Genomic DNA, 230,686 nt, shown 5'->3' on the forward strand with positions numbered 1-230,686 from the left:
GGCTTCTCTTCATCGTCTGTCTCCTTTTGAGAGAACAGGCTAACTCAAAAAACCGGACTTTTCAGGGGAGCACGTCACCTGTCATCGGGCAATATGTCAAAACTACTGAGACCGCTGCCTACGGGCCCATATCGACCAGCTCGAGGCGGAGGTGATCAAGCTGCGTACCTATAGAAATACCTAGGATTGCTAGTGGCGGTATAATAATTATCCAATTATCCACCAAACGAAGCCGGGCCCAAACGCGCTGACCGCATGTGACATCCTGTAAAGGACCGCAATGCGGACAAAACCGACATTGACGGACAATCGCGGAATGTCTGCTTCACCTAAATATTGCGCTCGAATGGATTGCGCAAGTAAGCCCAATGCTCAAACTTTAAATCAGACTGACGCCAGGTTTTCCACTTTGCGGGCATCTTCGGCTGTTCCGGTATTGATGGTTGTCGCGGGTTCCAACAGAACCACTTCACAGGGTTCCGTCAGAGCGACAGGGCAGTGCTCCACCCCGTGCGGGACAACGATAAATTCCCCTTCTTCGACAACTTCTTCACGATCACGAAAGCGCATCAGCAGACGCCCCCGATGGACGAGGAACAATTCGTCTTCGCGTTCGTGGAAGTGCCATGCAAAATTACCCTCGAACTTGGCGAGCTTGATCTGCATGTCGTTCACCTGACCCGCGATACGCGGTGACCACGTTTCCGAGAAACTTGCAAAGGCGGTGTCGAGACCCTTTTTCCCGAAAGGGGACAGGTGGCCATTGAGATTGGCGACATCGCGAACAATGGCAGCGAGTTGAGCTTCTAACGCGGTTCCGTCTGCAGGATACTCACCGTCCAACGCGGCGGTTCCGATGGTAAACCCTGTTGCTCCGGCTTGCCGTACCAATGCGATACGATCCTCATCCGCAATGGACCCCGCGACGATCACAGGCTTGCCAGCCGCTTTGCAGACAGCCGCGATCAAGCCGGGAATATCCGGCAGCGGCGAGCGATAAGCGAGTAGGTCAAGGCCATGCACGCCGTCCCGTGACGCGAGATCGCGTGCGCTGGCGGCTATTTCCTCAACCGACCCTTCTAGAACGCTCGGATGCCCAACGATGCGGCCCGGGAATGGGTAGTATTCGATGCCTGTGCCTTTCAACACGGGCAGAACGTCATCAACGCGCGTCCCGCCAAGCAAAATATTGACCCCAATATCAACAGCGGCTTTGGCAGATACGACTTCGCTGTCTCGATCAAGCGACACCACTTCCAGATACGACGTGGCCCCGCTGGCTTGTATCGTCGCAGCTAGGGCTTTCAGATCATCGACAGGTAAGCCGATATCTTTGAACCCGATATGACGCACACCGAGGGACAGTGCGGTTTCAAGATGTTTGGCGGCATCGTCCACAGTGCGATCGTTGCGGGTGAGCATGAATATAAAGCGTAGACCCATCAGGCGGCTTCCTTCTTTTTGGTGCTCGTCGAGATAAGGCGGCGGGCATAGTCGATTGCGGTGGACAGGCTGGTGGCATCGGCGATGCCTTTGCCTGCGATATCAAAAGCAGTGCCGTGATCTGGCGATGTCCGCACGAAGGGCAGACCAAGCGTGATGTTGACGCCTTTTTCGATGCCGAGATATTTTACGGGAATGAGGCCCTGATCGTGGTATTGTGCCACGACGACATCAAAGCGATCACGCCGCGCCTGCATGAAGACAGTATCACCGGGCCAAGGGCCACTCGCATCGATACCTTCATCGCACGCAGCCTTGATCGCGGGCGCGATAATTTCTATTTCTTCGCGCCCGAATAATCCGCCCTCCCCAGCATGCGGGTTCAGGCCCGCAACGGCTACACGTGGTTTTTTAATCCCAAGTGCGCGACACCCTTTATGGGCCAGTCTGATGGCGGACATCTGTGCTGCATAATCCGCTCGCTCGATTGCATCGCGAAGCGAACAATGGATTGTCACAAGGACAGTACGGACATCTTCATTGGCAAGCATCATTGCGACGCGGTCAGCCCCAGCAAATTCAGCGAGCATTTCCGTATGGCCGGGGAACTTAAGACCGGCGGCAGAAAGCGCTTCCTTATGAATTGGCGCGGTTACCATGCCAGCAGCGCGTCCGTCTTTAGCAAGTTTGATCCCTGCCACAATAGCGTCGAAAGCAGCGTGTCCACTGGCTGGGGAGACTTCGCCAACAGGAAAGGGGCCATCGCCACCTGTCTCTAAGACCTCAATGCAGCCTTTACGACCCGTCGCCTGTTCTATTTCTGTTAATTTCTCAATTTTCAAATCAAGACCAAGGGCCAAAACAGCATCACGCATCACGGCGGATGATCCGGCCACAACGCAAGTACCGGCGTTTCCTTCGTAAAGAGTCTTAACGACAATCTCCGGCCCGATACCGGAAGGGTCACCCATCGTGACAATAAGAGGGGGCTTAATCATGCAGTAAATTCCTTGAATTTAGTGAGGTGCTTGGCGGCATTGGCGAGCGTATCCGCGGTTCCGAACCCGCCCGCCTTCATGCCAAGAATGAGTGGCCGACCACCGTGATCGGATAGTCCAATCGGGAAACCCGCCTCTACTTCACCAATGAGTGTGAAGCAGTGGATGCCAAGGCCATCCAGAATAGCTTCCATTGTGTCGCCGCCGGTTGCGATAACCGAGCCATAGTCCCCAGTTTCCAATGCGCTGATCGCGGCTTGTACCAGTTTATGCAGAGTGCCTGAGCTATCCTGCGTCCGAGCGTTAGGCGCTCGGAGAACCGTAATGCCCAAAACTTTTTCGACTAAATCGCACTGTTCATGGCTTACGGCGTTTGCGCTTCCCACCACGACCAAGGTCTTGCGCGATGTTGTCGGAACCACAGGGGGGCGTTCAGTGGAAATGCGCGCCGCCAAGGCCTGCGCCATCCCTGGCGATCCAACCCAGAGAACGTCGTGCGGATCGGAAATTGCCGCAATCTGAGTATCCAGATCATCTTGTGTTTCTGCATCCAGAAGAAAGACAGAGCGTGCGTCAGAGGGTACAAGATCAGCCAGCACCGAGGTTGTCGCCGGGTGAACCGGATCACGTGCATAGCTACTTTGATCTACTGGCACGCCATTGACCAACTGAATACCGTTACGCGTGGTTCGCCCCGCTTCAGGGAAAGCAGGCGCAAACACCAGTTTTTTCCGGCTGCTCGCTTTGAGGGCAGCGTCAATTTCAGCCCGAACATGACCGCGAAGTGTGGAGTCCACAGTTTTGTACAGTATCTCAACGCTCTTCATCGAAGCCGTGAACCTTTGAGTCACTTCAACGGCTGCCTTTATGCCTAATGATCGGGAATGCGTGTCGATTGCAAAAACATCAGCGTTCGCTGTTGGAAGGCAGGCCCGTCCGACAAGCGCGGACAGCCCCCGACCAACGAAAGGGCCAGCACCGTCAGCGGCGCTGGTCAGATCATCGGCCACGATGCCGACACGGGGAGGAGAACAAATAGTCATATCGGTGATTATGACGATTAAAAAGATTCGGAATAGCAATGGTTTTGCACCATTATTGGTGATAATAGGTCACCAATGAAGCGATCTGATATTCCTTACCTTGACGACTTACGTGCGTTCGAGACAACAGCGCGATGCGGCACTGTTCGCGGCGCAGCCGATGAGCTGTCGCTGACCCATGCGGCAATCAGTCGTCGCATCAACCGGCTCGCAGACATGATCGGAGCGCCGTTATTCGAGCGAAGCGGGCGAGGGTTACGTTTGACGACAGCCGGGGACCGGCTCGCAGAGGTTTGCCGCCGGAGCTTCGATGATTTGTCCCGTACAATCGTCTCAATACGCGAGACACAGGCAACAGATACGGGGGCCATACTGTTGTCCTGCGAACGCTCTGTTGCAATGCGTTGGCTGATACCTCGTCTGAGCGAGTTTCAGGATGCACATCCGAAGATTGCCGTCCATCTTTCGGTAGGTGGTGGACCGGTAGATTCAAAACAGGACCGGGCAACATTGGCTTTGCGGCGTCTGGATTTTGCTATCGATGATGGATGGTCAGTCGTTCCGCTTTTTGAAGAAACCATCGGGCCGGTAATGTCGCCCGATATGCGTTCAAACTTTGAACAAAGCGACTACATCGCTCTCGGGTCGAACACACGGCCAAACGCTTGGGATGATTGGCTTCGCCAACATCCTGACGCACCCCGTCCCCGTGACCGACGTATGTTCGACCATCATTTTTTAATGGTAGAAGCTGCATCCAGTGGACTCGGAGTTGGTCTTGTCCCGCACATTGTCGCGCTGGACGACATCAATCGTGGACGCTTGGTCGCCCCATTCAGTTTCGACCCAGATGGATCAAGGTATGGCGTTTTGCACCCGTCACAGATTCCCTTAAGGGAAAGTGCGGCACTCCTTTTGAATTGGTTGCGAGACATGTCAGGCGAAATTTGAGAGCAATCTTCCAGAGCGAAAATCCTTGAAGCAGCCATTCATGCACGTTGCAGCATCCGGTATTTTGGGCTCCTTGCTGCCGTTCGCTGCGGTTGCACACAAAATCACCGCCAAGTCGGAAGGCGAGAGGCGGCAATGCGGGACTTTGCCGTCGTTCGTTTTTCGCGCTTCGCTGACGCAGCATTTGTTAGCGGTCGCGGCACATGTGCTCTCGCAACGGGGCGAGGTTCGTCAATCCGGTCATTCATTGGCTCTGTTCTGGCTGGAATCGAGGCCGCTGTAAAAACCCGCTTTTCCAACTCTAGGACATCAGCAATAGGAAATATATTGACTCATAGCTTTTTAACTATGTATTTGGCGAATATGACTGATCGCCTTGAACAATCCAAAGCCCTTGCCAGCGCAGCGCGCTTGTCCATTCTTGAATGGCTTACCAAACCCGATACGCATTTCTCGCATCAGGTTACGGGTACGCCCTCCGAAATTGGGGTGTGCGTGACGCTGATCACGGAAAAGCTGGACATGGCGCAGCCCACCGTCAGCCGCCATCTGGAGCTGTTGCGCCGCGCAGGTTTTCTGTCTGTCAACAAGATCGGCCGGTGGTCGTTCTTCCAGCGGGACGAGGCTGCGATCTCCGAGTTCAAGAGGTGGATAAATGACCATCTTTGAACAAGCTGATGAAAAGCTTCTTGCTGGCTTCAAACGTCAAATGATCGACGTCGACGGCCAACCTCTGATGACGCTCACTTCGGGTTCGGGGCCCGCACTCCTTATGCTGCACGGTGATCCGCAAACGCATCTATGCTGGCACCAGATCGCACCCTCTCTCACAGATCGCTTTTCCGTCGTTCTCACGGATATTCGTGGGCGGGGCGAGACCCATAAACCGGCGCATAACTCCCAGCAGAATGCCTACACCAAACGGGCAATGGCCGACGAACAACTCGCCGTCATGCGCGCTTTGGGTCACGAGACTTTCTCGCTTGTCGCACATGATCGCGGTGCCCGCATCGCGCGACGATTGACTTTGGATCATCCCGAAATAGTCACGCGCCTTATCGTCATGGACATTATCCCGGCGCTCGATTTCTATGAGGCATCAAATGCCGAGATCGCGCAGGACTACTTCTACTTTTCTTTCCTGACCCAAGATCACCCTGTCCCGGAACGACTGATCGCTGGCGATGCAGAGTGCTTCCTGCGCCTGATCCTTGAAGGTCTGTCAGACCGTCCTGTGCGATATGAACCATTGGCGATGGAGGCTTACGTGACCGCCAATACCACGCCAGAGGCAATCACTGCCATGTGTGACTGCTTTCGAGCTGGTTTTCATATTGACCAGCACCATGACGCCGAAGACCGGAAATCTGCGCGTCAGATTACATGTCCGACGCTGGTGATGTGGGGAGAGAAAGGCGTCGTTGGCAAGCATTTCGATGTGGAGGGCATCTGGCGCAATTGGTGCGCAAACCCAACCTTCGCGCCGATGCCCAGCGGTCATTTTATCCCCGAGGAAGCACCGGAGGCTGCGCTTGATGCGATTGAACAGTTCTTCGCAAAGACAATTTAGGACAAACCCACATGCCAAAAACCTTCATCACCTGCGCGGTGACGGGAGCCGGTGACGGCTTCAGGCGCAACCCGAATGTTCCCATTACCCCCGAAGATATCGCAAGTTCCGCTCTTTCATCGGCGAAGGCGGGCGCGGCAATCGTTCACCTACATGTTCGCGATCCTGAAACAGGCGAAGGGTCACGTGATGATGACCTTTACGCTCAAGCCGTTGAAATGATCCGCGACAAGGACCGAGAGGTTATCATTAACCTGACGGCAGGTATGGGCGGTGATGCTGTGTTTAGTGCTGAACAGCCTGTCCCATTGCTGGAGGGAACAGACCTTGTTGGACCGTCCGCCCGACTGACCCACGTGGAAAAGCTGCGCCCCGAAATCTGCACGTTGGACTGTGGGTCATACAACGTCGGTGATGGAAATCTCGTCTACATCAGCACCTCTGAATATATTGAAACAGGAGCACAAAAGATACGTGCGATGGGTGTCCGTCCGGAATTGGAAGTTTTTGATCTGGGACATCTGCGCTACGCGCTCAAACTTCTGTCTGCTGGCACATTCGACGCGCCAGCCATGATTCAATTCTGTCTTGGCGTTCCCTACGGCGCTCCGGCCGATACCAGCGCCATGAAGGCGATGGCGGACATGGTGCGCGATCACGATGTCAACTGGTCCGCTTTCGGGGTTGGACGTGATCAGATGCGCATGGTTGCGCAAGCCATCTTACTTGGAGGTAACGTCCGGGTGGGCCTTGAAGACAACCTCTATCTGAGGCGCGGCGTGCCTGCGCGAAATGAAGAGCTGGTTGCGCAAGCTAAAACCGTCATTGAAACACTTGGCAACGAAGTGATGTCTGCGGGTGAAGCGCGGGATTTTCTTGGTTTGGCGGCGACGGAATGACCCCGAAACTGATCATCACAGCCGGGGCAAGTGGTATAGGTCTGGCAATAGCCCGACACTTTACGAAACATGGCGCGTTGGTTGCGATCTGCGATATTGATGAAGGTGCCCTTGAGACGGTCGCAGACGAATTCTGCTTCACTGCCGCTTGCGATGTGACGGATGCCGTAGCCGTTTCGAAAATTGTCGACCAAGCAGTGGACCGGATGGGCGGTTTGACCACAGTCATTGCGAACGCAGGTACAGCAGGCCCGACTGCATTGTTGGAAGACATCGCGCCTCAGGAATGGGCACAGACTATCGCTGTGAACCTCACTGGCCAGTTTACGCTTTGCCGGGCTGCAATCCCTCATCTGAAGCCACAGAAACAGGGCGCTGTGATATTGATGTCTTCCGCCGCCGGGCGATTGGGCCTTCCAATGCGCAGCCCGTATGCGGCGGCGAAATGGGGCGTCATCGGGCTCAAGGAAACCCTTACCATGGAACTGGGACCGCACGGTATCACGGTGAACGCAATCCTGCCTGGTTCGGTGACGGGTCCACGCATGGACGCTGTGCTAGCAGCCAAGGCAGAAGCATTAGGTGTTTCCGTTGAGGCTGCACAAGCCGCTGAGGTTCAGAATACATCCCTTGGACGCATGATCGACCCTGATGAGATTGCAGAACTAGCGTGGTTCCTGGCTTCGCCCGGCGCGCGCTCGATGTCGGGTCAGTCACTCGGTCTTTGCGGAAACTTTGAAACACTCAGATAGGACAGAACATGGCGCAGGAGCCTTCGCTAAAACTTGATCATATCACAGTGGTTGCGCGCACTCTCGATGAGGGAAGCGCGTACATTAAGAACGCTTTAGGCATCGACATGCCTTCAGGTGGAGCGCATCCCCGGATGGGAACCCACAACAAGCTCTTGTCGCTTGGCAGTGATGTGTTCCTGGAGCTGATCGCCATTGATCCTGATGCCGAGGAATCGGGACGGCCCCGCTGGTTCAATCTGGATCGGTTTGACGGCGCACCACGTCTGGGCACGTGGGTGCTGGGCACTGACGACATCGAGAGCGCATTAGCTTCTGCCCATCAAGACAGTGGTGTGGCAACCCAAATCACACGCGGGGACCTTGAATGGTTGATCTCGGTTCCTGACAACGGTGCGATGCCGATGGGGGGAGGCTTTCCAACGCTAATCGAATGGCCGACGGGACCCCATCCAGCTTCGCGTATGACGGACTTAAACTGCCGTCTAAAGAGACTGACCATCGAACATCCGGAAGTAGAGGAGATCGAGCGCCTGATCGGTCATCGTATCGACACCGGTCTGATCAAAATCACCAAAGGCACTGATCTGAAAATCAAAGCCTCCATTCAGACGCCCTCCGGCGAAAGAGAACTTACATGAACGATATCCGACCAATGCGAACCTTAGGCTTGATCGGTGGGATGAGCTGGGAGTCCACAGCCCTTTACTATTCCGGTTTGAACCGTGGTGTGGCGGAAAAGATGGGTGGCCTGCATTCCGCACCCCTGTTGCTGGCCAGCGTCGATTTCCAACAGATCGTGGACTATCAGCTGTCAGATCAATGGGCTCAGGCGGGTCGAGAGCTTTCTGATCTGGCAAAGCGCCTGGAGGATGCCGGAGCCGATGCAATCGCGCTGGCCGTCAACACGATGCATAAGGTGGCTGACCCGATCCGGGATGCGGTCTCGATTCCGTTTCTCGATATTCGCGATGCGTTGGGCGATGCCGTGAAGTCCACGGGTGCCAAAAAGGCCGTGCTCTTGGGAACCAACTATGTTGCACGGGAAGACTATTATTATGGGCAGATTGAGACGAGGTTGTCTGGCGCGATGGAGCTGACACTTCTGCCTCAGGATGAGCAGTCATTTGTGCATGACATCATCTACGGCGAGCTTTCCAAAGGGAACGTCGATCAATATACGAGGCAGCGCATTGCCAAGGCGATCAGCAAAGCTGTGACTGAGAGCGGCGTCGGTGCAGTGGCCCTTGCCTGTACTGAGCTACCGATGCTTGCATTGGAGGAATTGTTGCCTGATCTGCCAATTGCGGATTCAACCACTGCGCACATCGAGGCATGTGTCGATTTCATCGTGAGACGTTAGGCAACACGGGCAGCAGATACTCTACCAATGACCGCACAATCAGCGATTTAGCATGAGCCGTTTGAATTCTGTCGTTCTTTGAACGAATGGCTGCTCTTCACCCCGCGCAACGGCGTTGAGAATTATCTTGTCGTAGCGAACTTCGTGCTGCGAGCGCACGCAGCGAAGAATCGACAAGTCGGCTGTGGGCTCTTTCGACACCTTCGCTGCGCAGATCAGAAGTGGCTGGCTTGGAGGGCAACGACCATTCGCTACGCCCCGTATGAACTGGTAAGATGCGGGACAAACTGAGTTTTCGCCGCAGGTGCGCCAATGTCCAGTGTAGCAAGTATTCCGGCAGTTCACGTTATGGCTAGCACGTAGCGTTGGTGGTAGGTTGCCTTCTAAAGTTTTAATTTGGAATGATGTTGTGGGAAAAACACTGATTTCAACGAACCGCGACTACCGTTTTCTGCTTTCAGCAAGCTCCATGTCCAACCTTGGGGATGGGATCGCGATGGTAGCCCTTCCTTGGCTGGCCACGCTGCTGACAAGTGACCCACTGTTGATTGCCGCAGTGGCAACAGCACAAAGGTTACCTTGGTTATTATTCGCGCTGCCAGCCGGAGTTCTGACTGATCGAGCAGATCGGCGGCTTCTCATGGTGCGGGCAGATATTGTGCGGGTCTTCCTGATGGTTGTTACCGTGTTGATGATCAGCACACAGTCAAACCTACCCGTATTGGAAGGTTCTGCTCCCACGGCAATTCTATCGCTAGTGATGATAGCTTTCTTCTTAGGATCTGCTGAGGTCATCCGTGATAATGCGGCACAGACTATCTTACCTTCGATTGTGGCTCACCCCGACCTGGAGCGTGCAAACGGTCAGATGTGGAGCGCTGAACAAGTAGCAGGGCAGTTCATTGGACCACCACTTGCAGGTGTATTGATCGCTTCCTCCATCGCCTTCCCATTCGGAATTGACGCATCGATCTACGCTCTTTCTGCTGGGCTCGTCTGGATGATTGCTTTGCCGCCGCGCGCGCCCGTTAGCAAATCCAATTTTAGGACCGCCCTGATGGAAGGGTTGAGTTGGATGAAGACGAACCCCGTCATCCTCCGACTGGCGGTGATGTTGGGTGCGATAAATGCGGTCTTCATTGGCGGTATGACAATTTTGGTCTTGTATGCGCAGGAAGTTCTTGAACTGACCGCAACCGAATACGGCCTCCTCCTGACTTTCGGTGCTTTGGGAGGAGTGGTTGGCGGCTTGTGCTCGCCATACGTCGCCGGGTGGCTCGGGATGAGAAAAAGCCTGCTGATCTCGCTCGTTGCGTTCGTCATCGTAAACTTGCTGATCGGTTTATTTGGCTCTGTTTATCTCGTCGCAGTCGCACTCTTCTTTGAAGCGGCAGCAGGCATGCTCTGGAACGTGGTGACTGTCAGCTTCCGCCAACGGTTGATCCCGGATGAGCTACTCGGTCGAGTCAATTCAGTTTATCGCTTTTTCGGTTGGGGCGCTATGCCGTTTGGAGCAATGGGTGCCGGGGCTTTGGTCGCATTTCTGACGCCCACATTGGGTCGGGAGGATGCACTCCACATGCCTTACCTCTTTGCCGCAGGGGTCTGTATTTGGCTTACATTTTACGCGGTCCTACGCCTGCGTTTCGACTAACTGTTTTGAACAGAGACTGTCCATTGCCGACATTCGTCCACCGCGCGGCATCGGATAAAGTGGGCTCAGACCAGTCCTCGGAGGCAGCGCAGCATCCTCACGGCTAAGCCGTAATACCACGCTTTGAACGGCCCATTGCTGCCGTTCGTCAGTCACCTCTGATGCTGCGACGCGGCCCGTCATTCCGGACTTTCGCTGCAGTTGGCCTATCCATTTCAGGGCGAGCGGCAAGCCCGGAAGCACCTAACAAATACAATTTCTTGGCAGATCGGTGATGTTATCGCTTACTTCCTTTGCAAATTATTTGCCCTGAGGGGCACCGCCTCGTACAGTTCAGCCATGTTGAAATTTCTTTTAAGAGCGCTGTTCAAGCCGACCAACCGGCCTAAGGCCAAAGCAAACAGGAAACCTGTTAGACAAACGCTTGCCTATAAGGCAGGTCGCAGCATCACCGCTTCTTCCGAGCAACCAAAAACGCCGCAGTCTGGTGCGCCAGCAAGGGGCGAGGCGTTCGATGCAGCGACCGCTCATTCAGTCACGCTACCGCGCGTTCTGGAAGGGCCAGCTTACGTTACAGACGGTGACACAATTACGATCCAAAAGACCCAAGTGCGCCTTTACGGGATAGACGCGCCGGAAATTCATCACCCCTACGGCAAGAAGGCCAAGTGGGCCATGGTGCGTCTGTGTAAGGGCCATAGTATACGCGCCGAAATCACTGATGAAGACGAATATGGCCGCACAGTTGCAAAGTGCTTCTTGCCCGATGGTCGTGACCTATCGGAAGAACTGGTTAAGCAAGGCCTCGCTATTGACTGGCCAAAGTTCTCAGGTGGTAAATACAGCATTCTTGAGGTCGCAGGCATCCGGAAGAAACTTTGGCTTGCCGACGCACGCCAAAAAGGCCGCATGCATGTTTGGGAAAAGTTTGACGCGCGAAAGAATAGTGAAAGCAAGGAAAAATGAGGAACCGGCCCAGACCTGCCATTTGCCCAGTCTCGATCATGCTGCGGTGCGGCCCGTCAGACCGGACTTTCGCTACAAGTGCAAAATCTGCGATGAGCGAATTTACACTCTGCGGACGAAGCGGGCATTTAAGTCCATAGTTTCAGTGTCGGCTTTCAATCTTGGTGATTGATGGTGTCTTGAGCATCAACGGTACGGCATCTAAATCCCCGAAGCCTCTGTAGAAGAGCATCGTAACCCCCCTTGGCCGGTGTCTTCAGGTGGCGCAGTTCCAATCCGATTGTCACTTCTTAATCAGTGGATCGTTTTTGCAGGCGGATCGGACGATCCACAACGTTACTTGCCGTGCCAATTCCTCCACAGCTTGACTGCAACGTACCCGGCCGCGACTCCAGCTCCTGGCATGGCAAGACGACGGGGCCGAAGACCCTCTTCCGCGTTGCTTTTGTCGCGAATGTCATAGCGCGGATCCATCAGGCGGGTATCGGCAAGGAACTGCCCGATTCAACTTTCGGGCAATGCCACGATGGGCCGCGGCCTTGTGGTGCGTTCAAACGTTCGATTGCCGCGACGAACGAGCCTTCCCGGCTCGGTGTTAAAGCGAAATGCAGAGGCGTCACGCCAAGATGTTCTGACAGCAACTATTCGCGGAAACCGGCGATCAGGTCGGCATGGCCGTGATCGCGACGTCACATTCGGTATCGAACTCCAGTCCCCCGTGCTTGAGCGACAGTCTAGCGCCCCTGTCAATGCGGCGCTGGACACCTTTTTAGCCGCCATTGGCATTGGCTCGCTCGATGCCATGGATGTTTTTATCTTGGAGGGAGTTTCTCAGTACTTTCGGACAAGTCTGGAAACGCAAAGGGGTACCGTTGCACTAGCTGGTTAATCCAGTCTTGAGTGGCACCGTCCGCCTCCGATTTCGTTAAGAGTGGGGCGAACATTTTTGTTGTCGACACGTTGCAAAAGCTTTCTGGGTCGATCAGCAAGCTCTGAAACACTTTGAATATGTCTCCTACGGGTAACGCAGGTGCAGTCATACGATGCAGAGCCAGATTTTCTGTTGGAGAAATATGAAGGACACGCACACGACTGGCATCATTTTCCTGTGCTTTTTCCATTTGCCAAGCCAGCATCTGCTGTCGCAGCATTTGATAGACCGGTTCGTGAAAGAAATCTTCGATTTCAAGTCCACAATCGCCTCGAATGGGGCCATCCGGTGCAAAAGCTCTGTCCTCGTAGCGACCGCGACGAACGTGATTTCGATCTGACCATGATTGTTGTGTCGCCCCGTAACTCTCGGTATATTTCCATTCGATCAAAACGGTCTCGATCTTCCCGCCTGCCTTAAAGCGGACTATCGCATCGGCATTTGTTGCGTTGGCACCGCGCCTTGGATCCTTCCCGCTAGATTCCCCAAGATAGTCCTTTAATCCCGGCCATTCGAATCCGACGAAAAGCGGCGTGCCGTCCTCTGTCGACTCGACCGGCAACATCTCTTCTATTGGCTCGCCAAGCGCCGACGCGATACAGTTGGCCAAAAGGTGTGGTCTAATAGCTAAGGGCATCAGAAAGTTCAGGCAGGCCACTTGCGATGATAAAGCATGATTGGAGTGGAGGTGCCAAACAACATTTTTGTCCTGGAAGTATTCAATCGACAGATCCCGCGATGCATCTAAAAAATTAAGTGACCGCGACTTCAATTGGTACCCCGATGGCAACATGTCTTCTGCCCGAAATTGCCGATTCCATTTGGCTTTCATTCGAACTTTTTCAGAATTTGCGAAGTTCATGAGTTTTCCAATTTTGTAAAATTATTGATTGTAGCATATACGGTCTGTCCGCAATTAACATAGTGTAACCATTTCCTCTGTCTCGTTGATCTCGCGGCTAAAAAATTGGTTCAAATACTGCCATTTCTCAATGGGTGTCTATAGTTACGTCTCGGACACGACCTCGACATCATCCCGAAGTCCAGCGATGTTATCCGAGCATCGCTGCCTTGATGTATACTGCAGCGAGCGCAATTGCGGATTTAGTTCTGTGAACGACCGCTGTTCCCAGACTAAATCTTGATCTGTGCAGGTGCAGCGAAAGTCCGGAAACCGCCCGTTCGTGAGGGCATTTCATCGTACATTAATTCATAACAGGCAGAATTATCGGTTAGACGTGGGAAGCACATCTGAGCAATGTTGAAATTGAACAAGATAGGCTTAGAAATACAGGGTGCCAATTTTCACTTAAAAAAAATCGGCGAGGAAAACCTCGCCGACTTCAACGTTCACGGCCATCGGGATCCCTCCCTGTACCGTAAAATATTGTTACCAGTTTGCTGTAAGTTTTTCAAATTCAAACTTACCTTTTCGGCTACTTCAATGTTCTTCAAATATCCTGGGGGAGGTACCGGGGGCAAAGCCCCTAATCTCCCCTCGATTTGACGAGCCCTAGTCAAAAATCAATCTTTTATCAAAATTATGTTGTTTTTTAATCCAAAGAAGTTAACGTAAACACCATACGTTTCAACTACTTAATTAGCTTGACCAAGCAGAACTCATTACGTTTTTGTTCCCATAACCCTTCTAATTAACGCGCTTTTCTGCGGCGGTTCAGAATGTCTGACGTCGCAGAGGGCTGTCTAACATAGACGATATTATCCAAGTTTAAGCGCCGTCATCTCGTCATGACGGCGCTTTCTTTTTTAACATTATAGATTGATCGCAGGCCGACGACCCGCCTGCCGCTTACCGTTGGGCCAGCGCATCGGCCAGCACTTGCCGGACCGTTTCGCGGGGCACATCCCCGGTCACGAACGCGTCGCCAATGCTGCGCGCAAGAATAAAGCGCAGTTCGCCGCGCACGACCTTTTTGTCCTGGCCCATCAGATCCAACAGCGCGTTGGCATCAGGTAAATCGCCCTCGATGTCGCGCAGGTCGGTCTTCATCCCCATCGTTTTCAGATGTGCCCGCACCCGGCTTGGGTCCTCTTGGGAACACAGTCCCAGACGCGCGGACAGCTCGAATGCCAAGGCGCATCCGATGGCCACGCCCTCGCCGTGCAACAAGCGGCTCGAATATTGCGTTGCGGCTTCTAATGCGTGGCCGAATGTGTGGCCAAGGTTCAGCAGTGCACGTTCGCCCTGCTCCGTCTCGTCGCGCATCACAATGTCGGCCTTCATCTGAACCGACCGGCGCACAGCCTCGATCCGCGCGGCCATATTTCCTGCGGCCAGTGCCGGACCTTGAATTTCAAGCCAGTCAAAGAAAGCCGCGTCGCCCAGCATGCCATATTTCACGACCTCGCCATAACCCGCCAAGAAATCGCGGGGCTCAAGCGTGGCAAGCGTATCGGTATCGGCCAAAACAAACGTGGGCTGGTGAAATGCGCCAATAAGGTTCTTGCCCTGCGCCGTGTTGATCCCGGTTTTACCGCCAACCGAACTGTCGACCTGCGCAAGCAGCGATGTCGGTATTTGCACAAATCGAACGCCGCGGCGCAAAATCGCGGCGGCAAAGCCCACCAGATCGCCAATAACGCCGCCGCCCAAAGCGACCACGACGTCATTGCGTTCGACCTTTTGGTCCAGCAACCAATCCACGCAATGGGTCAGTTGCGCCCAGCATTTTGTCGCCTCACCGGGGGGCAGACTAAGGGATTCTAGCGTAATGCCATCTGCGGCCAATCCGGCGCGCAGACTGTCCAGATGCAACGCGGCAACCGTTTCGTCGCTGATCACCACAACCCGCGGGCGCGGCAGAAACGGCGCAATATATTTGCCCGCCTCGGCCAAAAGGCCCGGCCCGATCTGGATATCATATTCACGGCCCGGCAGGCCCACATGTACAGTTTTACGCATCGGTTCTCTCAAGTACGTCAGGGCGCGACAACAATGTCTCGATCACCCGGTTCGCCATCTTATCAATCGACAGGTTCGGCTTGGAAGTCGTTGAAAGATTGGCAAGTTTATAGATTGGAACCCGCACGTGGAACAGTTCTTCCAGAGTTTTGCGCGGGTTACTGGTGCGCAGCAAGGGCCGCGAATTTCTATGTCTCACACGGTTCCAGATCAGGTCGATATCGGCCTCCAGCCACACGGAAACCCCTTTGGCTGAAATAATATCACGGTTGGCCGCCGCCAGAAACGCGCCCCCGCCGGTCGACAGGATACCGGGCTCTTCGTCCAGTAGCCGGGCAATGACCTCGGCTTCCCGCTTGCGAAAAAACGGCTCGCCGTCACGTTCGAATATTTCGGGCACCGTCAGATTTGCGGCGGTCTCGATCTCGTGATCGCTGTCCAGAAACGGCACGCCCAGCTTGACCGCCAGCGCGCGCCCCACAGCGGTTTTTCCAGCCCCCATCATCCCGACCAATACGACCGATTTTTTCAGGTGGTACCGGGGCAGTTTTGGGGCCAGATCGGCTGGGGTTTGCTCAAATTCATTCATTTGTCTTTGAATGACGTGATCTTAGCGAAAAGGCCATATATACTTGTCCAAAATGTTCGAAAGAAAGCAGGCGGTATTTATGGGCAAACTTATTAAGTTTTTGATTTTTATTATTCTTTTTGGATTCTTAAGCCTTGCAGTTTATGCATACCTTGGGCCGTTTTTCGGTGCCGACTTTGCACCGGATCAGGTCGAAGTCCGCGAAGCTGTGCAATTGCCAGCGCAGTGACACCAATGACCCGGCAAATTTTGATGTTTTGCCTATTATGCTGGCCCGCCGTTACCATGGCGCAAGCACCGTCAGCCGATACAGGGCCCTTGTCGGTGATCGACTGGCTGGGCGAGCAACCGAAAACCGATCCGCGCGCGCCCAAACGCCCCCTAGCCCCGGCCGAGGCACCCGTGTCCCGATCGGCGCTGCCGCCAGCGGTGACCGTGACCGCCTTGGGCGAAGGCAGCCCGCGCGCGATTGGCCTTGTGCCAGCCGATGTGACCGGTTTGCCGCAGGATTTATGGGCGGGCAGCACCGTCAACGAGATTACCGACCGGCTTGACCATATGCCCGATCTGCATTTGCCAGCGGCGCGGGCGCTATTCTACCGGCTTTTGCTGGCCGAAGCGACGGCCCCCGAAGGCCGCGCAGCCGAGGGTGACGCGCTGGCTCTCGCCCGTGTGAAAGCCTTGATTGACAATGGTGCCGTCGACCCCGCGTTGTCGTTGATTGAACAGGCCGGGGTTGCCACATCGCCGGATCATTTTGCCTTGTGGATGCAGGTCAGCCTTTTGGTCGGCACCGAGGATCGCGCCTGCGGATTGTTATCGCAAAAGCCGTACCTGACCAGCGACTATAGCGTGCGCATTTTTTGCGCGGCGCGGGCGGGCAATTGGGATACCGCGGCATTGACCCTTGGGTCGGCGCAGGCGTTGGAACTGCTGCCCCCCGAACGGCTTGCCCTGCTGGACCGTTTTTTGAACCCTGACCTGTTCGAAGGCGAAGCCCGCCTGCCCACGCCACGCGTGATGGACGCCATGGGGTTTCGCCTATTCGAAGCCATCGGCGAGCGGCCCCAGACACGATCCTTGCCACCGGCGTTTTCCGTGGTTGACCTGCGCGATGTCGCAGGATGGAAGGCGCAGCTAGAGGCGGCAGAGCGGCTGACCCGTCTCGGTGCCCTGCCCGACAACCGGTTTTTGGGGATATATTCAGACCGTGAACCCGCCGCATCCGGTGGCATCTGGGACCGCGTCGAGGCGCTGCAACGGTTTGACACAGCCCTAAGCACAGGCAGCGCCGAGGCCGTTACCAAAACCTTGCGCCCCGCGTGGCACGCCATGCAAGAGGCCGAGCTTGAAGTAAGTTTCGCCGCAATATTTGCAGACGCGTTACAAGCCATCCCGCTTGAGGGTGTCGCCGCGAATTTGCGTGACCGGATTTCACTATTGTCGCCGATTTATGAAACGGTCGCCGCGGTCGATAACCCGACCCCGGAGCGTGCCTTTCTGGCCGCCATCGCGATGGGTGTCGCGCCAAAATCCGTCCCGGATATGCGTCAGGCCGATGCCATCGCCAGCGCCTTTACATCGCCATCACCGCGGGCGAATTTGATCACGGGTGCCCAAAACGGAAAACTGGGCATGTCGATCCTGGCCAGCATCGCGCTGCTTGAAGAAGGTGCAAACGGCGATACAGCAGCCTTGCGAGATGCGCTGTCGACCCTGCGTGCCTTGGGTCTGGAAGACATCGCAAGGCGCGCGGCGCTGCAAGTACTGCTGCTGGAGCGCAGCTGATGCAGAGCGCGACATTCCATTGGATTTCCACCTTTCTCGAGGCCCAAGCCGCCGAACTGGGTGCCGCGACGAACACATTGTTGGCCTATGGCCGCGACCTCAAGGATTTTGACAGTTTTTTAGCCCGCCGAAACCTTGATTTTAGCACTGCCACCCGCACGGATGTCGAAAATTATCTGGTGTGGTGCGACGCGCAGGGGCTTGCCAAATCGACCCGTGCACGCAGGTTGTCGGCAGTCAAACAGATCTACCGCTTTGCATTCGAGGAAGGGCTGCGTACCGACAATCCGGCGATCCAGATCACCGGCCCCGGTCAGGAAAAACGACTGCCCAAAGTGTTGACCGAAGACGAAGTAGACCGCCTGTTAGATGCCGCCCGAAACTCTGGCCGCAACGTGCAGGATCAGCTGCGCAACACCTGCCTGATGGAGCTGTTATACGCCACTGGCATGCGGGTAAGCGAGCTGGTCAGCCTGCCGATCAGTGCGACCCGTGGCGATCCACGCTTGTTGTTGATCATGGGCAAAGGTGGCAAGGAACGGCTGGTTCCGCTATCGCCACCTGCCCGTCAGGCATTGGCCGAATGGCTGGTCGAGCGTGATAAAATCGACGCTGCCGCCCACGAGAAAAAGCAACCTGCCTCGCGGTTTTTATTCCCCTCGCGCGGGGTGTCCGGCTATCTGACGCGGCACCGGTTTTATCTGATGATCAAGGAATTTTCGGTCGCCGCTGGTGTTGATCCGTCCAAGGTGACACCGCACACCTTGCGCCATGCCTTTGCGACGCATCTTTTGGCCAATGGCGCCGATTTGCGGTCGATCCAGACGATGCTGGGCCATGCCGATGTCGCCACGACCGAGATTTACACCCATGTCCTTGAGGCGCGCCTGTCCGAACTGGTGTTGGAAAATCACCCGCTGGCCAAGGCCGATCGCCGCAAATCCGGCGGCAATACATCCTCGGACGGCCAGTAACCGCTGCGCAAGGCCGTGTGATAGCCTTGGGTCAGGCCCGCCTGCTCCATCGCGTGAACGGCCCCGGCCACGTCATAGTCCAGCGTGTGAAACGTCACCTGCCCCTGATCAAGCACTGCAAACCGCGTCTGTTGTCCGCCGTCATGGGGCGGCATCCCGATCACGCCCGCGTTGATCCACGGCCCCTTGGCGCAGTCGCGGGCAAACGGTATCCCGCTATGGCCTGCAATGATCCCGTCCACCGGCCCAATCGCGGCCTCGACGGCCTCCCATTCTTCCTCGAAAACATGGGGCCCAGAGGTTGGCCAAATGAACCGCGCAATATCTGTGACACCCCCATGGACCACACCAAAACGTTGGCCACCGTGGGTAAAGCTGATGATATCGGGCGCTTCCCCATCCATTCGCGCTGGCTTTGGCTGACCTGCGCGTTGGCAACATTGTACCAGCCAGCCGACAGCAGATCACAGGTGGTCCCGGTATCAAACCCGCAGCCACAATCCAACGCATTCGCCGCCAGCTGTTTCTCGCAATTTCCGGCCACCAAGGCGACGCCTGCCTGCCGAACCGCATCACTCGTGGCCGAGGGATCCCCGCAATAGGCCACCACATCACCGGTACAGATCATCCGGCCCGCAGAAATGCCCAGGCACTGCGCCGCGCCAGCCAGTGCCTCAAACGCATGAAAGTTTGAATAAGGACCACCAAACAGCAAAACAGGCCCCTCTAACGCGCCTAAATCTTGATGTTTCACAATGCTCTTCCCTTGAATGAAACCGCCTGCGCGCCCATAACGTATCATCAACCGCAAAAGGTATATTCGCAAATGGACACGGCCCCCGCAATGCTCGACAGCGCTTTCTGGATCAGCATCGGTATCATTCTGTTTCTTCTGATCCTCTCGGGGTTCTTCTCTGGTTCTGAAACGGCACTGACAGCGGCGTCGCGCGGCAAGCTGCGTGCCCAAGCTGACAAGGGCTCAAAGGGCGCGCAGCGTGCGCTTGTGATCACCGAAGACAACGAACGGCTGATCGGCTCTGTCCTGCTGGGCAACAATCTCGTGAACATTCTTGCAGCCTCGCTCGCGACGGCGCTTTTCACGCGGTTGTTTGGCGAATCCGGGGTGGCATTGGCGACATTGGTGATGACCCTTCTGGTTCTGATCTTTGCCGAGGTGCTGCCAAAAACCTATGCGATCACCAACGCCGAACGGGCCGCTGGTCTGGTATCGCGCCCGATCTCTATTGTGGTTCTCATCTTTAGCCCGATGGTTAGCGCTGTCCGCTTTCTGGTGCGCGGAATGCTGCGCCTGTTTGGCGTTACAATCGACCCCGACAGCAACATCCTTGCCGTCCGCGAGGAAATCGCCGGTGCCTTGCAACTTGGCCATTCCGAAGGTGTCGTCGAAAAAGAAGACCGCGACCGTATTTTGGGTGCATTGGACCTGCGTGAACGCGTCGTAGAAGAGGTCATGCTCCATCGCTCGGGCATCGAAATGATCGATGCGCGCCTCGAACCGGAAAAGATTCTCGAGCAGTGCCTGGAATCCAATCACACCCGCCTGCCCGTCTACCGCGATGATCCTGAAAACATCGTGGGCGTCATCCACGCCAAAGACCTGCTGCGCGCCATGTACAAGCGTATCACCGACGCTCAAGACGATGCCGAACCGTTCAAGGATTTCAACATCGCGGACGTGGCGATGAAGCCTTACTTCGTGCCCGAAACCTCTACCCTGGACGAACAGATGCGCCAGTTCCTGCGCCGCCGCACCCATTTTGCCTTGGTGGTGGATGAATATGGCTCCCTGCAGGGGCTTATCACCCTTGAAGACATCCTCGAAGAAATCGTCGGCGAAATCACCGATGAATTCGACGCCGAGGCAGACATGGGCGTGACCAAAGCCGAAGACGGCCAGTATTTCGTCGATGGTGCCATGACGATACGCGACATCAACCGCGCGACCGACTGGAACCTGCCCGATGACGAGGCCAACACAGTCGCCGGTCTGGTGATCCACGAGGCACAAATGATCCCGACCCCCGGTCAGGTCTTCGTGTTCCACGGCTTCCGCTTCGAGGTCACAGCCCGCGACGGCAACCGCATCACCCAATTCAAAATCCGCCCCCTCTAAGCCCCTTCTCTGGCTTAAAAATATCCCGGGGGTCTTGGGGGCTGGCCCCCAATCTTTAATTGTAATGGGCTTGCCCTCAATCTGGCGACGGGTTTACCCGTCGCAATACCTCACGCTAAAGACAACCTAACCGCGCAATCGGGCACCCGCGGGATCAAACGGCGCTTGGTCCAGCACGACCGCGCCATGGGGCACGCCCAGTACCATCACATGGACCCGCTCGCCCGCCTTCACGTTTTTCACAAACCCAAGCGCCAGCGATTGCCCAACGCAATAGCCATAGGCCCCCGACGTCACACGCCCGACCCCCACACCATCCTTGAATATCGGCTCCCCACCCGTTGCATCGGCCTGTGACGCATCGGTTGCATCAGCATCCAGCGCCAAGACCACCAACCGTTCGCGGGCGGGCTTTTGCAGGACCTCCAGCAGCGCAGGTTTGTTCAAAAACTCTTTGTCCAACTTGCACAACCGATCCAGACCAACCTCTTGGGGCCAATATTCAGGGCTGTATTCGCGACCCCACGATCCGTAGCCCTTTTCGATCCGCAACGACATCAGCGCACGCGACCCGACCGGGCCTGCACCAACATCTCGCCCGGCCTCGATCAACGCCTGATACAGCGCCAGTTGATCGGCGGCATCACAATGCAGTTCCCAGCCCAGATCGCCTGTGAATGACACACGCAGCGCCAACACACGAACGCCTTCAACATCCATCCATTGCGACCGCATGAAGGGGAAATCTGCTGTTGCCAGCGATACATTCGTCAGCCGTTGCAGAATCTCGCGCGATTTGGGACCCGCGACGTTAAACCCGCACATCGCGACGGTCCGGCTCTCGAACACGGTGCCTTGGGGCAGCGGCACCGCGTTACAGAACCGCTGATGATAGCGTTCGGCCATGCCCGACCCGATGATCCAGAATTCGTCCTCGGCCAAACGGGTCACGGTGAAATCACCAGCGATACCGCCGCGCACCCCGATCAGCGGCGTCAGACAGGACCGCCCCACAGCCGTTGGCATCCGATTGGCGAAAACGCTGTTCAGCCAGCTTTCCGCATCCGGCCCCCTACAGCGATATTTTGCAAAATTCGAGATGTCGATGATACCCGCCTTATCGCGCAGCATCCGGCATTCCTCGCCTACAGGCCCCCACCAGTTTTGGCGCGTGAACCCGTCGGTGTCTTGGGTGCCGGGAGTGTCGGCGAACCACAAGGGGTGTTCCCAGCCGTAGTTCAGCCCGAACACGGCACCCAGCTGTTTTTGCACCCCGTAGACCGGACGCGTACGTACCGGACGGCCCGCAGCGCGTTCCTCGTTCGGGAAATGGATCTTGAAGCGGTTGGCGTATTGATCGCCCACCCGCGCCTTGGTGAATGCCGCATCTGCCCAATCGCCAAACCGCGCCACATCCCATGCGAACATATCATAGCGGGATTCGCCCGTGACGATCCAATCTGCCGCCAGCAGGCCCATGCCACCGGATTGCGAAAACCCCGGAATGATCCCGTTGCAGCAGAAATAGTTACGCAATTCGGGCACCGGCCCGAACAGCACATTGGCATCGGGCGACCAGATCATCGGCCCGTTGATCACCCGTTTGATCCCGGCGGTGCCGACGGCAGGTACGCGGTCGATGGCGCGCATCATATTGGGTTCGATCCGTTCCAGATCATCTGCGAACAGTTCGTGGCCAAATCCTTGCGGTGTGCCATCTTCTGCCCAGAACCGCAGGTCTTTTTCATAGGCCCCGACCAGCAAGCCTTTGCCTTCTTGGCGCAGGTAATATTCGCCGTCGCGGTCGGCAACCGATGGCAAACGGCGATCAAGGCCGGCGATCTCGGGGATCGTCTCAGTCACGAAATACTGGTGTTCGGTTGGTTGCAGCGGCAGGGTTAGCCCCGCCATCGCCGCCACTTCGCGGCCCCACAGCCCTGCGGCGTTCACGATCCATTGTGTTGCGATATCGCCCTTTTCCGTGCGGACAATCCAAGTGCCGTCTGGCTGTTGTTCGGTCCCGGTGACGGGGCAAAAGCGGATGATTTCAGCCCCGTTTTGCCGCGCGCCCGTGGCATAGGCATTGGTGACACCCGACGGGTCCACATTGCCGCCTGACGCTTCGAACATGATGCAACGGATACCATCGAAATTTACCAGCGGATGCAGGCGTTCGGCCTCGTCGCGGGTGACTTCGTGGAAATTCAGGCCATAGTATTTCGCCTTGGCCGCTTGCAACCGCAGTTGATGTTCGCGGGCTTCGGTCTGGGCCAGATACAGGCTGCCGGGTTGAAAGACGCCGCAAGACTGACCGGTTTCGGCCTCAAGCGCATTATACAGGTCCATCGTATAGTTCTGGATGCGGGTGATGTTGTTGTTGTCGTGCAGCCCGTGAATATTCGCAGCGGCATGCCAAGTGCTGCCCGATGTCAGCTCTGACCGTTCCAGCAAGACGACATCAGTCCACCCCAGTTTGGTCAGGTGATACAGGATCGAGCAGCCGATAACGCCGCCCCCGATGACAACTGCCGATGCGTGGCTGCGCATGATCTCAATCCCACTCTGCTGTTCCGTTCCATTCAGAGTGAACCGCGCGACGTGGCTTTGGTTGCCCAAAACCGACAAAACCCGTCGTCATCAAGACAGCTGCCAAGATAGGGTCAAGGAGAGCTGGCCGGTCGCCTAGTCGCTCTGCCCGGTGTCCAGTTCGGCGGTAACGTGTTCGCGCACGTCTTTGGCGGCGCTTTTTAGCAATTGATCACGGTCGGGGACAAAATCAATCACGGACAAAGCGCGAAACAGATGTCGTTCTGCGGCGGCGCGGGCCGCTTTTCGCAACCCGTCATCGGGGTGGCGCATCAATCCGGCCAATGTAGATTGCAAACATTGTTGCACTTCGACCACGGTCACGCCATCGCGCGCCAAGGCACCGAATGCGTCTTGTATCAGATCCCCCGGATCAATCGGTTCGACAAAAATACTGTCTAGGACTTCGTCGCGGTCGCGGCCGACTTCATCCTCGTAATCCGTCAGAATACGCCCGATCCGGTGGATCACATCAATCGCCGTGCCTGGATCATTCACCCCTGGCGACAGCGCTTTCGAGGCGACCTCCCCCATCACGATCAAACCAAAGCGCGGGTCTTGGTCAAAAGTGCGGACATCGCCCAAGACAATGGTCATTTGGATACCCTGACGCAGGCTTTCATCATTATATTCGTCATCCACGGCATCGCCCACGTGGTCGATCTGAACCAAGGGTTCGTTCACGAACACAAAGCTCCCGATATTGCGCACCATATAGATGTGGACACCGTGATTTTTCGCGATCTCGTCCAGCGCTTCGGGATAGATATGCTGGATATAACCGCTTTCGGCCGCGCGAATAACTTCTGCGCTGTCAGGGATGGGATCGACCAGCGGATTGGCCCCAAGGCAGGGGTTCGCGAGCCGATCCCGAAACATCTGGCTGGTTTCGGCTTCGACCTGACGGGATGTGTCGATCAGGCTGCCAAAGCTTTGCAAATGCAGCACCCAGCGGATCAGATAGAACACGATCAGCACCAAAACCAAGACGGTCGTGATGAATAGCACAAAGGCGCTTTTGTCGTCGAACACGCCCAATTCACGCATGATAATCGCGATCAACGCATAGACATAGGCACCGATGAACACCGCCAGTGTGTTTTGCGTGGTATGATCCTGAATGATCAATCGGTGCACGCGCGGGGTCCATTGGGTGGACGTACTGCGATAGACTGACACCATGACGCTGAGCGAAAAGGTGGTGACCGCCAGCATGGCGTTGGCGATGATCGACAGCAACCGGTCTGCCGCAGCACCCGTTAGCGTCGTGGCCAGTTCCTCGGGGATCCAATGCTCGATCACCGAACTCAGCCCCACAGCAACCACAGCAAGCAGCCCCATGATCACCACCCGCACCGATAGTTGCCTGCTGAAATAGCCGGCTTTGCGGATCAGGGTGGACGGGTTCAGCATGTCAATATTCATAGCATCCATATCTAATGCGGCATGATCCCTTGTCCAGCGATGCTTTGCCCGGCTGATGGGGCGTGCATGGTCAAAACCCGACATGATCTGTCGCTGAGCAACATGCCTGCCCGATGTGCGCTTGCAACGATCCGGTAAAACCGCCCAAAGGGAGAGCCATAATGAAAACCACCACCCGCGCGCTTGTTATTGGGGGCGGCGTTGTCGGCGCGTCCGTGCTGTATCACCTGACCAAGCTTGGCTGGAAAGACGTAATGCTGGTAGAGCGGTCAGAACTGACGTCGGGCAGCACATGGCACGCGGCGGGCGGGTTTCACACGCTGAACGGCGATACGAATATGGCCGCATTACAGGGCTATACGATCCGTCTGTACAAAGAGCTGGAAGAAATCACCGGCATGTCTTGCGGGTTGCACCACGTCGGCGGCGTGACCCTTGCGGATACGCCGGAACGCTTTGATATGATGTTGGCGGAACGGGCCAAGCACCGTTTCATGGGGCTGGATACCGAGATCGTCGGACCGGAAGAAATCGCCAAAATCGCGCCGATCACCAATCTGGATGGCATTATCGGCGGGCTTTATGATCCGCTTGATGGGCATCTTGACCCGTCGGGTACAACCCACGCCTATGCCAAGGCGGCGCGCATGGGCGGTGCCACGATCGAGACCCATTGTATGGTGCGCGAAACCAATCAGCGGGCGGATGGCACATGGGATGTGGTCACCGACAAAGGGACGATCCACACCGAACATCTGATTAACGCGGGCGGGCTTTGGGCGCGCGAGGTTGGGACCATGGCGGGCGTTTACCTGCCGCTTCACCCGATGGAACACCAGTATATCGTGACCGATGACATCCCGCAGATTTACGAGCGTGACGCCGAGCACCCCCATGTGATGGACCCCGCCGGAGAAAGCTATCTGCGCCAAGAAGGGCGTGGGCTGTGCATCGGGTTTTATGAGCAATCCGCGCGACCATGGGCCGTGGATGGCACGCCGTGGGGTTTTGGCCACGAACTGCTGCCTGATGATTTTGACAAGATCGAACAAAGCATTGATTTTGCGTATAAACGTTTCCCCGTGCTGGCCACTGCGGGGGTGAAATCCGTAATCCACGGGCCGTTTACCTTTGCCCCCGACGGCAACCCGTTGGTCGGCCCTGTGCCGGGCGTGCGCAATTACTGGTCGGCGTGCGGTGTGATGGCGGGGTTCTCTCAGGGGGGCGGTGTCGGATTGATGCTGGCGCAATGGATGATCGAGGGCGAACCGGAACGCGATGTAATGGCAATGGATGTGGCGCGGTTCGGCGACTGGATCAGCCCCGGCTATACCCTGCCCAAGGTGATCGAGAACTACCAAAAACGGTTCTCGGTGTCCTATCCGAACGAAGAACTGCCCGCCGCGCGGCCGCATCGCACAACGCCCATGTATGATATTTTCAGCGACATGGGCGCGGTTTGGGGCCAGCAATACGGTCTTGAGGTGGCCAATTACTTTGCCCAAGGGGATGAGCCGCGTTTTGAAACCCCATCTTTCCGCCGTTCCGACGCGTTCAGCGCAACCGCGCGCGAGGTTGCAGGCGTCCGCGCCAGCGTGGGCATCAACGAGGTGCAGAATTTCGGCAAGTATCTGATCACGGGCACCGATGCGCGGGCTTGGCTGGACCGGATTATGGCCGGACGCATCCCGAAATCAGGGCGCATGTCGCTGACACCGATGCTGTCAGAAAATGGCAAGCTGATTGGCGATTTCACCATCTCCTGTCTGGGCGAAGAAACCTTTCAACTTACCGCATCTTATGGCGCGCAGGCCTATCACATGCGCTGGTTTACCCAGCATCTAAACGGCGATGTCCGGGTTGAGAATATATCGGACAGGCGCAACGGGTTTCAGATCGCGGGGCCGAACGCGGCCAAGCTTTTGCAGGCCTGCAGCCGCGCGGATGTCAGCGACATCAAATTTATGGATGTGCGTGAAATGACCGTTGGTATGGTGAATTGTCTGGTGCAACGCGTCAGCTATACAGGCGATTTGGGGTTTGAGATTTACTGCGACCCAATGGATCAGCGCAGCCTTTGGAATACCCTTTGGGAAGCGGGCAAAATATTCGACATGATCCCATTTGGCATGCGTGCGATGATGTCCCTGCGCCTGGACAAGTTCTTTGGCAGCTGGATGTCCGAGTTCTCACCGGATTATACCGCCGCTGAAACGGGCCTTGATCGCTTTATCAGTTTCAAGAAAGACGTTGATTTCATTGGACGATCCGCAGCTGAAGCCGAACGGGATAAAGGGCCGGATCGCACATTGTGCGCCTTTGAGGTCGATAGCATTGACGCGGATGTGCAGGGCTACGAGCCGATCTGGCATGATGGTCATGTGGTAGGCTTTTGCACATCAGGGGGCTATTCGCATTTCGCGCGGAAATCCATCGCGCTGGGGTTCGTGCCCACGAACAGCAAACGCGAAGGCCTGATGGTCGAGATCGAGATTTTAGGCAAGATGTGCCCTGCCCGATTGATCACCACACCGCTGTTTGACGTCGATGGTGCCCGCATGCGCGGCTAGGGCTTAACCGCGCCACCAAATCCCGTTAACGATAGAGCATGAGCACAACCAACATCCCGATTATCCTGCTTGCTGCGGGTCAGTCTTCGCGCATGCGCGGGCGCGACAAGCTGCTTGAAATCGTTGACGGTATCGCCTTGCTACGGCGTCAGGCGTTGATGGCGCTGGGCACCGCGGCGGGGCCGGTTTTTGTCACCCTGCCGCCAGCACCGCACCCGCGCTACGGCGTGATTGACGATCTGGATGTAACGCTGGTCCCTGTTCCTGATGCGGACGAAGGGATGAATGCGTCGATCAGGCGCGGGGTTGCCGCCTTGCCGCCGGATACTGCCGCCGCAATGATGCTGCTTGCCGATTTGCCGGATCTCACCACCGATGATCTAATGACATGTTTGGGGCGTGTTGATTTGACGTCGGGCAACTTGATCTGGCGCGGTGCCACGGCGGATGGCAAGCCGGGTCATCCCATCATCTTTGCGGCCGAACATTTTGCAGGGCTTGCCAGCCTTAGGGGCGACAGTGGCGGGCGCGATATTGTCGCTGCGGCCCATAATCACACGCAGCTTATTCCCCTGCCCGATCAACACGCCCGCCGCGATCTGGACACGCCAGAAGCCTGGGCCACATGGCGGCGTGAAAACCCCAACCGATAGCCATTAACGAAATAAAAACTGGCGCTTACGGCATTCCTGCGGCGTAAAAATCCGAGCGCGAAAATGACGATAACACCGGTGAAACATTAAGTTTTCACCGATAATCATCATCATTTTTTCACGGAAAGCCTTGCCAAAAACAAGGTGGTACCCAAGGCCGGACTCGAACCGGCACGCCTCGCGGCGGGGGATTTTGAATCCCCTGCGTCTACCATTCCGCCACTCGGGCACTGGGGGGCTGATACCGTGCAATGCGCGGGTCGGCAAGGGCAAATTTACCGGTTTCTCTTGACCACGCAGGATAGTCGTGGTGTTGCCAATAAAACAAAGTCCCTTCTGCGGAGAACCCCCTATGATCCGACGCCTTTATGACTGGGTGCTGAGCCTTGCCAACCACCCGAACGCGCTTTGGGCGCTGGCCGTGATCGCATTTGTAGAGAGTTCGGTGTTCCCGATTCCACCTGACATCATGATGATTCCGATGATTCTGGCCCGCCCGAACCGGGCATGGCTGATTGCTGGGGTTGCATTGGTTGCCTCGGTTGCAGGCGGCATGCTGGGCTATGCGATCGGGGCCTTCGCCTTTGATACGATTGGCGCACCGATTTTGGCCAGCTTGGGAAAAGCCGATGCAATGGCTGAATTCTCAACCCGCTTCAATGACATGGGGTTCTGGGCGGTGCTGACCGCCGGGGTAACGCCATTTCCGTACAAAGTGATCACGATCATGTCGGGCTGGACGGCAATGCCCTTGGGTACGTTTATCGTGACCTCCATTCTGGCACGGGCGTTGCGGTTTTTCATCGTCGCAGCATTGTTATGGAAATTCGGCGCACCGATCCGCGATTTCATTGAACGCAGGCTGCCGCTGGTGTTTACAGTCGGTGTGATCCTTCTGTTCGGTGGCTTTTTTGCGGTGAGGTACTTGTGATGACGCGCAATACGTTGGTTTTAGTGGCGACACTCGGGTCGGCGGCGATGCTGTTGGGCGCGTTCGGATTTCAGCATATTGGCGGGCTGGCCCCGTGTAAGATGTGCCTGTGGCAAAGATGGCCCCACGCCGCTGCGATATTCATTGGTGTGATCATGCTGTTCGGCGCACCGCGCGCATTGATCTGGCTGGGTGCCTTGGCTGTCACGGTGACAGGCGCAATCGGTGTGTATCACGCAGGTGTTGAATGGAAATGGTGGCCCGGCCCGTCAAGCTGCACGGGCGGCGGTATGGATCTTGGCGCGCTAAGCGGCAGCGATCTATTGTCGACAACTGCGCCGTCCGGCTTGGTCATGTGCGACGAAATCGTCTGGCAATTTCTGGGCCTGTCCATGGCCGGCTGGAACGCGGTGATCAGTGTGGTTCTATTGGCAATCTGGGTCGCAGCAGCGCGCGCACGGGCCTAAGACGCCCCCGCACCCTGCCCGGTTTTGCGCGTCTTCAGCAGCAGACTGGTTTCACTGGCCACGACCCCTTCGAGTTTGCGAATGCGGGCCAGTACGGCGTCGAATTCCTCAAGGGTTTTCGTGCCTATTTCAACGATAACATCCCAGCGTCCGTTGGTTGAATGAACCGCGCGCAATTGCGCCATTCCCATCAAGGTGCGCGTGATCCGGTCGGTGCCACGGCCTTCGATCTCGACCATCATCAATCCGCGCACCGGATCGGCCAAAACATCTGACCGTGTGACAACGGTGAACCCCAGTATTTCACCGCTTGATTGCAGCCGTTCCATACGCGCGCGCAGCGTTGTGCGCGAGATACCCAGCTTGGCCGCCAGATCCGACAGGGATGCCCGCGCGTCCTCCCGAAGGGCTGCAATCAGGGCTTCGTCCGATATGTTCATTCACTCTATCCATATTGATCAATTATGGTCCGATCTGATCACTTTATCGCATTGTAGCGATCCAGACCACCCAGTTATGTCTGAGGCAACGAAATTTAGGGGCTTAGCTATGACACAGCAAAATTGCATTCTTGTGGGCGCACCATTGGACAGCGGCAAGCGCAGCCGTGGCTGTTTGATGGGGCCAGATGCCTACCGCACCGCGGGTCTGGACACCGCACTGGCCGATCTGGGCCACACAGTCACGGATCGCGGCAATGTGGCCCCGGCACCCTATACCCCCGGCCAACACCCCAAGCTGCACGCGCTTGAGGAAACGATTGCTTGGACCCACAGCCTGGCCGACGCGGCCGAAGCAGCGCTTGGCGACGGCATCCCGATCTTTATGGGCGGTGATCATGCGCTGGCGTCTGGCACCGTCTTGGGTGCGATGCGTTTCGCGCAGGCGCAGAACCGCCCCTTGTTTGTGTTGTGGCTGGATGCCCATAGCGATTTCCACACACCCGAAAGCACGGACAGCGGCAATTTGCACGGCACGCCGTTGGGTTATGTGACGGGCCGCGAAGGTTTTGATGCCTTCCCCGATCTGCCCTACCCGCTGCCCCACGATAACATTGCCATCATCGGCTTGCGGTCCGTGGATGCGGCTGAACGTGCCGCCTTGCAGGAAACCACCATCCAGCGCGTGGACATGCGCGAGATTGACGAGACAGGCATCGCGACCCCGCTCAATGCGTTCCTTGAAAAAGTCGCGGCGGCCAATGGCATGCTGCATGTGTCGCTGGATGTTGATTTCCTTGATCCATCCGTAGCGCCTGCGGTGGGCACGACCGTTCCGGGCGGTGCCACCGTGCGCGAAGGCCATCTGGTCATGGAGATGCTACATGACAGCGGCTTGATCACATCGATGGATCTGGTCGAGCTGAACCCATTTCTGGACGAACGCGGCCGCACTGCCCGTTTGATGGTCGATCTCGCCGCATCGGCGTTTGGGCGCCGCGTGTTCGACCGCCCGACCCGCGCTTATTGATTTTGTGAAAGGATACTAAAATGACCAACCTGAACCCCTCTGAAAAGGCGCTTGTCCCCTTTGTTTCCGTTCACAACATGATGAAACTGATCCACCATATTGGTCTTGAACCCATGTTGGTGGGGCTTGGTGATTATATCGAGGCTGATTTCAAACGCTGGGAACTGTTTGACAAAACACCGCGTGTTGCCAGCCATTCCGAACAAGGCGTGATCGAGCTCATGCCCACGTCAGATGGGGATGTCTACGGGTTCAAATACGTCAACGGGCACCCTTCAAACACGGCAGATGGCTTGCAGACGGTGACGGCATTCGGGTTGCTGGCCAATGTGGCCAACGGCTATCCCGTGTTGCTGTCCGAGATGACGATCCTGACCGCGCTGCGCACTGCCGCGACGTCGGCGGTTGTCGCGCGTTTGCTAGCCCCCAAGGGCGCGCATGTGATGGCGATGATCGGCAACGGCGCGCAATCGGAATTCCAGACATTGGCGATGAAGGCGATTGTTGGCATCGATGAGGTACGTCTGTTTGATATCGACCCTGCCGCGATGGCGAAATGTGCCGCCAATCTGGCGGGCCAAGGGATCAAGGTCGTGGCCTGCGACACCGCCGAGGAGGCAATCATGGGCGCGCAGATCGTCACCACCTGCACCGCAGACAAGCAATACGCGACGATCCTGACCGATAACATGGTCGGCGCGGGCATCCACATCAACGCAATTGGCGGCGATTGCCCCGGTAAAACAGAACTGGCCCCCGCGATTTTGCACCGTGCGGGTATCTTTGTGGAATACCCCGAACAAACCCGGATCGAGGGCGAAATCCAGCAGCTTGACGCCGATCATCCGGTTACTGAAATCTGGCAAGTGTTGACGGGTCAGGCATCGGGCCGCACAGATGACAAGCAGATCACCCTGTTTGACAGCGTTGGTTTCGCGATCGAGGATTTTTCGGCGCTGCGCTATGTGCGCGATCAGATTGCCACGACGGGGCTGTTTGATCCGCTTGATCTGCTGGCCGATCCCGAAGATCCACGCGATCTGTTCGGTATGCTGCAACGCGCAGGCTAGGGTTTACTTTTTGGCTGTAACATCATGATGATACAGCCAATTAAACGCCCCTATCATGGCCCCCGGAACCAGTTTGCTGGCAACCCGTAGGCCCGTGTGTGCGACACTGCGTTTGATGCCCGGCTGCAGATGGTATCTGGCCGCGTTGCCCGCTGCCGCCTTGATCACCCGCTGGGCGCGGGCCTTGCGCAGATTTTGATAGCGTTGCATCGCCTGATCCTCGGGCGCGTTCAAGACGCAATCGGCCAATACCCAGGCGTCTTCCAGCGCCATATTGGCCCCTTGGGCCAGAAACGGCAGCGTCGGGTGCGCCGCATCCCCGACCAGCGCCACACCGCCTTGGTGCCAAGTCTCTGCGACTGGATGCAGGTGCAGCCCCCACAACGTACAGCGTTCGACGGCGGCGATCATGTCGCCCGCGCGCCCACCAAACCCGTCGAAAGCCCTGCGAAGATTTGCCGGATCATCCGCAATTGACCAACCCTCGGGTGCCCAGTCAGACCGCTCTTCGACGGCGACCAGATTAACCAGTTTGCCACCCCGCAAGGGATAGCTGACCAAATGACGACCGGGACCCATGGTGACATGTGCCTCGTTCGGGTGATTGAACGCATTCGGGACCACCGCCCGCCACGCCACCTGCCCGCTAAAGCGCGGCTTGGCTGCGCCATTCATCTGGGCGCGGGTTTTGGAATGAATACCGGTGGCGTCTACGATCAATTTGGCGCGTCGAACGGTGCCATCCGCCAGCTTGACCTGCGGCAACGGGCCGGGCAGGCAAGCGTCTGACTGCAGGCCCAATTCGATGGATACATTGCCGCGTTTCACGGCCCCCAACAGCACGTCAATCAGATCAGCGCGATGCATGAACATATAGGGGTGATCCGCCTGCCCGCGCATCAGATCAAGCCGCGCCACCTGTTTTCCGGCTTTATAGTCTTGTAAAACAACAGCTTCGCCGCGCACGGCACTGCGGGCTTTCAATTGCGGCTCAAGGCCCATCGCACGCAAGACGGCCATGCCATTGGGGCTGATCTGCAAGCCGGCACCGACCTCGGCTATTGCGGGGGCTTGTTCCAGCAAGGTTACAGCCATGCCGCGCCGGGACAAACATGCCGCCGTGGCAAGCCCGCCGATGCCGCCACCGATCACCATTGCATTACTGATCGCCATTTAGCCCCCAAACGACAAAAGCGCCGGAAATTGACCCCGGCGCTTTTGCATGAATTTCTAACTAGTGATCAATCGTCACGGTGAACTTTTTCGCGACGCTCGTGACGTTCTTGTGCCTCAAGGCTCATCGTGGCGATGGGCCGCGCGTCAAGACGTTTCAGCGAAATGGGGTCGCCAGTGACCGAACAATATCCGAACTCACCCTCGTCAATGCGGCGCAATGCGGCGTCAATCTTGCTGACCAGTTTGCGCGCCCGGTCACGTGTCCGCAATTCCAATGCACGGTCTGTTTCTTCTGAGGCACGATCGTTCACGTCCGGGATGTTGCGTGTACCATCCTGAAGACCTTCGATTGTGTCACGGCTGCCAGCCAGCAGCTCTGCTTTCCAATTTAATAACTTGCGTCTGAAATATTCGACTTGCCGATCGTTCATGAACGGCTCGTCTTCGGCAGGGCTATAGCCTTCTGCCAGAAAAACTTCCTGCTTCATATCATTCCCCATAGCGGTCCTAGATCCAGTCATTGAGGTCAGTCTCCCGACTCCGCTCCTGATGCAGGCATCTAACGCAGCGTTCACCGATTGTCACTACACAATGCGGTCTAATATTGGTTTAAGGATGAAGAATAACGCGCCAAAAAGGGTTGATAACAAGATGAAATTCCAAGGAACTGATGATTACGTCGCAACGGATGATCTGACAATTGCGGTTAACGCCGCCGTCACGCTCGAGCGCCCATTGCTCGTAAAAGGTGAACCTGGCACCGGTAAAACCGAACTGGCGCGGCAGGTTTCAAACGCCCTCGGCCTGCCCATGATTGAATGGAATATCAAGTCCACGACCCGCGCCCAGCAAGGCCTGTACGAATATGACGCGGTCAGCCGCCTGCGCGACAGCCAACTTGGCGAAGAGCGCGTCCATGATGTAAAAAACTACATCCGCAAAGGTAAATTGTGGCAGGCGTTCGAGGCAGAAGGCAAAACCGTTCTGCTGATCGACGAAATCGACAAGGCCGATATCGAATTCCCGAACGATCTGCTGCAAGAGCTCGATAAGATGGAATTCTTTGTCTACGAGACCGGCGAGACGATCAAAGCCGTGAACCGCCCCATCGTCATCATCACATCCAACAATGAAAAAGAACTGCCTGACGCGTTTTTGCGCCGCTGTTTCTTTCACTATATCCAGTTTCCGGAAATGGACACGCTGCGCAAAATCGTCGAAGTCCACCATCCCGGCATCAAAGAAACCCTGCTGACCACCGCGCTGACACAGTTTTACGACATCCGCGATCAGCAGGGCCTCAAGAAGAAACCATCAACATCCGAAGTGTTGGATTGGCTGAAACTGCTATTGGCCGAAGACATGGATGCCGCCGATCTCAAGAAAGACGGCAAAAGCGCATTGCCCAAATTGCACGGCGCTTTGTTGAAAAATGAACAAGACGTGCATCTGTTTGAACGTCTGGCATTTATGGCCCGCGCGCAGAAATAACTGCGCAGACGAACGGGCTGGCGGCAGTTTCGCCGGCCCCATACACTTGTGGCGTGCACGACACGCGCGTCACAAGCTTGCCTCATTCGTTAACATTTCTCTCTCTTTTGACACCATTGGTCCTTAGAAAGGTCTGGTTAGTGGTTAATTTTGACCCTGTAATCAGCTCCAAAGGGCAAACAGGCGAATGACTTATTTGAATTCGGCGCGTTTCGTGTCGACCGTACACTCGGTTTTTAAGCGCCAGCAGGCGCAAGTGGCATCAACAGCAAATGGTGACCGCCCATGAGAACCGGATTTCTGATCGCGCTAATGCTGTTGGTCGCGGCCTGCACCCCCGCCCCCGACAATGCTGTCGTCAGCCGTGCGGCCGTTGACGCCGTGCCCTCATCCCTGCCTGCGATGAAAAACTTTGCCACACACTATCCGCAAGCGGTCCCACGTTCGAACAACGACCTGTCACTCGATTTCATCGAACTCGCGTTTCGCATGGAAAGCGGCAAGGATCTGCGCGTTTTCACCCGCTTTGAAGGTCCGGTAACCATTCGTGTCACCGGCGCGCCGCCCGCCACCCTTGGACCCGATCTGGGGCGTCTGATCTCGCGTTTGCGGTCCGAGGCACGCATTGACATCACCCCAACCACGTCACCCGACGCCAACATCACAATCGAGGCCGTCAGCCGGTCCAAAATCCGTCAGGTCTTGCCCCAAGCGGCATGTTTTGTGGCCCCTAACGTCAGCAGCATCAACGAATATAAAAAAGCGCGGCGCACTGCCCAGACGAATTGGAGCCTGATGACCACGCGTAAACATGTTGCGATTTTTGTGCCCAATGACGCCAGCCCCCAAGAGGTCCGCGATTGCCTCCACGAGGAAGTCGCACAGGCGCTTGGGCCGCTCAACGATCTCTACCGTTTGCCGGATTCGGTATTCAACGACGACAACGTGCATACCGTGTTAACCGGTTTCGATATGATGATCTTGCGGGCCTATTACGACCCTGCCCTGCGCTCTGGCATGTCACGCGGTCAGGTCGCGAACACCCTGCCCGGCATTTTGGCGCGCATCAATCCGCGCGGCACCGCGGCCAAAGCCCGCTATGTCACCCGCACCCCACAGGAATGGAATAATGCAGTTCAGGGCGCGCTTGGCCCCGGCCGGTCAGACGGTCAACGCCAGGACGCCGCCTATAGCGCCATCAAAATCGCGCAAAGCCTGGGCTGGCAGGATCACCGCCGTGCCTTTGCGCATTATGCCATGGGCCGCGCACTTCAAAGCGGCGATCAAGAGGCCGCGCACAAACAATACGAGCTGGCCGATCTCTATTATTCTCACAATCCTGGCACAGATCTGCACCGCGCCTATGTCGCCACGCAGCTGGGTGCCTATTCAATCACCCAAGGCAACGGTGCCGAGGCGTTGCAAATTATCGGCCCTCATGTCGAAACCGCGCGCCGCCGCGAAAACGCCGCCCTGCTCAGCACCCTTCTGTTGCTGCGCGCCGAAGCATTAGAGCTGGAACACCGCCCCGCTGAGGCACGGCTTGTCAGGCTGGACAGTCTAGGCTGGGCGCGCTACGGCTTTGGTTCTGATTGGGCTGTGCGGGCCAAGATGCGCGAGATCGCGTCGCTGAACCCGCTCAAATAACACGTAAAGCGGGCTGACATGATCGTAATAATATTCGCGCTGATCGGCGCAATCTGGGGCGTATTGGCCGCCCGCAAACGCCAAGGCAACCGCAAGGATATGGCGCAATATGCCGCCGGATATGCCATGGCATTTGTAATCGTGGGCATGATCCTGACGGTCATCCTCGACCGCGTCCTGACCGGGGGCTAATCGATGTTTCTGCCATTTTTCGATGAATTACGCCGCCACAAAGTCCCCGTTTCGATGCGGGAATTTCTGGCGTTTCTAGATGGAATGGCAGCCGGTCTTGCGACCTATGATGTGGATGCGTTTTACTATCTGGCCCGGGTCAGCATGGTCAAAGACGAACGCAACATCGACAAGTTCGACCAAGCTTTCTCAGCGGCATTTAAAGGCTTGGAAAACATCGACTTGGACGACGTTCTTGAAGCGGTTGATATCCCCAAGGACTGGCTGGAAAAGATGGCTGAAAAACATCTCACCGCCGAGGAAAAAGCCGAGATCGAAGCCGCAGGCGGTTTTGACAAACTGATGGAAACCCTGCGCAAACGGCTCGAAGAACAAAAGGGTCGCCATCAGGGTGGCAATAAATGGGTTGGCACGGCGGGCACCTCGCCTTTCGGTGCCTATGGCTACAACCCCGAAGGCGTGCGCGTAGGACAAGAAGGGTCACGCCACCAGCGCGCGGTCAAGGTCTGGGACAAACGCGAATTCAAGAACCTCGACGATACGGTCGAGCTGGGCACCCGCAACATCAAGGTGGCCCTGAAACGTCTGCGTCGTTGGGCCCGCGATGGTGCTGCCGACGAACTCGATCTGGGCGGTACAATCCGCGCCACGGCCGAACACGGCTATCTTGATGTGAAAACCCGCCCCGAACGCCGCAATGCTGTCAAAGTGCTACTGTTTTTGGATGTCGGCGGCTCGATGGATCCGCATATCAAAACGGTCGAGGAACTGTTCAGCGCCGCCAAGGCCGAATTCAAACATCTCGAATATTTCTACTTCCACAACTGCCTCTACGAAGGTGTGTGGCGCGACAACCGCCGCCGCTGGTCCGAACAGCTATCCACCCACGAAGTGCTGCGGACCTATGGGCCTGATTATAAATGCATTTTTGTAGGAGACGCCTCAATGTCGCCCTATGAAATCGCCTATCCCGGCGGGGCCAATGAACATTGGAACCCCGAAGCAGGCTCTGTCTGGCTTGACCGGGCACGCGAGCAATGGAACAGCAGCCTCTGGATCAACCCGATCCCCGAAAAATACTGGCCCTACACCCAATCCATCAAAATGGTGCAAGAAATATTCGGGGCTGATGCCATGGTCCCCATGACCCTCGAAGGGCTCAGCCGCGGCATGCGGGCACTGACCCGCTAACCCCATGTCGATAGTCGCGCCACACTCTATCGCTTCACCCTTTCATAAATACTCATCTGCGCTTGCCCTTCCGCCCAGACCGCCCATATTGGTCATATGATACGCGTCATCCCCATCCTGCTTGCCGTCCTTTACGGCCTTGCGATGTACCGCTTTTCCGCGTGGCGTACGGCCAAGGAGCTGGACGAAAAATCCACCGAACTTGTCGACCCCGCTTTGGCCGAGATGGGCCAGAAAATGGCGAAAGCGCTCGATCTGCCACGTATCAAGGTCCATATTTACGAGGTCGCCCCGGTCAACGGGTTGGCGGCCCCCGATGGGCGCATTTTCATTACGCGTGGGTTTTATAATAAATTCAGATCAGGCGACGTCTCGGCCGAGGAACTGGCCAGTGTCATCGCTCATGAACTGGGCCATGTCGCCCTTGGCCATTCCCGACGTCGCATGATCGATTTTTCCGGCCAGAATGCCATGCGGGCCGCCCTTGGGATGATCTTGGGGCGTTTGATTCCCGGGGTTGGGGTTTGGGTCGCGAATATGGTGGCCAGCCTGCTGGCGGCGCGCCTGTCACGGGCCGACGAATACGAGGCCGACGCCTATGCCGCAGCGCTGTTAACCAAGGCAGGCATCGGCGTTGCGCCGCAAATATCACTGTTTAATAAGCTCGAGGCGTTGACCCAAAGCAACCACGGCACGGCCCCTGCATGGCTGTTGAGCCACCCCAAAACAGATGAACGCATTGCCGCGCTGTCCCGTCTGCAAAAACGCTGGATGTCTTAGCCAAGCGCCTTGGCAAGCCGTGGCAGGCGCGCTTTCTTAAGTAACGCGCGCATCTCCCAATCTTGACCGGATAACTGTTTCGCTTGCGCCAACACGCCCGTGGCAACATCTTCGATAATCGTGGGATGTGCCAACCAGATGCCATGCAGATAGCTGTCGGGATCGACCCGCGACAGCCCTTCTTCGGCCAAAGTCCCAAGGGGAAAATCCTTGGCGTTCAACGTCATAACCATATCGGCGTTGCCTGAGACCGCAGCCGCCAATACGTGAATGTCATTCTCGTCCGGCAGATATAACCGCCGCTCCAGCCCGGGGTTCGGCGTGACCTCGGCCCCCGGCCAGGCGGCGCGCAGCAATGCGATTTCTGCGCGGGCTTGTGCTTCGCCTGTGGGGCCGATCTTCACGGCGGCGCGGGCCCATTCTTCAAGGATACGGGCCGACCAAAGCGGGGTGAACGCGCCTGCGCGCGCTGCCCCCACCACGATTTCGCGCATCACAGTGGGGTATAGAACGCAGGCGTCGATCAGGACCCGTACAGTCATTTAAAGACGAAAGAACAACGACTTAAGGTAACCGGTTTCAGCCAGCTGTGGCAGTTGCGGATGATCCGGTCCTGCAAATCCTGTGTGCAGCATTGCCGCGCGTCGCCCTGCCCGGCCAATACCCCGAATAGAGGACGTGCGGAATTGCGTCAGGTCAGCCGCGTGCGAACAGGAACACAGCCCCAGAATACCATTTTCCGCAACCAGTGGTGCTGCCAGACGTGCAAGACGTTCATAGGCGCGCAACCCGGCCTCAAGCGCGGGTTTACCGGGGGCAAAGGCCGGCGGGTCACAGATCACAACGTCAAATTCAGCGCCCTCGGCCCGCAAGGCTGTCAGCACATCAAAGGCATCGCCTTGGCGTGTGGCAAAGCGGTCAGCGACGTTCATCGCGTCGGCCCCTTGTTGCGCCAGTTCCAGCGCAGGTGCAGAGCCATCTACCGCCAAAACAGAACTGGCCCCATTCGCCAGTGCAGCAAGGCCAAAGCCCCCCACATGGGCGAACACATCCAAGACCCGTTTGCCTTTGGACAGGTTGGCGGCAAAGGCGTGGTTGGGCCGTTGGTCATAGAAAATGCCGGTCTTTTGGCCGCCGGTCAGGTCGGCCATATAGATCGCGCCGTTCATCGGCACGGGCAGCGGTCCGTCAGGCGCTTGGCCATGCAGAACCGAACTGACATCGTCCAGACCTTCCAGGGTGCGCGTGCGGCCGGATGCGTTTTTCAGTACGTTTTTGATGCCCGTCACAGCCACCAAGGCTGCCACAAGCGCGTCGATATGCACATCGGCCCATGCCGCGTTCGGCTGGACCACGGCGGTATCGCCAAAGCGGTCGATAATCACACCGGGCAGCCCGTCGGCTTCGGCGTGGATCAGGCGATAGAACGGCGCATCATACAGCTGTTCGCGCAATTGCAATGCGCGTGCGATGTGGGCCGCAAACCAGCTTTGATCAATCACAGCTTCGGAGTTTTGATCCAGCATCCGGCAAAAGATTTTCGACAGCGGGTTCACCGCGACGATGCCCATCACCTGACGGGCGCTATCCTCGAGAATGGCAAGGCTGCCGGGGGCAAGGCCCTTGGTCCGGCGGTCGATTACCATTTCATTGGCGTAAACCCATGGAAACCCGTGACGAATGGCACGTGCATTGGCCTTTGGCAGCAGGCGAACTACTGGCAAATCAGCGGCGGAGGTCGGGGCGGATGCGATAGGGGCTGTTGTCATAACGCCTCCTCTAGTTGGTTCTGATGGATTGGGAAAGCCTTAGCGTGCGATCATCGGCTGAAACAATCCGCAGCGGCCACATATTCAATGCCGTGGGCGGCTTTTCCAGCCGCCACGCCGCTGCGGTGTCGCCATCCCCTGCAACCCTTCGCGCATGACCTCGGTCATCGGGTGTTTTTCGGCGGTGGGGCCATAACGTTCCAGCATCGACCGAATGGTCGGGCCGGTATCGGTATCAAGCGGCAGGCTAAGTGCCCAATCCAGAAAGATTGTTCTACATTCCGCCTTGGTGATGCCATCGATTTGATAGGATTCGTAAATCAGCCCTTTGGGGTCCAGCGCGTCGCCTTTGATCATGGTGTTTCCTTTTCTGGACCGGTTTTTGACGTGTCGGCATATTCTTGCAAGGCATGTGCGATGATGGCCGCCGCTGCTGCATAGGTTTGCACAAGACGGGTTTCGAGGGCCTCAAGACTGTCGCATTGCAGGCTGCGTGTCAAAAAACCCTTGCCCGCCTGCCCCAATTGATCGCTGCGCAAGACGGTCGCCGATAACAGCCGGGTCGCCGATTGCAAGGACCAGTAGGTTTCATAGGCGTCTTTCAGGGCGCGCGTATCATCGCCGCTTATAATCGCAGATGCCGCAGCCGCATCCAGACCCGCTGCAATCTGGCTGGCGGTTTCGCCCTGCAACAAGGCCCCCGCTTGGGCCAGCAGTTCAATGTCTTGCAACCGCCCCGGCCCGTTTTTCGCATCCCACGTGCCATTCGGAGCCTTAGCCGTCGCAAGCCGCGCGCGCATCTGCGCGACCTCACGCAGGGTTTCCGAGCGGTCCCGTGGCTTGGCCAGTACCTTGGACCTGAGCGCATTAAAATCATCCGCCAAATCCTGCGGCCCCACAATCACATCCGCACGGGTCAACGCCAGATGTTCCCACACCCACGCCTGCGTCATCTGATAGCTTTCAAAGCTGGCAAGACTGGTGGCAACCGGTCCCTGATTGCCCGACGGGCGCAGGCGCATGTCGATTTCATACAGCTTGCCTTGGGACATGGGCGCGGTCATTGCCGTGATCATCGCTTGGGTCAGGCGCGCATAATACAGCCGCGCGGCCAAGGGGCGCTTCCCATCGGACGCATCCACATCCAGCGGGTCATAAATCACGATCATATCCAGATCAGAGGTCGCCGTCAGACGCCGCGCGCCAAGTGACCCCATGCCCACCAATACGGCACCGCGCCCCGGGGGTGATCCGTGTTTGCGGGCAAATTCCTCGACCACGACGGGCCATAGGGCTTGCAGCACGGCGCGGGCCAGATCGGCATATTGCGCGCCAGCCGTGCGCGCATCGGTCAGCCCGCGCAGGTGATGAACCCCGACGCGGAAATGCCATTCGCGGGCCCAACGCCGGGTGGCGTCCAGCCGCGCCTCGTAATCGCCTTCGGCCTTTAATGTGTCGGCCAGCGCCTCGTGCAGCGCCGCCTCTCCCGGCCAATCGCTAAAGAAGTCACCACCAATCACCGCATCCAGCACCGCCGCATTACGCGACAGATAGGCCGCCAGTTCCGGCGAGGTGCTGACAATATCAATCAGCAGCTCCGACAAGGACGGGTTCACCTTGAGCAGCGAAAACAGCTGCACGCCCGCAGGCAGCCGCGACAGAAACCCGTCAAAGGCCAGCAGCGCCTCGGCCGGTTTATCAGCCTCTGCCAGCCGCGCCAGCAAACCGGGTTTGAGTTCCGCAAACAAATCGGCCCCCCGCGCACTGCGCAAGGCCGGATAGGTCAGCCAGCGGTCCAGAACCGCGCTGTCGAACACATGCGGCGCTGGCGCATCCGGCGGCGCTGCGTCTGCGCCGGCAAAGAACCCTTCGGTCAGGTGATGCACCTCGGCCAGACGGCGGTGCAGATCGGATTGCAGATCTTCGACGTCCTGATCCATCATGGCGGCTAACCGCGCGAACCCGTCGTCCGTCTGGGGCAATGTGTGGGTTTGCGCGTCACGGATCATTTGAACCCGGTGTTCAACCGTCCGGTGTGCGCGATAATGGTCGGTCAACGTCTCGGCCACATCTGCGGGCAACCAGTCTTTCTGCGCCAGAACGGCCAACCCGTCGCAGGTGCCACGTACGCGCAGATCGGCATCGCGCCCGCCTGCAATCAACTGGCGGGTCTGGGTGAAAAATTCGATCTCCCTAATGCCACCGCGCCCCAGTTTCATATTATGGCCGGGCAAAGTGATCGGCCCACCCAGACCTTTGTGTTCGCGGATCGCCAGCCTCATGTCATGGGCATCTTGAATCGCTGCAAAATCCAGATGGCGGCGCCACACAAACGGGCGCAAGGCTGTTAGAAACCGATCCCCCGCTGCCAAATCACCCGCTGCCGGACGCGCCTTGATATAGGCCGCCCGTTCCCATGTACGGCCAAGGCTCTCGTAATAGCGCTCCGCCGCCTCCATCGCCATGCACACCGGAGTGACCGCCGGATCGGGCCGCAGCCGCAAATCAGTGCGAAACACATAACCGTCGCCGGTAAGGTCGCTTAGCATGCCGCTCATTGCGCGGGTGGCGCGCACAAAGGCGGTGCGGGCATCGTGGAAATCATCCGTGTCAAAGCGCGTTTCATCAAACAAACAGATCAAATCGATGTCGGAGGAATAATTCAGCTCGTTCGCGCCCATCTTGCCCATGGCCAGCACGACCATGCCGGCACCGGTTTCGGCATCCTCAGCCGTCATGCCGGGCAGTTTACCCCGTTTGATCTGGGCGCGCAGCGCGGCGCATAGGGCAGCGTGACAGGCCGCATCGGCATAGTGGCTGAGCGCAGTGGTCACCTGTTCCAACGTCCAGGCACCGGCCAGATCGGCCAAGCCCGTCATCAGCGCGATCCGTCGTTTGCCCTGCCGCAGATGCGGCGACAGCTGATCATCCGCCACATCACCAGCGCCATTGATCACCGCTTGCACGGCGCTTGCAGGATCGCTTAGCGCCTCGACGCACCACGCGCTTTCTTTTTGCATCAGGTCCAACAGATAGGGCGAAACGGACCCTGCCCCGGCCACCAATGCCGCAACTTCGGGCGCAAGCCCCGGCAATGCCAGTCGTGCCTCATCGGCCTGATCGGCGTTGAAAATACGTGGAACGCGGGTGATTTGGTTGGCTAAGTTGGTCATAACACCAGCATTCGCCGTTTCGCAGGTTTGGGTCAATGGCTGGTTTTTCTACATTAAAACAAGCCGATCAGGGTCCGTCGCGGAAATAATGTAAAAAAGATTTACATCCCCCCTTGCGCGAACCCCTGACAGCCACAATCTAATGTAATGTGAAAGGGATTTACATACACCCGCACAGCAACAGGCCCAAGGTATTCAGGGCCACCACACTCTGACCGAAAGGGACTTTAATGACACAGACCTATTCCCCCGCCTACACCGCGCAACGCAGTTGGTTGGGCCGCGCCGAAGACCTGCTTGATTCAAAAGGCAAACCCGCCTGGATCGCTGCCACGGTTGTCGGTTTCATCGTCTTCTGGCCCGTTGGCCTTGCCCTTCTTGCTTATATGATCTGGAGTAAACGCATGTTTAAATCATCCTCTTGTGCCAAACGCCGCAGCCATCGTTCAATGGCCAGCAGGCCCACAGGCAACGCTGCATTTGATTCCTACAAGGCCGATACACTGGCCCGTCTCGAAGAAGAGCAAAACAATTTTGAGGCGTTCCTGACCCGCCTGCGCGAAGCCAAAGACAAGGCAGAATTCGACCAGTTCATGGCCGATCGCGCCCCCAAGAAAGACGATGCTGAAACAGCATAAGCTTGCGCAAACCCGATGCCCCCCACCATATGGGGGGCACATCCGCCGTTTCCCCAAGGACAGTGAAATGACCATGACCCCCGATCCTGACACCCAACCGGAATTTTACAGCGGCGTTGCAACCAAACGCCTGTTTGCTTGGATCGTTGATGCGATCATTATCCTGCTGGCCTGCCTTGTGGTCCTGCCCTTTACCGCCTTTACCGGCCTGTTTTTCTTTCCGCTGATGATACTGGTGATCGGCTTTTTCTACCGCGTGGCGACGCTAAGCAGCGGGTCATCGACATGGGGCATGCGCCTTATGGGAATGGAACTGCGCACCCAGGATGACGAACGCTTGGATACGGGCACGGCGTTCCTGCATACGCTGGGATATACGGTCAGCATCAGCGTCATGCCCCTGCAACTTATATCCATCGTTTTGATGGGCACAACCGCACGTTGTCAAGGGCTTAGCGATATGGTATTAGGCACAGTCGCGCTGAACCGGCGCAAGGAAATCTAACGCTGCAGTAAACTGGGGCTTGGCGTCTTTAAAACCTGTTGGTATCCTTTCTGTAACAATATCGGATTAGCATGCGCCATACCCTTCCCATTGCCCCACAGTTCTATGTGACAGCGCCTCAGCCCTGCCCATATCTTGAAGGACGGACTGAGCGTAAGTTATTCACAGCATTGCAAGGCGAAGCGGCGGCAGTTCTCAACGACAGTCTGTCCGCGCAAGGGTTCCGGCGTTCGCAAAATGTGCTTTACCGTCCGTCTTGCGCCGATTGCTCGGCCTGCCTGTCGGCGCGGATCAATGTCGCGGATTTCATCCCCAGCAAAAGCCAAAAGCGCACGCTAAGGCGGAATACCAACCTAAGCAGACGGGCGACTTCTCCTTGGGCGACCGAAGATCAATACGACTTGTTCCGCCGCTATCTGGACAGCCGGCATGCTGATGGTGGTATGGCCGATATGGATGTGTTCGAATTCGCCGCCATGGTCGAGGAAACACCGATCCGCAGCCGTGTCATCGAATATACCGATAAGATCACAAACGAACTGATCGGCGTCTGCCTGACCGATGTTCTGGGTGATGGTGTCAGCATGGTCTATTCATTCTACACGCCAGACCTGCCCAAAAACGGCTTGGGCAATTACATCATTCTTGACCATATCGACATCGCGCGCGCCGCAGGCCTGCCCTATGTCTATCTGGGTTACTGGGTCCCGGGCAGCCAGAAAATGGGCTATAAGGCCAAGTTCTCGGGGCTCGAGGTCTATATGGGCGGCAAGTGGCAAAAGATGACGGATCCGTCGGATTTCAACCCCGACCGCCACCCGTTGAACACCGATCCGATCGCAGAACAGGTCGCCAATATCGCCCTGCCCGATCTGAGCCCCAAACGCTCCTGATCCCCCTGATCCTTCCGCTCTTCTCTGGCTTTTAAATATCCTCGGGGGAGTTTGAGGGGGCAGACAGCCCCCTCATTCAACTAACCAAATAACCCAAGGCCCCGCATAGGCATCCCCTGAATCGAATGAGGGCACCCAATTGGGTGCCCTCTCCGTTTTCTTGTATCACGGTTGCCGTGATCAGTTCGGCATCAGGTCAGGGACAATGGTCACGATCGCAGGGAACATCCACAACAGCGCCAATGCGCCGACCTGGATCAACACAAACGGGATGATCCCACGGTAGATATGCCCTGTAGTGACGCTCGCCGGTGCGACCCCGCGCAGATAGAACAGCGCAAAGCCAAACGGCGGTGTCAGGAACGACGTTTGCAGGTTCACCGCGATCATGATCGTTACCCATTTCGGATCGAACGTACCGCCGTAAATCACCGGCCCCACAATCGGGATCACGATATAGATGATCTCGAGGAAATCGAGAACGAAGCCCAGAACGAACAACACCAGCATCACGATCAAGAACACCGTCAACTCGTTGTCAAAGCTCTTAAGCCATTGCTGGATATAGTGTTCCCCCCCAAAGGAGATCACGACCAAGTTCAGCAACTGCGATCCGATCAGGATGGTAAACACCATCGATGTGACCTTGGCGGTTTCGCGGACAACCGGGCTAAGAACCCCGGATGTATACAAAATCCAGCACGAGAACAGCAAACCGAACACGGCGTACAGATAGGCACCATAGGCCACAAAGAACGCCACCCAGTTCTCGAAACCGACATCCTCTTGATTGATGCGCAGATCGAAATTCACGCCCACAAGGATGCAGATCAGAATGGCCAGCGTCGACCAGATGATCACCTTTGGCGACCGGTCCAGATCGGTCAGCTTGCGGTAGGCCGCCAGCATGATCGCCCCACCCGCACCAAGCGCGGCAGCAGGTGTCGGGTTGGTGATACCACCCAAGATCGACCCTAGCACAGCCACGATCAGAACCAGCGGCGGAAAGACCACCCGGATCAGTTCGTTGCCCGCACACAGCTTTAGACCATACAGCACACCGTACATCACAGCGGCAAAGGGCAGCGCCATCAGCACAACCATGGTGCCCGGCGATGTTGTCGGCCCGACCAGCAGGATATCGACCAGCACCGTCAGCACCAAACCGATGCCGCCGATGATCAGCGGACGCCTGTCAGACGATGGCGACACACCGCGCGCCGTTGTCAGGACCAGGCCCAACAGGATCAGGATGATCGCAACGCCGGTACCAATCGGTGCCGCGTTATTGATCTTATCCGCCTGCTTTTGCGCCAACGCTTCACCGGACAGTTTTTCGCTGGCCTGTTGACCGCCTGCGGCCTCGATTGCGGCCTGTTCGCTCACGGCGGTATCCCACGCCTCTTGACCGTGCAGATCAATCATTGCGGCCTGACACTCAGGACCGACATTCGTGCGCAGGCTTGCACCCTCGCCGATGTCGCTAAAGCTGGACACGACGGTGGACTGGCTGCCTACGATCCCCATGTTGCCAAGGAAGATCGTGCCGACAATCAGCAGAACAGGCGCGCCGAGGAACCAGGTGAACCCTTCACCGCGGGTGATTGGTTCGGCATTGGTTGATCCCATTGGCACGGCGGGTGCTTTTTCAGGGTTAAACAGCGCATAGACAAAGGCATAAAGCGCATAAAGCAGCGCCAGCATGATCCCGGGCAACAAGGCCGCTTGGAACAATGTACCCACGGAAACCACCGCTGGTTGGCCCAGATAGGTCAATGCATCGGTACAGCCAGCGGATGTGGCACGTGCCTCTTGGGCGGCGGAATACAAATCCCCCGCCAAGGTGCCCAGCAACACGATCACGATGGATGGCGGAATGATCTGCCCCAATGTCCCCGATGCCGCGATCACGCCCGTCGACAATTCAGGCGAATAGCCGTTGCGGAGCATTGTCGGCAGCGCCAGCAAGCCCATTGTCACAACGGTTGCACCCACGATGCCAGTCGAGGCGGCCAAGAACGCGCCCACAACAACAATGGAAACCGCCAGACCACCGGGCAGCGGGCCAAAGACACGCGCCATTGTGGTCAGCAGATCGTTTGCGATCTTGGACCGTTCCAGCGTGATGCCCATCAGAACGAACATCAAAACAGCCAGCAGTGTTTCGATCGACTGGCCCGCCAGAACACGTTCGTTCATGCGGTTCACAATGAACGATACGTTGCGGTTCATCGCCTCTTCCCAACCAGCGGGGAAAACGCTTTCAGCGATACGCGGCAAATCAGGGTATCGGAATTTCGACACCGCATCATTGGGCACGCCCGAATTCACCAGATCGCGGTACGCCTGCGACGATTGGTCGATCGCCTGATGGATCAACAACCCTGCGCTATCAAGTGCCGCGATAATCGCGAATGAAATAACACCGGCACCACCGATGGCAAAAGCCACCGGAAAGCCAGACAAAATGCCGCCAAAGAGACAGACAAAAACGATAATCAGGCCAATTTCGACCCCGTCGAGACCAAAAAGCATCGGACGCCCCTTAAATTAATGTGTGCCCTCATAGGCTTCTTCGCCCTCGCCCAGCGTATCGCGGTCGAGATATTTATCTTCGCTCTCGGGACCTTCGCGGTACTCGAGAATGGCACGATAAAACGTGGATATCGCCTGCAAGATCACCATGACGCAGAACGCGCACAGCAGAATTTTGAACAGGAAATAGCCGTTGAACCCGTTTGGAGAAAAGCCGATCGTTTCGACATTCCATTTCAGCAGGCGCGATTTACGCAGCAGCAGATCCAAGCGGTCAGATGCCGACGGGTTCGGCGTGACAAGGTGACGCCACAGGAAGAACCAGCCGTAAAGCCATGTTACGATGGCGAATGGCAGCATAAAGAACAGCGCACCAAACATGTCGATCACCCGTTTTGTACGGTATTTTACGCCCGCATAGAACAGATCAACGCGCACGTGGCCGCCTTGGACGAATGTGTAAGACACGCAAAGACAAACGACCAACGCATTGAAAAGCTTTAATTCCTCAGCGAACCAGCTGATGTCGAACTGAAGCGGAATACCAAAGCCGATCGAGATATCAGGCCGGGTGAAAATCCGCTGCATGAACACGATGATGATCTGTTGCAATACCATCAGCAGGCCAGCCCACGCGAAAAAGCGGCCCACGGTATTGGCGAACCCTTCAAGGGCGCGCACGCAGCCCCACATGAAACCTTTGCGCCAAAATCCAAAGGCGGTGACGATCACCAAGCCGATGAAAAGCACGAAAAACAGCTCTACCGACGCGCCATAATAGATAAAGCGCATGAGGGATTCACTGTTTGACCAATCCAGCCACATGCCCGGGTTAACCAGCGCGGCGAAAAAGTTGTAAAATGCCTCAAGGATATTGCCGAGAACAAAGTTGATCAGATTGCCGTCCTGGAATTTATCCAGACAGCTTATCTTGGCACCTTCTGCCGCGCGGAAAAATCCGTCGCACACCACATCATCTGCCATGTAAGTCTCCCCTTCGCCTGCCCGGATTAATTCTGGGCTTTGTGCGAAATTCTTGATTGCCCCGGCGTGAAAGCCCAAGGTCGTGTAAGTGCATTAGGGGCCGCACAATGGCGGCCCCTGACACATCAGTGAGAAGGCTTAGCCTTGACCCAGAACGCGCTGACGCTGGTTCACGTAGTACGCATCAGACTTGGACAGCCACTCTGCAGAAGACTGCAAAGACGACTCAAAGCTGTTGCGGATGTCTGCGAACAGGCTGTCATCCATGTTTTCGTCCATGACTTCTTTGGACGCGGCACCGAATGCATCCCAAACATCGTCTGGGAACTGCATGGTTTTAACACCTTGCTGCTGCAGACGCGACAAGGCGGCACCGTTGTTTGCCAGCGTTTCGGCCAGACCTGTGTGCGTTGTTGCCATGCAGGAATATTCGATGATCTTTTGCTGAGCAGGTGTCAGGTCGTTGAAAACATCCAGGTTAACGGATGCGGTCAGGCCGGAACCTGGCTCGTGGAAGCCCGCTGTGTAGTACACTTTCGCAACTTCTTGGAAGCCGGCGCGTTCGTCCGCGAATGGGCCAACCCACTCAAGACCGTCCAGCGCGCCCGAGGACAACGCCTGGTACAGTTCGCCGCCGGGGATGTTCTGAACGGATGCGCCCAGTTTACCCAGAACCTTGCCACCAAGGCCAGGCATGCGGAATTTCAAACCGTTAAAGTCAGCAGCAGAGTTGATTTCCTTGCGGAACCAACCACCGGACTGCGAACCGGAGTTACCGGCAAGGAACATCTTCATGTTGAAGATTTCGCCGACTTGGTTGTGCAGCTCGTGGCCGCCGCCGTGCAGGTACCAGTTTGTCAGCTCTTGCGCTGTGCCACCGAATGGAACGGCTGTGAAATACGCCAGACCAGGGTGCTGACCGATAAAGTAGTAGTCGGCCGCGTGGTACATGTCGGCCTGACCGGAGGATACCGCGTCAAACACTTCGAACGCACCAACCAGTTCGCCCGGTGCTTTCTTTTCGATGGTCAAGGTGCCGTCAGACATCTCGTTAACCATGTTGTTCAGGTACGTTGCCGCGTCATCGAGAACGGCAAAGCCACGGGGCCAGGACGTTACCATTGTCAGCGTGCGTTTGCCTTGGGCGTACAGTGGTGCGGCCAGCGTGGATGCTGCGGCAGCGGTGCCGCCAAGTGCGGATGTCTTCAGAAATGAACGACGGTCCATAAGGATACTCCTCCCGAGTATAGGATGCCCACGCTATTGATCGGCGCGCGGGTCGTTTCAAGTGGACGCAATTTAACTGATCTATTCTTGTTGGAAATACCAATTAATGCGTAGAGACCCCGCTCATCCGCAAGATTATGACATGATTTGCGCCCAAACTTTGGGCAAACATCTTTTTGAGAATGCCCAAAGGTCATGTTGGCATTCCGAACACCCCCTTTGATTCGGGTATGATTCCCTTTACGAGAATCACATGCGTCGCCTGATTGTTCGCCTTGCCCCAACCTATGCCCAAAAGCTGACACTGCTTGCCGCTGTGCCGCTGGTGCTGGCTGTTGCCGCGATCGCGATTGTCGTGGCGCTTCAGGCCAAGGCATTGGCAGACCGCGAGATTAACACCCTTGAGAACCAACTGATCGCTGCCAAAAAGGTCGAGCTGCGCAATTACGTGACCCAAGCGCGCAACGGATTCTATTTCGTCTACGGGTCCGCATCGCCCCAAGATGATGACGCAAAGGGACAGGTCGCGCAGATTTTGTCGGCAATGATCTATGGCGAGGAAGGTCAGTTCTTTGTCTATGATTTCGATGGCAACGCCCTTGTCAGCCCGCGTCAAACCGACCGGATCAATCAGAACTTTAGCGGTGAAACCGACAGCGCCGGCACCCCGGTGGTCGACGAATTGATCCGTATCGCCCGCGCGGGGGGAGGCTATCACACCTATCTGTGGCCGAAACCGTCGACCGGCACCGAGGCGCAGATGATTACCTATGTCACGTCCTTCCCCAGTTGGCGGTGGGCCGTCGGCACCGGTGTTTATATTGACGATATCCTGTCCAGCGTCGCATCGGCGCGTGCCGATGTGCTGGCCCGTGTGCAAAAAACCTTTCTATATATCGGGGCCATTACCCTAGCCGCGCTGCTGCTGGTGTTCGGCACTGGCATGCTGGTGAACCTGCGCGAACGGCGGCTTGCCGACGCCAAGCTGAAAAAGCTGACCCAACGTGTGTTCGACGCCCAAGAAGAAGAACGCGGCCGCGTCGCCCGAGAATTGCATGACGGGATCAGTCAGATCTTGGTCGGGGTGCGCTATGCGCTGGAAAATGCCCGCCGTCGCTTGGATCGGGGCGACCGCCGCGCGGCAGAACCGTTGGGCAAAGGGATCGACAGCTTGGGCCAAGCGATATCAGAGGTTCGCCGGATCAGCCGCGACTTGCGCCCCGGTGTGCTCGATGATCTGGGGCTGGGCCCTGCCCTCAAAACTCTGGTCGAGGAATTTTCGGGCCGGACAGGTATTACCTGCAGTTTCAATACCGTCGTATTCCGCAACCGGTTGGATAATGACGCCAAGATCGCCCTGTACCGCATCGCCCAAGAAGCGCTGACCAATATCGAACGCCACGCGGTTGCATCCGAGGTGATCGTTGATTTGCGCGGCCACCGCCAAGGTGCCACGCTGGTGATTACCGACAACGGGCGTGGCATCCTTAACGATGCGCAAAGCGCCGGTGGCCTTGGCCTGCGCAATATGCAAGAACGCATGGATCAATTGGGCGGCAGTTTGTCGTTGGAAACCTCAAGTACGAGTGGGACACGGGTCAAAGCATCAGTACCGCTGACCCATCTTTTGCCGCCTGAGCCCAACCCTAACGCCCCTGCCCGGAATTCTTAGAAAGTCTTACCATGCCTGCCGCCGTAAAAGTCATGATCGTCGACGATCACCCCATGGTCGCCGAAGGCATCCAATCCATCCTCGAAAGCTATGACGACATTGAAGTTGTAGGCTGCCTGTCAAATGGCCGCGCCGCGATTGATCAGTTCGAGACACTGGACCCCGATGTGATCTTGATGGATTTGAACATGCCTGATGTGGGTGGATTGTCGGCCACCGAGATCGTGCTGGAACGGCGGCCCGACATGCGTATCGTGATTTTGTCGATGCATGATAACCCCGAATATATTTCCTCGGCGCTTAGTCACGGGGCCATGGGCTATATCCTGAAAGACGTGCCAACCGATGAAATCAAACTGGCCATTGATACGGTGATGCAGGGCCAGCGCTATCTATGTACCGGGGCCCAAGGGTCGCTTGAGCCTAAAGACACGGCCCGCGAGGCGTTGACCGAACGCGAGCAGACCATCCTGTTGCAGCTCGCGCAGGGCAAGGCCAACAAGGAGGTCGCGTTGATCCTTGATATCTCGGTACGGACTGTCGAAACCCACCGCAAAAACATTAAACGCAAACTGGGGATATCATCCACCGCCGGCTTGACCCGCTATGCGATGGAACACGGCGTGCTGCAAGGAACCGGCGTACGCATCTAAAATGCCCTGATTCACCGGTTCAATTTTGAAAAACTTCAAAAAAAACGAATACCGCGCAACAAGTGCAAAGATTTTTCGCCCTTCGCGACACATTTTGTTGAAAATGCCCATTGACGCCCCTGTGCCCTGCTCATAATCTCCCCGCAACGCAAAAGGAGCCTTTGGCCATGACATTTCTAGTCGTCATTGTAGGACACACGCGCATGGGCCGGTAACGGCAGACCATAATCGTCACCATGCGCCCCCGCCAAAACCGGGGGTTTTTTTATGCGCTACGACAAATATTAACACGACCCGAAACACCACCCCACGGAGCACCAAGATGACACGTAAAATGACCGGAGCGAAAATGATCGTTCAAGCCCTGATTGATCAGGGTGTCGATACCGTATTTGGCTATCCCGGCGGTGCTGTCCTACCGATTTATGACGAGGTGTTTCAGCAAAATAGCATCAAGCACATTTTGGTACGCCACGAACAAGGTGCCGTTCACGCCGCAGAAGGCTATGCCCGTTCGACCGGCAAGCCCGGCGTTGTTCTGGTTACATCCGGCCCCGGTGCCACCAATGCGGTGACCGGCTTGACCGACGCCTTGCTGGATTCGATCCCGCTGGTGGTTTTGACAGGTCAGGTGCCGACATTCATGATCGGGTCTGATGCCTTCCAAGAGGCCGACACCGTGGGCATCACCCGCCCCTGCACCAAACATAACTGGCTGGTCAAAGAGACCGACAAGTTGAGCGGCGTGCTGCATGAGGCATTCCATGTCGCCACATCCGGGCGCCCCGGCCCGGTTCTGATTGATATTCCCAAGGACGTACAATTTGCCACCGGCACCTACGAGCCCAAGAAACCGTCGGTGTCCCATTACCAGCCGCCCGTAAAAGGCGACATGCAAGCGATCACCGAGCTGGTCGCGGCGATGGAAACGGCCAAACGCCCTGTGTTCTATACCGGTGGCGGCGTCATTAACTCCGGCCCCGCAGCATCACAATTGCTGCGTGAATTGGTCGAGGCGACCGGTTTTCCGATCACATCAACCCTGATGGGCTTGGGCAGCTATCCGGCGTCCGGCGACAAATGGTTGGGGATGTTGGGGATGCACGGCCTTTATCAGGCCAACATGGCGATGCACGATTGCGATCTGATGATCAACATCGGGGCACGGTTTGACGACCGGATTACCGGTGTTGTTGACCTGTTCAGCCCAAAATCGACCAAAGCGCATATCGACATCGATCCGTCGTCGATCAACAAAATCATCCGCGTCGACATCCCGATCGTTGGCGATGTAGGTCACGTGTTGGAAGACATGCTGAAGGTCTGGAAATCCCGTGGCCGTAAAACCAACAGCGAAGCCGTCGCGAAATGGTGGAAAAAGATCGACGAGTGGCGCAGCATTGACTGCCTGAAGTTCGAACAAAAAGGCAAAGTCATCAAGCCGCAGTACGCACTGGCACGGCTTGAGGCGCTGACCAAGAAATACGACCGCTATATCACCACCGAAGTGGGCCAGCACCAGATGTGGGCCGCGCAATATCTTGGTTTTGAGGATCCGAACCGCTGGATGACATCAGGCGGGCTTGGCACCATGGGTTATGGTTTTCCAGCATCCATTGGTGTGCAAATGGCGCATCCTGATGCCTTGGTGATCAACGTCGCGGGCGAAGCGTCATGGCTGATGAACATGCAAGAAATGGGCACTGCGATGCAGTATAACCTGCCCGTCAAACAGTTCATTCTGAACAACGAACGTCTGGGCATGGTGCGCCAGTGGCAGGAATTGCTGCACGGCGAGCGGTACTCTCAAAGCTGGTCAGAATCCCTGCCCGATTTCGTGAAATTGGCCGAAGCCTTCGGGGCCAAAGGCATTTTGTGTTCCGATCCCGATGATCTGGATGACGCGATCATGGAAATGATCACCTATGACGGGCCGGTCATCTTTGACTGCTTGGTTGAGAAGCACGAGAATTGTTTCCCGATGATCCCGTCAGGCAAAGCGCATAACGACATGATGCTGGCCGGTGTGGATACGCAAGGTGTGATTGACGCAAAAGGGTCGGTCTTGGTGTAACGCGTTTTCTTATAAAGAAAACGGACCGGAATTTTTGAAAAATTCCGGCGACGAAATCAGATGAAGAGGACAGTCACATGTCAGCCCTAAAACTCAAAAAAGGCTCAACCAGCCATTCTGCCTATAACCTGCGTGCGAATTTTTCGGATGTCATCGAACGTCATACCCTTGCTGTTCTGGTCGAAAATGAACCCGGGGTTCTGGCCCGCGTCATCGGGCTTTTTTCGGGCCGCGGTTACAACATCGACAGCCTGACCGTGGCCGAGGTGGATCACACCGGACACCGCAGCCGGATCACGATTGTGACCTCGGGTACGCCCCAAGTGATCGAACAGATAAAAGCACAGCTGGGCCGCATTGTTCCGGTCCACGAGGTTCACGATCTGACAGTCGAGGGACCATCAGTCGAGCGCGAGCTGGCGATGTTCAAAGTTTCGGGAACAGGTGACAAGCGCGTGGAAGCACTGCGGCTTGCGGATATCTTTCGCGCCAACGTCGTCGACAGCACGCTTGAAAGCTTTGTTTTCGAGATCACCGGCGCGCCGGATAAAATCGACGCTTTCGCCGACCTTATGCGCCCCTTGGGGCTAACGGATGTGGCGCGGACCGGCGTCGCCGCCCTGCCCCGCGGCGATTAAGCCAGGCCAGCACGACGTTGATGGGCATATTTGGGCTGTCTGCTGTGAAATGGAACAATTTCAGCAGACGGCTGCCCAAAATCTTGAGATGCGCCGTAGTTCAGTAACTTCGCAGGCAGATCGACTTCCAGCTTTTCGCGAACAACCCGCGGATTGCTGGCTGTCCTTAGCTTGCTTTGCAATGTCACATCGAATTCGACCAGATCGCCGGCATCAAATGTGATGTTCTGACTGTCTTGTGATCCGCCGAAATAGGCCAAATCGCCGTGATCCTCGCACCAAAAGACGGCTTTTTTGTCAGAAATGTCGCTCCACAACACAACGCCGTACATCTAGTATCCCTCCCAATTTTTTCTATCTTCGGTTGGGTTATCGCGAAAATTCAATGGTTTGTCGAATTTTTTGAGGGTTCATTTTGTGTCGTTCGCATGGCGTTTTGGCGCGCATTAGCGTCAATCCGACGTTAACCACATCTACCTTGTAAACAATATACAATTGATACAACCTTAGGGGCATCAAGGGATGGAGCATGACCGACATAAAAAACCCTGCAAAGATCAGGTCTGTTTTCGGTGAAAATCTACGGTTACTTTCCAAAGATCAGCCATCAATCACCGTGCTCGCCAGCAAGCTTGGCATAAACAGAACCCAATTCAACCGCTACCTTTCCGGCCAAAGCTTTCCACGGCCGGATATTCTTGCCCGTATTTGTGCGTATTTCGATCTGGATGCGCGGGTGATGCTTGAACCGTTAGACCAAATCTCGGCGCGGCCGTCGCCCACATTGGGCCACTACATGAACGACTATCTGATGGCGGATACGTCTGGCATCCCTGAAACCGTCTTTCCAAGTGGCTTTTACAGGTTCTCAAGGCGCAGTTTCATCGACCGCGATGTCTTTGTCATTGGTCTGGTCTATGTGTTTCGCAAGGGCGATGCGACATATCTGCGCGGATACGAGACGACCCAAGCCATGCGCATGCAATGCCTTCCGACTGCGGCCAAATACCGGGAATTTCGCGGGGCCATATTACCGCAAGAAGAAGGTCTGGCGATCATTGCCGGCCGCAAGAATGCCATGACCTCGTCTTTCAACTACCTCGGGCGGGTTGCGTCGTTCGGGAACAACTTTTGGGTTGGATATACCACGCGAACGATCCCCGAAGGCGCGGCAGGCATGCGGGTCACCCGTTTGGTCTATGAATATCTGTCCCAAGACACGGCAAGCGTCCTGCAGGCCGCCCGCAGCAAAGGCTTTCACGCGATCCAGGATCTGCCCGCGTTTCATCAGCGTTTACTGCGCCCAGACGAGGATTTCTCTTAACATCACGCCCCTGCCATGTCGCAGCCGTGAAAAACAGGTCGTTAAATGCACGCTTAGAAAACCGCTTTGCCAGTAGCCTTGGACTATCAGCAAGGAGAGCGTCATGAACATGCCCCATACCGATCTGCGCAATGTGCGCCGCCCCATTGATCAAGCGAACGGCCTTGGTAACGCCCATTACATTGATCCGGCCATCTTTGCAGAGGAACGGCAGGCGGTCTTGTTCAACAACTGGCCCGGCCTTGCCACGGCATCGGACGTTCCCGAAATTGGCGACGCCGTTCCGCTGACATTTCTCGGCATGCCGCTGCTCGTGCTGCGCGATAAATCGGGCCAAGTTCGCGTGTTTCAAAACACCTGCAGGCACCGTGGTATGATCCTTGTCGATGCCCCCCGCAAGATCCAGGGCGCGATCCGCTGCCCGTATCACAGCTGGTGCTACAGCACCGAAGGGCGGCTGGTTTCGACGCCCCATGTCGGTGGTCCGGGGCAAAATACCCATCAAGGCATCGACCGCGACTTGCTTGGCCTTGTCGAAATTCGCAGCCACGTCTGGATGGATGTCATCTGGATCAATATCTCGGGCACCGCCCCGCCGTTTGAACAGGCCAATGCCGATCTGATTGCCCGCTGGGCCGAGTTTGACAAACCGCTGCATCACGGCGGTGCTGACAGCCGATTTCAGCTTAGCGTAAATTGTAACTGGAAGCTGGCGGTCGAAAACTATTGTGAAAGCTATCACTTGCCCTGGGTGCATCCCGGCTTGAACAGCTATTCCCGTCTGGAAGACCACTATAACATTGAAATGCCCGGCGAATATTCGGGCCAAGGTACGTTGGTATACCGCCAGCTTACCGACGATGATGGTGCGAAGTTCCCCGATTTTGCCGATCTTTCAGCAAAATGGGACACGGCTGCAGAATATGTAACCGCCTATCCCAACGTTCTTTTGGGTGTGCACCGCGATCATACATTCGCAATCATTCTGGTGCCTGAAGGCCCTGAAAAAACCACTGAAAACATCCATCTCTACTATGCAGTCTCCACCACAGACCCTGAACTGAGGGCGCGCAATACCGATCAATGGAAGCAAGTCTTCGAAGAAGACATCTTTGTTGTCGAAGGGATGCAGCGCGGGCGGCATGCCGTGCAATTTGACGGCGGACGTTTTTCCCCCGCAATGGATGGTCCGACCCATATGTTTCACGACTGGGTCGCGTCGCAGCTTGAAACCCACCGCGCGGTGTCATGCGCGATCTGAACGACCAACTGCTGGCGGCCCACAACGCATGTGACCACGCCGCATTGGTGGCGCTCTACACGCAGGCCGCAGCCGACAGCAATGATCCGGATGCGGCGGGGTTTTATCTGACCCACGCCTATGTTTTCGCACTGGAAATCAACCATCCCGACACGGCAAACCTGCGCGCCGAACTTGTCGCCCAAGGCCGCGAGACGCCTCTTTAGGGGCTTATGGCCGCCGCGTTTGCGGCCAATGGGTGGCCTCGTGCCATTGCTGGGCAAGCCTTAGCAACTGCGCATCGCTGCCCTGCCGCCCGATCAGTTGCAGTCCCCCCGGCAACCCGTCTTTCCCGAAGCCTGCGGGCACATTCACCACAGGCAGCCCGATCAAACCGGCGGGCACAACTACCTGCATCCAGCGGTGATAGGTGTCCATGCGCTGCCCCGCGATCTCGGTCGGGTGAACATCACCTACCGCAAAGGGCCACAGCTGCGCCGAGGGCAAAACCAAGACATCCATCGTCTCAAACAGACCAGCCGCAGCACGGAACCAAGCCGACCGGACCTCGCTGGCGCGCTGCACCGCCCTCGCACTCAGGGCCAGCCCGCGCTCGATCTCCCATTGCGCCGCCTCCTTGAGGTGATGCCGCTTCTCCGCGTTCTCGAAAATCGGCCCCAGCCCGCTGGCCACGGCAAAGGACCGCAAGGTAATCCACGCATCCCACATGGTTTCGGCATCAAACGGCGGCGGCATATGCGTCACGTCATGCCCCAAATCAGCGATCTGCCCCAACGCCGCTTCGCTTAGCTGCATGATCCCACCCTCATAGGGAAATGCCCCGCCCCAATCGCCCAGCCACCCGATCCTAAGGGCCGCTGGCTGCCCGCTCATCTGCGGCAAGGTCGCCGCGGGACTAACCCCAAGCGGCTGTCGCGGGTCCGCCCCCGTCATCGTATCCAGCAACGCGGCCAAATCACGCGGCGTGCGCGCCATCGGCCCGGATGTGGCCAGTTGGTGCAGATACATATCGCCCTCGGGCTCTCCGGGTACGGTGCCCCAACTGGGCCGCATCCCGTAGACGTTGTTCCACCCCGCAGGGTTTCGCAAACTGCCCATCATGTCAGACCCGTCCGCAACGCTGACCATCCCGCAGGCCAAAGCCGCCGCAGCGCCCCCCGATGAACCGCCCGCCGATTTCGTGAGATCATAGGGGTTGCAGGTCGCGCCATGCACAGGGTTGAACGTATGGCTCCCCAGCCCGAATTCCGGGGTGTTGGTCTTGCCGATGATGATCGCCCCGGCAGCGCGCAACCGGCCAACGAAAACACTGTCCTTTTGCGCAACGGTCCCCGCAAACAACGGCGATCCCATCGAGGTCGGCAACCCCTTGGCATCGGCCAAATCCTTGATCGCCATCGGAATACCGTGCAGCCACCCGCGGCGCGGTGCTGCGTCCGCCGCCCGTGCTTCTGCCATCAAGGCGTCAGCACTGCGCAGCGATACAATCGCATTAACCCGACCGTTAACCGCCTCGATCCGCGCCAATGTCGCTTCCATCAACGCCACAGCACTCAGGCTGCCCTCGGCCAATGCCTCGGATTGCGCCAATGCGCCCATGTCCAGAATATCCAAGCCTACCGCCCCCCTGCTTTTGCGCCATCAGACGCGCCCAGCAGACCAGACGCAAGCCCCTCAGCACAGTTCTGCCCTGCCGGCTTCTCTGGCTCTTAAATATCCCGGGGGAGGCCGCAAGGCCGGGGGCAGCGCCCCCTCGCCGCTTAGCCGGCTTGCGCTTCGGCCCGGCTTTTGCCCGACACAGCCAAGGCCAATGCCGCACCCATCAAGCCGTCAAGATCGCCATCCAAAACGCCTTTGGTATCGGATGTCTCGTAGTTTGTGCGCAGGTCTTTCACCATCTGATAGGGCTGCAACACATAGGACCGGATCTGGTTACCCCATCCCGCGTCGCCCTTGTTTTCATGGGCTTCGTTAATCGCAGCATTGCGGCGGTCCAGCTCCATTTGGTACAGGCGCGATTTCAGCGCCTTCATGGCGATATCGCGGTTCTGGTGCTGGGATTTCTCGGAACTCGTCACCACAATCCCGGTGGGATGGTGGGTGATGCGCACGGCCGAATCCGTGGTGTTAACGTGCTGACCGCCCGCGCCCGAGGACCGATAGGTATCAATGCGGATGTCGCTGGGGTTCACTTCAATTTCGATATTGTCGTCCACGACCGGATAAACCCAGATCGAGCTAAAGGAGGTATGCCGTTTGGCCGCCGAATCAAACGGGCTGATGCGCACCAGACGGTGCACGCCGGATTCCGATTTCAGCCAGCCATAGGCATTCAGGCCGCTGATCTTGTAGGTCGCCGATTTGATACCGGCCTCTTCGCCCGCGCTCTCGGATTGCAGCTCGACCTTGTAGCCTTTTTTCTCGGCCCAGCGGACGTACATCCGCGCAAGGATATTGGCCCAATCGCAGCTTTCTGTACCACCGGCCCCTGCGTTGATCTCAAGGAAGGTATCATTGCTGTCCGCCTCGCCGTTCAGCAACGCCTCAAGCTCTTTTTGCGCGGCGGTTTCTGCCAGCGCTTTCAGGGCCGCCTCGGCTTCGGCCACGACCTCCGCGTCGTCTTCCATCTCGCCCATTTCGATCAGCTCGACGTTGTCGGCCAGCTCTTGCTTGATGCCATCATAGGTCGCCATCGAATCCACCAAGGCCTGACGTTCGCGCATCAGTTTTTGGGCGGCATCGGGATCATCCCACAGATTGGGGTCTTCGACGCGGGCGTTGAACTCTTCAAGGCGGTAAGGTGCCGTTTCGACATTCAAACGCTGTGCCAACAGCTCCAGCGATTTGCTGATCTGATCTGCTGTATTTTGTGCCTCTGCGCGCATCGTTTGTGCCCTTTAAATTAATCGCGGCCCCGAAATGCCGGAGCCGCGTATGAGATAGACCAGCCTTGCTGCATGGGCAAGCGTTTGGCGATAGAACGCCGCTAGTAAAGCCCGCCCGAACTGATCGTGCCAAAGCTGGCTTTGGGTCCGACCACGGCTTTTTTGCCCGTCGATGTGGTGACCGAACGTGCACCTGCATTGCCGATTTCCTCGAACAGCGGCAGGTCCGACCCCATGGCAAAGCCGCCATCGAAGGTCAGGCCGAAGATCGGCAATTCGCCATCCCGGAAATATTCCGCGACCACATTATCGCCGCTTGCATCATCGGATAGACGCGCACCGGTGAAACGGTCGATGTTGATGAAGTTACCGCCCGCGGGCACCTGAAATGCACCACCGCCGTATTTCTTGATCGCTTCGCTCATAAAGCGTTGGAAGACTGGGCCACACATGCCTGCACCATAGGCGCGTTTACCCAAGGACCTAGGGTTGTCAAAACCGATATAGCAGCCGGCAACGATATTGCTGGAAAAGCCCACAAACCAAACGTCTTTGGCGTCATTTGTTGTCCCGGTTTTGCCTGCGATCGGGACCGGCAGATTAATCGCGCCGCTGGCGGTGCCGCGGTCCACGACGCCTTTCATCATCGACGTCAACTGATAGGCGGTGATCGGGTCCATCACGCGTTCGCGGTTCGAAATAATGCGCGGGGCCGCGCCGGGATCAAGGCTGGCCAACTGACAATCGTTACAAATACGCTCATCATGTTTATAGACGGTGCGGCCATAGCGGTCTTGGACGCGGTCAACGAGGGTTGGTGCCACCCGTTCGCCGCCGTTTGCGAACATCGCATAGGCAGACACCATCCGGTACAATGTGGTTTCCTGCGACCCCAACGCATTGGCCAAGACCGGCGACAGGCTATCATAGACACCAAAACGTTCGGCGTAATCGCCGACGGTATCCATCCCCACCTCTTGCGCCAAACGAATGGTCATCAAGTTCCGCGATTGTTCGATGCCGGTGCGCAGTGGCGTGGGTCCATAGAATTTATTCGACGAATTGCGTGGCCGCCACATGCCCTGCGGTGTGTTGATCTCGATCGGGGCATCGACCACGATGGTTGCCGGAGTATAGCCGCTATCAAGGGCCGCCGCATAAACAAACGGTTTAAAGCTGGAACCGGGTTGCCGTTTGGCTTGGGTGGCGCGGTTAAACACAGAGGCCTGATACGAGAACCCGCCCTGCATCGCGATGACGCGGCCGGTATTCACATCCATCGCGACAAAGCCGCCCTGAACTTCGGGGATCTGGCGCAAGGTCCAGCGGATAAATGACCCGTCATCGTCCGAGGTCATACGGCGCACCAACACCACGTCGCCAACATCAAGCAGATCGCCTGCTACCTTTGCTTTGCCCGACAATTTACCATCGTCCAGCCGTTTGCGCGCCCATTGCACATCTTTGGCAGTGATAAAGTTACCCTCGGCGGTTTCGGGCACACCTTCGATACCGATCCGCGCATCGCTGTTGCCCACGCTTAGGACAACGGCAGGATACCATGGGTTTTCGAGATTAACGTCACGCGATACCCGCACGTTTGCCAGCGCTTCGCGCCATGTCGCCTCGTCGGTCAATTTATCGGCCGGGATTGTCTTGCCTGTGCCGCGCCAGATACCGACGCCACGGTCGTATTCTTCTAGCTGTTGTTGCAAGGCCTGCGCGGCAACGGGCTGCATTTCGTTGTCGATGGTGGCGCGCACGGTCAAGCCGCCGGTGAAAAACTCGCCCTCGCCAAAGTTCTCAGAGAGCTGGCGGCGGATTTCATCGGTAAAGTAATCGCGCGGCGGGAGTTCCGCCTTAAAGCTTTCAAAGTCGCCATTTTGAACGGACCGCAAAGGTTGCGCGACCTCGCTTTCATAGACGGCTTGGCTGATATAGCCGTTTTCTTTCATCTCGCGCAGAACGAAATTCCGGCGTTGCATCAGGCGTTCTTTGCGGCGCACCGGATGATAATCTGACGGCGCTTTGGGCAAGGACGCCAGAAATGCCGCCTCATGGGGCGCAAGTTCGCTGAGTGTTTTGTTGAAATACGTCTGTGACGCCGCAGCGACCCCATAGGAATTCTGGCCCAGAAAAATCTCGTTCAGGTAAAGCTCGAGGATTTTCTCTTTGGGCAGGGTTTCCTCAAGGCGGGCGGCAAGGATGATTTCCTTGATCTTGCGTTCGGCGCGGCGGTCACCGGACAGCAAAAAGTTTTTCATGACCTGCTGGGTAATGGTCGACGCCCCGCGCACGTCTTTGCCACGCGTGCGCACCGCGTCCACCGCAGCGGCACCAATACCGCGCAAATCATAGCCCTCGTGGGTATAAAAATTCTTGTCTTCCGCCGAAATAAACGCCTGTTTGATCAGCGGCGGGATTGTATCGGCCGGGGCAAATAAACGCCGTTCCTTGGCAAATTCATCAATCAAACGTCCCTGACCGGAATAAATCCGGCTGATGGTCGGCGGCGTATACTGCGCAAGGGATTCGTGGCTGGGCAGATCACGCCCGTACATCCAAAACACCGCCCCAACGGTCAAGACAACCATGCCGATGGCCATGGTCAGGGTGGTGAAAATACCCCCAAAGAAGGATAGAATTAAACGAAGCACGTGTGGCAGTCCCTTGCAAGGCTGTTGGTAAACCCGTCTATACGCGGGCGAATTGGAATCGTCAAAACACGAAGCGGTGGAAATCTGGCGATAAACCGCGCAGGTCCGCGCGTGGGTATCACACGAGGGGTTACTGGCGGATCAACGGCTTAAGCGCCGCATCCTGATCGCGCCACTGTTTGATCGCATCGGCAATGGCCGCCACCATCACCGCCCGCCAAACCGGATCACGCAGATTGTTCATGTCGCGGTTATTGCTTAGAAACCCGATCTCGATCAGGACCGACGGAATATCGGCGGATTTAAGCACCGAAAACCCTGCATTGCGCAACGGGCGACGGTTCATCGGCCCGCCTGCCGCCTTCATCCCCGCCACTAGCGTTTTAGCCGCCGCAACCGAACGGGGTTCGGTTTCCTGCCGCGCCAAATCCAGCAAAATCCCCGCGACCTGATCATCCGATCCGGTCAAATCGGCACCCGCAATAATGTCAGACCGGTTGTGCCGTGCCGCCAGATGTTCGGTGGCTGTATCGCTGGCCTCGTCCGACAGGGTATAGACCGTGGCCCCTTTTGCACCGCCTTGTTGCAGGCTGTCCGCGTGCAGCGATATGAACAGGTCCCCTTGAGCTTGATGTGCAATGGCGACGCGGGTCTCGAGTGCGACAAACATATCGCTTTCGCGGGTCATCATCACGTCAATGCCGTCGCGCTTCAACGTGTCGCGCAGCGCGTGGGCAACGGTCAGCATCAGATCCTTTTCTAGGATTCCATCGTTTTCTGCCCCCGGATCAACACCACCGTGCCCCGGATCAAGGATCACCAAGAACCGGTCCTCATCTTGGGGATTGGCGGGTTTGGGTGGTGCGGCCAGCGCCAACGTCCACGCAGGATCAGTCGGCGCGCCAGCTGCGGCCGCAAATTCGTCGGGCTCAACCGGCTTTAGCGTGATCTCAAGCGTGGCTTTGCCCGACCCGCTGTCAACCGGCATCCCGATTTCACGCGGAACCATCGGTGTGGCCAGATCAGCCACCAGACGCGACCAACCGGGCTGGAACGGACCAAAGCGCAAGTCGCTGATATTGCCCGGTTCTGCCAACAAGTCAGCGGTCTTAACCCCCGACCAGTCGGCCTCGCGAAAATCCACAACAAGGCGGGCGGGATCATCCAGCAGGAACACCCGAAACGGCACACCTTGGCTTAGGTGCAGTGTCAGCGTGGTGCTGCCAAACCAGCCATCCGAAATCTCGCTGGGGCCCGGATCAACGCGGGCAAGCGCCGTTAGCTCTTGGGCCGATACCGGATGTGCAAACGCGAAAAGCGTCGCCAATAAGGGGAATAACCGCATGCCTGTCACCGTTCTGATCGTGGTGTTTGCGGGCAATCTATCACCTGCACGCACGGGCGACCAGCCTTTCAGCGCGCCGCCATATACGCCTTGAGCCGCGCAACCCCTTCGGCGATGTCCGCCGTGCTGCGCGCATATGAAAACCGCAAGGTTTGATGCCCGCGTATGGGGTCGAAATCCAGCCCCGGCGTTACGGCAACCCCTGCCCTATCAAGGATATCGCGCGCCAGAACGCGGCTATCATCGGTGATGGCTGACACATCGGCATAGACGTAAAACGCCCCGTCAGGTGGCGCAAAGCTGGTGAACCCAGCCGCACGCAAACCGTCGATCATCAACGTCCGGTTGGCGCGGTACACATCCATGTTGGCTTGCAACTCATCGTCGCACTCCATCGCGGCAAGGGCCGCAACCTGACTGGCATGGGGCGCGCAGATGAACATGTTTTGCGCGATGCGTTCAACGACGCGGACATGATCCTCGGGGACAACCATCCAGCCCACGCGCCAGCCGGTCATGGAAAAATACTTGGAAAATGAATTGATTACATAGGCATCATCGGTGATCTCAAGCGCGGTAACGGCCTTTTTCTCATATTCGATGCCATGGTAAATCTCGTCCGAGATAAACGACGCGCCCTGCCCTTGGGTCGCGTCAATCAGCGCCTTCATCGCGGGGCGGTCCAGCATGGTGCCCGTCGGGTTCGCCGGTGACGCCACCAACAACCCCTTAAGGTCCATACCCGCGAAATCCGCCGGCACAGGCTGATAGCGGTTGTCGGGTGATGTGGGCAAATCAACGGGGTCCAGCGCCAGCGCCTTTAGGATCTGCCGATAGCTGGGGTATCCCGGTGCGCCGATGCCAACCTTGTCGCCCGTGTCAAAAAGCGCGGTAAAGGCCAGAATAAAGCCGCCCGACGACCCCGAGGTAATCACCACGCGGTTCGGGTCCAGATCGACATTGTACCATTCGCCATACATCTGCGCGATCCGCGCCCGCAAGGCAGGCAAGCCCAATGCAACCGTATAGCCCAACGCGCCGTCATCCATCGCCTTTGCCAAGGCGGCAGTCGCGCCTGACGGGGCACCAGTGCCGGGCTGGCCCACTTCCATGTGAATGATGTGGCGGCCAGCGGCTTCGGCGGCCGCTGCGGCTTGCATCACGTCCATCACGATAAAGGGATCGACCTGAGAACGGGTTGAAATGCGCATGGGCTTAATCCTAAACTTGGGGCAATGACCTTTCACCGCACCCCGCTGGTGCCGTCAACCCTTGTGCGATGGCCCAAAATCGCGCACCACCTGTGCCAAAGCCGCCCAAGGGCCGCGCAACAACAGTGAGTACCCCAATGACCAAAGCGATCGCTTCTTCTCTTTTTTCCGGCGCAATGATGGCCTTGGCCCTTGGCGGGTCGGCGCAAGCCATGGATTTGACCGAATTGACCGACGCAGAGCGGGTGCAGTTCGGCGTCGAAGTCCGCGCCTATCTGATGGAAAACCCCCATGTTATTATGGAAGCGGTCAACCAGTTGCAGGCCAAAGAGGCCGAAGCACAGGCCCAAGCGGATTTCAATCTGGTCACTGACAACGCAGATGCGATTTTTAACGATGGCTATTCCTATGTGGGCGGCAACCCCGAGGGCGATATCACCATCGTGGAATTCATGGATTACCGCTGTGGCTATTGCAAAAAGGCGTTCTCCGAAGTTGAGAAACTGGTGAACGGCGACGGGAACGTCCGCTTTATTGTCAAAGAACTGCCGATCCTGGGCGAGCAATCAATGGTCGCCTCACGCTTTGCCATCGCGACCAAGCTGGTTGCGGGCGACGAGGGATATAAATCCGTTCATGACGCGCTGATGAGCTTTAACGGGGATATCACGCCGACCTCGCTGGGTCGCTTGGCCAAAAGCTTTGATCTGGATGCTGATGCCATCATCGAGAAAATGGACAGCGCCGAGGTGACCGAAGAGATCGCCCAAACCCGTGCCTTGGCGCAGGTGCTTTCGATCTCGGGGACGCCCACATTCGTCATGCAAGACGAACTGCTGCGCGGCTATCTGCCCTATGATCAGATGAAAGCCATCATGGAAGAAAAACGCGGATAAAGACGGGTATTCCCTTGACCTGCGCGGTTGCATACTTGGTGACAACGCAGGTCATAACTGAATTATATCAATCAGTTAAACATCACCCTTAAACCATCACATCAAGTGACAGGGCCGATCCACCGGCCCGTCACAAAAACCGCTGATGATAGCAGACCATGCGGGCAAAATGGGCGTCAAGCGACCGCTTCAGATGCGGTGCCTCTTTCACGGTCAGAATATAATCGACCAAAAGGTCATATTGCTTGATCTGACGGGGCAACCGGTTGGAGGGGATCAGACGCGATTGCCGTTCCTCTTCTTCAATCACTTGGGCGACCTGCTTTTCCGGCCAAATCACAGCCCCGTCCCCCGGCACCATGGCCTTGCCGTTCATCAAAGGCAGCTCGGCATCATAATGGGCGAAAATCGCGCGCTCTAACGGCTCGACCTCCTCTTTGCTGTTAACGGGCCACGCCCAGACGAACGCGATTTCCCACACATCAATTTGGCGGTTGGCAATCACATCCGAACGGGCCGACGTCAGGTGCCTGCGCACCCGCGTGCGAATGCCGTCCACCGATTGGCCTACATAGATCGGTTGCTGATCCAGATCACACAGCGCATAGACGCCAATCTGATTGGTCAGCGTGCTTAGCGCCCTACCGCGAAAGCTTTGCGCGGTGGTCATGCCACTGCTTCCAGACTGCGGCGCGCAAGGATGGGCGCGAATAGCACGTGATCAAGGTATCGCACCACCGGCACCGCCACGCCATCACCCGCCACGCGGTAGGCGTTGTTATAGGTGTCAGGCATACGATAGCTGTCAGGCAAGCCCATCAGCCGCGCCACCTCGCGCGAGGAAACAAGCCGGGCGCGGGTACGGTTGCCTTTGATAAACAACAGAATTTGCCGCGATGACCCGCCCGCTGGTGTGCGCAAGCATCCCGCCAAGCCATCTGTGCGCAGTTCGGCCCGTTGGCGCACGTTCCCGTCGGCATCTGGCCGCCCGCGTTTGTAGATCGTGCCGACCACGGTCCGCCCTGCTTGTCGGGCCACGCGCAAACGCTCAAGACTGGGGGGCGACATCAGAGTCACGAGGCGATCTGTATCAGCCTCGGAAAACCACGGCATCGACGCGCGCTTTTCCAGCACGTCTTCTAATGCATGATCCGCAGCGGGCGCATCGTCCAGCTTCCACCACAGCCAGTTCGACCGTACGGGCCGCGAGGCCGCGCCCAGAAACTTTCGCAGTTTTTTGCCGTGAAACGCATGGGACGGTTTTGGCACCGTCAGACCGGTAATGTCGATGTCGTTGCGAACGCAAACCACAAACAACCGTGGGCGGCTTTGCGGCAGGAAACCGCGCGCGTCAATCTCGAGCGCCCCAACCTTGTAGCCAAGGCCCACAAAGGTCGCGAGGACTGTGTTCAAATCTGCGCCCCCATTGCGCGACACCAGCCCGACCACGTTTTCAAACGCTATAATGCGGGGCGCGAACCCTGCCTTGATCGCGGTGGTGATCTTTTCAGCCCAATGAGAAAACACGCCGCTGCGCGCACCAGACAGCCCACGCCCCTTGCCCGCAAGGCTGAAATCCTGACAGGGGCTTGAGGCCCAGTAAAGATCGATTTGTTCGCGTAAAACCGCATCATCTAGGGCCGCGATATCGCATTCATGCAGCCCCTGAGCGCCCCAGTTCTGCCCGTAAACCTTGCATTTCATCGCATCAATGTCATTGGCCAACACGCAATCCCAGCGATCTTGCAATGCAGCACGCACCATCCCGCCACCGCAGAAAAATTCAGCGTATTTCGGGGGGTGATCGGGGGTCTCAGTCATAGCTATTAGTATGAAATGCGGTTTTGCGTGTCGATGGCTAAATCGCCGTCACGGCAGTGCCGCATCACTCTGCCGCTTGCTTTTCGGCCTCGATCACGGCGGCGCGGGCTTCGACCTGTTCGACGATATGTTCGATCATGCCTTCATTGCCCAGCTTGTGGCTTTGCTTGCCCGCCAGATAGACCATGCCAGACCCGTTGCCGCCACCGGTAAAGCCGACATCGGTCATCAGCGCCTCTCCAGGGCCGTTAACCACGCAGCCAATGATGCTCAGGCTCATCGGGGTTTTGATATGCTCAAGCCGCTTTTCCAGCGTCTCGACAGTTTTGATCACGTCAAACCCCTGGCGCGCGCAGGACGGACAGCTGATGATGTTCACGCCGCGATGCCGAAGCCCAAGGGATTTGAGAATCTCAAAGCCCATTTTGACTTCTTCGACGGGATCGGCAGACAGGCTGACGCGGATCGTGTCGCCAATGCCCATCCACAGCAGGTTGCCCATGCCAATCGCGGATTTGACCGTGCCGCTGATCAGCCCGCCTGCCTCGGTGATGCCAAGATGGATCGGCGCGTCGGTTGCTTCGGCCAACTGTTGATAAGCAGCGGCGGCCATGAACACGTCAGAGGCTTTGCAGCTGATCTTGAATTCATGGAAATCATTGTCTTGCAGTAACTTGATGTGATCCAAGCCGCTTTCGACCATCGCATCGGGGCAAGGTTCGCCGTATTTCTCAAGCAGGTGCCGTTCCAGCGATCCGGCGTTGACGCCGATCCGAATGGAACAGTTGTGATCACGGGCGGCTTTGATGACTTCCTTAACGCGTTTTTCGTCGCCGATGTTGCCGGGGTTAATCCGCAGACAGGCGGCCCCTGCTTCCGCAGCTTCGATCCCGCGTTTGTAATGGAAATGGATGTCGGCCACGATGGGCACCGATACTTCGCGCACGATTTCCTTGAGCGCCTTGGACGACGCCTCGTCCGGGACCGAGATCCGCACAATATCGGCACCAGCATCGGCGGCGGCCTGAACCTGTGCAATCGTCGCCTTGATATCGGTGGTCAGGGTGTTGGTCATGGTCTGCACCGTAATCGGTGCGTCCCCACCCACCGGCACATTGCCCACCATGATCTGACGGGATTTCCGGCGGTAGATATTTCGCCAAGGACGGATGTGATTCAGCGACATGGACAGCACCTTTGGCAATAGATCAGCGTTGCCCGCAACCTATTCAGCCGCAGCCCTGCTTGCAATGGCAAGTGGCTTATTCTGTCGGGCTTGTCGCGGCGTTTTGAAGTTCGGCAACCATCGTCGCAAGGGCCGAGTTTTCTTCCAGCAATGCCAGTTGATATAGATCGGCCACGGCCTGACGTTGCAACGGCAGGTTCGACGTCACAGTGCCGCGGTCGCCAACGGGGCCGTAATACTGACCATCCATGGCGAAATACAACGCGCCGGATTCGCCGGTGCGCAGCATCGGTGGTTCCTGTGTTGCAGGCACATCCCAGCTGTCACCCTTGTTCATGATCCCTTCAAAGATCACTTTGCCGTCTGCCGCGCGAATGCGAACCCAAGACGGGTAAGCGGCGACCAGACGCAGTTCAGGCGCAGGCCCTTCGACAACCTGCGGCATGGCAACATCACCAACCGAAGAATCGCCCGTGGCACCCACAGATGCAATTCCGGCGATCACCTGGCTGTCCATCGTGGGCGGTACAAAACTGCCAACGGTATGGGGGTCAATCGATGCAATCGGCGCATCGCGTGCGATCAAAACCGGCACATCAAGGGCCGCAGGACGGTACAGACGGTCCAACGCATCTGTGCGCGGCACCGTCAGGTCCTGCGCGACCACAGCGTTCAGCGACGTCTGCGGCGCAGGGTTCAGCGCCCCTTCGAGCGGGTCAAGGTCGGACAGGACAACCGGCGTTTCATCAACCGGCGTGACCTGCACACGTTGTACTTCTTTCAGAACGCTCCAGCCGCCAAAACCGATCGTGCCAATCAACGCGACCAGAACCAGTACAGAGCCCAAGGCACCCGGTTCGATCCGGCTGAGCAGGCTGTCGCCCACAGGGGTAAATGGCGTGGCAGGGCGTTTGAAAATGTCGTTCTCGGCCTGACGCATCATGCGTTCTTCGCTGGCCGTTTTCTTGATCACGGATGCCTTGTCGGACATGCCATGCGCAACTGAGAAGCCGGATTCTGAACAGAAAGACGAAAACGCCTCATCCGGGTCCATGCTGAGGTAGCGAGCATAAGATCGGACATACCCAGCGATAAAACCAGGTGTGTCAAAGGCATCAGGATCGGAATTTTCGATGGCCGCGATGTAAGACGCTTTGATCCGCAATTCACGTTGGACATCAAGCAGGGATTTGCCCATCGTTGCACGTTCGCCGCGCATCAAATCGCCCAAACGCAATTCATACGCGTCAAAGCCGCGGGCTTCTACTTGCTCGTCCTCATTTGCCTTGGAACCCCAACGCCCGATCATACCTACGTCCCGCCGTTATCGTGCCTGTTACACTTTCCCGGGCCGTTTTCACGATTCGAGATGTGTTGTTTCTTGCGTTATCCTTAACACAAATCAACGGGCTACGAAGGAAAAACGTATTTAACCGGCTAATTCGGCACGATTCAGCGCACAATGTGACCACAAGCCGTCCATGGCATGTACGAGGCCATCCATTTCGCGGGGGCCGTGAACAGGCGACGGCGTAAAGCGCAAACGCTCTGTCCCGCGTGGCACAGTCGGGAAGTTGATCGGCTGTACATAGATGCCGTGCTGCTCTAGCAACATGTCCGACAGAATCTTGGTATGCACAGGGTTGCCGACAATCACCGGCACGATATGGCTGCCGTGATCGATGATCGGCAGACCCAGCCCTTTCAGGCGTAGTTTCAATATCTTAGCCTGCTGTTGGTGCTGTTCGCGCAGCTCTGGCGCTGTCTTGAGAAAGGCAACAGACGCGGCTGCCCCTGCCGCCACCGCAGGCGGCAACGACGTGGTAAAGATAAAGCCGGGCGCATAGGACCGGATCGCGTCGCACATTTTCTCGGACGCCGCGATATAGCCGCCCATCACGCCATAGGCCTTGGCCAACGTGCCGTTGATGATGTCCAAGCGGTGCATCAGGTTGTCACGTTCCGCGACACCACCGCCACGTGGGCCATACATGCCTACAGCGTGGACTTCATCGATGTAGGTCAGCGCGCCGACCTCATCCGCAAGGTCGCAAATCGCTTCGATCGGGCCGAAATCGCCATCCATCGAATAAATTGATTCAAATGCAATCAACTTAGGCGCGGCAGGATCATCGGCAGCGATCAGTTCGCGCAGATGATCGACATCATTGTGGCGGAAAATACGTTTCGCCCCACCGTTGCGGCGGACACCTTCGATCATCGAGGCATGGTTTAACGCGTCGGAATAGATGATCAGGCCCGGAAACAGCTTGGGCAACGTGCTGAGGGTCGCGTCATTGGCGATATAGGCGCTGGTGAACAGCAGTGCCGCTTCCTTGTGGTGCAGATCGGCAATCTCTGCCTCAAGACGTTTGTGGTAAACGGTGGTGCCCGAAATATTGCGCGTACCGCCGGACCCTGCCCCGGTTTGCTCCAACGCTTCGTGCATGGCATTCAGAACGACGGGGTTTTGCCCCATCCCAAGATAGTCATTGCCACACCAAACAGTGATGTCTTTTTTGACGCCATCAGGCTGCGTCCACTCGGCATGCGGGAATTGCCCGTTGCGACGCTCAATATCAATAAAGGTGCGATAGCGCCCTTCCTCGTGCAGACGATCAATCGCCTGTTCAAGCTGTTTGGTGTAATCCATCGCGCCTTCCTCCTCACACTCGACCGGGCCGTAAAGGCATAGGACCCAGTCGCCATATTCGTGTTTTAGAATGAATACAGTTCTAACACTTTTGTTTCAATGCTTTAATCAGTCTCAATTGTCGCAGGTGTTCGTTTACACCTTGTCATGTCGTATTCCTACGCCCCCTCGTCCTTGCATGCCTTGATCGAAATCAAGTTAACGCGGGTGGAATTATATTTCCGAATGGTACTCGATTTAGGTCTGCGTGACAAAAATCACCCCACCGTTTGCCGATAATTGCGCGCGTCAATCGGGGGAATCAACGGCGGGGCAAACCTGTGGCGGCCAGTTGCGGTTCTTTTTGGCACTGCCGGTCTGTTATCGCTGGACGGGCAACGGATATGGGGCACCCCCTAGACACTGCGCGGCGCACTGATACGGTCGCGACAAAATCCATGTTTATGAAAGGTTTCTCCCATGTCCCTGAGTGATGTTCTGACCCAGATCGACACCGATCTGGATGGCGCAACCGAACGCCTGTTCGAATTGCTGCGCATCCCGTCCATTTCCACCGACCCAGCCTATAAGGCAGATTGCGACCGTGCCGCCGATTGGCTGGTTGATGACCTGAACGCCATTGGCATCACAACGACCAAGCGCGCGACCCCCGGCCACCCGATGGTGGTGGGCCATGTGGACGGCCCTGCGGACAAGCCGCATATCCTGTTTTACGGCCATTACGACGTGCAACCCGTTGACCCGCTTGAGCTGTGGAACCGTGCCCCCTTTGACCCCGCGATTGAGGACACGGCCAAGGGCCGCGTGATCCGGGCGCGTGGTGCGGCGGATGACAAGGGCCAGCTGATGACCATCATCGAGGCCCTGCGCGCTTGGAAAACTATTAACGGCGATTTCCCCTGCCGCATCACCATGTTCCTTGAGGGCGAAGAAGAATCCGGATCGCCCTCGCTGATCCCCTTCATGAAGGAAAACGCGGCCGAACTGTCGGCGGATTACGCGATGATCTGCGACACCGGCATGTTCCAATCCAAAGTACCGTCCATCGTCACCATGCTGCGTGGCCTGCTGGGCGAAGAGATTACCATCACCGGCCCCGATCTGGACCTGCATTCGGGCATGTATGGCGGTATCTCGATCAACCCTGCGCGGGTGTTGGCAAAAATCATCGCCTCCCTGCACGACGACACGGGCCGCATCACGGTGCCCGGTTTCTATGACGGCGTGCCCGAACTGCCCGACGATATTCAGGCGCAGTGGCAAGGCCTTGCCTTTGACCACGAGACGTTCTTGGGCGATGTGGGCCTGTCACAGCCTGCGGGCGAACAAGACCGCATGCCGATTGAAATGCTCTGGTCGCGCCCCACCTGCGAGGTGAATGGCATGTGGAGCGGCTATACCGGCGCGGGGTTCAAAACCGTGCTGCCGTCGCAAGCCCATGCGAAAATCAGCTTCCGTTTGGTGGGCGACCAAGACCCCGACGCCATCCGCGAGAGTTTCCGCAAAATGGTCACCGACATGCTGCCCGTCGATTGCAAAGTCACCTTCCACGACCACAGCGCCAGCGGCGGATCGGTGTTCGAGACAACCAAACCTGCGTTCGAGAAAGCCCGCAACGCGCTGACCGAAGAATGGAACATCCCCGCCGCCTATATCGGCTGCGGCGGGTCGATCCCGATTGCGGGGCATTTTCAGCAGATCGTGGACACGACACCTGTGCTGATCGGTTTCGGCAAAGACGACGACGCGATCCATTCCCCGAATGAAAAATACGACATGGAAAGCTTTCACAAAGGCATCCGCAGTTGGGCGCGGATACTGGACGCTTTGACGTAAGAAGGGTGCTTGGGGGCGGTGTGCGTGATGGGTGCGCCGCTCCTGTTAAACGACATGCCCCAATGCGGTATTGATCCTATCGGTCCCCATCAGATCGATCATGCTGGCACATACACCCTTCTGTTAGGGTTTCGCACAAAACCGCTATTCGGAAGGTAGACACAAACTGGCGCTTCTAACCATGGGAGGCGTGACATGCTGCAGAGCAGCGTTCTCCGAAGCGGAGGTTGACTGTCAGGGTGCAAACGGCACCAAAGCGTAGATTGAATCGGCGGCTTTGTAACTTAACCATATAAGTATTCCGCCAAGTGCAATTCGATGCCGAAGGCCTTTGTCATTGTTTTCAGTTAAGACATTAACCGGAAAAGCCCATTTCAAGTATCCGGACAGGAATCGGTATCCGAGAACCACAATACCAAGCGCATATAGGAAGAACGCCCAGCGAAATGCGTCCAGATCGCCACCAACCGGTAGCCAACGATCCATATAGTATGTGGCAATTACCAAACCTGCCGGCAAGGCGAGCAACCACACACCCATATCGTAAGCGAATGATCGATGGATTGCCGAATACCATGTGCGGTGTTTTGCGAGTTTGGTGTCGACGACTTGCCGTGCCGCTTTATAGAAAGTCATGTCATCGGCGCGTACTGTAACGTTACTCGAGTTAGGAGTCGGTTCAGATAGAACAGAAAACGGGTCCAGAAGCGGTGGTTTGGAAAAATCCAAGTCGACTTCGATTGAGTTTTGCGGTCTGGTATTTTGCGCATGCCGCTGCCATGCGGTGATGTTGTTGAAATAGATTTTCCGGATTGGGTGCGGGAGATTATCGCTTTCAAAAACTTCCGCATTTTCTCCGTACAATTGTTGGTCCTCATCCCCCGAAATCGAGACTGTGAGACAGAATGCGTCCTCAAGTAAATAAAATTTGTAGCGTCCCCACTCCTCATCAGACATCTTTGGGTCTTTAGGTAAGCTCGAAATAGTGCTCTCGCCGAATTTGCGATTGATCACGCTAAGCTCTTGATAAAGCACTTTCACGTCATCAAGGCTTAGACTGAGCCCGCGAGCCGGGATTCTTTTTTCAAACCATCCAACCGGTGCTCTCTTAGTGGGAAAGTCTTGCGGTATCTGGATTTCACTAGATTCTTTTTCCATACCCCAACATATAGTGAGAACCACTAGAAATACACTACCCCTACGAAACGCAGGTAGCCCAAAGCTACCCAGTGATCTGAGAAATAAAATGTGGCCCTGTAGAGAATGACCTCTTTCCGCCCACTAAACCTAACGAACAAACAGTGATCACGCGGCCTATATCGCGCAGTACTGCGTTATATCGGCAGACAGAAACTCCCCCCCACAAACGAAAAAGACCACCCGAGGGTGGTCCGTTTCGTACCCTGTAAAGGGAAGATAGTGGCGCGGTTGACGGGGCTCGAACCCGCGACCCCCGGCGTGACAGGCCGGTACTCTAACCAGCTGAGCTACAACCGCGCGATGGGGGCGGAATAGGCCAAGGTGGCGCAGGGGTCAAGCGATTAACGCGTCGATATGTCAGGAATAATTTTATGCCGCGCTGCGGGCCACTCAGGCAGGTTGCCGACGCATAAAACGCACGCGGTCAGCACCCCCGGTTGGGGATGAACTAACTGCGCATGTTTTGAAATATGCAGCGGTGGCGCGGTTGACGGGGCTCGAACCCGCGACCCCCGGCGTGACAGGCCGGTACTCTAACCAACTGAGCTACAACCGCCCACTGCACGCTTTGTCGTAAACTTCAAAGCGTTGGGTGGTCATAGGGTCTGGCCCTGCCCCCGTCAAGCGGGGTTTTAACCAGATATCGGGTTTTGGTGAAAATAATTTCATCGGCCCCGACAGCGCAGGAAAAAGCCCGCAGATTTCGCTGCGGGCCTTGGGATCATTTTTCGGAATATGTGCTCCAGACCGGGTCACCCGGCGGCGGTGGCAATGCCTTTTTGCCGCGCAGACGGTGCATGTTAACCTTGGCGATAAAATTGCCCGAAATCGGGGCTGTGGCAAACAGGAACGCCATCACCAGGATTTCATGCACGGATCCGTCAGACGTCGCGAACGAATAGACCACCGACGCCATCAGCAACGCCCCTACACCCAAGGTCGATGCCTTGGTCGGGCCGTGCAGGCGCGACATGCAGTTGTCGAGCTTGATCAACCCGATGGACCCCACCAGCGTAAAGAACGCACCAATCACCAACAATGCGGCGATGATTACTTCGGTTATTATGCCAAGATCATTCAATGATATCACCCCGCAAGACAAAGCGCGCGATGGCGACGGTGGACACAAAACCCAGCATCGCAATGATCATCGCGCTTTCAAAATAAACCTGTGTGCCAAGGCGCATGCCCAGCAGGATGATCATCGCGATTGCGTTGATCACCATGGTATCCAGCGCCAGAATGCGGTCCCCGGTCGAGGGGCCTTTGACAAGGCGCAGCATCGCAAGAAGTTGTGACAAGGCCACGGCCACAAAGGCAAAGTTCAAAGCCATCAGGATCATTCGAAAATCTCCTTTAGTCGGCGCTCGTAGCGCTGTTTGATGTCATCGCGCACTGCATCCGGGTCTTCGGCGTCCAGTGCATGAACCAGCAGGGCCGTGCCGTCTTCGGACAGGTCCGCGCTGACGGTACCGGGGGTCAGGGTGATGGTGCCAGCGAGCATCGTAATCGCCTCGGGGGTGCGCAGATCAAGGGGGATGACCACCCATTGTGGGCGCATGTTCTTGTTGCTTTTGAACAGCACGATCATCGCCACCACGACATTGGCGACCAGAATGTCCCACATCACCAGCAGCAGATAAGACAGCAGTTTGATGGGCCTGCCAACCGGCGGGCGGTCGGGCCAATAGGCGGCAGTGATAATCGGGATGAGCATCCCAAGGATGATGCCAAACACCACGGTGCCCAGCTTGACCTCATTGACCAGCACGCACCAGACGATGGCCAGCAACACAGTCAACAGGGGATGCGGAAACAAACGTGCGCGCATATCAGTGATCCTTTTTCGTGGCTGCAGGGGCTACGGCTTCGGCATCGTGGGCACCATCGTCGCCATGGCTGTCGGCACTGTGATCGCCGCTATGGTCATCGCCGTGATGGTCCTTGACCTCTTTGCCCGGCGTGGTGAGCACCACGGCGATATAGGCCTCTGGATTGAACAGCTGTGTCGATGTTTCCGACAACACGCGGGTCACAGGCCCCGCGCCAACCGTCAGCGCCACAAGCAACGCCAGCAGGCCACCAATGGACACCATCGGCAGAACGGATGTCGGCTCGGGGTCTGGCTCGGGCTCTGCGGTTTCTTCGGTGGCGGTATCCACGGGCTGGTGCGCTTTCCAGAATACAACGCTACCCGCGCGGGCAAATCCGACGACAGCAACCAGTGACCCGATCAGGATCGTGCCCCAGATCCACCACATCAGATCAGAGGCCGTAGCCGCGTCCAAAATCAGCAGCTTGCCGATAAAACCGGACAGCGGCGGCAGCCCCGTCATGCCAATAGCCGCGACAAAGAACATGCCAGCCACCAAAGCCCCGCCCACGATCGGAGGGGCCACATCAAAGCTGACGCCAGCAGCACCACGGCGCGACCGGATCACATCAACCAACAAGAACAGCGCAGCGGCCGCAAAGGTTGAATGGATCGCGTAATACAGTGCAGCGGTTACACCCGTGGGCGTGAACACCGCCACCGCAGCCAGCAACATGCCCATCGACCCGATCACCGAAAACGCGACCAGACGGTCGACGCTTTTGGCGCCCAATACGCCCAACATGCCCAACGCCACCGTCAGCAACGCCGCCGGGATCAGCCACAGATCAAACAGCCCTTGGGTGATCTCAAGATCGGGGGGAAACACCAGCGTGAACACGCGAATGATGCAATAGGCACCGACTTTGGTCATGATCGCAAACAGGGCGGCCACGGGTGCCGGTGCTTCGGAATAGCTGGCAGGCAACCAGAAATGCAGCGGCAGGATCGCGGCCTTGACCGCAAAGACCATCAGCAGCAGCACGGCGGCCACGCGGATACCCGCGCTATTGGCGGTGTCCAGCGTCGATACCCGCACCGCCAGATCGGCCATATTCAGCGTGCCTGTTTCGGCATAAAGCAAACCAAGCGCGAACAGGAACAGGGTCGATCCCAGCAGGTTATACAGCACATATTGCGTCCCTGCCCGCAGCCGTTTCGGGCCACCCGCATGGATCATCAACCCGTAGGACGCGATCAACAGGACCTCGAAGAATACAAAAAGGTTAAAGATATCGCCGGTCAGGAACGCCCCGATGATGCCCATAAGCTGGAATTGGAACAATGGGTGGAAATGCTGCCCGCGTTCGTCCCAACCCGACCCGATTGCATACAGCAACACAGGCAAGGCCAGCACACAGGTCAGCAACACCATCAAAGTCGACAAACGGTCGGCGACCAACACAATGCCGAAAGGCGCGGACCAATTGCCCAACTGATACAAACTGACGGTACCGTCAGAGGCCTGCCAGAACAGGCCAAGCGCCAGACCCAGCAACATCAGTGATCCCGCAACCGAGAACACCCGTTGGATCGTCAGGTGATACCGCGCCACCAGAACCAGCAGCGCCGCCAGCATCGCTGGCAACAAGATAGGAAGAACGAGCCAATGGGTCATGCCGCGCCCTCCCGTGTTTGGTCAGCATCGGCATCGGGATCGTTCACCAGATCATCATCCGAGCTGAGGTAAGACCCGACGGCGATCATCACGATCACAGCCGTCATCCCGAACGAAATCACAATCGCCGTCAGCACCAAGGCTTGGGGCAGCGGATCGGTGTAAACTTCGACCCCGTCGCGCAATACGGGCGGCGCGTTCAACGCCAAACGCCCCGAGGCAAACAAAAACACGTTTACCGCATAGCTGAGCAAGGACGTGCCGATGATCACGGGAAAGGTACGCAATCGCAGGATCATATAGATGCCCGCAGCGGTCAGCGTGCCAATGGCTGTTGCAACAAGAAGCTCCATATCAGCTCTCCCCTCCCGTTACTGTTTCGGTACGGGACGGGTCGATATCCATCGCATAGTCACTGTCTTCGATCCCGGCACGACGTCCCAGCCGCGAAAAGCTTTCGAGCGACAGCATCACGGCACCGACCACGGCCAAGAACACGCCGAGGTCAAAGCCCATGGCGGTGGCGAGCTCGAACTTCTCCATCGGGGGAATGCGGAAATAACCAAAGGCCGAGGACAGGAAAGGTGCGCCCGCAAACCATGCGCCAATGCCGGTCAAGCCAGCACAAAGCACCCCTGCCCCGATGATCCCGTGATAGGGATAGCGCTGGCGCCGGTCTGCCCAGCTGAACCCGCTGGCCATGTACTGCATCAGCACCGCAATCGCGACGACCAGACCCGCGATAAAGCCGCCGCCGGGTTCGTTATGACCGCGCAGGAAGATAAAGACGCCCACCATCAAAACCAGCGGCATCAAGACGCGGGTCAGTACCACCATCATCAGCGGGTGTGCATCGCCCGCGCGGGCTTCCTCGTATCCGCGGTTCAATAGACGCGCGCGGACGGGCCCGGCCAGCAAGGCTTCGGTCAGGGCATAAATCACCAGCGCCGCGATCCCCAGCACGATGATTTCGCCAAAGGTATCGAAGCCACGGAAATCAACGAGGATCACGTTCACCACATTGGTGCCGCCGCCGCCCTTGTAAGAATTGGCCAAATGGTATTCCGAGATCGACGTGATCGGGAAATCGGACATCAGCATCGCATAGGTCAGCCCCATAGCCGCGATGCCCCCCGCCAGTGCCAATACGATATCGCGGGTACGTTGGCCCGTAGTCGATTCAACCGGCGTCGCATTGGGCAAAAAGTTCAGCGCCAGCAGCAACAGCACAATCGTCACCACCTCGACCGAGATTTGCGTAAGCGCCAGATCGGGTGCCGAGAAATAGTTGAACCCGACCGACACCATCAGCCCGATAACCCCCATCAAAATCAATGTGGCCAAGCGGTTACGATGCACAGTGACCAGGAATACCGTGGCAAGGATCAGCATCAACCAACCCGCAAACCCAACCGGCGTGATCGCCAGCATGTCACGTGTCGGTGCCGCGTTAACACCGGTGAACCACGCATGCGCGCCAACGGCGATCACGGTTGCGGTGAAAATCGCGGCATAGCGGGTAAAGGAATTGTTGTGCAGCCGTTCGGCACACACATAGGCCAGCGACACAGCCCAGCCGATGATGCGGTCAAAGATCGCCTTGGCTTCGAGGCGCGGTGTCGCGGCCCAAACCCGTGCCAACGGGGCAAATGCCGCCAGCAGGATCAGGCCACCCACCACGGCGATCACCGACATCCACAGCGCAGGCACCAACCCGTGCCAGATCTTGAAATGCGCATCGGGAACTGCGGCGGCGTTGCCGATCACCGCTTGGGTCACGGTTTTCACGAAAGGCTCTGCCAGAAACGGTGCGACGCCGATCAGGATCACCGGAATGATCAGTAACGCAGGTGGCAACAGCAGGCCGACCTCGGGATCATGCGGCGTGTCCGGGTAATCATCACGCACCGGCCCCAAAAACGTATGGGCGATAAACCGAAAGCTGTAGCCCGCCGAGAACAGCGCGCCCAGCGTTGCCACCGCAGCCACCAGATAGGGCGACCCGAACAGCGTGGTGTGATACGCCTCTTCCAGCATCATTTCCTTGGACAGGAACCCGTTCAACAGCGGAATCCCCGCCATCGACAGCGCCGCAATTGTCGCCACGGCAAAGGTCAATGGCATCAGGCGGCGCAAGCCCCCCAACCGTTTCATATCGCGGGTGTGAACGGCGTGATCAACAATGCCCGCCGTCATGAACAACGCGGCCTTGAAACTGGCGTGGTTCAGGATGTGAAACACCGCCGCCATCGCACCAAAGGCCGTGCCCGTGCCCAGCAAAAACGTAATCAGCCCCAGATGCGACACGGTCGAAAACGCCAGCAGCGCCTTGAGATCATCCTTGAACAGGGCAATCACCGCCCCCAAAACCATGGTAATCAAGCCCGCCGAGCACACCAAAATCACCCACAGGTCTGTCCCAGACAGAACCGGCCAAAGCCGTGCCATCAGGAACAACCCGGCCTTCACCATCGTGGCCGAATGCAGATAAGCCGAAACCGGCGTCGGGGCCGCCATCGCGTGGGGCAGCCAGAAATGGAACGGGAACTGCGCGGATTTCGTGAAACAGCCGACCAAGATCAGGATCAGCGCCGGCACGTACAGCGGCGACGCTTGGATCAGCTCGCGATTTTCCAGAATCGTGGTCAGATCATAGCTGCCCGCGATCTGCCCCAGCAAAAGCATACCGCCGATCAACGCCAGACCGCCCATGCCCGTCACAGTCAACGCCATCCGCGCACCTTGGCGGCCGTCAGCCGTGTGCTTCCAAAATCCGATCAACAGAAAGGACGATAGCGACGTGAGTTCCCAGAAAATAAGCAACATCAATATGTTATCAGACAGAACGATCCCAACCATCGCGCCCTGAAACAGCAAGAGGTAGGAATAGAATTCGCCCATATTGTCGTCACGCGACAGATAGAACCGCGCGTAGGTAATGATCAGCAGCCCGATCCCCAGGATCAGCCCCGCAAACATCAGCCCCAAGGGGTCAAGGAACAGATTGACGTTCAGACCCAGCGACGGCAACCAGTTCAGCTGCGCGGTCACCACCTCGCCTGCCAGAACGGCGGGGGCGTGGGTGGCAAGCCCGATCAAGGCCGAGGCCGTCACCAAAAATGTCATGATAAAGCAGCTTTGACGGCCAGCCTGAATCATCAGACCGGGCAGCAAAGCGCCAAGAAACGGGAGGGCAATGATCAAAAATAAGGACATGGCGGCAATTATCAGCGAGGGGCACCAAAACAACCAGCCCTAATTGACAAATTTCCGCCCAAACCGTCGTTTTTTCGACGATTTTCATGCGCGCACTCCGCCCGCCCGTTACGGATCAAACTGTCAACAAACCGAGATAGGGTAATGGTTTGCAAAATAAAGGGGCGGCGGGCTCACTTTGCGTCGAATTACGATGGCGGACCGGATTTTTTCGCCACGACCACGCCGCAGGCTGTCCTGTTTACCCTCGTTCGTCAGCCTCGTCCTCGGACAATTGCCCCTTAAAGCCGGTGGCGACCACGAATTTCTCGGAGCTATCCTGACGGCTTGCGGGCGGCTTGATGTTCAACACTTTGGTAAAACGACGTTTCAGCAGCTTTTGCAGATCACCTTCGGCCCCGCCGGCCAAAACCTTGGCGACAAAGGTGCCGCCGTCTTCCAGCACATCAAACGCGAAATAGGCCGCGGCCTCGCATAGGGCGATGATGCGGTTGTGGTCGGTTTGTTTATGCCCCGAGCTGGACGCCGCCATGTCAGACATCACCACATCGGCCTTGCCGCCCAGCCAATCCTTGACGGTTTGGTCTGCGTCGTCTTCCATGAAATCAAGGACGTGGAGTTCACAACCGGCAATCGGTTCCATCTCTTGCAGGTCGATGCCCAGAATGGTGCCGACGTTTTTGCCCTTTTTCTCGCCCAGCACATTGCAGCGTTTTACGGCGACCTGACACCAGCCACCGGGGGCGGCACCCAAATCGACGATCCGCGCACCGGGCACCAGAAAGCGGAACTTGTCGTCCAGCTCCATAATCTTATAGGCCGCGCGGCCACGATAGCCTTCGGCATTGGCGCGTTTGACATAGGGGTCATTCAACTGACGCTGCAACCACCGGGTCGAGCTAAGCTTGCGCCCGCGCGCCGACTTTACCTTGACCTTGAGGTCACGTTGACCGCGCCCCGACGTGTTCTTACCGGTTGGGGTTTTGCCGCCCGAGGTCTTGCCCGATGGCGTTTTATCCGTCGGCGTCTTGCCTGTCGGCGTCTTGCCCGTTGGTGTTTTAACCATCAGCTTGGTCCTTCTTCCAAAACGCCATCCGCGCTCATCTGGGCGTATAGCAGCCCCTCGCGCAGACCACGGTCTGCAACACTTAATCTATTTGTCGGCCAGCACCGCATCAAGGCCTGCAAGATCGCAGCCCCCGACATGATCAACGCCTGACGGTCTTGACCGATACGCGGGTCAGCACGCCGCCCCCCCGGCCCCATCGCCAGATAGGAATGGATCACCTTGTCGATCTGGGCACTGCTCATGCGCAACCCGTCAACCTTGGTCCGATCATAGCGCTTTAGCCCCAAATGGCTGGCAGCAACAGTGGTGACCGTACCGGATGTGCCGACGATCTGGAAATGATCCTGCGACTGGGTGGATTGATATGGCGTAAAACTTTGCAGGTTTTCTTCAAAGAACCAGCTCATCAACGCGAAACGCGCCGCGTCGTCTTCGACATCGGAAAACTGGTCGCGCAAGGTGGCGACGCCCAAAGGCACGCTGATCCAGTCGACCACGCGGGCCTCGGGGATGCCGGTCTTGGCCTGATTGAACCCGCCATGCAGCCGCATGATCGACCGCGCGCGGTCTGCCTTGGGCACTTTGGAAATGTCGATCCAGACCAGTTCGGTTGACCCGCCGCCAATATCCACCACCAACAGGTTATGGGTTTTGCGGTTCACCAAGGGCGCGCAGGAAATCACCGCCAGTTGCGCTTCTTCCTCGGGTTTGATGATATCAAGCTTCAGGCCGGTTTCACGCTGGATACGCGCCATAAATTCCGCGCCATTGCTGGCACGGCGACACGCCTCGGTCGCGACCAGACGCATCCGGCGCACCTTGTTACGGCGCAGCTTTTGCTGACAGATACGCAATGCCTGAATGGTGCGCGTCATCGACCCGCGCGACAATCGCCCGGTCTTCTCAAGCCCTGCCCCAAGCTGGACAGACTTTGAGAAACTGTCGACGACATGAAAACCGCTCCCCTTGGGTTGAGCGATCAACATGCGACAACTATTTGTGCCCAGATCAAGGGCCGCATAGAGTTCGGTCGATCTGGGCGGAACTGGCGCGGGGCTCAGAGCCGGCGGTGTGTCGAGCGCGCCCGCACCTTTGGGACGCTGTGGCGCCATGGTTTGCGCCTTTCATTACGAGTTGCGTTTAAAGTAGTGTCTCTTGGGGCTAGGGGCAAGCGGGAAACGCCGCCGTTGACGTCGCTTCATGTGATGCACCTCACAACCATCTTGAGAATTATGAGGGGTTGGTGCCCTCGCCCCTTGGCACTGCCCTGTGTACAGTAACGACGTCGCAGACGCCGTTTTGAGTGTCGAAAAACGGCGACGTGGACAGATCAACAACCGCTAGAAAAACGCTAGTGCAGTCAAAGGAATCGACCATGCCAGAAGTAACCATCGTCTATTGGCGTGATATTCCTGCCCAAGTGATTGTCGGCAAGGGCCGTCGCGGATCCAAACGCGCGCTGCCCGAACGGTTTGAGCAGGCGATTGACCGCGCGGCAATGAAGATCGGTGCCGAAGATTCCGATGCCTATCTGGCGGAATGGCGCAAGGCAGCCCCTTATACAGTTGATGGCGAACCAGATGCCGTCGCCGATACCGAGGCTGCGCGCATTGATGCCGAATACGACCGCGAACGCATCAAAGCGCTGATTGCAAAAGACGGATGGGCTTAACCCCCATGTCCCCACGTTGATCCCTTTCATGAAAGACACGCTCATGGCTCTTCTCAATTTTCGACGCAAAGAAGCCCCTGCCCCCGACATGCCCAACCCGGCCGTCGAGGCGTTCTTGCAGGACTATTCCATCGAAGTGATGCCGCGCACCGCCGAGAAGGTTGAGAATTTCCGCGATCTGCTGCCTGCGGGCACCCGTGTCTATATCGCCCATATCGAGGGCACGCCGATCGAAGACATGGTCGCCACTGCCGCGCGCCTGAACGCTGACGGTTTCAAGGTGATGCCGCACATGCCCGCGCGGATCATCAAGGATAAAGCCACGCTGGAAAACTGGATCGCCATGTATCAGGGCGAGGCTGACGTGAAACAGGCGTTGCTGCTGGCCGGTGGCGTCACAACGCCCCACGGTGATTTCAGCGATTCAATGCAGTTGATGGACACCGGCCTGTTCGACAAACACGGGTTCGAGCGGCTGCACATCGCGGGCCACCCCGAAGGCAACCGCGACATCGACACTGACGGCACCCGCCTGCGCGTCGATGATGCGCTGCGCTGGAAACAAGGGTTCTCTGAACGCACCGACGCCAAAATGGCAATCGCCACGCAATTCGCGTTCGAGGCACAGCCGATCATCGAATGGGCGGACAGTCTAAAGCACGCGGGCATCGACCTACCGATCCACATCGGCATCGCGGGCCCTGCCAAGCTGCAAACCCTGATCAAATTCGCCATCGCTTGCGGTGTTGGCCCGTCGCTGAAGGTGCTGCAAAAACGCGCGATGGACGTGACCAAACTGCTGCTCCCCTACGAGCCGACGGACGTGATCACCGAACTGGCCGCCCACAAGGCTGCCAACCCCGACTTTAACATTACCAATGTGCATTTCTTTCCGCTGGGCGGGATCAAGACGAATGCCAATTGGGCCATTGAAAACGGCGGGGCTTCTGCCCGACCTGCCAGCGCCGTCTAAACGCGCTTAACTGAAAGAAAAACCATGACCAGAACCGTCGTCGAATCCAAAACCAAAACAGCGATCATCGGCTTTGACGAGCCCTTCTGCGTTATCGGAGAACGCATTAACCCCACGGGCCGCAAGATCCTGGCCGAAGAGCTGGAGCGCGACGATTTCAGCCGCGTCGAGGCAGACGCGATTGCGCAGGCCGCCGCCGGTGCCAATATCCTAGATGTGAACTCCGGCGCTGTATTCTCGAATAAAATGGCCGAAGACCCCCGCTATGCGGATAACAACTTTGTCGAACCCACGTTGATGCGTCAGCTGATCGAGGTCGTGCAGCGCGTGGTCGATATTCCGCTGTGCATCGACAGCTCGGTTCCCGGCGCGCTGGAAAACGGTCTGGCCGCTGCCGAAGGCCGCCCGCTGTTGAACTCGGTCACAGGCGAGGAAGAACGCCTTGAGCTGGTTCTGCCACTGGTCAAGAAATACAACGTGCCGGTCGTGGCGATTTCCAACGATGACACCGGCATTTCCGAAGACCCCGATGTGCGGTTCAACGTCGCCAAAAAGATCGTCGAACGCGCCGCAGATTTCGGCATTCCCGCCCATGACATCGTGGTCGACCCGCTTGTCATGCCGATCGGTGCCATGGCAACCGCTGGCCATCAGGTATTCACCCTTGTGCGCCGCCTACGCGAGGAATTGGGCGTGAACACCACCTGTGGTGCGTCCAACATCAGCTTTGGCCTGCCCAACCGTCACGGCATCAACAACGCGTTCCTGCCAATGGCCATGGGCGCTGGCATGACGTCGGCGATCATGAACCCGATCACCCTGCCCGTGAACCAGACCAAAATCGCGGAACATAAGGCGCTGATCATGGCCGCTGGCATCATCCTGCCCGAAGACATCGACGACGAAACGTTTGTGACCCTGTTCGGTCTGGGATCAACCAAAGCCACCCCCGGCAAGGAAATGGAAGCCATCCGCGCGGCCAACTTCCTGTATGACCGCGACCCCCATGGCAGCGAATGGATCAAATTCAACAAAGTCGCCCCCAAAGCCGGCCAAGAAGGCCGCGGCCGCGCAGGCCGTTCAGGCGGACGCCGTCGGGGGTAATATCCTTATGACTTCGGTTTGAGTTAAGAAGCCCCTGATCGACAATAGTCTTTCAGGGGCTTTTTTGTGAATGTCCGACCTTATCCCGAAGGCCCGTCCATTTCACCGCATCATACGCTCGACCAACCCTGGCGAGATCCTGTTGAGCAACGGTAACAGCTTGGCCTTGGCGATCCATATGTCGTCTCGTCCAGCCCGCAAACCCGCGATCACCTCCGCAGCCGCCTGCTTGGCCGAAATTTTGCCCCGTCCGCGGCCTCTGGTCATGTCGGTGTCAACCAAGGTCATGATGGCCTCACTAATATGAACATGCGGTGCTTGATCCTTGCATTGATATCGCAAGGCTTTGGTAAACGACCGCATAGCAGCTTTGGTCGCACAATAGACGGGCGATGCGGCCTTGGGTGCAATAGCAAGGCCAGTGCCGATGTTGACGACAGCGGCGTGTTGGTAGGACCAAAGCACCGGCAAAAGGCCCACCGTCAGGGCAATTGGGCCATCCATGTTCACGGCGATTTCCTTGCGGGCAAGTGCGGTTAAAGCAGCCGCGTCGCCCGAGAAAAAGTCCATCTCGGTCTGGATGCCCGCGTTGTTGATCAAAATATTTATGGTGGGATGATCCGCGATCACACGTGCGATCAGTCTGTCGACGTCATCAGGCAAAGAAAGATCGGCGGCGATTGTTTTCACGTTTTCAGGGTATCGTAACTGCAGGCTTTGCAGATCCCGAGTATTCCGACCGACGGCCACCACATTGCAGCCGTGCCCTATCAGCTGCTCGGACAGTTCAAGCCCGATACCGCGCGCGCCACCCGTGATCAATGCGGTGCTGTTTTCTAAATCAAACGTCATTGGCGGCTCCCAAACGGCGTGGTGATTGGCAAAGTCGAATTGATAAGCGGCATGGTGAATTTCCCTTGATACGATATGTGTTCAGCAGATATCTAAGTAATTGCTCACATTCCTCAACTCGCATACCGGATCCCATGAAATCTACGTCGATAAACCCAAGGAAAAGCCCAAAACAAGCCCGTGCGCGGGTAACATTCGACGCGATTCTGGAGGCCGCTACTCGCATTTTGCAGGACGACGGGCTGCGAAAATTCAACACCAACCGCGTCGCAGAGGTGGCGGGCGTAAGCGTCGGGACGCTTTATCAGTACTTCCCTACGAAAGAGGCGATCCTGACCGAGATCATCCGCCAAAAACGGAAACTGATGCTCGATGCGCTGAAGGAAGCGACGCAGGATATGGCCCGAGAGCGCTTTGAGGAAACGCTCGACAAACTGTTGCGGGCTGCGGTGGCGCACCAACTTCGATGGCCAAAGCTTGCGCGAACACTTGAATATGCAGAGGCGTTTTTGCCGCTAGAGCACGAAACTGACGCGTTGAAGGTGGCGATTGTTGAGACTGCCGCCGCGTTTCTGGCCCATCATCAACACGACACCCCGGTTCAGACCGCCCGCGATCTGGTCGGTGCCTTGCGCGGCCTGATTGAGAGCGCCGGACTTTCGGGCGAGACCGATCCGGCTGCGATGCTAATCAGAGCCAGAAAGCTGTCGTTGGGTTATCTGCGTTAATCATCGGCGTGAGTATGGGTGCCCTTCGCTCCGCCCTCGCGCAGTGGCGGCGTGACAGATAATTGGCGAAATATCGGGGGAAATGGTGAACCCAGCTGGATTCGAACCAGCGACCTCTGCCTTCGGAGGGCAGCGCTCTATCCAGCTGAGCTATGGGTCCGTCTAGGGGCGGTATAGCTAGGCATGCCGCCCCCTGCAATTACAAAATCAAGCCAATTCAAACCCGCTGGCCCAAAACCGTTTCGGGATCACGCAAACAGGTCATGCGCCAGTTCAAGCGCCTCGATCAGGGTGTCGACCTCGGATGTGGTGTTGTACATGCCAAAGGACGCCCGGCAGGTGGCGGTCTGGCCCAGATGTTGCATCAACGGGCCACAGCAATGCTGCCCTGCCCGTACCGCCACACCCTTTTTGTCCAGAATGGTCGATATGTCATGGGCATGCCCTGCCCCGTCCAGCGTAAAGCTGAAAATCGCAGCCTTGTCGGGCGTTGTGCCCTGCACCTGCACCCAGTTCAGACCGGCAAGCCGTTCAACGGCATAATTGCGCAAGCTGGCCTCGTGGGCGGCGATGTTTTCCATGCCGATGCCCATCATGTAATCCAGCGCCACACCAAGGCCGATGGTCTGGACGATGCCGGGTGTGCCAGCCTCGAACTTCATCGGGGGGGCGTTATAGGTCACGCTATCCTTGGTCACTTCGCGGATCATATCCCCGCCGCCCAGAAACGGACGCATCTGCGCCATGCGGGATTTCTTGATATAGATCGCACCGGACCCCGACGGACCATAAAGCTTGTGACCGGTGATCGCATAGAAATCACAATCGATGTCCTGAACATCCACTGGCATGTGCACGGCGGCTTGGGATCCGTCCACCAGCACAGGCACGCCCTTGGCATGGGCCCCCGCCGTGATCGCTTTGACATCCACGACCGTGCCCAACACGTTTGACACATGGGTAACTGCAATCAGCCGCGTCTTGGGCGTGATCGCGTCCAGTACCGCCTGCGGATCCAGCGCGCCGTTGGCATCCACATCGACCCATTTGATCACCACGCCCTGACGTTCACGCAGGAAATGCCAAGGCACGATATTCGCGTGGTGTTCCATGACGCTTAGAATGATCTCATCACCCGGTTGGAAAGTGGGCATGGCCCAGCCATAGGCAACCAGATTGATGCCTTCGGTGGTGCCAGAGGTGAACACGATCTCGTCTTCATCTGCGACATTTAGAAACTTGGCGATGGTGCCGCGCACGGATTCGTAATTGTCGGTTGCAAGGTTAGAAAGATAGTGCAAGCCACGGTGAACATTGGAATATTCGTGGCTATAGGCGTGGCTGATCGCGTCAATCACCACCTGCGGCTTTTGCGCGGATGCACCGTTATCCAGATAGACCAGCGGCTTGTCATTCACTGTGCGCGACAGGATCGGAAAGTCGCTGCGGATCTTGTTGACGTCATACATTTGGCGCTACTCCTTGGGCGAAGATACCGATTATGGACAAAAGAAAGCTAAGCCCCAGAACAATCACCGCCATGGAAATAAGCAAAGTTCCCACAGCACGTCCCAAGCTTGAAAAACGATGCGCCGCCGCGATGAAATTGACCAAAATCCACACGCCTAAAACGCCGGTCACCAGTGACAGTAGAAATGACAGGCTTGGGGCCACGAACATCACCACAAAAATCACGATTTGCGCAAGTATTCTAAGCACTTGCAGGAACAAGATCAGCGACAGGACATCGCCCAACGCCCCCGTACCCCCGATGGCGCGTCCGATCCAATAAAACCCGTGTACGGTAATCGTCAAAACCCCTGTCAGCAGCAGGAAAATCGCCAAGGGGCTATTAAACAGTATCGGCATCGCGGCCGAGGGTTGCAGCACCACACTGATCGAAAAGATCAACGTATTGACCGCAGCGGCCAGGACCAGCCCGGTCCAAAGGACGTCACGGCTCAGGTGCCAGCCCATGATCTGCTCGGCCGCTTTGCGCGGGTCGCGCACGCATAAAACGATCAGTTCGATCAGGTAAAAGCGCAGATCAGTAAAATTCATGTTGAGCTTCCATAAGCGGCCCGCAAGCCACTGATCCAAAACCACAAAAAGATGCAAAACCAGATCAGGCCAACGATCTGAAGTTCGATGCCCGGCCCAATGAACCCAGCCGTTATTCCATGTAACAACACCAGCGGGCTGGAGGCCAGCAACGCCCAGAACAGCGCCAGCCGCGTAGAGTACCCGGTTGGATTGCCGCGCAGCAGTTTCAACACCAGATAGGTCACACCAGCCAAGCCATACAGCAAAAGCGGCGCAATAAAGAGCCATGCCATCAGGGCAGCCCCCAGCAACATGTTCAGCTCGGTGCCGTCAATAAATGCCTCGCGGGCAAGGCGCGGTGTCTGTGCGACGAAAAATATCAGGCAGGCCACCATAAGATAGATCAGGTTACGATCCTCTCGGGTGCCCTGCCCCAGCAGCCGTGAAACCACGGCCACCGGGTTGCGATAACTGGCAACGATGTCGCGGGTTGCAGTCATCAGGCTGCGTGCCGCTCAAGCCACGACGCAAGCCGGCCAGTGACTTCTTCGCGCAGGGCTTCGTCTTCGACTTCCAGCACGGCTTCGGCCAAGAATGCCAAGGTCAGCAGATCGGTTGCCGCGCCATGTGGTACGCCGCGCGAGCGCAGATAAAACAGTGCGTCCTCGTCAATCGCGCCCGAGGTCGAACCGTGCGAACAGGCCACATCATCGGCGTAAATCTCAAGCTCGGGCTTGGCGAGGAACTGACTGTCTTCATCCAACAGCAAAGACTGGCTGATCTGGTAGCCGTCGGTCTTTTGCGCACCGGCTTTGACCAGAATCTTGCCTTGGAAAACGCCCGTGGCCCCGTTGCGCAGAACCTTTTTGAACACCTGACGGCTTTCGCAATTCACGGCGTCATGGGTGATGAAAACCGTGTCGTCGTGGTGGAAATCACCGCCATCGCCAACGCAGGCACCCGCCACATGGGCCGCCGCATCATCACCGGTCAGTTCGATCACGCAATCATTGCGCGTCATCACGCCATTGGCGGTCAGGGTAAACGACTTGAAGGTCGATTCCGTGCCGAGACGCGTGAAAATATGCGTTGCCGCTCGTTGTTCGTGATCACGACCTTGGGCGCGGACATGGTGGAACGCGGCTTTGTCAGCGATCTCAACCTCAAGCACACCGTTAAAGCGCGCGGCGACCGGGCCGTTTTCCAGCAAGGTCAGCTCGGCACCGGCGTCCAGCTTAATGCAGTGGTGCAGCATCGCGTCGGCTGTGGTCGATGTGCGGCGATAGATGATGTTCACCGGCTTGGACGGTTTGCCCGTCACATGGATCAGCACACCATCAGCGGCAAATGCAGTGTTCAGCGCGGCCAAGGGGCGCGGCACAGGGTTCTGACCGTTGTTTTCCAGCACGCCATACACGTCGCGCGCCCAATGCAGATCAGATGTGGCATCGGCAAGACGCTCGATCGTGATCCCCTCAAGCGCCAGATCATCCGAGGCAGCCGCGTCAAAGACACCATCGACAAAGACGATTTTTAGCCGGTCCACGGCGTCGAACAATACGGTATCATCGCCATCACGCAATGCAGCCGGAACGGCCTGCGCCTGAACCAGCGTATCTGGCCGCGTGTATTTCCAGTATTCGTCGCGGCGGCTGGGCAAGCCCATGGCCTGCACCCGCGCCAGCGCGTCGCGGCGTGCGGCGTCCGACCACCCGCCTTGGGGCATGTCGAGCGTCGCAATCATCGCGTCGGTCGGGGTTTGTTTTACTGCTGCTTCGGCCATTACGCTACCTCGGCAAGGATATCCGCATATCCGTTGTTTTCGACTTCCAGCGCCAGTTCGGGACCACCGGTTTTGATGATACGACCGTCTGCCATGATGTGCACGACGTCCGGTTTGATGTGGTCCAGCAAACGCTGATAGTGGGTGATGACCAAGAAGCCACGCCCTTCGGTCCGCAGGGCATTCACGCCTTCTGCAACCAGTTTCATCGCGTCGACGTCCAGACCGGAATCGGTTTCATCCAAGATGCACATCTTTGGCTCAAGCATGGCCATCTGCAGGATTTCGTTACGCTTTTTCTCACCGCCGGAAAAGCCGACATTGACCGGGCGCTTGAGCATATCTGCGTCGATCTTCAGCTCTTTCGCACGGGCGCGAACGACCTTTAGGAACTCTGCTGCGGTCATTTCTTCTTCGCCGCGGGCCTTGCGCTGTGCGTTCACAGCCGTCCGCAGAAAGGTCATGTTGCCCACACCGGGGATTTCAACTGGGTATTGGAAGGCAAGGAACAGGCCAGCAGCGGCGCGTGCTTCGGGGTCCATATCCAACAGATCAACACCTTCGAGGGTCGCAGAACCGCCCGTCACTTCGTAGCCGTCTTTACCGGACAACACATAGGACAGCGTCGATTTACCCGAGCCATTGGGCCCCATGATCGCGTGGACCTTACCGGCTTCGATCTCCAGATCGACACCTTTAAGGATTTGCTTGTCTTCGTCTTCGAGTTTGACCTTCAGGCCTTTGATGCTCAGCATGGGAGGCTCCTTTTCTTGCGCTTTTGCGCTGCAATGACAGTGAATAGGGTGAATGAAAAGCCCGCGGTCGCGGTGCTTTTGTTTGCGGGGATCATGCATCACCTCCGGCGCGTAACGCCTTGGGGAAGCTCGCATAAACGGCATCTTTACAGGCATTAATGCCCGCTTGATAGGACAGTGCTGCATCCGGTTTGGGCAGATCGATCATCGGAATGTCTTCGATCATAATCGGTGCTGGCATGGCACGCCCGACGGCGGCAGCATAATCAAGATATTTCAGACGCGACTGGCCCATTGGGGCAAGCCAGGTGTTCGGCACGCCGTAAGCATCGGCCACGATCAACCCATGCAAGGACGATGCAAAAACATGGTCGCAGGCAGCGATGGCGGCGCAGACATCTTGCGCGGGGTCGCGCGGGTCGATCAGTTGATATTTCGGATCGCTGTCCAACAACGCGACCAGCACCGGATCATCCATCCGCGAATGATGCGGCACGATCCCGATCTTGCCATTTGGGCTGCGGTCCTGCGGCCAGACATCGCTGATCAACAGCCCGGGATCGCCAAAGCGCGAGACCTCAAGGTCCAGCAAGGCGGCGGTAATCGGGCCGCGCACCAGCGCAATGTTCACATGTTTGGTGAACTGCGTGCCATTCACCGCATGCAAAAGCCCCGTGCCCCAAACCGTCGGGCGCAGGTCTTTCTTGGCGGTATAGGCCCGCTTGACCACCTGCAAAAGCGATCCAATGCCCCAGATATCAGCCTTGTTGACACCCGCATGCACCACCTTGCGGCCCGACACATGGGCCAGCACAACGGGGCTGATCGCGTCCCCGAAATTCGGGACCGCCTTCCACCAATGCAGGGACAATGGGTTGGTATCAGCCACAGCAACCATCAGACCAGCCGCACCGCCGTGCCTGAGCCAGAGACCGCCATCATGCGCCCTTCGGTGGTTTGCGTTGTTAGCAGGATCATTCGTCATTCCCCTTGCGCAACACCACCAAAGCAACACGGATCGCGGCATAGATCATCGTAAAGATCAGCACCGAAGGAAGCGTCGATTTAAACGCCTCGATCGAGATCCCGCCTGCCCGGAAAAAGGTGATCAACACCCAGAACACCACAGCAGCAATGGCCACGTCCCATGTCAGTTTACGCATCATCTGACTTACCCAACCGATCCTTCGAGGGAGATCGCAACGAGCGCTTGGGCTTCCATCGCAAATTCCATCGGCAGTGCTTGCAAGACGTCCTTACAGAACCCGTTTACAACCAGCGCTACGGCTTCTTCCTCGTCCATCCCGCGCGAGCGGCAATAGAACAGCTGATCGTCGTCCACCTTGGATGTGGTGGCCTCGTGCTCGACCCGGCTGCTGTTATTCTTGACCTCGATATAAGGCACAGTGTGCGCCCCGCAATCCGACCCGATCAGCAAGCTGTCGCACTGCGTATAGTTGCGCGATTCTTTGGCCTTTGGATGCATCGACACCAATCCACGATAGGTGTTCTGCGCCTTGCCGGCAGAAATCCCCTTGGAGACAATGCGCGACTTGGTACGTTTGCCCAAGTGGATCATTTTGGTGCCTGTATCGGCCTGCTGCATGTTGTTGGCAATGGCGATGGAATAAAACTCGCCCTGTGAATCATCACCGCGCAGGATGCACGACGGGTATTTCCACGTCACGGCAGACCCGGTTTCAACCTGCGTCCACATCACCTTGGCCCGATCACCACGGCAATCAGCGCGCTTGGTTACAAAGTTATAGATCCCGCCCTTGCCGTTTTCATCACCGGGGTACCAGTTCTGAACGGTCGAATATTTCACCTCGGCGTCTTCCTCGATGATGATCTCGACCACGGCAGCGTGCAGCTGGCTTTCGTCGCGTTGCGGCGCGGTACAGCCCTCAAGGTAGGACACATAAGACCCCTTGTCGGCGATGATCAGCGTGCGTTCGAACTGGCCCGTGTTTTCAGCGTTAATGCGGAAATACGTGGACAGTTCCATCGGGCAGCGCACCCCTGGCGGGACGTAAACAAACGACCCGTCAGAAAATACGGCGGAATTCAGCGTAGCGTAAAAGTTGTCATTCACTGGCACGACCGAGCCAAGGTATTTCTTGACCAACTCGGGATGCTCGCGGATCGCCTCGGAGATGGAACAAAAGATAACACCAGCGGCCTTCAGCTCTTTTTGAAAGGTTGTGCCGACGGAAACGGAATCGAACACCGCATCCACAGCCACCTTGCGCGGCGCATCAGTCAGCTCCTCCGCCCCTTCAACACCCGCCAAAAGCGCTTGCTCTTTCAAGGGAATACCCAGCTTTTTATAGGTCGCAAGCAGCTTGGGGTCGACATCATCCAGCGACTTGGGTTTGACCGCCATCGATTTGGGACGCGCATAGTAATACTGCTGCTGGAAATCGATTTCGGGATAATCAACCATCGCCCAGTCAGGCTCTTTCTTGGTCAGCCAAACATCATAGGCGTCCAGACGCCACTGCGTCATCCATTCCGGCTCTTCGTTCTTCTCCGAGATCAGCTTGACGATATCGGTGTTCAACCCCAGAGGCGCGTAATCCATCTCGATATCGGTGGACCAGCCGTGCTTATAGGCACCGCCAACTTCGCGCACCGCATCAACTGTCTCTTGATCGACGCCTTCTTTTACAATTGTCGTGTCCAAGCTCATATTCCTCTCGCTTCGGGCATCACGCCGCCCGCATCTGATGTTTCTCGAATTTCATTGCCCAGGCTTTCGCAAAGCGCTGCACATCTTCTTGTGTTGTCTCCGGGCCTAATGACACACGGATCGCACTTGCGGCGTCGGTGTCATTATATCCCATGGCTTGCAAGACCTTGCTGGCTTTTACCTTGCCGCTCGAACAGGCTGACCCTGCTGAAACCGCAAACCCCGCCAAATCCATTTGCATCACCTGCGTCTCGCCCTTCCAACCGGGGGTCAATATACAGGTGGTGTTCGGCAAGCGCGGCAGGTCGTTACCCACAAAAATAGTCCGTTCAGACGCAGCCGCAATAGTCTGTTCTAGAATATTTCTAAGTTCCGCCACCTCTTCCCAACGTCCTGCGGCAACATCACGGCCAGCAGCCTCTGCGGCGGCACCAAAACCAGCAATCCCGATGATATTTTCTGTCCCCGAACGGCGGTTCATTTCCTGCCCGCCGCCCCGCAAAATCGGCTCGGGGTCATTGGCGGTAAAGTTGATCAACGCACCAACACCCTTTGGCCCGCCCATCTTATGGGCCGATAAAATCGCATAAGACGGTGTCTCGGCCTGATATGTCACAGCCATTTTGCCCGCCAACTGCGTGATGTCACAAACCGTCGAATACTGCGGCGTACTGCCAATCACCCGGCCTGCATCGCCTAAAACGCCCGTCTCGCTGTTTGCCGCTGAGATCGCGACCAAACCCGCCCCTGCCAGATCGCCAGACGCCAGATCAATCTCAACCTCGCTCCAGACACCCAGACAATCATGCTCCGTCGCAAGCGCGCCAAACACGCCGCCATGCCGCTGCTTCTGGGCCACTGCCAAGGCCGCAGCCTCGGTCGCACTGCTGGTGAAAATCACCTGCGTGGTTTTGCACCCGACCAATTGCGCCACCTGCGCGCGGGCGCGCTCCACCAGCATCTTGGCCGCACGCCCCTCGGAATGCACACTGGACGGATTGCCAACGACATCCATCGCCGCGATCATCGCAGCCCGCGCCTCGGCCCGCACAGGGGTCGTGGCATTATGATCCAGATACACTCTCACAGCAGCTTCCAAATGGTCCTAAATCCCAGGGAGTTTGAGGGACAGCGTCCCTCATCTTTCAACAAAAGGAATCGCGCTTGCGCGGCCCCTACCTTCACTCATCATCCACAACAGCAAACAGGTTTGGCACCGCCGGGCATGGGGCCAGCTCATTTGCGATCACATCGGACAAACGCGTTTGATGCAAAAATACATAGACCTGCGCGCTCAGCCCCTCCCACAAGCGGTTGGTCAAGGATTGCGCGCGGCTGCCCGATGAACCACCGGACGCGCCCGCACCCACATGCATGGCATCGACTTTTTCATCGACCGCAGCCAGAATATCAACCACACGGATGTCGGACGCAGGCCGGCCCAGACGGTATCCACCGCCCGGCCCGCGCACAGATGCCACCAACCCGGCCCGGCGCAGCTTGACGAAAAGCTGCTCGAGATAGGGCAATGAAATCGACTGGCGTTCGGCGATATCGCCAAGCGACACTAATTCCCCACCGGGTTGCAACGCTATATCGGCCAGTGCCACCATGGCATACCGTCCCTTGGTTGACAGCTTCATCGCAATGATCCCTTTGTCAAAATCGCCTGTTTGATTGACGGCGACGCCTGAAATGCCTAAGTGCAATGCCTGACACCCGGAAACGCTGGGATCAAACAAGTTAGAACCGTTCTAAGGTGGCTTAGCGAATTCGTCAACTATTCCGCTGAACCTTTAGAACCCAAAGCAGGGATGCTCATGCCCGAGGTTATTTTTCCCGGACCCGAAGGCCGCCTCGAAGGCCGCTATCACCCACAAAAAGAGCGCGACGCGCCCATTGCCATTCTGTTGCACCCGCATCCACAGTTCGGCGGCAACATGAACCATAAGGTCGTGTATAATCTGCACTACGCCTTTTATAACATGGGCTTTACCGTCCTGCGGTTCAATTTCCGTGGCGTTGGCCGCAGTCAGGGCGAATACGACCAAGGGATCGGCGAATTGTCCGATGCCGCGTCAGCGCTCGATTATCTGCAATCGATGAACAACAACTCCAAGCATTGCTGGGTTGCTGGTTTCTCGTTCGGCGCTTGGATCGGCATGCAGCTTTTGATGCGCCGCCCCGAGATCACAGGATTTATCTCGGTCGCACCGCCTGCCAACATGTATGACTTCAGTTTCCTTGCGCCCTGCCCGGCCTCGGGTCTGATCATCAATGGTACGGCTGACCGCGTCGCGCCGCCTGCTGACACCGTTAATCTGGTCAATAAGCTGCACGAGCAAAAAGGCATCACCATCACCCACCAAGAGATCGAGGGTGCCGGCCACTTCTTTGAAGAGCCGCATATGGACACGCTGATCACCTCGACCACCGATTACGTGAAACGCCGCCTGACCGAGACAACACGCTAATGGCCGATCAGAACGTCACGGACATGGCCAATCAACTGGCCGAAGAATGTCTGTCCGTTCAGCACGAGACCGGAAACGAACGCCTGTTTATGGAGGTCGCTACCGTTCTCGGGGCGTCCTCCCAAACAATGGAAGAGGCGTTCCTGACAGCCATCCGGACCCGGATGGCTGCATTACAGGGCCGCACCTTCATGCAAAAGGCACTGGCCGCTCACAAAGCAAGGACTCCCCAAACATGACCGAACGACTTGAGCAGCAGATCGCCTTTTTAAACGAGGCGGACAAGCTCAAGTCGGTCATGCGCGGAACATTGCTTTGCGATGCATCGCGGTCTGAAAATTCGGCCGAACACAGCTGGCATTTGACGCTATACGCTTTGGTTTTGTCGGATCAGGCCGGGCCAAACGTCGACATCACCCGCGTGATCAAGATGCTGATCCTGCATGATCTTGTCGAAATTGATGCCGGCGATAACCCGATCTTTGGCTCGTATGAACCCGCTGATATGGAAGCGCAGGAACAAGCAGCAGCAGATCGTATATTCGGGCTTCTTCCCAACGACTTGGGCGATGATCTGCGTGCCACGTGGGAAGAGTTCGAAGCCAACCAAACCCCGACTGCGCAATTCGCCAAATCCCTTGATCGCTTTCAGCCACCCATTCAAAACCTTGCGGCAGGCGGCGGCAGTTGGATCGAATACAACGTGACCCATGACCAGTTCATCGAAAAGGTAGGGACAAAAATCAACGCAGGCGCGCCGGGGCTGTGGCACTATGCCCGCACGCGCATTTCCGCGTGGTTTGCCGCACATACATAAATCTGATTTACTTAACATTTACACTGATGCTGCACACACCAGTGTTGATAGACCAGCCATCGATATCCAACCCCAAAGGAACCGAACCCCCATGACCAAGATCAAGGTGGACAACCCGATTGTCGAACTCGACGGCGATGAAATGACCCGCATCATCTGGGATTTCATCAAGAAAAAGCTGATCCTCCCCTATCTCGACATCGATCTGAAATATTACGATCTCGGGATGGAAGTCCGCGACGAGACGAACGACCAGATCACCATTGATGCCGCCCACGCGATCAAGGAATACGGCGTCGGCGTCAAATGCGCGACCATCACCCCGGACGAGGCGCGCGTCGAAGAATTCGGCCTGAAAGAAATGTGGCGGTCCCCCAACGGGACGATCCGCAACATTCTGGGCGGCGTGATCTTTCGCCAGCCGATCATTTGCAAAAACGTGCCCCGTCTTGTTCCCGGTTGGACCAAGCCGATTGTCGTGGGCCGTCACGCGTTTGGTGATCAATACAAAGCCACCGATTTCAAATTCCCTGGCAAGGGCAAGCTGACGTTGAAATTCGTCGGTGAAGACGGCACCGAGATCGAGCGCGAAGTATTCGATGCGCCCGATGCAGGCGTCGTTATGGCGATGTATAACCTTGATAAATCCATCATCGATTTCGCCCGCGCGTCGATGAACTATGGCCTCAACCTTGGCTGGCCCGTGTATCTGAGCACCAAAAACACCATCCTCAAACAATATGACGGTCGTTTTCTCGAGCTGTTCCAGCACATCTACGAGACTGAATTTGCTGATAAATTCAAGGCTGCTGGTATCACCTATGAACACCGTCTGATCGACGACATGGTCGCGTGTGCGATGAAATGGAACGGCGGTTATGTCTGGGCGTGTAAAAACTATGATGGCGATGTGCAGTCCGACACCGTGGCCCAAGGTTTCGGCTCGCTTGGGCTGATGACATCCGTTCTGATGACCCCAGATGGCAACACGGTCGAGGCCGAGGCCGCCCACGGCACCGTGACCCGCCACTACCGCCAGCACCAAAAAGGCGAGGAAACATCGACCAACTCCATCGCCTCGATCTATGCGTGGACCGGCGGGCTCAAGCATCGTGGCAAGCTGGACAATAACGCGGCCCTCACCAGCTTTGCCGAGACGTTGGAAAAGACAGTCGTTGATACGGTAGAATCAGGTTTCATGACCAAGGATCTGGCCCTGCTCGTTGGCCCCGATCAAGGCTGGTTGACCACCATGGGTTTCCTGGAAAAGGTAGACGAGAACCTGAACAAAGCCCTCAGGGGTTAATCCAACAAGGGCCGCACTGATCAGTGTGGCCCTTTTTTTGTGCAGTTCAGCAGATTTACGCCACGTTGCGCTGCAGTGCAGCACAATCTTGGACGACACCTCTAGACAGGTCAATATACCTGCCCTATCTCGAGAGGATGAAAAAGCCTCTTAGCCCAAATCACAATCTGACGGATGATATCCAAGGCCTCGGCCTTGGGGTGTTTCTATGCGGGCTGGGTATGCACGTTCTCACCTCTGTCGGGTTGATCACCGGTCAAACTGCCGGCTTGGCAGTGATCATCGCCTACCTGACCGGCTTTTCTTTTGGCGTGGTGTTTTTCGCGATCAACTTGCCGTTCTATTTCATCGCCTACAAACGTCTGGGGCTTGAATTCACCGTAAAATCGCTGATCTCCGTCACGCTTTTATCCGTGGTGACAACATTGCTGCCCTTGGGCTTTACGATAGAAAAACTTGATCCCGCTTTGGGTGCCGTGATTTTCGGATCATTGGTCGGCCTCGGCTTGCTGGCAATGTTCCGGCATAACGGATCGTTGGGTGGCCTTGGCGTGATCGCTTTGTTGGTTCAGGACACCACGGGCTTCAAGGCGGGCTGGGTGCAGCTGATCACCGACGGCGTGATTTTCACCGCGGCATTGTTTCTATTCCCGGCCTCGGTCGTGGTTTATTCGCTGCTGGGGGCCGTCGTGCTGAACCTGATCATCACATTCAACCACCGCAGAGATCGTTATATCGCCGCCTGAAAACAGCGATCAAAGGTCTGGTCATTTTGATTAAAATTCTTCAGGACTAGGGGAAAGACCCCGCGCAATTTCGGTTATTTCCGCGTTCCGCCCGGCATCCCCTGACTTAAAAGGATTTGACCACAATGCATTACCTTTGGCTGTTTATCGCGATTGTATCCGAAACACTGGGCACCACAGCACTTCAGGCCTCGCAACAGTTCACCCGGCTTTGGCCCTCTGTGAGCGTGGTGATATTTTATCTGATCTCGTTCTATTTCATGGCGCTCGCGCTCAAGGTGATGCCGGTGGGAATCGTTTATGCGATTTGGTCGGGCCTGGGGATCGTGTGCATCGCGGGGATCGGCTATGTCATCTTTGGGCAAAAACTGGATTTCCCCGCAGTCATGGGCCTGATGATGATCATAGCCGGTATTTTGGTGATCCACCTGTTTTCAAACACCACAACGCACTGAATCCTGCCGAACCGGACGTTTGGATTGGTATTAGGGCTGGCTTTCTGGCGCGCACCACGGTATGCGCGGCGCAAATGCTGCGGTGCAACAGTGCGCGCGGCCCTCTTTCCTATCAAAGGCATACCCCAATGGACATGCGCAACATCGCAATTATCGCTCACGTTGACCACGGCAAAACGACGCTGGTTGACGAACTTCTGAAACAATCCGGCACCTATCGTGAAAACCAGGCGACCACTGAACGCGCCATGGACAGCAACGATCTGGAGCGCGAGCGCGGCATCACGATTTTCGCCAAACCAACATCGGTTGAGTGGAAAGGCCTGCGCATCAACATCGTTGATACCCCCGGCCACGCCGATTTCGGCGGCGAAGTTGAACGTATCCTGTCGATGGTTGATGGTGTTGTCCTGCTGGTTGACGCGGCCGAAGGCCCGATGCCACAGACCAAATTCGTGACCTCCAAGGCGCTGGCACTGGGCCTGAACCCCATCGTTGTCCTGAACAAAGTCGACAAGGGCGATGCCGAACCTGACCGCGCGCTGGACGAATGTTTCGACCTTTTCGCCAGCCTTGGTGCCAATGACCAACAGCTCGACTTCCCGCACATGTATGCGTCGGGTCGCAACGGCTGGGCAGACATGGAACTGGACGGCCCACGCAAGGACCTGTCGGCGCTGTTCGACCTGATCGTCAAGCACGTGCCTGCGCCCAAGCAGCTGAAAGACATCGACAAGCCGTTTACCATGCTGGCAACCACTTTGGGCGCTGACGCGTTCATCGGGCGGATGCTGACAGGCCGTGTTGAAACCGGCCAGTTGAAAACAGGCGAACAGGTCAAGGCGCTGTCGCGCGACGGCAAGCTGATCGAAAACTTCCGCGTGACCAAGATCATGGCGTTCCGCGGCCTGATGCAGCAACCCATCGATGTGGCCGAAGCCGGTGATATCGTGTCGATCGCAGGCATGGCCAAAGCAACCGTTGCTGATTCCATCGTGGCCCCGTCGGTTGACGTAGCCCTGCCCGCACAGCCGATCGATCCGCCAACAATCACCATCACATTCGGCATCAACGACAGCCCGCTTGCGGGTCGTGACGGCAAAAAAGTTCAGTCCCGCGTCATCCGTGACCGCCTGATGAAAGAAGCCGAATCCAACGTGGCGATCAAAGTCACCGACACCCCCGGTGGCGAAGCATTCGAGGTCGCCGGACGTGGCGAACTTCAAATGGGTGTTTTGATCGAAAACATGCGCCGCGAAGGGTTCGAACTGTCGGTCTCGCGCCCTCAGGTTCTGTTCCGCGAAGGTGAGAACGGCGAGCGTCTTGAGCCCATCGAAGAAGTCACCATCGACGTGGATGACGAATATTCCGGTGCCGTGATCGAAAAACTGACCGGTCCCCGCAAGGGCGAGCTGTCCGAGATGAAACCTGCCGGTGCTGGTAAAACCCGCATCATCGCATTGGTGCCATCGCGTGGCCTGATCGGCTATCACGGCGAATTCCTGACAGATACCCGCGGTACGGGCGTTTTGAACCGCGTGTTCCACGACTGGGCCCCGCACAAAGGTGCGATCCCGGGCCGTCGTGCTGGTGTTCTGATCTCGATGGAGAATGGTACGTCCGTGTCTTACGCGCTGTGGAAACTGGAAGACCGCGGCAAGTTCTTTATCGGTGCGCAAGAAGCTGTTTATCAGGGCATGATCATCGGCGAACACAGCCGTGAAAATGACCTGGAAGTGAACCCGTTGAAGGGTAAGCAGCTGACCAACGTGCGCGCATCCGGTACGGACGAAGCTGTGCGTTTGACCACACCGGTCACGCTGACGCTGGAACAAGCCATCGCCTATATCGATGATGACGAACTGGTAGAAGTGACGCCAAACGCTGTGCGTCTGCGTAAGCGTTATCTTGACCCGCATGAGCGCAAGCGGATGTCGAAGTCTGCATAATTTAAAGACCGGACCGGGGGCCAGCCCCCGGACCCCCGGGATTTAGGACCATTTGGAAAAGGGGGGCTTTGCGGCCCTCCTTTTTTGTTGGCAGAACTCTATGGGGTGATGGTGCGGTGACGCACAGGCGTTCGGCGACGCCATTAGGCCCGCCGCAGCGAGCCTATGGTCTTATTATTTAGGTGGTTAGGCGCGTCGGATCAGTCTTCGATCTCGACGACTAACAATTCACGCTCGGACGCGTCTTTGGCGTGGCTCAGGGCCTCTTGATAGGCGGGCGAATTATAGCAAGCTACGGCTTCCTCGAGCGAGGGAAACCGTGCCACGACGTTGCGGGGGCGTTCTTTGCCCTCGAGCTGTACAAAGCGCGCGCCACGGGCCAAAAACTTGCCCCCGTGATCGGCAATCGCGGGGCCTGCAAGTTTGGCATATTGACCGTATGCGTCTTCGTCGGTGACGGTGACATGGGCGATCCAGAGAGCTGGCATGGGGTTATCCTTTCAAGATGGCTTCGGCAGCCGCGATGGCCGCGTCGGCATTTGCAACGTCTTTTGCGCCGCCTTGGGCCATGTCAGGACGGCCACCGCCCCCCTTGCCACCCAGTTCGGCGACCACGGCCTTGACGATATCAACGGCCGAGGCGTTGGCGGTCAGATCGGCAGTCACGCCTGCGGCAACTGCTGCTTTGCCATCGGCATCCGCGATCAGAAGCACAACGCCGCTGCCCAGCTTGGTCTTGTATTCATCGACCAGCGCCGGCAAATCCTTGCCCGTCACGCCAGACAACACCTGCGAGATAAACTTGATCCCGCCGATATCGCGCGCCTCGGGTGCTGTGGAGCCGCCACCTGACATCGCGAGCTCACGGCGCAATTGCGCGACCTCGTTGCTGAGCTGTTTACGTTCGTCCATCAAGGCGCGCACGCGGTCTGGGACGTCTGCGGTCGAGGTTTTCAATTCGGACGCAACGCGGGACAAGGTGCTTTCCTGCGCGCGCAGCCAGGTCAGCGCCTCGTTACCGGTCAACGCTTCGATCCGGCGGATGCCCGAGCTGCTCGAACTGTCACCAAGAACCACAAACGCACCGATGTCACCGGTCTGGCGCACATGGGTACCGCCGCAGAGCTCAAGCGAATAGGTCGCCTTGTCGGCACCCTTGCCCGACCCGGGTTCGCGGCCCATCGACACGACGCGGACTTCGTCGCCGTACTTTTCGCTAAACAGCGCCTGTGCGCCCAAAGCGCGGGCATCATCCGGCGTCATGATCCGGGTATCCACCGGAGCGTTCTGACGAATATAGGCGTTCACTTCCTGCTCGACCTGCGCAATCTGTTCGGGGGTCATCGCGTGATTGTGGCTATAGTCAAAGCGCAAACGGTCCGCAGCATTCAACGATCCGCGCTGTGCCACCTTATCGCCAAGCGCATTGCGCAGGGCCTCGTGCAACAGGTGGGTGGCCGAGTGATTGGCGCGAATGGCGGTGCGGCGGGCGTGATCCACATTCAGCACGGCGGCCTGACCGGGGGTCACTGTACCCTCGACCACATCGCCGAAATGGATAAAGACGCCAGCCGTTTTGCGCGTATCTGTCACAGAAACGGTGCCGGTATCGGTTTTGATGATCCCAGTATCGCCCACCTGTCCGCCGCTTTCGGCGTAAAACGGGGTCTGGTTCAGGGCGATTTGTACCTTGTCGCCCACCTTGGCCGTTTTGACCTGTTCGCCGTCCTGAACCAGTGCGACGATCTGCCCTTCGGCGGTCTCGGTGTCGTAGCCCAGGAAATCAGTGGTGCCGCCGGCCTCGGCCACGTCGAACCAAACGGTTGCATCCGCAGCCTCGCCCGAACCGGACCACGCAGCGCGGGCCTGTGCTTTTTGCTTGTCCATGGCGGCGTTAAAGCCTTCGAGATCGACGCCGCGGTCTTTTTCACGAAGGGCATCCTGGGTCAAATCGACGGGGAAACCATAGGTGTCATACAGTTTGAACGCTGCGGCACCCGACAGGTTTTCACCCGCAGGCAGATCGCGCAATTCGTCGTCCAACAGCTTGAGGCCGCGATCCAGCGTTTTCTTGAAACGGGTCTCTTCGAGCAAGAGCGTTTCGGTGATCAGCGACTGCGCCTGCCCCAATTCGGGATAGGCACCGCCCATTTGGCGGACCAGTTCTGGCACCAACCGATACATCAGCGGGTCCTGAATGCCCAGCAGATGCGCGTGGCGCATGGCGCGGCGCATGATCCGGCGCAGCACATAACCACGCCCGTCATTCGCGGGCATGACGCCATCGGCGATCAAGAAAGAGGTCGACCGCAGGTGATCGGCGATCACGCGGTGATGGGTTTTGCCCGGCCCGTCAGGGTCAGTGTTCGATGCATTGGCGCTGGCGACAATCAGGTTGCGCATCAGGTCGGTGGCATAGTTGTCGTTGGTGCCCTGCAACAAGGCCGCAACCCGTTCGATGCCCATGCCCGTGTCGATCGACTGGTTCGGCAACGGCTTGCGGGTGCCATCCTCGAACTGTTCGTATTGCATGAAAACAAGGTTCCAGATCTCAACAAACCGGTCGCCGTCCTCCTCGGGAGATCCGGGAGGACCGCCCCAAATGTGATCGCCGTGATCGTAAAAAATCTCCGAACACGGACCGCACGGGCCGGTGGGGCCCATCATCCAAAAGTTATCATCGGTCGCGATGCGAATGATGTGATCGTCCGGCAGACTTGCGACTTTCTTCCAGATCGCAGCGGCCTCGTCATCGGTATGGTAAACAGTGACATACAACCGCTTCGGGTCAATCCCGAACTCTTTGGTGATCAGCTCCCATGAAAACGCAATCGCTTCGGCCTTGAAATAGTCTCCAAAGCTGAAGTTCCCCAGCATTTCAAAGAACGTGTGATGACGCGCGGTATAACCGACATTGTCCAGATCGTTATGCTTGCCGCCCGCGCGCACACATTTCTGCGCCGTCGTTGCACGCTTGTAGTCGCGGGTTTCGACGCCGGTGAACAGATTTTTGAACTGCACCATCCCCGAATTGGCAAACATCAATGTGGGGTCATTGCGTGGCACCAGCGGGCTCGATGGCTGGACCGAGTGTCCGTTCTTTTCGAAGTAACCAAGAAACGTGGATCGGATATCGTTTAGCGTCTTCATATGCGGGGCCTTTCGAGGGGCAAAAAAGTGTTGCACTCAAATAGCCTTGCGGCGGGGCACTGTCCACAGTTCCGCCAAACGAAAAAGGGCGCGCCCGCTGGCACGCCCCGTAAATTCATTTCAAAGGTGGATTACGCCTCGAGAATATCGATGTCGTCTTTTTCGGAGCCGTCGAAATCAAGCCCATGAGCGGCGCGGATTTTGTCTTCGATCTCCATCGCCATAGCCACGTTTTCTTTTAGGAAGGTTTTGGCATTTTCTCGCCCCTGCCCGATCCGTTCGTCGCCATAGCTGAACCATGATCCAGATTTATCAACCACGCCGGCCTTGACGCCCAGATCCAAAAGCTCGCCCATTTTCGAGATGCCTTCACCATACATGATGTCGAATTCAACCTGTTTGAACGGCGCTGCGACCTTGTTTTTCACAACCTTGACCCGTGTGGCGTTCCCGACCACCTCGTCACGATCCTTAAGCGCACCGATCCGGCGGATATCAAGCCGCACAGAAGAGTAGAATTTCAGTGCGTTACCGCCCGATGTCGTTTCTGGCGAACCAAACATCACGCCGATTTTCATCCGGATCTGGTTAATAAAGATCACCATGCAGTTTGACCGAGAGATCGACCCCGTCAGTTTCCGCATCGCTTGTGACATCAACCGTGCCTGAACCCCGACCGAGCTGTCGCCCATATCGCCTTCAAGCTCGGATTTCGGCGTCAAAGCCGCAACCGAATCGACTACAACCATGTTAACCGCGCCGGACCGCACCAAAGTATCAACGATTTCAAGCGCTTGTTCGCCGGTGTCAGGTTGCGAGATCAGCAATTCGTCGATATCGACGCCCAGCTTTTTTGCATATTGAGGGTCAAGCGCGTGTTCCGCATCGACAAATGCACAGACACCGCCCTGCTTTTGCTGCTCGGCAACGCAATGTAGGGTCAGTGTGGTTTTGCCCGAACTTTCGGGGCCGTAAATCTCGATGATCCGGCCCATCGGCAGACCGCCAATGCCCAACGCGATATCAAGGCCAAGGGAGCCGGTCGAGCTGGATTTGATGTCTTGAATGGCACCTTCTGCGCCCAGTTTCATGATCGACCCCTTGCCGAACTGGCGTTCAATCTGTGCCAGCGCGCTATCGAGGGCTTTTTGCTTTTCAGCTTGTTTCTTGTTGTCCATTGTCAAAAGATCTGCCGTTGCCATTTTAGGGTATCCCTTTACTGTCACAGTGGTGTCCAAGCCGCAATCGCTGCATGCACCACGCGGGTTTTGTTCTTTATATGTTCCATATGAGACTAAAAGCAGAACATTTCAATCTATTTGTTTCATGTTCCATCTTTTAGCCGAAGTGATTAACATCAGATTTACAGTGGCACTGCCGTAGGAATTAAACTTGGGAAATCGTCTATATGCTTGTTTTCTTTAAAGAACGGCTTGCTTTTTTGTCGGTCCCCAAGACAGGAACCACGGCCTACGAGACCGCGCTGGCCCCACGGGCGGACATGGTCATTTCTGAGCCGCCCATGCTGAAACATGCGCCCGTCTATCGATATAACCGATTCATCAGGCCGATGTTTTTGAAAGTTTGCGACGCAGAGATGGAGCTCATGGCGGTGATGCGCGAACCCATAAGCTGGCTCGGCAGTTGGTATCGCTACCGCCAACGACCGTTTATGCAAGGCAAACCAAATGCCACCTTTGATATCAGCTTTGATGAATTCATTTTGGCGTATATGAAAGGCAAAAAGCCCGGGTTCGCGGATGTCGGCAGTCAGCTGAATTTCATGGCAGGTCAACCCAACGGCACAAGCATTACCCATTATTTCAAATATGAAGATCAACCCAAGCTTCAGGCGTTTATATCTGATCGGTTAGGAGTAACCCTTGATCTTAAACGTGAAAATGTGTCGCCTCAGATGGAATTAACCTTGTCCCCTGACATAGAACAACGGTTTCGCCGCAAATTCCACGAGGAGTTTGCGCTGTACGATTCCATCCCGTGATCACCGCATCTGGCTGTGAACTGTATTCGTCAAATCGGTAAGCGAGAACGGCTTTGGCAAAAAGACGGAGTTCGGGATAGCGGTTTGTTCCGCACCGAAACTATCCTCTGCATAGCCTGATACGAACACAACGGGCACACCTGGTCGGTCTTTTAGCGCTTCTCGTACCCAGCTTGGCCCGTCCATGCCCGGCATGATGACATCTGTGACAAACACATCGATGTTCAATGTCTCATCCTCAAGGGTCTTCAACGCAACCTCGGCAGATTCGGCCTCAAGCACTGTATAGCCGCGCATGCGCAGTGCGCGGCTGGCAAAGGCCCGAACCGGGGCTTCGTCCTCCACCAGCAGAATGATTCCATCATCAAAATTCGTGGCCGCAGCCGTTGGCACAACAGTTTTATTGGGTGTCTGTGTCATAGTTCTAGATAACACAGGGAAATAAAGGGTAAAGACAGTTCCGACGCCGACTGTGCTGTCGATGAAGATAAAGCCCCCCGATTGCTTGATGATTCCATAGGCTGTTGAAAGCCCTAGCCCGGTCCCCTCGCCCGTGCGTTTTGTAGTGTAAAACGGTTCAAACACTTTCTGAAGTTTATCCCCAGGAATACCGGCACCTTCGTCAGCCACTTGCAAGGTCACATAATGACCAGGTGGGACCGTAACGCGGTCGCGGGAAAGCGGCTCGTGCAAGTGTAGACATTCGGTCGTGATCTTGATTTCCCCGCCGTCTCGCATCGCGTCGCGCGCATTTACGACTAGGTTCATAAGCACCTGTTCCAATTGCCTTTTGTCAGCGCGTATTGGTTTCAACACCGGATCGTGGCTTAGGGTCAGGGTCACCTTTTCACCCACAAGCCTGTTCAATAGATGTGTCAGATCTGCCAGCGTATCACGCAGGTCTAGCGTTTCAGGCCGCAGCGTCTGCTTGCGTGAAAACGCCAGTAACTGCCCCACCAATGCGGCCGCACGGTTGGTATTTTGGTTAATCTGAATCAGATCACTATAATCCGGATCGCCCTGATCATGGCGCAACAGTAAAAGGTCGCAATGCCCAGAAATCGCAGTAAGAAGATTGTTGAAATCATGCGCCACGCCGCCTGCTAACTGGCCAATCGCCTGCATTTTTTGGCTTTGTACAAACTGTGCCTCGAGGGTTTTCAATTGGGTGGCATCATTCAATACCGCGATCAATGCAGGTGCCCCCTGATCGGTCACAAGGCTCAACGTGACCTGTACAAAAGCCTCGCGATCATCCCGTTTTAAGCGCAAAAATTCGGATTTTTGCATCAGTTTGCCATCTAATGTTTCAGTCAGCCAATCATTGATCGAGCGTCCCAACCCCTCCATCAGCGTTGCCAAAAGCGCGTCAGGCCGCAGACCCGGACCAACCAGACTGGCCGCCATCTGATTGTACGACAACACTGCCCCATTTGGGGCGATCTTGATCAACGGGATCGGCAACTCTTGAAAACCACGCCATTCCGCGTCCTGCGACCGCGGCGCATGGGCGGCGAACAAATACAATGCCTTACGGCCCGCCCCCGCTTCGACTTCACCGACCAACATCGTCGCTTCGCCGTCAGCTGTCATCACTTCGGCCAGGTCACCATGGGCAACCGGCAATGTCTTGAACACCCGGTCCAGGGTTTTCACCCGGCTGCCGATGAGCGCACGGGACGCCTCGTTCATGAACAAAACCGCACCGGACCGGCCGACCATCATCATCGGCAAGGACTGTTCATAGTCACGCGAACGCCCCGCACCTTTTTCCTGAATAGCCTCAACCCGCCACAGAAACCCGTCAACGACCCGATGAACGGAAAGCCGCACATGACCAGACCGCGTCACAATGTCTTCGCGCGCGGCACCGGTTTTTTCGGCGCGATCTTGCAACCGGAAAACAATGGCCGCCGGGTTCGCGAATTGGCTGGATAGAAATGCGGTGACGGTCTTGGCAGGTTTAACCTTGCACAGTCCCGCAGCCGCTAAATTTTGCGCCGTCACGGATCCATCATCGGTGGCAAATATACTTGGGCTTGCATCATTGGTGATAAAATCAACAATTGCCTGCCGATCCTTGCCCCGCCGGTTCACCGAAATAACATCTGCAACGAGGCCAATAGCTGCGACGCATAAAAAGGCACCAGCGGCCGCCATGAAAACCATTGTAAGTGAATGATTTTGCGACACAACTGCCGCAATAGCGGCCACAATCGCAGCCAAAACAACGGTAAGCAACCGCTTGCGCCTAACTTGGGCAACGCTGTTCAGCTTTGACAAAAACGGCCCTCCCGACACATCGAACTTGCTATCGATCTACGTGCAGTAAGGTTAAGGTATGGTAAATTAGTTCGGCTCAACCCGAAAAACACGCATAGGTTGATAATGCGCGGTTCTAATTCCGCCTCAAGTGCGCAGTGAAAAAGCCGTCGCCGTCGTCGTTTGCGTCAAACCGTTTCTGAAAACCTAATGCCCAGTCGGGGTGACGCTCTAAAAACGCGTTAATGCGATCTTCATTTTCGCATGCCAGAACCGAGCATGTCGCATAAACCAAGCATCCGTTTTTGGCCGTCAACTCAATGGCAGCGTCCAAGATACTGTCCTGTAGCTGCGTTAACTCTTCCAAGCGGCTGGCAGAGAGTGTCCATTTCCCCTCGGGAGAGCGGCGCCACGCGCCGCTGCCTGAACACGGCGCGTCACATAGAACGACGTCAAACGGCGCATCGTTTTGCAGATCATCGGTTTCGATCTGACGAATGGAACATCCCGCCCGGGCGGCGCGGGCCGGCAAATCCTGCATGCGGCGCGGATCAATGTCATGTGCGGTGACTTGGGCCGCTGGATCGACAGCCAGCGCCAGTGATTTTCCACCACCGCCCGCACAGTAATCCAGAATGCGGCCAGCACGCGGCATGGCGACGACGACCGCTTGGCTAGACGCATCTTGAAGTTCAACAAAACCCTGCAAGTAGCTGTCCGAATTACGAATTTTACGCTCGCCGTCTGTCACCGTCAGCGCCGTCTCAGCAAGCGGGTTTGCACGCGTTTCAACACCCTGCTCGGCCAACGCGACTGCTGCGGCGCTTGGCGTGGTTTTGCCCGTATTGACCCGCAGCGTGATTGGCGCGCGTGCCTGAAGGGCAAACGCCACCGCTTTGGCACCGGTACCAAGCGATGCCTTGAACTGTGGCATAAGCCAGTCCGGCAAATTCCACAGCGTTTCGTCGTCTGCATCGGTTGACGGTTCTTGTTCTGCGTCGGTCAGAGGTTGGGGCGCGTGACCTACACCGTTGAAAAGACTATCAAGATCAGCCTCTTGTGCGCGCAAGATACCGATCATTAAGGCGCGCCCAGTCTCGCCGCCGCCTAGATGGATGGCGGTTTTGCGCTGGCGTAGCACGTCAAACACGTGATCCCGTATCGCCGCGCGATCCTTGGACCCCGCAAACCGATTGCCGCGGCCCCAACGTGTCAGGGCCTGCTCGGCCGGAAGACCGTCAGACATTGTGTTCAAAATTTCGATCGCCGCTGCGACGCGCGCGCCGGGGGTCATGTCGTTGCCACGTTTAGTTGTCCTTCAAATCAGTGCCTTATCAGACCTAGATCATCTCGCAGTTCGGCCTTTTGCGGATGATCTGCATATCATGCAGGTTCATACAAATAGACTGGTGCAGCCCTATTTCACCAGTGCAAACTGCCGAACTACGTTCGTAAAACAGGCTCTTTTCGCTGATCTACGCTCGTGTATGGCTGTATCGACGGCTGCCATTCATCGTCAAGGGCTTTTAAATTCCGACAGCTATACCACGTTTCCTGCGTTTGAATGTATCAGCCGCGAGCGAGGCGCACTGCGGCTTTTAACCACTTCGGTACGTCATCTGTTACGACCGTCGCCTGAACAGGGCCTCTTACTAAAACTCGTGCGTATAGCCAGACAACCTATCGGTTTTCGAGAAAATCATACGCCTCAAGAATGGTCGAGGTCAGCCCATCAAAAAAGCCCGGCACCGTAATATCTATCAGATCGACGGGTGCGTCCGGTTCATCGGAGATGATGTCGGTGCTTGGCTTTACCCCGAACAGAGGCCGCGAAATATCGAGCAATTCCCGATAGCTAGCGCCCTTTCCGTGTTTCAGCACATTGATCGCGAGGTAATATTGATGGACGCTATTGGCGAGGTCGGTTTTCTTGGCCTCCCTCAACAGCGCTTCCAATTTTCGCGAGAACGGGCCGCGCCGAAAGTGGTGCTGCATCCGCGCTTCAAAAAGAGAAAAGATGTCTACCGCCGCCAGTTCAAGTGCCACCGTCGCTGCGCGAAGGTCTTCGAGCTGGGCGTCGGATGCATTCTGTCCCTTCGCAAGTTTCTGAATTTCAGAAATGCGGTCTATGGACGTCTTTGCATTGGCCTTCGCCGTAGCGACCAGCTCAGGTACACTCTGTGAAGCTTCCATCATTCGTTCTCCTTTGGATGCACCTCCTTTACGCTATGCGGCCGGGAAAGATAGTGCTGGGGTGGGCTATTTTGGGCCATAACACCCGGATTATGCGGCGGTCACTGCCGGTCAATGCTGCTATTTCCCCCCGCGTGCAGGCGCTGAACCGGAAAGACGTGCTGGAGAGCAAACCCAAGCAACAGGCAGATCACATGCGCAGAGTCGGCAATGACCTCAAAGTTGAGCCAAACCTTGCCCGCCATAGCCAGCAAAACGGCCACCAGCAGCAGCCCCTTGCGGGGCCACCCCGCAAGAATGGCCCCAATCAACCCAAAGCCGCCCGCCGACATGCCAACGTCAAGCGTGTGTTGGGCGGCGGGATGACCAAGTGTGGGAATAGATGCGACAACGGGCACAACGCCGAACAGCACAATCAGCGTGCCAAGCATGTCGATCGTAAAGAAGGTCAGGACCGCGCGCAGCGTCGAGGTTTGCCATTCGAAATAGCCGATAACGGTTGCGGCAAACGCGAACTGGCGCAGGAACATGGCCAAATCATGCGACAGAAACGTCCCTGTCACCAGCCGCCCCATATCACCGTCGATCACAGTGCGGTGGCTGATACCCCACTGGGTCAGCGCGTTTGCGGGCAATGCGCCGTCCAGCGTGCCCGCCAGCCCGTTCGCAACCGTCATGACGACCAAAAACAAGCACGTGAACGGCACACGCCCCAGCCACATCATTGCGGTGTTACATGGATACCGAAAGCGGCGATCAGCCCGAAAAGGGATGCTATCAGCACCATCAGAAATGCATCTGTCGTCAGAGCGGTATCGTCGATCAATTCAGCCGCCGCGATGTTCTTGCGCACATGACGCATCCGCAGGAACGCGATCAAAACCACCAACGCGCCGGCACCAAGCATCAACATTTCGGACCAAGGCGTTACCTTTTCCTGTCCCAGACGTGCTGCGGCCAGCCCAAATCCGATTATTGCAACCACGGTACGTACCCATGCCAGAAAGGTCCGTTCATTGGCTGAATGGTCGCCATATCGTTCAATCATATATCCGCCCTACCCGATCAGACCTTTGATCCCGCCAGAGATCAACACATTGACTTCGTACAAGATTTTCGGTGCAGCAAGCCCGCCGGGGCTGGCCAGATAATTCGGCGTCCATGTGGGATCAAACTTTTGCTTGAACGACCGCAACCCCTCGAAATGGTAAAAATGTTCGCCGTGGTCATAAATGAATCCGCCGATGCGGTTCCACAGCGATGACAATTCACCGCTTTCGATGCCGGAAAACGGCGCCGCCCCAAGCGAAAACCAGTGGAAGCCTTGCGCAGCGCCCCACAACATCAGCGCGCCAAACAGGGCATCCATGGCAAACTTTGGCCCCTCGGGATCATACCGCATCAGATCAAGCGACAGTTCGTGCTTATGCGCCCCCTGGAACAAGTTTGCAAAGGCGACAATGCGCCCTGTCTCGGTATGGCGCAACACGGCGTGGTCAAAGTTCGCCAGATAGGCATCGTCGAAATATCCCAGCGAAAACGCCTTTTCATCGCCCTGTTTGGATGCCATCCAAGCGTTTGAAATACCGCGTAATTCCGCCAGAACGCCCGGCACCTCGGCCTTGGGAATGATCGCGAATTCATACCCCTCTCGGGCGGCTTTGTTATGGGCATAGCGAAAGTCTTTTTTGGCAGAACCGTCCAGCGAGAACCCTTGAAGGCTGACGCGCGCGACCTCTCCGATCTTGAGGATCGACAGGCCCAGATCCAGATAGGTCGCCAGATATCTTGGCGAGACCGCATAAAAGGCGCAGCGCTTGCCCGCCCGATCTGCCTGTTCGCGCAATTGCCAGATCAGCTTGCGACCGGCAGTTTCATCGCCGACAGGCTCGCCCCGCGTGATCAGCGACCCGCCCGTATCGCAATAGGCCAGATAGGCGCTGTTATCTTGCGCCACCAGAAACGCCTTGTCGCCCAGCAGGTCCAACTGCGCCTCGGTATCGTCACTTTGGGCGATCAACTGGCGCACGACATCGGGAATGGGTTGCTTTTGGGTCACCGCAGTATGCCGGTTAAGCAGCGAATTCAGCACGATCCCGACAAGGATCAACGCGACAACCACACTGGCCCGCAAGAAACGGGATGCATTCGCGTCAACAGCAAACTGCCACAACAGGGCGTCGCGGTATTCAACATGGCTATAGGCGAACAGGCCAATCCAGAAAATAGCCGCCAACAAGGCAAGGATACTGATGATCCAAACGCCATTCAGCCGGAACACAGAGGCCGTATTGGCCCGGTAAAACGCGGAGCGAAACGCCCCCAACAGGCCCAGCGTCAGGCCCATGCCCACGGCTTCTTCCCAGTCTAGTCCTTTAAAGATCGACGCGGCCATCCCGACCGCCATCAGCACCATGGCGATGGCCCAAGCGCGGTGCAGCTTGCGGTAAAGCCCGCGCGAGATAACGATCAGCAATAGGCCTGCCACACTGCCCGCAAGGTGTGATGCCTCGATGAACGACAGGGGCAGGATATCACGCAATACGCCCAAACGCGCGGCGTCCGATGGCAATGTACCCGAGATCAACAAAATGCTGCCTGCCAACAACGCAACACCCGACGCCGCAACCGGCACCAACGGGCGCACCAGCCGGTAGGCCCAGCCAGAGGTCTCCATAATCGCGGTGCGCTGCGTCAACGCCCAGGTCACCGCCAGAGCGATCACGGCCACAAGAAAGGGCATCACGGAATAGATCAGCCGGTAGACCAACAATGCCGCCAGCATATCGGAGCGACCGGATGCGCCCAATCCGGCGATCATCGTCGCCTCGAACACACCCAACCCGCCAGGGGAATGGCTGAGAATCCCAAGGCCGATCGCGATCATGTAGACCACAAAGAAGAAAACAAAGTTTTGCGACAGGTCAGCGGGGGCAAGGAAATACAACGTGGTGGCTGCGCCCATCAGATCGATGACAGCAACGCCCATCAGCGCCAGCGCCAGCTTGAGCCCCGGCAAGGGCACGCTGAAACCGCCAACCCGCATGCTGCGCGGCGCACGCGCAAGCCAAACCAGCAACGCCACAAGGGCTGCGATAACACATAGGCCAATCAGGGTTTCCATACGCCCTGACAGTGGCAACACCGCAGAAAGCCCCGCAGGATGCGCCAGCATCAAGACCCCCAGAACCAAGGTCAGGCCCAGCCAGAAAGCGACCCAAGACGTGGCGATAATCCCCCCGACACGCCCCAGATCAACACCAAGCGACGCATAGATGCGATAGCGCACGGCCGTCCCTGTCAGATAGGAAAAGCCAAGCAGATTGGACACCGCGGTCCCTGCCCCGCCTGCAAAAGCGGCCACACGGTCGGGCACCTGGCCCTTTGCAACGCTGCGCACGGCGAAAACATCATAGAAAGACAGCCCGCAAAAGCTGACCACTGTGGCGCAGATGGCCAACAGGATCGACCGCCAACTGCTGGCTGCCAGATCCGTTTTCACATCGCTCCACCGGACCTTGGCCGACAGATCATGCAAGACAAACAAGGTGATACCGACAATCAGCAGCGGCAGCACGATCTTTACCGCGGGATGGGCCAGCAATTGTGATATGCGCCCGGATGCGGCGTGTTCTGCCGGATCAGCGTTTGTCATCCATCCGCTCCTGTAGGATTTCGATTTGGATTTGCTGCATTTCGGCCAGCTTTTCCCATTGCTGCGCCAGTTGGTGATCCATCTTTTCGTGCAGCTGTCTGATCTCAAGCTCGGCCTTCAGGTTCACACGGTAATCATTCTCCGCCCGCGCCCGGTCTTTGGTTTCCTGACGGCGCTGGCTCATCATGATGACAGGTGCCTGAAGCGCGGCAAGGCTGGACAGCAACAGGTTCAGCAGGATGAAGGGATAAGGATCGAATGGCCGCGTGGTAAACCACACCGCGTTAACCGTCATCCAGACCGTCAAAATACCGGCAAAGATCAGGATAAACGTCCAGCTTCCCCCAAACGATGCAACCCGATCCGCCGCCCGTTCGCCAAAGGTGCCGCGCATCCCGTCACCGTCGATCATGTTTTGCGACAGGATTTGGCCGGTTTGCAGGCTCTCGATCACCTGCCTGTCCAGCTCGCCCAGCTCACCACGCTCGCGTTCGAGCAGGCGTTCGACATAGGCACCACGGTAGACCGTCAGATCATCCCGGCAAATCGATTTCCCCGGACCCCAATCGGGATGATCCCGCGTGATCAGTTCGGACACGCCCGGCCGGACAGACACCCAAGGGCGCATCTTGGCGGGGCCCAGTTTCCGGTGGCAGATCAGGCAGGGTTCAGTGGTGTTTTTGTCGCTCATAGCTTGATCTTATCCGCCACGGCGCAAGACTCAAACAACAACGACACAGCGGCGCTGAGAAAATTCACGCCCCTCAATGACACCAAGAACCGGTTTGGCGGTGCCACTCATTGCAGCGGGATGATGATACCTAGGATGAGGGCACGCACCGCTGACCCGCCGACGCTGGGAATAAGAAAAAGGGCCGGCGGTTTTCACGCGCTGGCCCTTCAAAACATCAACAAATTATGGCGTTACCCGATCCGGTAGTTCGGGGACTCGCGCGTGATTTGAACGTCATGCACGTGGCTTTCTTTCAGACCTGCGCCAGTGATCTTAACGAATGAGCAGTTCTTGCGCATTTCATCAACTGTCGCACAGCCGGTATAGCCCATTGCCGCACGCAAACCGCCGACCATTTGGTGGACCACAGCCGCCGCAGATCCTTTGTAGGCAACTTGGCCCTCGATCCCTTCGGGCACCAGTTTGTCGCTGGCCGCATCTTTCTGGAAATACCGATCAGCAGAGCCGCTGGCCATCGCGCCAAGCGACCCCATGCCGCGATAGCTTTTGAAGCTACGGCCTTGATAAAGAATGACATCACCGGGGGATTCGTCCGTCCCGGCGATCATCGATCCGACCATGGCACAAGACGCGCCGGCCGCGATGGCCTTGGCAAAATCGCCCGAGAATTTGATGCCGCCATCAGCGATCACAGGAACATCGCCCGCCGCTTTTGCGCAATCCATGATCGCCGTCAGCTGTGGAACGCCAACACCAGCAACCATCCGCGTGGTGCAGATTGAGCCCGGCCCAATGCCGACCTTGACCGCATCCGCACCCGCACCGATCAAGGCGCGCGTCGCTTCGCCCGTGGCCACGTTACCAGCCACGACTTGTACTTCGTTACTCAGCTTTTTGGCACGTTCGACCGCAATGGCAACGCCTTCGGAATGCCCGTGCGCCGTGTCGATAACGATCATATCCACGCCCGCATCCACCAGCGCCTGTGACCGTTCAAATCCGGCATCGCCCGTGGTGGTCGCAGCCGCCACGCGCAAACGACCCAAGTCATCCTTGCAGGCCGTGGGGTTCAAAACGGCCTGTTCGGTGTCTTTGAGGGTCAGCAGACCCGTCAGCTTGCCTTGATTGTCGGTGACCAGCAGTTTTTCGATCCGGCGCGCTTTCATCAGGCTGATCGCCTCTTCGCGGTCGGCGGGTTCGTGCAGAATGGCCAGTTTGTCCACGGTCATCATCAGATGCACCGGCGTGTCATCGGCTGTGGCAAAGCGCATATCACGGTTGGTCACAATGCCCACGACCCGGCCCATTTCATCCACCACAGGGAAACCTGTGACGTTATAGCGTTCCTGCAATGCCTTAGCGTCTGCAAGGGTCTGGTTGGCGCGCAAAGTGATCGGATTATAGACGATCCCGCTTTCAAAGCGTTTGACGCGGCGGACTTCTTTGGCTTGTTCGGCGATGGTCAGGTTGCGGTGAACCACGCCCATTCCGCCCGCTTGGGCCATGGCTATGGCCATGCGCCCTTCGGTCACCGTGTCCATCGCCGAGCTAAGCAGCGGGATGTTCAAAGCAATCGATTTGGTCACATGGGTGCGTGTGTCAGCCGTAGAAGGCAACACGCTTGATGCCGCTGGCACCAGTAGTACATCATCAAAGGTCAGAGCCTCACGAATCTCCATTTTGCACCTCGGCTTGCATGGGTTCATTTGGCGGTTTCCTATTTCATGGATTGCACCGATTGGAAAGGGCCATTTGCCGCGCAGCCCCATTGCAGAAACGCATAGCTCGGTCAAAGCTGCGGTGAACAGGTATTACGGGAGCATTACGATGGCCAATCACGGATACGAGGGCGGCAGACTGGATCTGCCCTTTGTGGGCATTTCGACCTTTGGAAAACGGCCCTATCAGCCCGATTGGACAGCACTGGATGCCGATGTCGCGATCTTGGGCGCGCCGTTTGATGCAGGTACACAATGGCGGGCGGGCGCGCGGTTTGGCCCGCGCGGGGTGCGCGAGGCGTCGACCCTGTTCAGCTTTGGCCATGCGGGGGCCTATGACCACGAAGATGATGCAGTGTACCTGCCGGGTGACGTCAATATCGTCGATATCGGGGATGCGGACATCGTCCATACCGATACCAAACAAAGCCACGCCAATATTGAAACGGGCGTGCGCGCGATACTGGATGCCGGTGCCCTGCCCGTCGTGATTGGCGGCGATCATTCGATCAACATCCCTTGTATCCGGGCGTTTGACGGACAAGGCGATATTCATATTTTGCAGATCGATGCGCATCTGGATTTTGTCGATGAACGCCACGGTGTGCGTCATGGCCACGGCAACCCCATGCGTCGCGCGGCCGAACAGGACTATGTCACCGGGTTGACGCAGGTCGGCATCCGCAACGTCAGTTCCACCGCGCGCGAAGGCTATGACGATGCCCGCGCCATGGGGTCTGATATCATATCGGTTCGGCAGGCCCGCAAAATGGGAACCATGGGCGTGTTGGCCCATGTCCCCGAGGGTGCGCGCCTGTATGTCACGATCGACATTGATGCGTTTTGCCCGTCAATTGCCCCCGGCACCGGCACGCCATCACATGGCGGGTTCTTTTACTACGAAGTGTTGGAATTGTTGCAGGCCGCCGCCAAACGGCATGAGATCGTGGGAATTGATCTGGTCGAGGTAGCACCGGATTATGATCCGACCGGATCGACCAGCATTCTGGCCGCACAGTTGTTGTTGAACTTCTTGGGCTTCATCTTTCATGCGCGCGGTGCGTGAGGTTGACGCCTTGGGGCGCTGCCCGTCGCGCCAAAGGCGCGCCACGAATAAGGGGCGACCCTTTGGGTCGAACCCCGGGATATTTAAAAGCCAGAGAAGCGAGGGCGCGGATGCGGCATTTTGCGACGTATCTTGGCTTTCGTCCGGCGCAGCCTTCGCTATGTTGCGGCAAAGGTTTTGAGGACTGATTTGATGAGCAACGATCCACTGGTGGTATTCACGCCTTCGGGCAAGCGCGGGCATTTTCCAAAAGGCACCCCCATTCTGACGGCGGCGCGTCAGTTGGGCGTGGATTTGGATTCGGTCTGTGGCGGGCGTGGCATTTGTTCGAAATGCCAAGTGTCGCCGGGATATGGCCAGTTTTCCAAGCTTGGTGTGACGGTCCAAGAGGACGCGCTGAGCGAATGGAACAGCGTCGAGCAGCGCTATAAAGACAAGCGCGGCCTGATCGACGGGCGGCGGTTGGGTTGTCAGGCGCAGGTGATAGGTGACGTTGTGATTGACGTGCCCGCCGAAAGCCAGGTGCACAAGCAGGTGGTACGCAAGCGGGCCGAGGCGCGCGACATTGTGTTGAACCCGTCAACCAAGCTGTTTTACGTCGAGGTGCAGGAACCTGACATGCATGACCCCTCGGGCGATCTGGAACGGCTGTGTGCCGCGCTAAAGGATCAATGGGAGCTTGAGAACGTCAAAGCGGATTTGCAGATATTGCAGGTGATGCAAAAGATTTTGCGCAAAGGCGGCTGGAAGGTCACCGTGGCGGTGCATTTGGGCGATGACGAGAACCCGCCGCGGATCATGCATCTGTGGCCGGGGTTCTACGAGGGTACCGTCTATGGGTTGGCTGTCGATCTGGGGTCCACCACCATCGCGGCGCATCTGTGCGATTTGCAAACCGGAGAGGTCGTGGCGTCGTCAGGCGTAATGAATCCGCAGATCCGCTTTGGCGAAGACCTGATGAGCCGGGTCAGCTATTCCATGATGAACGAGGGCGGCGCAGACGAGATGACCCGCGCGGTGCGCGCCGGCATGAACACCCTGTTTGACGAAATTTGCGCCGAGGGTGCCGTCGACAAGGGCTTGATCGTGGATGCGGTTTTTGTCTGCAACCCCGTCATGCACCACCTGTTTTTGGGGATCGACCCGTTCGAGCTGGGGCAAGCCCCGTTCGCCTTGGCCACCTCTAACGCGCTGCGCATGCGCGCGGTCGAGCTGGACCTGACCATTCACCCCTCGGCGCGGATCTATTTCCTGCCTTGTATTGCGGGTCACGTGGGGGCCGATGCCGCCGCCGTTGCCCTGTCAGAGGCACCGGATAAGTCCGACGATCTGGTTTTGGTCGTCGATGTAGGCACCAACGCTGAAATCCTGCTGGGCAACCGTGAAAAGGTGCTCGCTTGTTCGTCGCCCACCGGTCCCGCATTCGAGGGCGCGCAGATCAGCAGTGGCCAACGTGCCGCCCCCGGTGCGATTGAACGGGTCGAGATTGACCCAGTGACCAAGATCGCACGTTTCAAGGTTATCGGCAGTGATCTGTGGTCTGATGACCCCGGTTTCGAGGCCGAGATTGGCGCAAGCGGTGTGACCGGCATTTGCGGGTCCGGCATTATCGAAATGGTCGCCGAGATGCGCATTCACGGCATCGTCGACGCCCCCGGCCTGATCGGCACCGCCGAGCAAACCGGATCGCCCATGGTTTTTGCCGACGGGCGCACGAATTCCTATCTGGTCTATGACGGTACGGCCCATGGCGGCCCCAAGATCACCGTGACCAACCGCGATATCCGTGAAATCCAGATGGCCAAGGCCGCGCTTTATTCCGGTGCGCGGCTGCTGATGGATAAATTCGGCGTCGACAAGGTGGATCGCGTCGTTCTGGCCGGTGCCTTTGGTGCACATATCAGCACCAAGCACGCGATGGTGTTGGGTATGATCCCCGATGCCCCGCTGGACAAGGTCACATCGGCCGGGAACGCCGCAGGCACCGGCGCGCGCATTGCCCTGCTGAACAGTGCCAGCCGTGCCGAAATCGAAGAAACCGTGCACAATATCCACAAGATCGAGACCGCGATCGAGCCACGCTTTCAAGAGCATTTCGTAAACGCCTCGGCCATCCCAAATGCCGTTGAACCTTTCCCGATCCTGAATAGTATTGTCACCCTTCCAACCGCGACCTTTAACACAGGTGGTGGCGATGGTGCGGGCGGCGGGCGTCGCCGTCGGCGCGGTTAACAAAGCCCAAGGATAAATACCCATGTCGCTTGCCAACCACGACCAAGAGGAATTCTGGACCAATAACGCTGGGCCAACATGGGTCGCCTATGAACGGCCGCTGGACGCGTTCCTAGCCCCTGTTTTGGACGGGGTTATCACCCGCGCAGGGTTGCAGGCCGGGCAAAGCGTGTTGGACATCGGCTGCGGCACGGGTGGGTCGTCCGTGCAAGCCGGGCGCGCCGTCGGGCCGGACGGCCACGTGCTCGCGGTCGACATATCAGCCACCATGGTGGCACGGGCGCGCGAGCGGACGGCGCAAATGCCATGGATCAAGGTGGCGCTGGAAGATGCCGCCGATAGCCCGTTAGAGGCCGTGCATTTCGATCATGTTATCTCGCGGTTCGGGGTGATGTTTTTCGCAGATACGCAGACCGCGTTTGAAAACATTTGCCGCGCGATGAAACCCGGTGCCACGCTCAGCTTTGCCACATGGGGGCAGATCCCCGCGAACCCGTGGTTCACCCTGCCCGCACAGATTGCCAAGGCTGAACTGGGTGCGCCGCCGAAATCAGACCCGGATGCCCCCGGCCCCTTTGCCCTGCGTGATCTGACCAAAACATGCGCGATATTGGAACGCGCCGGATTTACAGACGTGAACGGTGCCGCCAAGAGCATGCAACTCGCCCTGCCCGCCGGTGCGGCAGAGATTGCAGCGCTGTCCATGCATGTCGGCCCCGCCGCAGGGACGATCAAACATTTTAACGCGGACCTGCCCGCCCAAACCCGAATTCAGGCCGCGATGACCGATGCCTTTGGGCAATTTGACGGCCACGCCATCCCCGCCGAAATTAACTTTTTCACCGCCCGCAAGTCCTGACTTGACGCCTTGTGCGCCACGACATAAATCAGGTCCACGGCGCGCGGGTATGGTGAAAAGGTATCACGGCAGCTTCCCAAGCTTTAGTTACGAGTTCGATTCTCGTTACCCGCTCCAAGCCGCAATCTAGTTTAGTACGATTTCGTCAAAGGCTTGAAAAGATCGCATTTATGGTGCTCATTTATGAAGGAATGGGCACGCGGGATGATGATGTCTAAATTAGATGTCGGTTCCAACTTCTAACCGTAGTTGCCAACCCAATCAGGCCGCGGACCTTCAGGAAACGTCCATTCGTAGCCCGTTTTTCTCTCTAAACGACGGAGTATTTTCATAAGGCTTTCATGCATATGCGCATCAATGAACGTTATGAGTTCCTCCCACTCGTTTCGACCACCCAAAAAGAACCCAAGTCTCATCTGCATGCTTACCTTGAACCCATCGTCATCAAAATGTAACTCAATACCACTATTTATCGTTTTATGAGTACCATTGTGAGCATATCTTTGGTGGCGAAGGTCCATAATGTCTTGGTGAACGGGTCTTAAATGCTCCGGAATATCTGTCTTTGACAGCTTAACCGCTCCATTTCCGCTTGCGAATAGGCGCGCATAGGTCACAATAAATGCAGTTGTGAGAACTTCCTGCTCCAGTAGTGCCTCTGCCGTTACTTCAAATTTGGCTGTTTTTAGGCGGTGGTAGATATAACTAAGACTTGATGTTGTTGGTATTGCTCTCGCAAGCCTAATGAGACCTTTGATGTCGTTATCGGCGATCCGTAGGACCTTTTTACCTTGCTGCTTGCGTGCCTCAGCAGCCTCGCGATACTCCTTCGGTAGAAGATTGAAAAATTCTTCAGGTACATATACGAACTCTTCATCTTCCCGAAGATTGTATAGGTCTGATCGCGTCATATTGAGCACTCCTCAAGGACATCATAATCAGTTTTCTTGGCCTAGCAGATGAGTCGAACCGATATCTCTGAAATCAGATCGCTTTGCTGCTCAGAGTGCGCACAGTCGGCATGTACCTCCCTAAACCGCAAATTTCCCCTACTCAGACAAACGCACGTTCTCTGACGACGTGCCCGCTTTGGCCGTCGACACGTTGATAACCTCTAAAATCTGATAGGCCCCCGCAGCAATGATAACCATTGCGACGACGGCGATTAGAAACGCTTTCATGTTATGGCTCCTTGCTTGCTGTGGTTTTTGGTCCGGCGATCTCTTCGGCCCAGATGCTGTGATGTTCGCGGGCCCATTGTTCTTCGACCTCGCCCTTGCCCATCGCATCAAACGCGCCTTCCATCCCGATGGTCCCCAGATAGATATGCGCAAAAATAATCGCGGTCAGGATCACGCTGATCAGGGCGTGCCACAGTTGCGCGTATTGCATTTCCTCTTGCGGAGCGAGCGGGTACGGCAGATCGGCAAATCCGAACCATCCCGGCGCGCCCAAGCCGTTCAGCCACGAAAACGTATGACCGAAGAGATTGAATTCAAACGGGAAAAGCAGCGACAACCCGGACAGAGAGATTGATCCGCCCAGCAGGATTACCGCCCAGAAAATCAGCTTTTGGCCGGCGTTGAACTTTTTCGCAGGCGGGTGGCCGCCCCCAAGAAGCCCGCCGCCCTTTGCCAGCCAACGCAGGTCGGTGCGGTCGGGGATATTGTGGACAACCCAGATCACGAACACGAATATCAGCGCGATCATAAAGGCCCAAGACACGTTGTTATGCACCCATTTGCAGACAATCGCGACGGATGAAAATGCCTCGTGACCCAAGGCGGGGATGATCACGGTACGACCAAACAACGAGATCAGGCCCGTGATCCCAAGCAATACAAAGGACGACGCAAGCATCCAGTGTCCGAAGCGTTCAAACGCCTGAAACCGCAGCAAGGTACGGCCGGTCTTTTCACCTTCGATGGGGATGCGACCGCGGACAAGATAGAACAGCGCCAGCGCGAGCAAGGTGCCGCCCAGCAGGTAAATCGCGATCGTTTGCAGCGGCCCACGACGAAAATCGAGCCACCACATGCCGCCGTCCTGGATCAGGGTCGTGGCGGCGGGTACGCGCGCTTGGGTGGTGATGTCAGCCTTGCCAAAACGGAAGGCGCGCCACAGATCAGCGTCGGATGCCCCGCCAAGTGTTCCCAACTGGCCCGTGCTGGGCATCGCGTTGTCGGGATCGCCGGTTTCCGTCGCGCGGACCGCATCGTCGGCGGTTTTCAAACCCTCCTGACGGCGCAAAATATCGTCAAGTTTGGACACCGCAGGGTTGGTATCAACCGTGCTGGCCTGCGGCGGCACATTTGTTTGCGCATCGGCCCCCGACGCGACGGACAGACCCATCAAAACAGGTAGGCAAATCAAGAAAGCGGCAATCAAGCGATGCATCGTTATATCCCTTTCGGCTGACCAAATAGGGGCGGTCCCTTTGCAGGCCGCCCCTATGATTGTCGTATCATAACGGGCAGTTAGCCGCCCTTTTGATCATAGGCCGTGCCCCAGCCCCATGCTCCGGAGCCAAAGCCCCGTGCCACAACGCGTTCGCGGTAAATGCCCGAGACGACATCGCCGTCACCGGCAAGCAACGCCTTGGTTGAACACATCTCGGCACAGATCGGCAGCTTGCCTTCCGCGATACGGTTGCGACCGTATTTCTGGAATTCCGCGGTGGAGTTGTTTTCTTCGGGGCCACCGGCACAGAAGGTACATTTGTCCATTTTACCACGAGAGCCGAAGTTGCCCGCTTGGGGGTACTGCGGCGCGCCAAAGGGGCACGCGTAGAAGCAGTAGCCACAACCGATGCACAGGTCTTTCGAGTGCAGCACCACACCGTCGTCCGTTTGATAGAAACAATCGGTGGGACAAACGGCCATACAAGGCGCGTCTGAGCAGTGCATACAGGCGACCGAGATCGACCGTTCGCCGGGTTTGCCGTCATTGATCGTGACAACCTTGCGGCGGTTGATGCCCCATGGCACTTCGTGTTCGTTTTTACACGCGGTGACGCAGGCGTTGCATTCGATGCAGCGTTCAGCGTCGCAGAGGAATTTTGCTCTAGCCATCTTATCTCTCCCTTACGCTGTCCAGATTTTGCAAAGAGTAGCCTTGGTCTCTTGCATCTGGGTTACGCTGTCATAGCCATAGGTTTGTGCAGTGTTGGTGCTTTCGCCCAAGACATACGGATCGGCGCCTTCGGGGTATTTATCCCTAAGATCAACGCCTTCCATGTGTCCACCAAAGTGGAACGGCATGAATGCGACGCCTTCGCCGACCCGTTCGGTGACCATGGCCATCACTTTGACCTTGCCGCCTTCGGGGCCTTCGACCCAGACCTGTTGCCCGTCACGGACGCCCAGATTGTTGGCATCGCGTGTGTTGATTTCGACGAACATGTCTTGCTGCAATTCGGCCAGCCACGGGTTTGAACGTGTCTCGTCGCCGCCACCCTCGTATTCGACCAAACGACCAGAGGTCAGGATGATCGGATAATCCTCCGAGAAATCTTTTTCCTGGATCGAAGCGTACATGGTTGGCACGCGCCAGAACTTTTTATCCTCGTAGGTCGGGTAATCAGCCACTAGATCCCGGCGGTTCGAATACAACGGTTCGCGGTGGATCGGTACCGGATCAGGGAAGGTCCAGACCACGGCGCGGGCCTTGGCGTTGCCAAAGGGCGCACAACCATGTGCAATTGCAACCCGCTGAATACCGCCAGAAAGGTCGGTCTTCCAGTTCACGCCACCGGTTTTCTGTGCGTAATCCGATTGGATTTCACCGGTTTGCGAGGTTTCACCGACTTCTTCGTTGCCGGTACCACCGTCATCCGACGCGTTGCCCACGGTAGGATCGCCATCAGGGAAACCCGCAACAAAGTTGATCGACGCGCGTTCGCCGTCCGTCAGATCGCCATCCCACCCCAGATCACGCAGCATTTGCATGGTGAATTCGGGATAACCGTCTTCGATTTCGGACCCGGCCGAGAATACACCCTCGGCCAACAGGTTCTCGCCCTCACGTTCGACACCGAAACGGGCGCGGAACGTCAGGCCGCCCTCTGCGACCGGCAGGGACATATCGTATAGGTTCGCGGTACCGGGGTGGTTCATCTCGGCTGTGCCCCAAGATGGCCATGGCAGACCGTAGAAATCACCATCAGCCGGCCCGCCATTTGCCCGCAATGTGGTGCGGTCAAAGGTGTGTTGGTTGGCCATGTGCATCTTCATCCGCTCGGGGCTTTGGCCCGTATAGCCGATGGTCCACATACCGCGGTTAAATTCGCGGGTGATGTCCTCGACGTTTGGCTCGCCACCGTCATCAATCGCGATGTTGCGGAAGATTTTGTCGTGAAAGCCGAACTTTTCGGCAAACTTCGCGATGATCGTGTGATCGGGCAATGATTCAAACAGTGGATCAACCACCTTGTCACGCCATTGCAGCGACCGGTTGGACGCCGTCACAGATCCGCGTGTTTCAAACTGCGTACAGGCCGGCAGCAGGTAAACCCCGTCGGTGCGGTCTTGCAGGACGGCAGACACTGTTGGATAGGGATCGACCACGACAAGCATGTCGAGTTTCTCCATCGCGGTTTTCATTTCCTTTTGGCGGGTCTGAGAGTTGGGCGCGTGGCCCCACAAAACCATCGCCCGTGTGTTGTCGGGCTGGTCAAGGTTCTCGGCCTCTTCCAAAACGCCGTCAATCCAACGACTTACGGGGATACCCGTCAGGTTCATCATTGGCGTATCGCCAACTGTCTCACTGCTGAAACGCCCCTTGAGGAAATCAAGGTCTTCTTCCCAGACGCGTGCCCAGTGGGCCCAAGCACCTGCGGAAAGACCGTAATACCCCGGCAGCGTATCTGCCAGAACGCCAAGGTCGGTAGCCCCTTGCACGTTGTCGTGGCCGCGGAAAATATTGGTGCCGCCGCCTGCCGTACCCATGTTGCCAAGGGCCAGTTGCAAGATGCAGTAGGCGCGCGTGTTGTTGTTACCATTCGTGTGCTGGGTACCACCCATACACCAGATCACGGTGCCGGGACGGTTGTTCGCAAGTGTCCGCGCCACACGCTCGAGCTGGGCACCGGGGGTGCCGGTTACACGCTCGACCTCGTCTGGCGTCCATTTGGCCACTTCGGTCTTGATCTCCTCCATGCCCCAGACACGGGTACGAATGAATTCTTTGTCTTCCCAGCCGTTTTCAAAGATGTGCCACAGGATACCCCAGACCAACGCCACATCCGAACCGGGACGGAAGCGTACATATTCGTCTGCATGGGCCGCCGTGCGGGTAAAGCGCGGGTCACATACGATCAGCGGCGCGTTGTTTTGTTCCTTGGCCTTCAGCAGGTGCAGCAGGGACACGGGGTGTGCCTCGGCCGGGTTGCCGCCGATGACAAAAATCGCCTTGCTGTTGTGGATGTCGTTATAGCTGTTGGTCATGGCACCGTAGCCCCATGTGTTCGCCACACCCGCAACGGTCGTCGAGTGGCAGATACGTGCCTGATGGTCGACGTTGTTGGTGCCCCAATAGGCCGCGAACTTGCGGAACAGATAGGCCTGTTCGTTGTTATGCTTGGCACTGCCCAGCCAGTATACTGAATCCGGCCCGCTTTCGTCGCGGATTTTCATCATGCCGTCGCCGATCTCGTTGATCGCCTGATCCCAGCTGATGCGAACCCACTGACCGCCTTCTTTTTTCATCGGATATTTCAAGCGACGTTCGCCATGGGCGTGTTCGCGTACCGATGCGCCTTTGGCACAGTGTGCCCCAAGGTTGAACGGGCTGTCCCAGCCGGGTTCCTGCCCCGTCCAGACGCCATTATCGACCTCGGCAATCACGGTACAACCGACGGAACAGTGGGTGCATACTGATTTAACCGTTTCAACCGCGCGGGTCGCGGCGGTTTGGGCAGTCGCCTTGGTGACGGAGCCGCCAGTCGCGGCAATCGCCGTCAGCCCGCCAATGGCAAGGCCGGAACCGCGCAAAAATCCACGTCGGTCAATGGTGTTATTACCGTTGTTCACCACAATCGGCGCGCGGCCAGATCTGCGTGTATACCCGTTGGTCTTTTTCCTCAGCATGGTATTCCTCCCTTTTCCAGCATTCGCCGGAGAATTCTACGTCGCTCACCGCATTGGCGTATCAAGCCATTTGCCGATGTTCAGTTGGCTATTAGAAACTAGAAACGTGTGCTTTCCAGATAGGCACGGGTGTGTGCCGTATCCTGCATGGTCTCGGATGATAGATCCGCTATTTGTGCTTCGGCTTGCGTTGCCCCACCCGCTGCAATCGCGGCGGCGGCCACAGGGGCCGCAGTGCCTGCAAATTTCAGAAAGTCGCGGCGGCTTGCGCCTTTTGTCTTGTCCGTCATTTGGTACCTTCCCTTCAAGTTATCCGGCGGGCGTCCCCACCAGAGAGTTACGCATTACCGGTCAGCCTTGGTCATGCGGAATGCTTCGCGTTCAATATCCATAAAGGCTGCGCCAACGGCCCCCACAGATGCGTATAGAACTGATGATTTGGCAGCTTGCAGATCGGCAAAGTAATGCGCCGCCCAACTGCCAATATGTGCGTTAAAGAACTGCTGTTGTTCTGTAATCGTGGCCACGCGGCCAAACCGCCCGACGATCATGCCCGCCATCATCTCCATCAGGGATGCGATGTTGTCTTCGGGCTCGAACACATCCTGGGCGCGGGTCATACCGAGGCTGGCCATGGTCTTGCGCAGGTTCGCCAGCGGTTTTTCGTTCAAAAAACCGGTCAGATAATAGCTGGCATAGGGCAGCAATTCGCCACGTCCCAACCCAATGAACAACGCGTTGAATTCGGTGCGTACGGATTTCGGTCGCGATACCTTTGCCACGCGCGCCAGCCCTTGAATAGCTTGACCCAATGGGGTCTCGTCGCCCTCGAGGTTTGCGGTTTGGTCCAGCAGCATCTGGTCCGGTGGCCCGGACAGCATAACACCCAGATAGTTGTACAAATCCGCGCGCAGGCGGTCCTCTTGGATCACTTCGGGCAATGTAGCGGCCACGTTCATGCGTTTTGCCCTTCGATATGAAATTGCATGCGGCGGCGGGTCGGCGCGATATGCGCGCTGTCCTCGGCGTCGTCGGCATGCGTGTCGTCCAGTTGTATTTCTTCGGCGGCGGCGGTCACCTGATCTTCGACCAATGACGTCTCGTGGTTTTCATCGGTTTCTTCCGTTTCTGCAACAAGGGGTTCTTCAACGGCCGATTCATCCGCTTGGCGCTCCATCTCGAGCAGATGCGCCAACATGCCTTTGCCAACTTGATAGCTGGTCTTGATCGGCCCCTGCCCCGTGCTGCCGGTCAGGTAATCATCGTCATAGTCGTTCAACCCGTCGACGCAGGCCAATACAGGATTGCTGCGCCATAGCGACCGCAACGCCCGTTTACGTAGATGTTGCGGGACCGTTTTCACCATAAAGGCTTTGACGTTGTCGCCCAGAACCAACGCGTCAGGATCAGGCAGGCCCAATTCCTCAAGGATTTCAGCGTCGGTCTTTTCCGCCATTTCCGCCTGCTGCTCTGCCACAACGGCATCTTCGGCATCGCGCTTCAGCGCGGCCTCTTCTGCGGCGACGGCGGCACGTCTGCGTGACCAGGATGAAAGCGCTGCGGTCAATTGATCACCTCGCGACGGCGCGGCGCGCGGTAGACATCGGTGGTTTGACGGATACGAGAATCGCCCACGCCATCATCGGTCTGATCCACCCGCGCGTTTTTGCGGCGGCGCTTCACAAACGCTTCTTCCTCGTAATATTTTTCCACGAATTCAATGACCCAAGCCCGCAGTCCATGGGGCATCGGCAGCTTTTCAACCAGCTCTTCAGCCGAATCGCAGTAATCCTGCGCCTCGTAGGGGGATGCGGTCACAAGGGCCACAGACCACGGCAGGCCGCCGCTTTGTGCATTGGGCCGCAAAACCGTGTAGATCGACGGGACGCGGGCCTGCAATTCATGCGCATAGGCCTCGGCGTCGGGGACATATAACGTAAGTGGGAGAGTGGCCGCGTGGTATTCGGTAACGTCGCCCTCGGTCCTTAGAACCTTCCAATCGGCGGGTGCCGCGCCGGGCAAAATATCGGTGACCGTCCAAGCATATTTTGCCCAACGGGTAGCGCCTGGCGTGCGTCGCACAACGACGCCCACCGGGATGGTCACTGAATTTGGGTGGCTACGCGGCAATTAAATCCCCTCGTTTGGCTGCCCTTATCGTGACGTAAAATCTTGGAAACGACAAAGGTTTTTTTGACCTTTTCTTTCACGCAACTGTTATGCTGCGACGCAGCATGCGCCAGCGCCTGCAATTATTGGTTTATGCAGTTAAGCGATTGCACATAAATATTATTCGCGCCCTCTGATGCTGCACCTGCATTGGGTCCAGACGCGCGCATGAACCCGATTTACGGTTTACTGCGCGCGGTTTTCCTGACTACCTAAAGCACGATCCGCAATCAGCAAAAGGGAACACCATGACGAAAACCTTGTTGGTTTGTGATTGTCTGGGATCACAGCAGGTCGATTTCAAAGCCTTGGGGCAAGCGACGGGACTGGCCTGTTCGGGTTGCCATACAAGCCTGTGCACCACCCAGATCGAAACTGCGGCCACGGCGATCTCGGCTGGTGATGTCGTTATTGCCTGCGGCCAAGAAGCGCCCCGTTTTGCCGCATTGGCCGAAGAACTGGATGCCGCCGAGCCCCTATGCGTTGATATTCGTGACCGCGCCGGCTGGACCGCAGGCAGCGACGATACCACCGCCAAGATGGCAGCCCTTATCGCCGACGCGATGCTGGCCCCGCCGTCGCCGAAATCAATTGATGTCATCAGCGAAGGCACCTGTCTGATCATCGGTGGCGAAGACGCGGCCATTGCGGCCGCTGAAAAACTGTCAGACGCGCTGGCTGTGACCGTATTGCTGGCACCGGGCAGCGCATTTCTACCCACCCCGGACTATGACATCGTGATGGGCAACCTGCGCGGTGCCAGTGGCACCTTGGGTCAGTTCGACATTCGCATTGACGGTTTCCAGCAAAGTCTGGCCGGGGGCCGTGGCACCCCTGCCCTGACCGATCCGCAAAACGGCGCTATCTCGCAATGCGACGTTATCCTTGACCTGACAGGCGGGCAGCCCTTGTTCCCCGCCCCCGAAAAGCGTGATGGCTATCTGCGCGCAGACCCGGGCAGCCAGCCCGCCGTCGCAGATGCAATACTGGCCGCCAGCCAGATGGTCGGGACGTTTGAAAAGCCGCTGTATGTCCGGATGGAGCCGACGCTCTGCGCGCATTCCCGTGCCGAACAACCCGCCTGTTCAAACTGCCTGAACGTCTGCCCCACCGGCGCTATTCTGTCAGCGGGCGAAACCGTCAGCATTGACCCGATGATCTGTGCTGGTTGCGGTTCCTGCGCCGCCGTTTGCCCGTCCGGTGCCATCACCTATGACGTGCCGGGACCGGATCACATGTTCCGCCGGATCAGCACACTGGCACGCAACTACCGCATGTCGGGCGGCGAGAACGCGGCGCTGTTGGTGCATGACGATCATGGCACTGAAATGATCCAGCTTGCCGCCCGTTTTGGCCGTGGCCTGCCCGCCCATGTGATCCCGATGGAGATCAGCGCGCTGTCCGGCTTTGGCCACGCCGAGATGTTGGCAGCCCTTGCCAGCGGGTTCAGCCATGTCGATATCCTGCTGGCCCCCAAAACCGAACGCGACGCCCTTGACCCTCAGCTTGCGCTGGCCGACGCGATTGCACCGGGTCAATCCGCATTGCTGGATATCGCAGACCCCGATGCGCTGTCGGATCATCTGTTTAACCGCGCGCCCGTGGCCCCGGCCGCCGATCCGATCCTGCCCATCGGCAGCCGCCGGCAGGTCGCACGTCTCGCGGCCAAGGCCCTGAACCCCGACCAGCAGGTTCTGCCGCTGCCGCTGGATGCCCCCTATGGCGCAGTGTTGGTCGATACCGATGCCTGCACCTTGTGCCTGTCCTGCGCGTCGTTGTGTCCCTCGGGGGCTCTTGGTGATAATCCGGACATGCCGCAATTGCGCTTTCAGGAAGACGCCTGCCTGCAATGCGGGCTATGTGCCAATGTCTGCCCCGAAAACGCGATCACACTTGAACCGCAGTTCAACCTGACTGAAACCGCGCTGCAACAGGTGGTCCTGAATGAAGAAGAACCCTTTGCCTGCGTGGAATGCGGGACGCTGTTCGGGGTGAAATCCACCGTTGAAAAGATTGTCGAGAAACTGGCCGGAAAGCACGCAATGTTCGCCAGTTCCGACGCGGCGCGGATGATCCAGATGTGTGACGGCTGCCGTGTCAACGCGCAGTATCACGCCCAGAACAACCCGTTTTCAGGTGCCGAACGCCCCCACCCGCGCACCACCGATGACTATTTGTCAAAGCGCAAGGATCACTGATTTTGCAAAACCGTGCCGAAACGGCATGTCGCAAACTACATACCACTTAACCCACCGCCGCAGGCCATCTGCCCCACGCAAATGGACCCCACGCGGCCACGGATACAGGAGACCCCCACATGAGCGAAGATTTCAACATGTCGATGCGCAAGTTTCTCAAACAGGTAGGCGTAACATCCCAACAAGCCATCGAAGAAGCGCTGCGTAACGCCGGTGACACCACGGGCAAAAGCTTTGAGGCCAAGATGGTGTTGACCATCGACGGGCTGGACATGGAACATGTCGTTACCGGCAAAATCGAAGGGCAATCCTAAGTTGACCGTCACCAGAGAAACCGTTCTTGCCGTTCTGGCAGACCTGAAAGACCCGATTAGCGGCACATCCATTGTCGAGGCGGGCATCGTTAAGGCGTTGACCGTCGATGACGGTGTTGTGCGTTTCGTGATGGAGGTCAGCGGCGATCACGCGGCGGCCTACACCGCACTCAAAGACACTGGCGAGGCGCAGATCAAGGCGCTGGACGGGGTTAAATCCGTCTCGATTGTGTTGACGGCCCATAGCACACCGAAACCGCCACCCGACCTCAAGGGGTCTCGCAGTTCGGCCCCCGCTGGTCCGCAAAAGGTGCCCGGCATTGACCGGATTATCGCAGTGGCATCGGGCAAAGGCGGCGTAGGAAAATCAACAGTTGCGTCCAATCTGGCCTGTGCGCTGGCCGCCGAAGGCCGCCGTGTCGGATTGCTGGACGCTGATGTTTACGGGCCATCGCAACCGCGCATGCTGGGCGTGTCGGGGCGGCCCGCATCGCCGGATGGTAAAACGATCCTGCCGATGCGCAATTACGGCGTGACCATGATGTCGCTGGGCCTGATGACCAACGACGATCAGGCCGTCGTCTGGCGCGGTCCGATGTTGATGGGTGCCTTGCAGCAAATGCTGTCGCAGGTGCAATGGGGCGCGCTGGATGTGCTGATCGTCGATCTGCCGCCCGGCACCGGTGACGTGCAAATGACCCTTGCCCAAAAGGCCGAGCTGAACGGCGCGATCATCGTATCGACCCCGCAGGATATCGCCCTGCTGGATGCCCGCAAGGGGATCGACATGTTCAACCAGCTTGGCACGCCCCTGATCGGCATGATCGAAAACATGTCGACGCATATCTGTTCGGCTTGCGGTCACGAGGAACATCTGTTCGGCCATGGCGGCGTTGCCAAAGAGGCAGAGAAACTGAACGTGCCTTTGCTGGCTGAAATCCCGCTGCATATCGACATTCGTCTGGCGGCAGATGGTGGCGCGCCGATTGTGGTGTCCAAACCGGAAAGCACCCAAGCCATGGCATTCCGCAAGGTCGCAAAAGACCTTATCGCGCAAGGGCATGCATGACCTTGCCTGAATTTCCACCGCTGTTTTCCGGCCAAGACGCCAAGGGCGGTGACCCTTTCGCCTTGGCCTGTGAGGCGGCGGATGTGGGCTGCGATGCGGGGCTGGTGGTCTATGATCTGGCGGCCAGCACCTTGCGGGCGGCCATCGTCTTTGCGCCCGATGTGCCGCTTGGCGATGCCGCGGCAATGCTGCCCCTATGCGGCGTCGGGTTTCAGAACGCACTTGGCGCTTTGGCCCCGCCCGAGGTCGGCGTGCATCTGGGCTGGGGCGGCGGCATTTACCTCAACGGCGGGCGTGCGGGCCAGTTGGCCATGGCGGCATCGGGCAGCGACCCTGATCTTGAGCCCGACTGGCTGGTCGTCTCGCTGACCCTGTCGCTGTGGCCCGACAGTGATGATACCGGTCTGACCCCCGACCAAACTGCGCTTTATGCCGAAGGTTGCGCCGATGTGGCCCCTGATCAGTTGCTCGAAGCATGGGTCCGCCATACCCTTGTCGGGATCAACAACTGGGCCGACGGCGGCATGGCCAAGCTGCATTCAGAATGGTCCGGCCTTGCCCATGCCCTTGAGGGTGAAATAACCGTGGCAGGGCGAACCGGCAGCTATGTCGGGCTTGATGAAAATCTGGGTCTGCTGTTGAAGATTGACCAGGAAACCGTATTGATACCGTTGACCGCAACCCTGACGAGGCCCGCATGAAACTTGCCCGCGCGATCCATTTTGACGAAAGCGACACCCGGGTTTTCCACAACCCTGCCCGCACCGGTGAATGGTGTATTTCCGGCGGCTTCGAGTTTTCGAACTGGAGCGAGGGCGATCTGGTCGGCAAGGCGCGGCAGGCGTTCGCCAACGGATGGATGGGGATCGAAACCTTTGGCAGGGTCAGCTTTGTCGCGGTGACGCAGGTTGAGCAGCATGAACAGGACGTTCTTGCCAACCTGCTGGCCCAACATTTCGTCGAAATCTATGGCGCGCCAAACCTTGAGGCGGCTAAAATCGTCGCCTTGGAGGAAATCGCCCAGATGGCCGAGTTGTCCGAGGATCACGCGCCAAACACCCTGCTGACAGTGTCACGCGAATTGACCCCCGCAGGGGTCAAGGAAACCTATCGCGCGATTGCGGCCCAGGATGCAGACATCATGCAATTCGCCGTCCATGGATCACTGGACGAGGATGAGCCGCATGACCATGGGCATGGTCATGGGCATCATCATCACGATCATTAAGGCGTTGCGTTAAACACGAACAACGCTTCGCCATTGATCTTGTACCCGTTGATCAATTCAGCGGCGCGTGGGCTGGTCAGCCATGCCTCAAGCTTCATCGCCAAGTCATTGCGAATGTTGGCGTTTTTATCAGGGTTAACCGGCAGCAGCGCGTATTGGTTGAACAGCGCCGGATCGCCGGAATAGAGCAGCCCCAGATCACCTTTGTTGCCAAAGTTCAGCCAGCTGGCGCGGTCTGCCACGATATAGGCGTTCATGCCGGCTGCGGTATTCAACGCGGCCCCCATCCCTGCCCCGACCGGACGATACCAATCGCCGAACGCAGCACTGTCTAGACCGGCACTGGCCCAGATCTTTTTCTCGGCTTTGTGGGTGCCGCTGTCGTCGCCACGGCTGACGAACGGGGCTTTAGCCGCTTCAATCCGCTGCACCGCATCCGCCGCACTGGTCGCATCTGCGATCACGGCGGGATCGGCGTTCGGACCGACAAAGACGAAATCGTTATACATGATCTCGCGGCGATGCGTGCCGTGGCCCTCGGCGACGAATTTTTCCTCCGCTGCTTTGGAATGCACCAATACCGCGTCAACATCGCCCGCCTCGCCCAAGCGGAGCGCCTGCCCGGTGCCCACCACCAAAAGCCGCAGATCAAGATCAAGATCGGTCTTGATCGCGGGCAGCAGCACATCGGCTAGGCCCGAATTATCAAACGATGTCGTCACGGCCATGCGCATCTCTTCGGCGCTGGCCGCCTGTGTCCATAGCAGCATAGTGACCGCGGCTAAAATACGTTTCATGTTACAATGTCTCCTCTTAAGAAAGCAGCAAGCGCTTCGGTTTGTGGGGCTGAAAATTTGGTCTTTGCGGGCCCCGTTTCGTGAATTTTTCCGTCCAGCATAAACACCAGATTATGGGCCAGCCGCCGCGCCTGCCCCATGTCATGGGTGGCCATCACCAGCTGGGTACCGGCTGCCGCGATCTCTTGCAGCAGGGTCTCGATCTCGCGGGTGGCGTGACCGTCCAGATTTGCACAAGGTTCGTCCAGAAACAGCACATCAGGCTTGCGGACCAAGGCGCGGGCAATGGCCAGTTTCTGCCGCTCGCCGCCCGACAAACGGGTCGCGGGGCTGTTTTGCCCGGATGCCAGCCCGATCCGATCCAACCAGTATCCGACGGTTTCCCTGATCTGCCCCGCAGGCGTTTTAAGCAGTCGCAAAGGATAGGCCAGATTTTCGGCGACAGACCGGCGCAAAACAATGGGGGACTGAAAGACAAAAGCATGTTTTGACGGGTCCGGGGCGGTCCAGGTTACAGACCCGTCATTGATCCGTTCGATCCCGTGCATCACACGCAGCAGCGTGGTTTTACCCGACCCATTTGGCCCGATCACGATTGTGGGCCCATGCGGATTAAGCACCAGATCTATCGGCCCGATGATCCGCTTGCCTTGCCTGCGGACGGCAACATCTTGTAATTTCAGGGGAAATAGGCTGCTCACCATTGCCCCTCCCGTTCTGTGCGCGACAGGGTGTGGATCGCTAGGTTCACCACAATCGCCAGCCCGATCAGCACAAACCCCAAGCCCAAAGCCAAGGCAAAATCGCCCTTCCCGGTCTCGAGAGCGATGGCGGTGGTCAGCACGCGGGTCACGTGATCAATATTGCCGCCCACGATCATAATCGCGCCCACCTCGCCTATGGCGCGGCCAAAACCGGCCAGGGCCGCCGTCAGCAGATTGCGCCGGCCATCACGCACCAAGGTCAATATGCGCTGCCATTTTGAGGTGTTTAACGATATCAGCAGGTCATGATATTCGGCCCATAATTCGCGCATGGATTGATGGGCGATCGACGCGATCACCGGGGTGATAATAATCACCTGCGCGATGATCATCGCAGTGGGTGTAAACAGCAGATTTAAAACGCCAAACGGCCCAGACCGCGACAGCAAGATATAGACGACCAAGCCGACGACAACCGGCGGCAACCCCATCAGCGCATTGATCATCGATATGGTAAAACGCCGATAGCGGAACCGCTGGACGGCCAGATATGTCCCCAAAGGGATGGCAATGGCCGACGCGATCACCAAGGCGGTAAGCGTCACGCGCAGCGATCTAAGGCTGATTTCCCAAAGCTCGGCATCGAAATGCACGATCAGCCAGAATGCCGCGCTCAACCCCTCCCATATATCAACCATCAGCCGCGCGATCCCGTTTCACACTCTTGGTTTTAACGGTCGGGTTTTCCGCCCGGAATGACAAGGAGAAACTTCCCGAATCTGCGCGATTCAGACTAAGCAAAAGGTCGTAGCCCTTTAAAATGGTTGGTGTATTTTCCCAGCCGCTTGGCCGCGCCCCGCCGGGTCTTGGGGTGCAAACGATATGCCCGAGGCTGTCCATCCCATCCGCGCAGGGCCTGATATCAAAACTTTTGCAGAAAATTTGAAGTCAGCGCATTAATGGGGTTGAAACACCTGAGGGGCTTGGATAGTAGAACGCTCACGGGTCGTTAGCTCAGTTGGTAGAGCGCTTCGTTTACACCGAAGATGTCGGGAGTTCGAGCCTCTCACGACCCACCATGAACCCCCAGATATTACCAAGCACGTACAAGACCGATGCATTGCGATAGTTGGCTGTTGCACCCTTCATGGCCCTGCCCGCGCATCTTTCCACAGCAATTTTCAGAGCGTCACGTGAACGCCCGTGCCAGTGCTGCTTTCAGCTCGCAGATGGAGAGAGGTTTCAACAGGAAGTCGAACCCGATCGGTTCGAAGGAATTTCCCAGTGCAATGCTGCCATCGTATCCTGACATCACGATGACAGGCGGCGCGTCTGCACATTCGGATAATTGTCTGGCCAGCTCTACCCCTTGGGGTTCTCCGGGCATGACAGCATCAGTAAGCACCAAGTCAACGATTGCCCCCGATGACAGCACCGACAGCGCCTCGCTTGCGTTGCCCGCCTCGATGGTCGCATGACCCAGATGCTTTAGCTGCAAGACGGTCATGCGCCGGACATTCGGGTTATCCTCAACAACAAGAATGGTTTTCCGGTCGACCAAGGCGGGTGCAGTTTGCGTGTCAGGATCATTGCCGGCGCTGATGTCCGATCCGAGGGCCGGAAAGTACAGCTCAACAGATGTGCCTACGCCTGTTTCCGGATCAATTCTGGCGATGCCGCCGGATTGCTCTGCGAAACCACGCACCATCGACAGGCCCATCCCGTGCCCTGCCCCGAATTTCTTGGTCGAGAAGAACGGCTCGAATACCCGTGGCAGCAGCTCGGGTGGAATGCCGGGGCCTGTGTCCTCGACAACAATACGGACATATCGGCCGGGGGGCAGACGGCCCATTTGGGGGTCTGTCATCGTGGCGTCGATATCGATTTGTGACGTTGCAAACAGAATTTCGCCACCGTCTTCCATGGCATCGCGTGCATTGATGACCAAATTCAGGATCGTGGCTTCGAATAGTGCGCGGTCGACCCGGATGGCGGGCAGATCCTGCGCTAAAGACTGCTTGATTTCGATGGTGGCCGGAATTGTGCGCGACAGCATCGGCAACAGTTTTTGCATTATTACGTTTGCATCAGTGGGCTGTGGGGTTAGCTGCGACTTTTTACCAAAGGCCAACAACTGCATGGTAAGCCCCTTGCCCTGAAGGCAGGCATGCAAGGCCGTGGAAATGTAATCCTTTGCGTCCTCCATTTTCTCTTCTTGTGCGGCCAGCTCAAGATTGCCCATGATGACCGCAAGAACGTTGTTAAAGTCATGCGCGACGCCAGCCGATAAAGCACCCAGAGATTCGACACGCTGCATCGTCTCCAACTCGGCGCGCAGCCTCTCCTCTTCGCTGACATTAATACTGACGCCGATCATCTTGATGCGGTGACCGGATGCGTCACAGACGGTCTTGGCCACCCCGCGTAATGTCGAGATTTCACCGTCGGGGCGGACGATGCGAAAGTTTCGGTTGATGCGTCCGGTCCCGTCGACGGCTTCTTTGAGCATCTCGAACGCGATCTCTTGGTCATCGGGATGCAAAAATAATGTCCAGGCGTCGAAACTGTTGCCAAAGGTAGCGGGATCGGCACCGTAAAGGGCGTACATCCCTTCGTCCCATAGCAATGAATTGTCTCTCAGGTCCCATTCCCAGATGCCAAGCTGCGCTGACTGGGCCGCAAGCCGCATCCGTTCCGCTGCGGCCGCGATCTCTAGGTTGGCCACCTCGCGTTGCGCGCGCCAGTCGCTGATGGTCTGGTCCAGTGCGTCCAGTTCATCACCATCGGGTTCCGATTGCGTGCCGACCGACGTTGTCCGGAACCGCGTGGCCATTTGTTCGATCCGGCGTGTCACGGTCCAATAGAACAAAAGCGTCAACGCGAACGTAAGCGCGAGACTGTTGGCAAAGCCAGCAGCAAGGATGAGCGTGGTCCGCCGAAAAAACGACCGGGCAGCCACCAGCGGGTCAACCACCACTTCGACTTGGCCGACGTGAAGGTTCTCGGGTTGCACGACAAGTTCTAATGTCGAAATGATGGGTGCGTTACTGATCAGGAAACCGAAAATCGAGATGTTTTCGTTGGGCCGCGGTTTAGAGAGTTCCGCCAAGGTCCCGCCAAAATCATCCGCAATCCGCACTGTAAGGATGCTCGGTTCTTCCAGGATGCCCATGGCCAGTTCATCTGCGGCGACATCGTCCAACCGATAGGCCGCGCGGGACATGCTGCCAAGAACGGGTACAAGGGCTTGCTCGCCCAAGCTCGCTATGCGCTCTCTCTCGTCGGCCAGATCCGCCCTGATTTGAATGAAGGCAAAAAACATCCCGAGCGTGATCGCGACGCCGACGGCAAGGCGCGCTTGCCGGAAGGATAACCGGTTCGTTAGTCGAGACAGGTATTTGCGCAAATCTTCCAATCCTTCAAAGAAATCATCGGTATCGTCGCAAGTGGATCGCCCGTTGTTGTTGAATGGGCCGTGATCCAACAAAGTTTTCAAAGATTTACGCGCCACAATCACAATAGATACTGCACAACGTGATTTGCATGCCGGCTCTGGGTGGCCACCAGATATGCCAGATCACGTGGTGATCGCCTGTTCAGTTCATACTGGGGGGAATTCCATATCGGTCAAGGATGTCTTGATACGCCTCCGACGCAAGGACGTTGGCAATAGACACATTTACAGCGTCAAGAAACCTGTCGTTTTCCACGGTGTCATGGCAAACGACGCGAACGCCAGAGGCCGCTAGTGGAAACATCGGTTCAATCAGGTTCGGATCAAGGCCAAGCTGTTTCATGGTGATGTAGATGTCGGGAATCCACCCGCCGATGGCATCAATGCGTCCGGCAAGCAGCATATCAACCTTGGCTTCCTGACTTGATAAATTGACGATATTCGCGCCGGAGTCCATCAATAACGTCTTGATGTTGCTGCCCCTTAGGACGCCGATCGTCTTGCCTGCAACGTCGGACAATCCGCTGATTTTCGGCGTGCCCGGCATACCAAACAAGAACTGGCGGGTATTCAGAACCCGCGCGCTTTCAATCATATCTGTGTCGCTGGTGTCGAATTCCCTTAAAAGGGCCCCGTCGAGCGCCCAAATGCAGTCTGCATCGCCCGCGAAATAGACCTTTAACGCCCGTTTGAAGGGGAAAACCGAAAAGTTCGATGGCGCATCGGCACGTCGCAAAATTTCGTCCATCAGTTCTCCGTAGAACCCTGAGTTGTCGGCTTGTTGCAAACCATCGCCCAGAACCATCGAAACCACGTGCGTGGTACCGGCCTTCACGGGCTGTGCTATAAAGCCAAGGCACAACAGCGCAGACGTGACTATCAGTCTTTTCGTTGTATACCCTATTGTGGCCTCCTTTTGGGAGTGTCCCGAGATTGCATATCGGCCCTGCGGGCACCGTCTGGGAACGAACGGACGCAAACACGACCTATCAAAGGTTTCTGGCAGGTGCCTAACTTTCAGTATCCCTGAGGTTAGGCGACCCTACCCGCCTGTGGCAATAGATTTTTCCCATCGGCCTTTGATGATCGATACGAGCGGTTATCGCCTATTAGCAGGCGATACAGTTAAGATTCTGTTAACTTATTGAAACGCCAAAATGGCCTTGGCGGTCATCAGATCCAGATGGGCACCGCCGCCGTTCTTGAACACGGTAATCGCCTCGGGCGTCGCGCGCGTCACCTGCCCCTGCGACAGGTCGTAAAGATCCCCCAGAACATCTGATCGGGAGATTGTTCCCTGCTTGAGCGGGATCAGAAGCTCGCCGATGTGATCTAGGGTGGTATCAAAGCTATCAACAAATATGTCCGCGCGTTTCAGCAACGCGTCATCCGCCTCTCTCATGTCGGCCTTGAAGGCACCAATCAGATCAACATGCGTCCCCGGTTGGACCCATTCGCCCGATAGAATCGGATCACGGCTCATGGTGGCGGTCGAAATAATATCGGCCTGAGCGACTGCCGCCGCAAGATCGCCAACCGCCTCGACGTCGGCGCGACAATTGGCATGCCGCAAGGCAAGCGCGCGACTGTTTTCAATGTTCCGCCCCCAGACCATGATCCGCTCAAGACCAGCAAAGACCGTTGAATAGGCCTCGATCAGGCTATCGGCGACGACGCCGGTTCCGACGATCAACAACGTCTTGCTCTCGGGCCGCGCCAAAAGGGAAGCCCCGAAAACGGAATCGGCTGCCGTTTTCCAGTATGTCACAAGGCCGCTGTCGATCACCGCCAAAGGGCTGCCGGTTTTGTCGTCGAAAACCAGCATTGCCCCTTGGACTGACGGTCGGCCTTGTTCCTTGTTGCCGGGAAAAACGGTAAAGGATTTGATGCCAATACCGAACCCTTCGATCCATGCGGCCCGATTGACGCAGGTATCGGCCCCGTTACCCAGAAACTGATCGGCCACTTTGGCACGAGAGAGGCTATGCCCCCTGACCATCTCGTCAATTACGTTTTGCCAACCGAAACCGGCGGGCAACGAAGACTGATCGATATAGGGTAACGTCGAGGCCATAGGTTTAAGCCCGCGCTGCTGTCAGGATGATTTCGACTTTGTAATCCGGCGTGGCAAGTTTCGCCTCTCCACACGCACGTGTAGGCGCTTGTCCTTCTGGCACCCAGTCATCCCAAACGGCGTTCATTTCGGCGAAATCGTCCATCGAGGCCAGCCAGATCGTCGCTTGAAGCATGTGATCCGTATCCGAACCCGCTTCGGCCAACAGCCGCTCTATCGATGCAAGGCAATCGCGGGTCTGCTGTGTGACGCTTTCGCCTGCGGTACCGACCTGTCCGGCCAGATAGATCGTATCGCCGTGCACGACGATTTGGGACATGCGTTTGCCGGTTTGGTGACGTGTGATGGTATTTTTCATATGGTCCTCGATTTGGTTAAATGTTGGAGAGAGCTTTCAGCCCGATGATGCCTGCGATGATAAGCGCGACACAGAAAACCCGTGCCGCAGTTGCGGGTTCTGCGAGAAAAAGAATGCCAAAAGTGACGGTGCCGATCGTGCCGATACCGGTCCAGACTGCATAACCCGTTCCCAGTGGGATGGTCCGTAGCGCCAGCCCAAGCAACACCAAGCTCACGATCATTGAGGCGGCTGTCAGTGTGGTTGGCAACAGGCGCGTGAAACCATCAGTGTATTTCAAACCGACGGCCCAACCGATTTCGAACAAGCCCGCCAAGATGAGTAATATCCACGCCATTTTTCTGATCCTATGATATCAAGTGGTTGAGTTTTCTGTGTCTTTTTGGCTCACGGCCATCAAAATGCCAGAGCATAGAATGACCGCAATCCCCGCCCATGCAAGTGCGTTCGTGGCCGTCCCCCACAGCAGAAAACCCCAAAGACTGGCGAAAATCAGGAACGAGTACTCGAACACGGCGACCATGGTGGGGTTGCCGATCCGGTAGGCTTGGGCGATCAGCGTGACCGCGCATACCGCGCCAACGGCCTGAAACGCGGTTAGCCACAAAAACCGTTCGCTTGGCGCTGTCCAAGGGGCGGAAATGAACGTATCGCCCGGCCATAACGTCACAACACCGAGCATGATGATCGCCGCCACGCCAATTGTCACGAATATCCCCAAGGCCAGCGTGATCGCGCTTTCTTGGGTACACCAATGACGGGTCAGCATCATGCCCAACCCATAGAATAGCCCGGCCAGAAGCGGCATCAGCGACAGCATCGTCAGGTTTCCCAGATCAGGCTGCAGCAACATCAGGGCACCGGCAAAGCCCAACAGAACCGCGAACGCGCCCAAGCCGCCAATCTTTCGCCGGAACAGCACGACGGTCAAAACTGCGACCCAAAGCGGGGCGCTGAACAATCCCGCGCCCGCCTGCGACACCGGCAAGGTGCCAAGTGCCGCGAAATAGATCAGCAGGCCGATCGATACGGCAAGGCTGCGGCCCGCCAACAGCGAGATGTTAACAGGGCGGATCGCCCTGCCCGACACCCGCGCTGCGACCAGCAGTAAGGGAACCGCGAACAACGTGCGGAACACCTGAAACTGCCACAGCCCGGCCTCGTGGCTGACCGCGGCGACAAAATTGTCGATGAAGCTAAGGACGGCAGAAGCGGCCAGCGCCAGCCCCGCCGCCACAAAGGTCTGGTTAAGCGGCATTGGTTTCCGCTTGTGTTTGCATCGCTGAAAGCACCTCGTCCAGAGTCCGGATCGCACCATGCTGAAGGTATTCCACCGCCTTGAGCGACGCCTGATGTGCCTCGAGGCTTGAACCCGCAACACAGTCTTCGATCACGCGGCAAAAATAGTCGCCCTGATGCGCATCAACGAATGTATAGTGCACACAAACATCGGTCAGGCCGCCGACAAGGATCAGCGTTTCCGCCTTAAGCCCTTTCAGCAAGATTTCGAGATCCGTGCCGTAAAAGGCAGAATAGCGACGTTTTGAAATGCGGTAATCATCAGGGCGCATACCCAGTTCTTCCTCGGCGAAAGCGGTCAGCGGGTTGCTATCAAGACAATGCACATCTTCGTCACCATCGGTTTCACGCCCCATGTCAATCAGGTTAGCACGATGAATTTCCTGAATAAAGACCACCGGTATGCCCACCTCGCGGGCTTTGTCGATGGCCTGTTTGGAACGTGCCATGCGCGCTGCATAATCGGGCATGTGCGCGATGGCGCGCTTGTCATCAGGGATCGGCGCAAAGGTGGATTTCTGGATATCGATGACGATCAGCGCCGCGCGCCCTTCGATCAAGTCACGTTTTTTCGATGTTGTCATAGGATGAACTTTCTTCAGAGAGTGAGGGGGAATAATTGTGATTGCGCCTTGGGACAGGATGTTCAGGCGGCGACCCTTGCGGCACCCGGTGCCGGCGTTTCGCGGGGGCGCAAATGACCAAGAAAACGCTTTTCGGCCAGCCTGAAGGCGAATGTGATCAGGAACACGATTGCCATGTAGAATACCATCGCGGTCAAGAAACCTTCGTAGGCCAGATAGTAGCGGCCGTTCAGCCAGCGGCCCACGCCCAGCAAGTCTTGCAATGTGACAGTGCTCGCGATGACCGATCCGTGCAACGTAAAGATCACCTCGTTCGAATAAGCGGGCAAGGCGCGCCGGAAAGCGTTCGGCAGAACGACCAACCGCATCCGTGTGAATGGTGACATGCCGCAGGCCTTTGCCGCCTCGACTTCGCCGTGTGGTGTCGCCTCAATCGCGCCACGCAGGAATTCAGTTGTATAGGCGGCGGTGTTCAACGTGAACGCAATGATCACGCACCACCAAGGGCTGCTCAGGATCGGATCCCATAGAAAGCTGTCCTGCACGGCCTTGAACTGACCCAGACCGAAATAGAACAGATAGACCTGCACCAGCAAAGGTGTGCCGCAAAAGACGTAGGTATAAATCCGTATGGCCGGGCTTATAACCGGTTTGCGATAGGCCCGCGCGATGGCCAGCGGTACGGCGATCAGGCCACCCACAAGCAGCGCCAGAAACGTCAGTTGCAACGTCACCAATGCGCCATCAAAGAAGCGACCCAAGTTGTCGTAAATAAGGATAAAATCTATCGGTGATCGGGTTTCACTAAAGCTTTGGAGGTACTCAAGAAAGCTGCGTTCGTTTTCCATGGGTTACGCCTTTCTCACGCCAGCGGCGTATTTGCGGTCGACCATCCGCAGCAGGACATCCGAGATGGCGGTAATGATCAGATAGATCACCATAACCGTGACCATAAACGTAAAGAGTTGGTGCGTTGACCTGCCGGCGGAAAAGGCATTCCACACCAGATCATGCAGACCAATGACCGACACAAGCGCGGTGGATTTCACAAGAACCAGCCAGTTATTGGTAAAGCTTGGCAGGGCAAAGCGCACCATTTGCGGCCAGGTTACGATCCGGAAAATCTGCGAAGGCGTCATTCCGACCGCCATCGCGGCCTCGATTTGACCGCGTGGGATGGCCATGATCGCACCGCGAAACGTCTCGGCCATATAGGCCCCGAAAATAAAGCCGAGGGTCAACACCCCTGCGACAAACTGGTTAATCTCGACATAGCCCCAAAGGCCGGTGAGGCTGCCGATCTGGGTCACAAAGGTCTGACCGCCAAAGAAAATCAGCATCATCAACACAAGGTCAGGCACGCTGCGTACAAACACCGTATAGATGTTGCCTGCACGCCTTAGACCGCGTCGGGGTGACAGCTGGGCAAAGGCACCGATCAGGCCCAGAACAATCGACAGCAACAAGGACAGCACAGCAAGCGAGATCGTGACAAATGTGCCTTCGATCAATATCTGCCTATATTCGTAGATCACATCCATGCGCTACCCGCCCATCAGAGTTCGGTGGCGGCAGGAGCATGAACAGCCCCTGCCGCGGTAAGTGTCTGCAGGATTATTTGCCGTAAATATCAACGTCGAAATACTTGTCGTTGATCGTGGCATAGGTGCCATCGGCGCGGATCGCGGCAATCGCAGCGGTCAGTTCGCCAGCAAGCGGGTCACCTTTGCGTACCGCGATGCCCGTGCCTTCACCCAAACATTCCGCGTCATCCACATCGGGGCCGTAAAACGCAAACCCTTTGCCTTGATCCGTGTTCAGGAACCCGTCCAGCGCGCCCAGCGTGTTGTTCAGCTGCATATCAAGACGGCCTGTCACGAGGTCCGCGAACACGTCCTCTTGGGTGTTGTAAAGACGCAGATCCGCCTCGGGAAATGTCTTTTCGACGTGGCATTGCAGCGTGGTGCCGCGCAGAACGCCGATCTTGACCCCCTTGGTGCCCTCGGGCGTCATATCGAACGAGGCACCTTCCTTGGCGATAAACCGCGACGGGGTAAAATAGTATTTCTCGGAAAAATCGACGCGCTTTTTGCGGTCTTCGGTGATCGACATAGACGCGACAATGGCATCGTATTTTTTGGCGACCAGCGCGGGGATCATGCCGTCCCATTCCTGTTCGACCAGTTCGCATTCGCGGTTCAACTCTTCGCAAAGCGCCAACGCGATATCAATGTCGAACCCCGACAATGACCCGTCAGCCTCTTTTTGCGAAAAGGGAGGATACGCCCCCTCAACCCCGACGCGGAGCGCATCTGCAGACGCCATTGTGCCGACCAGCGATGCGGCCCCAACGATTGAAGCGATAAGTGTATTTTTGATTTTCATGGTTCTGTTCCCTTGTCTTTGTTTTATTTGGTTTTTTGTGGCGGCATGAGCGGCAATGCCTCTGCCAGTTACTGTCGTGTCGTCGACAAAAACTCCTTGAAACGGGCGGATTGTGGATCGTTGAACATCTGCGCCGGATTGCCCTGTTCCTCGATCAGACCTTGATGAAGAAAGATCACCTCGGACGACACATCGCGGGCAAATGCCATTTCATGGGTCACCACCACCATCGTACGCCCTTCTTCGGCTAACGACCTGATAACTTTCAGAACTTCACCCACAAGCTCTGGGTCCAGCGCCGATGTCGGCTCGTCGAACAGCATGACTTCCGGCTTCATCGCAAGGGCGCGGGCGATGGCTGCGCGCTGCTGCTGGCCACCGGAAATATGGGCAGGATAGTAATCGCGGCGCTCATACATGCCGACGCGTTGCAGCACCTCATTGGCGTGTTCAATCGCCTCGGCGCGCGGCTGATTTAACACATGGATCGGGCCTGCGATCACGTTTTCCAGCACGGTCATGTGGGACCATAGATTGAAGGATTGAAACACCATCGCCAGACGGGCCCGAATACGTTCGACCTGTCTGGGGTCAGAGGGGCTGCTGACGCCGCGTCTGTCTTTGGTCATCTTGATGTCTTCACCATGAACCGAGATCAGCCCCGATGTCGGCGTTTCCAGCAGGTTAATACAACGTAATAGCGTGCTTTTGCCTGATCCTGACGACCCCAACAACGAAATCACATCTCCTTCACAGGCCTTTAACGAAACACCTTTAAGCACTTCGACGGAACCGAAGGATTTATGAAGGTCGCTCACGACAAGCGATGCGTTCGGGTCGGCAGAGAGGGCAGTTGCGGGCATGCAGGGTCCAATGCGTCGAGGAGAATTAGAACTGCATTGATGTTAGCGTTCGTACGGCGTGCGGAAAAACGCGTTTAACTTGCTCTCAGCGAAGGTTTTACCTACGCTGGATTTATGGAAAATTCCCTTCGACATCTAAATGCGCTCCGCGTTTTTGAGGCTGCTGCCCGACATTCCAGTTTTGCCAAAGCCGCCGGCGAGTTGAACGTGAGCCACAGCGTTGTCAGCCAGCACATTCGTAATCTCGAGCTTTGGTTCGGCACCGATTTGTTTATCCGGCACGGCAATCGTGTCGAGCTAAGCGATGATGGCCGCGACCTGCGTCCGCAGATTGCCAGTGGCCTGCAAACCCTGACCGATGCCAGCGAGACGTTGTTGCGTAAAACACGCTCGGGCACGTTGGTCGTCAGTGCCGAACCGGCGCTGGCGTCACTTTGGCTGCGCAAACAGATCACTGAATTCTGCCGTCTTTTCCCACGGATCGACGTTGATTTGCGCCCTGCTTGGACGCCTGCGCAGGTCGGCGAAGGCCATGCCGATCTGATCATTCATTTTGCAACGCGTATGCCGCAAAGCGGGGTCAAGAAAGACAACATGTTCGCGCTGGATGGCTACCCCGTGGCCACGCCGCAGGTCCGCGACAGGCTGCTGAGCGAGAACGGTCAGATCGATTGGGATGTCGCCGGGCTTGTCCATGACAATGGCAAGGAAACCTGGCACAAGTGGTATGCAGCGCATCAACCCGAGAGTGCGGGATGGCGTAAAGGAAAGGTGTATTCGGACCTATCGCTCGCCATTGATGCTGCCGTCGATGGCGAAGGCATCATCCTCGCGGATGATATCTTGTGCCAACGTGAAATTGCATCGGGTCAACTAGTACGTTTGGATGATCGCACAGTCAGGTGCGTTTGGTATCAAATCGCCTTGGACAAGGAGACGTCGAAATCCGCCTCATCGTCGTTCTTCAAGGATTGGTTGTTGGAACAAACGAAAGATCGTCGTGATTGAGACAAGGATCGGTCGCACGCACGGTTTTCTTTGCCGCAGGGCGGCGGTTAAGAATCCGAGCTGTCCGTATTGATCCCTGCCCCCATACGCGGCGCGGGTATGGAATTTACCTGACGCACTTTCACACGCATCATTTTACCGTTGCTTAGGCCTTTCTCGTTCAAAACCTTGATTTTACCCATCGGTAAAAGGTTCAGTTCGCGGCTGTCTGACAACGCCTCGCCCAGAACCGAAAGCATCGCCTCGATCACCGGTTTGGCGTCTTTTTTCTTGATACCTGATCGCTCGACGACCAGATCGATCAGCTCTTTCTTGCGCATCACCGGGCCAATAATCACCGGGCGCGGGCCATCAGGGTTCGGCCCATCCGCAGGGGTGGAAGGCGTGATTTGGGGCATTTTCACCGGCTGTCTGGCCTGAGTGTTCGGGCCGACGGCCGACTTTCTAGGGCTCGGCTTCGGCTTAATAGGTTTCGCTGGACTGCTCATGAGACGCTCCCCGCCGTTTTGTTGCTTTGTAACTTTTTAGCGCTGCTCGAGAGGAAAGGCCAGCATTACAGGTGCAATGGGGCACGTGAGAGATCACATTTCAACGCCCTGCCCCATAAAAATGCAGAAAGCCGCCCCGTTTCCAGGGCGGCCTTCTTTTACTTGTCAGCGTGATCAATGCGCGGTGGCACTGTCCCCGCTTGGGGATTTTTTCGCCAAGGCAGCTGCAGCTGCGTCCTCGGCCTCTTGATCCCATTCGATAGGCTCAGGCTGGCGTACCAGCGCGTGCTTCAACACCTCCGACACGTGCTTGACCGGGATGATTTCCAACCCTTCTTTCACATTGTCCGGGATATCCGGCAGATCCTTTTCGTTCTCTTCGGGGATCAAAACCGTGGTAATCCCACCGCGCAACGCGGCAAGCAGCTTTTCCTTGAGCCCACCAATTGGCATCGCATTCCCGCGCAGCGACACTTCGCCCGTCATGGCGATGTCACGCCGAACCGGGATTTGCGTCAGTACCGAAACAATCGACGTTACCATGGCCAAACCGGCGGATGGGCCGTCTTTGGGTGTGGCACCGTCAGGCACGTGCACGTGGATATCGATCGTGTCAAACTTGGGCGGCTTCACCCCGATTTGCGGGCTGATCGACCGCACATAGCTGCTGGCCGCGTCGATGGATTCCTTCATCACATCGCCCAGCTTACCAGTGGTCTTCATCCGGCCCTTACCCGGCAGGCGCAATGCCTCGATCTGGAGCAATTCACCCCCGACCGACGTATAGGCCAACCCGGTTACAACACCGATCTGATCTTCAAGCTCGGCCAAGCCATAGCGATACTTTTTAACGCCGAGGAAATCCTCGATGTTGTCAGCATTCACCGTGATGCTCTCGGCTTCTTTCTTGACGATCTTGGTCAACGACTTACGGGCCACTTTCGCGATTTCACGCTCAAGGTTCCGCACGCCAGCTTCGCGGGTGTAATACCGGATCATGCTGGTCAAGGCACTGTCTTCAATGGCAAATTCCTTTGCCTTAAGACCGTGGTTCTTGATCTGCTTGGCGACAAGATGCTGTTTGGCAATCTCGCGCTTTTCATCCTCGGTGTAGCCCGACAGCGGGATAATCTCCATCCGGTCAAGAAGCGGACCCGGCATGTTATAGCTGTTCGATGTGGTCAGGAACATCACGTTGGAAAGGTCATATTCGACCTCAAGGTAGTGATCCACAAATGTGGAGTTCTGTTCCGGATCAAGCACCTCGAGCATGGCCGACGCGGGATCGCCGCGGAAGTCCTGCCCCATCTTGTCGATTTCATCGAGCAAGATCAGCGGGTTGTTCGTCTTGGCCTTCTTCAACGCCTGAATGATCTTACCCGGCATGGAGCCGATGTAAGTCCGACGGTGACCACGGATTTCGGATTCGTCACGCACACCACCAAGGCTGATGCGAATGAATTCGCGACCTGTGGCTTTGGCAACGGATTTACCAAGCGACGTTTTACCCACACCAGGAGGGCCGACAAGGCACATGATCGGGCCTTTCAGCTTGGAAGACCGCTGCTGCACGGCAAGGTATTCCACGATGCGTTCTTTAACCTTTTCAAGGCCATAGTGATCATCGTCCAGCACCTGTTGTGCTTTGACCAAGTCCTTTTTGGTGCGCGACTTGACGTTCCACGGGATCGACAAGATCCAGTCAAGATAGTTGCGCACAACAGTGGCTTCGGCAGACATCGGCGACATATTCTTGAGCTTTTTCAGCTCCGCGTCGACCTTCTCTTTGGCCTCTTTGCTCAGCTTGGTTTCCGCGATGCGCGCTTCAAGTTCGGCCAATTCGCTTTTGCCGTCCTCGCCATCGCCCAACTCGGTCTGAATGGCTTTCATCTGCTCATTCAGGTAATATTCGCGCTGCGTCTTTTCCATCTGGGTTTTAACGCGGGTCTTGATCTTTTTCTCGACCTGCAACACAGACATTTCGCCCTGCATCAAGCCATAGACTTTCTCAAGACGCTCGGACACGGAAAGCGTTTCAAGCAAATCTTGCTTTTGCTCGACTTCGATGCCCAAGTGGCCCGCCACCAGATCAGCCAGACGCGCAGGTTCGGTCGCTTCCAGCACAGCTGTCAGCGCCTCTTCGGGCACGTTCTTTTTGACTTTGGAATAGCGCTCGAACTCTTCGGCAACAGTCTTGATTAGCGCCCGGGTGGTGGTTTCATCACCGGGGATTTCGCTCAAATACTCTGCCGTGGCTTCGAAAAAGTTATCGTTCTCAAGGTATTCAGTGATGCGCACACGCGACTGCCCTTCGACAAGTACCTTGACGGTACCATCGGGCAATTTCAGCAGCTGCAGCACATTTGCCAGCACACCTGTCTGAAAGATGCCGTCGGCATCAGGGTCATCCATGCCGGGGTCGATCTGGCTGGACAGCAGAATCTGCTTGTCGTCGGCCATCACTTCTTCCAGTGCGCGCACGGATTTTTCACGGCCCACGAAAAGCGGGACGATCATATGGGGGAACACCACGATGTCGCGCAGGGGCAACACGGGGTAGGATGCGTTCAGAGGCTCTAACATGCTCTTTTCCTTATACTGCAAGACGACGCAGGCCCCTATGATAGGCAACCAATTGGTCATCTCCTGTTCTAGATAGGGTATTTGGGGACCCTACCCGCCTGTTTCAATCCCCATGGTGCTACCGCCGTGCAAGGCTTGGCCACCTGATTTGGGTTTTTTGCCAGAATGAACCGCTATCAGCGGACAGACAAGCACGGATCGATTAATTTCCGGTCAAAAAGGGGTCGGAATGGGTGTTCCCGGCCCGCCCAAAGCGGCAGGCCGGAAAACCACAGCTTATTCGGCTGCGATTTCTTCCAAGAATGGATAATCGGTATAGCCTTCCTTGCCGCCGGCATAGAATGTCTTGGTATCACCCTCGTTCAGGGGGGCATCAAGTTCCAGACGCTTGGCAAGATCGGGATTGGCGATATAGGGACGGCCAAAGGCGATCAGATCGGCCTTGCCCTGCTCAACCGCCTCGATTGCCATATCGCGGTCGTACAGGTTGTTGGCCATATACACGCCGTCAAACAGCTTGCGCAGCTCGGCGATATCCTCACCTTGCTTGACGTCGCGCGACTGGCCGGTCGATCCTTCGACCATGTGCAGATACGCCAATCCGAATTTGTTCAACGCGCGGATCACATATTCGAACGTCTCTTGGGGGTTTTCATCGGCAATGTCATTCGCGGGCGAAAACGGCGACAGGCGCAGGCCGACATGGGCACCGTCCCATGCATTCGTGACGCCTTCCAAGACTTCAAGCAGCAGACGCGCACGGTTTTCAACAGAGCCGCCATAGGCGTCATCACGTTTATTGCTCGAAGTTTTCATGAACTGATCCAGAAGATATCCGTTGGCACCGTGTACCTCGACGCCGTCAAAACCGGCTTTCTTGGCCATCTTGGTCGCGTGGACATAATCTTCGACGATGCGGGGCATCTCGTCGATGTCCAAGGCACGCGGTTCTGACGTCGGAACCATCCCCTCGCCGGTGAAGGTTTTCATGTTCGCGGCAATCGCCGAAGGTGCCACAGGTTTCTGGCCGTTTGGCTGGATGTCCACATGGCTGATCCGGCCAACGTGCCACAGTTGGATGACGATCTTGCCGCCCGCCTTATGCACCGCATCGGTTACTTTCTTCCACGCGGCGACCTGCCCTTCGGTATAGATACCGGGGGTCTTGATATAGCCTTTGCCTTCGGGGCTGATTTGTGCGGCTTCGGTGATGATAATGCCGGCACCGGCGCGTTGGGCGTAGTATTCAACGTGCATATCGCCGACTTCATCCGTGTCGTTATCGGCGCGGCTGCGGGTCAGCGGGGCCATAACGATACGGTTCTTGGCCTCGATGGCGCCAACCTTCAACGGTGTAAATAATTCCTGCGTCATGGGATGCGTCCCTTCCTTGTCATTTCTTGTCTTCAACACCTAACTAAAAGACGCGCCGCAACAAGGATCGGTTCACAAGTTTATTTTTCGCGCCGCAGGTTGAAAAACTATATCGGCTCTATATCGCCCTGCGCCCTTTGCGCATGGAAACCCGCCTGCCACGCGTCAAACGTGCCTGCGGCAATGGCCCCACGCATACCGGCCATGATTTCCTGAAAGTAGTGCAGGTTATGCCATGTCAGCAGCATACCCGAGATCATTTCCTGACTGCGGAAAACGTGGTGCAGATAGGCGCGGCTGTAGTTTGAACAGGCCGGGCATGTGCAGTCTTCGTCCAGCGGGCGCGGATCGTCGGCGTGGCGCGCGTTCTTGATGTTCACAACACCGTGACGCGTGAACACCTGCCCCGTACGGCCTGACCGCGACGGCAAAACACAGTCCATCATGTCAATCCCGCGTGCGACGGCACCGACGATATCGTCGGGCTTGCCGACCCCCATCAGATAGCGCGGACGGTCCACGGGCAGCATGTCGGTCGCGAAATCAAGGCAACCGAACATCGCCTCTTGCCCCTCGCCCACGGCCAGACCGCCGACGGCATAGCCGTCAAAGCCGACGTCGATCAGCGCCTTGGCGCTTTCCTCGCGGAAGTCCTTTTCAAGCCCGCCTTGCTGGATGCCGAACAACGCATGACCCGGACGGTCACCAAAGGCATCACGGCTGCGCGCGGCCCACCGCATCGACAGACGCATGGATTCAGCAATCCGGTCGCGGTCGGCGGGCAATGCGGGGCATTCGTCAAAACACATGACAATGTCAGAGCCGAGCAGCTTTTGAATCTCCATCGACCGCTCTGGTGTCAGTTCATGCTTGGACCCGTCGATATGGCTTTTGAAGGTCACACCTTTTTCGGTCAGCTTGCGCAGGTCGGCAAGGCTCATCACCTGAAAGCCGCCTGAATCGGTCAGGATCGGTTTGTCCCAGTTCATGAACTTGTGCAGGCCGCCCAAACGGTCGATCCGCTCGGCCGTAGGGCGCAGCATCAAATGATAGGTATTGCCCAGCAAAATATCGGCACCTGTGGCCGCAACGCTTTCGGGCATCATCGCCTTGACGGTGGCGGCCGTGCCCACGGGCATGAACGCAGGTGTGCGAATTTCGCCCCGCGGGGTCGAGATGACGCCGGTGCGGGCTGACCCGTCGCGCGCCTGAAGATCAAATGAGAATTTTTCCATGACTGCGCCTATAAGATGTCGCGCAATCGCGTGCAATCACGATGGCACTTTGCTTTTGCCACCAGATCGCAGAAACTGCGCCCACGCGCATCTTAAAGGAGAGCCGCCCCATGCCCATCGAAGCCATTTTTTTCGATATCCTGCAAAGCAACCTGCCGCTGGTCCTTTTGGCCCTGCTGCTGATCATTCTGGTGGTCAAAGGGGTCAAGATCGTTCCGCAATCCGAACAGCATGTGGTTGAACGGTTCGGGCGCTTGCGGTCAGTTATGGGCCCCGGCATCAATATGATCGTGCCTTTTATTGATAAAATCGCGCATAAAATCTCGATTCTGGAACGGCAGTTGCCCACCGCCAGTCAAGACGCGATCACCCGCGACAACGTGTTGGTGCAGGTCGATACGTCGGTGTTCTACCGGATCACCGAGCCGGAAAAGACAGTTTACCGCATTCGTGACATTGATTCTGCCATCGCCACCACCGTCGCCGGCATCGTGCGCGCCGAAATCGGCAAGATGGATCTGGACGAGGTACAATCGAACCGCACCGCCTTGATCACCACGATCAAGCTGCTGGTCGAAGACGCAGTCGACAACTGGGGGATAGAAGTCACCCGTGCCGAAATTCTGGATGTGAACCTTGATGCCGCCACCCGCGCCGCGATGATGCAGCAGTTGAACGCCGAACGCGCCCGCCGCGCCCAAGTGACCGAGGCCGAAGGCAAGAAACGCGCCGTGGAACTGGCTGCCGATGCGGAGCTGTATGCATCCGAACAAACCGCCAAGGCCCGCCGCGTACTGGCCGACGCCGAGGCCTATGCAACACAAGTGGTCGCCACAGCCATTGGCGAAAACGGGCTGGAAGCCGCACAATACCAGATCGCCCTGAAACAGGTCGAAGCGCTGAACGCCCTTGGGGCCGGTGCGGGCAACCAGACGATTGTTGTTCCAGCCCAAGCGCTTGAGGCCTTTGGGGATGCGTTCAAACTGCTGAAAGGGCGCGGCTGATGTTGATAGATTATCTGACGCTGTGGTGGGTCTGGGTGTCGATCGCCCTGATCTTGGGCCTGATCGAGATTTTGCTGCCGGGCAACATATTTTTGGGCTTCGCGCTTGGGGCATTGGCCATGGTGCCGGTGGTATTGTTGCTGCCGGGGGCAAGCACGTCTTTGCTGGTTGCCATTTTTGCGGGATTGTCGCTGCTGTGCTGGATTATATTGCGCGCTGTGTTCCGCAGGCAATCCAGCGGTGCGCGGATCGTGACACATGATATTAACGAAGGTTAGGGTATCGGTACGACCGTCTCGGGGCTCAGCCCCGAACCCCGGGATGATTTACCATTTGGAAGCAGTATGACGCCTTGAGAGGTGCCATGTGACCTGTTAGTCGGCGGCATAAATGCGTTGGTCGTGGAGCCTTGTGGTATGGAAGAATTGAATTTCGGTTGGGAAGAGTGGATCGCCCTGCCAGACTTGGGGTTGCCGTCGATCAAAGCCAAGATTGATACAGGCGCAAAGACATCATCTTTGCATGCCCATGACATCGAAGTCTTTGGATCCGATGCCAAGCCCAAGGTGCGGTTCAATGTGCACCCCGTCGCCGGCAACGACGATATTGTCATCACCTGTTCCGCCCCGATCATCGACCGCCGCGAGGTGACATCATCGAACGGCGAATCCGAATTGCGCTATGTGATTTCGACCACCTTGGCCGTTGCCGGCCAAAGTTGGCCCATCGACATCACCCTGACCAACCGCGCGGGCATGGCCAGCCGGATGCTGTTGGGGCGTCAGGCCCTGACCGACCACATTACGATTTCTGCTACGGAAAAGCGTCTGCAACCCGAGTTGAGCTATGACGTGTATCATTCCGCAGCCGTGCGCCACACTGCACCGAAACGGGCGCTGCGTATTGCCGTGTTGAGCCGCGAGGCCGATAATTATTCGACCCAGCGGTTGGTAGAGGTTGGCGAGGCGCGCGGCCATACGGTTGAGGTCATCGATACCACACGCTGTTATATGGCGATCAACGCGATGGCCCCCGAAGTGCATTACGACGGCAAACGTCTGCCGCGCTATGACGCTGTGATCCCACGTATTGGTGCATCGGTCACGCCCTATGGCTGTGCGGTGATCCGCCAGTTCGAAACCATTGGCACCTATTGTGTGAACGGATCTGCCGGTATTCTGGCCAGCCGCGACAAGCTGCATGCGCATCAGGTGTTGGCCTCCAAGAAAATCGGGATGCCCACCACTGCATTTGCGGCGTCACCCAAGGACACATCGAACCTGATGGCGCTTGTGGGCACTGCACCGCTGATCGTGAAACTGCTGGAATCGACCCAAGGCAAGGGTGTCGTTCTGGCCGAAACCAAAAAGGCCGCGGAATCGGTTATCGACGCGTTTCGCGGGCTTAAGGCGAATTTTCTGGTGCAGGATTTCGTAAAGGAAGCCGCCGGTGAGGACATTCGTTGCTTGGTGATTGATGGCAAGGTTGTTGCCGCCATGAAACGCACCGGTGCGGATGGTGATTTCAGGTCAAACCTGCACCGTGGCGGATCGGCCAAAGTCGTACGGATTACCAAGCAGGAACGCGAAACCGCCCTGCGTGCTGCGCGCGCGTTCGGCTTGGGCGTCGCTGGCGTTGATCTGCTGCGCGCGGAAAGCGGGCCCAAGGTGCTTGAGGTCAATTCATCCCCCGGTTTTGAAGGGATCGAGAAGGCAACCGGCAAGGATATCGTCGGTATGCTATATGATATGGTCGAGGCACGGGTTAAACCGCAGCCGGTGCGCAAACGTAAGGGCTAAACACATGGTCTAAAGACGGACCTGCCCCTCTAGACGATGGGCGCGGCTATCCCTATATAAAGTGTCAGAAAAAGAAGTGAGGCACCCGATGACCGACAGCACCCAACCCCTAGAAGGTACGCCGCTGATTGCACCGTCTTCCACCGATCATCCGCTATATGAGCAGATCGTAGAGGCGTGCCGCACAGTCTATGACCCTGAAATTCCGGTCAATATTTACGAACTGGGCCTGATCTATACGATTGATATCAACCCCGAAAGCGAAGTGAACATCAAGATGTCGCTGACCGCACCCGGCTGCCCCGTTGCAGGCGAGATGCCCGGATGGGTTGCCGATGCGGTCGAACCCCTGCCCGGCGTGAAAACCGTCGATGTCGAACTGGTCTGGGAGCCACCGTGGGGCATGGATATGATGTCAGACGAAGCCCGTCTGGAACTTGGGTTTATGTAACGCCAGTTTCACAGGACCATCACCAAACCATCGCATGATTGTAACATCTGGCAGCGACATACGCGCCAGATGTTTTTTTATCTGGAGAGATCATGCGTATTACAACTGCCCTAACTGCTTTGGCCCTGCTGCCGTCCGCCCTTTGGGCCAGCGAACAAGCCATGCAAGCACCCGTCGAATACGGCCCGCGTCCGGCCTATTTGGTCGACAAGCTGCCCGAGGGTGCGCTGAAGGACAAGCTCGCGTCTTGCATGGGTCAAGCACCACAGCAAACCACGTTTTCGATCGGTCACCGTGGCGCGCCACTGATGTTCCCAGAACATACCGTTGAATCAAACGTTGCCGCCGCGCGGATGGGTGCGGGCATCTTGGAATGCGATGTTACCTTTACCGCCGATCACGAACTGGTCTGCCGTCACGCGCAGAACGATCTGCACACGACCACCAATATCCTCGTGTCCGATCTGGCTGACAAATGCACGGCTGGCTTTACCGCTGCTGCGGGCGACAGCGCTGCAAGCGCCGAATGCCGCACGTCCGACCTGACATTGGCCGAATTCCAGACGCTGACACCCAAGATGGACAGCGCCGACAAAACGGCCACCACCGCCGAAGAATACCAAGGCGGCGTTGCCCCCTTCCGTACGCAGCTTTACGTTGACGGTGCCCACCTGATGACACATGCGGAATCGATCGCATTGTTCAAATCTTTGGGCGCAAAATTCACACCCGAGCTGAAATCCCCTTCGGTCGAGATGCCGCATAACGGCTTTAGCCAAGAAGACTATGCGCAAAAGCTGATCGAAGAATACAAGAACGCTGGTGTGCCTGCTGCCGACGTTTGGGCGCAGTCGTTCAATCTGGATGACGTGCTGTACTGGATCAAGGCAGAGCCCGAGTTCGGCAAACAGGCCGTCTATCTGGTAGAATGGTCCGAAGGTTTTGACGAGCAGGACAAATCGACCTGGGCGCAGGATTTCGCGGCGCTTAAGGCACAAGGTGTGCAGTATCTTGCGCCTTCGTTGAACATGCTGTTGACCAATGACGGCGGCAAACTGGCAGCATCCGCCTATGCAAAGGCGGCCAAGGCGGCCGATCTGAAACTGATCGCATGGACGCTTGAACGCTCTGGCCCATTGGCCACGGGTGGCGGCTGGTACTTCCAGTCTGTGGGCGACATCATCAACAATGACAGCGATTATCTGGTAGCGCTTGATGTGCTGGCTCAGGATGCCGGCGTCGAGGGTGTGTTCTCGGATTGGCCCGCGACTGTGACCTATTACGCCAACTGCATGGGTCTCTGATCCCCTCAGGCATGAACGAAAACGGCAGGGCCGTCCCATAATTCGGGGCGGCCTTGTTCATTTTGCACGCTACCGCTTGAGAATGCGCCGCGAACCCCTTATCTTTGTCGTAACAGGAGTATCACAGATGTTCGCAATTCCCGGCAAGCAAGCAGTCACAATCACCCCCAAAGCCGCCACGCAAATCAGCAAGCTGATGACGCAGGCAGGCCATGCAGGGTTGCGTATTGGCATCAAAAAGGGCGGCTGTGCGGGCATGGAATACACCATGGAATACGTCAACGAACCCGACACAAATGACGAAGTCGTCGAACAAGACGGCGCACGGGTGTTGATTGCCCCGATGGCGCAAATGTTCCTGTTCGGAACCGAGATTGATTACGAAACCTCGCTGCTGGAATCCGGCTTCAAGTTCCGTAACCCGAACGTGACCGAGGCCTGCGGCTGCGGTGAATCGATCAAATTCGGCTAAACCACGCCCACCACGGGCCATGTTAACGCTGTCACCACCACCCTAGTCGTTGCCCCGTTCCGGCCCCGCTGCTATCCCGTTGCAAAACAACAAAAGGGATATCGCTATGCGCCGTAAACTTGCCGCCGGAAACTGGAAGATGAATGTCACGGCAGGCGCGCTGTCCGAACTGGTTGAACTGGCAAAGCAGGTAAACCCCGGCGACGCCGAAACCCTGATTTGCCCGCCTTCCCCCCTGCTCTACCTCGCCTGTGAAAAACTGCGCGGCACGGCCATCGCCATCGGTGCCCAAGATTGCCATGCGGAACCCTCGGGTGCTTTCACCGGCGACATTTCGGCCCCGATGGTTGCGGATACCGGTGCGACTTACGTGATCCTCGGCCATTCCGAGCGCCGCGATCTACACGCCGAAAAAGACGCCGATGTCGCCGCCAAGACGCGCGCGGCATGGGGCGCAGGCCTGACCGCCATCATCTGCATCGGCGAAAGCGGTGCCGACCGCGAAGCAGATAAAACCCTCGATATCATTGCGACCCAATTGCAAGGCTCCGTGCCCGACGCTGCCACGGGTGAAAATACCGTGATCGCCTACGAACCCATTTGGGCAATCGGCACAGGCAAAACCCCGACCTTGGACCAAATCATCGAAGTACATGATTTTATCCGCGCCCGCCTGATCGAACGGTTTGGCCAGCAAACCGCCGACGCAATCCGGCTGCTGTATGGCGGGTCGGTCAAACCCGACAATGCCGCCGAAATCTTTACCGCTGAAAATGTCGATGGTGCCCTTGTTGGCGGTGCCAGCCTCAAGGCCGCTGATTTTGCCCCCATCATCAAGGCCCTCACACAGGCTTGATCCTCGGCCTGATCTTCATTTTGCAAAATAAACTCACTGCACCACAGACGAAAAAGGGCGGCACGTCGATCTGACATGCCGCCCTTTTCTATTTTAAATCCGATACTTGCTAGCGAACCAGAATCTCCGGCCCCATCATCAGCGTCGGCAACCAAGTCGAGATGATCGGGATGTAGGTGATCATGATCAGGAACACGAACAGTACCGCGGTGAACGGCAACGCGGCCCGCACAACGCTCATCATCGGCATGTTCGCCACGCCCGAGGTCACGAACAGGTTCAGACCCACGGGCGGCGTAATCATCCCGATTTCCATGTTCACAACCATGATGATACCCAGATGGATCGGGTCGATGCCCAGCTCCATCGCGATGGGGAACACCAGCGGTGCGACGATGATCAACAGGCCCGATGGTTCCATAAACTGGCCGCCGATCAACAAGATCACGTTGACGATGATCAGGAACATGATCGGCCCGAAACCAGCGCTCAGCATCGCCGCCGAGATTTGCTGCGGGATTTGTTCGTCGGTCAGAACATGCTTCAGGATCAACGCGTTGGCGATGATGAACATCAACGTGACGGTCAGTTTGCCTGCCTCGAACAGGGTATCGCGCACGTCGCGGTGAAAGAACACGGTGATGAGCGCCGCGGGCTTGCGCAGCAGCGACAGGTTGTTGCCGTCGCCCTTGGTATGCAGCGGCCCCATATCGCGATAGACGAAACAGGCGATAAAGAACGCATAGACAGCGGCCACAGCGGCGGCTTCGGTCGGGGTAAAGATACCGCCATAGATGCCGCCCAGAATGATCACGATCAGCATCAGACCCCAGCCCGCTTCACGCCCCGAGGCAAAGACCTCGCCCCAGCCACGCCATTCGCCCTGTGGCAGCTTTTTCACCCGCGCCATGATGTAAATCGTCAGCATCAGCATGAAGCCCGCCATCAAGCCGGGGATCACCCCCGCCAGGAACATGCGGCCCACGGACACATCTGTGGCCGAAGCGTAAACAACCATCACGATGGAGGGCGGGATCAGAATGCCCAAGGTGCCTGCGTTGGCGATCACGCCTGCCGCGAATTCCTTGGTGTATCCGGTTTCGCGCATGCCTGCGATCACGATGGACCCGATGGCAACCACTGTGGCAGGCGACGACCCGGACAGGGCCGCGAACATCATACAGGCAAAGACACCCGCGATCGCCAGACCGCCCGGAAAATGCCCGACCAGTGCAATCGAGAACCGGATGATCCGTTTCGCCACGCCGCCTGTCGACATGAACGATGATGCCAACACAAAGAACGGGATCGCCAGCAGGGTATAATGCCCCGCCATCGCCTGAAAGAACGTTTGCGCAATTGATGCCAGCGACGAATCCGACAGCACCAGCAGGAACACGATGGATGAAAAGCCAAGGCTGACCGCGATGGGCAAGCCCAGCAGCATCAAGCCGACGATCATCAGAAATAGAACTAGGACTTCCATCCGCTTAATCTCCCGCGTTCATATGTTTGACGGCCTCGATATCGTCTTCGGCCTCGTGGCTGACGATCAGGCTGGTTGAGACACCGGTGAAAATCCGTACGCCCGCTTGGATAAAGCGGAACAATAGCAACGCCATACCGATGGGCAGCATCACATAGGGAATAAAGCGCGGCAGCTTTTCATAGGCTTCGCCCTCGTTCATCGACGCTTCGATAAAGCGCAGCCATTCCGGCATGGGCAGATCGACAGCCGAATACCATGCCTGATCACGGCTGTTCTCAAATCCGGTCGGGAACCAGCGGCCTGATGTGGCATCAAGCCCCGCAAAGGGTGCCCAGTAATCCCAAGCGCCCTTGAGCAAAAGCATCGCGTAAAAGATGCAAATCGCTGACGCGACCAAGGCGATGACGCGGCGGACGGGGGATGAGAACAGGTTGATAACGGCATCGACGCCCAGATGTGCAGTGACCTTAACGGCATAGCTCATCCCGAAAAGAACAAGCCACGCGAACAAAAAGGTCACGGCCTCAAGGCCCCAGATCAGGCCCGTGTTAAAGCCATAGCGCAAGACGACGTTGATGAAGGTGATGATCGTCATCAGGCCCAAAATCACGGCAATCGCCGTTTCCTCGAACTCGTGCACGATCCGGCCCAAGGCCGATGTGGGTTGGTATCCTGATGACATAAGAAAACTCCGCTTGAATGCAGAAAACTGGCACATACGACGAGGGGCGCGCCCCTGCTGCCAGATGAAAAAATGCCCCACCCAGGATGGGCGGGGCATTGATCAGATCGATTTAGTGCTTGGCGTTGATCGCTTGTGCGGCGTCGATGTTTTCCTGGCCCACATCTGCTGTGAACTCGGTCCAAACCGGCATCATCGCATCAACCCAAACCTGACGCGCGTCTGCGTCCAGCTCGATGATCGACGAACCCGCGTCCAAGATCGCTTGGCGGGCTTGTGCGTCAACTTCGCCAACGGCGGCGTTACGTGTGGTTGTGACTTCTTCCAGAATGGTCGCAAGCTGCGTGCGCACGTCGTCTGGCAGGCTGTTCCACCAGTCGGTGGATGTCACGACCATATAGTCCAAAACACCGTGGTTGGTTTCGGTGATACCGTCCTGCACTTCGAAAAACTTTTGGCCATAGATGTTGGACCATGTGTTTTCTTGGCCATCCACAACGCCGGTTTGCAGCGCGCCGTACACTTCGGAGAACGCCATTGGCTGTGGGGAAACGCCGATGGCTTCCATTTGGGCCTTGATCACGTCAGACGCCTGAACGCGGAATTTCAGACCATTTGCATCGGTTGGCAGGTTCAGCGGCTTGTTTGCCGACATTTGTTTCATGCCATTGTGCCAGAACTGCAGACCGGACAGGCCGCGGCGTTCCATCGATGCTTTCATCGCCTGACCTGTTTCAGAGTTCTGGAACTCGTCAACGGCGTTGATGTTCTTGAACATGAACGGAAGATCGAAGATGCGGAATTTCTTGGTGAACTGTTCGAATTTCGACAGCGACGGGGCCGCCAGTTGAACGTCGCCTTGCAGCATTGCTTCCAGAACTTGGTCATCGTTGTACAATGTCGAGTTCGGGAATACTTCCATGCAGGCTTTGCCGTTCATCTCGGCGTTCACACGTTCGGCAAGCAGGGTGGCGGCGATGCCTTTTGGGTGCTTGTCGGTGTTGGTAACGTGGCTGAATTTGATCAGAATTTCACCGTCATCACATGCGGCAGATACGGCACCTGCGCTCACGGAAAGGGTCAGCGCGACTGCGGCTGTTGTCAGGAATTTCATGTGGTGTCTCCTCCCAGAGAACTGATTTTAATGTCTCGGCAATCGGAGCGTCCGACTGCGGTGGCGGAAGTAGATCGTTAAATATGATAGCTCACAAGCCTGTTAAGGCCGCGCAGGTTTCACCCCAGAAAGCCGATTGTTTTCGGTGGATTAGCGGTATTTCACCGATCAGCATTAACCATTATCACGCGACGATGTGCGAAAACCCGCACGCACGCCAAAGCCGCTGTGCGGAAAACCGCACATATTCATCTACGGTAGTCTTCGGCCCGAATCCCGTAGCGGGTCAGCTTGTCATAAAACGTCTTGCGCGGCAGCTTCAGCGCCGATGCGGCGGCACTGGCTTGCCCGCCTGCCCGCTTAAGTGCTGCGCGCAACAGGGACTGTTCAACCTGCGCCATTTGTTCGGCAAGCCCCAGATCCGCATCGGGGGCCGCATCATCTGACACACCCATCACGAACCGCATCGCGGCCGACATCAACGCGCGTGCATTCCCCGGCCAATCGCGCGCCATCAACCCGGCAATCACCTGAGGCGATATCGGCGGCACCGACAGGCCCGATTGTTCAGCCGCCTGATCGGCATAGCGCCGAAACAGGATCGGAATGTCCTCGGGCCGCTCGGCCAGTGACGGGATGCGCACGGGCATCACCTCGAGCCGGTAATAAAGATCGGCGTGGAAACGCCCCTCGCCGACCATCGCCGACAGATCGTGGGTGCTGCCCGCGATCAGCCGCACCTCGGCGGTGTTTTCCAAGGCTTCGATCAGGGTCAGCTGCGTTTGTGCAGGCAGATGTGTGACCTCGTCCAGAAACAGACTGCCGCCGCCCGCAGCCGCCAACGCGTCGCTTAGATCAGCCGGAGACAATCCTTCGCCGGCGCGTTTCACAAACGGCGCTTTCGAGCGCGGAGAGGACAAATGGATAACCTCGGCCACCTTGGAAATCCCCGATCCGTAAGGGCCTGTTACCAACACCTCGGCGTCGGTGGTGGCCGCCCGCCGCACCTTGCTGCGCAGGGTTTCCGACAGAACAGAGCTGCCGAAAATCAGGCGCGCCGCCGGATCGCCGCTTTCGACCATCTGCAACAACCGACGGTTTTCCAACACCAGCGCACGGGTTTTCAACGCGCGTTCAACCACCGCCAACAAAGCCGCAGGCGCACAGGGTTTTTCCAGAAAATCGAACGCCCCTGCCTCCATCGCGCGGACGGCCATGGGAATGTCACCCTCCCCCGTGAGCAAGATCACCGGCAAATCGGGGTCTTGGTCATGGGCATATTGCAGCAGGTGAAAACCGTCGCGCCCCGGCATGCGCATGTCCGACAGGATGATGCCGTCAAACCCCGCTGTAATCTGGTCTTTTGACGCCACGAATGACCCCGCCGCAATCACATCGACACCTGCCAGTTCCAGCGTTTGGGCCAAGGCTTCGCGCACATGGGCGTCATCATCTACCAGCAAAACGGTTCTGCTCATGCTGCGGCCTCGGTCATCTGTGCGCGTTCAAGCCGCACAGAAAACATTGCCCCGCCGTCGTCAAGGTTCTTACCGCGAATTTTCCCGCCCAGACTTTGGACAATGCCGTAGCTGATCGACAAGCCCAGCCCCATGCCGCTGCTGCCGCCGACGGATTTGGTCGTGTAGAACGGATCGAACACCTTGTCGGGCATTTCGATCCCCGGACCTGTGTCCATGAACTGCACCAATACCGCGTCGGTCCAGTCGATATGGATCGTCAGCTTGCGCGTCTGTGCATCGGCCATGGCGTCTGCGGCATTGGTGATCAGGTTCACGAACACCTGACTTAGCCGGACCTCGCCGCCGCGCACCCACACAGGCGCGTCCGGCGGGGTATATTCCAGTGTCACACCGGCCTTGGCCAGATAGCTTTGGGTCAATTCAATCGCGCTTGCGACGACACGCGTCACGTCAACTTGGGTCTGGGGCACGCTTTCTTGTCGGGCAAATGCGCGCAGGTTCTGGATAATCCGCGCCATGCGATCAGCCATCTGAGAAATCCGCGACAGATTTTCGGTCACCCGCTCGGGCTTGTCGCGGGCCATGAACTGACCCGCGTTTTCCGCATAGGATTTGATCGCCATCAGCGGTTGGTTCAGCTCGTGACTGATGCCCGCCGACATTTGCCCCAACGCCGATAACTTACCCGCCTGCACCAGATCGGCCTGCGCGCGGCGCAAGGCGGCTTGGGCCTCTTCACGCTCGGCGGCCTCGCGGCGCAGTTCGGTGTTGCTGGCGTTCAGCGCGGCGGTGCGTTTGGCGACCTGACGTTCCAGTCTGACGTTCGCCTGCGACAGCGCACGGCGGCGTTCGGTTGCCAGAAAAAGCAGCGCGCCAAAGGCCAGACACAGCGCCGCCACCGCAGCCGCCTGCGACAGCGCCAAGCGGCGTGCGGGCGCGACGTCCAGCAGCACCTCGCCAATGAACCCCACGATGGGCAGCGGCGTGGTCAGATGCAGCGCCTCGTCCGGCAGATACGGGCCCCACCCCATCTGCCATATCTCATGCCCGTTGACCGACCCGGCCTTGAACGCCAACGCCGCGCCGTCGGGCGGGATCAGGCCCAATGTGCCTTTGGGGCGCTGCCAGAACAACATTTCCGACCGATTAGAGATCTGCACAACGCCAGCGTCATCGGTAAAAAACGCCGTCGGGTTGCTGCCGCGCCAGCCGTAATCGATGCCGTTCAGATCGGTCGACACAACCACGGCCCCCTGAACCTGACCGGCGTCATCAAACACCGGTGCTGCGTGGAAATAGGCGCGGTCGGTCAGCGGGAGACTGGGCCCGTGCCCCCAGCCAAGTGCCCCCCGCAACGCACGCCCCACGATGGGCAGGTCAATCAACACCTCGCCCGGCGCGCTGCGGGGGGATGCCAGAACACGGCCCGCCATATCAACCACGCGCACATCCAAGGCCGCCGATTTATCCGCCACATCTTGCAAGAAATCACGTGCGGTGCCCCGTGCCCTGCCCTGCAATACATCGCTGACCTGTGGGTGATCTGCCAGAAACACCGCCAAATCGCGATACCGCTGCAACTGCGCCACCAAACGGTCGCTGGCCACGGACAGATCGGCCTTGCCCCGCGCACTAAGCTGGTTCAGCCCCTGCCAATAGGCATAGCGCCAGACCCCTGCTGACAGGGCGGCGATGACCATCAAAAATATCAACCACGTCGCGATGCGACGACCAAGTCCGGTGTTCATTCTCACAATTTGGCACAGACCGGCTTGCAAAGACCAGAGGGCGCGGTATTCCTGCGGCGTATGAAAACCTTTCTCCAATCCCCGCAAGACCCTGATTTCGTGCAAAATCCCTATGCGGCCTATGCCCGTGCACGCGCCGATGGTCCGGTGCAGTATTGGGATGATTACGGAATGCTGGCCGCCTTTGATGCCGCCACCGTGCAGGCATTGTTGCGCGACAGGCGGTTGGGCCGCGAGATTCCCGTCAATCAGCGCCAGCCTGTCGCGGCGCATCTGGCCGATTTTCACGCGGTCGACCAACATTCGATGTTGGAGCTGGAACCGCCCACCCACACACGCCTGCGCGGCCTTGTGTTGCGGGCGTTTACATCACGCCGGATTGCGGGACTTGCGCCCGAGATCGAGGCGATTGCCGCTGAATTGCTGGCCACCCTGCCCCACGGCCCGTTTGATCTGATCCCTGCCTTTTGTACGCAATTGCCCGTGCGCATCATCGCGCGACTATTGGGTGTGCCCGAGGACATGTGGCCCGATCTTTTGCGCTGGTCCAACGCCATGGTTGCGATCTATCAAACCGGCCGCACCCGCGCGGTTGAGGACGCGGCCAACAGCGCCGCCGCCGATTTCACGGCGTTTTTGCGCGGCTATGTTGATCAGCGCCGCACGGACCCGCGCGATGATCTGATCACGCAGTTGATTGCCGCCGAAGAAGATGGCGAACGCCTAAGCACGGACGCGCTGATCGGGACCTGCATTTTGCTGTTGAACGCCGGGCACGAGGCAACGGTGCATGCGCTTGGCAACGGGGTCGCATGCGCGCTGGCAAATGAAACACCTTTGGCCGCATTTCAGCCCGATACCATCGCCGCCACAACCGAAGAAATCCTGCGCTATGATCCGCCGCTGCATGTGTTTGAACGCTTTGCCTATGAGGATATCGATCTGAACGGTATCATCTTGGAAAAAGGCAAGAAAATCGCGCTGGTGCTGGGGGCTGCGGGGCGTGATCCTGCGGTGTATCCAGACCCCGATCGCTTTGACCCGACGCGTCCCGTGAAACCCCATGCGGCCTTTGGCGGTGGCCTACATTTCTGCGTCGGTGCACCCTTGGCACGGCTTGAGATGCAGATCGCCCTACCCGCATTATTTGACCACGTGCCCCGCCTGCGGCTGGCCGAGGTGCCGCGCTATGCGAACACCTATCATTTTCACAAACTCGAACGTCTGATAGTCGAGATTTAGATACGGCCTAAAGCGGCAACATGGTCGTCGACTTGATCTGCTCCATCGACAAAAGCGCGGTTACATTATGCACCCGCACCTCTGAGATTAGGGCCTGATAGAACGCGTCATAGGCGCGCGCGTTCTTGACCCGTACCTTTAGAATATAGTCGATGTCGCCCGCCAAACGGTGTGCTTCCTGCACCTCGGGGCGGTCTTGCAGCGCCTTTAGAAACGCCGCCTGCCATTCGGCCTCGTGCTCGGATGTGCGGATCAGGACAAAGAAACACGCCTCGAACCCCAAGGCTTCGGCGTCCAGCACAACCGTGTGCTGCCCGATCACACCCGCCTCGCGCAATTTGCGAATCCGGTTCCAAACGGGCGTCTTGGAAGACCCTACTTCACGGGCAATATCGTCCAAAGATTGGCTCGCATCCCGTTGAAGCTGCGCCAATATTTTCCGATCCACCTCGTCTATCCGAACGTCCATTCTGCGTATCCTTTGGTTTGTGGTCTTCTGTTCTGCCTTAGCTGTGAATTAGAACGTATGTTCTTATATGTCCAGACACCTAGCGCCATATCGGAATTATTTCCTATATATACAACAAGCCAAGCGCAAGGACAGCATCATGGATCATTTCCCAATTTTCCTTTCCACCAAAGGGCAACGTATTGTGTTGTCCGGCGGCGGTGACGCGGCACTGGCCAAGCTGCGCCTGTTGATGAAATCCCAAGCCAAGATCAGTGTCTACGCGACTGCCCCCGCGCCCGAGCTGGTCCAATGGGCCGATGCGGGCCGGCTGACGCTGCATACCCGTGCGCTTCAGCTTGGTGATGTTCTATGCGCGAAACTGTTCTATGCCGCCGACGAAGATGCCGTGGAAGACGCCCGCACTGCCGCCATCGCACGAGCTGAGGGTGCGTTGGTCAACATCGTCGATAACCTGCACGACAGCGCCTTTATCACGCCCGCCATTGTTGACCGTGATCCCGTCACCATCGCCATCGGTACCGAAGGGGCCGCCCCCGTGCTGGCCCGCGCGATCAAGGCCGACCTAGAGGAACGCCTGCCCGCAACACTGGGTACGCTGGCGCGCATCGGTAAAGGGTTTCGCAAAGTGGCAGACGCTCTGCCCTTTGGTCGGGCGCGCCGCGATTTCTGGCGCGACTATTATTTCAACGCTGGCCCCCGTGCTGTAGCTGACGGCGAAGCGGCAGTCGGCGAGGCGCTTGATAACCTGCTGGCCGATCACCTGACCCGTGCGGCGCGCGCCGGTCACATCGCCTTTGTCGGTGGTGGCCCCGGTGATCCCGAACTTCTGACACTGAAAGCCCGCCGCGCCTTGGACGAGGCCGACGTGGTGATCTATGACCGCCTGATCAGCCCCGAGATCCTTGAGCTTGCGCGCCGCGAGGCACTGATGATCGATGTCGGCAAGGAAGGCTTCGGCCCCTCGACCGCCCAGGAAACCATCAACGATCTGCTGGTCGAACACGCGCGAAGCGGTGCCCAAGTCGTACGCCTGAAATCCGGCGATGCGACAGTGTTTGGCCGTCTGGACGAAGAAATCGACGCGGTTGATGCCCATAATATCGGCTGGCACATCGTGCCGGGCATCACGTCAGCCTCTGCCGCTGTCGCCGCCATCGGGCAAAGCCTGACCAAGCGTGGGCGCAACGCCAGCGTCAGGTTTCTGACCGGCCACGACATGAAAGGCTTTGCCGATCACGACTGGGCTACCTTGGCGCGTCCGGGCGAAGTTGCCGCTATCTATATGGGCAAGAAATCCGCCCGTTTTATCCAAGGCCGCCTGATCATGCACGGCGCGGATCGCGCCACGCCTGTGACCGTGATCGAAAACGCCTCGCGGCCCGAACAACGCATTCTGGAAACCACGCTGGACCGTTTGCCCGCCGATCTAACCGACGCCGAGATGAACGGCCCCGCGTTGACATTCTACGGCCTTGCCCCGCGCGCGGCGGCACTGGCCTCAACAGAAATCCTGCAAGAGGAGATGGCATAATGGCCAAGCCCTTTACCCCCAAAGTTGTCACTGCAAACGCCCTGCTTGAAGGCGACGTGATCTATCAAACCGCCACCGGCTGGACCCGCGATCTGACACAAGCCGAGGTGCTGACCGACGAGGCCGATGCCGATCTGCGCATGATCGATGCCAGCCAGCAAATTGATTTGGTCGTCGGCGTCTATCTTGCCGATGTTGACCCCGATCCGGTGCCACAGCCCGTCCATTTCCGCGAGGCGTTTCGCGCCAATGGCCCGTCAAACTATGCCCATGGCAAACAGGAGACCCTGTAATGTATAGCTATACCGAATTCGACGACGCCTTTCTGGCCGAACGCAACGCACAATTCCGCGCGCAGGTTGAACGCCGCATCGACGGCTCCCTGACCGAGGATGAATTCAAGCCCCTGCGCCTGATGAACGGTCTTTATCTGCAACTGCACGCCTATATGCTGCGCGTGGCCATCCCCTATGGCACGCTGAACGGCACGCAAATGCACAAGCTGGCCGACATCGCAGACAAGTGGGATAAGGGCTATGGCCACTTTACCACGCGCCAGAACATCCAATACAACTGGCCGCAATTGCGCGATGTGCCGGACATGCTGGATGCACTGGCCGAGGTAAACATGCACGCGATCCAGACCTCTGGTAACACCATCCGCAACGTAACGGCCGACCATTTCGCCGGTGCCGCCGCAGACGAGGTCGCCGACCCGCGCCCCGTGGCCGAACTGATCCGTCAATGGTCAACCGATCACCCCGAATTCCAGTTCCTGCCGCGTAAATTCAAGGTCGCCGTTTCCGGTGCCCCCCATGACCGCGCCGTGATCAAAGCCCATGACATCGGGTTGCAAATCGTTGAACAGGACGGCGTGCTTGGCTTTCAGGTAATCGTTGGCGGCGGCCTTGGCCGCACCCCGATGATCGGCAAGGTGCTCTATGATTTCGTCGCAAGCGAAGACCTGCTGCCCACCCTCGAAGCTATCGTGTCGGTTTACAACCTGCTGGGCCGCCGCGATAATAAATACAAGGCACGCATCAAGATCACCGTGCACGAAAACGGCATCGAAGACATCCGCGCCCGTGTTGACGCACGCTATGCGCTGATCCGCCCGCAGTTCACCGGCGTAGACCAACAGATGCTTGCCCGGATCGAAGCGGATTTTGCCCAACCAACATTCAAGACCGCCCCACTAGACGCCTATACCGCGGCCTATGACAGCGATCCCGTCTTCCGCAGCTGGGCCGATACAAATCTGGCCGACCACCACGCGCCGGGCTATGCGATTGTATCCATCAGCCTCAAGGCCCATGGCGCGACGCCCGGCGATGCAACCGCTCACCAGATGCATGTGATGGCTGACCTTGCGGCTCAATATGGCCATGATGAACTCCGCATCAGCCACGAGCAAAACGTGATCCTGCCCCATGTGCACCGCGCCGACCTGCCGGCCCTGCACGCCGCGCTGAAATGCGCGGGGCTTGCCACGGCAAACATCGGGCTGATCTCCGATATCATCGCCTGCCCCGGCATGGATTACTGCGCGCTGGCCACGGCCCGCTCGATCCCGATCGCGCAGGAAATCGCGACCCGCTTTGATGAACTCAAGCTGGAACACGAGGTCGGCCCGCTCAAGATTAAAATCTCGGGCTGTATTAACGCCTGTGGTCACCACCACGTGGGTCATATCGGTATCCTTGGCCTTGATCGCGCAGGCGTCGAAAACTACCAGATCACTCTGGGCGGTGACGGCACCCAAGACGCGGCCATCGGCGAGCGCGCCGGCCCCGGTTTCTCGGCGGATGAAATCATCCCCGCCATTGAACGTCTGGTGCGCGGCTATCTCGACCTGCGCAGCGAATCCACTGAAACGTTCTTGCAAACCTACCGCCGTCTTGGGTTGGCCCCTTTCAAGGCCGCCCTTTATCCGGAAGCCCGTGCCAATGCCGCGTGACGCTCTCATTCCAAATGGACAAAAAATCCTCCCCGAAGGGCCGGATCGCGTCGCACAGCTGACCGCGCAAGTGGATGCGCTGAACGATCAACTGCGCCATCACAGCGCCACGGATGTGCTGCGCGCGGCGATTGAACATGTGCCAAACCTCGCGCTGGTGTCCAGTTTTGGCGCGGAATCGGTAGCCTTGCTGCATCTGGCGGCGATGGTGAAACGCGATCTGCCGGTCGTGTTCATCGACACCGAAATGCTGTTTGCCGAAACGCTGGTCTATCAGCACGAGCTGGCCGAACGTTTGGGCCTGCGCAACATCCAGACCATACGTGCCGCAGACATCGCGGACAAAGACCCCGACGGCACGTTGCACCTGCGCGACACTGATGCCTGCTGCGCGCTTCGCAAAACCTTTCCCTTGCAGACCGCCCTCGAAGGGTTCGACGGCTGGGTCACGGGTCGCAAACGGTTCCAATCTGGCACCCGCGCGTCGCTCCCGTTTTTCGAGGTCGAAACCCCGCCAAATGCGCCTGCGCGGATCAAGGTGAACCCGCTGGCCCATTGGCAGGCATCAGACGTGTCTGATTATATTGATGAAAACCGCCTGCCTCGGCATCCGCTGGTGGCCCAGGGGTATCCCAGCATCGGCTGCGCGCCCTGCACATCAAAGGTCAAACCCGGCGAAGACCCCCGCGCAGGGCGTTGGCGCAACAGTGAAAAAGAAGAATGCGGCATCCATTTTGTCGACGGTAAAATGGTGCGGATAGGAGCAGACACATGACACAATTGGTAACCGATCAGGGTTTTGTTGCAGACGACTGGACAGCCGGTTTCACGGCAATGGACTGCGCGAATGACGCGGCCTCGCTTGATGTACCGTCAGACGCGCAGCCGGATGACATCCAGCTTACGTCGACCTTGCAGATGATCCGTATTGATTTCCCCAGCTCGGCCGACGGTCGCGGGTTCACAATCGCACGCAACCTGCGTCTGCGTGGCTATACCGGACGTCTGCGTGCCCACGGCCATGTTTTGGCCGATCAATACGCCATGGCCAGACGTTCAGGCTTTGACGAGGTCGAGATCAATGATGATCTGGCCGCGCGTCAGCCGCAGGATCAATGGCTGGCCCGCGCCAACTGGCAAAGCCATGACTATCAGACGCGGCTGCGTGGCTAAGACCGGCCTTTTCCCTCCCCCCCACTTGCCCCTATACAAAGGACGGCGGGCCAATTGCCTGTCGATGAAATAATGACCGAGCAGACAATCGTGCCCCAAACTGACGCCAAACCCGTACCCACCTTGCCCGACGCTCAAACCGTCACTTCCGTAAAACACTGGACGGATCGGTTGTTTTCCTTCCGCGTGTCACGCCCCGCATCGCTGCGGTTCAGGTCGGGTGAATTCGTGATGATCGGCCTGATGGGCGATCCGGACCCGAAAACAGGCAAGCAAAAGCCGTTGCTGCGCGCCTATTCCATCGCCTCGCCGTCATGGGACGAAGAGTTGGAGTTTTATTCGATCAAGGTGCAAGACGGTCCTTTGACCTCGAAATTGCAGCATATCCAGCCTGGTGACCAGATTATCCTGCGACCCAAGCCTGTTGGCACGCTTGTGCATGACGCGCTGTTGCCCGGCAAACGTTTGTGGCTGTTTGCCACAGGCACCGGTTTCGCGCCCTTTGCGTCGCTCCTGCGCGAGCCTGAAACCTATGAGAACTTTGATCAAGTCATCGTCACGCACACCGTGCGCGATCTGGCCGAGCTGGATTACAGCCGCAGCCTGATCGAAGAAATCCAGAACGACGAGATGATGCACGAACTGATCGGCAAGGATAATCTGGCCAAGATCGTTTACTATCCAACCACCACCCGTGAACAAAGCCCCAAGATGGGCCGCATCACCACCCTGCTGGAGGACGGGACCGTCTTTGCAGATCTTGGCATTGACGGGATCAACGCAGAAACAGACCGTGGCATGGTCTGCGGCAGCCTTGGCTTTAACAAAGACATCAAAGAAGTCCTTGAAGGGTTTGGTCTGGAAGAAGGGGCCAATTCGGACCCCAAGCACTACGTGGTCGAAAAGGCCTTTGTCGGCTAAACGCCCCTACCCTGCAGACATGAAAAAACCGCGCCCTCTTACGAAGGCGCGGTTTTCTTGTTTCAGGCTGATCGGATCAGATCACATGTCCAGTGCTGCGCGGATACGACCAAGGATCGCTTCCAATGCTTCTGGGTTGTCTTGGGCAGCAGTCAAACCACGTTTGAACATGGTCTTTTGCAGCTCTGGCAACGACGACTGATCAACAAGCGCTTGAGCCTCATCAAGGTCAAACCCTGCAACAGTTGTCGCGTCGGCGGCGACGCTAGCATCTGCTGCGGGCGTCTCAACGGTTGCTTCGGCAGCAGCGTCTGCTGTGGCCTCGGCTGCGGTGTCCGCTGTGGCCTCGACCGATGCAGTTGCGTCTGTTGCAGCGGTTTCAGCTGCGGTTACCGCATCAGATGCGGCATCAGCTGCTTCGGATGCTGTCTCGGACACGGCGGCGGCTGCGTTTTCTGCGGCCTCGGCGGCGGCGTCTGTCGCCTCGGATGCTGTCTCGGATACGGCTGTGGCCGCGTCGGACGCTGCTTCTGCTGCGGCTTCTGTTGCAGCGGTTGCGGTGTCGGCAACCGCAGTGGCAGCATCGGATGCGGCCTCTGTTACGGCATCTGCGGCGGCTTCTGCGGCTTCCGCTGTCGCGTCAACAGCGTCAGCTACTGCACCTTCGGTTGCATCCACGGCTTCGCCAACGGCGGCTGTAGCGCTTTCCAGTGCTTCGGGTGCATTCACGGCATCGGCTGCCTCGGTCGCGATTTCTTGCACCGAACGACCGGAATACAGCATGTATCCCCCAATTGCGATTACCGCCGCAATAATGATCCAGACTAGATTTTTCATGTTTTATGTGTCCCTTTAGACCAACTAGCTTCGTTGCTGCACACGTGAAACGCGTGCTTATCGGCTCAAATGAGGCTTAGACCACGTAGTTGCAACCCGAATTGCCCATTTTGCTCAAGTATAGCCCATTTTGCGTCTTGAAGAAGGGCGATGGCGCGTTTACCTTCTGACTTCGAGAATTCGGAACAATCAAAGGACGTTCATCATCGCTCGCAGACCCCATAACGCGCCGCCACAAAGAGATACAGGCCCGCGCATTAACGAAAATATCCGCTCTAACGAAATTCGCCTTATTGGTGCCGACGGTGAAAACGTCGGGGTCGTGACACCCGGCCGCGCCATGGAAATGGCCGAAGAAGCTGGACTGGACTTGGTCGAGATTTCTCCCAATGCCAACCCGCCCGTGTGCAAGATCATGGATTTCGGCAAATTCAAATACGAGACCCAAAAGCGCGAAGCCGAAGCGCGCAAAAAGCAAAAGATCATCGAAATCAAAGAGGTCAAGTTCAGACCGAACACCGATACCAATGACTATGACGTCAAAATGCGTAACGTGTTCAAGTTTCTGGACAATGGCGACAAGGTAAAGATCACGCTGCGGTTCCGCGGTCGTGAAATGGCGCACCAGAATCTGGGCCGCGAGCTGCTGGAACGTGTGGCAGAAGACACCAAAGAAGTCGGCCGCGTCGAGAACTTTCCAAAGATGGAAGGCCGCCAGATGGTCATGCTGATCGGCCCTATGCCGAACAAATAAACCGTTTTATAGGTTCTTAAGCAGATTGCTTAAACGCAAACGCCCCCGCGGTATCCTCGCGGGGGCGTTTTTCATTTAAATTTGTCGAATTATTGACGCAGCAAACCGGTGATGTTGCGCACCACAGCGCGGCGGTTCAATGGCTCTGCGTCCAAGGTGCGGACTTTCAACGCGCTTTCGCCATAGCCTTGGGTAATCAGGTTGGCTGGCGGCACGTCGAAATATTCGGTCAACGCAAGGGCAACGGTTTCCGCACGGCGGTCAGACAGCGCAAGGTTATAGCCCGCATCGCCAACCGCATCAGTGTGGCCTTCGACCAATATCACCGTCCGGGGATCCTTGCGAATGGCGTTGCTGATGGCCGTTCCAATCTTGGCCAGCGATTTCGCCTGCTCTGGCCGGATCGCCGAAGACCCTGTCGCAAAGCGCACCGCATCCAGTTCGATTTCCGGGGCCAGCGCACGTACTTGACGGATATCTCGTACCTGACGCAGCGAATACCGCTGTGCCTGATCGCCGCGCATTTGGGTTTCCAAGGCGATACGCAACGCTTCTTCGTTTTGCTGGCTGGCCAGCGTGTTGCGTTGTTCGATCTGCGGCAGTTCATTCACCACAACGCGACGTTCCTCGCGTGTGTCATCGAACAGCACATATTCGTTGCCCTGCGCGTCAATATTAATGCGTCGCAATACGGTGCCATCACGGCCCAGTATCGTCACAACCTGGCTGCCGTCGGGCTTGGTCACAGTGGTGCGCGCAGACCCGTCATTAAACGTCTCGCGGCGCACTTCGTCACCGGCCTGACGAACCAGCGCGTCGTCATCCTTCAACACGCGCAAATCGCCATACTGGTCTTCGACAACCAACCGATCACCCGAGTTGCTGACAACCTTGGACCCGTTTTTCAACACCGCGCCCACGGCAACAGCCCCCAAGCCCAACAGCAGTGCTTTCTCGAATTTGCTCATGCCGTCGTCTTCTTGCGGGGCGGCTTGGGTAGCGGCAGTCGCAGACGCGTCCCCTGTCACTTGGGTCTCAAACTCTTGGTCAGAGCTACGGGTTTGCGCGGCTGTGACTTCCTCGGTCTCAACCTGCGCTTCCGCTTCACCACTATCCGCAGCGGCCACTGCCTCAGCGGCGGCAGAGGCTTCGGCCGCGCGTTGTTCCTGACGCGCTTCCTCTGCCGCTTGTTGTGCGGCCAACTCGGCTGCGATCTGCTCTTCGGTTTGCGGTGCCACAGCCGGTGCGGCTTCGGCTTGGGCCTCTGGGGCCGGTGTCACTGGGGCTGGTGTCTCTGCCGCAACTTCTGCTTGTGGCTCTGCTGTCACCTCGGCTTGTGCGTCGGGGGCAACCTCAGCCTGCGCAGCGGGTGCCGGTTCTGCTGCGGGAACGGCTTCTCGCGCGGCCGATTGGGCCGCAGCCTGATCCGCTGCCTGTTGATCCGCCACAGCTTTCGCTTCCGCATCAGCCGCGATTTGCGCGGCAATCGCCTCTTCCTGCGCTGCAGCCGCATCCTCTGCCGCCTGCGCTTCCAACGCGTCAGCCGCAGCTTGGGCTTCTGCAGCGGCCTCTGCTTCAACGCTTGCATCAGCTTCAACTTCAGCCGGGGCCTCAACAGCTCCAGTCGCATCCAACATGCCTGAAACGGTCCCCTGAAGCTGCTCTGCCAGTTGCTCGGCGTTCAGCACCTCAGTGCCATCCGCCAAAACGCAGGGAAATACCGCCTCGGCACCTTCTGGGGCACAGGTGACGGTCGCAGATTGCGCAAACCCGCCCGAGGGTAATGCCAGCGCCACACACATCGTCAACGACGTCGTCGATTTCAGAATTCTAAACATTTCATGTCCTTATGAAATTATACTCCAACGCCGTTCGGGCAGCGCTTAATGATAAACACATGCCGATAGATTAAGTTCCAGCACCCCTACATCAGACAGCGGAAAGCCGCCTTTGATCGCTCAAAGACGGCTTTGCCAGATAGAAAATGCTGATGGTTTAGGTCAGCGCAGCAACGGCCCGCTTGGTCATCACACCCACCAGATGCGCGCGGTAATCGCCCGATCCATGCAGATCGCTGATCATTCCACCACCATCCACCGTCAGCCCCTCAATCGCGCCTGCGTCAAAATTCGACGACAGCGCGTCCTCCGCATCGGTCCAGCGGAAAACGCCATTTTCCGACGCGCCAGTAACCGCAACGCGCACGCCATCGGCAAACTTGGCGACAAATACAGCCACCAATGGGAACCGCGACGCAGGCTGGATAAATTTCTCGTAATGCGCTTTTTCAGGGATCGGGAACTTCACTTCCGTAACGATCTCACCCTCTTCAAGCGCAGTCGCGAACATCCCCTCAAAGAAATCATCCGCCGCGATTTCACGCGCATTGGTCACAACCGTCGCACCGCTGGCCAGAACCGCCGACGGATAACAGGCTGACGGGTCGTTATTGGCGACCGATCCGCCGATTGTACCACGGTTGCGCACAGCCGGATCGCCGATCCGCGCCGCCAATCCGGCAAGCGCGGGATATTGCGCGGCCGCTTCTTTCGCGACCACCGCATGAAGCGTGCCACCCCCTATACAAAGACGGCCCTGACCATCGGTGGAAATGCCCTGCATCTCTGCGATACCGCGAAGCGATACCAAAACCGACGGCATCGCCAAACGCGCCTTTAGCGTCGGGATCAAAGTCTGGCCGCCACTGATCGGCTGCGCCTCTTCACGCCCCAAGGCCGCAACCGCATCCGCGATGCTGGTCGGCTTCTCTACATCAAAATTATACATCTTCCGTCCTTCCAATCAGAGAGCGGGCCATAGCCCTTACTCCCCTCTTCATTTTGCCAAGTAAACTCCGGGGGTGTGGGGGCTGGCCCCCACTCCCGTCCTATCCTCTTATCCGTTCATCTTATCCGTTCATCGCCGCCCAAACGCGCGCTGGCGTCACGGGCATGTCGATATGCCCGACGTCCTTGCCGCCCGACCGCATTGCGTCCAATACCGCGTTCACCACAGCAGGTGGCGATCCAATCGCACCCGCCTCGCCGCAGCCTTTGACGCCCAAGGGGTTGTGCGTACAGGGTGTCTGGCAGGAATGATCCACCGTATAGAACGGCAGATCGCTGGCACGTGGCATTGCGTAATCCATGTAGGATGCACTCAGCAACTGGCCATCGCTGTCATAGGTACAGTTTTCCATCAACGCCTGACCGATCCCTTGTGCCAGACCGCCATGAACCTGACCTGTCACGATCATCGGGTTCACGATATTGCCAAAGTCGTCAGCAGCCGCAAACCGTTCGATGGTGACATGACCTGTTTCCGGGTCCAGCTCGACCTCGCAGGCATAGGCACCCGACGGATAGGTAAAGTTGGACGGATCGTAAAACGCCGTCTCTTCCAGACCCGGTTCAATGTCTTCCAGCGGATAGTTATGCGGCACGTACGCGGCCAGGGTCACATCGCCCCAAGCCACGGATTTATCCGTGCCGGCCACGCTGAACGCACCATCTTTCAACTCGATATCGCCCTCGGACGCTTCCAGCAGGTGTGACGCGATCTTTTTCGCCTTGGCGATGATCTTTTCAGTGGCGCGCACCATGGCAGATCCGCCCACGGCAAGGGACCGAGACCCGTAAGTCCCCATACCCATTGGCGTATTGGCCGTATCACCATGCACGATCTCGATCATATCCTCGGGGATGCCGATCATTTCCGCGATCACCTGCGGGAATGCCGTCTCGTGGCCCTGCCCGTGGCTGTGCGATCCGGTCATCACCACCAGACCCCCGGTCGCATTCACCCGCACCGTGGCGGATTCGTACAGACCGGCACGCGCACCCAACTGGCCCACAAGATTCGACGGCGCGATGCCGCAAGCCTCAATATAGCAGTTTACGCCGAAGCCGCGCAACTTGCCTTTGGCCTCGGATGCGGTGCGGCGGGCGGCGAAACCGGCCATATCTGAAATCTCTTCCAGCTTGTCCATGGTCGCCACGTAATCGCCGGTGTCATATTCCACTGCCACTGGCGTGGCATAGGGGAATTCGGTAATAAAATTCTGACGGCGCAGGGCAATCGGATCAACGCCCAGTTCATGCGCACATTTATCGACCAGACGTTCCAGCTGATATGTCGCCTCGGGGCGGCCCGCGCCGCGATAGGCATCGACGGGAACGGTGTTGGTAAACACGGCCTTTACGTTCACATAGATCAGCGGCGTTTTATAGTTGCCCGCCATCAGCGTGCCGTGCAGCCATGTGGGAACGCTGGGTGCGAAGGTCGACAGATAGGCACCCATGTTGGCGTAAGTATCTGTACGCAAAGCGGTAAAGTTGTTGTCCTTGTCCAGCGCCATCTGAATTTTTGTGACGTGGTCGCGGCCATGGGCATCCGACATGAACGCCTCGGACCGGCTGGATGTCCATTTAACCGGACGGTTACAGGCCTTGGCAGCGAATGTGCAGAACGCCTCTTCTTGGTAGTGGAAGATTTTCGTGCCAAAACCGCCGCCTACATCGGGGGCTACAACGCGCAGTTTATGTTCAGGGATGCCCAGAACGAATGCGCCCATCAACAGGCGGATGACATGCGGGTTTTGCGAGGTAGTATAAAGCGTGTGATCGCCGGTGCCACGGGCATAGTCGCCAACAGCCACGCGCGGCTCCATCGGGTTGGCAACCAGACGGTTGTTGACCAGTTCCAGCGTGGTGACATGGGCGGCGTCCTTGAACGCCTGATCAACAGCACCTTTGTTTTCTTCGACGAAACCCCAGTCGTAACATAGGTTCGACGTCAGATCGTCATGCACCTTGGGCGCGCCCGCTTTCACGGCTTCCTTCATGTCGATGACGGCGGGCAGATCGGTGATGTCCAGCACGATGGCTTCGGCAGCATCGCGGGCCTCTGACAGCGATTCAGCCACAACGGCCGCGATCGGTTCCCCCACATGGCGCACTTTGCCGTGGGCCAGAACGGGGTGGCGCGGTTCTTGCATGACTTCGCCATGCTTGTCCGTGACCTGCCAACCGCAAGGGATCGATCCGACGGCTTCGAAATCGGCACCGGTGAAAATCTTGACCACGCCGGGCATGGCTTCGGCCGCCGATGTATCAACTGAATTCAACGTGCCATGCGCGATGTCCGAGCGCAGAAAGAACACATAGGCCTGACCGTGCAGGTTAATATCGTCGGTATAGTTACCTTCTCCGGTCAAAAACCGGATATCCTCGCGCCGCTTGCTGCTGGCACCAATTCCGCCATCCTTTGGCATAGTTAATCCTCCCTATGGGGTGCCGCATGTGGTGGGCACCATCGCGTTTGCAGGTTTATTCTGTTGGTGTGGCGCCACCCAGAACCGCAGGGATACGCCTTGTTTGTTGCGGGTTATTGCGCCTTCCCCGTGCCTCCCGCACAAGATAGACGCGCCGCTTTTACTCAGCCGCCAGCGCGCTGACGTCCTGGCCGGATGCGGCCATGATCGCTTTGACGATGTTGTGGTAACCGGTGCAACGGCAGATATTGCCGTCCAGATAATGGCGCACTTCGTCTTCGGTTGGCTTGGGGTTGTCTTTCAGCAGCGCCGAGGCAGACATTACCATGCCGGGGGTGCAAAAACCGCATTGCAAGCCGTGGTGATCCTGAAATGCCTGTTGGATCACGCTCAGCGATCCATCTGCATTGGCTACGGATTCGATGGTTTTGACATCTGCGCCCTCGGCTTCGACGGCCAGCATGGTGCAGGCTTTGACGGCTTCGCCATCCACATGCACGACGCAGGCACCACATTGGCTGGTGTCGCAACCGATATGCGTTCCCGTCAGGTTCAGGTTTTCACGCAGAAACGACGCCAACAGTGTACGGCCCTCAACCTCGCCAGACGCGGGCTTGCCGTTCACGGTCATTTTGACCTGTGTCATAGATATCCTCCCTTAGGTATTCTTGATCTCGTTAGGGCAAGTTAAGCATGCCACCCGCCAGTTGAGAACAAAAATATTTTTCAATCCGCGAATTTGGAGGGAATTTGCGTGGAAATCGCTGTCATTATCCCCGGCGTGGTTGGGGCCGAGTCGCAATTTCCTTGAGCAATCCACCAACGCCCATAGCCGCGATATCACGGTCTGTGACGGCAATGCCGCAGGCGATCCGCGCCAAGACCCAGTCGGCCCCATTCTGCGCAGGAGACCGTGCGCAACCGGGCAACCCGATTACCTGCTGCGATCCCAATGCGCCCAGAAACAGCAGGTTTCCCGGATCAACCGGCATGCCAAAACGTTCGACCGTGCCGCCAGCGGCGCGCAAGGCGGACGGGGCCACATCATCGATATCCGAGGTTGCCGATCCGGTCAGGATCAACACCAACCCCGTGTCCGCAGCTTTGATCGCGTCGCAGAGGGCCGCCGTCTGATGCGGCACCATCACCACTTCATTCAGCGCGATATCCAGCGCGGCAAGACGGTTCGCGATGGCCTCGCGGCCCTTGTCCCCTGCCCCTTTGGCGATCTCGGTGATGATCAATGTCGCATCGTGCAATACTGGCGGCGCAAGGCGGATCGCGCCACGTCCCGCGACACAGGCGCGCGCCAGATCATCCTGATCGACGCCATATGATATGATCTTGATCGTGGCGACCATGCCGCCGTTTGCCATCTGCTGAAACGGCGGCACGGTGGCCAGCGTGATCATCGGATGGACCGAATTAACGGCCTCCAACGCGGCAACATCCAGCAAGGCCACCCCCGGCCCCTTGGCCAGCAGGTTAACCCGCCCGGTAAAGGCATTTGTCATCTCAAGATGCGGATGATCGGCCAGCAATGCCTGCGCCAATTGCGCCGCAGCGGTGTTTTCATCCACGTCCGTGGTGGCCAGTTGCGCCACAGTGACCTGCGCAACCCCGGCGGCGAGCAGATCGGCGATATGGCTTTGCTCAAGCCGCACGCCCTTGCGCAGCCGCCCCTTGGGCAAGGCGACGGAATGCGCCAAAAGCGCGCCAACCGCATCCTGTGTGGCGATGGCCCCGAATTTCACGGTTTTCTCAGGCTTTGTACCATTTGCGCAAGGATCGCCACGGCAATTTCCGGCGGGCCTGCCGCCCCGATATCAAGGCCAACCGGCCCCGCGATCCGTGCAATGTCGTCCGCGCTGAACCCCGCCGCCTTCAGCCGGTCCACCCGCGACGCATGGGTGCGCGTCGATCCAAGCGCGCCGATGTAAAACGCCTGCGACCGCAATGCGATGTGCAACGCCGGGTCGTCCAGTTTCGGGTCGTGGGTCAGCAATACGACAGCACTGCGGCTATCGACACCGACCTGCTCCATTGCCGCATCGGGCCAATCATTGATGACACGGGCGTCAGGAAACCGCGCTTGCGATCCGAATGCCTCGCGCGGGTCGATCACCACCACGTCAAACCCCGCGATCTGCGCCATCGGTCCCAACGCCTGCGCAATATGCACCGCCCCCACGATAACCAGCCGCAGTGGCGGGTTGTGGATCGCGACAAAGGTTTCACCATCTTCCGCGACGCCGGACCGGTCCATCCGGAAACGGGTTTCATAGCCGTCGTGCACCAGACGCGCGCTGCCACCCGACAGCGACACTTCATAGCCGACCGGCACCCGCGCGGCACGTGCCTTGACCAGATCTGCCAGAACATCAAAGGGCATCCCGTCGTTGCCAATCGGTTCCACCAGCACGCGGATTTTACCGCCACAGGCCAGCCCCACGGCAAAGGCGTCGCCATCGCTGACACCGTATTCCAACAAGCGCGATGTGCCGTCCTCGATCGCCTCTAGCGCCTCGGTCACCACGGCCCCTTCGACGCAGCCGCCCGACACAGACCCCTGCATTTCGCCGTCGCCGGATATGGCCAACTGCGCGCCCACCCGGCGCGGGGCCGACCCCCAGGTTTCAACCACTGTGGCCAATGCAGCGCCACGGCCCGCTTGGGCCCATGCATAGGCGCGTTCTGGTGCGTCTTCAAAGATGTCCATCGGGGGTGTCTCCGGTTTTGCGGCGCGGTGCGGTTCGGTATATGTAGTGCGTCATCGGCAATCGCTCAATGAGATAACTTGCACGCCGCCGCGCGCACTACTACATCTTGGCTAACACAACCGAACGGAGCCGCCTCATGCCGATGCAAGCCAGCGATATCGAAGACCTTTTGCGCGAAACTTTTCCCAATGCCCAGATCGAGGTCCAAGGCAATGACGGTGTCCACATGGCCGCAATGGTCGTCGACGAAAGCTTTCGCGGGAAAAACCGCGTACAGCAGCAGCGCGCCGTCTACGCGGCCCTCAAGGGTAAAATGGACGGACCCAGCGGCGATTTGCATGCGCTGGCCCTGACCACCAAGGCCCCCGACTAACCCCAAGGAGCACGCGCCATGGACCTGACACTTGTCGTTATTCTGGCAGTTCTGGTGCTGATTGTGGCAGTGCTGCGCGGCCTGCAAGCCCTGCGCCATACCCGTGACACGGAACGCGGGTCGCTTCCCGGCAAGGGCTATCACGAGATCGAAACAACCTATCACTCTGGCGGTGGCGGGGGCGGACATCAAACCACGTACCGCATTCCCAAAGACCCGCAAGAATACGCCAAACGCTTTATACCAAAGGACAAATCGAAATGACCGATACAGCTACACAAATCAAAGATACCATCACATCCAACGACGTTGTGCTGTTCATGAAGGGCACAAAATCCATGCCACAATGCGGGTTTTCGTCTCGCGTCGCCGGTGTGCTGAACTATATGGAAGTCGAATTTGCCGACGTAAACGTGTTGGCTGACGAAGCGATGCGCCAAGGTATCAAGGACTTTTCCGATTGGCCCACCGTCCCGCAACTGTACGTCAAAGGCGAATTCGTCGGCGGCTGTGATATCATCACCGAAATGATGCTGTCGGGTGAATTGGATACATTGCTTGCTGAAAACGGCGTGAAATTCGACCAAGACGCTGCCGACAAAATCCGCGAAGCCAACGGCTGATGTGTCATGGGGCCGGCGCGTTTGGTGCCGGTCCCGTCGTTGATGATTTGGGCGGATCGCACTGGCCTTGCGCCATTAATGCGCCCCCAGATACTGTGAAACATAACGATTTTCGGCCGGCTGAAAATATTTTCGCCAGCCCTCTGTACCCCCTTGTACATGCGCCCAGCTGATCCCCATCTGTGATCCTGGCAGACGGATTGCCAGAGGATATTCATCTTGGATTACATCTATGTTGCGGTCGGGCTTTTGTGCCTATTTCTGGGCGGTGAGGCATTGGTGCGCGGCAGCGTCGGCATCGCGCAACGGCTAGCCATTTCACCCCTGTTGATCGGACTGACGGTCGTGGGGTTCGGCACCTCCATGCCCGAATTATTGGTATCGATCGAAGCGGCGTGGCGTGGCGTGCCTGACATTGCTGTTGGCAATATCGTCGGATCCAACATCGCCAACATCGCGTTGATTATGGGCATTACTGCGCTTGTTTGGCCGATCCAAGTGCCCGGTGCCACGTTGCGGCGCGACACGGGCGTGATGATCTTGGCCGCCGTGGCTTTGGTGCCGATTTTTATGACGGGGCAAATCGGCAGGCCAGCGGGCGGGATGCTGCTGGCCGGGCTGATCGGCTATCTGGTCTGGGCCTATTTGCGGCCCGGTGACATGACCGAAGACGATGCCCTTGGCGCAGAAAAACCCAAAGCGCTCGTATCGGTCCTATGGGTCGTTGCAGGTTTTGTCGCGTTGCTATTCGGGGCGCGTTTTTTGGTGGATGGTGCGGTTTCAATCGCCCGCGACGCCGGCCTGTCCGAGGCGTTTATCGGTTTGACGATCGTCGCGGTTGGCACGTCCCTGCCTGAATTGGCCACATCGGTGGTGGCTGCGTTTCGGCGGCAATCCGAAATCGCTATCGGCAACGTGATCGGGTCCAACATCTTTAACGTATTGGGCATTTTGGGGATCACAGCCGTGATCCAGCCAATCCCGGTGGCGGGCCGTTTCATGACGTTCGACTTGCCCGTGATGATCGCGCTGTCGCTGGCGATTACCGCGCTTTTCCTGACGCGCCCTGTGATCGGACGCCCCACGGGGCTAGTGCTTTTGGCGGGCTATGTTGGGTATGTGGTGCTGGCGCAGGGGTAACCCCCTGCCCAGACCACAGCAACCTAATACGGCCTAGCTTGCGACCCTGTCCTCGACCTCTTGGGCCAGGGATTCGGCGCGGGCGGCCATTTCGGCCAGACCGTCAGTGACCGCTTGCGGCACGACCGGCACTTCGATACGTTCGGGTTCGACCACGGTATTGCGCAGTTTTTCCAGCTCGGCCTCGCGTTCGGCCAATTCTTTCCGCACCTCGCCAAGCTGATCTTCGAAGCTGGCGGTTTTATCGGCCAGCAACAGGCCCGCCATCAACAGCATCCGCGCCTCTGGCATCCGGCCCACTTGATCCGACAGCACCTGTGCCTCGTCATCCAGCATCTTGGCGGCGGCGTGCAGATAGCTTTCTTCGCCTTCTTGGCAGGCGACTTCGAACTGGCGACTGCCGATGGAAATTGTAACTTCGGGCATCAAGCGTACTCCTGCGCGGCTTCAACGAGGGGCGTAAGGGTAGACAAGATCGCCTCTGCCTCGGCGATTTGGGCTGTGCGCGCGGCGCGCAAGGCATCCAATTCGGCTTGCATGGCCTGATTGATCAGATCCAGATCCCCCACCCCTTCTTGATTTGCGGTACGCAAGGCGGTGCAGGCCTCGGAGAGGCGCGCGTTGGCACCGCGAACCTGCTGCAATTCAACATCCAGCTGGGCCACCCGGGTTTGGGCCTCGCCCTCTTGGGCCAGCTTGGTTTCCAGCTCTTCAACCTTCGCTTCGGCCGCGCCCAGTTTGGCCTGTGCATCGGCCGCCGCAGTCTCAAGCTGGTCGTTGAGAGTTTTGATCCGTTCGGTCAACTGCGCATTGGCCAGACGTTCGTCTTCCAAGTCTTGTGACAGATCAGGCACGTCTTCTTTGGCAGGTGCCAGTTTTTCCAGACCGCGCGCCGCGCGCTCCATGGCGGCCAGAATACGGCCCTGCAATTGTTCTATGTCGCTCATGCCCTAATGCCCCTCGCAAGTTGCTTAGCCCAGTTTGCCAACCATCGAATCGGTGGTCAACACTGTTGCCGTCGATCCTACCTAAACCATACGCGGATTACTGCCCCTTTAAGAACAACATCTTGGCGCCAGCTTTTCGCACATGGGCCGCTGGCTTGTGGTTACCCTTGATCTTTGCGGGGTGGCTGGTATTGATCCGCCAAATGTAAATCCCCCTGATAAGGAAGCAGCACCGTGGACTTGAACGCACTTGCGAAAGCAAATCCTGAGCATTGGTCCAAAGCGACCGCCATTCGCGCCCTGACGTTGGACGCCGTCGCCGCCGCCAATTCCGGCCACTCAGGTATGCCCATGGGCATGGCAGATGTTGCAACTGTGCTGTTCGAAAAGCACCTAAAATTTGATGCATCTAATCCACTTTGGCCTGACCGTGACCGCTTTATTCTGTCCGCCGGTCACGGGTCGATGTTGATCTATTCGCTGCTGCATCTTGTGGGCGACGCGCAATTCCCCCTCGAAGAGCTGAAAAACTTCCGTCAGATGGGCGCACGCACTGCGGGCCACCCTGAAAACTTCCTGGCCGATGCGATTGAAACAACCACCGGCCCCTTGGGTCAGGGGATTGCGAATTCCGTGGGCTTTGCCATGGCCGAAGAAATCCAGCGCGCCCAATATGGCAAGAAGATCGTCGATCACTTTACCTATGTGATCGCAGGCGACGGCTGCCTCATGGAAGGCGTCAGCCAAGAGGCCATCGCCCTGGCCGGACGTCACAAGCTGAGCAAGCTGGTCGTGATGTGGGACAATAACAACATCACCATCGATGGCCCCGTCACCCTGTCCGACACCGTTGATCAAGTGGCCCGTTTCAAGGCCGCCGGTTGGCATGTTGTTGAAATCGACGGTCACAACCCCGATCAGATTGACGCCGCCCTCACAGAGGCACGCAAATCCGATCTGCCTTCGATGATCGCCTGCAAAACCCACATCGCCTTGGGTCACGCCGCACAAGATACGTCCAAAGGCCACGGCGCATTGACCGATGCCGATCAGATGGCTGCCGCCAAGGCCGCCTATGGCTGGACAACCGGCCCGTTCGAAGTGCCCGCCGATGTGAAATCCGCATGGGAAGCCATCGGCGCACGCGGCGTAGAGACCCGTAAAGAATGGGAAGAACGTTTCGACGCCATGTCCCGCACCAAGCGCGAGGAGTTCAACCGCGCATTGGCAGGCGATGCGCCCAAAAAGCTGTCCGCCACCGTCAAGGCGTTCAAAAAGCAGATTTCCGAATCTGCGCCGAAACTGGCCACCCGCGCCAGCAGCGAAAAGACGCTTGAGGTGTTGAACCCGCTGTATTCGGAAACCGTGGGCGGCTCGGCTGACTTGACCGGTTCGAACAACACTAAAACCGCCGATCTGGGCGTGTTTGACATCGACAACCGTGGTGGGCGCTATGTCTATTGGGGCATCCGCGAGCACGGCATGGCATCCGCGATGAACGGCATGGCGCTGCACGGCGGCATGCGCCCTTACGGCGGTACGTTCATGTGTTTCACCGATTACGCACGCCCCGCAATGCGTCTGGCCGCGTTGATGAAAGTGCCAACCGTGTTCGTCATGACCCATGACAGCATCGGTCTGGGCGAAGATGGCCCGACCCACCAGCCGGTTGAACATCTGGCGATTTCGCGCGCGACACCCAACACCTATGTGTTCCGTCCCGCCGACACGATTGAAACCGCCGAAGCATGGGAAATTGCGCTGACATCCAAAGACACACCATCGGTGCTGTCGCTGACCCGTCAGGGCCTGCCCACCGTGCGTCTTGAGCATAAGAACAAAAACCTCACCGAACAGGGTGCCTATGTGTTGGCCGATGCCGAAGGCAAACGTCAGGTGATCCTGATCGCCACCGGTTCCGAGGTCGAGATCGCCCTCAAAGCACGCGATATCCTGCAAGAGCAAGGCATTGGTACGCGCGTTGTCTCCATGCCCTGTATGGAGCTGTTCGCCGAGCAAGACGAAGCATACCGCCGCCGGGTTCTGCCCGCAGGCCCCGTGCGCGTTGGTGTCGAAGCTGCCGTGCGTCAAGGCTGGGACCGCTGGCTGACCGGCGAACGTGGCAAATGGAACAAGGCCGATTTCGTCGGCATGGACCGTTTCGGTGCCTCTGCCCCGGCGGAAGAGCTGTTCGAGAAATTCGGCATCACGGCACAGAACGTGGCCGACAAAGCCAAGGCGCTGCTGTAAGCCAGCCCGTCTTTCAGACATTAAAAAAGGGGGCCGCGATGGCCCCCTTTTGCATTTCAGACTTCAGACTGTCGTCAGATCAAGCCGCGTGGGCGTCTTTCTTTTTGCGGCTGAACACGGCACGCCACAGCGGCGTCACGATTTTCTCGCCCACAGGGATCAGGATCAGGCCAAGCGCCAGCCCGAACACACCGTCCATCGCCGCCTTGGCGATCCATTCGACAGCGGCGGTATAGGCGGCGGGCACCATGTGGCCCACATAGGCGGCTGCATCATGGATCAGGTGGCCCAAGGTGCCGAAACCCAGTTCCTCCATCCCGTGAATGATGATCGACCCCCCAACCCACAGCATCGCGGCGGTGCCGACAATGGTCAGCGTCGTTAGAAACTTGGGCATACCGCGCACAATCGCGCGGCCGATGGTGCGGGTGACGCCAAGATTGGCATTTTTCGCCATGTACAGCCCCACGTCGTCCGCCTTGACGATCAGCGCAACCGATCCGTAAACCGCGATGGTAATAATGACAGCCGCAGCCGCCAGTGCCGCTGCTTCCATCCAGAAATTGTCGACCGCGAGATTGGACAGAATGATCGTCATGATCTCGGCTGACAGGATAAAATCAGTCTTGATCGCGCCTTGGGCTTTGGCGTCTTCTAGATGGGCCGGGTCTTCGGTCGCTTCGGACTTGTCAGGATAATCATCATGCCCTGCCCCGCCGATCCCCAAGGCATGCGCGACTTTTTCGGCCCCTTCAAAACACAGATACGCGCCGCCCAGCATCAACAAAGGCGATATCGCCCATGGCGCGAAATTGGACAGGGCCAAACCGGCGGGCAGCAAAAATACCAGTTTGTTTTTAAGCGACCCTTTGGTGATCCGCCAGATGATCGGCAACTCGCGGTTGGCCTCGAATCCGTGGACATATTTCGGCGTCACGGCGGCGTCATCGATCACGGCCCCCGCCGCTTTTGCACTGGCTTTGGCGGCTTGCCCGAACACATCATCCACACTTGCTGCTGCAACCTTGGCGATTGCGGCCACGTCATCCAAAAGCGCCAGTAAACCACTCATCAAAATTCTCCAATTCAGTTAGCAATCAACTTAACCCAGCGACCCGCGAAGGCAATCACCCTGTAACATTTACCGCTAACATGCTGAGTTAACGCTAACATACGGAAATTATTCGCTTTTACCCTTTCAGTCACGCATAGGCTGCCGTTATAGAGCGCGCAACGTCACCCGCATTTTTTCAAAGGACGCCCCATGACGATCAAAGTTGGTATTAACGGATTTGGCCGCATTGGCCGCTGCACCCTGTCACATATCGCTGCTTCAGGGCGCGACGACATCGAAGTGGTCCGCATCAATGCCACTGGCCCGCTTGAGACAGCGGCGCATCTGATCAAATACGATTCCGTCCACGGGCGTTTTCCCAACGAGGTAAAAGTCGGCAACGGTACGCTGGATCTGGGCCAGGGCCCGATCGAGGTTATGTCGACCTATGACATGAACGAACTAAACTGGGACGGCTGCGATGTCGTTCTGGAATGCACCGGCAAATTCAACGACGGCAAAAAAGCCAACGTACATCTTGAGCGCGGCGCAAAACGTGTGCTGCTGTCGGCCCCCGGTAAAAACGTCGACCGTACGATCGTTTACGGTGTGAACGACCACGAACTGCAAGCGTCCGACACGATGATTTCCAACGGGTCCTGCACCACCAACTGTCTGGCCCCGCTGGCCAAAGTCCTGCAGGATTCCTTTGGCATCGAATATGGCATCATGACCACGATCCACAGCTATACGGGCGACCAGCCGACGCTTGATCGCCGCCATGACGACCTGTACCGCGCCCGCGCCGCGGCCATGGCGCTGATCCCGACCTCGACCGGTGCGGCGGCTGCCTTGGGCGAAGTGTTGCCCGCGCTTAAGGGCAAGCTGGACGGCACCGCCATGCGCGTGCCCACCCCCAACGTCAGCGCCGTTGACCTGACATTCCGCGCCGCGCGCGATGTCACCGTCGACGAAGTCAACGCCGCCATGCGCGCCGCCGCCGAAGGCCCGATGAAGCGCGTGCTGGGCTATGACCCCGAAAAGAAAGTCTCGATCGACTTTAACCACACCGAAGAAAGTTCAATCTTTGCGCCGGACCAGACCATGGTTGTGTCCGATCGCATGGTGCGCGTCTTGGCGTGGTACGACAACGAATGGGGCTTTTCCGTGCGCATGGCCGATGTTGCCGTCGCCATGGGCCACCTTGGCTAAGCCTTGCGGCACCGGCCCTGCCCTGTCATATCTGGGCCCTGTTTATTAATGGGGCCCATGTTTATGTGGGCTGGGCACCGCGCAAGGAAGATGCAGAATGAACACCCAAATCTCGCTGGTTCTGGCCGCCTTGCTGATCGGTGGTCTGGTTGTGGACAGCCTGTATTTTGGCACCGAACATCTTCTATTTTTAGCTAAAAAGTTTATGGACCTGCTTGAATGGGTCGCTTTCTGGCGCTGATCGGAAACACGCGCCCCTCATTTCCGGCGCTTTTCACCAATCCTGTCCCTAATTGCCGGTCCATCGGTTGACTTTTCGCCTTGGATCATCATGTTAGCGCTATCAAATTCAGGAGAACGCCCCGATGGCAACCAAACTCGCAATCAATGGCTTTGGCCGCATTGGCCGCAACGTACTGCGCGCTTTGATGGAACAGGGTGCCGATGACCTTCAGGTGGTCGCGATCAACGATCTGGCCCCGCTTGAAACCAACGCGCATCTGTTCGAATTCGATTCCGTTCATGGGCGCTATGGCCGGCCGGTAACGCTGGGCGATGGCACGATGGACGTGGGCCAAGGGCCAATTCGCGTCACATCCGAACGCGACCCCGCTGCCCTGCCATGGGGTGATGTGGATATCACGCTGGAATGTACCGGCATCTTTGTGACCCGCGACGGTGCCGCCAAGCACCTGGAAAACGGGTCGAAACGTGTCCTGATCTCGGCCCCCGGCAAAGACGCCATGAAAACAATCGTTTATGGCGTGAACCACGACATTCTTGATGCCGACGACATCGTGATGAGCAACGCGTCCTGCACCACCAACTGCATGGCCCCGCTGACCAAAACATTGCATGATGCGTTCGGTATTGTGCACGGTCACATGACGACGATCCACGCCTTTACCGGCGATCAACCGACCCATGACACGGCCCACAGCGATTTGTACCGCGCCCGCGCCGCATCATTGTCGATGATCCCAACCACAACCGGTGCTGCCAAAACGTTGGGCAAGGTGCTGCCAGAACTTGAGGGCATCATCGCCGGCACCGCGATCCGCGTGCCCACCCCGAACGTATCCTGCGTTGATCTGGTGATTGAGGTGTCGCGCAAGGTAACAGCCGAGGAAGTGAACAACCTTTTGCGCGCCGCATCCGAGGGCCCGCTGAAGGGCATCATGGGTATGGTCGACAAGCCGCTTGTATCGGTTGACCTGAACCACGACAGCCATTCCTGCGTCGTTGCCACCGATCAGACCTCGGTGCAAAACGGCACGCAGCTCCGCGTTTTGGCGTGGTATGATAACGAATGGGGTTTTTCGAACCGGATGCTTGATACATCCCGCGTGATCGCAAAATTCCTCTAAGGAATTACGCCGCTGAAAAACGTTTCTTAAGCTCGGTATTGACGGCGGGCGTCACAAATTTGCTGACGTCCCCGCCAAGCCGGGCAATTTCCTTGACCAGCTTGCTTGCAATCGCCTGATGTTCGGCTTCGGCCATCAGGAACACCGTCTCAATACTGTCATCCAGCTTACGGTTCATGCCAACCATCTGATATTCGTATTCAAAATCAGCAACGGCGCGTAATCCGCGTATGATCATCTGCGCGCCAACATCGCGGGCGCAATCGATCAGCAAGTTTTCAAACGGATGCACAACGATATCAGTGCCGGTTTCTTCGGACAGTGCCGCACATTCCGAATTGATCAGCGCCACACGTTCTTCCAGCTCGAACAAGGGGCCTTTATCACGGTTGATGGCCACGCCAATCACCAGCTTGTCGACCAAGGTCGCAGCCCGGCGGATGATATCAAGGTGCCCCAAAGTGATCGGGTCAAAGGTGCCGGGATACAGGCCAACGCGCATAGGGTAATCCAGTCTTCTTGTGTCGTAAAATTTGCGGCAGGCAACCATTTAAGCGCCTGAAACGCAACGGCCTATTTTGCGCATTTTTGGGAACGTTGGGGCTAATGCCCCATGATCATCCCTTCAAGGGCGTCTTTCTCCATCGACAGCTCCATCAGGCGGGCCTTGACCACATCGCCCAGCGAAATCAATCCGATCAAAGCACCGTCTTCCAATACAGGCATGTGACGAAAACGCCCCTCGGTCATTTTGTTCAGGATCGCATCCGATGTCTCGTCTTTGGTGCAGGTCACCAGCTTGCGTGTCATCAGGCTTTCAACGGTCATTTTCAGACAATTGCCGCCCTGACGCCCCAACTCGCGCACGATATCGCGCTCCGACAGGATACCGTCGGGGTTTTTGCCATCGCTTGATATCACCAAGGTCCCGATCCGTTTTTCCGCCAACATCTGCGCCGCATCCGCGATCAGCATGCCGGGTTTGACTGTGGTCACACTGTCATCTGCCTTGGTTTTCAGGATTTGAGATACAAGCATTTTAGAGCCCTCCGCAATAATATTACTCTAAAGCCTAGGTTCCCTTTAATGGTGTTGCCTGTCAAGTATTTGCCTCAAGCCTTAAGACCTCTGCTCGAATACCCTGTGCGAGCTCATCTGCAAAACGGCTCAATCTTTGGTTGCGGCGGTCATCCTCATGCCGGATCAGGTAAAATGCCCGGCTCAACGCCACCTGCGATGTCAAAACACGGGCGACGCCAGGGGTGGCTGGCAGGCAAAAGTCATGCACTATGCCAACGCCCCCACCCTGCCGGATCATATTCACCTGTACAGAAACCGAATTGGACGCCAACGGAACACGGGTCATGCCCAATTCGGTCAGATAATCCAGCTCCCGGTCAAAGATCATATCGGGGATATAGCCGACCAACCGATGCCCTTGCAGATCAGCTGTCGTGCGAATGGGCGCGCTGCTGCTCAGATACCCCTCGGACGCGGCCAGATGCAGCTGATAGTCCGTGATCTTTTGCACCACCAACCGCCCCGCGGTGGGCGCGCTGACGCCAATTGCCATATCCGCCTCGCGGCGCGACAGGTTGAACACCCGCGGCAAGGCCACAATCTGAATATCCAGCTCGGGGTTGGCCTCAATCAGCCGCGCACAGACCTGCGGCAACAGATAGTTCGCGCAGCCGTCCGGCGCACCGATCCGAATTTGCCCCCGCAACCTATCCGACGGCTCCGCCACCTCGGCCGTGGCCACACGCATGGCCTGCTCGGCCGCCTCAGCACGTTCCAACAACTGCGCGCCCGCCTCGGTCAGGGCATAGCCCGTTGGGGATTTCACAAATAAAACCGCCCCCAGCCCCTTTTCCACCCGTGCCATGCGCCGCCCCAAAGTCGCCGGATCCAGCCTCAAAATCTTGCCCGCGCCCGACAGGCTCTGCTCGCGCGCAACCGCCAGAAACAACCGCAGATCATCCCAATTCCCTAACACGCGCCACTCCTCATTTCATTTTGCCAAGTAAACTCCGGGGGAGTCCAAAGGACGGGGGCTGGCCCCCTACCCGCTGTGCAAACCGCACATACGTCATGCAAAAATGCAAAACAGTTTTGACTTCATGCCCCTTTCACAATCATTTTTGCAAGCCTATCCTTCGCCCAAACTTAACCGGAGGATTCCCATGCAAGAGCTCACCCATTATCTGAACGGCGAACATGTCAAAGGCACGTCGGGCCGTTTTGCTGACGTTTTCAACCCTGCCACCGGCGAAGTGCAGGCAAAATGCCCCCTCGCCAACGAGGCCGAGATGGACCAGGCGGTTAAATACGCCATGGCCGCACAGCCCGCATGGGCCGCTGTGAACCCGCAGCGCCGCGCACGTGTGATGATGAAATTCGTCGACCTGCTGAACCGCGACATGGACAAATTGGCCGAGGCCCTGTCCCGCGAGCACGGCAAAACCCTTCCCGACGCCGCAGGCGACGTGCAGCGCGGGCTTGAGGTCGTTGAATATTGCATCGGCGCGCCTGAACTGCTGAAAGGTGACTACACCGACAGCGCCGGCCCCGGCATCGACATGTATTCCATGCGCCAGCCCTTGGGTGTCTCCGCCGGCATCACGCCGTTCAACTTCCCTGCCATGATCCCGATGTGGATGTTCGCGCCTGCCATCGTCTGCGGCAATGCGTTCATCCTCAAACCGTCCGAGCGTGACCCCTCTGTTCCGCTGATGCTGGCCGAACTGCTGGAAGAAGCAGGCCTGCCCAAAGGCATCATTCAGGTCGTTAACGGCGACAAGGAAGCCGTTGATGCGATCTTGCACCACCCTGTAATCCAGTCGGTTGGCTTTGTTGGCTCAACCCCGATTGCCGAATATATCTATGGCACGGGCTGTGCGAATGGTAAGCGCGTTCAATGCTTTGGCGGTGCCAAGAACCACATGATCATCATGCCGGACGCCGATCTGGATCAAGCCGCCGACGCGCTGATCGGTGCGGGTTACGGTGCGGCTGGCGAACGCTGCATGGCGATTTCCGTGGCCGTCCCTGTCGGTGACGAAACCGCCGACCGTCTGATCGAGAAACTGATCCCACGCATCGAAAAACTGAAAGTCGGGCCTTACTCCTCGGGTAATGATGTCGACTATGGCCCGGTCGTTACAGCGGCGGCCAAGGCGAACATCGAACGTCTGGTACAAACCGGTATCGACCAGGGCGCGACCTTGGTCGTCGATGGCCGTGACTTCAAACTTCAAGGCTATGAAGACGGCTTTTTCGTCGGGCCGCACCTGTTTGATAACGTCACGAAAGACATGGACATCTACAAGCACGAGATTTTCGGCCCAGTGCTGTCCACCGTGCGCGCCAAAACCTACGAAGAGGCGCTTGGCCTTGCGATGGATCACGAGATGGGCAACGGCACCGCGATCTTTACCCGTGACGGTGACGCCGCGCGTGATTTCGCGAACCGCATCAATGTGGGCATGATCGGCATCAACGTGCCAATCCCTGTGCCGCTGGCGTATCACACCTTTGGCGGCTGGAAAAAATCCGTCTTTGGCGATCTTAACCAGCACGGGCCCGATGCGTTCAAATTCTACACACGCACCAAGACCGTGACCTCGCGCTGGCCATCAGGCATCAAAGAAGGCGGCGAGTTCAACTTTAAACCGATGGAATAATCCATCTGCTGCGGGGGCCATGGCCCCCGCAGACCGCTTGCGCCCTGTGCAGGCTTTGCTATAATTAAACGAACGTTCAATTCGACCGATCTTGGGAGGGATCATCGCTATGGATTTCGCACTTTCCGAAGAACAATCCGCCATCTTCGACATGGCTTACGGCTTTGGCCAAGAAAATATTGCCCCCTTCGCGCGGCAATGGGAAAAAGACGAAACCATCCCCAAGGAAATCTGGCCCAAAATTGCCGAACTCGGCTTTGGCGGCTTGTATGTGTCTGAAGACGCAGGCGGATCTGGCCTGTCGCGGCTTGACGCGACGCTGGTGTTCGAAGCCCTCAGCATGGCCTGCCCGTCGGTTGCGGCATTCCTGTCGATCCACAACATGTGCGCCAAAATGCTCGACAGCTTTGCCAGCGACGAATTGAAATCGCGGATCATGGACGATGTATTGTCGATGAACACCGTGCTCAGCTATTGCTTGACCGAACCCGGATCAGGCTCCGACGCCGCAGCGCTCAAAACCCGATGCGACCGCACGAATGATGGCTATACCTTGAACGGGACCAAGGCGTTTATCTCGGGCGGCGGGTATTCCGACGCCTATGTTGCCATGGTGCGCACCTCTGATGATGGGGCGGCGGGTGTATCCACAGTCTTTGTCGAGGACGGTACAGCGGGTCTGTCGTTCGGCGGGCTTGAGGATAAAATGGGCTGGCGCAGCCAACCAACCTCGCAAGTTCAATTCGATGATTGCACCATCCCCGCCGGTAATCTGGTGGGCGAAGAAGGCAAAGGTTTCAAATACGCGATGATGGGTCTGGATGGCGGGCGTTTGAACATCGCCGCCTGTTCCTTGGGGGCCGCGCAAACCGCGCTGACCTCGACCCTGACCTACATGGGTGACCGCAAGGCGTTTGGCAAATCTATCGACCAGTTCCAAGGGCTGCAATGGCGTCTCGCGGATATGGAGATCGAGCTGCAAGCCGCCCGCGTCTTCCTGCGTCAAGCCGCATGGAAGCTGGATAACGGCGCGCCCGACGCGACCAAGTTCTGTGCCATGGCGAAGAAATTCGTGACTGAAACCGGCAGCAAGGTCGTCGATCAATGTCTGCAACTGCATGGCGGCTATGGCTATCTGGCAGATTACGGGATCGAAAAGCTGGTGCGCGATCTGCGAGTGCATCAGATCCTCGAGGGCACAAACGAGATTATGCGCGTGATTGTCGCCCGTGACATGCTGAAGAACAGATGAGCGATATTTCCATCCGCATCACGGGCCGCGGCGGTCGGATCACCCTGACCCGCCCCCACGCGCTGAACGCGTTAACCTACGAGATGTGTCTGGCCATCGAAGATGCATTCGATGCGTGGCGCGACAATAACACTGTTGATCTGATCGTGCTGGACGCCGAGGGCGATCGCGCCTTTTGTTCGGGCGGTGATATTGCCGAACTTTATGCTACAGGCACCAAGGGTGATTACGCCTATGGCCGCAAGTTCTGGGCTGATGAATACCGGCTGAATGCCAAGATTTTCGCCTATCCCAAGCCTGTCGTGTCCTTCCTGCAAGGGTTCACCATGGGCGGCGGTGTTGGCCTTGGCTGTCACGGATCGCACCGCGTTGTCGGTGAAACCAGCCAGATTGCGATGCCCGAATGCGGGATCGGTTTACTGCCCGATGTTGGCGGCACATTGATGCTGGCGCTGGCACCGGGACGCATGGGTGAATATCTGGGCACCACCGCCACCCGGATGAGCGCCGAAGATGCGATTTACGCAGGATTTGCAGATAGTTACGTTCCACAGTTACAGTGGAAAACCGTAATCGAGGCGCTCGAGACCTCTGGCGATGTTGCGGCCATTGACGCGGCCAAAATCGCGCCGCCCGCGTCCGAGCTGGAGGTTGTGCAAGACCAGATAGACACGCTGTTTGATGGCGAAACCCTAGGCGATGTGCTGAACAACCTGCGCATCAAAGACAGCCCGTTCGCGCAGGAATGTCTCAAGAAAATGGGCAGGATGAGCCCCCTCGCCATGGCAAGCACCATCGAGGCCATTCACCGTCTGCGCGGCCCGTCCCTGAGCATCGAAAAGGCGTTGGATCTGGAATACCGGTTTACCTTTCGCGCGATGGAGCATGGCGATTTTCTGGAAGGTATTCGCGCGGCGATCATCGACAAAGACCGTAGCCCCAGCTGGCAATATGCCGATATGAACGTCCCCCTTGCCACGGTGGCCACGATGCTGAAACCCTTGGGCCAAGACGCCCTGACACTGGAGAGAACGAGATGAGCATGAAGATAGGTTTCATTGGGCTCGGCAATATGGGTGCGCCCATGGCGTCCAATCTGGCCAAGGCCGGGCATCAGGTCACCGGGTTTGACGTGGCCGGCACAAAAGCCGAGGGCGTCGCCGTCGCCGCCGATCTTGAGGGTGCTGTCACAGGCATGGATGTCGTGATCACCATGTTGCCAAACGGGTCGATCCTGCGTCAGGTCGCGGCCCAAGCGATCCCGCATATGGACAAGGGCGCGCTATTTATTGACTGCTCGACCGTGGATGTGGAAAGCGCTAAGAACACCTCAGAAGCCGCTGAAGACGCTGGGATTTTTGCGGTTGACGCCCCTGTATCCGGTGGTATCGGTGGGGCCGCTGGCGGGACGCTTACCTTCATGGCAGGCGGGTCCGAAGCAGCATTTGCCAAAGCGAAACCATTGTTCGATATCATGGGCCAAAAGGCCGTGCATTGTGGTGATGCAGGCGCGGGCCAAGCGGCGAAAATCTGTAATAACATGATCCTTGGCGTCACGATGATCGCCACCTGCGAAGCCTTTGCACTGGCCGATAAACTGGGCCTCGACCGTCAGAAAATGTTCGACGTGGTCAGCACATCGTCGGGCTATAGCTGGTCGATGAACGCCTATTGCCCTGCCCCCGGTGTCGGCCCCACCTCGCCCGCCGACAATGGCTATGCGCCCGGATTTGCAGCTGAATTGATGCTCAAGGATTTGGGGTTGTCGCAACAAGCCGCCGAGATGGCCAATGCCGACACACCAATGGGCGAATTGGCCCGCGCCCTTTATACACAGTTTGTCGAGGATGAAGGCGGACTAGGCAAGGATTTCTCGGCGATGTTGCCCCGGTTTGAAAAACGCAATCGCGGCGACTAAACCCAACTGCCTCACATGATATCAAGCAGTATCCCGCCGGAAAAATAAACCGACGGGAACTTTGCGCCGCACCGTTATGTTTTTATCGAGCATAACAAACGGGAAATATCATGAGAAACCTGATTATCGTCGCTGGTGCAGTTGCGGCCTGCCTGTCAATTGTACCGGCAGCCCAAGCTGCCCCTGCAGGGCACGCTGTAGCGCGATCTATTGCACACAGTAAGACATCCAACGCGAAGGTGGTGTTGATCAAAAATGACAACCACCGTGACACGCGAAAAACCGATAACCGGCAGGTGTCGCACGACCGTGATAACGTCAAAAACGGGCACAGCAACAACGGCCACAATAATCGCCGCTACGCCAAGGGTGACAAAGTGGTCAACTATGTCGTGGTTGAACAGCCGCACCGCTACGGACTGAAGCGTTATAATCGCTACGTCCAGAACAACGGCTATGTCTATGCGGTTGATCCAAGGACCAATGACGTGTTGGCCCTGATCGGCCTTGCGTCCAGGCTGCTGAACTAAGCGAAAGGCCCCGACTTTAACGGTCGGGGCTTTTTCTATGTCTATTCAGCGGCAACCTTACGCGGTGACAACATCGGCTTGAGGTAATGGCCCGTGTGGCTTTCCGCGATCTCGGCGACCTGTTCAGGTGTGCCGGTGGCCACCACACGACCGCCGCCATCGCCGCCCTCGGGGCCGATGTCGATGATGTGGTCTGCGGTTTTCACCACATCAAGGTTATGTTCGATCACAACGACCGAATTGCCCTGATCGACCAGTTCATGCAGCACCTCCAATAGCTTGCGCACGTCCTCGAAATGCAGACCCGTTGTCGGTTCGTCCAGAATATACAGCGTCCGGCCCGTGGACCGCTTGCTGAGTTCCTTGGACAGCTTGACGCGCTGCGCCTCGCCCCCTGACAGGGTCGTGGCCTGCTGGCCCACCTTGATGTAGCCAAGCCCGACGCGCATGAGGGCATCCATTTTCTCGCGAATGCTGGGCACCGCGGCAAAGAATGTTTGCGCGTCTTCCACGGTCATATCCAACACGTCCGCGATGGATTTGCCTTTGAACTTCACCTCAAGGGTTTCGCGGTTATACCGCTTGCCCTTACAGGTTTCGCATTCGACATATACGTCCGGCAGAAAGTGCATTTCGATCTTGATGACGCCGTCACCTTGACACGCTTCGCAGCGCCCGCCCTTGACGTTAAAGCTAAAGCGCCCGGGCTTGTAGCCACGCGCCTTGGCCTCGGGCAGGCCCGCGAACCAGTCGCGGATCGGCGTAAACGCCCCCGTATAGGTAGCAGGGTTCGACCGTGGCGTGCGCCCGATGGGGCGCTGGTCGATATCGATCACCTTGTCCAGATGTTCGAGACCCTTGATCGTTTCACAAGGGGCAGGTGTTTGCCGCGCACCGTTCAGGTTCATCGACGCGGTTTTGAACAGGGTTTCAATGGTCAACGTCGATTTGCCGCCGCCCGACACACCGGTCACGCAAACAAACTGCCCCAAGGGGAAATCGACGGTGACGTTCTGAAGGTTGTTCCCCGTCGCTTTGACGACCTTGATCTTTTTCTTGTTGCCCTTGCGCCGTTTGGCGGGCACCGAAATCTCGCGTTTGCCGGTCAGGTATTGGCCCGTCAGCGAATTGGGGTCGTTGGCCACATGTTCGGGGGTGCCGTGGCTGACAACCTGCCCGCCATGAACACCCGCACCCGGACCGATGTCGAAAACATAATCGGCCTCGCGGATCGCTTCTTCGTCATGTTCGACGACGATCACGGTGTTGCCTTGGTCGCGCAGGTTTTTCAACGTCAACAGCAGGCGGTCATTGTCGCGCTGGTGCAACCCGATAGAGGGCTCATCAAGAACATAGAGAACCCCTGTCAGCCCCGACCCGATTTGAGAGGCCAACCGGATGCGCTGGCTTTCGCCGCCACTTAATGTACCACTTGAACGTGCCAGCGTAAGATATTCTAATCCCACATTATTTAGAAACCCAAGACGTTCACGAATTTCCTTGAGAATGGCACGGGCGATCTCGTTTTTCTGCACGGTCAGTACGTCGGGAACAGTGTTGCACCAATCGAACGCTTCGCGGATCGACATTTGCACAACTTGACCTGCGTGCAGGCGCTCTTCGGGTTTGCCGTCGACCGGACCGATCTTTACGGCGAGGGCTTCGGGGCGCAGGCGGTAGCCTTCGCAGGTGCCACAGGGGCGGTTGTTCTGGTAGCGCTCGAATTCTTCGCGGATCCAGTTGCTGTCCGTCTCGCGATAGCGGCGTTCCATGTTGGGGATGACGCCTTCAAAGACGCGGCTAACCTCGTAGACACGACCGCCCTCGTCATAGCGAAACTTGATCTCTTCCTTGCCGGAACCGCGCAAAAACACCTGCTGCACATTTTCAGGCAGGTCTTTCCATTTGGTGTTTTTGTTAAAGTCGTAGTGCTTGGCGATGGCTTCGATGGTTTGCAGGAAATAGGGCGACTTACCCTTGCGCCATGGGGCCAAGGCGCCATCGTAAATCTTGAGGTTTTGATCTGGCACGACAAGCCGTTCATCAAAGAACAGTTCCTTGCCCAAGCCGTCACAAGACGGGCACGCGCCAAAAGGGGCGTTAAAGGAAAACAACCGCGGTTCAATCTCGGGGATGGTGAAACCGCTGACCGGACAGGCGAATTTCTCGCTAAAGGTATGGCGCTCGGGCTCGCCTTCGGCGGGGGCCGTTTCAAGGACCGAGATTCCGTCGGCCAGATCAAGAGCTGTCCGCAAACTGTCGGCGAGCCGCGTCTCAAGCCCCTCGCGGACCACGATCCGGTCGACAACGACGTCAATGTCATGGCGGAATTTCTTGTCCAGCGTTGGTGGCTCGTCCAGCTCGTAAAACTCGCCGTTAACCTTAACGCGCTGGAAACCCTGCTTGCGCAGCTCAAGGAATTCTTTGCGGTATTCGCCTTTGCGGTCGCGCACGATGGGGGCCAGCAGATAGGCGCGTGTCCCCTCCTCCATTGTCATGATCCGGTCGACCATGTCCTGAACTTGCTGCGCCTCGATGGGTTTGCCGGTGGCGGGGCTGTAGGGCGTGCCGACGCGGGCAAACAGCAGGCGCATATAATCGTAAATCTCGGTGACGGTGCCGACGGTCGAACGGGGGTTCTTCGACGTGGTTTTCTGTTCAATCGAGATTGCCGGCGACAGGCCACTGATGTGGTCCACATCGGGTTTCTGCATCATATCAAGGAATTGCCGGGCATAAGCGCTGAGCGATTCCACATAACGGCGTTGCCCTTCGGCATAGATCGTATCGAACGCCAGCGAGGATTTACCCGAACCAGACAGGCCCGTGATCACCACCAGCTTGTCGCGCGGAATATCCACGTCGATGTTTTTCAAATTATGCTCGCGCGCGCCGCGGACTTCGATGTTTTTCAGCTCAGCCATATCAGACCCCCATTACCAATTGGTACATAGGCGGATGGCGTCGATTTTCCAATAGAAAAGTGAGAACGTACAGGGAACGTTAACCCCGATTGCGTATACGACCCAAAATCAGATGCGCACAAAGCCCCAGAAGACACGCAATAGCCGCCACAATCGGCATTCCCGCGTAGCCAAAGCCAAGCAGGACAGCCGCAATCACCGGTGTGCCCAGCGTGTTGCCAAGGTTGCCCATCTGCGCCATCGCCCCGTTTGACTGGGCCTGACTGCTGGCGGTGCCGTTTAGTTGCGGCACCGTGGCAAAGCTTGACCCTTGCACCAGCCCCAAGGCGGCGGCCAATGCCAGACAGGCCAACGGGGCACCGGGTGCCGCCCACAGCCACACCAGACATAGGGCCGACGCACCAAAGCCCAGTTCGACCACTTGAACTGCAGGAATACGTCCCAGCAGCCAGACACCTAGCGTCATCGACACGATGATGCTTACGATCGGCATCGCGGCAAGGATCATGTTGCGCAGTTCGGGTGCCAGATATGGCGGCAGAACCGTCAGGATGGACACAAAACAGAAGGTATAGAAAAACCAGCCCGCAGCGGGCGCGCCAATACTGGGCGAGCGGTAAATCGTGACATGGTCGCGCAGAATTTGGCGCAGGTTCAGGGTGGGCTGCGGCCCTTCGGGTGGAAGACGCTTTAGGCTGATTGATAAATAGATAGCAAAAACAGCCATATAAATAGCATGCGCAAGGAAAAGCGCCGGGACGCCGAACCCCGCGACCAATGGCCTGCCGAATAGAGATAGAACAGCAAAGGCCACGCCAAAGAACGTTCCCCAAAGTGACAGGGTCAGCCCGCGGTCCTTTGGGGCGCTAAGTTGCGCGATCAGTGTCGGTGCGGCCACCACGATGGCCAGATGCGATGCACCTTCGACCACGCGGCTGGCCAACAGTAGTGGCAAACCGGGCAAAAGCGCCTGAAACGCCGACATCCCAGCCCCGACCCAAAGCGCCCAGATCAACGCCCGCCGGTACCGCACCCGCGCCACGACCAGCCCCGCCACGACACCGAATATGATACCGACCACCCCAACCAGCGAAACGACAAAGCCCAATGTGGCCCCTGCCTCGGGATAGATTTCCGGCAGCGTATCGTAAACCACGCTAACCTTGCCGTATTGCGCAGCCGACCCCAAGCCAGCGCCCCAAAGGGCGAATATCAACGGGAATGGCGTTTTCATGGTTGGATCACCTTGGGGGAATCAGGTTTTTTGCGCCAAGGCCCAAGCACAGATGGGCATATCCGGGTCATTGCTGATATCATCGGTCGCTTCGTCATATTCGGGGGGCCATTTTTCTTCCATGTTGCGCAGGGCGGCGTTGCGGTTGCCCCATTGGCTGGCTTGGATGGCGTTTTCTTCAAACCCGCATTCGATCAGCAGGTTTTTGAGGCCCCGCGCAGACCAGCGCGAATTATCCGCAGGGGCCGCGTGAAATGGCACGAAAAACGGCACGGCAACCCAGAAATGCCCGCCTTTTTTCAGCATACGGCGTACGTTTTTGGTCGCGGCATAGGGCCGATCCAGATGCTCCCAAACCTGATTGGCCAGGATCAGATCAAACTTGCACGGGCGGTCCAGCTGTTTGTCCATAACCGGCCCGGCGCAGATATCATATTCGGGATAGCGGAATTGTTCGTAGGATTTGAAATCGAACATCTCGCCCCATTTCCCCGATATTTCAGCAACATCAAGCTGCTGCGGGATGAGGTTCTGGATCATCCGGCGGGATGCCGGGCCCATGACGACGCGATTTAGACTTACCATATGCAATCTATGGCAGGGGTGCGCCACCCCGTCCAGAACGGAATGGCGCGGGTGGTTTTTACATGTGGATGACTTTGCCGTAAGCGTCGAGAACGGCCTCGTGCATCATCTCGGACAGGGTCGGATGCGGGAAAACGGTGTTCATCAGGTCTTCCTCGGTTGTTTCCAACTGACGGCCCACGACATAGCCCTGGATCAGTTCGGTCACTTCGGCACCGACCATATGCGCGCCCAGCAATTCGCCGGTTTTCGCGTCAAACACGGTTTTGATCATGCCCTCGGGTTCGCCCAATGCAATTGCCTTGCCGTTGCCGATAAACGGGAAGCGGCCGACTTTGATCTCGAAGCCCAGTTCCTTGGCCTTGGCCTCGGTATAGCCGACCGATGCAATCTGCGGGTGGCAATAGGTACAACCGGCGATGGATTCGGGCTTCACCGGATGCGCGTGTTTGCCCGCGATCAATTCGGCCACCATGACGCCCTCGTGAGACGCCTTATGCGCCAACCACGGGGCACCGGCGATGTCACCAATCGCATAAAGACCGTCAACGCCCGTGCGGCAATATTCATCGGTCACAACATGGGTGCGGTCGACTTTGACGCCCATTTCCTCAAGGCCCAGATCTTCGACGTTGCCGACGATGCCCACGGCGGAAATCACAGTGTCAAACTCTTGTTTCTCGACCTTGCCGCCGATTTCGATATGGGCCGTAACCTTGTCAGCCGCGCGGTCCAGCTGTTTGACAACAGCCTTTTGCATGATCTTCATGCCCTGCTTTTCAAACTGCTTTTTGGCGAATTTGCTGATCTCTTCATCTTCGACGGGCAGGATGCGGTCCATCACCTCGACGACGGTCGTGTCTGCGCCCAAAGTGTTGTAAAAACTGGCGAATTCGATGCCAATCGCACCCGATCCAATGACCAGCAGCTTTTTCGGCATATGGGGTGGATCCAGCGCGTCTTTGTACATCCAGACACGTTTTCCATCTGCCTCAAGTCCCGGCAGGTTGCGCGCCCGTGCGCCAGTGGCCAGCACGATATTTTTGGCGGTCAGGTCTTCGCTGCCCTTGTCGGTTTTCACCGAAACCTTGCCCTTACCGGCAAGTTTCGCGGTGCCCATAAACACGGTAACCTTGTTCTTTTTCATCAGATGGCCGATGCCGCCCGAAAGCTGCCCCGCAACCTTGCGCGAGCGTTTTACGACAGCATCCAGATCATAGCCGATATTGTCTGCTTTCAGGCCGAATTCCTTGGCCCGGTGCATCAGGTGGAACACTTCGGATGACCGCAGCAGCGCCTTGGTCGGGATGCAGCCCCAATTCAGACAGATACCCCCCAAATGCTCGCGTTCGACAATGGCCACGGACAGCCCCAGCTGCGCACCACGGATCGCGGCGACATAGCCGCCCGGCCCGGCACCGATCACGATCAGATCAAAGGATTTTTCAGCCATAGGGAAACCTCGCGGCATAGAAGAGAAAATATAGTTTAACGGTAAACTATATCAATCCTCACAGCAACCGCGAGATTACCTCAAACTGCGCAGGTCTCTTAGGCGGCTTCAGCCTCCAATGCGCGCACGGTGCTGCCATACCCGCCATCGTCAATATAGGATTGTTCATGCGTGGTGCTGTGCCTGTCCAGCGCCTCGTTGCGGTAGGGAAAGCGGCCAAAGTCACGGATCACTTTGCGGTGCGCGCGGGCATGCAGCATATTGGTGGAACTGGCCGACATCCGCTCGCAAATCAGACGCACACAGCGGTCTTGGTCCATCAGGTTTTCGGAATGCATCAACGGCAGATAAAAGAACTGACGCGCGGGCGGGTCAATCCGCATATCCCAACCTTTGTGGATTGCCGACTTGGCCGCTGCCAGCGAAATTGCGTCAGAGGAAAACGCACGCCCCTGCCCGCGGAACATGTTGCGGGGAAACTGATCGGTCAGGATGATATAGGCCAAGGCTCCGGTCGGATGTGTCAGCCAGAGAGAGAACTTGCCGTCGCAGGCGTCTTCCCAGGTGGTTAGAAAGCGGTCCCGGATCTCCTGATCAAAAGCATCATCAACCGCGTACCACTTTTCCTCTCCGGCATCATCAAGCCAGAATTTCAGTATTTCCTCGGGGCCAATCACATCATGTTCCTTTGCCTACCCAATAGATAAATATAGATAACGTCGAATATGAAAACTTTGGAACTCAAGTTTTGCAACAAAAACGTCACAAAACCCACGACTAAGCGGCGTTTTCCTCGGCTTGCTCATTTTCGACGGCGTATTCATGGGCAACTTCGACCGCCAACGCCGTTGTGGCTGGCGAAAACGGGACATACTGGCTGGTCACGTCTGTCGCAATCGACGGACGCACCGTGGCACGGTAGAACGCATAGATTGCCAAGGCAGCAAAAAGCACTGCGGTAAAGAGATAGAAGCCCCCCGGACCAAGCGCTGTGCCCATCATCCAACCGGTAATGATCGGGCCCATAATTGCCCCTAACCCGTTGATAAACAACATTCCACCTGATGCTGCGGCCATGTCTTCTAGTTCAAGGAAATCGTTCGTGTGGGCGATCAGCAAGGAATAAAGAGGGTTCGACATCCCCCCCACCACAAAGGCGGATACCAACAAAATAGGGAACATGTGACCCATCATCATACCCAATATTGAACCGGCAAAACCAATCGCTGCTGTAATCACAATCAACAAGCGGCGGTCCATCCGGTCGGACATCCAGCCGATGGGATATTGCAGCAGCATGGAGCCGACAAAAAACACCGCCACAAAGATCGAAATTTGCGCGACAGTGAGCCCTGCCTCGGCCCCGTAAACGGAGGCCATGCCAAATTGCGCCGAAAAGACGCCACCCAGCAAAAACATCCCCACACAGCCCAAGGGGGACACGGTCATCAGGCTGCTCAGGCTCATGGGTTTGGTGGTGTCAAAGGCCGGTGTGGGGCTAACCGCCAACAAAATCGGCGTGACGGCAAGGCTGACCAACACGGATGGAATGACGAACAATACAAACCCCGACGGATCAGCGGTCAGCAGCAAGGCCTGCGCGATCACGATACCGGCCGTTTGAACAATCATATACAGCGACAGCGCCTGACCGCGGTTTTCATTGGTGGCCGCGTTGTTCAGCCAGCTTTCTGCGGTGACATAGACCACCGAAAAGCAGAACCCGATCAACACCCGGCCCAGCGACCAGACCACGATATTGGGGAACGTTGGGTACAGGATCATCACAGCAGAAATCAGCGATGCAACAGCGGCAAAGACACGCACATGGCCGACGCGCCGGATCATGCCGGGGGCCATGCGTGACCCGCCCAGGAAACCCGCAAAATAGGCCGACATAACGATGGACATCTGGAAGGTGGAAAAGTCTTCGATGCCGCCGCGAATACCCAACAGGGTACCCTGCATGCCGTTGCCGATCATCAGCAAGCACATACCCAACAAAAGCGCCCATACGCTGGTAAAAACCTTAAACATCCGCCGAATCCTATTGCAATCTTCGCCCCTCCCTGACGGGGTTCAGCGCATAAGTCATCCCTTTGAACGACACTCAGGCGGTTTTTTGCGCCTTAGGCAAAAGCAATGACGCATCACCGTAGGAAAAGAACCGATAATTCGATTCAATCGCATGGGTATAGAGCGTCTTTATCGCGTCTTGGCCCATCAGCGCGGCAACCAGCATCATCAGGGTTGATTTGGGCAGGTGGAAGTTCGTCATCAGCGCATCGGCGACGTTGAATTCAAAACCCGGCGTGATGAAGATATCGGTGTCGCCTTCCCACGGCTGGATTGCCCCGCTGCGTCCAGCTGTTTCAATCAGGCGCAGGGCCGTGGTGCCGACGGGAATAATGCGCCCGCCAGCGGCCTTGGTGGCCGCGATTTCCGACGCCGCTTGGGCGCTGACCTGCCCCCATTCGCTGTGCATCTTATGCTCTGATATATCGTCTACCTTGACCGGCAGGAACGTACCCGCGCCAACATGCAAGGTCACATGGGTGAACGCCACCCCGATCTGCGCCAATTGCGCTAGCAGCGCCTCGTCAAAGTGCAGCGATGCTGTGGGGGCTGCAACAGCCCCTTTGTTGCGGGCGAAAACCGTCTGGTAATCCGTCATGTCTTGGGCATCGGCGGGGCGTTTCGCGGCAATATAGGGCGGCAAGGGCATCGCACCCGCCGCATTCAATGCGCGGTCAAAATCATCCCCTGCACAGTTAAAACGCAGATGCCCCTGACCATCTTCCACGGCCTCAAGGGTCGCACGCAGATCATCGCTGAACACGACCCCTTCGCCGATCTTCAGCTTTTTCAACGGCTTGATCAGCGCGGCCCAAGTACCATCAGCACGCGGCTCCAGCAATGTGACCTCAATCCGGGCCTGCACCGGCCCTTGGGCGCTGTCGCGGTGACGCTGGCCGTTTAGGCGCGCGGGAATAACGCGGGTGTCGTTCAACACCAGCCTATCGCCTGCGCGCAGCCAGTCGGGCAGATCGCTGACCCGTTTGTCGTACAGCACAGGGCCATCGGCCACCAGTAAACGTGCAGATGTACGCGGCACCGCCGGACGTGTGGCGATCAGCCGATCGGGCAGATCAAAATCAAAATCACTTAGTTTCATGGCTGCCGCTTACCGCCCCTGATACGGTGTCACAACCGGTTTTTGCGGCGCGGCGGGCACGGGCGCTGCTGTCTCCCCCTCAACCGGCGGCAAGGCCGGGGCGGGCGCACGCAGGATATCACGAAGGAATCCAGGTGCCAGCGCGGACAGCGGATTGACCGACACATCAGGGTTTTCCGCAGTGCCGCCCAAACTGTAGTTAAAGCCGAGCAACCCCTCGCCTTTGCGGGTCAGGAAACTGCCAAGACCGTTCAGCAGATATACCGGAGAAATCACCCCCTGCAGCGCCATGCGGCCCGTGTCGGTGGCAAACACCCCGTCCATCGAGATGCCCAGCGACGCGCCTGTGGCGCTTGCTTCGGTCAGGGTCACGCGGTTGGGGGTCATTCGAAAATCAGCCTCGACCGTATCGAAATAGATGCCATCGCCGTTCAGCTCGTTCACCAAGCCCACGACTGAGACGGCATTTACCAGCGCGGCAATCGCCGGGGCGTCTTGGATTGTCACATCGGTAATCTGCGCGCGCCCATCAAAGGCACCGCCCGTCCCCACAGGCATCAACGTCAGCGTCAGATTTCCGCCACGCACTTGCTTTACCATATTCGCAGACCGCAGCACGCCGCCCGCATCAGCCGAAACCAGCTGGATCGCGCTGCGGCCGTTTTTCGGGGCGACCCGTCCGGACACGGGCGTGCCGCCGTTCAGATTGGCCTCGAACCGCCCATCGAGGCCCCACGCCATGTCGAACTGGCCGCGCATATTGGTCAGGGCGATCTTGTCGGTGACCTGAAGCCGGTCCAGCTGCAACAACATCGGTGGGCCTTTGACGCCGCTGGGTTTTGACGTGCCAAATTCGGCGCGGCGCAGATCAAGGCGGCCACCGCGCACCACAACCTGCACAGGCTTGCCCGCGCCCTGCCCCACCAGATCGACAGGGATATCCAGCCAGTTTCCAACCGTCAGCGTGTCAAACCGCGCCCTGTCCAGCCCGCCGGTATTGGCCAGTTTCACCGATCCCTTGGCCGTCAGCCCCGCGGCTTTCGCCTCGATCAGATCAATCTGTGGCGCAGTGCCCAGCTTGCCCGACACCTCGAGCGCCCCTTTGGTGCCAGCGGGTTTTGTCCAGCCCAGTTGCGGCACGTTCAGACGCAGCCCTTGCAAGTCAGAAGTGACGGAGAACGAAGGCACGCGCCCCTTGGGCAAATCCAACGCAAACCAAGCGCGCCCGCTGCCCGATACAGTGCCGGGCGGCAGTTGGATGTTGAATTGGTCAAGGGTGTTCTGGCTCAGCACGATATCGGCCCGTACCTCGCTTGTCGCGTCAGGGCGGCCCAGCGGTTGTGACCACCCGCCATCAAATGCCACACCATCCACATTGCCCTGCCCCTTGATCGTGATGTTGTCGTTGGATGCAACCAGTGACATTTTATCCGCCGACAGCCTGTGACCCTTGACCAAAATATCACTTTGGACGTCGTGCAGTTCACCGTCGAAGTCAAAAATCGTCAGCTTCGGGTCCGCCCCCTTTTTGATCGGAAAGGATAACGTGCCTGAAAAATCTGCCGTCCCTTGGGCCAGCGCCACCGGCAGGTTCGCCTTGTCCATCGCGTTCAGCGGCGGCAGGTTCAGCAAGGCCAGCACCGCCTCAACCGGGGCGCTGCTGTTTAGCCTGACGATCCCCGGAGGGGTGTCTTTGATCCTGACATCGGGCATAATAAACGACGAACCACGGATCATCACATCGCCGCCTTGGGGGGCAGTGATCCGCCCCGTATCGACCGATGCAACAAAGCGGTTTTTCAGCAGGCTCGCGTGCCCGTTTGCGTTTTTCAGATGCGGCATGCTGCGCAAAAAACGCGCCTCGGTGTCGTTGAAATCAAACGCAAGATAGACGTCCGGCGGCGTGTCCGGCCCTAGGCGAAATGCGACATCCACATCCGTAAGCGTGCCCGCATATATGTTTTCAGCGACCCATTTACGGGTTTTAGGTTTCACGTTCTCCGGCCACAGCTCAAGCACACGTTCGGGCAAAATTTCGTTCAACCCCGCATCCAGCGCCACCTGCCAACCGTCCGGTCCGGCATCCAGCGCGCCACTGACATTCAGCGTTGTATCGGCATCATGAATATCCATCCGGCCCACCGTCACACTGAACGGGTTCAGCTTGATCTGCACGTCCAGATCGGCCCCCTCGATGGTAATGGGCGCGGCGTACAGATCCGCAGGGTTCGCCACCAGTTCGCGCATCCGGATTTGCGCGGTCAGATCGCTTAGCTTGCCGTTCTCCAGCCCGCCGATTGAGGCATCACCCTCGATCCGGCCTGACACCCATTGGCTAGAGACCGACAGCTCGTCAAATTGCAGCAATTGTTGATCAGGGTGATAGCTGAAATAGCTGCGGACCCCGTCAAAAGGGATCGGCTTGGCCGTGGCGTTCGGCTGCACCACGCCGCTGCCGATTTGCAAAGACGCATTGAGCGGCTCAAAGCTGCCGTCGTTATCAATGCTGCTGCGGACCGACCCGGATATCGGCGCGCGCAACACCTTTAGCCACGCAAACGCAGGGCTTTGCACCGCGATGTCGCCTGCATCCACGCCATCAAACGTCACGCCGAACTGCGCGGCGGTGTCGCCCAAGGTGCTGGTATAGTTCGCGGCCAAGGTGGCCACGTCTGCCCCACCGCCCAACACGGCAAGGTCAGCCGAGATGCGCAGGGTGTCGCCGTCACGGTTCAAGCGCAACCGCCCGCCATCCGCCGTCCAGACCCGCGCCGACTGCAAATCGGAATAGCTCAGGGTCAGCGCACGGACATCGACCGACCGCAACCGCGACAACGCTGGCAATTGTAGCAGTTGATCCAGCTGACCGATCAGTTGCGGCATTGTGGCCGCACGCCGCTCTGCCGGGGCGGTTGCGGTGCTGGCGCGCAGGGCGACGCGGCCATCAAGGTCACGCCGTAAATCCGCAACGATCCCCGACAGCGCTAAATCGCGCAGCTTGATCTGACCTTGCAACAGACCGCGGGTTGAAAAACTGGCACGGACCTCGCGAAATGCCGCAAGCTCGGCCCCCTCCGAGGTCAATATCGACACGTCTTGCAACCGGATACGTGGCCGCCAGCCGTCGTCGACAATCAGCACCATTTCGCCGAACTCGACCCGAGTGGTCGGCAAATCCTGCGCCATACGTGCTTCAATGCGGGCTTCGATCCAGTGGGGCACAACGATGGGGCTGCGGATCATATACAGCGCGGTACCAACGACCGCCGCCACGCATAGCACGATAAACAGCAACGACCATTTGGTCGCCTGCCACAGACGTTTTGATTTTTTTACCGGGGTGCCGGCGGTTTCGTCTGACATGATCGTCCGTTTTCAAGGCACAAGGGCTTTAAGTTCCGCCGTGCTGTTCTACTATGCCACTCTAAGATAAGCCTTCCAATACAATAGAAAGTGCCCCATGCCAGAAATTTCCCAACCGGCCCCCGATTTTACAGCCCCCGTGACCGGCGGCGGCACCGTGAGCCTGTCAGGCCTGCGCGGCAAATCCGTTGTTTTGTATTTCTACCCCCGCGATGACACCCCCGGCTGCACAAAAGAGGCGATCGGCTTTTCCGAGCATCTGCAGGCGTTCAAGGATGCCGGTGCCGAGGTGTACGGCATATCCCGCGATACAATGGCGAAGCACGACAAATTCACCGCCAAACACGAATTGACAGTGCCGTTGCTGGCGGATGAAGACGGCAGCCTGACCGAAAGCTATGGCGTCTGGGTTGAAAAGAACATGTATGGCAAGAAATCCATGGGCATTGAACGCGCGACGTTTTTGATTGATGCCGAAGGGAATATCGCGCGGATCTGGCGCAAGGTCAAAGTCCCCGGCCACGTCGAAGAGGTGCTGGAAGCGGTGCTAGCGCTATGATGCCGCTGGCGCAAATGGCCGAAGCGGTGCTGCGCACGGCAGATGGCCGCGAAAAAACCGCGCTATCGCATGGGTTTGCAGCCGAATGGCGGGCCGCCCGAGACGCAGGCGAAACGCCAGAAATCGGCACCGCCAACCCACCGATGCAGCCCGCACGGCCCGCAAAGCCGGAGCTGCTGTCGCCCCGTGATGTGCCCCACCGCAAGCCCGGATCGCCCGAGGGGCGCATCGCCTTGTTGCATGCTGTGGCCCATATCGAATTGAACGCCGTTGACCTGCATTGGGACATTATCGCACGGTTCACCGACATAAAAATGCCCATCGGGTTTTATGATGATTGGGTCAAAGCTGCGGATGAGGAATCCAAACATTTCAACCTGATGTGTGATTGTCTTGAGGCATTGGGCAGCCATTACGGTGCCCTGCCAGCGCACGCGGGCATGTGGCGCGCAGCCGAGGATACGGCGGATGATTTCATGGGCCGCCTGGCGGTCGTTCCCATGGTGCTTGAGGCGCGCGGCCTGGATGTGACGCCCAACATGATCAAGATATTCAAACAGGCAAAAGCCACCCAAGCCGTTGAAGCGCTTGAGACAATCTATGCCGAAGAGGTCGCACATGTGGCTTATGGGTCGAAATGGTTCCACTTTCTGTGCGGGCGGCACGAAATGGACCCGAAAGATGCGTTTCACGGCCTTGTGCGCAAGTATTTCCACGGGGTGCTCAAGCCGCCCTTTAACGAAGAAAAGCGCGCCGATGCCGGTATTCCGCCAGATTTCTACTGGCCGTTAACCGAAACTGCGTGAATAGGATCTAATAAGTTGTTGAATAGGCGGTTTTTTGCCAACACTTTTGGTAAACCATTCAAAAACCGCCCATCCAAGGGCAACAGGCTTGCCCGCCCCGATGCCCTTGGCTAAGCAGTTCGAATGTGAACGGCACCGTGATCGCAAGACAAGAGCGCCGACGCATAACATGGAGACGATCAAGGGATAGCGGAACGTGCGTACGAGGTTGGCGATTAAGATCCATTCGGTGTTGGAACGATATTTTCCAGAACGCCGCGTTTTTTTGAAATCAGATTCCGATACGCGTTTTATCCGCCTTAGACCTGTCACCCAACTCTTTGCTTTTGCGGGCTGTTCTGCCCTTGTGGCCTGGGCGATTATCGCGACTGCGATCTTGCTGATGGACAGCATCGGGTCTGGCAATTTTCGCGAACAAGCCAAACGTGACCAAAGCACATATCAGGCCCGCCTGTCCGATCTGTCCGCGCAGCGCAATGGCCGCGCCGAGGAAGCGGCCGCCGCGCAAGAACGCTTTAACGCGGCGCTGAAACAAATCTCGATCATGCAATCTGAATTGCTGTCTTCGGAAACACACCGCCGCGAACTGGAAACCGGGATCGAAGTGATCCAGTCGACCCTGCGCGACACCATGAAAGAACGCGAAGCCGCCCGTGTTAAGCTGGCCGCCATCGAAGGCAACGCAGCCAAAACCGGTGCTGCAAATGCGCAAACGGCGGCGTCTTCTGCCCCGATCAGTATTTTGGCAGATGCCCTTGCCCGCACCGCGCAAGAACGTGATCAGGTTGTGATCGACGCCCAAGACGCGCTGCTTCAGGCCGAAGAGCTGACGCAGGAACTGGCGTTAATGCGTGATCAGAACGATGCCATTTTCCGTCAGCTCGAAGAGGCGATGACCGTGTCGGTGGCCCCGTTGGACAAGATGTTCCGCAGTGCAGGCATGCCCACAGACCGGATGCTGGAAACCGTGCGGCGCGGGTATTCGGGCCAAGGCGGCCCGCTGATGCCGCTTAGTTTCTCCACCCGTGGCGAAGAGCAATCACCTGACACATTGCGCGCTAACCGCCTGTTAAATCAGATGGATCGGTTGAACATGTACCGGATCGCCGCGCAAAAAGCGCCCTTTGCGACACCGGTTAAAAACGCCTTTCGCTTTACCAGCCAGTTCGGCTTTCGCCGCGACCCCAAGACCGGCGGGCGGCGTATGCACAACGGTGTCGACTTTGCTGCAGGCAACGGTACACCGCTTTATTCGACGGCAGACGGTGTTGTGACGCACGCCGGCTGGAGCTCAGGATATGGTCGACTCGTCAAGATACAGCATGAGTTCGGCGTCGAGACACGATATGCGCATATGTCAAAAATGCGCGTGAAAACTGGCCAAAGGGTATCGCGCGGACAGCATATTGGTGATATGGGAGCCTCAGGACGGGTAACCGGTGTTCACCTTCACTATGAAGTCCGTATTGGTGGCAAGGCTGTAAATCCCATGATCTTTATTAAGGCTGCAAACGATGTTTTCTAAAAGCAAAATCAACGATCCCGCCCCCAAATCAGACGCATCTGCGTCGGATGCAACGGTGCCTTCCACGGCCGCGGCCCCTGCCGCAACAAAACCGAACGAGTTCAAAGCAAGCGCCCCAAAGGCCAAGCCGCCTGCGTCGGTCCTGTCGTCTGATTTGCACGTAACAGGCAACATGAAAACAACCGGCGACATTCAGGTCGAAGGCACAGTCGAGGGCGACATTCGCGCGCATCTGCTGACCATCGGCGAGACCGCAACAATCAAAGGCGAAGTGATTGCCGATGATGTTGTGATCAACGGCCGCATCGTGGGCCGCGTCCGTGGCCTGAAGGTTCGCCTGACATCGACAGCACGGGTCGAGGGTGACATCATCCACAAGACCATCGCGATCGAAAGCGGTGCGCATTTCGAAGGCTCCGTTCAGCGTCAGGACGACCCGCTGAACCCGGGTTCAAAATCCGCACCTGTGCAAAAGCCAAACCCGGCTTCCTAAGCTTTCACGCATTCAGTAATTCGGCGGGCATTGCAGGCAACTGCGGTGCCCGTTTTCGTTTCCGGTGCCCCGTAGCGATTAATCCGTTCGCCAAAACGAAGCGGGGCGGACCTTTCAGCCCACCCCGATAAACGTCATTCATAGTGACCAGATCAATCAGTAACGGTGACCGTTTTCATCATGTCAGGCGTGCCGGTAACAGCGCCGTTGCCGCCTGTGCCACGCTTGATCGCGTCCAGCACGTCAAGGCCTTCGGTGACTTTGCCCACAACTGTATACTGCCCGTTCAGGAAATGACCTGCGTCGAACATGATAAAGAATTGCGAGTTTGCTGAATCGGGGTTTTGGCTGCGCGCCATGCCCACGATGCCACGATCAAACGGCAGGTCCGAAAACTCGGCCGGCAGGTCGTCCATTTCTGAACCACCCATGCCCGCGCGCGCGCTGTCGCCACCGGCCTTGCCGTATTGGACATCACCGGTTTGCGCCATGAAGCCGTCGATCACGCGGTGAAACACCACGCCATCATAGGCCCCTGCCTTGGCCAGCGCCGCAAGGCGGGCGGCATGCTGGGGGGCCACGTCTTCGAGCAGGTCAATCTTGATCACGCCTTGGGCTTCGCCATCGACGGTGATTTCAAGCCCGCTGGCGAATGCCGCGCTGCCCATCAAGACTGTCGCAAGGGTAGCTGCGAAAAGCTTACGCATCTGCGGCAACTTTCACGCTGATCATGCGGTCAGGGTTCGCAGGCGGCTCGCCACGGGTGATCGCATCAACATGTTCCATGCCGGAAATGACCTGACCGTAAACGGTGTATTGACCGTTCAGGAAATCATTGTCCTTGAAGTTGATAAAGAACTGGCTGTTGGCGCTGTCTGGGTTGGCAGAACGTGCAGCACCGATGCTGCCACGTGCATGCGGCACCTTGGAGAATTCCGCAGGTACGTTTGGCAGATCAGATCCACCTGTCCCGGCAGCACGCAAGTTAAAGTTATCTTCCATGTTGCCGTTGGCCACGTCACCTGTCTGCGCCATGAAACCTTCGATCACGCGGTGGAATGCCACGTTGTCATACTTGCCCGCACGGGCCAGTTCTTTCATACGCTCAACATGCTTTGGTGCCAGATCCGGCAGCAGTTGAATTGTGACGGTACCGCCCGTAAGCTCCATCAGGATCGTGTTTTCTGGGTCTTTGATCTCGGCCATGCCGCTCTCCTATTCATAAATCATTACGTGTTACCTAAGACGACTTGCGGCAATTGCCAAGCAGGTGCATTGACCCCGCGCGCGATAACGGCAAAACACTGTGCCAACTGCGGAATGGATCGGGGAACATACGATGGGCTGGAAAACACTGGATGACATGGACCTGCGCGGCAAGCGGGTGCTGGTACGGGTCGATATCAATGTACCCGTCGAAAATGGACGGGTGACAGATGACACGCGCATCCGGCGGATCGTCCCGACCGTGCATGATATTCTGGAAAAAGGTGGCAAGCCGATCCTGCTCGCGCATTTTGGCCGCCCCAAAGGCAAGCGCGTTCAAGACCTGAGCCTGTTGGTGGTGAAACCCGCCCTTGAGGCTGCCCTTGCCCGCAAGGTGGTTCTGGCCGAAACGCTGGAAGCCGCCGAGACCGGCACAGACGAGATCAAGGCTGCAGATGTGGTGTTGCTGGAGAATATCCGCTTTTACCCCGGCGAGACCGCCAATGACCCCGACTTTGCGCAACGTCTGGCGGGTTTGGGCGATATCTATTGCAACGATGCGTTTTCGGCAGCGCACCGGGCGCATGCATCAACCGAAGCACTGGCGCGGCTACTGCCCGCCTGCGCGGGGCGTCTGATGCAAGCAGAGCTGTCTGCGCTAGAGGCCGCGTTGGCCAAGCCCGAGCGCCCTGTTGGCGCGGTCGTGGGCGGGGCCAAGGTATCAACCAAGATCGAGCTGCTGGAAAACCTTGTGAACCGGCTGGACCTGCTGGTGATCGGCGGGGGCATGGCGAACACGTTCTTGGCAGCCATGGGCGCACAACTGGGCAAATCCCTGTCAGAGCCCAATTTTTATGGCACAGCAAAAGACATCATGGCGCAGGCTGACAAAGCGGGCTGCCGCGTCTTGCTGCCCGTTGACGGGTTGGTGGCGCGCGAATTTGCAGCAGGTGCCGATCACGAAGTGATCCAGCTGGGCCCCGACACGGTGCTGGATATTGATCAGATGGTTCTAGACGCCGGCCCCAATACCGTTGAGCTGGTCAAAGACGCTTTTGCCGGGTTGAAGACACTGATCTGGAACGGCCCCATGGGTGCGTTCGAGATCGCCCCCTTTGACACGGGCACCGTGGCCGCAGCGCAAGAGGCAGCACAGCTGACCCGCGATGGGGCGTTGATTTCAGTTGCTGGCGGCGGTGACACCGTGGCGGCGCTGAACCAAGCCGGCGCTGCAGACGATTTCACCTACATCTCGACCGCAGGCGGTGCATTTTTGGAATGGATGGAAGGCAAGACATTGCCGGGTGTGGCTGCTTTGGGCGGGTAGACGTTTTCTTTGAAAGAAAACGCCCCGGAATTTTTGAAGAATTCCGCCTGCGCATTTTGTGATCAGATTTTTACCAAAAACGAATCACAGGGGATTCCCTTTGCGAATCACCTGTGCCATACTTGGGATACGTCCAGTAAGAGACGGCTTGAGGCAGACCTAGATGAACCGCACCACCCGCCCCGCATTCGGCACCGTATTGTTTTTCTCGATCGCATTCGGGCTGGCAATGTATTTCGCATTCGCCGCCGTGCAGGGGAATTTCGGCCTGTTTCGCCGCGCCGAGATTCTGGCCGAAGCGCAAGACCTCAAGACGCAGCTGGATCAGGTCCAAACCGATGTGGCCCGCATGGAGAACCTTACCGCGCGCCTGTCGGACGACTATCTTGACCTCGACCTGCTGGATGAACAAACCCGCAAGGTACTGGGTATGATCCGCGCCGACGAGATCGTCATCCGCTAACTTTTTGTTTAAATCTTTAGCTGTAACTGTCCTTTCAAGGCGCGCAATCGCGTAAGCCGACAGTTCGCGGCAAAAGCCTCTCGCCATCAATGCTCGAATCCGGTAATAGATAGTTTAACGCTAAACTATATTGCGCGTGCGCGGGACAACGTTACGGAGGATTTGCCCCATGGCTGCCAAGAGACCGACCAAAAAAACCAATGCCAGTGCTGATGAACTCAAGGCTTATTACAAGGACATGCTGCTGATCCGGCGGTTCGAAGAGAAAGCCGGCCAACTTTACGGCATGGGTCTGATCGGCGGCTTTTGCCACCTTTATATCGGCCAAGAAGCCGTTGTTGTCGGCCTTGAGGCCACTGCCAAAGAGGGCGACAGCCGCATCACCACCTACCGCGACCACGGCCACATGTTGGCCTGCGGCATGAACCCCGACGGTGTCATGGCTGAATTGACCGGCCGCGAGGGTGGATATTCGCGCGGCAAGGGTGGCTCCATGCACATGTTCTCGAAAGAGAAGAAGTTTTACGGTGGCCACGGGATTGTGGGTGCGAACGTACCTTTGGGCGCGGGTGTTGCCTTTGCCGACAAGTACAAAGGCAACGACAACGTCACCTTTACCTATTTTGGCGACGGTGCCGCGAACCAGGGTCAGGTCTACGAGACATTCAACATGGCCGCCCTTTGGAAGCTGCCGGTGATTTTCGTGATCGAGAACAACCAATACGCCATGGGCACCTCTCAGCAGCGTTCGACCTCGAGCGCCGAGATTTGGGAACGTGGCAAGGCATTCGGCATCCCCGGTGAGGCAGTCGACGGCATGGATGTGTTGGCGGTCAAAGACGCAGGCGAACGCGCAGTGAAACACGCGCGCAGCGGCGATGGTCCCTATATCCTCGAGATCAAGACATACCGCTATCGTGGCCATTCGATGTCCGACCCGGCCAAGTATCGCACCCGCGAAGAGGTGCAGAAAATGCGCGACGAGCGTGACCCGATTGAACAGGTCCGCAACATCTTGCTTGAGAATAAATACGCCAGCGAGGACGACCTGAAAGCCATCGATAAAGACATCAAGAAGATCGTCAACGACAGCGCCGAATTCGCCAAAACAAGCCCTGAGCCCGCCCCAGAAGAGCTTTGGACTGACATTTACGCAACCGAAGTTCCACAGGAGGCTTGAACCATGGCAACTGAAATTCTTATGCCCGCCCTAAGCCCCACCATGGAAGAAGGCACATTGGCCAAATGGCTGGTGAAAGAGGGCGATACCGTGTCCTCTGGTGATATCATGTGCGAGATTGAAACCGACAAAGCCACGATGGAATTCGAAGCCGTCGACGAAGGTGTCATCGGCAAAATCCTGATTGCCGAAGGCACCGAAGGCGTCAAGGTGAACACCGCGATTGCCGTGTTGCTGGAAGAAGGCGAAGATGCCTCTGCCGCAGACACCGCATCGAGCGCGGCACCGGATGCGGCCCCTGCCCCGCAAGCGGCAGCGGACAGCAAGCCCGCCGAGGTCAAAGCGCCCGCCGCGCCCAAGACCGACACCACCCCCGATTGGCCCGAAGGCACCAAGCTGAAGACGCAAACCGTGCGCGAAGCCTTGCGTGACGGCATGGCCGAGGAAATGCGCCGCGACGAAAACGTGTTCCTGATGGGTGAAGAAGTTGCCGAATACCAAGGCGCTTATAAAATCTCCCAAGGGTTGCTGGATGAGTTCGGCTCCAAGCGCGTGATCGACACGCCGATTACCGAACATGGCTTTGCCGGTATCGGTGTCGGTGCCGCATTCGGTGGTCTGCGTCCGATCGTGGAATTCATGACCTGGAACTTTGCCATGCAGGCGATTGACCACATCCTGAACTCTGCCGCCAAGACGCTGTATATGTCCGGCGGCCAGATGGGTGCCCCCATGGTGTTCCGCGGCCCGAACGGTGCTGCGGCCCGTGTTGGTGCGCAGCACAGTCAGGATTATGCCGCTTGGTACATGCAGGTTCCGGGCCTCAAGGTGGCGATGCCGTATTCGGCCTCCGACGCCAAGGGGTTGATGAAATCCGCGATCCGCGATCCGAACCCGGTTGTGTTCCTCGAGAACGAGATCATGTACGGCAAATCCTTTGATGTGCCTGATGTGGATGATTACACCGTACCGTTTGGCAAGGCCCGCATCTGGCGCGAAGGCAGCGATGTCACCATCGTGAGCTTTGGTATCGGCATGACCTATGCCCTTGAAGCTGCTGAAAAACTGGCCGAAGAAGGCATCGACGCCGAAGTGTTGGACCTGCGCACCTTGCGCCCGATGGACACCGCCAGCATCATCAAGTCGGTGATGAAAACCAACCGCTGCGTGACCGTCGAAGAAGGCTGGCCGCAGGGTTCTGTCGGCAACTACATCACCAGCGTCATCATGCAAGAAGCGTTTGATTATCTGGACGCGCCTGTGATCAACTGCACAGGCAAGGACGTTCCGATGCCCTATGCAGCGAACCTTGAAAAGCTGGCACTGTTGACCACGGATGACGTGATCGCTGCCGTCAAAAAAGTCACTTACAAATAAGGAGCGGACCACATGCCCATAGAAATCCTCATGCCCGCCCTCAGCCCCACGATGGAAGAAGGCACATTGGCCAAATGGCTCGTGAAAGAGGGCGACACCGTGTCCTCTGGCGATGTGATGTGCGAGATCGAAACCGACAAAGCCACGATGGAGTTCGAGGCCGTCGACGAAGGTGTCATCGGCAAGATCATGATCGCGGATGGCACCGAAGGCGTCAAAGTGAACACGCCGATTGCTGTGCTGCTGGAAGACGGCGAAAGCAAGGACGACATCGGGGCGGCCTCTGCCCCCGCCGCGTCGGCCCCTGCGCCTGCTGCGCAAGAGGCCCCTGCGCCAGCGGCCGCTGCTCCTAGCGCGGCACCGGCTGCTCCCAAGTCAGGCGATGGAACCCGCATCTTCGCGACGCCCCTGGCGCGCCGGATCGCGGCGGACAAAGGGTTGGATCTGTCACAGGTCACAGGGTCAGGCCCCCATGGCCGCATCGTCAAAGCGGATGTAGAAGGTCTGTCCAAATCCGACGCACCAAAAGCCACAGCCGCAGGAGCCCCGACCGCAGCCGCAGCCGCCAAACCCGCACTCGCTGCAGGACCATCAGCCGAAGCTGTCATGAAAATGTACGATGGACGCGAGTTTGAGGAAATTACCCTCAACGGCATGCGCAAAACCATCGCGGCGCGCCTGACCGAGGCCAAACAATCGATCCCGCATTTCTATCTGCGGCGGGATATCCAACTGGATGCATTGATGGCGTTCCGGGCAGACCTGAACAAACAACTCGAAACCCGCGGAGTTAAGCTGTCGGTCAATGACTTCATCATCAAGGCCTGCGCCTTGGCGCTGCAAGCCGTGCCTGACGCCAATGCCGTCTGGGCCGGTGATCGTATTCTTAAGCTGAAACCATCCGATGTTGCCGTTGCCGTGGCCATCGACGGTGGTCTTTTCACACCAGTGCTGAAAGATTCCGAGACGAAATCCCTCTCGGCACTCTCGGCCGAAATGAAAGACCTCGCCACCCGTGCGCGCGATCGCAAACTTGCACCGCATGAATATCAGGGCGGCAGCTTTGCGATCTCCAACCTTGGCATGTTCGGCATCGACAACTTTGACGCGGTCATCAACCCGCCTCATGGTGCGATTTTGGCCGTCGGTGCGGGCGTGAAAAAACCCGTCGTTGGCAAAGACGGCGAACTTGCGGTGGCAACCGTGATGTCTGTCACGCTCTCCGTCGATCACCGCGTCATCGACGGTGCCCTCGGCGCACAGCTATTGACCGCTATCAAAGACAACCTCGAGAACCCGATGGTCATGCTCGCCTAACGCCAATTCCAAATGGACTAAAATCCTCGGGGGGCTTAGGGGGCAGACAGCCCCCCAGTTTAAATGTCGAATGGGGCATACTGCCCCCACCTACAAAATAAAACAAAGCCGGGATCGTATGATCCCGGCTTTTCCGTTTTCTCAGATCTATTTTGAAAACTTACTCGCCTTGCGGCCCCAACATATGATCCATCAAGACCGAAGGTTGTTCGCAGCCCGCCTCTCCTACGACGCGCGCTGGAATACCTGCAACTGTCTTGCACGGCGGCACAGCCTCAAGCACAACGGAACCCGCTGCAATCCGGCTGCAATGTCCCACGGTGATATTGCCCAACACCTTGGCCCCGGCCCCGATCAGCACGCCGTCACCGATCTTTGGATGGCGATCCTGCTCTTCTTTGCCAGTCCCACCAAGGGTCACGGAATGCAGCATCGACACGTTGTCACCCACCACAGCCGTTTCACCAATGACCACCGAATGAGCGTGGTCGATCATGATCCCTTTGCCGATTTTGGCCGCAGGGTGGATATCCACACCGAAAATTTCACTGACCCGCATCTGAACGAAATAGGCCAAATCATACTGCCCCTTTGTCCATAAATAATGCCCCACGCGGTACGCTTGAACCGCCTGATAGCCTTTGAAATACAAAATCGGCTGAAGCAAACGATGGCACGCCGGGTCGCGTTCATAGATCGCCACCAGATCGGCGCGGGCCGCTTTGATCAAAGACGCATCGTTATTATACGCTTCTTCCACCATTTCGCGCACCACCATCATCGACATTTCATTCGATGCCAGTTTCGCGGCGATCCTGTAAGACAGCGCCTTTTCGATGGATTTGTGGTGCAAAATACAGGCGTGAACAAAACCGCCAATCAGCGGCTCATCCAAAACGGCCTGCTGTGCTTCGGTCAGAATTTGATCCCAAACAGGATCAACTGATGCAATATTTCTGCGGGGCTCTGCCATGACGATATCCTTCTTTGTCCCGACAATATATCACTTTGGCGCAAAGTGCCAAACGCAAAGCCTTGATCCACCGCATCAAAATCATTGATGCGGTGGATCACCCGACCTAGCACGCAGGTTACACCACCAAATGCCGCGCAGGTCCCACGCCATAACTGGCCGAGCTTTGTGCGACAGAGAGCAGCACCGGCCCAGTCACGCCATCCGCCATACGCAGTGCATCGGCATAGTGCCAGCTTGGCACATTGGTGCTGGTTTCGCGTATTAACTGACCGTTTTGTGACACACGAACCAGATATTGCTCGGCTTCTTCGCCCAGCGGGACCTCCATGCTCTCCCATCCGTCCCCGTCAATTCTGGTGCGTCGGGTCCAGGCCAAGGTCACGCCACCGGCAACCGCAGTACTGCGCAGGTGGCATGGGCTTAGCGGGCGCAACCCGTTGCCATCAAACGCCTCTGTGCGGTGAACATAGGACGGATCATCATAGCCGCGCTGTGCAGGCCCGATCCGATAATGCTGGGTAATCCTGCGCAAATTGGGACTCAGGCCCAGTTGCGAGGGTACACCGTTCAGCAAAACGAACTTTGATCTGACGGGCCACACAGGCGGCATCAGCGCATCCGTCCCCGCCTGCCCGCGCAACCGGTGTGTCAGCAGATAGGTGTTTGGCGCCACCAGCTCTGCCCCGCTGAACTGGAACACCTCCCAATTATCGGCGGTGCCGTCACCAATTGCCGCCAGATTCGCACCGCCAAGCAAGGCCGCGTTCTCGACGCTTTCAAGCGTACCGCTGGTCAGGCGCACCTGCAAAACCCCGCCGCGATCAAACAATCCGGGTCTTGAGGCAGCCAGATCCGTTTCGGTCACACCCATCGTCGCACGGATCGGCAGAACTTTGTTCAATTGGTAATTCTCGTCCGTGCCCGAGCTATAGACCGCCACACTGCCCGGCCAGGGTTTCGCGGTTGTCGCTATATAGGGGGCATGCGGCACCTCGTCCCCGCGCAGCAACGGCAGATCCATGAACAGTGCGGACACCGGCACAGGTGCCGCGAACGGCTTGAGCGCAGCCAGCTCATCGTCAAAAGGCGCAGGGGCATAGACCCCGGGTTCAATCCGCACCGCCTCGACAACCTGCAAGTCGCCCTGTTCCACCCGATCAATGCGGTAGAGCGCGTTGCTTTCTTCCCCATCCGAGGGCAGTTCAATCACGTCGCCCGCACCAACAGACAGCATCGACGGCGGCAGTGCCACCCGTAGTGTTTCTCGCGAGACCCGCGCTTCGGTCAGCCAACGTTCGATTGCTTGACGCCCTTCGGCACGGGTCAGGGACATGTTGAACTCTGACGCGGCCACAGCATGGGTGGCATCCTGGGCCAGCACGACTTCTTCGGCGATGGTATCGAAATTCCCGTCAGCCTGCACAAAACGTAGCCGCACACGACCTGCGATTTCTGCCTGTGCTTCTCGAGTTTGCGCAATCCCGCCGCTCACGTCGCTGCTATCCGCCAGTTGCGTGGTGTCCAGACGCACAGGATTCAGGCCATCACGCATCACAAACCGCAACACGCCGCCGCGTTCGACCGCATCAAAACCATAGCGCAGCATCAGCGGTTGCAAACTGGCCCGTGCATCGCTGACCTGATCCACGGCATAGCCGCGCACAACACCATAAAGCGCCGAGGTATCAAAAGCCGTCAGCCCGGCGCGGCGGCATATTTTGGCAACAAGCGCCGACAAGGGTTGCGATGACGTGCGCCCATTCAACCAGTGACCGCGCGCATAGTTTTGCCCATCGCTCCATAGCCCGCGATTGTTTGGGAAAAACGGATAGGGCCGCGTGTCCCATGCCCAGACGAACGCGCGGGACATATCGATCATCGGCCCCTCATATTCCGCCGAGATCGGGTTATGCGCAGGCTCTGACCAATGTTCGTTGAAAGCACGCAAATATTGCATTTGCATCAGCTCGTCCCGCGCGCCCGTTGAATGGTGCGGCAAACGGCTTTCCGAGCTTTTCAGGTCCAGAAATTTATTCGGCTGGTTGGTCGCTCTGTCAATCGCGGCGCAGCCATATTCGTCAACCCATGCCCCATCAAACTGCGGGCCGCGCAAGCCTTCGGGGTCATGGGCCGTATGCACCGACGCCACCGCCCCGTTGGGCCAAACCAAACGCTTGCGTGTCGCCTCCCAATCGGGCCGTCTGTCTGCGGGCGTACAAGCCAGAATGCCACTGTCACCAAAAATCATCACCTCGCGGACCTGCTCGATCGTTTCGCCCACCAGCGCAACCCGGCGGCACCGCCCGGCATCCAAGGGCCGCGCGCCTTCGACCTGCGACCGAACCCATTCCGCACCTGCACGGGTTTTGCCCGCACCGCGCCCGCCCAATATCACCCAGGACCGCCAGTCCCCCTCGGGTGGCAACTGATGTGGCATTGCCCAAAACTCGAACAAAAAAGGGAGAGCCAAAAGCTCTCCCTCATCCAGTTCATTCAGAAACTGGTCTTGCAGCGCCGCATCGGCGGAGCCTATCCAGCTTGCACCCGATCTCAGCCCGCGCCCGGTCAAGGTCAAGGGCATAGCCCCCTCGGGCGATGCCCGCTTGTCTGTTTCTACAGTCATTCAGATAGGTCTCCACTTTGACGCAGGTCGCCACCATGCCACTGGCTTTACCCAGTGCCTTGGACGCCGCAGTTTCATTTAATTCCTCCCCGGAAATGGCCTGTTCTTTCAGGCTCTGAATTTCGCGACGCAGGTCGCGGATTGCTGCTTGAAGCGCGCTGAAATGCTCTTCGCTTGTCGCAATCTCTTGCTCCGGGGTAATCATAGTCATTGTTGCTCAAGCCTCTCGTTTGGAACCTCCAAATCCGAGCGAACACGAAAAAACGGCCACCGGAAATTAATCCGGGGCCGTCTGCCCATTTCGTCTAGCATGCCTAGATATCTACGTCAGAGCGCTCGCAAAGTCAAGGAAAACAAAGTTACCAAAACCTTCCAAGCCCTTACGATGGTTAAGGAATTCTTAAATTCCCACCCCAATCACAAGGTCAATCTCCCCCCGTTGACGCATTGCCTGCCGCTGCTGCACCGCGCTCGGCTTCGATCACACGCCATGCGGCCACATTGCGATTATGCTCTTCCAGCGTCTGCGCAAATGCGTGCCCGCCCGTGCCATCCGCAACAAAGAAAACATAGTCTTCTTCAGCGGGTTGCGCGGCGGCCATCAAACTTGCGTTGCCCGGATTTGCAATCGGTGTGGGCGGCAAAGCGTTGATCACATAGGTGTTATACGGCGTCTCTGCCCGCAGTTCGCTGCGGCGCAATCCACGCCCCAGAACACCCTCGCCCTTGGTGATGCCATAGATCACCGTGGGGTCGGTTTGCAAACGCATGCCTTGGTTCAAGCGGTTGATGAACACGCTGGCAACCTGGCGGCGTTCTTCTGGCACACCGGTCTCTTTTTCGATGATCGACGCCAGGATCAACATCTCCTGAGGTGTCTCGATGGGCAGCCCCGGATCACGGGCATCCCACGCTTCTGCCAGCCGTTGTTCCTGCACGGCCTGCATCAACGCCAGAATGGTGTTACGATCCTGGCCCTTGGTCGCCTCATAGCTGTCGGGGGCCAATGTGCCCTCTGCGGGGACAGTGGCAACTGTGCCTTCCAGCAGATCAATTGATTTCAACGCCTCAACAATCTGCCAGCTGGTCACACCCTCGGCGACCGCAATGCGATACCGTGTGTCTGCCTTGGTTTTGGTCTGGGTATAGATCTCGGGGACCTCATCCACACCGGGGGTGAATTCAGCACGTTCAACATAATTGCTGGTCGCAGGGTCAAGCTCGCGCACCTGTGTGCTGATCTGGTTGATCCCGATCCGGTAGACAACTTCGGTGCCGCAAGTGCTTGCGCCGCCCCGCGTGACTGTGTCCACGATCTCTTTCATGCTGGCTTCGGGCTGGATCAGAAAGCTGCCCGCCTTCAAAGCTTGCGTCTTTTCCTCGTACTCGGCCCCCAAACGGAAAACCATAGCCGAGCTTACCGCGTCTTGCTGGGCAAGGTTATCGCCCACGGCACGCATGTTCGACCCACGCTCGACCTGCAAACAAATCGCCTGCGCCAGCGGGCCGGGCGCATCATATTGCCCCCGCCCCCAAAGAATGACGCCGCCCAAAAGGAACAGCGCCAAAATCAGGAACGTTACTGCGTTAGACGCAATATGTCTCCACATTAGGAAACCTTTCCGAACAACACGCTCGCGTTTGTGCCGCCAAACCCGAACGAGTTGCTGAGCGCGATATCAATCTTGCGCTCGACCTTTTTGTTCGGGGCCAGATCAATTTTCGTCTCAACCGCAGGGTTGTCGAGGTTGATGGTGGGCGGAGCCACCTGATCGCGGATCGCCAGGATCGAGAATATCGCCTCGATCGCGCCCGCAGCGCCCAACAGGTGCCCGGTTGCAGATTTGGTCGATGACATGGTGACGCCTTCAACCGCATCGCCCAGCATCCGTTCAACCGCGCCCAACTCGATCACGTCGGCCATGGTCGATGTGCCATGCGCGTTGATGTAATCGATGTCTTTCGGCTCAAGCCCCGCGCCGCGCAACGCACTGCGCATGGACCGTTCCGCCCCGTCGCCATCCTCGGCAGGTGCCGTGATGTGATAGGCATCACCCGACAGACCATAGCCCAGAACTTCGGCATAAATTTTAGCGCCGCGTGCTTTTGCGTGCTCGTATTCTTCCAGCACAACAATCCCGGCACCCTCGCCCATAACGAAACCGTCACGGTCGGCATCATAGGGGCGGCTGGCCTTGGTCGGGTCATCACCGCGCTTGGTCGACAGCGCCTTGCACGCGTTAAAGCCGGCCATACCGATTTCACAAATCGCGGCCTCTGCCCCGCCTGCGATCATCACATCGGCATCGCCGTGAATGATCAAGCGGCTTGCATCACCGATGGCATGCGCGCCAGTGGAACACGCAGTCACAACCGAATGGTTCGGGCCACGGAAACCATAGCGAATCGAAACCTGACCCGAGATCAGGTTGATCAACGCACCCGGCACAAAGAACGGGCTGACCCGACGCGGGCCTTTTTCGTGCATCATGATGGCAGTGTTCGCGATGGAATTCAGCCCGCCGATACCCGATCCGATCAACACGCCTGTGCGTTCTTGATCTTCGCGATCGGTTGGGGTCC

216 protein-coding genes and 6 tRNA genes (1 of these 222 cut by a window edge) are annotated in these 230,686 nt (G+C 57.4%); 97 read left to right on the forward strand and 125 right to left on the reverse strand.

Going from position 1 to position 230,686, the window contains the following annotated elements; translation table 11 throughout:
* Positions 1–384: 384 nt before the first annotated feature.
* Genes KZZ06_RS12540 through KZZ06_RS12550 form a run of 3 tightly spaced genes read right to left on the reverse strand, consistent with a single transcriptional unit; the run spans position 385 to position 3,523 of the window.
* Entirely contained in the window at positions 385–1,443 is a 1,059-nt protein-coding gene (locus tag KZZ06_RS12540; protein WP_219580469.1) for a cupin domain-containing protein, read from the reverse strand.
* The gene (gene pdxA, locus KZZ06_RS12545) at positions 1,443–2,441 is read right to left on the reverse strand and encodes a 4-hydroxythreonine-4-phosphate dehydrogenase PdxA (RefSeq protein WP_219580470.1); all 999 of its coding nucleotides are present in this window, start codon (positions 2,439–2,441) and stop codon (positions 1,443–1,445) included. Before pdxA ends, KZZ06_RS12540 begins: the two co-directional genes overlap by 1 nt.
* Positions 2,438–3,523 carry a four-carbon acid sugar kinase family protein gene (locus KZZ06_RS12550; RefSeq protein ID WP_219580471.1) on the reverse strand — a complete coding sequence of 362 codons (1,086 nt, stop codon included), beginning with the start codon at positions 3,521–3,523 and terminating at the stop codon, positions 2,438–2,440. Before KZZ06_RS12550 ends, pdxA begins: the two co-directional genes overlap by 4 nt.
* Before the next feature lie 36 nt (positions 3,524–3,559).
* Between KZZ06_RS12550 and KZZ06_RS12555 the strand changes: the two genes are divergently transcribed.
* From KZZ06_RS12555 to KZZ06_RS22525, 10 genes are all read left to right on the forward strand, one after another.
* Positions 3,560–4,435: a LysR family transcriptional regulator gene (locus KZZ06_RS12555; RefSeq protein ID WP_219580472.1), complete on the forward strand. Its 876-nt coding sequence runs from the start codon at positions 3,560–3,562 to the stop codon at positions 4,433–4,435.
* 40 nt (positions 4,436–4,475) lie between these two features.
* A complete protein-coding gene (locus KZZ06_RS12560) occupies positions 4,476–4,718 on the forward strand; it encodes a hypothetical protein (protein WP_219580473.1) in 243 nt (80 codons plus the stop codon).
* Between the two features lie 80 nt (positions 4,719–4,798).
* Positions 4,799–5,104 (forward strand): helix-turn-helix transcriptional regulator, encoded by a 306-nt coding sequence (locus KZZ06_RS12565; protein ID WP_257884345.1) that lies wholly within the window; start codon positions 4,799–4,801, stop codon positions 5,102–5,104.
* The gene (locus KZZ06_RS12570) at positions 5,091–6,005 is read left to right on the forward strand and encodes an alpha/beta fold hydrolase (RefSeq protein ID WP_219580475.1); all 915 of its coding nucleotides are present in this window, start codon (positions 5,091–5,093) and stop codon (positions 6,003–6,005) included. Before KZZ06_RS12565 ends, KZZ06_RS12570 begins: the two co-directional genes overlap by 14 nt.
* A gap of 11 nt (positions 6,006–6,016) precedes the next feature.
* Entirely contained in the window at positions 6,017–6,904 is an 888-nt protein-coding gene (locus tag KZZ06_RS12575; protein WP_219580476.1) for a 3-keto-5-aminohexanoate cleavage protein, read from the forward strand.
* Positions 6,901–7,656, forward strand: a complete 756-nt coding sequence (locus KZZ06_RS12580) for an SDR family oxidoreductase (RefSeq protein ID WP_219580477.1) — start codon at positions 6,901–6,903, stop codon at positions 7,654–7,656. The genes KZZ06_RS12575 and KZZ06_RS12580 overlap by 4 nt, the downstream gene beginning before the upstream one ends.
* A gap of 8 nt (positions 7,657–7,664) precedes the next feature.
* Positions 7,665–8,297: a VOC family protein gene (locus tag KZZ06_RS12585; protein ID WP_219580478.1), complete on the forward strand. Its 633-nt coding sequence runs from the start codon at positions 7,665–7,667 to the stop codon at positions 8,295–8,297.
* Entirely contained in the window at positions 8,294–9,019 is a 726-nt protein-coding gene (locus KZZ06_RS12590; RefSeq protein ID WP_219580479.1) for an aspartate/glutamate racemase family protein, read from the forward strand. The genes KZZ06_RS12585 and KZZ06_RS12590 overlap by 4 nt, the downstream gene beginning before the upstream one ends.
* Before the next feature lie 376 nt (positions 9,020–9,395).
* Positions 9,396–10,673 (forward strand): MFS transporter, encoded by a 1,278-nt coding sequence (locus KZZ06_RS12595; protein ID WP_257884346.1) that lies wholly within the window; start codon positions 9,396–9,398, stop codon positions 10,671–10,673.
* A gap of 201 nt (positions 10,674–10,874) precedes the next feature.
* Positions 10,875–11,639: a thermonuclease family protein gene (locus KZZ06_RS22525; RefSeq protein ID WP_257884347.1), complete on the forward strand. Its 765-nt coding sequence runs from the start codon at positions 10,875–10,877 to the stop codon at positions 11,637–11,639.
* A gap of 812 nt (positions 11,640–12,451) precedes the next feature.
* Here KZZ06_RS22525 and KZZ06_RS12605 read toward each other — a convergent pair.
* The 3 genes from KZZ06_RS12605 to KZZ06_RS12615 all read right to left on the reverse strand — a co-directional run bounded on the left by KZZ06_RS12605 (position 12,452) and on the right by KZZ06_RS12615 (position 16,082).
* Complete coding sequence (locus tag KZZ06_RS12605) at positions 12,452–13,432, reverse strand: hypothetical protein (protein WP_219580480.1); 981 nt, start codon at positions 13,430–13,432, stop codon at positions 12,452–12,454.
* Positions 13,433–14,380: 948 nt separating this feature from the next.
* Positions 14,381–15,493 carry a 3-dehydroquinate synthase gene (aroB, locus tag KZZ06_RS12610; RefSeq protein WP_219580481.1) on the reverse strand — a complete coding sequence of 371 codons (1,113 nt, stop codon included), beginning with the start codon at positions 15,491–15,493 and terminating at the stop codon, positions 14,381–14,383.
* Positions 15,486–16,082, reverse strand: coding sequence for a shikimate kinase (locus KZZ06_RS12615; protein ID WP_219580482.1), 597 nt, complete (start codon positions 16,080–16,082; stop codon positions 15,486–15,488). The genes aroB and KZZ06_RS12615 overlap by 8 nt, the downstream gene beginning before the upstream one ends.
* A gap of 43 nt (positions 16,083–16,125) precedes the next feature.
* Here KZZ06_RS12615 and KZZ06_RS12620 point away from each other — a divergent pair, with 43 nt between their 5' ends.
* The 3 genes from KZZ06_RS12620 to KZZ06_RS12630 are packed head-to-tail and all read left to right on the forward strand — an operon-like array spanning position 16,126 to position 18,844.
* On the forward strand, positions 16,126–16,311 hold the full coding sequence (locus KZZ06_RS12620; protein WP_219580749.1) for a hypothetical protein: 186 nt from the start codon (positions 16,126–16,128) through the stop codon (positions 16,309–16,311).
* A gap of 5 nt (positions 16,312–16,316) precedes the next feature.
* Positions 16,317–17,870 (forward strand): hypothetical protein, encoded by a 1,554-nt coding sequence (locus tag KZZ06_RS12625; RefSeq protein WP_219580483.1) that lies wholly within the window; start codon positions 16,317–16,319, stop codon positions 17,868–17,870.
* Positions 17,870–18,844, forward strand: coding sequence for a tyrosine recombinase (locus KZZ06_RS12630; RefSeq protein WP_219580484.1), 975 nt, complete (start codon positions 17,870–17,872; stop codon positions 18,842–18,844). Before KZZ06_RS12625 ends, KZZ06_RS12630 begins: the two co-directional genes overlap by 1 nt.
* On the opposite strand, the gene KZZ06_RS22665 is transcribed toward KZZ06_RS12630, so the two are convergent.
* On the reverse strand, positions 18,781–19,248 hold the full coding sequence (locus KZZ06_RS22665) for a metallophosphoesterase (protein ID WP_306664425.1): 468 nt from the start codon (positions 19,246–19,248) through the stop codon (positions 18,781–18,783). The two genes, KZZ06_RS12630 and KZZ06_RS22665, sit on opposite strands and share 64 nt — an antisense overlap.
* 422 nt (positions 19,249–19,670) lie before the next feature.
* Here KZZ06_RS22665 and KZZ06_RS12640 point away from each other — a divergent pair, with 422 nt between their 5' ends.
* Positions 19,671–20,978: an HlyC/CorC family transporter gene (locus tag KZZ06_RS12640; protein WP_219580485.1), complete on the forward strand. Its 1,308-nt coding sequence runs from the start codon at positions 19,671–19,673 to the stop codon at positions 20,976–20,978.
* Positions 20,979–21,104: 126 nt separating this feature from the next.
* Here KZZ06_RS12640 and KZZ06_RS12645 read toward each other — a convergent pair whose 3' ends face one another.
* Positions 21,105–23,525, reverse strand: a complete 2,421-nt coding sequence (locus tag KZZ06_RS12645) for an FAD-dependent oxidoreductase (RefSeq protein WP_219580486.1) — start codon at positions 23,523–23,525, stop codon at positions 21,105–21,107.
* A 135-nt stretch (positions 23,526–23,660) separates the two neighbouring features.
* Complete coding sequence (locus tag KZZ06_RS12650) at positions 23,661–24,989, reverse strand: DUF2254 domain-containing protein (RefSeq protein WP_219580487.1); 1,329 nt, start codon at positions 24,987–24,989, stop codon at positions 23,661–23,663.
* A gap of 161 nt (positions 24,990–25,150) precedes the next feature.
* Here KZZ06_RS12650 and KZZ06_RS12655 point away from each other — a divergent pair, with 161 nt between their 5' ends.
* Positions 25,151–27,559 (forward strand): FAD-dependent oxidoreductase, encoded by a 2,409-nt coding sequence (locus tag KZZ06_RS12655; RefSeq protein WP_219580488.1) that lies wholly within the window; start codon positions 25,151–25,153, stop codon positions 27,557–27,559.
* A gap of 38 nt (positions 27,560–27,597) precedes the next feature.
* Positions 27,598–28,212: an NTP transferase domain-containing protein gene (locus tag KZZ06_RS12660; protein ID WP_219580489.1), complete on the forward strand. Its 615-nt coding sequence runs from the start codon at positions 27,598–27,600 to the stop codon at positions 28,210–28,212.
* 145 nt (positions 28,213–28,357) lie between these two features.
* Here KZZ06_RS12660 and KZZ06_RS12665 read toward each other — a convergent pair.
* Positions 28,358–28,441, reverse strand: a tRNA-Leu gene (locus KZZ06_RS12665).
* Positions 28,442–28,564: 123 nt separating this feature from the next.
* Here KZZ06_RS12665 and KZZ06_RS12670 point away from each other — a divergent pair.
* Entirely contained in the window at positions 28,565–29,143 is a 579-nt protein-coding gene (locus KZZ06_RS12670) for a YqaA family protein (protein ID WP_219580490.1), read from the forward strand.
* Positions 29,143–29,610 (forward strand): disulfide bond formation protein B, encoded by a 468-nt coding sequence (locus tag KZZ06_RS12675; protein WP_219580491.1) that lies wholly within the window; start codon positions 29,143–29,145, stop codon positions 29,608–29,610. The genes KZZ06_RS12670 and KZZ06_RS12675 overlap by 1 nt, the downstream gene beginning before the upstream one ends.
* On the opposite strand, the gene KZZ06_RS12680 is transcribed toward KZZ06_RS12675, so the two are convergent.
* The gene (locus KZZ06_RS12680; RefSeq protein WP_219580492.1) at positions 29,607–30,050 is read right to left on the reverse strand and encodes an Lrp/AsnC family transcriptional regulator; all 444 of its coding nucleotides are present in this window, start codon (positions 30,048–30,050) and stop codon (positions 29,607–29,609) included. The genes KZZ06_RS12675 and KZZ06_RS12680 overlap by 4 nt on opposite strands.
* Before the next feature lie 109 nt (positions 30,051–30,159).
* Between KZZ06_RS12680 and rocF the strand changes: the two genes are divergently transcribed.
* Together rocF and KZZ06_RS12690 are read left to right on the forward strand one after the other, a co-directional pair.
* The gene (rocF, locus tag KZZ06_RS12685) at positions 30,160–31,080 is read left to right on the forward strand and encodes an arginase (RefSeq protein WP_219580493.1); all 921 of its coding nucleotides are present in this window, start codon (positions 30,160–30,162) and stop codon (positions 31,078–31,080) included.
* A 20-nt stretch (positions 31,081–31,100) separates the two neighbouring features.
* Positions 31,101–32,150 (forward strand): ornithine cyclodeaminase, encoded by a 1,050-nt coding sequence (locus KZZ06_RS12690; protein WP_219580494.1) that lies wholly within the window; start codon positions 31,101–31,103, stop codon positions 32,148–32,150.
* A 3-nt stretch (positions 32,151–32,153) separates the two neighbouring features.
* Here KZZ06_RS12690 and KZZ06_RS12695 read toward each other — a convergent pair whose 3' ends face one another.
* Both KZZ06_RS12695 and dksA read right to left on the reverse strand, forming a co-directional pair.
* A complete protein-coding gene (locus tag KZZ06_RS12695; RefSeq protein WP_219580495.1) occupies positions 32,154–33,323 on the reverse strand; it encodes an FAD-dependent monooxygenase in 1,170 nt (389 codons plus the stop codon).
* Positions 33,324–33,391: 68 nt separating this feature from the next.
* Entirely contained in the window at positions 33,392–33,814 is a 423-nt protein-coding gene (gene dksA, locus KZZ06_RS12700) for an RNA polymerase-binding protein DksA (RefSeq protein WP_219580496.1), read from the reverse strand.
* A gap of 163 nt (positions 33,815–33,977) precedes the next feature.
* On the opposite strand from dksA, the gene KZZ06_RS12705 reads away from it, so the two are divergent.
* From KZZ06_RS12705 to KZZ06_RS12725, 5 genes are all read left to right on the forward strand, one after another.
* The gene (locus KZZ06_RS12705; RefSeq protein WP_219580497.1) at positions 33,978–34,817 is read left to right on the forward strand and encodes a MoxR family ATPase; all 840 of its coding nucleotides are present in this window, start codon (positions 33,978–33,980) and stop codon (positions 34,815–34,817) included.
* A 285-nt stretch (positions 34,818–35,102) separates the two neighbouring features.
* Positions 35,103–36,464, forward strand: coding sequence for a DUF2927 domain-containing protein (locus KZZ06_RS12710; RefSeq protein WP_219580498.1), 1,362 nt, complete (start codon positions 35,103–35,105; stop codon positions 36,462–36,464).
* 18 nt (positions 36,465–36,482) lie between these two features.
* Positions 36,483–36,656 (forward strand): apolipoprotein acyltransferase, encoded by a 174-nt coding sequence (locus tag KZZ06_RS12715; RefSeq protein WP_219580499.1) that lies wholly within the window; start codon positions 36,483–36,485, stop codon positions 36,654–36,656.
* A gap of 3 nt (positions 36,657–36,659) precedes the next feature.
* On the forward strand, positions 36,660–37,847 hold the full coding sequence (locus tag KZZ06_RS12720) for a VWA domain-containing protein (protein ID WP_219580500.1): 1,188 nt from the start codon (positions 36,660–36,662) through the stop codon (positions 37,845–37,847).
* 96 nt (positions 37,848–37,943) lie between these two features.
* Complete coding sequence (locus tag KZZ06_RS12725; RefSeq protein ID WP_219580501.1) at positions 37,944–38,627, forward strand: M48 family metalloprotease; 684 nt, start codon at positions 37,944–37,946, stop codon at positions 38,625–38,627.
* Here KZZ06_RS12725 and KZZ06_RS12730 read toward each other — a convergent pair.
* The 4 genes from KZZ06_RS12730 to KZZ06_RS12745 form a co-directional block, all read right to left on the reverse strand.
* Positions 38,624–39,169 (reverse strand): RSP_2648 family PIN domain-containing protein, encoded by a 546-nt coding sequence (locus KZZ06_RS12730; protein WP_219580502.1) that lies wholly within the window; start codon positions 39,167–39,169, stop codon positions 38,624–38,626. The genes KZZ06_RS12725 and KZZ06_RS12730 overlap by 4 nt on opposite strands.
* Positions 39,170–40,396 carry an RSP_2647 family RNA methyltransferase gene (locus tag KZZ06_RS12735; RefSeq protein WP_219580503.1) on the reverse strand — a complete coding sequence of 409 codons (1,227 nt, stop codon included), beginning with the start codon at positions 40,394–40,396 and terminating at the stop codon, positions 39,170–39,172. It abuts the gene before it with no gap.
* Positions 40,397–40,480: 84 nt separating this feature from the next.
* Entirely contained in the window at positions 40,481–40,753 is a 273-nt protein-coding gene (locus tag KZZ06_RS12740) for a hypothetical protein (RefSeq protein ID WP_219580504.1), read from the reverse strand.
* Entirely contained in the window at positions 40,750–43,569 is a 2,820-nt protein-coding gene (locus tag KZZ06_RS12745) for a glutamine-synthetase adenylyltransferase (protein WP_219580505.1), read from the reverse strand. The genes KZZ06_RS12740 and KZZ06_RS12745 overlap by 4 nt, the downstream gene beginning before the upstream one ends.
* A 230-nt stretch (positions 43,570–43,799) precedes the next feature.
* Here KZZ06_RS12745 and KZZ06_RS12750 point away from each other — a divergent pair, with 230 nt between their 5' ends.
* The 3 genes from KZZ06_RS12750 (at position 43,800) to KZZ06_RS12760 (ending at position 45,605) form a co-directional block, all read left to right on the forward strand.
* On the forward strand, positions 43,800–44,207 hold the full coding sequence (locus tag KZZ06_RS12750) for a DUF2852 domain-containing protein (protein WP_219580506.1): 408 nt from the start codon (positions 43,800–43,802) through the stop codon (positions 44,205–44,207).
* A 67-nt stretch (positions 44,208–44,274) separates the two neighbouring features.
* The gene (locus tag KZZ06_RS12755; RefSeq protein ID WP_219580507.1) at positions 44,275–44,712 is read left to right on the forward strand and encodes an RDD family protein; all 438 of its coding nucleotides are present in this window, start codon (positions 44,275–44,277) and stop codon (positions 44,710–44,712) included.
* 71 nt (positions 44,713–44,783) lie between these two features.
* On the forward strand, positions 44,784–45,605 hold the full coding sequence (locus tag KZZ06_RS12760) for an arginyltransferase (protein WP_219580508.1): 822 nt from the start codon (positions 44,784–44,786) through the stop codon (positions 45,603–45,605).
* Positions 45,606–45,785: 180 nt separating this feature from the next.
* Here KZZ06_RS12760 and KZZ06_RS12765 read toward each other — a convergent pair whose 3' ends face one another.
* From KZZ06_RS12765 to KZZ06_RS12775, 3 genes are all read right to left on the reverse strand, one after another.
* Complete coding sequence (locus tag KZZ06_RS12765; RefSeq protein WP_219580509.1) at positions 45,786–48,140, reverse strand: TRAP transporter large permease subunit; 2,355 nt, start codon at positions 48,138–48,140, stop codon at positions 45,786–45,788.
* A gap of 15 nt (positions 48,141–48,155) precedes the next feature.
* Positions 48,156–49,124: a TRAP transporter small permease subunit gene (locus KZZ06_RS12770; RefSeq protein ID WP_219580510.1), complete on the reverse strand. Its 969-nt coding sequence runs from the start codon at positions 49,122–49,124 to the stop codon at positions 48,156–48,158.
* Between the two features lie 138 nt (positions 49,125–49,262).
* The gene (locus KZZ06_RS12775) at positions 49,263–50,351 is read right to left on the reverse strand and encodes a TRAP transporter substrate-binding protein (RefSeq protein ID WP_219580511.1); all 1,089 of its coding nucleotides are present in this window, start codon (positions 50,349–50,351) and stop codon (positions 49,263–49,265) included.
* 253 nt (positions 50,352–50,604) lie between these two features.
* Here KZZ06_RS12775 and KZZ06_RS12780 point away from each other — a divergent pair, with 253 nt between their 5' ends.
* The 4 genes from KZZ06_RS12780 (at position 50,605) to ilvN (ending at position 55,388) form a co-directional block, all read left to right on the forward strand.
* On the forward strand, positions 50,605–52,023 hold the full coding sequence (locus KZZ06_RS12780) for a cache domain-containing protein (protein ID WP_219580512.1): 1,419 nt from the start codon (positions 50,605–50,607) through the stop codon (positions 52,021–52,023).
* A gap of 11 nt (positions 52,024–52,034) precedes the next feature.
* Entirely contained in the window at positions 52,035–52,676 is a 642-nt protein-coding gene (locus KZZ06_RS12785) for a response regulator transcription factor (RefSeq protein ID WP_219580513.1), read from the forward strand.
* A 322-nt stretch (positions 52,677–52,998) separates the two neighbouring features.
* The gene (locus KZZ06_RS12790) at positions 52,999–54,750 is read left to right on the forward strand and encodes an acetolactate synthase 3 large subunit (protein ID WP_219580514.1); all 1,752 of its coding nucleotides are present in this window, start codon (positions 52,999–53,001) and stop codon (positions 54,748–54,750) included.
* 77 nt (positions 54,751–54,827) lie between these two features.
* Positions 54,828–55,388, forward strand: coding sequence for an acetolactate synthase small subunit (ilvN, locus tag KZZ06_RS12795; RefSeq protein ID WP_219580515.1), 561 nt, complete (start codon positions 54,828–54,830; stop codon positions 55,386–55,388).
* Here ilvN and KZZ06_RS12800 read toward each other — a convergent pair.
* Positions 55,385–55,720, reverse strand: a complete 336-nt coding sequence (locus tag KZZ06_RS12800) for a hypothetical protein (protein WP_219580516.1) — start codon at positions 55,718–55,720, stop codon at positions 55,385–55,387. The genes ilvN and KZZ06_RS12800 overlap by 4 nt on opposite strands.
* Positions 55,721–55,917: 197 nt before the next feature.
* Here KZZ06_RS12800 and KZZ06_RS12805 point away from each other — a divergent pair, with 197 nt between their 5' ends.
* From KZZ06_RS12805 to KZZ06_RS12815, 3 genes are all read left to right on the forward strand, one after another.
* A complete protein-coding gene (locus tag KZZ06_RS12805; RefSeq protein ID WP_219580517.1) occupies positions 55,918–56,712 on the forward strand; it encodes a helix-turn-helix domain-containing protein in 795 nt (264 codons plus the stop codon).
* A 103-nt stretch (positions 56,713–56,815) separates the two neighbouring features.
* Positions 56,816–57,973 carry an aromatic ring-hydroxylating dioxygenase subunit alpha gene (locus KZZ06_RS12810; RefSeq protein ID WP_219580518.1) on the forward strand — a complete coding sequence of 386 codons (1,158 nt, stop codon included), beginning with the start codon at positions 56,816–56,818 and terminating at the stop codon, positions 57,971–57,973.
* A complete protein-coding gene (locus tag KZZ06_RS12815; protein ID WP_219580519.1) occupies positions 57,961–58,179 on the forward strand; it encodes a hypothetical protein in 219 nt (72 codons plus the stop codon). Before KZZ06_RS12810 ends, KZZ06_RS12815 begins: the two co-directional genes overlap by 13 nt.
* A gap of 4 nt (positions 58,180–58,183) precedes the next feature.
* On the opposite strand, the gene KZZ06_RS12820 is transcribed toward KZZ06_RS12815, so the two are convergent.
* The 5 genes from KZZ06_RS12820 to KZZ06_RS12840 form a co-directional block, all read right to left on the reverse strand.
* The gene (locus tag KZZ06_RS12820; RefSeq protein ID WP_257884348.1) at positions 58,184–59,587 is read right to left on the reverse strand and encodes an amidase; all 1,404 of its coding nucleotides are present in this window, start codon (positions 59,585–59,587) and stop codon (positions 58,184–58,186) included.
* 146 nt (positions 59,588–59,733) lie between these two features.
* The gene (prfB, locus tag KZZ06_RS12825; protein ID WP_219580520.1) at positions 59,734–60,858 is read right to left on the reverse strand and encodes a peptide chain release factor 2; all 1,125 of its coding nucleotides are present in this window, start codon (positions 60,856–60,858) and stop codon (positions 59,734–59,736) included.
* Between the two features lie 101 nt (positions 60,859–60,959).
* Entirely contained in the window at positions 60,960–63,515 is a 2,556-nt protein-coding gene (locus KZZ06_RS12830) for a penicillin-binding protein 1A (protein WP_219580521.1), read from the reverse strand.
* 130 nt (positions 63,516–63,645) lie between these two features.
* On the reverse strand, positions 63,646–64,860 hold the full coding sequence (locus KZZ06_RS12835; protein WP_219580522.1) for an N-acetylmuramoyl-L-alanine amidase: 1,215 nt from the start codon (positions 64,858–64,860) through the stop codon (positions 63,646–63,648).
* 68 nt (positions 64,861–64,928) lie between these two features.
* Entirely contained in the window at positions 64,929–66,071 is a 1,143-nt protein-coding gene (locus tag KZZ06_RS12840; protein ID WP_219580523.1) for a pyridoxal phosphate-dependent aminotransferase, read from the reverse strand.
* 137 nt (positions 66,072–66,208) lie between these two features.
* Here KZZ06_RS12840 and KZZ06_RS12845 point away from each other — a divergent pair, with 137 nt between their 5' ends.
* Positions 66,209–66,967 carry a DsbA family protein gene (locus KZZ06_RS12845; protein ID WP_219580524.1) on the forward strand — a complete coding sequence of 253 codons (759 nt, stop codon included), beginning with the start codon at positions 66,209–66,211 and terminating at the stop codon, positions 66,965–66,967.
* Between the two features lie 130 nt (positions 66,968–67,097).
* Here the strand turns inward: KZZ06_RS12845 and KZZ06_RS12850 are convergent, their stop codons facing one another.
* From KZZ06_RS12850 to hemA, 5 genes are all read right to left on the reverse strand, one after another.
* Positions 67,098–67,637 carry a GIY-YIG nuclease family protein gene (locus tag KZZ06_RS12850; RefSeq protein ID WP_219580525.1) on the reverse strand — a complete coding sequence of 180 codons (540 nt, stop codon included), beginning with the start codon at positions 67,635–67,637 and terminating at the stop codon, positions 67,098–67,100.
* A complete protein-coding gene (locus KZZ06_RS12855) occupies positions 67,634–68,788 on the reverse strand; it encodes a DNA cytosine methyltransferase (protein WP_219580526.1) in 1,155 nt (384 codons plus the stop codon). Before KZZ06_RS12855 ends, KZZ06_RS12850 begins: the two co-directional genes overlap by 4 nt.
* A 64-nt stretch (positions 68,789–68,852) precedes the next feature.
* Positions 68,853–69,974: a flavodoxin-dependent (E)-4-hydroxy-3-methylbut-2-enyl-diphosphate synthase gene (gene ispG, locus KZZ06_RS12860; protein WP_219580527.1), complete on the reverse strand. Its 1,122-nt coding sequence runs from the start codon at positions 69,972–69,974 to the stop codon at positions 68,853–68,855.
* A 76-nt stretch (positions 69,975–70,050) separates the two neighbouring features.
* On the reverse strand, positions 70,051–71,283 hold the full coding sequence (locus KZZ06_RS12865; RefSeq protein WP_219580528.1) for a helix-turn-helix domain-containing protein: 1,233 nt from the start codon (positions 71,281–71,283) through the stop codon (positions 70,051–70,053).
* A 120-nt stretch (positions 71,284–71,403) separates the two neighbouring features.
* Positions 71,404–72,627 carry a 5-aminolevulinate synthase gene (hemA, locus tag KZZ06_RS12870; protein ID WP_219580529.1) on the reverse strand — a complete coding sequence of 408 codons (1,224 nt, stop codon included), beginning with the start codon at positions 72,625–72,627 and terminating at the stop codon, positions 71,404–71,406.
* Positions 72,628–73,086: 459 nt separating this feature from the next.
* Between hemA and KZZ06_RS12875 the strand changes: the two genes are divergently transcribed.
* Positions 73,087–74,463, forward strand: a complete 1,377-nt coding sequence (locus tag KZZ06_RS12875; RefSeq protein WP_219580530.1) for a M20/M25/M40 family metallo-hydrolase — start codon at positions 73,087–73,089, stop codon at positions 74,461–74,463.
* Positions 74,464–74,697: 234 nt separating this feature from the next.
* Here the strand turns inward: KZZ06_RS12875 and KZZ06_RS12880 are convergent, their stop codons facing one another.
* From KZZ06_RS12880 to KZZ06_RS12930, 11 genes are all read right to left on the reverse strand, one after another.
* Positions 74,698–75,621 (reverse strand): hypothetical protein, encoded by a 924-nt coding sequence (locus tag KZZ06_RS12880; protein WP_219580531.1) that lies wholly within the window; start codon positions 75,619–75,621, stop codon positions 74,698–74,700.
* Positions 75,622–75,883: 262 nt separating this feature from the next.
* A tRNA-Asp gene (locus KZZ06_RS12885) sits at positions 75,884–75,960 on the reverse strand.
* 182 nt (positions 75,961–76,142) lie between these two features.
* Positions 76,143–76,219, reverse strand: a tRNA-Asp gene (locus KZZ06_RS12890).
* A 165-nt stretch (positions 76,220–76,384) separates the two neighbouring features.
* On the reverse strand, positions 76,385–76,744 hold the full coding sequence (locus KZZ06_RS12895; protein WP_219580532.1) for a Na+/H+ antiporter subunit G: 360 nt from the start codon (positions 76,742–76,744) through the stop codon (positions 76,385–76,387).
* Entirely contained in the window at positions 76,737–77,006 is a 270-nt protein-coding gene (locus KZZ06_RS12900) for a K+/H+ antiporter subunit F (RefSeq protein WP_219580533.1), read from the reverse strand. The genes KZZ06_RS12895 and KZZ06_RS12900 overlap by 8 nt, the downstream gene beginning before the upstream one ends.
* A complete protein-coding gene (locus KZZ06_RS12905) occupies positions 77,003–77,494 on the reverse strand; it encodes a Na+/H+ antiporter subunit E (RefSeq protein WP_219580534.1) in 492 nt (163 codons plus the stop codon). The genes KZZ06_RS12900 and KZZ06_RS12905 overlap by 4 nt, the downstream gene beginning before the upstream one ends.
* Position 77,495: 1 nt before the next feature.
* The gene (locus KZZ06_RS12910) at positions 77,496–79,154 is read right to left on the reverse strand and encodes a monovalent cation/H+ antiporter subunit D (RefSeq protein ID WP_219580535.1); all 1,659 of its coding nucleotides are present in this window, start codon (positions 79,152–79,154) and stop codon (positions 77,496–77,498) included.
* On the reverse strand, positions 79,151–79,507 hold the full coding sequence (locus KZZ06_RS12915) for a Na+/H+ antiporter subunit C (protein WP_219580536.1): 357 nt from the start codon (positions 79,505–79,507) through the stop codon (positions 79,151–79,153). Before KZZ06_RS12915 ends, KZZ06_RS12910 begins: the two co-directional genes overlap by 4 nt.
* A 1-nt stretch (position 79,508) precedes the next feature.
* Positions 79,509–82,370 (reverse strand): monovalent cation/H+ antiporter subunit A, encoded by a 2,862-nt coding sequence (locus KZZ06_RS12920; RefSeq protein ID WP_219580537.1) that lies wholly within the window; start codon positions 82,368–82,370, stop codon positions 79,509–79,511.
* Positions 82,371–82,611: 241 nt separating this feature from the next.
* Entirely contained in the window at positions 82,612–83,436 is an 825-nt protein-coding gene (locus tag KZZ06_RS12925; protein WP_219580538.1) for an RlmE family RNA methyltransferase, read from the reverse strand.
* Positions 83,436–84,551 carry a Ppx/GppA phosphatase family protein gene (locus tag KZZ06_RS12930; RefSeq protein WP_219580539.1) on the reverse strand — a complete coding sequence of 372 codons (1,116 nt, stop codon included), beginning with the start codon at positions 84,549–84,551 and terminating at the stop codon, positions 83,436–83,438. The genes KZZ06_RS12925 and KZZ06_RS12930 overlap by 1 nt, the downstream gene beginning before the upstream one ends.
* A 263-nt stretch (positions 84,552–84,814) precedes the next feature.
* Between KZZ06_RS12930 and KZZ06_RS12935 the strand changes: the two genes are divergently transcribed.
* From KZZ06_RS12935 to KZZ06_RS12945, 3 genes are read left to right on the forward strand one after another with little or no spacing between them, the layout of a single operon-like run.
* Positions 84,815–85,111 (forward strand): virulence factor, encoded by a 297-nt coding sequence (locus tag KZZ06_RS12935; RefSeq protein WP_219580540.1) that lies wholly within the window; start codon positions 84,815–84,817, stop codon positions 85,109–85,111.
* Between the two features lie 43 nt (positions 85,112–85,154).
* Entirely contained in the window at positions 85,155–86,084 is a 930-nt protein-coding gene (locus KZZ06_RS12940; RefSeq protein ID WP_219580541.1) for a methylenetetrahydrofolate reductase, read from the forward strand.
* A 24-nt stretch (positions 86,085–86,108) separates the two neighbouring features.
* Positions 86,109–87,188, forward strand: a complete 1,080-nt coding sequence (locus KZZ06_RS12945; protein WP_219580542.1) for a dihydropteroate synthase — start codon at positions 86,109–86,111, stop codon at positions 87,186–87,188.
* 102 nt (positions 87,189–87,290) lie between these two features.
* Here the strand turns inward: KZZ06_RS12945 and KZZ06_RS12950 are convergent, their stop codons facing one another.
* Positions 87,291–88,040 (reverse strand): SDR family oxidoreductase, encoded by a 750-nt coding sequence (locus KZZ06_RS12950; protein ID WP_219580543.1) that lies wholly within the window; start codon positions 88,038–88,040, stop codon positions 87,291–87,293.
* A gap of 134 nt (positions 88,041–88,174) precedes the next feature.
* On the opposite strand from KZZ06_RS12950, the gene KZZ06_RS12955 reads away from it, so the two are divergent.
* Complete coding sequence (locus KZZ06_RS12955) at positions 88,175–88,768, forward strand: TetR/AcrR family transcriptional regulator (RefSeq protein ID WP_219580544.1); 594 nt, start codon at positions 88,175–88,177, stop codon at positions 88,766–88,768.
* 83 nt (positions 88,769–88,851) lie between these two features.
* Here KZZ06_RS12955 and KZZ06_RS12960 read toward each other — a convergent pair.
* From KZZ06_RS12960 to KZZ06_RS13010, 11 genes are all read right to left on the reverse strand, one after another.
* A tRNA-Arg gene (locus KZZ06_RS12960) sits at positions 88,852–88,928 on the reverse strand.
* A gap of 88 nt (positions 88,929–89,016) precedes the next feature.
* Entirely contained in the window at positions 89,017–90,237 is a 1,221-nt protein-coding gene (locus KZZ06_RS12965; RefSeq protein ID WP_219580545.1) for a cysteine desulfurase, read from the reverse strand.
* Positions 90,230–90,829, reverse strand: a complete 600-nt coding sequence (locus tag KZZ06_RS12970; protein ID WP_219580546.1) for a Yip1 family protein — start codon at positions 90,827–90,829, stop codon at positions 90,230–90,232. Before KZZ06_RS12970 ends, KZZ06_RS12965 begins: the two co-directional genes overlap by 8 nt.
* A complete protein-coding gene (locus KZZ06_RS12975) occupies positions 90,826–91,311 on the reverse strand; it encodes a YIP1 family protein (protein ID WP_219580547.1) in 486 nt (161 codons plus the stop codon). The genes KZZ06_RS12970 and KZZ06_RS12975 overlap by 4 nt, the downstream gene beginning before the upstream one ends.
* Complete coding sequence (locus tag KZZ06_RS12980; RefSeq protein ID WP_219580548.1) at positions 91,311–92,594, reverse strand: SufD family Fe-S cluster assembly protein; 1,284 nt, start codon at positions 92,592–92,594, stop codon at positions 91,311–91,313. Before KZZ06_RS12980 ends, KZZ06_RS12975 begins: the two co-directional genes overlap by 1 nt.
* Positions 92,594–93,349 carry a Fe-S cluster assembly ATPase SufC gene (gene sufC / locus KZZ06_RS12985; RefSeq protein ID WP_219580549.1) on the reverse strand — a complete coding sequence of 252 codons (756 nt, stop codon included), beginning with the start codon at positions 93,347–93,349 and terminating at the stop codon, positions 92,594–92,596. Before sufC ends, KZZ06_RS12980 begins: the two co-directional genes overlap by 1 nt.
* Before the next feature lie 91 nt (positions 93,350–93,440).
* Positions 93,441–94,334 (reverse strand): polysaccharide pyruvyl transferase family protein, encoded by an 894-nt coding sequence (locus KZZ06_RS12990; RefSeq protein WP_257884349.1) that lies wholly within the window; start codon positions 94,332–94,334, stop codon positions 93,441–93,443.
* The gene (locus tag KZZ06_RS12995; RefSeq protein WP_219580550.1) at positions 94,324–94,515 is read right to left on the reverse strand and encodes a hypothetical protein; all 192 of its coding nucleotides are present in this window, start codon (positions 94,513–94,515) and stop codon (positions 94,324–94,326) included. The genes KZZ06_RS12990 and KZZ06_RS12995 overlap by 11 nt, the downstream gene beginning before the upstream one ends.
* A 5-nt stretch (positions 94,516–94,520) precedes the next feature.
* Positions 94,521–96,041 (reverse strand): Fe-S cluster assembly protein SufB, encoded by a 1,521-nt coding sequence (sufB, locus tag KZZ06_RS13000; RefSeq protein ID WP_219580551.1) that lies wholly within the window; start codon positions 96,039–96,041, stop codon positions 94,521–94,523.
* A gap of 19 nt (positions 96,042–96,060) precedes the next feature.
* Complete coding sequence (locus KZZ06_RS13005; RefSeq protein ID WP_219580552.1) at positions 96,061–97,128, reverse strand: aminotransferase class V-fold PLP-dependent enzyme; 1,068 nt, start codon at positions 97,126–97,128, stop codon at positions 96,061–96,063.
* Positions 97,129–97,222: 94 nt separating this feature from the next.
* Positions 97,223–97,684 carry an Rrf2 family transcriptional regulator gene (locus KZZ06_RS13010; RefSeq protein WP_219580553.1) on the reverse strand — a complete coding sequence of 154 codons (462 nt, stop codon included), beginning with the start codon at positions 97,682–97,684 and terminating at the stop codon, positions 97,223–97,225.
* A 177-nt stretch (positions 97,685–97,861) separates the two neighbouring features.
* On the opposite strand from KZZ06_RS13010, the gene KZZ06_RS13015 reads away from it, so the two are divergent.
* The 7 genes from KZZ06_RS13015 (at position 97,862) to typA (ending at position 103,788) form a co-directional block, all read left to right on the forward strand.
* Positions 97,862–98,515 (forward strand): alpha/beta hydrolase, encoded by a 654-nt coding sequence (locus KZZ06_RS13015; protein WP_219580554.1) that lies wholly within the window; start codon positions 97,862–97,864, stop codon positions 98,513–98,515.
* Positions 98,515–98,754, forward strand: a complete 240-nt coding sequence (locus tag KZZ06_RS13020) for a hypothetical protein (protein ID WP_219580555.1) — start codon at positions 98,515–98,517, stop codon at positions 98,752–98,754. Before KZZ06_RS13015 ends, KZZ06_RS13020 begins: the two co-directional genes overlap by 1 nt.
* Positions 98,751–99,332: an HD family hydrolase gene (locus KZZ06_RS13025; protein ID WP_219580556.1), complete on the forward strand. Its 582-nt coding sequence runs from the start codon at positions 98,751–98,753 to the stop codon at positions 99,330–99,332. The genes KZZ06_RS13020 and KZZ06_RS13025 overlap by 4 nt, the downstream gene beginning before the upstream one ends.
* Positions 99,333–99,423: 91 nt before the next feature.
* Complete coding sequence (locus tag KZZ06_RS13030; protein ID WP_219580557.1) at positions 99,424–100,638, forward strand: NADP-dependent isocitrate dehydrogenase; 1,215 nt, start codon at positions 99,424–99,426, stop codon at positions 100,636–100,638.
* Positions 100,639–100,775: 137 nt separating this feature from the next.
* Positions 100,776–101,384 carry a YitT family protein gene (locus KZZ06_RS13035; RefSeq protein WP_219580558.1) on the forward strand — a complete coding sequence of 203 codons (609 nt, stop codon included), beginning with the start codon at positions 100,776–100,778 and terminating at the stop codon, positions 101,382–101,384.
* A 125-nt stretch (positions 101,385–101,509) separates the two neighbouring features.
* Positions 101,510–101,839 (forward strand): multidrug efflux SMR transporter, encoded by a 330-nt coding sequence (locus KZZ06_RS13040; RefSeq protein ID WP_219580559.1) that lies wholly within the window; start codon positions 101,510–101,512, stop codon positions 101,837–101,839.
* Between the two features lie 128 nt (positions 101,840–101,967).
* Positions 101,968–103,788: a translational GTPase TypA gene (gene typA / locus KZZ06_RS13045; RefSeq protein ID WP_219580560.1), complete on the forward strand. Its 1,821-nt coding sequence runs from the start codon at positions 101,968–101,970 to the stop codon at positions 103,786–103,788.
* A gap of 200 nt (positions 103,789–103,988) precedes the next feature.
* On the opposite strand, the gene KZZ06_RS13050 is transcribed toward typA, so the two are convergent.
* The 3 genes from KZZ06_RS13050 to recA form a co-directional block, all read right to left on the reverse strand.
* Complete coding sequence (locus tag KZZ06_RS13050; RefSeq protein WP_219580561.1) at positions 103,989–104,276, reverse strand: DUF1330 domain-containing protein; 288 nt, start codon at positions 104,274–104,276, stop codon at positions 103,989–103,991.
* Positions 104,277–104,280: 4 nt separating this feature from the next.
* Positions 104,281–106,938, reverse strand: a complete 2,658-nt coding sequence (gene alaS / locus KZZ06_RS13055; protein WP_219580562.1) for an alanine--tRNA ligase — start codon at positions 106,936–106,938, stop codon at positions 104,281–104,283.
* A gap of 131 nt (positions 106,939–107,069) precedes the next feature.
* Complete coding sequence (gene recA, locus KZZ06_RS13060) at positions 107,070–108,140, reverse strand: recombinase RecA (RefSeq protein WP_219580563.1); 1,071 nt, start codon at positions 108,138–108,140, stop codon at positions 107,070–107,072.
* 206 nt (positions 108,141–108,346) lie between these two features.
* Here recA and KZZ06_RS13065 point away from each other — a divergent pair, with 206 nt between their 5' ends.
* Positions 108,347–108,940: a gamma-glutamyl kinase gene (locus tag KZZ06_RS13065; RefSeq protein ID WP_219580564.1), complete on the forward strand. Its 594-nt coding sequence runs from the start codon at positions 108,347–108,349 to the stop codon at positions 108,938–108,940.
* On the opposite strand, the gene KZZ06_RS13070 is transcribed toward KZZ06_RS13065, so the two are convergent.
* The 8 genes from KZZ06_RS13070 to guaB all read right to left on the reverse strand — a co-directional run bounded on the left by KZZ06_RS13070 (position 108,941) and on the right by guaB (position 119,423).
* Positions 108,941–111,109 carry an ATP-binding protein gene (locus KZZ06_RS13070; RefSeq protein ID WP_219580739.1) on the reverse strand — a complete coding sequence of 723 codons (2,169 nt, stop codon included), beginning with the start codon at positions 111,107–111,109 and terminating at the stop codon, positions 108,941–108,943.
* A 229-nt stretch (positions 111,110–111,338) separates the two neighbouring features.
* On the reverse strand, positions 111,339–112,496 hold the full coding sequence (locus KZZ06_RS13075; protein WP_219580565.1) for an RsmB/NOP family class I SAM-dependent RNA methyltransferase: 1,158 nt from the start codon (positions 112,494–112,496) through the stop codon (positions 111,339–111,341).
* Positions 112,497–112,882: 386 nt separating this feature from the next.
* Positions 112,883–113,398 carry a hypothetical protein gene (locus KZZ06_RS13080; RefSeq protein WP_257884350.1) on the reverse strand — a complete coding sequence of 172 codons (516 nt, stop codon included), beginning with the start codon at positions 113,396–113,398 and terminating at the stop codon, positions 112,883–112,885.
* A 98-nt stretch (positions 113,399–113,496) separates the two neighbouring features.
* On the reverse strand, positions 113,497–114,120 hold the full coding sequence (locus KZZ06_RS13085; protein ID WP_219580566.1) for a hypothetical protein: 624 nt from the start codon (positions 114,118–114,120) through the stop codon (positions 113,497–113,499).
* Positions 114,117–114,443, reverse strand: coding sequence for a YidH family protein (locus KZZ06_RS13090; RefSeq protein WP_219580567.1), 327 nt, complete (start codon positions 114,441–114,443; stop codon positions 114,117–114,119). Before KZZ06_RS13090 ends, KZZ06_RS13085 begins: the two co-directional genes overlap by 4 nt.
* Before the next feature lie 9 nt (positions 114,444–114,452).
* On the reverse strand, positions 114,453–117,050 hold the full coding sequence (mprF, locus tag KZZ06_RS13095) for a bifunctional lysylphosphatidylglycerol flippase/synthetase MprF (RefSeq protein ID WP_219580568.1): 2,598 nt from the start codon (positions 117,048–117,050) through the stop codon (positions 114,453–114,455).
* Positions 117,037–117,741 carry a DUF1003 domain-containing protein gene (locus tag KZZ06_RS13100; RefSeq protein WP_219580569.1) on the reverse strand — a complete coding sequence of 235 codons (705 nt, stop codon included), beginning with the start codon at positions 117,739–117,741 and terminating at the stop codon, positions 117,037–117,039. Before KZZ06_RS13100 ends, mprF begins: the two co-directional genes overlap by 14 nt.
* Before the next feature lie 233 nt (positions 117,742–117,974).
* Positions 117,975–119,423: an IMP dehydrogenase gene (gene guaB, locus KZZ06_RS13105; RefSeq protein WP_219580570.1), complete on the reverse strand. Its 1,449-nt coding sequence runs from the start codon at positions 119,421–119,423 to the stop codon at positions 117,975–117,977.
* 148 nt (positions 119,424–119,571) lie between these two features.
* Between guaB and speB the strand changes: the two genes are divergently transcribed.
* From speB to KZZ06_RS13125, 4 genes are all read left to right on the forward strand, one after another.
* A complete protein-coding gene (gene speB, locus KZZ06_RS13110; RefSeq protein ID WP_219580571.1) occupies positions 119,572–120,528 on the forward strand; it encodes an agmatinase in 957 nt (318 codons plus the stop codon).
* Between the two features lie 192 nt (positions 120,529–120,720).
* Positions 120,721–122,760, forward strand: a complete 2,040-nt coding sequence (locus tag KZZ06_RS13115; RefSeq protein WP_219580572.1) for an ASKHA domain-containing protein — start codon at positions 120,721–120,723, stop codon at positions 122,758–122,760.
* A 22-nt stretch (positions 122,761–122,782) separates the two neighbouring features.
* Positions 122,783–123,619 carry a class I SAM-dependent methyltransferase gene (locus KZZ06_RS13120; RefSeq protein ID WP_219580573.1) on the forward strand — a complete coding sequence of 279 codons (837 nt, stop codon included), beginning with the start codon at positions 122,783–122,785 and terminating at the stop codon, positions 123,617–123,619.
* A 43-nt stretch (positions 123,620–123,662) separates the two neighbouring features.
* Positions 123,663–123,736: transfer RNA gene (locus tag KZZ06_RS13125), tRNA-Gly, on the forward strand.
* Between the two features lie 122 nt (positions 123,737–123,858).
* Here KZZ06_RS13125 and KZZ06_RS13130 read toward each other — a convergent pair.
* The 9 genes from KZZ06_RS13130 to KZZ06_RS13165 all read right to left on the reverse strand — a co-directional run bounded on the left by KZZ06_RS13130 (position 123,859) and on the right by KZZ06_RS13165 (position 131,835).
* On the reverse strand, positions 123,859–124,530 hold the full coding sequence (locus KZZ06_RS13130) for a hypothetical protein (protein WP_219580574.1): 672 nt from the start codon (positions 124,528–124,530) through the stop codon (positions 123,859–123,861).
* A gap of 138 nt (positions 124,531–124,668) precedes the next feature.
* The gene (locus KZZ06_RS22530; protein WP_257884351.1) at positions 124,669–124,800 is read right to left on the reverse strand and encodes a hypothetical protein; all 132 of its coding nucleotides are present in this window, start codon (positions 124,798–124,800) and stop codon (positions 124,669–124,671) included.
* A gap of 1 nt (position 124,801) precedes the next feature.
* On the reverse strand, positions 124,802–126,016 hold the full coding sequence (locus KZZ06_RS13135; RefSeq protein WP_219580575.1) for a formate dehydrogenase subunit gamma: 1,215 nt from the start codon (positions 126,014–126,016) through the stop codon (positions 124,802–124,804).
* An 80-nt stretch (positions 126,017–126,096) separates the two neighbouring features.
* Positions 126,097–126,690 (reverse strand): formate dehydrogenase FDH3 subunit beta, encoded by a 594-nt coding sequence (gene fdh3B, locus KZZ06_RS13140; RefSeq protein ID WP_219580576.1) that lies wholly within the window; start codon positions 126,688–126,690, stop codon positions 126,097–126,099.
* Positions 126,691–126,702: 12 nt separating this feature from the next.
* The gene (locus tag KZZ06_RS13145) at positions 126,703–129,705 is read right to left on the reverse strand and encodes a formate dehydrogenase subunit alpha (RefSeq protein WP_219580577.1); all 3,003 of its coding nucleotides are present in this window, start codon (positions 129,703–129,705) and stop codon (positions 126,703–126,705) included.
* A 98-nt stretch (positions 129,706–129,803) separates the two neighbouring features.
* Positions 129,804–129,995 carry a twin-arginine translocation signal domain-containing protein gene (locus tag KZZ06_RS13150; RefSeq protein ID WP_219580578.1) on the reverse strand — a complete coding sequence of 64 codons (192 nt, stop codon included), beginning with the start codon at positions 129,993–129,995 and terminating at the stop codon, positions 129,804–129,806.
* Positions 129,996–130,049: 54 nt separating this feature from the next.
* The gene (locus KZZ06_RS13155) at positions 130,050–130,664 is read right to left on the reverse strand and encodes a molecular chaperone (RefSeq protein WP_219580579.1); all 615 of its coding nucleotides are present in this window, start codon (positions 130,662–130,664) and stop codon (positions 130,050–130,052) included.
* A complete protein-coding gene (locus KZZ06_RS13160; RefSeq protein WP_219580580.1) occupies positions 130,661–131,272 on the reverse strand; it encodes a DUF3306 domain-containing protein in 612 nt (203 codons plus the stop codon). Before KZZ06_RS13160 ends, KZZ06_RS13155 begins: the two co-directional genes overlap by 4 nt.
* Positions 131,269–131,835: a DUF3305 domain-containing protein gene (locus tag KZZ06_RS13165; RefSeq protein WP_257884352.1), complete on the reverse strand. Its 567-nt coding sequence runs from the start codon at positions 131,833–131,835 to the stop codon at positions 131,269–131,271. Before KZZ06_RS13165 ends, KZZ06_RS13160 begins: the two co-directional genes overlap by 4 nt.
* A gap of 287 nt (positions 131,836–132,122) precedes the next feature.
* Here KZZ06_RS13165 and KZZ06_RS13170 point away from each other — a divergent pair, with 287 nt between their 5' ends.
* The 5 genes from KZZ06_RS13170 to KZZ06_RS13190 all read left to right on the forward strand — a co-directional run bounded on the left by KZZ06_RS13170 (position 132,123) and on the right by KZZ06_RS13190 (position 136,683).
* On the forward strand, positions 132,123–134,072 hold the full coding sequence (locus tag KZZ06_RS13170; protein WP_219580581.1) for a 4Fe-4S binding protein: 1,950 nt from the start codon (positions 132,123–132,125) through the stop codon (positions 134,070–134,072).
* Positions 134,073–134,191: 119 nt separating this feature from the next.
* On the forward strand, positions 134,192–134,386 hold the full coding sequence (locus KZZ06_RS13175; RefSeq protein WP_219580582.1) for a DUF6494 family protein: 195 nt from the start codon (positions 134,192–134,194) through the stop codon (positions 134,384–134,386).
* Position 134,387: 1 nt separating this feature from the next.
* Positions 134,388–135,455: an Mrp/NBP35 family ATP-binding protein gene (locus KZZ06_RS13180; protein ID WP_219580583.1), complete on the forward strand. Its 1,068-nt coding sequence runs from the start codon at positions 134,388–134,390 to the stop codon at positions 135,453–135,455.
* Positions 135,452–136,156, forward strand: a complete 705-nt coding sequence (locus KZZ06_RS13185) for a biotin/lipoate--protein ligase family protein (protein WP_219580584.1) — start codon at positions 135,452–135,454, stop codon at positions 136,154–136,156. Before KZZ06_RS13180 ends, KZZ06_RS13185 begins: the two co-directional genes overlap by 4 nt.
* Positions 136,153–136,683 carry a DUF6505 family protein gene (locus KZZ06_RS13190; protein ID WP_219580585.1) on the forward strand — a complete coding sequence of 177 codons (531 nt, stop codon included), beginning with the start codon at positions 136,153–136,155 and terminating at the stop codon, positions 136,681–136,683. The genes KZZ06_RS13185 and KZZ06_RS13190 overlap by 4 nt, the downstream gene beginning before the upstream one ends.
* Here the strand turns inward: KZZ06_RS13190 and KZZ06_RS13195 are convergent.
* Genes KZZ06_RS13195 through KZZ06_RS13205 form a run of 3 tightly spaced genes read right to left on the reverse strand, consistent with a single transcriptional unit; the run spans position 136,680 to position 138,882 of the window.
* Complete coding sequence (locus KZZ06_RS13195) at positions 136,680–137,480, reverse strand: substrate-binding domain-containing protein (protein ID WP_219580586.1); 801 nt, start codon at positions 137,478–137,480, stop codon at positions 136,680–136,682. The genes KZZ06_RS13190 and KZZ06_RS13195 overlap by 4 nt on opposite strands.
* Entirely contained in the window at positions 137,477–138,184 is a 708-nt protein-coding gene (locus KZZ06_RS13200; protein ID WP_219580587.1) for an ATP-binding cassette domain-containing protein, read from the reverse strand. Before KZZ06_RS13200 ends, KZZ06_RS13195 begins: the two co-directional genes overlap by 4 nt.
* Positions 138,178–138,882: an ABC transporter permease gene (locus KZZ06_RS13205; protein ID WP_219580588.1), complete on the reverse strand. Its 705-nt coding sequence runs from the start codon at positions 138,880–138,882 to the stop codon at positions 138,178–138,180. The genes KZZ06_RS13200 and KZZ06_RS13205 overlap by 7 nt, the downstream gene beginning before the upstream one ends.
* Before the next feature lie 305 nt (positions 138,883–139,187).
* Here KZZ06_RS13205 and KZZ06_RS13210 point away from each other — a divergent pair.
* Positions 139,188–139,263: transfer RNA gene (locus KZZ06_RS13210), tRNA-Val, on the forward strand.
* A 110-nt stretch (positions 139,264–139,373) separates the two neighbouring features.
* Here KZZ06_RS13210 and KZZ06_RS13215 read toward each other — a convergent pair.
* The 11 genes from KZZ06_RS13215 to KZZ06_RS13265 form a co-directional block, all read right to left on the reverse strand.
* Positions 139,374–141,680, reverse strand: a complete 2,307-nt coding sequence (locus tag KZZ06_RS13215; RefSeq protein WP_219580589.1) for an ATP-binding protein — start codon at positions 141,678–141,680, stop codon at positions 139,374–139,376.
* Between the two features lie 100 nt (positions 141,681–141,780).
* The gene (locus KZZ06_RS13220; protein WP_219580590.1) at positions 141,781–142,473 is read right to left on the reverse strand and encodes an ABC transporter substrate-binding protein; all 693 of its coding nucleotides are present in this window, start codon (positions 142,471–142,473) and stop codon (positions 141,781–141,783) included.
* Positions 142,474–142,779: 306 nt separating this feature from the next.
* Entirely contained in the window at positions 142,780–143,712 is a 933-nt protein-coding gene (locus tag KZZ06_RS13225; protein WP_219580591.1) for an ornithine cyclodeaminase family protein, read from the reverse strand.
* A gap of 4 nt (positions 143,713–143,716) precedes the next feature.
* Positions 143,717–144,070 (reverse strand): RidA family protein, encoded by a 354-nt coding sequence (locus tag KZZ06_RS13230; protein WP_219580592.1) that lies wholly within the window; start codon positions 144,068–144,070, stop codon positions 143,717–143,719.
* 16 nt (positions 144,071–144,086) lie between these two features.
* Positions 144,087–144,407 carry a quaternary ammonium compound efflux SMR transporter SugE gene (sugE, locus tag KZZ06_RS13235; protein WP_219580593.1) on the reverse strand — a complete coding sequence of 107 codons (321 nt, stop codon included), beginning with the start codon at positions 144,405–144,407 and terminating at the stop codon, positions 144,087–144,089.
* Positions 144,408–144,425: 18 nt separating this feature from the next.
* Positions 144,426–145,328, reverse strand: a complete 903-nt coding sequence (locus KZZ06_RS13240) for a DMT family transporter (RefSeq protein WP_219580594.1) — start codon at positions 145,326–145,328, stop codon at positions 144,426–144,428.
* Positions 145,318–145,953, reverse strand: a complete 636-nt coding sequence (locus tag KZZ06_RS13245) for a cysteine hydrolase family protein (protein ID WP_219580595.1) — start codon at positions 145,951–145,953, stop codon at positions 145,318–145,320. The genes KZZ06_RS13240 and KZZ06_RS13245 overlap by 11 nt, the downstream gene beginning before the upstream one ends.
* Before the next feature lie 62 nt (positions 145,954–146,015).
* Positions 146,016–146,801 (reverse strand): ABC transporter permease, encoded by a 786-nt coding sequence (locus KZZ06_RS13250; protein WP_219580596.1) that lies wholly within the window; start codon positions 146,799–146,801, stop codon positions 146,016–146,018.
* A gap of 3 nt (positions 146,802–146,804) precedes the next feature.
* Complete coding sequence (locus tag KZZ06_RS13255; protein ID WP_219580597.1) at positions 146,805–147,494, reverse strand: ABC transporter permease; 690 nt, start codon at positions 147,492–147,494, stop codon at positions 146,805–146,807.
* Positions 147,495–147,567: 73 nt separating this feature from the next.
* Complete coding sequence (locus tag KZZ06_RS13260) at positions 147,568–148,338, reverse strand: transporter substrate-binding domain-containing protein (RefSeq protein ID WP_219580598.1); 771 nt, start codon at positions 148,336–148,338, stop codon at positions 147,568–147,570.
* Positions 148,339–148,406: 68 nt separating this feature from the next.
* Entirely contained in the window at positions 148,407–149,201 is a 795-nt protein-coding gene (locus KZZ06_RS13265; protein WP_219580599.1) for an ABC transporter ATP-binding protein, read from the reverse strand.
* Positions 149,202–149,315: 114 nt separating this feature from the next.
* On the opposite strand from KZZ06_RS13265, the gene KZZ06_RS13270 reads away from it, so the two are divergent.
* A complete protein-coding gene (locus KZZ06_RS13270; protein ID WP_219580600.1) occupies positions 149,316–150,209 on the forward strand; it encodes a LysR family transcriptional regulator in 894 nt (297 codons plus the stop codon).
* A gap of 47 nt (positions 150,210–150,256) precedes the next feature.
* Here the strand turns inward: KZZ06_RS13270 and KZZ06_RS13275 are convergent, their stop codons facing one another.
* The 4 genes from KZZ06_RS13275 to tgt form a co-directional block, all read right to left on the reverse strand.
* Entirely contained in the window at positions 150,257–150,607 is a 351-nt protein-coding gene (locus tag KZZ06_RS13275) for an HU family DNA-binding protein (RefSeq protein WP_257884353.1), read from the reverse strand.
* Positions 150,608–150,871: 264 nt separating this feature from the next.
* Positions 150,872–153,280 (reverse strand): endopeptidase La, encoded by a 2,409-nt coding sequence (gene lon, locus KZZ06_RS13280; protein ID WP_219580601.1) that lies wholly within the window; start codon positions 153,278–153,280, stop codon positions 150,872–150,874.
* Between the two features lie 276 nt (positions 153,281–153,556).
* The gene (locus KZZ06_RS13285) at positions 153,557–154,654 is read right to left on the reverse strand and encodes an alkene reductase (protein WP_219580602.1); all 1,098 of its coding nucleotides are present in this window, start codon (positions 154,652–154,654) and stop codon (positions 153,557–153,559) included.
* A gap of 107 nt (positions 154,655–154,761) precedes the next feature.
* Positions 154,762–155,889, reverse strand: a complete 1,128-nt coding sequence (gene tgt, locus KZZ06_RS13290; protein WP_219580603.1) for a tRNA guanosine(34) transglycosylase Tgt — start codon at positions 155,887–155,889, stop codon at positions 154,762–154,764.
* Between the two features lie 110 nt (positions 155,890–155,999).
* Here tgt and KZZ06_RS13295 point away from each other — a divergent pair, with 110 nt between their 5' ends.
* From KZZ06_RS13295 to tpiA, 7 genes are all read left to right on the forward strand, one after another.
* Positions 156,000–156,893, forward strand: a complete 894-nt coding sequence (locus KZZ06_RS13295; RefSeq protein ID WP_219580604.1) for an SPFH domain-containing protein — start codon at positions 156,000–156,002, stop codon at positions 156,891–156,893.
* Positions 156,893–157,171 carry a hypothetical protein gene (locus KZZ06_RS13300; protein WP_219580605.1) on the forward strand — a complete coding sequence of 93 codons (279 nt, stop codon included), beginning with the start codon at positions 156,893–156,895 and terminating at the stop codon, positions 157,169–157,171. Before KZZ06_RS13295 ends, KZZ06_RS13300 begins: the two co-directional genes overlap by 1 nt.
* Positions 157,172–157,309: 138 nt before the next feature.
* Positions 157,310–158,692, forward strand: coding sequence for a 30S ribosomal protein S6--L-glutamate ligase (gene rimK, locus KZZ06_RS13305; protein WP_219580606.1), 1,383 nt, complete (start codon positions 157,310–157,312; stop codon positions 158,690–158,692).
* A gap of 88 nt (positions 158,693–158,780) precedes the next feature.
* Positions 158,781–159,143: an SUF system Fe-S cluster assembly protein gene (locus KZZ06_RS13310; RefSeq protein ID WP_219580607.1), complete on the forward strand. Its 363-nt coding sequence runs from the start codon at positions 158,781–158,783 to the stop codon at positions 159,141–159,143.
* 92 nt (positions 159,144–159,235) lie between these two features.
* Positions 159,236–160,447 (forward strand): glycerophosphodiester phosphodiesterase family protein, encoded by a 1,212-nt coding sequence (locus tag KZZ06_RS13315; protein ID WP_219580608.1) that lies wholly within the window; start codon positions 159,236–159,238, stop codon positions 160,445–160,447.
* Positions 160,448–160,574: 127 nt separating this feature from the next.
* Positions 160,575–160,919, forward strand: a complete 345-nt coding sequence (locus KZZ06_RS13320; RefSeq protein ID WP_219580609.1) for an iron-sulfur cluster assembly accessory protein — start codon at positions 160,575–160,577, stop codon at positions 160,917–160,919.
* A 106-nt stretch (positions 160,920–161,025) separates the two neighbouring features.
* Positions 161,026–161,775, forward strand: coding sequence for a triose-phosphate isomerase (tpiA, locus tag KZZ06_RS13325; RefSeq protein WP_219580610.1), 750 nt, complete (start codon positions 161,026–161,028; stop codon positions 161,773–161,775).
* A 109-nt stretch (positions 161,776–161,884) separates the two neighbouring features.
* Here tpiA and KZZ06_RS13330 read toward each other — a convergent pair whose 3' ends face one another.
* The 5 genes from KZZ06_RS13330 to KZZ06_RS13350 all read right to left on the reverse strand — a co-directional run bounded on the left by KZZ06_RS13330 (position 161,885) and on the right by KZZ06_RS13350 (position 168,289).
* Positions 161,885–163,261, reverse strand: a complete 1,377-nt coding sequence (locus tag KZZ06_RS13330) for a TRAP transporter large permease (RefSeq protein ID WP_219580611.1) — start codon at positions 163,259–163,261, stop codon at positions 161,885–161,887.
* Between the two features lie 4 nt (positions 163,262–163,265).
* Entirely contained in the window at positions 163,266–163,946 is a 681-nt protein-coding gene (locus KZZ06_RS13335) for a TRAP transporter small permease (RefSeq protein WP_219580612.1), read from the reverse strand.
* A gap of 112 nt (positions 163,947–164,058) precedes the next feature.
* The gene (locus tag KZZ06_RS13340; RefSeq protein WP_219580613.1) at positions 164,059–165,060 is read right to left on the reverse strand and encodes a DctP family TRAP transporter solute-binding subunit; all 1,002 of its coding nucleotides are present in this window, start codon (positions 165,058–165,060) and stop codon (positions 164,059–164,061) included.
* Between the two features lie 248 nt (positions 165,061–165,308).
* The gene (locus tag KZZ06_RS13345; RefSeq protein WP_219580614.1) at positions 165,309–166,538 is read right to left on the reverse strand and encodes a sigma-54 dependent transcriptional regulator; all 1,230 of its coding nucleotides are present in this window, start codon (positions 166,536–166,538) and stop codon (positions 165,309–165,311) included.
* Positions 166,535–168,289, reverse strand: a complete 1,755-nt coding sequence (locus tag KZZ06_RS13350) for an ATP-binding protein (RefSeq protein WP_219580615.1) — start codon at positions 168,287–168,289, stop codon at positions 166,535–166,537. The genes KZZ06_RS13345 and KZZ06_RS13350 overlap by 4 nt, the downstream gene beginning before the upstream one ends.
* A 60-nt stretch (positions 168,290–168,349) precedes the next feature.
* Between KZZ06_RS13350 and KZZ06_RS13355 the strand changes: the two genes are divergently transcribed.
* Positions 168,350–169,531, forward strand: a complete 1,182-nt coding sequence (locus tag KZZ06_RS13355) for a cytochrome P450 (protein ID WP_219580616.1) — start codon at positions 168,350–168,352, stop codon at positions 169,529–169,531.
* A gap of 7 nt (positions 169,532–169,538) precedes the next feature.
* Here KZZ06_RS13355 and KZZ06_RS13360 read toward each other — a convergent pair whose 3' ends face one another.
* On the reverse strand, positions 169,539–170,000 hold the full coding sequence (locus tag KZZ06_RS13360; RefSeq protein WP_219580617.1) for an Lrp/AsnC family transcriptional regulator: 462 nt from the start codon (positions 169,998–170,000) through the stop codon (positions 169,539–169,541).
* A gap of 139 nt (positions 170,001–170,139) precedes the next feature.
* Between KZZ06_RS13360 and cysG the strand changes: the two genes are divergently transcribed.
* The 6 genes from cysG to KZZ06_RS13390 all read left to right on the forward strand — a co-directional run bounded on the left by cysG (position 170,140) and on the right by KZZ06_RS13390 (position 175,585).
* Positions 170,140–171,534 (forward strand): siroheme synthase CysG, encoded by a 1,395-nt coding sequence (cysG, locus tag KZZ06_RS13365; RefSeq protein WP_219580618.1) that lies wholly within the window; start codon positions 170,140–170,142, stop codon positions 171,532–171,534.
* Positions 171,534–171,827, forward strand: a complete 294-nt coding sequence (locus tag KZZ06_RS13370; RefSeq protein ID WP_219580619.1) for a DUF2849 domain-containing protein — start codon at positions 171,534–171,536, stop codon at positions 171,825–171,827. The genes cysG and KZZ06_RS13370 overlap by 1 nt, the downstream gene beginning before the upstream one ends.
* Positions 171,827–173,491 carry a nitrite/sulfite reductase gene (locus tag KZZ06_RS13375; protein WP_219580620.1) on the forward strand — a complete coding sequence of 555 codons (1,665 nt, stop codon included), beginning with the start codon at positions 171,827–171,829 and terminating at the stop codon, positions 173,489–173,491. The genes KZZ06_RS13370 and KZZ06_RS13375 overlap by 1 nt, the downstream gene beginning before the upstream one ends.
* A complete protein-coding gene (locus KZZ06_RS13380) occupies positions 173,481–174,266 on the forward strand; it encodes a phosphoadenylyl-sulfate reductase (protein ID WP_219580621.1) in 786 nt (261 codons plus the stop codon). Before KZZ06_RS13375 ends, KZZ06_RS13380 begins: the two co-directional genes overlap by 11 nt.
* Positions 174,263–174,664, forward strand: a complete 402-nt coding sequence (locus KZZ06_RS13385) for a DUF934 domain-containing protein (RefSeq protein WP_219580622.1) — start codon at positions 174,263–174,265, stop codon at positions 174,662–174,664. The genes KZZ06_RS13380 and KZZ06_RS13385 overlap by 4 nt, the downstream gene beginning before the upstream one ends.
* A 72-nt stretch (positions 174,665–174,736) precedes the next feature.
* On the forward strand, positions 174,737–175,585 hold the full coding sequence (locus KZZ06_RS13390) for a ferredoxin--NADP reductase (protein WP_219580623.1): 849 nt from the start codon (positions 174,737–174,739) through the stop codon (positions 175,583–175,585).
* A gap of 81 nt (positions 175,586–175,666) precedes the next feature.
* Here the strand turns inward: KZZ06_RS13390 and KZZ06_RS13395 are convergent, their stop codons facing one another.
* Positions 175,667–176,422 (reverse strand): hypothetical protein, encoded by a 756-nt coding sequence (locus tag KZZ06_RS13395; RefSeq protein ID WP_219580624.1) that lies wholly within the window; start codon positions 176,420–176,422, stop codon positions 175,667–175,669.
* A 205-nt stretch (positions 176,423–176,627) separates the two neighbouring features.
* Here KZZ06_RS13395 and infC point away from each other — a divergent pair, with 205 nt between their 5' ends.
* A complete protein-coding gene (gene infC, locus KZZ06_RS13400) occupies positions 176,628–177,176 on the forward strand; it encodes a translation initiation factor IF-3 (RefSeq protein ID WP_219580743.1) in 549 nt (182 codons plus the stop codon).
* A gap of 89 nt (positions 177,177–177,265) precedes the next feature.
* Here infC and KZZ06_RS13405 read toward each other — a convergent pair whose 3' ends face one another.
* The 6 genes from KZZ06_RS13405 to KZZ06_RS13430 all read right to left on the reverse strand — a co-directional run bounded on the left by KZZ06_RS13405 (position 177,266) and on the right by KZZ06_RS13430 (position 185,167).
* Positions 177,266–179,014: an OmpA family protein gene (locus tag KZZ06_RS13405; protein WP_219580625.1), complete on the reverse strand. Its 1,749-nt coding sequence runs from the start codon at positions 179,012–179,014 to the stop codon at positions 177,266–177,268.
* Positions 179,015–179,171: 157 nt separating this feature from the next.
* Positions 179,172–179,963 carry a xanthine dehydrogenase family protein subunit M gene (locus KZZ06_RS13410; protein WP_219580626.1) on the reverse strand — a complete coding sequence of 264 codons (792 nt, stop codon included), beginning with the start codon at positions 179,961–179,963 and terminating at the stop codon, positions 179,172–179,174.
* 121 nt (positions 179,964–180,084) lie between these two features.
* Positions 180,085–182,448, reverse strand: a complete 2,364-nt coding sequence (locus tag KZZ06_RS13415) for a xanthine dehydrogenase family protein molybdopterin-binding subunit (protein ID WP_219580627.1) — start codon at positions 182,446–182,448, stop codon at positions 180,085–180,087.
* Positions 182,449–182,608: 160 nt separating this feature from the next.
* Positions 182,609–183,094: a (2Fe-2S)-binding protein gene (locus tag KZZ06_RS13420; protein WP_219580628.1), complete on the reverse strand. Its 486-nt coding sequence runs from the start codon at positions 183,092–183,094 to the stop codon at positions 182,609–182,611.
* 124 nt (positions 183,095–183,218) lie between these two features.
* The gene (locus KZZ06_RS13425; RefSeq protein WP_219580629.1) at positions 183,219–184,202 is read right to left on the reverse strand and encodes a molybdopterin-binding protein; all 984 of its coding nucleotides are present in this window, start codon (positions 184,200–184,202) and stop codon (positions 183,219–183,221) included.
* Positions 184,199–185,167: an XdhC family protein gene (locus KZZ06_RS13430; protein ID WP_219580630.1), complete on the reverse strand. Its 969-nt coding sequence runs from the start codon at positions 185,165–185,167 to the stop codon at positions 184,199–184,201. The genes KZZ06_RS13425 and KZZ06_RS13430 overlap by 4 nt, the downstream gene beginning before the upstream one ends.
* A 137-nt stretch (positions 185,168–185,304) precedes the next feature.
* Between KZZ06_RS13430 and KZZ06_RS13435 the strand changes: the two genes are divergently transcribed.
* From KZZ06_RS13435 to KZZ06_RS13450, 4 genes are all read left to right on the forward strand, one after another.
* Entirely contained in the window at positions 185,305–185,541 is a 237-nt protein-coding gene (locus KZZ06_RS13435; RefSeq protein WP_219580631.1) for a BolA/IbaG family iron-sulfur metabolism protein, read from the forward strand.
* A gap of 18 nt (positions 185,542–185,559) precedes the next feature.
* The gene (locus KZZ06_RS13440) at positions 185,560–185,805 is read left to right on the forward strand and encodes a hypothetical protein (protein ID WP_219580632.1); all 246 of its coding nucleotides are present in this window, start codon (positions 185,560–185,562) and stop codon (positions 185,803–185,805) included.
* Positions 185,802–186,164, forward strand: coding sequence for a Grx4 family monothiol glutaredoxin (grxD, locus tag KZZ06_RS13445; RefSeq protein ID WP_219580633.1), 363 nt, complete (start codon positions 185,802–185,804; stop codon positions 186,162–186,164). The genes KZZ06_RS13440 and grxD overlap by 4 nt, the downstream gene beginning before the upstream one ends.
* A gap of 219 nt (positions 186,165–186,383) precedes the next feature.
* Positions 186,384–187,304 carry a calcium/sodium antiporter gene (locus KZZ06_RS13450; RefSeq protein WP_219580634.1) on the forward strand — a complete coding sequence of 307 codons (921 nt, stop codon included), beginning with the start codon at positions 186,384–186,386 and terminating at the stop codon, positions 187,302–187,304.
* A 33-nt stretch (positions 187,305–187,337) separates the two neighbouring features.
* Here KZZ06_RS13450 and KZZ06_RS13455 read toward each other — a convergent pair whose 3' ends face one another.
* Both KZZ06_RS13455 and KZZ06_RS13460 read right to left on the reverse strand, forming a co-directional pair.
* Entirely contained in the window at positions 187,338–187,730 is a 393-nt protein-coding gene (locus tag KZZ06_RS13455; RefSeq protein ID WP_219580635.1) for a cell division protein ZapA, read from the reverse strand.
* A complete protein-coding gene (locus tag KZZ06_RS13460) occupies positions 187,730–188,251 on the reverse strand; it encodes a hypothetical protein (protein WP_219580636.1) in 522 nt (173 codons plus the stop codon). Before KZZ06_RS13460 ends, KZZ06_RS13455 begins: the two co-directional genes overlap by 1 nt.
* Before the next feature lie 234 nt (positions 188,252–188,485).
* Between KZZ06_RS13460 and tkt the strand changes: the two genes are divergently transcribed.
* Positions 188,486–190,501: a transketolase gene (tkt, locus tag KZZ06_RS13465; RefSeq protein WP_219580637.1), complete on the forward strand. Its 2,016-nt coding sequence runs from the start codon at positions 188,486–188,488 to the stop codon at positions 190,499–190,501.
* 79 nt (positions 190,502–190,580) lie between these two features.
* Here tkt and KZZ06_RS13470 read toward each other — a convergent pair whose 3' ends face one another.
* Positions 190,581–191,573, reverse strand: coding sequence for a DUF808 domain-containing protein (locus KZZ06_RS13470; protein ID WP_219580638.1), 993 nt, complete (start codon positions 191,571–191,573; stop codon positions 190,581–190,583).
* 192 nt (positions 191,574–191,765) lie between these two features.
* On the opposite strand from KZZ06_RS13470, the gene gap (KZZ06_RS13475) reads away from it, so the two are divergent.
* The 3 genes from gap (KZZ06_RS13475) to gap (KZZ06_RS13485) all read left to right on the forward strand — a co-directional run bounded on the left by gap (KZZ06_RS13475) (position 191,766) and on the right by gap (KZZ06_RS13485) (position 194,134).
* Complete coding sequence (gene gap / locus KZZ06_RS13475; protein ID WP_219580639.1) at positions 191,766–192,767, forward strand: type I glyceraldehyde-3-phosphate dehydrogenase; 1,002 nt, start codon at positions 191,766–191,768, stop codon at positions 192,765–192,767.
* A 97-nt stretch (positions 192,768–192,864) separates the two neighbouring features.
* Positions 192,865–193,008 carry a hypothetical protein gene (locus KZZ06_RS13480; protein WP_219580640.1) on the forward strand — a complete coding sequence of 48 codons (144 nt, stop codon included), beginning with the start codon at positions 192,865–192,867 and terminating at the stop codon, positions 193,006–193,008.
* Positions 193,009–193,132: 124 nt separating this feature from the next.
* The gene (gap, locus tag KZZ06_RS13485) at positions 193,133–194,134 is read left to right on the forward strand and encodes a type I glyceraldehyde-3-phosphate dehydrogenase (RefSeq protein WP_219580641.1); all 1,002 of its coding nucleotides are present in this window, start codon (positions 193,133–193,135) and stop codon (positions 194,132–194,134) included.
* 4 nt (positions 194,135–194,138) lie between these two features.
* Here the strand turns inward: gap (KZZ06_RS13485) and coaD are convergent, their stop codons facing one another.
* The 3 genes from coaD to KZZ06_RS13500 form a co-directional block, all read right to left on the reverse strand.
* Entirely contained in the window at positions 194,139–194,636 is a 498-nt protein-coding gene (gene coaD / locus KZZ06_RS13490; RefSeq protein ID WP_219580642.1) for a pantetheine-phosphate adenylyltransferase, read from the reverse strand.
* A gap of 101 nt (positions 194,637–194,737) precedes the next feature.
* Positions 194,738–195,172, reverse strand: coding sequence for a CBS domain-containing protein (locus KZZ06_RS13495; RefSeq protein ID WP_219580643.1), 435 nt, complete (start codon positions 195,170–195,172; stop codon positions 194,738–194,740).
* 61 nt (positions 195,173–195,233) lie between these two features.
* Positions 195,234–196,130 (reverse strand): LysR family transcriptional regulator, encoded by an 897-nt coding sequence (locus KZZ06_RS13500; protein WP_219580644.1) that lies wholly within the window; start codon positions 196,128–196,130, stop codon positions 195,234–195,236.
* A 187-nt stretch (positions 196,131–196,317) separates the two neighbouring features.
* Between KZZ06_RS13500 and KZZ06_RS13505 the strand changes: the two genes are divergently transcribed.
* The 5 genes from KZZ06_RS13505 to KZZ06_RS13525 all read left to right on the forward strand — a co-directional run bounded on the left by KZZ06_RS13505 (position 196,318) and on the right by KZZ06_RS13525 (position 201,517).
* Positions 196,318–197,817 (forward strand): CoA-acylating methylmalonate-semialdehyde dehydrogenase, encoded by a 1,500-nt coding sequence (locus KZZ06_RS13505; protein WP_219580645.1) that lies wholly within the window; start codon positions 196,318–196,320, stop codon positions 197,815–197,817.
* Positions 197,818–197,926: 109 nt separating this feature from the next.
* Positions 197,927–199,069 carry an acyl-CoA dehydrogenase family protein gene (locus KZZ06_RS13510; RefSeq protein ID WP_219580646.1) on the forward strand — a complete coding sequence of 381 codons (1,143 nt, stop codon included), beginning with the start codon at positions 197,927–197,929 and terminating at the stop codon, positions 199,067–199,069.
* Positions 199,066–200,109 (forward strand): enoyl-CoA hydratase/isomerase family protein, encoded by a 1,044-nt coding sequence (locus KZZ06_RS13515; RefSeq protein ID WP_219580647.1) that lies wholly within the window; start codon positions 199,066–199,068, stop codon positions 200,107–200,109. Before KZZ06_RS13510 ends, KZZ06_RS13515 begins: the two co-directional genes overlap by 4 nt.
* Before the next feature lie 2 nt (positions 200,110–200,111).
* Positions 200,112–200,987, forward strand: coding sequence for a 3-hydroxyisobutyrate dehydrogenase (gene mmsB / locus KZZ06_RS13520; protein ID WP_219580648.1), 876 nt, complete (start codon positions 200,112–200,114; stop codon positions 200,985–200,987).
* Positions 200,988–201,097: 110 nt separating this feature from the next.
* Positions 201,098–201,517: a hypothetical protein gene (locus KZZ06_RS13525; RefSeq protein WP_219580649.1), complete on the forward strand. Its 420-nt coding sequence runs from the start codon at positions 201,098–201,100 to the stop codon at positions 201,515–201,517.
* A 41-nt stretch (positions 201,518–201,558) separates the two neighbouring features.
* Here the strand turns inward: KZZ06_RS13525 and uvrA are convergent, their stop codons facing one another.
* The 8 genes from uvrA to KZZ06_RS13565 all read right to left on the reverse strand — a co-directional run bounded on the left by uvrA (position 201,559) and on the right by KZZ06_RS13565 (position 214,251).
* The gene (uvrA, locus tag KZZ06_RS13530) at positions 201,559–204,441 is read right to left on the reverse strand and encodes an excinuclease ABC subunit UvrA (protein ID WP_219580650.1); all 2,883 of its coding nucleotides are present in this window, start codon (positions 204,439–204,441) and stop codon (positions 201,559–201,561) included.
* A gap of 79 nt (positions 204,442–204,520) precedes the next feature.
* Positions 204,521–205,675, reverse strand: coding sequence for an MFS transporter (locus KZZ06_RS13535; RefSeq protein ID WP_219580651.1), 1,155 nt, complete (start codon positions 205,673–205,675; stop codon positions 204,521–204,523).
* 21 nt (positions 205,676–205,696) lie between these two features.
* Positions 205,697–206,260 carry a class I SAM-dependent methyltransferase gene (locus KZZ06_RS13540; protein ID WP_219580652.1) on the reverse strand — a complete coding sequence of 188 codons (564 nt, stop codon included), beginning with the start codon at positions 206,258–206,260 and terminating at the stop codon, positions 205,697–205,699.
* A gap of 58 nt (positions 206,261–206,318) precedes the next feature.
* Complete coding sequence (lpdA, locus tag KZZ06_RS13545; RefSeq protein ID WP_219580653.1) at positions 206,319–207,713, reverse strand: dihydrolipoyl dehydrogenase; 1,395 nt, start codon at positions 207,711–207,713, stop codon at positions 206,319–206,321.
* A gap of 98 nt (positions 207,714–207,811) precedes the next feature.
* Entirely contained in the window at positions 207,812–208,390 is a 579-nt protein-coding gene (locus KZZ06_RS13550) for a DUF924 family protein (protein ID WP_219580654.1), read from the reverse strand.
* Positions 208,391–208,490: 100 nt separating this feature from the next.
* Complete coding sequence (locus KZZ06_RS13555) at positions 208,491–209,750, reverse strand: MFS transporter (protein WP_219580655.1); 1,260 nt, start codon at positions 209,748–209,750, stop codon at positions 208,491–208,493.
* 73 nt (positions 209,751–209,823) lie between these two features.
* Complete coding sequence (queA, locus tag KZZ06_RS13560; RefSeq protein WP_219580656.1) at positions 209,824–210,888, reverse strand: tRNA preQ1(34) S-adenosylmethionine ribosyltransferase-isomerase QueA; 1,065 nt, start codon at positions 210,886–210,888, stop codon at positions 209,824–209,826.
* A 9-nt stretch (positions 210,889–210,897) separates the two neighbouring features.
* Positions 210,898–214,251: a DUF3971 domain-containing protein gene (locus tag KZZ06_RS13565; RefSeq protein ID WP_219580657.1), complete on the reverse strand. Its 3,354-nt coding sequence runs from the start codon at positions 214,249–214,251 to the stop codon at positions 210,898–210,900.
* A gap of 97 nt (positions 214,252–214,348) precedes the next feature.
* Here KZZ06_RS13565 and KZZ06_RS13570 point away from each other — a divergent pair, with 97 nt between their 5' ends.
* From KZZ06_RS13570 to KZZ06_RS13585, 4 genes are all read left to right on the forward strand, one after another.
* Positions 214,349–214,810: a peroxiredoxin gene (locus KZZ06_RS13570; protein ID WP_219580658.1), complete on the forward strand. Its 462-nt coding sequence runs from the start codon at positions 214,349–214,351 to the stop codon at positions 214,808–214,810.
* A complete protein-coding gene (locus KZZ06_RS13575) occupies positions 214,807–215,616 on the forward strand; it encodes a ferritin-like domain-containing protein (RefSeq protein ID WP_219580659.1) in 810 nt (269 codons plus the stop codon). Before KZZ06_RS13570 ends, KZZ06_RS13575 begins: the two co-directional genes overlap by 4 nt.
* A 196-nt stretch (positions 215,617–215,812) precedes the next feature.
* Positions 215,813–217,141: a DUF5930 domain-containing protein gene (locus KZZ06_RS13580; RefSeq protein WP_219580660.1), complete on the forward strand. Its 1,329-nt coding sequence runs from the start codon at positions 215,813–215,815 to the stop codon at positions 217,139–217,141.
* Complete coding sequence (locus KZZ06_RS13585; protein WP_219580661.1) at positions 217,131–217,634, forward strand: polymer-forming cytoskeletal protein; 504 nt, start codon at positions 217,131–217,133, stop codon at positions 217,632–217,634. Before KZZ06_RS13580 ends, KZZ06_RS13585 begins: the two co-directional genes overlap by 11 nt.
* A gap of 152 nt (positions 217,635–217,786) precedes the next feature.
* On the opposite strand, the gene KZZ06_RS13590 is transcribed toward KZZ06_RS13585, so the two are convergent.
* Positions 217,787–218,341: a peptidylprolyl isomerase gene (locus KZZ06_RS13590; RefSeq protein ID WP_219580662.1), complete on the reverse strand. Its 555-nt coding sequence runs from the start codon at positions 218,339–218,341 to the stop codon at positions 217,787–217,789.
* A complete protein-coding gene (locus tag KZZ06_RS13595; RefSeq protein WP_219580663.1) occupies positions 218,334–218,840 on the reverse strand; it encodes a peptidylprolyl isomerase in 507 nt (168 codons plus the stop codon). The genes KZZ06_RS13590 and KZZ06_RS13595 overlap by 8 nt, the downstream gene beginning before the upstream one ends.
* A gap of 133 nt (positions 218,841–218,973) precedes the next feature.
* Between KZZ06_RS13595 and pgk the strand changes: the two genes are divergently transcribed.
* From pgk to KZZ06_RS13620, 5 genes are all read left to right on the forward strand, one after another.
* A complete protein-coding gene (gene pgk / locus KZZ06_RS13600; RefSeq protein ID WP_219580664.1) occupies positions 218,974–220,167 on the forward strand; it encodes a phosphoglycerate kinase in 1,194 nt (397 codons plus the stop codon).
* Positions 220,168–220,330: 163 nt separating this feature from the next.
* Entirely contained in the window at positions 220,331–220,630 is a 300-nt protein-coding gene (locus KZZ06_RS13605; RefSeq protein ID WP_219580665.1) for a septum formation initiator family protein, read from the forward strand.
* A gap of 169 nt (positions 220,631–220,799) precedes the next feature.
* Positions 220,800–221,810 carry a pyruvate dehydrogenase (acetyl-transferring) E1 component subunit alpha gene (pdhA, locus tag KZZ06_RS13610; RefSeq protein ID WP_219580666.1) on the forward strand — a complete coding sequence of 337 codons (1,011 nt, stop codon included), beginning with the start codon at positions 220,800–220,802 and terminating at the stop codon, positions 221,808–221,810.
* A gap of 3 nt (positions 221,811–221,813) precedes the next feature.
* The gene (locus tag KZZ06_RS13615; RefSeq protein ID WP_219580667.1) at positions 221,814–223,187 is read left to right on the forward strand and encodes a pyruvate dehydrogenase complex E1 component subunit beta; all 1,374 of its coding nucleotides are present in this window, start codon (positions 221,814–221,816) and stop codon (positions 223,185–223,187) included.
* 12 nt (positions 223,188–223,199) lie between these two features.
* Positions 223,200–224,504 (forward strand): pyruvate dehydrogenase complex dihydrolipoamide acetyltransferase, encoded by a 1,305-nt coding sequence (locus tag KZZ06_RS13620; RefSeq protein WP_219580668.1) that lies wholly within the window; start codon positions 223,200–223,202, stop codon positions 224,502–224,504.
* Between the two features lie 160 nt (positions 224,505–224,664).
* Here KZZ06_RS13620 and cysE read toward each other — a convergent pair whose 3' ends face one another.
* The 4 genes from cysE to fabF form a co-directional block, all read right to left on the reverse strand.
* Positions 224,665–225,477: a serine O-acetyltransferase gene (gene cysE / locus KZZ06_RS13625; protein WP_219580669.1), complete on the reverse strand. Its 813-nt coding sequence runs from the start codon at positions 225,475–225,477 to the stop codon at positions 224,665–224,667.
* Positions 225,478–225,595: 118 nt separating this feature from the next.
* Positions 225,596–228,103, reverse strand: a complete 2,508-nt coding sequence (locus KZZ06_RS13630; RefSeq protein WP_257884356.1) for a glycoside hydrolase TIM-barrel-like domain-containing protein — start codon at positions 228,101–228,103, stop codon at positions 225,596–225,598.
* Between the two features lie 425 nt (positions 228,104–228,528).
* The gene (mltG, locus tag KZZ06_RS13635) at positions 228,529–229,713 is read right to left on the reverse strand and encodes an endolytic transglycosylase MltG (protein WP_219580670.1); all 1,185 of its coding nucleotides are present in this window, start codon (positions 229,711–229,713) and stop codon (positions 228,529–228,531) included.
* Positions 229,713–230,686: the 3' portion of a beta-ketoacyl-ACP synthase II gene (fabF, locus tag KZZ06_RS13640; RefSeq protein ID WP_219580671.1), read on the reverse strand. The gene runs 286 nt beyond the window's last position; only the last 974 of its 1,260 coding nucleotides appear in the window; the start codon falls outside the window, past its right edge; its stop codon occupies positions 229,713–229,715. The genes mltG and fabF overlap by 1 nt, the downstream gene beginning before the upstream one ends.

Source organism: Sulfitobacter sp. CW3 (assembly GCF_019392245.1).
Taxonomy (GTDB): Bacteria; Pseudomonadota; Alphaproteobacteria; order Rhodobacterales; family Rhodobacteraceae; genus Sulfitobacter.

Bases quoted from the DNA above. Each gene is read 5' to 3' on its own strand.
- KZZ06_RS12540 (WP_219580469.1), bottom strand. From the start codon at position 1,443: ATGGGTCTACGCTTTATATTCATGCTCACCCGCAACGATCGCACTGTG.
- pdxA (WP_219580470.1), bottom strand. From the start codon at position 2,441: ATGATTAAGCCCCCTCTTATTGTCACGATGGGTGACCCTTCCGGTATC.
- KZZ06_RS12555 (WP_219580472.1), top strand. From the start codon at position 3,560: ATGAAGCGATCTGATATTCCTTACCTTGACGACTTACGTGCGTTCGAG.
- KZZ06_RS12560 (WP_219580473.1), top strand. From the start codon at position 4,476: ATGCACGTTGCAGCATCCGGTATTTTGGGCTCCTTGCTGCCGTTCGCT.
- KZZ06_RS12565 (WP_257884345.1), top strand. From the start codon at position 4,799: ATGACTGATCGCCTTGAACAATCCAAAGCCCTTGCCAGCGCAGCGCGC.
- KZZ06_RS12570 (WP_219580475.1), top strand. From the start codon at position 5,091: ATGACCATCTTTGAACAAGCTGATGAAAAGCTTCTTGCTGGCTTCAAA.
- KZZ06_RS12575 (WP_219580476.1), top strand. From the start codon at position 6,017: ATGCCAAAAACCTTCATCACCTGCGCGGTGACGGGAGCCGGTGACGGC.
- KZZ06_RS12580 (WP_219580477.1), top strand. From the start codon at position 6,901: ATGACCCCGAAACTGATCATCACAGCCGGGGCAAGTGGTATAGGTCTG.
- KZZ06_RS12585 (WP_219580478.1), top strand. From the start codon at position 7,665: ATGGCGCAGGAGCCTTCGCTAAAACTTGATCATATCACAGTGGTTGCG.
- KZZ06_RS12590 (WP_219580479.1), top strand. From the start codon at position 8,294: ATGAACGATATCCGACCAATGCGAACCTTAGGCTTGATCGGTGGGATG.
- KZZ06_RS12605 (WP_219580480.1), bottom strand. From the start codon at position 13,432: ATGAACTTCGCAAATTCTGAAAAAGTTCGAATGAAAGCCAAATGGAAT.
- aroB (WP_219580481.1), bottom strand. From the start codon at position 15,493: ATGCGTAAAACTGTACATGTGGGCCTGCCGGGCCGTGAATATGATATC.
- KZZ06_RS12615 (WP_219580482.1), bottom strand. From the start codon at position 16,082: ATGAATGAATTTGAGCAAACCCCAGCCGATCTGGCCCCAAAACTGCCC.
- KZZ06_RS12625 (WP_219580483.1), top strand. From the start codon at position 16,317: ATGACCCGGCAAATTTTGATGTTTTGCCTATTATGCTGGCCCGCCGTT.
- KZZ06_RS12630 (WP_219580484.1), top strand. From the start codon at position 17,870: ATGCAGAGCGCGACATTCCATTGGATTTCCACCTTTCTCGAGGCCCAA.
- KZZ06_RS22665 (WP_306664425.1), bottom strand. From the start codon at position 19,248: ATGGATGGGGAAGCGCCCGATATCATCAGCTTTACCCACGGTGGCCAA.
- KZZ06_RS12640 (WP_219580485.1), top strand. From the start codon at position 19,671: ATGGACACGGCCCCCGCAATGCTCGACAGCGCTTTCTGGATCAGCATC.
- KZZ06_RS12645 (WP_219580486.1), bottom strand. From the start codon at position 23,525: ATGCGCAGCCACGCATCGGCAGTTGTCATCGGGGGCGGCGTTATCGGC.
- KZZ06_RS12650 (WP_219580487.1), bottom strand. From the start codon at position 24,989: ATGAATATTGACATGCTGAACCCGTCCACCCTGATCCGCAAAGCCGGC.
- KZZ06_RS12655 (WP_219580488.1), top strand. From the start codon at position 25,151: ATGAAAACCACCACCCGCGCGCTTGTTATTGGGGGCGGCGTTGTCGGC.
- KZZ06_RS12660 (WP_219580489.1), top strand. From the start codon at position 27,598: ATGAGCACAACCAACATCCCGATTATCCTGCTTGCTGCGGGTCAGTCT.
- KZZ06_RS12670 (WP_219580490.1), top strand. From the start codon at position 28,565: ATGATCCGACGCCTTTATGACTGGGTGCTGAGCCTTGCCAACCACCCG.
- KZZ06_RS12675 (WP_219580491.1), top strand. From the start codon at position 29,143: ATGACGCGCAATACGTTGGTTTTAGTGGCGACACTCGGGTCGGCGGCG.
- KZZ06_RS12680 (WP_219580492.1), bottom strand. From the start codon at position 30,050: ATGAACATATCGGACGAAGCCCTGATTGCAGCCCTTCGGGAGGACGCG.
- rocF (WP_219580493.1), top strand. From the start codon at position 30,160: ATGACACAGCAAAATTGCATTCTTGTGGGCGCACCATTGGACAGCGGC.
- KZZ06_RS12690 (WP_219580494.1), top strand. From the start codon at position 31,101: ATGACCAACCTGAACCCCTCTGAAAAGGCGCTTGTCCCCTTTGTTTCC.
- KZZ06_RS12695 (WP_219580495.1), bottom strand. From the start codon at position 33,323: ATGGCGATCAGTAATGCAATGGTGATCGGTGGCGGCATCGGCGGGCTT.
- dksA (WP_219580496.1), bottom strand. From the start codon at position 33,814: ATGAAGCAGGAAGTTTTTCTGGCAGAAGGCTATAGCCCTGCCGAAGAC.
- KZZ06_RS12705 (WP_219580497.1), top strand. From the start codon at position 33,978: ATGAAATTCCAAGGAACTGATGATTACGTCGCAACGGATGATCTGACA.
- KZZ06_RS12710 (WP_219580498.1), top strand. From the start codon at position 35,103: ATGAGAACCGGATTTCTGATCGCGCTAATGCTGTTGGTCGCGGCCTGC.
- KZZ06_RS12715 (WP_219580499.1), top strand. From the start codon at position 36,483: ATGATCGTAATAATATTCGCGCTGATCGGCGCAATCTGGGGCGTATTG.
- KZZ06_RS12720 (WP_219580500.1), top strand. From the start codon at position 36,660: ATGTTTCTGCCATTTTTCGATGAATTACGCCGCCACAAAGTCCCCGTT.
- KZZ06_RS12725 (WP_219580501.1), top strand. From the start codon at position 37,944: ATGATACGCGTCATCCCCATCCTGCTTGCCGTCCTTTACGGCCTTGCG.
- KZZ06_RS12730 (WP_219580502.1), bottom strand. From the start codon at position 39,169: ATGACTGTACGGGTCCTGATCGACGCCTGCGTTCTATACCCCACTGTG.
- KZZ06_RS12735 (WP_219580503.1), bottom strand. From the start codon at position 40,396: ATGACAACAGCCCCTATCGCATCCGCCCCGACCTCCGCCGCTGATTTG.
- KZZ06_RS12740 (WP_219580504.1), bottom strand. From the start codon at position 40,753: ATGATCAAAGGCGACGCGCTGGACCCCAAAGGGCTGATTTACGAATCC.
- KZZ06_RS12745 (WP_219580505.1), bottom strand. From the start codon at position 43,569: ATGACCAACTTAGCCAACCAAATCACCCGCGTTCCACGTATTTTCAAC.
- KZZ06_RS12750 (WP_219580506.1), top strand. From the start codon at position 43,800: ATGACACAGACCTATTCCCCCGCCTACACCGCGCAACGCAGTTGGTTG.
- KZZ06_RS12755 (WP_219580507.1), top strand. From the start codon at position 44,275: ATGACCATGACCCCCGATCCTGACACCCAACCGGAATTTTACAGCGGC.
- KZZ06_RS12760 (WP_219580508.1), top strand. From the start codon at position 44,784: ATGCGCCATACCCTTCCCATTGCCCCACAGTTCTATGTGACAGCGCCT.
- KZZ06_RS12765 (WP_219580509.1), bottom strand. From the start codon at position 48,140: ATGCTTTTTGGTCTCGACGGGGTCGAAATTGGCCTGATTATCGTTTTT.
- KZZ06_RS12770 (WP_219580510.1), bottom strand. From the start codon at position 49,124: ATGGCAGATGATGTGGTGTGCGACGGATTTTTCCGCGCGGCAGAAGGT.
- KZZ06_RS12775 (WP_219580511.1), bottom strand. From the start codon at position 50,351: ATGGACCGTCGTTCATTTCTGAAGACATCCGCACTTGGCGGCACCGCT.
- KZZ06_RS12780 (WP_219580512.1), top strand. From the start codon at position 50,605: ATGCGTCGCCTGATTGTTCGCCTTGCCCCAACCTATGCCCAAAAGCTG.
- KZZ06_RS12785 (WP_219580513.1), top strand. From the start codon at position 52,035: ATGCCTGCCGCCGTAAAAGTCATGATCGTCGACGATCACCCCATGGTC.
- KZZ06_RS12790 (WP_219580514.1), top strand. From the start codon at position 52,999: ATGACACGTAAAATGACCGGAGCGAAAATGATCGTTCAAGCCCTGATT.
- ilvN (WP_219580515.1), top strand. From the start codon at position 54,828: ATGTCAGCCCTAAAACTCAAAAAAGGCTCAACCAGCCATTCTGCCTAT.
- KZZ06_RS12800 (WP_219580516.1), bottom strand. From the start codon at position 55,720: ATGTACGGCGTTGTGTTGTGGAGCGACATTTCTGACAAAAAAGCCGTC.
- KZZ06_RS12805 (WP_219580517.1), top strand. From the start codon at position 55,918: ATGACCGACATAAAAAACCCTGCAAAGATCAGGTCTGTTTTCGGTGAA.
- KZZ06_RS12810 (WP_219580518.1), top strand. From the start codon at position 56,816: ATGAACATGCCCCATACCGATCTGCGCAATGTGCGCCGCCCCATTGAT.
- KZZ06_RS12815 (WP_219580519.1), top strand. From the start codon at position 57,961: ATGCGCGATCTGAACGACCAACTGCTGGCGGCCCACAACGCATGTGAC.
- prfB (WP_219580520.1), bottom strand. From the start codon at position 60,858: ATGCGCGCAGAGGCACAAAATACAGCAGATCAGATCAGCAAATCGCTG.
- KZZ06_RS12835 (WP_219580522.1), bottom strand. From the start codon at position 64,860: ATGCGGTTATTCCCCTTATTGGCGACGCTTTTCGCGTTTGCACATCCG.
- KZZ06_RS12840 (WP_219580523.1), bottom strand. From the start codon at position 66,071: ATGCGCATTTCAACCCGTTCTCAGGTCGATCCCTTTATCGTGATGGAC.
- KZZ06_RS12845 (WP_219580524.1), top strand. From the start codon at position 66,209: ATGACCAAAGCGATCGCTTCTTCTCTTTTTTCCGGCGCAATGATGGCC.
- KZZ06_RS12850 (WP_219580525.1), bottom strand. From the start codon at position 67,637: ATGACCACCGCGCAAAGCTTTCGCGGTAGGGCGCTAAGCACGCTGACC.
- KZZ06_RS12855 (WP_219580526.1), bottom strand. From the start codon at position 68,788: ATGACTGAGACCCCCGATCACCCCCCGAAATACGCTGAATTTTTCTGC.
- ispG (WP_219580527.1), bottom strand. From the start codon at position 69,974: ATGTCGCTGAATCACATCCGTCCTTGGCGAAATATCTACCGCCGGAAA.
- KZZ06_RS12865 (WP_219580528.1), bottom strand. From the start codon at position 71,283: ATGATCGGGCGTTGGGGTTCCAAGGCAAATGAGGACGAGCAAGTAGAA.
- hemA (WP_219580529.1), bottom strand. From the start codon at position 72,627: ATGGATTACACCAAACAGCTTGAACAGGCGATTGATCGTCTGCACGAG.
- KZZ06_RS12875 (WP_219580530.1), top strand. From the start codon at position 73,087: ATGTCCCTGAGTGATGTTCTGACCCAGATCGACACCGATCTGGATGGC.
- KZZ06_RS12880 (WP_219580531.1), bottom strand. From the start codon at position 75,621: ATGGAAAAAGAATCTAGTGAAATCCAGATACCGCAAGACTTTCCCACT.
- KZZ06_RS12900 (WP_219580533.1), bottom strand. From the start codon at position 77,006: ATGATCCTGATGGCTTTGAACTTTGCCTTTGTGGCCGTGGCCTTGTCA.
- KZZ06_RS12905 (WP_219580534.1), bottom strand. From the start codon at position 77,494: ATGCGCGCACGTTTGTTTCCGCATCCCCTGTTGACTGTGTTGCTGGCC.
- KZZ06_RS12910 (WP_219580535.1), bottom strand. From the start codon at position 79,154: ATGACCCATTGGCTCGTTCTTCCTATCTTGTTGCCAGCGATGCTGGCG.
- KZZ06_RS12915 (WP_219580536.1), bottom strand. From the start codon at position 79,507: ATGGAGCTTCTTGTTGCAACAGCCATTGGCACGCTGACCGCTGCGGGC.
- KZZ06_RS12920 (WP_219580537.1), bottom strand. From the start codon at position 82,370: ATGTCCTTATTTTTGATCATTGCCCTCCCGTTTCTTGGCGCTTTGCTG.
- KZZ06_RS12925 (WP_219580538.1), bottom strand. From the start codon at position 83,436: ATGGTTAAAACACCAACGGGCAAGACGCCGACAGGCAAGACGCCGACG.
- KZZ06_RS12930 (WP_219580539.1), bottom strand. From the start codon at position 84,551: ATGGCGCCACAGCGTCCCAAAGGTGCGGGCGCGCTCGACACACCGCCG.
- KZZ06_RS12935 (WP_219580540.1), top strand. From the start codon at position 84,815: ATGCCAGAAGTAACCATCGTCTATTGGCGTGATATTCCTGCCCAAGTG.
- KZZ06_RS12940 (WP_219580541.1), top strand. From the start codon at position 85,155: ATGGCTCTTCTCAATTTTCGACGCAAAGAAGCCCCTGCCCCCGACATG.
- KZZ06_RS12945 (WP_219580542.1), top strand. From the start codon at position 86,109: ATGACCAGAACCGTCGTCGAATCCAAAACCAAAACAGCGATCATCGGC.
- KZZ06_RS12950 (WP_219580543.1), bottom strand. From the start codon at position 88,040: ATGACGTTTGATTTAGAAAACAGCACCGCATTGATCACGGGTGGCGCG.
- KZZ06_RS12955 (WP_219580544.1), top strand. From the start codon at position 88,175: ATGAAATCTACGTCGATAAACCCAAGGAAAAGCCCAAAACAAGCCCGT.
- KZZ06_RS12965 (WP_219580545.1), bottom strand. From the start codon at position 90,237: ATGTATGACGTCAACAAGATCCGCAGCGACTTTCCGATCCTGTCGCGC.
- KZZ06_RS12970 (WP_219580546.1), bottom strand. From the start codon at position 90,829: ATGAATTTTACTGATCTGCGCTTTTACCTGATCGAACTGATCGTTTTA.
- KZZ06_RS12975 (WP_219580547.1), bottom strand. From the start codon at position 91,311: ATGACTGCAACCCGCGACATCGTTGCCAGTTATCGCAACCCGGTGGCC.
- KZZ06_RS12980 (WP_219580548.1), bottom strand. From the start codon at position 92,594: ATGGCCGAAGCAGCAGTAAAACAAACCCCGACCGACGCGATGATTGCG.
- sufC (WP_219580549.1), bottom strand. From the start codon at position 93,349: ATGCTGAGCATCAAAGGCCTGAAGGTCAAACTCGAAGACGAAGACAAG.
- KZZ06_RS12990 (WP_257884349.1), bottom strand. From the start codon at position 94,334: ATGACGAATGATCCTGCTAACAACGCAAACCACCGAAGGGCGCATGAT.
- KZZ06_RS12995 (WP_219580550.1), bottom strand. From the start codon at position 94,515: ATGATGCGTAAACTGACATGGGACGTGGCCATTGCTGCTGTGGTGTTC.
- sufB (WP_219580551.1), bottom strand. From the start codon at position 96,041: ATGAGCTTGGACACGACAATTGTAAAAGAAGGCGTCGATCAAGAGACA.
- KZZ06_RS13010 (WP_219580553.1), bottom strand. From the start codon at position 97,684: ATGAAGCTGTCAACCAAGGGACGGTATGCCATGGTGGCACTGGCCGAT.
- KZZ06_RS13015 (WP_219580554.1), top strand. From the start codon at position 97,862: ATGCCCGAGGTTATTTTTCCCGGACCCGAAGGCCGCCTCGAAGGCCGC.
- KZZ06_RS13020 (WP_219580555.1), top strand. From the start codon at position 98,515: ATGGCCGATCAGAACGTCACGGACATGGCCAATCAACTGGCCGAAGAA.
- KZZ06_RS13025 (WP_219580556.1), top strand. From the start codon at position 98,751: ATGACCGAACGACTTGAGCAGCAGATCGCCTTTTTAAACGAGGCGGAC.
- KZZ06_RS13030 (WP_219580557.1), top strand. From the start codon at position 99,424: ATGACCAAGATCAAGGTGGACAACCCGATTGTCGAACTCGACGGCGAT.
- KZZ06_RS13035 (WP_219580558.1), top strand. From the start codon at position 100,776: ATGAAAAAGCCTCTTAGCCCAAATCACAATCTGACGGATGATATCCAA.
- KZZ06_RS13040 (WP_219580559.1), top strand. From the start codon at position 101,510: ATGCATTACCTTTGGCTGTTTATCGCGATTGTATCCGAAACACTGGGC.
- typA (WP_219580560.1), top strand. From the start codon at position 101,968: ATGGACATGCGCAACATCGCAATTATCGCTCACGTTGACCACGGCAAA.
- KZZ06_RS13050 (WP_219580561.1), bottom strand. From the start codon at position 104,276: ATGCCAGCTCTCTGGATCGCCCATGTCACCGTCACCGACGAAGACGCA.
- alaS (WP_219580562.1), bottom strand. From the start codon at position 106,938: ATGAAGACGCTAAACGATATCCGATCCACGTTTCTTGGTTACTTCGAA.
- recA (WP_219580563.1), bottom strand. From the start codon at position 108,140: ATGGCAACGGCAGATCTTTTGACAATGGACAACAAGAAACAAGCTGAA.
- KZZ06_RS13065 (WP_219580564.1), top strand. From the start codon at position 108,347: ATGCTTGTTTTCTTTAAAGAACGGCTTGCTTTTTTGTCGGTCCCCAAG.
- KZZ06_RS13070 (WP_219580739.1), bottom strand. From the start codon at position 111,109: ATGGTTTTCATGGCGGCCGCTGGTGCCTTTTTATGCGTCGCAGCTATT.
- KZZ06_RS13075 (WP_219580565.1), bottom strand. From the start codon at position 112,496: ATGACCCCCGGCGCGCGCGTCGCAGCGGCGATCGAAATTTTGAACACA.
- KZZ06_RS13080 (WP_257884350.1), bottom strand. From the start codon at position 113,398: ATGATGGAAGCTTCACAGAGTGTACCTGAGCTGGTCGCTACGGCGAAG.
- KZZ06_RS13085 (WP_219580566.1), bottom strand. From the start codon at position 114,120: ATGATGTGGCTGGGGCGTGTGCCGTTCACGTGCTTGTTTTTGGTCGTC.
- KZZ06_RS13090 (WP_219580567.1), bottom strand. From the start codon at position 114,443: ATGATTGAACGATATGGCGACCATTCAGCCAATGAACGGACCTTTCTG.
- mprF (WP_219580568.1), bottom strand. From the start codon at position 117,050: ATGACAAACGCTGATCCGGCAGAACACGCCGCATCCGGGCGCATATCA.
- KZZ06_RS13100 (WP_219580569.1), bottom strand. From the start codon at position 117,741: ATGAGCGACAAAAACACCACTGAACCCTGCCTGATCTGCCACCGGAAA.
- guaB (WP_219580570.1), bottom strand. From the start codon at position 119,423: ATGGAGATTCGTGAGGCTCTGACCTTTGATGATGTACTACTGGTGCCA.
- speB (WP_219580571.1), top strand. From the start codon at position 119,572: ATGGCCAATCACGGATACGAGGGCGGCAGACTGGATCTGCCCTTTGTG.
- KZZ06_RS13115 (WP_219580572.1), top strand. From the start codon at position 120,721: ATGAGCAACGATCCACTGGTGGTATTCACGCCTTCGGGCAAGCGCGGG.
- KZZ06_RS13120 (WP_219580573.1), top strand. From the start codon at position 122,783: ATGTCGCTTGCCAACCACGACCAAGAGGAATTCTGGACCAATAACGCT.
- KZZ06_RS13130 (WP_219580574.1), bottom strand. From the start codon at position 124,530: ATGACGCGATCAGACCTATACAATCTTCGGGAAGATGAAGAGTTCGTA.
- KZZ06_RS22530 (WP_257884351.1), bottom strand. From the start codon at position 124,800: ATGAAAGCGTTTCTAATCGCCGTCGTCGCAATGGTTATCATTGCTGCG.
- KZZ06_RS13135 (WP_219580575.1), bottom strand. From the start codon at position 126,016: ATGCATCGCTTGATTGCCGCTTTCTTGATTTGCCTACCTGTTTTGATG.
- fdh3B (WP_219580576.1), bottom strand. From the start codon at position 126,690: ATGGCTAGAGCAAAATTCCTCTGCGACGCTGAACGCTGCATCGAATGC.
- KZZ06_RS13145 (WP_219580577.1), bottom strand. From the start codon at position 129,705: ATGCTGAGGAAAAAGACCAACGGGTATACACGCAGATCTGGCCGCGCG.
- KZZ06_RS13150 (WP_219580578.1), bottom strand. From the start codon at position 129,995: ATGACGGACAAGACAAAAGGCGCAAGCCGCCGCGACTTTCTGAAATTT.
- KZZ06_RS13155 (WP_219580579.1), bottom strand. From the start codon at position 130,664: ATGAACGTGGCCGCTACATTGCCCGAAGTGATCCAAGAGGACCGCCTG.
- KZZ06_RS13170 (WP_219580581.1), top strand. From the start codon at position 132,123: ATGACGAAAACCTTGTTGGTTTGTGATTGTCTGGGATCACAGCAGGTC.
- KZZ06_RS13175 (WP_219580582.1), top strand. From the start codon at position 134,192: ATGAGCGAAGATTTCAACATGTCGATGCGCAAGTTTCTCAAACAGGTA.
- KZZ06_RS13185 (WP_219580584.1), top strand. From the start codon at position 135,452: ATGACCTTGCCTGAATTTCCACCGCTGTTTTCCGGCCAAGACGCCAAG.
- KZZ06_RS13190 (WP_219580585.1), top strand. From the start codon at position 136,153: ATGAAACTTGCCCGCGCGATCCATTTTGACGAAAGCGACACCCGGGTT.
- KZZ06_RS13195 (WP_219580586.1), bottom strand. From the start codon at position 137,480: ATGAAACGTATTTTAGCCGCGGTCACTATGCTGCTATGGACACAGGCG.
- KZZ06_RS13200 (WP_219580587.1), bottom strand. From the start codon at position 138,184: ATGGTGAGCAGCCTATTTCCCCTGAAATTACAAGATGTTGCCGTCCGC.
- KZZ06_RS13205 (WP_219580588.1), bottom strand. From the start codon at position 138,882: ATGGTTGATATATGGGAGGGGTTGAGCGCGGCATTCTGGCTGATCGTG.
- KZZ06_RS13225 (WP_219580591.1), bottom strand. From the start codon at position 143,712: ATGGCCTCGACGTTACCCTATATCGATCAGTCTTCGTTGCCCGCCGGT.
- KZZ06_RS13230 (WP_219580592.1), bottom strand. From the start codon at position 144,070: ATGAAAAATACCATCACACGTCACCAAACCGGCAAACGCATGTCCCAA.
- sugE (WP_219580593.1), bottom strand. From the start codon at position 144,407: ATGGCGTGGATATTACTCATCTTGGCGGGCTTGTTCGAAATCGGTTGG.
- KZZ06_RS13240 (WP_219580594.1), bottom strand. From the start codon at position 145,328: ATGCCGCTTAACCAGACCTTTGTGGCGGCGGGGCTGGCGCTGGCCGCT.
- KZZ06_RS13245 (WP_219580595.1), bottom strand. From the start codon at position 145,953: ATGACAACATCGAAAAAACGTGACTTGATCGAAGGGCGCGCGGCGCTG.
- KZZ06_RS13250 (WP_219580596.1), bottom strand. From the start codon at position 146,801: ATGGAAAACGAACGCAGCTTTCTTGAGTACCTCCAAAGCTTTAGTGAA.
- KZZ06_RS13255 (WP_219580597.1), bottom strand. From the start codon at position 147,494: ATGGATGTGATCTACGAATATAGGCAGATATTGATCGAAGGCACATTT.
- KZZ06_RS13260 (WP_219580598.1), bottom strand. From the start codon at position 148,338: ATGAAAATCAAAAATACACTTATCGCTTCAATCGTTGGGGCCGCATCG.
- KZZ06_RS13265 (WP_219580599.1), bottom strand. From the start codon at position 149,201: ATGCCCGCAACTGCCCTCTCTGCCGACCCGAACGCATCGCTTGTCGTG.
- KZZ06_RS13270 (WP_219580600.1), top strand. From the start codon at position 149,316: ATGGAAAATTCCCTTCGACATCTAAATGCGCTCCGCGTTTTTGAGGCT.
- KZZ06_RS13275 (WP_257884353.1), bottom strand. From the start codon at position 150,607: ATGCCCCAAATCACGCCTTCCACCCCTGCGGATGGGCCGAACCCTGAT.
- lon (WP_219580601.1), bottom strand. From the start codon at position 153,280: ATGTTAGAGCCTCTGAACGCATCCTACCCCGTGTTGCCCCTGCGCGAC.
- KZZ06_RS13285 (WP_219580602.1), bottom strand. From the start codon at position 154,654: ATGACGCAGGAATTATTTACACCGTTGAAGGTTGGCGCCATCGAGGCC.
- tgt (WP_219580603.1), bottom strand. From the start codon at position 155,889: ATGGAAAAATTCTCATTTGATCTTCAGGCGCGCGACGGGTCAGCCCGC.
- KZZ06_RS13295 (WP_219580604.1), top strand. From the start codon at position 156,000: ATGCCCATCGAAGCCATTTTTTTCGATATCCTGCAAAGCAACCTGCCG.
- KZZ06_RS13300 (WP_219580605.1), top strand. From the start codon at position 156,893: ATGTTGATAGATTATCTGACGCTGTGGTGGGTCTGGGTGTCGATCGCC.
- rimK (WP_219580606.1), top strand. From the start codon at position 157,310: ATGGAAGAATTGAATTTCGGTTGGGAAGAGTGGATCGCCCTGCCAGAC.
- KZZ06_RS13310 (WP_219580607.1), top strand. From the start codon at position 158,781: ATGACCGACAGCACCCAACCCCTAGAAGGTACGCCGCTGATTGCACCG.
- KZZ06_RS13315 (WP_219580608.1), top strand. From the start codon at position 159,236: ATGCGTATTACAACTGCCCTAACTGCTTTGGCCCTGCTGCCGTCCGCC.
- KZZ06_RS13320 (WP_219580609.1), top strand. From the start codon at position 160,575: ATGTTCGCAATTCCCGGCAAGCAAGCAGTCACAATCACCCCCAAAGCC.
- tpiA (WP_219580610.1), top strand. From the start codon at position 161,026: ATGCGCCGTAAACTTGCCGCCGGAAACTGGAAGATGAATGTCACGGCA.
- KZZ06_RS13330 (WP_219580611.1), bottom strand. From the start codon at position 163,261: ATGGAAGTCCTAGTTCTATTTCTGATGATCGTCGGCTTGATGCTGCTG.
- KZZ06_RS13335 (WP_219580612.1), bottom strand. From the start codon at position 163,946: ATGTCATCAGGATACCAACCCACATCGGCCTTGGGCCGGATCGTGCAC.
- KZZ06_RS13340 (WP_219580613.1), bottom strand. From the start codon at position 165,060: ATGAAATTCCTGACAACAGCCGCAGTCGCGCTGACCCTTTCCGTGAGC.
- KZZ06_RS13345 (WP_219580614.1), bottom strand. From the start codon at position 166,538: ATGAGCAGAACCGTTTTGCTGGTAGATGATGACGCCCATGTGCGCGAA.
- KZZ06_RS13350 (WP_219580615.1), bottom strand. From the start codon at position 168,289: ATGAACACCGGACTTGGTCGTCGCATCGCGACGTGGTTGATATTTTTG.
- KZZ06_RS13355 (WP_219580616.1), top strand. From the start codon at position 168,350: ATGAAAACCTTTCTCCAATCCCCGCAAGACCCTGATTTCGTGCAAAAT.
- KZZ06_RS13360 (WP_219580617.1), bottom strand. From the start codon at position 170,000: ATGGACGTTCGGATAGACGAGGTGGATCGGAAAATATTGGCGCAGCTT.
- cysG (WP_219580618.1), top strand. From the start codon at position 170,140: ATGGATCATTTCCCAATTTTCCTTTCCACCAAAGGGCAACGTATTGTG.
- KZZ06_RS13370 (WP_219580619.1), top strand. From the start codon at position 171,534: ATGGCCAAGCCCTTTACCCCCAAAGTTGTCACTGCAAACGCCCTGCTT.
- KZZ06_RS13375 (WP_219580620.1), top strand. From the start codon at position 171,827: ATGTATAGCTATACCGAATTCGACGACGCCTTTCTGGCCGAACGCAAC.
- KZZ06_RS13380 (WP_219580621.1), top strand. From the start codon at position 173,481: ATGCCGCGTGACGCTCTCATTCCAAATGGACAAAAAATCCTCCCCGAA.
- KZZ06_RS13385 (WP_219580622.1), top strand. From the start codon at position 174,263: ATGACACAATTGGTAACCGATCAGGGTTTTGTTGCAGACGACTGGACA.
- KZZ06_RS13390 (WP_219580623.1), top strand. From the start codon at position 174,737: ATGACCGAGCAGACAATCGTGCCCCAAACTGACGCCAAACCCGTACCC.
- KZZ06_RS13395 (WP_219580624.1), bottom strand. From the start codon at position 176,422: ATGAAAAATCTAGTCTGGATCATTATTGCGGCGGTAATCGCAATTGGG.
- KZZ06_RS13405 (WP_219580625.1), bottom strand. From the start codon at position 179,014: ATGTTTAGAATTCTGAAATCGACGACGTCGTTGACGATGTGTGTGGCG.
- KZZ06_RS13410 (WP_219580626.1), bottom strand. From the start codon at position 179,963: ATGTATAATTTTGATGTAGAGAAGCCGACCAGCATCGCGGATGCGGTT.
- KZZ06_RS13415 (WP_219580627.1), bottom strand. From the start codon at position 182,448: ATGCCAAAGGATGGCGGAATTGGTGCCAGCAGCAAGCGGCGCGAGGAT.
- KZZ06_RS13420 (WP_219580628.1), bottom strand. From the start codon at position 183,094: ATGACACAGGTCAAAATGACCGTGAACGGCAAGCCCGCGTCTGGCGAG.
- KZZ06_RS13430 (WP_219580630.1), bottom strand. From the start codon at position 185,167: ATGGACATCTTTGAAGACGCACCAGAACGCGCCTATGCATGGGCCCAA.
- KZZ06_RS13435 (WP_219580631.1), top strand. From the start codon at position 185,305: ATGCCGATGCAAGCCAGCGATATCGAAGACCTTTTGCGCGAAACTTTT.
- KZZ06_RS13440 (WP_219580632.1), top strand. From the start codon at position 185,560: ATGGACCTGACACTTGTCGTTATTCTGGCAGTTCTGGTGCTGATTGTG.
- grxD (WP_219580633.1), top strand. From the start codon at position 185,802: ATGACCGATACAGCTACACAAATCAAAGATACCATCACATCCAACGAC.
- KZZ06_RS13455 (WP_219580635.1), bottom strand. From the start codon at position 187,730: ATGCCCGAAGTTACAATTTCCATCGGCAGTCGCCAGTTCGAAGTCGCC.
- KZZ06_RS13460 (WP_219580636.1), bottom strand. From the start codon at position 188,251: ATGAGCGACATAGAACAATTGCAGGGCCGTATTCTGGCCGCCATGGAG.
- KZZ06_RS13470 (WP_219580638.1), bottom strand. From the start codon at position 191,573: ATGAGTGGTTTACTGGCGCTTTTGGATGACGTGGCCGCAATCGCCAAG.
- gap (WP_219580639.1), top strand. From the start codon at position 191,766: ATGACGATCAAAGTTGGTATTAACGGATTTGGCCGCATTGGCCGCTGC.
- KZZ06_RS13480 (WP_219580640.1), top strand. From the start codon at position 192,865: ATGAACACCCAAATCTCGCTGGTTCTGGCCGCCTTGCTGATCGGTGGT.
- gap (WP_219580641.1), top strand. From the start codon at position 193,133: ATGGCAACCAAACTCGCAATCAATGGCTTTGGCCGCATTGGCCGCAAC.
- coaD (WP_219580642.1), bottom strand. From the start codon at position 194,636: ATGCGCGTTGGCCTGTATCCCGGCACCTTTGACCCGATCACTTTGGGG.
- KZZ06_RS13495 (WP_219580643.1), bottom strand. From the start codon at position 195,172: ATGCTTGTATCTCAAATCCTGAAAACCAAGGCAGATGACAGTGTGACC.
- KZZ06_RS13505 (WP_219580645.1), top strand. From the start codon at position 196,318: ATGCAAGAGCTCACCCATTATCTGAACGGCGAACATGTCAAAGGCACG.
- KZZ06_RS13510 (WP_219580646.1), top strand. From the start codon at position 197,927: ATGGATTTCGCACTTTCCGAAGAACAATCCGCCATCTTCGACATGGCT.
- KZZ06_RS13515 (WP_219580647.1), top strand. From the start codon at position 199,066: ATGAGCGATATTTCCATCCGCATCACGGGCCGCGGCGGTCGGATCACC.
- mmsB (WP_219580648.1), top strand. From the start codon at position 200,112: ATGAAGATAGGTTTCATTGGGCTCGGCAATATGGGTGCGCCCATGGCG.
- KZZ06_RS13525 (WP_219580649.1), top strand. From the start codon at position 201,098: ATGAGAAACCTGATTATCGTCGCTGGTGCAGTTGCGGCCTGCCTGTCA.
- uvrA (WP_219580650.1), bottom strand. From the start codon at position 204,441: ATGGCTGAGCTGAAAAACATCGAAGTCCGCGGCGCGCGCGAGCATAAT.
- KZZ06_RS13535 (WP_219580651.1), bottom strand. From the start codon at position 205,675: ATGAAAACGCCATTCCCGTTGATATTCGCCCTTTGGGGCGCTGGCTTG.
- KZZ06_RS13540 (WP_219580652.1), bottom strand. From the start codon at position 206,260: ATGGTAAGTCTAAATCGCGTCGTCATGGGCCCGGCATCCCGCCGGATG.
- lpdA (WP_219580653.1), bottom strand. From the start codon at position 207,713: ATGGCTGAAAAATCCTTTGATCTGATCGTGATCGGTGCCGGGCCGGGC.
- KZZ06_RS13555 (WP_219580655.1), bottom strand. From the start codon at position 209,750: ATGTTTAAGGTTTTTACCAGCGTATGGGCGCTTTTGTTGGGTATGTGC.
- queA (WP_219580656.1), bottom strand. From the start codon at position 210,888: ATGAAACTAAGTGATTTTGATTTTGATCTGCCCGATCGGCTGATCGCC.
- KZZ06_RS13565 (WP_219580657.1), bottom strand. From the start codon at position 214,251: ATGTCAGACGAAACCGCCGGCACCCCGGTAAAAAAATCAAAACGTCTG.
- KZZ06_RS13570 (WP_219580658.1), top strand. From the start codon at position 214,349: ATGCCAGAAATTTCCCAACCGGCCCCCGATTTTACAGCCCCCGTGACC.
- KZZ06_RS13575 (WP_219580659.1), top strand. From the start codon at position 214,807: ATGATGCCGCTGGCGCAAATGGCCGAAGCGGTGCTGCGCACGGCAGAT.
- KZZ06_RS13585 (WP_219580661.1), top strand. From the start codon at position 217,131: ATGTTTTCTAAAAGCAAAATCAACGATCCCGCCCCCAAATCAGACGCA.
- KZZ06_RS13590 (WP_219580662.1), bottom strand. From the start codon at position 218,341: ATGCGTAAGCTTTTCGCAGCTACCCTTGCGACAGTCTTGATGGGCAGC.
- KZZ06_RS13595 (WP_219580663.1), bottom strand. From the start codon at position 218,840: ATGGCCGAGATCAAAGACCCAGAAAACACGATCCTGATGGAGCTTACG.
- pgk (WP_219580664.1), top strand. From the start codon at position 218,974: ATGGGCTGGAAAACACTGGATGACATGGACCTGCGCGGCAAGCGGGTG.
- KZZ06_RS13605 (WP_219580665.1), top strand. From the start codon at position 220,331: ATGAACCGCACCACCCGCCCCGCATTCGGCACCGTATTGTTTTTCTCG.
- pdhA (WP_219580666.1), top strand. From the start codon at position 220,800: ATGGCTGCCAAGAGACCGACCAAAAAAACCAATGCCAGTGCTGATGAA.
- KZZ06_RS13615 (WP_219580667.1), top strand. From the start codon at position 221,814: ATGGCAACTGAAATTCTTATGCCCGCCCTAAGCCCCACCATGGAAGAA.
- KZZ06_RS13620 (WP_219580668.1), top strand. From the start codon at position 223,200: ATGCCCATAGAAATCCTCATGCCCGCCCTCAGCCCCACGATGGAAGAA.
- cysE (WP_219580669.1), bottom strand. From the start codon at position 225,477: ATGGCAGAGCCCCGCAGAAATATTGCATCAGTTGATCCTGTTTGGGAT.
- KZZ06_RS13630 (WP_257884356.1), bottom strand. From the start codon at position 228,103: ATGACTGTAGAAACAGACAAGCGGGCATCGCCCGAGGGGGCTATGCCC.
- mltG (WP_219580670.1), bottom strand. From the start codon at position 229,713: ATGTGGAGACATATTGCGTCTAACGCAGTAACGTTCCTGATTTTGGCG.